Here is a 230,686-nt window from a genome sequence, read left to right on the forward strand (position 1 = left end):
TTGCCGAAAATCTTGCCCTTGGCATTGGCTGCCGCTTCTTTATGTTTGACTTTCCACTGTGCGCCCATGACTCACTCTCTACTTTCCATGGCGCCGAAACGTCTACTGGCCGGCGCTTTGGGGGCAGAGTTTATAGCGCAAGAACACGCTAATCCACCAAAAAACCGGCCAGGTGCCTCAGGTGCGCAGGGGTTTGATGGTGGCACTGCGATCCGGTATGAAGTCCCCCACCTGCGCCAGAACAGCCGGCCTGGCGTTCCAGTAGGGCATCAATACCAGTGAAGAAAACAGCGCCGCGCCGGCAAACACGATAAACACCGTGACGGTATCGAAGTAGCCCGGCAGCAAGCCGCCGAGGATCGCGCCCACCGAACCGCAACCATTCACAAACCCTGCCGCCGTGGCGCCGGCTTTGGCAGTGCCGAAGTCAATGGCAGCGGTGCTGCTGATCATCGAGTCCGGACCGTACAGAGTCAGGCCCATGACAAACAGCAAGGCCATCACCAGCACCACACTGCCGGTGTGCAGCGCGCCCATGAACAACGCCAGGGCCACGGTCAACGCCAGCAGGCTCAGCACACAGGCCGGCATACGCCGGGCGCCGAACAGTTTGTCGGAAGCCAGGCCGATCAGTACCGGCCCGAGCAAACCGGCCAGCTCAAACGCGGTGGGCACGATGGCCGCGCCGACCTTGCCCACCGACGGCATCTGTTCGTAGACGATTACCGGGCCCCACAGCAAAATCGCGTAGCGCGCCGGCTTGAGCAGGAAATACGCCAGCCCCAGCGTCAACACCGTGCGGTTGCGCAAGATAGCGCGCAACGGTTCAAGCACACTGATGCGCTGTTCGGCGGCTCTGTTCTCGGCACTCATGACCGGCTCGGGCTCCACCGCTGGCAAACCCACATCCTGGGGGGTATTGCGCTGGAACATAAAGAACAGCACGGCCACCACCGCCACCACCGCAGCACTGGAGATAAACGCCGCGTGCCAACTACCGATCAGGGTGTAGGCCCACCAGCCGGCGAACGGTGAAGCCACCAAGCCGCCGAAGGCATAGCACGAACTCCACAGCCCCAACACCCGCCCACGCTGCTGGGCCGGGAAGAAACTACCGAGGTTCTTGCACAACCCCGACCAGCCGGTGGACTGCGCCAACCCCTGGATCAACATGCAGGTGACAAAGATCGGCAAGGTCGCAAACGTGCCCATCACCAGTGCGGCGGCGGCGGAAACCAGCAAGCCGCCAAGCACCACCACCCGTGGCCCGAAGCGGTCGGCGAGCATGCCCCAGGTGAACTGGCCCACGGCGTACGCGGCGAGATACAAGCCATCGAGGTTGGCCATCATCATTTTATCGAGGGGGAAGCTTGGGTCGTCGCCGATCCCCAGTTTTGCCACCGAGAAGGCTTTGCGGGTGAAATAGAACGCGGCGTACGCCAGCCAGGTGATGGCGAAAATCTGCACGCGCCAACGCTTGATGCTACCCATAGGGATATTCATGGTGGTTCTGACCTCAGGTGTGAGTGTGCCGGCAGAATCGAAAGAAAACGCCTGTTTTTTTTATGGTTGAGCACTGCAATGCCGGGCCTTGGAGGGCGCGGTATTGGTCAGATGAACGCGGTGTGCCTGCGCCCATGGCCGTCGAGGTTGTAGGACTCAACCTACGGCGGCTGAGGTGCATCAAAGCAATGGCTGACTAATAGGTAAAATCGATTTATCGTATTTCAAATATAAGCTCAGCTTGTAAGAGGACGTGCCATGTCGGTTTCCCATGCCCAACTCAAAGCCTTCCATGCGGTGGCCGTGCACGGCAGTTTTACCGGCGCCGCCGAGCGCCTGTTCCTGACCCAGCCCGCGATTTCCGACCAGGTGCGCAAACTCGAAGAGCGCTTCGGCGTGTTGCTGTTTCACCGCAACAAACGTTCGGTACGCCTGACCGACCTGGGCGAACGCCTGCTGGGCATTACTCAGCGCCTGTTTGTGATCGAGGCGCAAGCCGAAGAATTGCTGCAAGACTCCCGCGCCCTGCTCACTGGCACCCTCACCCTGGCGGTGGATGCGCCCGTACATGTACTGCCACAGATTGCCCGCTTCTGCCGGCTGTACCCGGGAATCAGCGTGAAGATCGAAACCGGCAACACCGATGAGTCGTTGTTGCGCCTGTACAACTACCAGGCCGACCTGGCGCTGTTGGGTCGCGATGTCGACGATGCGCGCCTGCTGTCGCTGCCATTGCCCGACGATCAACTGCTGGCGTTTGTCGCCCGCAACCATCCCTGGGCCGGGCGCGAATCCATCTGCCTGGCCGACCTGGATGACACGCCCTTGGTGCTGCGGGAAATCGGCTCAGTGACCCGTCAGACCCTGGAGCAGGAAATGCGCCAGGCCGGCCTGCGCATTCGCCCGGCGATTCAAGTTGAAGGCCGCGAAGCCGCGCGTGAAGCAGTGGTGGTGGGCATTGGCGTGGGCGTGGTATCGGCGGCAGAGTTCGGCGCCGACGCTCGGGTGTACGCCATGCCGATCCGCGACTGCACTCAGCGCATGAAGGAAACCCTCGTCTGCCTGAAAGAACAGAGCTCACGTCGCGTGGTGGCGAGCTTTTTGGAGATCGTGCGTGACAGCCTTCACGCCAACTCGAAAAAAGCCTGAATCAAGCGCAGCGAACGGCGCCGCTCCATGCAGCCGAGCGTATGCCGGTTCAGCAGGCCATCGCCCAGGATCGGCACAGCGTGTACCCGCGGGTCCGGGCTGACCTCCATCGACGACACCACCCCTACCCCCAGTTCGGCCGCGACGGCTTCGGTCACGGCTTCACGGCTGTCCAGTTCCAGCAGCACCTTGGGCTGCACATTCGCCGCCATGCACGCGTCGTCGAACGTGCGCCGGGTAATGGAACTGGGTTCACGCAGCACCATGATCACCTCATGCAGCTGCGCCAGTTCAATCCCGTCGGGCTGCTTTGCCCACGGATGCGCTTTCGGCACCAGCGCGCAAATCCGTGACTCGTCCAGAGGTTGCAGGTGCAAGCCATTGCGCGGCTCCACCTCGGTGAGCACTGCCACATCGGCATGTTCGGACAGCAGCGCCGCCAGGGTTTCCTGGGCATTGCCCAGGCGCAGGTTCACGGTAATGCCCGGGTAGCGCGAGCGCAGGCTGGCGATCATCGGCATCACCAGGTGCGGACCATCCGCCGCCACCTCCAGACGCCCAGTGAGCAACTGACGGTTGGCCTCCAGCATGGTCTGCGCCTCATCCACCAAACCGAAGATCGCCCGGGTGATGGCCGCCAGGCGTGCGCCCTCTTCGGTCAACTCCACCCGGCGGGCGGTACGGCGCAACAGCGCAATCTGGTAATGCTCTTCAAGCGCCTTGATATGCCCGGTTACCGCCGGCTGGCTGATGAACAGCCGCGCCGCAGCACGGGTAAAACTGCCCTCGCGGGCCACGGCATCGAATGCACGCAGTTGAAACAGGTTCATAGCTATCGGCCTCACTGATAGCTCGCATAACAACAAACAATTTGATTGATAACAAGCCAAACTGCAATTTAGGCGCCGTAGCTTCAACCCCGACCCTTGCGAGGATTTGAGATGACCACTGCCGCGCCGATCCTGTTGACCCCTGGCCCCCTGACCACTTCGACCCGCACCCGTCAGGCGATGATGGTGGATTGGGGGTCATGGGATGATCGCTTCAACCAGCTCACCGCCAGCGTCTGCACGCAGCTGCTGGCGATCCTCAATGCTGCCGACAGCCACCATTGCGTGCCGTTGCAGGGCAGCGGCACCTTCGCCGTCGAAGCCGCCATCGGCACGCTGGTCCCGCGCAATGGCAAGGTGTTGGTGCTGATCAACGGCGCCTACGGCAAGCGCCTGGCGAAGATTTGCGAAGTGCTCGGTCGCTCGTTCAGCACCTTTGAAACCGCTGAGGACGAGCCCACCACCGCTGCCGATGTAGATCGCCTACTGCAGGCTGACGCGGCCATCACCCACGTCGCGTTGATCCATTGCGAAACCAGTACCGGCATTCTCAACCCGCTGGCGGAGATCGCCCAGGTCGTCAAACGCCACGACAAGCGCCTGATCATCGATGCCATGAGTTCTTTCGGCGCGCTGCCGATCGATGCTCGCGAAGTGCCGTTCGAGGCGCTGATCGCCGCCTCGGGCAAATGCCTGGAAGGCGTACCGGGCATGGGCTTTGTCTTTGCCGAAAAAGCTGCGCTGGCCGCCTCCCAGGGCAACTGCCATTCCCTGGCAATGGACCTGTTCGACCAGCACACCTATATGGCCAAGACCGGACAATGGCGTTTCACCCCACCGACCCACGTCGTCGCGGCCCTGCATGAAGCGTTGCTGCAATACGCCGAAGAAGGCGGCCTGCCCGCCCGTCATCAACGCTACGCCGACAACTGTCAGGCACTGCTGGACGGCATGGCTGCGCTGGGCCTGCGCAGTTTCCTGCCGGCGGCGATCCAGGCGCCGATCATCGTCACCTTCCACGCACCAAAAGACCCGCGCTACCAGTTCAAGGACTTCTACGAACGGGTCAAGGCCAAGGGTTTCATCCTTTACCCCGGCAAGCTGACCCAGGTGGAAACCTTTCGCGTGGGCTGCATCGGCCATGTCGATGCGGCCGGTATGCAGGCGGCGGTCAAGGCTATCGCCGACGTGCTGCAAGAAATGGAAGTGCTGGACATTTGACTGCCCCCATTACCCACAGGACCTGAACCATGAACTATCAAAACCCCAACACCCTCCAGGCCGTTATCCTCGACTGGGCCGGCACCGTGGTCGACTTCGGCTCCTTTGCCCCCACGCAGATCTTTGTCGAGGCGTTTGCCGAGTTCGACGTGCAAGTCTCTATCGAAGAAGCCCGTGGCCCGATGGGCATGGGCAAGTGGGACCATATCCGCACTCTCTGCGACCAGCCGCAAGTTGCCGAGCGCTACCGCAAGGCCTTCGGCCGCACACCGACCGATGATGACGTGACCGCCATCTACCAGCGTTTCATGCCGCTGCAAATCGAGAAGATCGCCGAACACTCAGCCCTGATCCCCGGCGCCCTCAACACCCTGGCCGGCGTGCGCGCCCAAGGTATCAAGATCGGCTCCTGCTCCGGCTATCCCAAGCAGGTGATGGACAAAGTCGTGGCCCTGGCCGCCACCAACGGCTATGTCGCCGACCACGTGGTCGCGACCGATGAAGTCCCCAACGGCCGCCCTTGGCCGGCCCAGGCCCTGGCCAACGTGATCGCCCTGGGCATTGATGATGTGGCCGCGTGCGTGAAGGTCGACGACACCGTGCCGGGTATTCTCGAAGGCCGTCGTGCCGGGATGTGGACCGTAGCGCTGACCTGTTCGGGCAATGCCCTGGGCCTGACCTACGAGCAATTTCGCGCCCTGGACAGCGCCACACTGGCCAGCGAGCGTCAGCGTATCGAAGCGATGTTCCAAGCCTCGCGCCCGCACTACCTGATCGACACTATCACCGACTTGCCGAATGTCATCGCCGACATCAACGCACGCCTGGCACGCGGGGAAATGCCGCAAAGTTACTGACCAGGATCAAGGCAACGGCATTGGCAACGAGCGAAGCGCTCAAAACGGGCATACAGTTAACGTACTCCGTCGCTAAAGAACGGAGGTATGCCCTGATGAGTGAGGAAAAAAGCAATGCCGTGGAAAAACTCCGATACGCGCTACAGCACCATGTCGATTGCGTTGCACTGGTTGATGGTGGTGCTGCTGGCGGTGGTCTACGCCTGCATTGAGTTACGCGGCCAGTTCCCCAAAGGCAGCGGTGCGCGCACGCTGATTGTGGAAATGCACTTTATGTTCGGACTTACCGTGTTTGTGCTGGTGTGGCTGCGCCTGTTCGCACGCAGCCTGGGGGTGGCGCCGAAGATCGTGCCGGCACCGCCGCCATGGCAGAGCCTGCTGGCGAAGCTGATGCATGGGGCGCTGTATGCGTTGATGATCGGGTTGCCGATTGCCGGTTGGTTGATCGTCAGTGCCAAGGGGCATTCGGTGATGTTCTATGGGATGGAGTTACCGCCGCTGATTGCAGAAAACAAGGCGTTGGCCGAGGAGATTGAAGGCTGGCACGTGCTGTTCGCCCAGATCGGTTACTGGATGATCGGGCTGCATGCGCTGGCGGGGATCTTTCACCATTATGTGATGCGCGATAACACTGCCTTGCGAATGATGCCGGGCGGGCACAATCCCACCCGTTGACACCTACAGGAAACCTCGGCGGCCTTGCAGGCCGCCAGTGTGGATGAAGATCAGCCGCGCGCCGGGGGCAAAGCGTCCGGCCTCGATCTGTTGCTTCAATGCCAGCAGCGCCTTGCCGGTGTAGAGCGGCTCCAGTGGCACACCGCAGGCCCGTTCGGTGCGCTCGATAAAGTCGAGCAGCAGCGGATCGACCTTGGCAAAGCCGCCACGGCAGGCGTCCAGCAACTCATAACCGGTCTGCACAATCGCACTCACATTCTGCGCCACGCCATGATCATCCGGCACCGCCATGGCGCCGTACACCGGATGCGCGCCGACCTCCGCCAACACCAGCCCGGCCAGGGTAGTGCCGGTGCCCGCCGCCAGCCACCATGCGTCGTAATCCGTCCAACCGAGGTGGCTCAACTGCACCCGCGCCTGCTCCACCAACACCCCACAGCCCAGCGCGCCGTCCAGACCACCACCGCCTTCGGGTATCGGATAAAGGTCGGGATACTGCTCGCGCCAGGGCAGCCAGAAACCCGGCTCATGCCGCGCCCGATAACCGCCGTAGCCCAGCCAATGCAGTTGCATGCCGAAGGTCTTGAGGTCGAGCACCGTGGGAGTGTCTTGGGGATGGCCGCGCAACAGGCCGACCGTGGGAAAATCAAAGCGCTTGCCCGCCGCTGCCAGTGCGTGCAGATGGTTGGAGTGAGCCCCGCCAAGGCTGATAACCCCTTTGGCGCCGGTAGCGCGGGCCTGAGCCAAGTGTTCGGTAAGTTTGAACCACTTGTTGCCGCTGATCAGCGGGTCGATGCGGTCCAGGCGCAGCACGGCCAACTCGATGCCGTTCAGCCAATCAAGCTGCACAGGTTCAAGGGGCGCATAAGGCAGCCAATCGAAAGGGCCCATCGGCAGGTATCTGAATGAGAAAGGGGCGGCAAGTCTAACACCGCCCCTATTGTCGCCTTACAACTCGGCCGCCAGGCGCGAGCCCTGATTGATGGCGCGCTTGGCGTCCAGCTCGGCGGCCACATCGGCACCGCCGATCAGGTGCACGTTCTGGCCGGCAGCGACCAGGCCGTCATGCAGTTCGCGCAGCGGGTCCTGGCCGGCGCAGATGACAATGTTGTCCACCGCCAGCACCTGCGGTTCACCCTCGGCGCCGATGCGGATATGTAAGCCTGCGTCATCGATCTTCAAGTACTCGACACTGTTGAGCATCTGCACCTGTTTGTTCTTCAAACCGGTACGGTGAATCCAGCCGGTGGTCTTGCCCAGGCCGTCGCCAACCTTGGAAGCCTTGCGTTGCAGCAGGAACACCTCGCGGGCCGGCGCATGGCGCTCGGGCTTGATCCCGGCCACCCCGCCACGTGCTTCCAGTTGGGTATCGATGCCCCACTCTTTCCAGAACGCCTCGCGATCCAGGCTGGTAGACACGCCTTGGTGTACGAGGAATTCCGATACATCGAAACCGATGCCGCCGGCACCGATAACCGCCACACGCTTGCCCACCGGCTTGCGCTCCAGGATCACATCCAGGTAACTCAACACCTTGGCGTTCTCGACGCCCGGGATCGCCGGGGTGCGCGGCGCGATACCGGTGGCCAGGATCACCTCGTCATAACCACCTGCCACCAGCTGCTCGACGCCCACACGAGTGTTGAGGCACAGCTCTACGTGAGTGGTCTGCAATTTGCGTTTGAAGTAACGCAGGGTTTCGAAAAACTCTTCCTTACCCGGCACACGCTTGGCGATATTGAACTGGCCGCCAATCTCGCTGGCGGAATCGAACAAGGTCACCTGATGCCCACGCTCAGCGGCAACAGTGGCAGCGGCCAGACCGGCAGGGCCGGCGCCGACCACCGCGATTTTCTTGATCTGCTTGACGGGCAGGTAATTGAGTTCGGTTTCATAGCAGGCGCGCGGGTTGACCAAACAGGTGGTCAGCTTGCCGCCGAAGGTGTGGTCCAGGCACGCCTGGTTGCAGCCGATGCAGGTGTTGATTTCATCGGCGCGCCCAGCGGCGGCCTTGTTGACGAACTCCGGGTCGGCCAGAAACGGGCGCGCCATCGAGACCATGTCGGCATCGCCCTCGGCCAGGATCTGCTCGGCGATTTCCGGGGTGTTGATGCGGTTGGTGGTGATCAGCGGAATCTGCACCGCACCGCGCAATTTGGCGGTGACTTTGCTGAAGGCGCCACGCGGGACCTTGGTGGCAATGGTAGGGATACGCGCTTCGTGCCAGCCGATACCGGTGTTGATGATCGTCGCGCCAGCCTGCTCGATAGCCTTGGCCAACTGCACGATTTCCTTCCAGACGCTGCCGCCTTCCACCAGATCAAGCATCGACAGGCGGAAGATAATGATGAAGTTCGGGCCGACGGCCTCGCGCACGCGACGCACGATCTCCACCGCCAGGCGCATACGGTTTTCAAAGCTGCCGCCCCAACGGTCGGTGCGATGGTTGGTCTGGGCGGCGAGGAACTGGTTAATGAAGTAGCCCTCCGAACCCATGATTTCCACACCGTCGTATTCGGCGGCCTGGGCCAGCAAAGAGCAGGTGACGAAATCCTGAATCTGCTTCTCGATGCCCTCCTCATCCAATTCCTTGGGCTTGAACGGGTTGATCGGCGCCTGGATCGCACTCGGCGCCACCTGCTTGGGGCTGTAGGCATAACGCCCGGCGTGAAGGATCTGCATGCAGATCTTGCCGCCCGCCTCGTGCACCGCCTGGGTGACGATCTTGTGCTTGCGCGCCTCTTCTTCAGTGGTCAGCTTGGCTGCCCCGGCGTATACCCCGCCTTCATCATTCGGACCAATGCCGCCGGTGACCATCAGGCCCACGCCACCACGGGCGCGCTCGGCAAAGTAGGCTGCCATGCGCTCGAAACCGCCGGGCTTTTCTTCCAGGCCGGTGTGCATCGAGCCCATCAGGGTACGGTTGCGCAAGGTGGTAAAACCCAGGTCCAACGGGGCCAGCAGGTGCGGGTAGGCAGCAGCGGTCATGGTACAGCTCCACAACGGATCATCACGGGACGTGGCGCACTCGAACGGTGTGCCATCGGTTTATGTCCCACAGACTAAGAGGCGGTGGACCACGGCTCAATGACTGAAACTGACAAGTTATTGATCCAAATGCACAGCGCCCCTTGGCAAGCCGCGCCATGGGCCCTACCCTAGTCGCGAACCCTGCACCTGGTCTGTTGTCTGTTGCCCCATGCGTAAACTTCTAGCGTTCACCGTCACCATGGCCCTGGTTGCCGCCCTTGCCGCGTATCTGGTCTGGACCCAGGAGCGCCCCGTGGCGCATTACCTGTCGGACCTGCGTATCACCCTCGCCGTCAATGAGGGCGAACCAGCCGACCGTGGCAACCTGCTCGGCATTCAGCCAGAGCTGTTCCCTGCCGACTATCAAAGCCTGGAACGCCTGCATCTGAAGCTGTCGAGCTACCTGCAAAAAGCGCGCGACCAAGGCCTGATCAACGCCAAGACCATCGTGGTGCTGCCCGAACATATCGGCACCTGGCTGATGCTCAAGGGCGAAAAAAACGAGCTGTACCAGGCCACGCATTTGAAGGATGCGATGAACTGGCTGTCGATCAGCAACCCACTGCAGTTTGCGAAAGCCTGGATCAGCGCCACCGGCGACAACCGCATGGATGACGCCTACCTGCGCATGAAGGCCCCTGCCATGGCGCGCGACTATCAAGTGGTGTTCGGCGGCCTGGCAAAAGAATTTGGCGTAACCCTGGTGGCAGGCTCCATCGCCCTGCCCAACCCGAGCGTGATCCAGGGGCAGTTGGAAGTCGGCCATGGCGCGCTGTACAACGCCAGCGTGGTGTTTGCCGCCGACGGTTTGCCACTGGGCCAACCGCAGCGTCAGCTCTACCCGATCTACGATGAGCGTGGCTTTATCGAGCCAGGCGATGAGAATGTCGTCAGCGTGGTGGATACGCCTGCCGGGCGCCTGGGCATCCTGGTCGGCAGCGACAGCTGGTACCCGGACAACTATCGCAAGCTTAACGAGCAAGGTGCGCAACTGATCGCAGTACCGGCCTTCGTCACTGGCCGCGACACCTGGGACCGTCCATGGCGCGGCTTCAAGAGCGTGTCGACGCCTTCCGAGGTCAGCCTCAAACCCGAAGAAACCAGCGAAGGCGCCGCCTGGCGCCGCCTCACGCTGATCAGCCAGCAGCCTGTCAGCCAGGCCATGGCGGGCATGAGCGTGTTTTTACGTGGGCAGTTCTGGGACCTGGGCAGCGCCGGCCAGAGTTTTCTGAGCAGCAACGGGCAAGTGTTCGCCGACGGCGATGCCCGTGGCGCGCGCCTGCTGAATATCTGGCTGTAGCCCTTGAAGCCGGTGCGCCTGGGGGATCTGTCGGTGGGCTTCGTGCACACCCTGGCCGATGCCATCCAGAGCCACGGCCTGGACCCGCAACCGCTGTTGCTGCAATACGGCCTGGACCCTGCACGCCTGGCTGAAGCCGGCGCACGCCTGTCGATCCCGCGCTATATGCGCCTGGGCCACGCGGCCATCCAACTGACCGGCGATCCGGGCCTGGGCCTGCGCATGGGCCAACTCAGCCGCTTGAGCCAGGCTGGCCTTGCCGGTGTCACCGCCGCCCAGGCCCCCAATGTGCGCGAAGCGGCGCGCACGCTCACACGCTTTGAAGCGCTGTACGGCTCCAACTATCGTGGGCAATCGAGCTTTCATGAAGATGCCGAAGGCGCCTGGCTGCGGTTCTACTCCATCAGCCCCTACAACGCCTATAACCGCTTTGTGGTGGACTCGATCATCGCCGGTTGGCTGCAACAATTATCCAGCCTGGCGCAACAGCCGGTGCAGGCACAACGGATAGAAATCGAATTCGACGCGCCGGACTATCACGAACACTACAACAGGCTGGGAAGCGGCGTGATGCATTTCGGCGCCGATGCCAATCAACTGCGTCTGAGCCAACCCACCTTGGCGCTGCGCAACCCACAGCACTGCCCAAGCACCTGGCACCTGCTGCTGCAGCTGTGTGAAAGGGAGTTGGAGCAGCTGACTCGCACCCGCAGCCTGCGCGAGCGCATCACGCGGTTGCTCGGGCCGATGCTCAATGGCGGCCGGGAACCCGACCTGGAAGAGGTGGCGGCACGCTTGAAACTGCCGACCTGGACTTTACGGCGCAAACTGGCCGAGGAAGGCACACAGTTTCGCGCAATTCTCAACGACACCCGCCGCGACCTGGCCATGACCTATATTCGCGATACCGAGCTGGCATTTGGCGAGATCGCCTACTTGCTTGGCTTTGCTTCAGCCCAAGCCTTCCAGCGGGCCTTCAGGCGCTGGAATAACCAGACCCCAGGGGAATTTCGCCGCAGTCAGCGGCATTCCGCCTGAAGTCAGCGTTACAGCTCGGTGGCATCGTCGACCGGATCCAGCGGGTCCAACTCGAATGCCTGATACTCCAGCAGTTCTTCCTGGTAATCATCCATGGTGGACTCCTTCTTCAAATGAAAGCGGTGGCAGGTAAATGACCTGCGAACCCAGCCTAAAGTGCCGTCATGACGAAAAAATGTCGACGTTGTGACATTCCTGCGCTTGAAAAGTTAAACGCGACAGGCGCCGGATAATTTAATCCCATGACTTGAAGTGCGATTGCAATCATTGCAAATGCAATCACATTTCCAGTAGGGTACAAATATCCGTTGGAAGGAGCTTGGACCCATGCCTGCCTCTATCGCGCATTCTGCGCAGGGCTGCATCGACGCACTCAGCACCGCCGTTTGCCCGGCCAACTCGCCGCTGTATACGGTGATGAGCATGGCCAATACCCTGGAATCCAGCCGGCACGCCTGGGTGATCCGTGGCCAGTCATGCAGCCGCCGCGTGGGCAACTGGCCTATCTGGTTTGCGCGCAATCGCGGCGAAAAACCCCTGCTCTATCTGCACAGCGCAGTATCGTCTGCACAGTTGTGCGCACTGTCGGAGCAGACCGCCCAACGTGGCATCTTTTGCAATGACATCGAGAACCAGCCTTCCCCGTGGCCCAAGGGCACGCACCCGTCATTGCCAGTATGGCTGGCGGCTCATCCACGCTGCACACCCTACGATCCCGCCTCGGGAGACGAAGCTCGAGCGATTGTGCTGGCAGGACTACGCACGCTGTACATCGACGGCCAGCCAGGTTTTTATTATTTGACGCTGCATGACCAGGATGCCCACACGACACTGACTGCCCAGGACCGAGAGGATGCCCACAAAGGCATGTATCCGATCCGGCGTGGCCAAGCAGCAGATGTGCGCCTGCTCGGGGCTGGCCGGGCGCTGGAAGAGGTGATGTACGCCGCAGAGTTGCTGGAACAGGACTGGAATATTACGGCGCAGGTGTGGAGCAGCCCCAGCTACACACGATTGGCCCGTGAGGCGGCGACCGCGGAGCGCTGGAACCGCTTGCACCCCTTGGCCCCCAGGCGCAGCTGCCATTTACGTGATTGCCTGGCAGGCAGTAGCGCACCCGTCATTGCCGTCACCGGTTATCCGCAGGTGATTGTCGATCAATTAGCCGCGCATGTAGATGCACGATTTATCGCCTTGGGCGCAGGCTCGATGCAGGCCTCTGCGCCGAGCCGCTATTGGATTGTGGCGTCAGCGTTAAGAGCGCTGGCCGATGAAGGGCGTACCGAGGTGCAGCAGGTGGAAAACGCACTGCAGCGCTATCACCTGAAGTGAGGGGGAATGCAATTGCGCAAGCAAGGTCCCCCGCACTGAGTCTGTTTTCGAACCTACGATTTACGTCGGCTGCGCACTTGCACACCCGCATCCATCGCCAAGCCCGCCGTGCGCTCCAGGGCATCGGCAAATGCCTGGCGCTGCTCGGGTTCGATTTGTGAAATGAACAGCTCGTCCACGGTGCTTTCGTAGATTTTCCACATGCTCTTGCGCAGCGCTCGACCCGTGTCCGTGATCGAGGCAAACGCCGCACGACCGTCGCCATCGGAGCGGGAACGCACTACCAGGCCGTCCTTTTCCAGGCGGTCCACCAGGCGCGTGAGGTTATAGCGCTCAATGGCCAGCACATCGGCCAGTTCGTGCATACGCCGGGTGCCGCCGGGCCCGCTTTCCAGGCCCCACAACGCATCGTACCAGGCGTACGGCGGCAGGCCCGCCGCAGCCAGGCGCCGCTCGATTTCACGGATGACCGTCCTGTGAGCCCTGACAAAACGGAACCATACATCCGGCTCTTTCGACGACATGCAACACCATCCGGGGAATTTCAAGAAGGTTGCAATAGTAGCTCATCCCGCGCTAGATTCCGGCATGTCGTTGCAATTGCAACTACATTTTGCATCACTCCCGCGAGGAGCTCGCTGCTTGAATCCGCCTACCCTGGAGCCTCACATGACCCCGAATGACCCAGTAAGACTCGACGATGATCCGCAGGAAACCCGCGAATGGCTGGACTCCATCGAATCGGTGCTGTCCACCGAGGGCCGTCCCCGCGCTCATTACCTGATCGATCAGTTGCTGGATTTCGACGTTGCACGGCATGGCGACTTCTACGGGCGGGTGACCACCCCCTACGTCAATACCATCCCGGTTGAGCGCCAGTTGCCCTACCCCGGTAACCAGGCCATCGAGCGGCGCACCAATGCGTTCATCCGCTGGAATGCCATGGCGATGGTATTGCGCGCAGGCAAACACTCAGGCGTGGGTGGGCATATCGCCACCTATGCGTCAGCCGCCGTGCTGTATGACGTAGGCTTCGATCATTTTTTCCGTGGCCGAACCGACACATTCGACGGCGACCTGGTGTACATCCAGGGCCATTCCTCACCAGGCATTTATGGCCGTGCCTACCTGGAGGGCCGTATCAGCGAAGCGCAGCTGGATAACTTTCGGCGCGAGGCCGGTGGCGAGGGTTTGTCTTCCTACCCTCACCCACGGTTGATGCCGGACTTCTGGCAATTCCCTACGGTCTCCATGGGCCTGGGGCCGATCACCGCCGCGTACCAGGCGCGTTTTATGCGGTACCTGGAGTTTCGAGACCTCAAGCAGCATCAGGGCCGCAAGGTTTGGGCATTCCTCGGCGATGGCGAAATGGACCAGCCCGAATCCCTGGCGGCCATCTCCCTGGCGGGCCGCGAAAAACTCGACAACCTGATCTTCGTGGTCAACTGCAACCTGCAACGCCTGGATGGTCCGGTGCGCGGCAATGCCAAGGTGATCCAGGAGTTCGAGAGCCTGTACCGTGCCGCCGGCTGGAATGTGATCAAGGTGATCTGGGGCGGCGGCTGGGACGCGCTGCTGGAAAAGGACCAGAGCGGCCTGCTGCGCCAACGCATGATGGAATGCGTGGACGGCAACTACCAGAATTACAAATCCCAGGATGGCGCTTATGTGCGTGAACACTTCTTTGGCAAATACCCGCAGTTGCTGGCGCTGGTTGCGGACATGTCCGACGACGACATCTGGAAACTCTCACGGGGCGGGCATGACCCGGACAAGGTCTACAACGCCTACGCCGCCGCCGTGCGCCACAAGGGCCAGCCCACGGTGATACTGGCCAAGACGGTCAAGGGCTTCGGCATGGGTGAAGCTGGCGAAGGCCAAAACATCAACCATCAGCTGAAGAAGATGGGGGCCGAAGCGGTAAAAGCTTTCCGCGACCGCTTCGGCCTGGAGGTCGACGATGACCGGCTCGAAGAAATCCCCTACCTCAAACCCGCCGTCGACAGCGAAGAGGCCCACTACTTTGCCGCACGACGGCAGGCGCTGGGAGGCTATGTGCCAGCGCGCCACACGAGCGTTGCGCCGCTGCAAATCCCCGAGCTGAGCGCCTTCGCCACCCAACTCAAAGACACCGGTGAGCGCGCCATCTCCACCACCATGGCCTTTGTGCGCATCCTCGGCACGCTGCTCAAGGACCCGCATTTGGGCAAGCTGATCGTGCCTATTGTGCCGGATGAGTCGCGCACCTTTGGCATGGAAAGCCTGTTCCGCCAGATCGGTATCCACTCAGCCGTCGGCCAGCTCTATACCCCACAGGACGCCGGGCAATTGAGCTACTACAAAGAAAGCAAAGACGGACAGATCATGCAGGAAGGGCTGAATGAATCCGGCGCCATTTCTTCCTGGATTGCGGCAAGCACGTCCTATAGCAACCATGGCCTGATGACCGTGCCGTTCTATATTTTCTACTCGATGTTCGGCTTCCAGCGCGTCGGCGACCTGGCCTGGGCGGCGGGCGATGCGCGAGCGCGGGGCTTCCTGCTGGGCGCCACGGCCGGACGCACCACGCTGATGGGGGAAGGCTTGCAGCACGACGACGGACACAGCCATATCCTGGCGTCGGTGATTCCCTGCTGCGTGGCCTATGACCCGACTTTTGCCTACGAACTGGCGGTGATTATTCGCGAGGGTATGCGGCGCATGTATGTCGAACAGGAGGACATCTATTACTACATCACCCTGCTCAACGAAAACTATCCGCACCCGGCGATGCCGGAAGGCGTTGAAGAAGGCATTCTCAAGGGCATGTATCCGCTGAGCAGCCACCCGCAGGCAAAGGTGCAGCTCATGGGCAGCGGTTCAATCTTGCGCGAAGTGATCGCCGCAGCCGAGTTGCTCGCCAAGGATTTCGCCGTGCATAGCGATGTCTGGAGCGTCACCAGCCTGACCGAATTGCGCCGTGATGGGCACGCCGCCGAACGCTGGAACCTCCTGCACCCGCAAAGCGAGCCGCGCCAAAGCTACGTCGAAACCTGCCTTGCCGGGAGAACCGGCGCTGTGGTGGTGGCCACGGACTACATGAAGTTGTTCGCCGACCAGATTCGCCCCTTCGTGCATAACCGCCGTTTTGTCGCACTGGGTACCGACGGTTTCGGGCAATCGGACACCCGCGAGACATTGCGCGAGTTCTTCGAGGTAGACCGGCACTTTATCGCTTTAGCAGCCTTGAAGGCGTTGGCTGATGACGGTGTGATTGGTCGTGACAACGTCGCCCTGGCCATCAGCCGCTACGGCATCAACGTCGACAAGGCCGATCCCGTAGCCATCTGAGTTACTGCGCAGGCGCTGGCAAGGGCGGTATTGCCTCTGTCGGCGCAGGCAGGCTGGGATTGGTCGGCGCCGGCGCGGGCTCGGTTGCTGGCGCCGAGGCAGGCGCAGGTTCCGGGGTCGGTGCGATCGGCGCGGCCTCAGGTGGCGGTGCCAGGGGTTGCGAAGCGGCAGGCGCTACAGGGGCATCCTTCGGCGCCTCGACCTTCTCGGCTACTGGAGCGGCTACCGGAGCGGCCTTGGGTTCAGGCACACCCAGGTCAGCCTTGGGCTGCTCGGGTATATGCTCGGCCTGCTTGACCTCCTGCGGCAGGAACACATCCACCAGCGCAAAGTAACGCTCGTAGAACTTCGGCGCCGAGACGGTCTCGCTCGCGACTTTCACCATCGAGTCGTCAGTGGAGCCGATCGGCATCGACACCGAACCCAGCACACCCACGCCGAGGCTGGCGGAGTTGTTGACCTTCTTCAGCGCATAGCGATCCTGCAAGGCGTTGGCAAACATCGTCGAGTGATTGCTGCCTTTGCCATCAGCAGCGCACACCACGTTGAAACTGATCTGCAGATGGGTCTCGCCGGTCTGCTGAAAACTCTTGTTGCCCGCCACCAGCTTTGGATCGCTGCTGGTAATGATGTAACCCTGGCTCAGCAGGGCACGACGCGCCGCTTCACACGCCGCTACATCGCTGACCGGGTAATCGCGGGAAAACGTACCGGAATCGTCGAAATTCTCATGTTCATAGATAGCGGTCTTGGGTGAGGAGCAGCCCGCGGCGCCCGCCAGCACCAGCGCCAACCCGAGGCTACGCAAGTGAAATGATGTCGACATTGAAAATCCTGTGGAAAACGGTCCGGACGGTATTGTGCAACAGAACGCGGCCTTGAAGCGCGCATTCCTGTCGGTTAAACATCTCAGCCTTGTGAAGCCGCGTCAGTAGGAAAAAGCCCGGCACACATATGGTCGATAAACACGCGCAATTTGGCCGAGGCATGGCGACTGGCCGGCCACAGCAACCAGAAACTGCCACGGTGTTCGAGGTGTTCATCCAGCACGCGCTGCAAAGCCCCTTGCGCAACCGCCTCGTTGACCATGTAGTCCGGCAGACACGCAATACCGAGACCTTCCTGAGCCACATGCTTGAGAGACTCAATGGTGCTGCTGACCAGCGGCGCACGCAAGCTCGGCTCCGCCGCGCCCGGCACCAGTCGCAGCGGCCAGGGCTCGAGTTTGCCGGAGGCGCAGAATTTATGCCGAAGGCAGGCGTGATGACTCAAGTCCAGGGGCAGGAGTGGCGTGCCGTATTGGTCGAAATAGCCGGGCGTACCGACAAGTACCAATTGGTAATGCCCCAGATGGCGCGCCATCAAGCGCGAGTCTTCCGGCTTGCCGGTGCGGATCACCGCGTCGAAGCCTTCATCGATGACATCCACCATACGGTCGGAAAAATCCACGTCCAACTCGATATCCGGATAGGCACGCATAAAGCCACTGATCACCGGCATCAACAACCCGCGCACTTGGGGCACACTGATACGCAGTTTGCCCCGCGGGGTGGCACTGGCCTCGCTCAACTCCAGCTCAGCCGCTTCCACTTCCGCCAGGATACGCCGCGAGCGTTCCAGCAACAGCGCGCCCTCACTGGTCAGGGTGATACTGCGGGTACTTCGATGAAACAGCCTGACACCCAGGCGCTCCTCCATGCGTGCGATGCTTTTGCCTACCGCTGAGGATGACACGCCCAATACCCGCCCGGCGGTGGTGAAGCTACGCGTTTGCGCGACCTGTACGAATACCGAGAGCCCGCTCAGACTGTCCATGCTGATGCCTTGGTCGATTGCGGACAAAAATGTCCGATAAGTTCGGCACCTTAGCCTGTTTTTCCGCGCATCGCAGCCCCCTACCCTGCCTCCTTGCCCCTTCAAGGAGACTCCCATGAACAACACTTCAGTGACCGCTACGGCGCCCGTGCATGAACCCTTGCCATTGGCAGGGTTGCTGGCCCTGGCCTCGGCCGGCTTTATCACCATCCTCACCGAGGCCATGCCTGCCGGGCTGCTGCCGCAAATGAGCGCCGGGCTGGAAGTGTCACAGGCGCTGGTGGGGCAGTTGGTGACGCTCTACGCCCTGGGCTCATTGCTCGCGGCCATCCCGCTGACCTTGCTGACCCGTGGCTGGCGTCGCAGGCCTCTGCTGTTGATCGCCATAGGCGGCTTTGCCTTGGTCAACAGTGTCACCGCGTTTTCCAACCACTACGGCGTGACCTTGATCGCTCGCTTCTTTGCGGGTGTATTCGCCGGGCTGCTGTGGGCGCTGTTGGCAGGCTACGCCAGCCGCATGGTTGCCCCTCATCTGCAGGGCCGGGCGATCGCCGTGGCCATGCTCGGTGCGCCGCTGGCCTTGTCCCTCGGCGTACCTGCTGGCACCCTGCTTGGCACGCTGGTCGGTTGGCGCAGCAGCTTTGCCATCATGACCGGCCTGACCCTGTTACTGCTGGTGTGGGCGCGCTGGCAATTGCCGGATTTTGCCGGCGAAGCAGCCAGCAAACGTCTGGGCCTGAATCGCGTGCTGGCCCTGCCGGGAATCCGCCCAGTGCTGTGGGTGACCTTCACCTATGTGTTGGCTCATAACATCCTCTACACCTACATCGCTCCCTTGCTGGTGCCCGCCGGCATCGGCAGCGAGATCGACCAGGTATTACTGGTGTTCGGCTTGATGGCGTTGGTAAGCATCTGGTTGGTGGGCATATGGATTGATCAACACCTGCGGTTGCTGACGCTCATCAGTTGCGCGACGTTCGCCGCAGCTGCCCTGCTCCTGGGTTTCTGGATCAGCTCTGCGATCTGCATCTACATCAGCGTGGCGGCCTGGGGCCTGGCTTTCGGAGGCCTGCCGGCCCTGCTGCAAACCGCACTCGCGAAGTCGGCCGGCAACTCGGCTGATGCCGCGCAATCCATGCTGGTCACCGCATGGAACCTTGGCATTGCCGGGGGTGGGCTGGCTGGCGGCTTGATGCTCCAACACTGGGGCGTCATCGCATTTCCATGGGCAGTGCTGGGGTTGATAGCGCTGGCGCTGGGTGCAATGACGGGCAAGGCCTGGCACGGCCGATGACAAGTTTGTTTACAACTTATTCCTCAACTTCCTATCATCGCCTCTGGGTGCGTTGCTGCATAAGGCACGGCGCAGGTTAAAAGCCAAGCATTGGTCGGGCCGCCAATGGAGATTTGTCGTGCCTGATAAACACCCTGCCATCCCCCGCCCTCAGCGCCTGACTGAGGGCGCGCTGTCTGCCCTTGAGCGTTTTTCCCATATCGAAGCCGTGAGCGGTATCGTCCTGCTGTTGGCAGCGATCGTTGCGCTGATCTGGGCCAACAGCCCCGCCGCAGCGACCTACGAGCACTTCTGGAATACGCCTGTTACCCTGGGACTTGGCGATTACAGCGTGTCGCGCTCCCTGCACTTTCTGGTCAATGACGGGCTGATGACCATCTTCTTTCTGGTAGTCGGCGCCGAGATCCGTCAGGAAATCAAAGATGGCGCCCTGGCCAACCTGAAACTGGCCACGCTGCCCTTGGGCGCTGCGCTGGGCGGTGTGCTGATGCCTGCACTCATCTACACCCTGCTCAACCACGGCACCGTCGCCGCCAGTGGCTGGGCGGTACCCACCGCGACCGACATCGCCTTTGCTGTGGGCGTGCTGGCGCTGCTGGGCAAGTCGATTCCCAGTGGCGTGCGTATTCTGTTGCTGGCCCTGGCGATCATCGATGACATCGTGGCGATCCTGATCATCGCGATCTTCTTCACTGCCAGTCTCGATTACATGGGCTTGGTGATTGCCGCAGGCGGGCTGGCGCTGGTGCTGGTGTTCCAACGCATGGGCATCGGCAAGGCCGCGATCTATCTGTTACCTGGCGCGATTGTATGGTTCGGGCTGCTCAAGACCGGCGTGCACCCGACCCTCGCCGGGGTGATCCTGGGCTTGATGACGCCGGTCAACTCCAAGCCCACCACGGAGCGCCCGCTGGAGACCATTGAACGCACGTTCAACGAGCTGATGGAGCGCTTCTCGCAATCGAATGAAGGGGCGCAGCAAGTCGCCAAACCTCTCAAACAACTGCGCGAAGCCCAACGGGAGATGTTGCCGCCAGTGCAACGCGTGCAATCGGCACTGCATCCGTGGGTGGCATTCGGCGTGATGCCGCTTTTCGCCCTGGCCAATGCTGGCGTGAGCCTGCACGGCTTCAACCTGGATGATCCGATGGCTCACGGGGTGTTCATGGGGGTCATCTTTGCGCTGGTACTCGGCAAACCCCTGGGCGTGATGCTGGCGAGCCTGATGCTGGTCAAGCTCAATATCTGCAAGCTGCCGGACGGTGTGACCTGGACAGGCGTCGGCCTGGTTGGCCTGCTGGCCGGGATCGGGTTCACCATGTCGATCTTTATCTCCTCCCTGGCCTTCTCGGACCCTGCCTTGCTGTCGGCCGCCAAGCTCAGTGTATTGGCCGCTTCGACCCTGGCAGCGGTGATCGGCCTGACCTGGGGCAAGCTCAAATTTTCAGGCAAGCACCCATAAGGCGAGTTAAGCACCCACTTTATCAAGGGCAAAAAAAGACCCCGGCCTTTTCAGGACGGGGTCTTTTTTATTCAAGCCGGCATCAGTACTTCTTGATGTCTGCCTGGGTTTCCAGCTGCTTGCGGAACGCCGCGAAGTCCTGCTGACCGATACGGGAAGCGAGGAAGCGGCGGTATTGCGCCTTTTCTTCGTCCGTAGGGGCTGCCGCTTCGTTGACGCCGTTCAAGCGCACAATCACCAGGCTGCCATCACGCAGCGTCACCGTGGTGAAAGTAGGCTTGTCCTTGGCCGCAGGCTTGGGCATGCGGAACAGGGCTTGCAGCACGGCTGGGTCGATGGATTCCTGACCGCGGGTCGCCGCTTCAGTCACCTTCCAGGCCTGACCGTCAATCGGCTGGTCCAGCGCGGTTTTGCCGTCACGCAGGCTGGCGATCAACTCGTCTGCATGGGCTTTGGCGGCAGCGCTCGCACGCTCCTTGGTCATCTGGGTGCGAATCGCCGCAGCAACGCTCTCAAGCGGCAGTTGAGCCGGCTTGAGATGCTCTTTGGCACGCAACACGATGATGGTTTCCGGGTCCAGCTCGATGGCGCTGCTGTTGGCACCTTCATCCAGCACTTCCGGGCTGAATGCCGCAGTCACCACGGCACGGTTGGCTGCAACGCCTTCGCCACCTTCACGGCCAAACGGCGCCGAGGTGTGGACGGTCAGTTTCAGGTCAGATGCCGGCTGAGCCAGGTCGGACGCTTCGAATGCCGCATCTTCCAATTGCTTGGTCGCTTCGACAAATCGCTGTTCAACCTGTTGGGTCTTGAGCTCGCGGGTCAGCTTGTCTTTCAGGCTGGCAAACGATGGCACCTCAGGTGCTTCAACGCCCAGCAACTTGATCAAGTGCCAACCGAAGGCACTGCGCACCGGCGCCGATACCTGGTCTTGCTTCAAGCCGTACAGGGCCGTTTCGAAGTCCGGATCGTAGACGCCAGGGCCGGCAAAGCCCAGGTCACCGCCATTGTTGGCCGAACCTGGATCCTGGGAAAACTCCTTGGCCAGGGCTTCGAACTTCTCGCCTTTGGCCAGGCGTGCCTGGACTTCTTCGATCTTGGCCTTGGCTTGCGCCTCGGTGACCTTATCGTTGACTTCGATCAGGATGTGCGCGGCACGACGCTGTTCAGCGAGGTTGGCGGTTTCCTTCTCGTAGGCAGCCTGCAGTTCATCGTCCTTGACGGTGACCTGGTCGAAGAAGGAGGACTTCTTCAATTCCAGATAGTCGATGACCACCTGGTCCGGGGTCATGAACTCTTTGGCGTGCTGATCGTAGTAAGCCTTGACCTCATCATCGGTGAGCTTCACCGCTGCCGGGTCTGCCTTGATGTTGACGGTGGCGAAATCGCGGGTCTGTTTTTCCAGTCGGGCGAACGCCAGCACCTCGGCATCGGTGACGAAACCGCTGCCGGCGATACCTGCGCGAACCTGGCCGATCAGCATTTCCTGGGTCAGCATCTGACGGAATTGCATACGGCTATAGCCCAGTTGACGGATCACCTGGTCAAAACGTTCGGCATTGAACTTGCCATCCACTTGGAATTCCGGCGTCTGCAGGATCACCTGGTCCAAAGCGGCTTCCGAAAAGCCGAACTTGGCATCAGCAGCGCCTTGCAGCAGCAGCTTGCGGTCGATCAGGCCCTTGAGGGCCGCGTCGCGCAGCAGTTTTTCGTCCAGCAGCGAAGCATCGAAATCCTTGCCCAGCTGTTGCATCAGCTGGCGACGTTGCATGTCGACAGCCTGGCTCAGTTCGGTCTGGGTGATCTGTTCACCGTTGACCTTGGCCACGTCCTGCGCGTTATTACCCGAAGCCTGGAAAATGGCTTCGATACCGGTGAACGCCATCAATGCGACGATGATCCCGATAATGGTCTTGGCAATCCAGCCTTGTGAATTGTCCCTGATATTTTGCAGCATGCGTCCCCCAGAAACGGTTGAACTTCAAAAATAGGCAACCGTGGAGCGTGGGTAGAGTCCGGATAGAAGAAAGGCGCATCCGAGGATGCGCCTTCTCGTAACTGGCGGAGCGGACGGGGGTTTGAACTCTCACCCCCGGCGTGGCGACCCGATGGATACGTGGGTCGCTACCGCTCCGCTGCCAGGTCGGACGTGCGTCCGACCCGGGTAAGCAAAGGCTTGATCGAAGCTTAGTTAACGGCTTCTTTCAGGGCTTTACCGGCTTTGAAACCTGGTTTCTTGGCAGCAGCGATTTGCAGTGCTTTGCCAGTCTGTGGGTTACGGCCAGTGCGAGCTGGGCGGTCAGTCACAGAGAAAGTACCGAAGCCTACCAGTACCACGGAGTCGCCGGCCTTCAGAGCGCCAGTGACGGATTCGATTACTGCGTCCAGCGCACGGCCAGCAGCAGCTTTCGGGATATCAGCGGATGCGGCGATAGCATCAATCAGTTCCGACTTGTTCACTCTAAGTCCCCTTATATATCTATTGAGTATGATTCTAAGTTTTTTGGTAAAAGCAAAAACCAGTGCTGGGTGGCCTACAGACACTTAAGAGCCGCTTTATAACAAGGGCTCTAAAAAGCTGTCAAGGAAGCCCCCAGGCTTTAACACATTAATGCGTGCTAATTCTTTCCTTGGAATCTGACTCGCGTTTTTCGTCCTTCGCGACTATCTCCGGAGCTACATCCGGCAAGGGTTCCGGCGCGTATTGCAGCGCAATTTGCAGGACCTCGTCAATCCATTTAACCGGTTTAATCTGAAGATCCTGCTTGATGTTGTCAGGAATTTCCTTCAAGTCGCGAACATTCTCTTCCGGAATGATCACCGTCTTGATTCCGCCCCGGTGAGCCGCCAGCAATTTCTCTTTCAGACCACCGATGGCCAATACCTGACCACGCAGGGTAATTTCCCCGGTCATTGCGACGTCAGCTCGCACAGGGATGCCAGTCAATGCCGACACCAGGGCCGTGCACATGCCTACGCCCGCGCTAGGGCCGTCTTTCGGGGTCGCCCCTTCCGGCATATGGATATGGGTGTCGTGCTTCTCATGGAAGTCCAGCGGGATGCCCAGGCTGCGGGCGCGACTGCGCACCACGGTCTGCGCGGCCGTGATGGATTCGACCATCACGTCACCCAGGGAGCCGGTCTTGATCAACTGGCCTTTGCCGGGAATCACCGCAGCTTCAATGGTGAGTAATTCGCCACCCACCTGAGTCCACGCCAGGCCAGTCACCTGCCCGACCTGGTCCTGCTGCTCGGCCAGGCCGTAGCGGAATTTCTTCACGCCCAGGAAGTGTTCCAGGGAGTCGGCAACTACCTTCACAGAGAAACGTTTTTCCAGTGCGTGTTCTTTCACCGCCTTGCGGCAGATCTTCGCGATCTGGCGCTCAAGGCCCCGTACACCGGCCTCGCGGGTGTAGTAACGCACGATGTCGCGGATCGCCTCGACCTCAAACTCGATCTCGCCCTTCTTCAGGCCGTTGGCCGAAATCTGCTTGGGTGCGAGGTATTTGACGGCGATATTGATCTTCTCGTCTTCGGTGTAACCCGGCAGACGAATCACCTCCATCCGGTCCAGCAAGGCTGGCGGAATGTTCATGGAGTTGGAGGTGCACAGGAACATTACGTCAGACAAGTCGTAGTCGACTTCCAGGTAATGGTCGTTGAAGTTGTGATTCTGCTCCGGATCGAGCACCTCAAGCAGCGCGGAGGCAGGATCGCCACGCATATCGCTGCCCATTTTGTCGATTTCATCGAGCAGGAACAGCGGGTTGCGCACGCCCACTTTTGTCATCTTTTGAATCAATCTTCCTGGCATCGAACCGATGTAGGTACGGCGATGACCACGGATTTCCGCCTCGTCACGCACACCGCCCAGGGCCATGCGCACAAACTTGCGGTTGGTGGCACTGGCAATCGACTCGGCCAGGGAGGTTTTACCCACACCCGGAGGGCCGACCAGGCACAACACCGGACCACGAATCTTTTTCACGCGCTTTTGCACGGCAAGGTATTCGAGGATGCGCTCTTTGACTTCCTCAAGACCATAGTGGTCGGCATCGAGGATTTCTTCAGCGCGAGCCAGATCCAGGCGTACCTTGGTCTGGGCCTTCCACGGCACCTGCACCAGCCAATCGATGTAGGAACGCACCACGGTGGCTTCGGCCGACATTGGCGACATCTGCTTGAGCTTGTTCAGCTCTGCGGTAGCCTTGGTCAAGGCATCTTTGGGCAGGCCAGCGGCATCAATGCGCTTTTTCAGCTCTTCGATTTCGTTGTGGCCTTCCTCGCCGTCGCCGAGTTCCTTCTGAATGGCCTTCATCTGCTCATTCAGGTAGTACTCGCGCTGGCTGCGCTCCATTTGCTTCTTCACCCGACCGCGGATGCGTTTTTCTACCTGCAACAGGTCGATTTCGCCGTCCAGCAGCGCCAACACGTGCTCGACACGGGCCGACAGGTCGATGATTTCGAGGATGTCCTGCTTCTGCTCGATTTTCAGCGCCATGTGCGCGGCCATGGTATCAACCAGGCGGCTTGGTTCATCAATGCTGCTGAGGGAAGACAGCACTTCAGCGGGGACTTTCTTGCCCAACTGCACATACTGCTCGAACTGCGAGAGCAGGCTGCGCACAAACACTTCGGATTCGCGCTCTGCAGCTTCGACTTCTTCGATCAGTGCCACTTCGGCGCGCAGGTGCCCGTCCACTTCCATGAAACGCTCTACGGCACCGCGCTGCTCGCCTTCCACCAGCACCTTGACGGTGCCATCAGGCAGCTTGAGCAATTGCAGCACAGTGGCAATGGTGCCGACGCGATACAGGGCATCTTCACCCGGATCATCATCAGCAGGATTCTTCTGGGCCAACAGCAGGATCTGCTTGTCGCCCGTCATCGCAGCCTCGAGGGCTTCGATAGACTTCTCGCGCCCCACGAACAGCGGGATAACCATGTGCGGATAGACGACGACATCACGCAACGGCAGGAGAGGCAATTCGATGGTTGTCTTCATGATTTCGCCTCTATGACAGTTGATAAGTAAGCATGAAACCAAGATGGGGGTTACATGCAAAAAAAACAAGCTCAATGCCAGTAGTTAAACGCATGAATACACGCGAATTTAACCACCGCACCAAGAAAACGCCCCAAAAAACAAGGGGCCCCTAGAGGCCCCTTGCTTGTACCGCAACTGCTGAACGCTTACGCGTCTGGCGCAGCCTTGGCCGTCGGCTCACTGTTTTCGTAGATATACAGTGGCTTGGACTTGCCTTCGATAACGCTTTCGTCGATCACCACTTTGCTCACCTCAGACTGCGAGGGGATTTCGTACATGGTGTCGAGCAACACGCCTTCGAGGATCGAACGCAGGCCACGTGCACCGGTCTTGCGCTCCAGTGCCCGCTTGGCCACCGATTTGAGCGCGTCGGTACGGAACTCGAGGTCCACGCCTTCCATCTCGAACAACTTGGCGTATTGCTTGGTCAGGGCGTTCTTAGGCTCGGTGAGGATCTGAATCAAAGCCGCCTCATCCAATTCGTCCAATGTCGCCAGGACCGGCAAGCGACCAACGAATTCCGGGATCAGACCAAACTTGACCAGATCGTCAGGCTCGACTTCACGCAGGGACTCGCCCACCTTCTTGCCTTCTTCCTTGCTGCGCACTTCCGCACTGAAACCAATGCCGCCACGGGTGGAGCGCTGCTGGATAACCTTCTCCAGGCCGGAGAATGCGCCACCACAAATGAACAGGATGTTGCGCGTATCAACCTGAAGGAATTCCTGCTGCGGGTGCTTGCGGCCGCCTTGTGGCGGTACGGAAGCAACCGTGCCTTCGATCAGTTTCAACAGTGCCTGCTGCACGCCTTCACCGGAAACGTCCCGAGTGATCGACGGGTTGTCGGACTTGCGCGAAATCTTGTCGATTTCATCGATGTAGACAATACCCATCTGGGCCTTCTCTACGTCGTAGTCGCACTTCTGCAGCAGTTTCTGAATGATGTTCTCGACATCTTCGCCCACATAGCCAGCCTCGGTGAGGGTGGTGGCGTCGGCAATGGTGAACGGAACGTTCAGCAGGCGAGCGAGGGTTTCCGCAAGCAAGGTTTTACCCGAGCCTGTAGGACCGATCAGCAGGATGTTGCTCTTGCCGAGTTCGACCTCGTCGCCTTTCTTGTCACGCTGGTTCAGGCGCTTGTAGTGGTTGTACACCGCTACGGCCAGAACCTTCTTTGCACGCTCCTGGCCAATAACGTATTGGTCCAGGATGCCGCTGATTTCTTTAGGCGATGGGAGTTTGTGCGCACTGCTCTCGGCCTGGGCTTCCTGCACCTCCTCGCGGATGATGTCATTGCACAGGTCGACGCATTCGTCGCAGATAAACACCGAGGGGCCGGCAATCAATTTGCGTACTTCATGCTGGCTTTTGCCACAGAAGGAGCAATAGAGCAGCTTGCCGTTGTCCTCGCCGTTGCGGGTGTCAGTCATTCGTTCGATCCAAATCCGATAGGCTTGCAACACAAGATGAAGGCTTATGCGGGCTTTTTCAAGCCCGCCAGTGGTCGGACATGCCGACCAGCCCTATTTTGAGCGGCTTATATTAAGCGGGGCGCTTTTCGATCACTGCGTCGATCAACCCGTATTCACGGGCGGCTTCTGCGCTCATGAAATTGTCACGGTTGGTATCGCGCTCGATTTCTTCCAGTGTGTGCCCGCTGTGCTTGGCCATCAGCGTGTTCAGACGCTCACGAATGAAAAGGATTTCCTTGGCATGGATTTCAATGTCCGATGCCTGGCCCTGGAAACCGCCCAGTGGCTGGTGAATCATCACACGTGAGTTCGGCAGGCAGAAACGCTTGCCTTCGGCACCCGCCGTCAGCAGGAACGCGCCCATGCTGCAAGCCTGGCCGATGCAGGTAGTCGACACGTTTGGCTTGATGAATTGCATGGTGTCGTAGATCGACATCCCTGCGGTCACCGAACCACCTGGCGAGTTGATGTAGAGATGGATGTCCTTGTCCGGGTTTTCCGCTTCAAGGAACAGCAATTGCGCACAGATCAGGTTAGCCATGTAGTCCTCTACCGGGCCAACCAGAAAGATCACTCGCTCCTTGAGCAGGCGCGAGTAGATGTCGTAGGCGCGTTCGCCACGAGCGGACTGCTCGACAACCATCGGGACCAGGCCGCCGGCGGCCTGGATATCAGAGTTCTGCTGAATATAGGAATTACGGAACATGCTCTGCAGTTACTCCCAAATAGTCATGTCTTGAAAACGCATAAGCCAGCGCGAGGCTGGCTTATGGTTGAATTTCCAACGAGTTGGACAATCAGTCGGCTTGTGCTGCTTCCGCCGGTTTGACTGCTTCTTCGTAAGAGACCGCTTTATCGGTCACCTTAGCCTTCTGCAGAACAGTATCCACAACTTGTTCTTCAAGCACAACCGAACGTACTTCGTTCAGCTGCTGGTCATTCTTGTAGTACCAAGCCACGACCTGCTCAGGTTCCTGGTAGGCCGAAGCCATTTCCTGGATCATTTCGCGAACGCGGTCTTCGTCAGGCTTGAGGTCGAACTGCTTGACCACTTCAGCCACGATCAGGCCCAGCACAACGCGGCGCTTGGCTTGCTCTTCGAACAGCTCGGCTGGCAGTTGGTCAGGCTTGATGTTGCCACCAAACTGCTGAACAGCTTGTACGCGCAGGCGATCCACTTCGTTGGACAGCAGGGCCTTTGGCACTTCGATCGGGTTGGCGGCCAGCAGACCGTCCATGACCTGGTTCTTGACCTTGGACTTGATGGCCTGGCGCAGTTCACGCTCCATGTTCTTGCGAACTTCGGTGCGGAAACCTTCGATGCCGGTTTCCTTGATACCGAATTGAGCGAAGAACTCTTCGTTCAGCTCTGGCAGCTTAGGCTCGGAAACGCTGTTGACGGTAACGGTGAACTCGGCAGCTTTGCCGGCCAGGTCCAGGTTCTGGTAGTCCGCTGGAAATTCCAGGTTCAGAACGCGCTCTTCGCCGGCTTTGGCGCCAACCAGACCGTCTTCGAAGCCAGGGATCATGCGGTTGGAACCCAGCACCAGCTGAGTGCCCTTGGCGGAGCCGCCAGCGAACACTTCGCCGTCAACCTTGCCAACGAAATCGATGTTCAACTGGTCTTCGTTCTGGGCAGCACGCTCGGCCACTTCAAAACGGGTGTTCTGCTTGCGCAGGATTTCCAGCATGTTGTCCAGGTCCGAATCAGCCACTTCGGCGCTCAGACGCTCGATTTCGATACCTTCGAAACCAGCCACTTCGAATTCCGGGAACACTTCGAATACGGCAACGTATTCCAGGTCCTTGCCAGCTTCCAGGGACTTGGGTTCGATCGAAGGCGAGCCAGCCGGGTTCAGCTTTTGCTCGACAACGGCTTCGTAGAAGGAAGCCTGGATCACGTCACCTACAGCTTCCTGGCGCGCATCGGCACCAAAACGACGCTTGATTTCGCTCATCGGCACTTTGCCTGGACGGAAACCAGCGATCTTGGCCTTCTGGGCAGTCTGCTGCAGACGCTTGTTGACCGCAGTCTCGATACGCTCTGCCGGCACGGTGATGCTCAGGCGGCGCTCGAGAGCAGTAGTATTTTCAACAGAAACTTGCATGGATATTCCTCGTTGCACAGACGTTAGCCGGCCATTTCCGACCCCAATCAAGGGCATGCATTCTAGTGGGTCAAACTCAAGAAGTCACCCTACTGAAAATACAGCGGAAAACAGCCGGCAATTTATCGGTACGAAGGCACGGATGCACCTCGCCCCGGTGACAAATACAGCCAACTGCGCCAGGGCTCTGCGCCGCCTCTTCTATATAGAAGAAACCAGTCATTTCCCTGACGCCCGACCCCGCGCACAGGGCCTGCGGGCAGCGCGGCATCATCGAGACACACAAATACGATGAAACACCCCACCCTTTCGACCTTGCACCTGCAGCTGCCGGATATACGAACCGCTAAAACCAAAAAAGGCGCCAGACTGTTAAATCTGGCGCCTTTCGAATATGGGGTGGACGAAGGGGATCGAACCCTCGACAACGGGAGTCACAATCCCGTGCTCTACCAACTGAGCTACGCCCACCATATTGCGTTAACAAAGAAACCAAACTACTTCTTTGTTGAGCCCTGCCCCGCCTGACGGCACAGCAAAGCTTTAATTGGTGCGGATGAAGAGACTCGAACTCTTACGCCTCGCGGCGCTGGAACCTAAATCCAGTGTGTCTACCAATTCCACCACATCCGCGCTTGAAGCTCTTAAAGCAAAGGCGCCAGACGATTAATCTGGCGCCTTTCAAAATATGGGGTGGACGAAGGGGATCGAACCCTCGACAACGGGAGTCACAATCCCGTGCTCTACCAACTGAGCTACGCCCACCATATTGCGCTACTTGTGCCAAAGCTGCCTAATGGCGCACCCGGCAGGACTCGAACCTGCGACCATCCGCTTAGAAGGCGGATGCTCTATCCAGCTGAGCTACGGGCGCCTGATTAATCTGTACTCTTGGAGGATTACAAACTAAGTGTTTCCAGCCTTGCAGGACAACAATTCTGCTCGACCTTCTAACCAGTGCTAGGCTGTGCCCGACAAGTGCGACGAATAGTATAGAGCGTCCTGATACCCGTCAAATCTTTTTTGAAAAAAACTGATTTTATTTAAGGGCTTAGGGCAATTTGCAGACCAAGCGCCTTTGCCCTCGCGCCCTGGCGTGCGAGAATGCGCGCACTTTTCTTCCCCCTCTCGATGGTTAATCACGCGTAATGACTGCACAACTTATCGACGGCAAATCAATCGCCGCCAGCCTGCGCCAGCAGATCGCCAAACGCGTCACCGAGCGTCGCCAGCAAGGCCTGCGCACGCCTGGCCTCGCGGTGATCCTGGTCGGCAGCGATCCTGCCTCTCAGGTTTATGTCTCGCACAAGCGTAAAGACTGTGAAGAGGTCGGCTTTATTTCCAAAGCCTACGACTTGCCTTCTGACACCACTCAACAGGCCCTGACCGACCTGATTGACCGCCTCAACGATGATCCGGAAATGGACGGCATCCTGCTGCAGCTGCCGCTGCCCGAGCACCTGGACGCCTCCAAGTTGCTGGAACGCATCCGCCCGGACAAAGACGTCGACGGTTTCCACCCTTATAACGTCGGCCGCCTGGCCCAACGTATCCCGCTGCTGCGCCCATGCACACCCAAAGGCATCATGACCTTGCTGGAAAGCACCGGGGTCGATCTCTATGGTCTGGACGCAGTCGTGGTAGGCGCATCCAATATCGTCGGTCGCCCGATGGCCATGGAGCTGCTGCTGGCCGGCTGCACCGTGACCGTCACCCACCGCTTCACCAAGGACCTGGCTGGCCACGTTGGCCGCGCCGACCTGGTGGTGGTCGCTGCTGGCAAGCCGGGGTTGGTCAAAGGTGAATGGATCAAGGAAGGCGCCATCGTCATCGACGTGGGCATCAACCGCCAGGATGACGGCAAGCTGGTCGGCGACGTCGTCTACGACACTGCCCTGCCCCGCGCCGGCTGGATCACGCCAGTGCCAGGTGGTGTCGGACCGATGACCCGCGCCTGCCTGTTGGAAAATACCTTGTACGCAGCAGAAACCCTGCACGGTTAATAACCAGGCGTAATGAAAAAGCCCTGCCTTAGCGCGGGGCTTTTTATTGCCTGAGAAAAAACTGTTTTTTCTTAGTTTTTAAGCACTTTCATCCGGTTCTGGAAGAACATTCGACAGTTTCTGATCCATACTCCTAGAATGTAACGTCATTTTTCATAAAGCCCGTTCCCGAACGGTATTTCCTTACTTTTTAGCGAGTTCATCCGCGTGAAAATTCGTCTCTCTATTGTCGGCCTGTTTTTCGCTTTGACAGGCACCTTCGCCCACGCCGCCGAATCCACCCTGGCCCCGCGTGACGCCTCCAAACTGCAAATCGCCTCCGGCAGCGCCATGCTGGTGGACTTGCAAACCAACAAAGTCATTTATTCCAGCAATCCCGACGTGGTGGTCCCCATCGCTTCAGTGAGCAAACTGATGACCGGCCTGATCGTGCTGGAAGCCAAGCAGAACATGGATGAGTACATCGACATCAACATCACCGACACGCCAGAGATGAAAGGCGTGTTCTCCCGGGTAAAAATCGGCAGCCAGATGCCGCGCAAGGAAATGCTGCTGATTGCGCTGATGTCCTCGGAAAACCGCGCCGCGGCGAGCCTGGCCCACCACTATCCGGGTGGCTATGCGGCATTCATTGCGGCGATGAACGCCAAGGCCAAGTCCCTGGGGATGACCAGCACCCACTATGTGGAGCCTACCGGCCTGTCGATCCATAACGTCTCGACCGCTCGCGACCTGAGCAAGCTGCTGGCGTACGCGCGTAAATTCCCGATGCTGAGCCAGTTGAGCACCACCAAGGAAAAGACCGTGGCGTTCCGCAAGCCCAACTACACCTTGGGTTTCTCCAACACCGACCACCTGATCAACCGCGCCAACTGGGACATTAAGCTGACCAAGACCGGCTTTACCAACCAGGCCGGCCATTGCCTGGTATTGGTGACCAGCATGGGCAACCGCCCGGTGTCGCTGGTGATCCTGGATGCCTTTGGCAAATTCACCCATTTTGCCGACGCCAGCCGGATTCGCAGCTGGGTTGAGACCGGCAAAGGCGGCGCGGTGCCGGACGTTGCGTTGCGCTACAAGGCTGACAAGAATCTGAAGAACCGGGGGAATGCGGTAGAAGTTCGCCGCTAACTAACCACCATCTTATTGAAATAAGCAGGCCCAATGTGGGAGGGGGCTTGCTCCCGATGGCGGTGTGCCAGGCTATAAAACTTATCCTGATCAACCGCTATCGGGAGCAAGCCCCCTCCCACATTTTTATTTGCGTTCTGCCAACACTTTGAGCGCTTGGGCCGCTGCCCCTTCCTGCCCCGCCTGGCCTGTTGCATTCGCCGCATCACGCCAGCGCTGCGCATCCACATTGGCCGGTAATTGGCTCGGCCGCTGGGTGAGGATAGCCCAGTGCCCCGCGCTCTTCCACGCCGACTCGAAGTCGCTGAATTCCATAATCAATCGGCGCTCGTTTCCAGAGCGCAACAACACCGTGCTCTTCTGCTGGTTGAACCCCACCACCACGACATAACGCGCTCCGGACCAGAAGCTGGAATTGATTCGCGCCATCACCGGGTAACCCGCCGCCACCTGCGCCAGCACCGCGGTCAGCTTGGCGTCCAGTGGGTACACCATCAGCCCGTATTCGCGCGCCAGCACCTGCATGTTGCGTTCGAGGTTCGCCTCAGCACCCGGCAGGCGCAGCGGCTTGTCCAGCAACCCCGGTGTCATGACAATGCCTTGTTGCGACAGCATACTGGCAAGTGCCGTAGGACCGCTCTGATAAGCCTCGCTGCGAAAGGTCGGCACGCCGTTGAGTTCAACGCGCTCCGGCAGGCCGGACAGCTTCGACGGTTGGCTGGAACAAGCCGTTAACCCCAGGGCACAAGCCAGCAAGATGGATGTTTTAAGGTTCGAGCGTAAGCGCAATGTTTTACTCTCTTGATCAACGGGCAGTGAGGGCCCTGATCATAGGATGCTCTTGAGCGCGGGTATAGCCTGGCACATCAGTAAAGCACCCGCGATAGAGCAAACAAGTTGGACAGACACGACCATTGGTCAATAGCAGGCAACCGCCAGGTAGCTAGACTGTCCATTGAGAAGACTGTGTGTGCCCCAAGTGGGCGAAAGGAGGCCCGAATGAGCCTTGCGACGACAATTTTTCTGTTGATCTGTGGTTGGTTGGCAGTGGCCGCGGCCATGTTGTGGGGGGTCATGCGCGTGACTCGCCGGCATCATCACCCCCACGTCAAACCTGCCGCGCCCGCCAAGCCTCCCAAGGCGACGGCCCATCACGCCTAGCCAGGCATGCAATTGAAGTCTTGGGTGGCGGCGATTTCCTTGCCGTGCCCGTCCTTGAGGGATGCACGCACGGTGGTGCCCAGGCTCGACTCTTCCAGTGTGTAATGCTCACCCGCCTTGAAGTGTTTGTATTCCACCCGGCCCTGGCAGTCTTGCTGGTTGTCGTCGCCGGGTTCGTCTTCAAACAAGGTCACGTCCAGCCGATGGTCACCGGGGCTGACTTCAAAGTAGCGCCCGTCATCGACGCGTTTACCGTCCACCCGCTCGGCCATCAGGTCATTTGGCGCTTCCTCTTTCAGGCCGATCCAGGCTTGGCTCGGGTCGGCCTTGGGCAGCGGGCCGGCGCAGGCCAAGAGCAACACAACTACGCTCAGCATAGGTATCAACAACAGGGTTTTCAGTGACATGGCAGGGCTCCAAAGAACATCAAAAAAGACGTATCCGATGGCTGGCAAGCTTGAAGAGCCGGCGTTTGCAGAACAAATGAATACCAATGAAACGATCTTCAGCCATTACCTAAATCTTCCTTCACCTGGCTGAAAGGTGCGTGTTAGGTGGGTCGGGCAAGACTGCCGGGGTTTGCAATCCTGCTCTTCTCGGAGACTCACGCATGCTCGGGCTGGTAAAGACCGCACTGCAAAAGCCGTACACGTTTATCGTGTTGGCCATATTCATCTGCATCATCGGGCCCATGGCGGCCCTGCGTACGCCCACTGATGTGTTTCCCGATATCGGCATACCCGTGGTCGCGGTGGTCTGGCAGTACAACGGCCTGTCCCCGGACGCCATGGCCGGGCGGGTGATCTACACCTATGAACGCTCCTTGAGCACCACCGTCAACGACATCGAACATATCGAATCGCAATCACTGCCCGGCATGGGTATCGTCAAGATCTTCTTCCAGCCCGGCGTCGATATCCGCACCGCCAACGCCCAGGTCACAGCGGTGTCGCAAACCGTGCTCAAGCAGATGCCACCGGGCATCACGCCGCCGCTGATCCTCAACTACAGCGCCTCCACGGTGCCGATCCTGCAAATGGCGTTCTCCAGCCCGAGCCTTTCGGAAGCCAGGATCCGCGACCTGGTGCAGAACAACATCCGCCTGCCCCTGAGCGCGCTGCCCGGCCTGGCCATGCCCACGCCGATGGGCGGCAAGCAGCGTCAGATCACCCTCGACCTCGACCCCCAGGCCCTGGCTGCCAAGGGCTTGTCGGCCCAGGACGTCGGCAATGCCCTGGCTTTGCAGAACCAGATCATCCCGGTGGGCACCGCCAAGCTGGGTTCCAACGAATACACGATCCTGCTCAACAACAGCCCCAAGGCCATTGATGAACTCAATGACCTGCCGATCAAAACAGTCGACGGCGCAATCATCACCATCGGCCAGGTCGCCCATGTGCGCGACGGTTCGCCGCCACAAACCAACATCGTGCGCGTCGACGGCCATCGCGCGGTGCTGATGCCGGCGTTGAAGAACGGCAGCATCTCTACCCTGTCGATCATCGACGGCATCCGCCAGATGCTGCCACGCATCAACGAAACCCTGCCGCCTTCACTGAAAACCTCACTGCTGGGTGATGCCTCGGTGTTCGTCAAGCAATCGGTGGGCAGCGTAGCCCAGGAAGGCATCATTGCCGCGCTGCTCACCAGTGCAATGATCCTGTTGTTTCTCGGCAGTTGGCGCTCGACCTTGATCATCGCCGCGTCGATTCCGCTGGCGGTGCTCTCGGCCATCGCGCTGCTGGCGGTCAGCGGGCAAACCCTCAACGTGATGACTCTCGGCGGGCTGGCGTTGGCGGTGGGGATTCTGGTGGACGACGCCACAGTGACCATCGAAAACATCAACTGGCACCTGGAACAAGGCAAGGCGGTGAACACTGCGATCCTCGACGGTGCCGCGCAAATCGTCGGCCCGGCGTTTGTCTCGCTGCTGTGCATCTGCATCGTGTTTGTGCCGATGTTTTTGCTGCAAGGCATCGCCGGTTATCTGTTCCGGCCAATGGCGCTGGCGGTGATCTTTGCCATGGCCAGTTCGTTCATCCTCTCGCGCACCCTGGTGCCGACGCTGGCGATGTTCCTGCTCAAGCCGCATACGCCGGAGCAAGGCGTGGGGCATCATCCCGAAGATCAATTCATCAACCATCATGAGGGTGAGCAACACGCGAAACCGCGCAATGCGTTGCTGCAATCGGTGCTGAATTTCCAACAGGGCTTTGAGCGTCACTTCTCCAATATCCGTGACACTTACCATGGCTTGCTGACGTTGGCGCTGGGGGCGCGAAAGCGCTTCATTGTCGGCTTCCTGGCCTGCGTAATCGCCTCATTCGCGTTGCTGCCGAGCCTGGGCCAGGACTTTTTCCCGGCCACCGATGCCGGTGCCCTCGCGCTGCATGTGCGCTTGCCGCTGGGCACGCGAATCGAGGAAAGCGCCGCTGCGTTCGATCGCATCGAAGCACGCATTCGCGAGGTCATCCCCGCCGACGAACTCGACACCATCGTCGACAATATCGGCATCCCGCTCAGCGGTATCGACATGGCCTACAGCAGCAGCGGCACCATCGGCCCTCAGGATGGCGATATCCAGGTCACCCTGAATAAGCACCACGCCCCCACCGCCGACTACGTGAAAAAACTGCGTGAAGCCCTGCCGCAAAGTTTCCCCGGCAGCCACTTTGCGTTCCTGCCGGCAGACATCAGCAGCCAGATTCTCAACTTCGGCGCGCCGGCCCCGCTGGATGTGAAAATCTCCGGGCGCAGCGATGCAGAAAACCGCGCTTACGCCGTAGAACTCGAACGACGCTTGCAACACGTACCAGGCATTGTAGACCTGCATATCCAGCAGTCCACCGGTTACCCCTCCTTGCAGGTCAATGTCGACCGCCTGCGCGCCAACGGCTTGGGCATTACCGAAAAAGACGTCACCAACAGCATGGTCGCCTCCCTGGCCGGCAGCTCCCAGGTGGCACCGACCTTCTGGCTCAACCCGGCCAATGGCGTGTCCTATTCCATCGTCGCCGCCACCCCGCAGTACCGTCTCGACAGCCTGCCATCACTGGAGGCCCTACCGGTGACCGGTGCCAATGGCCAATCGCAAATCCTCGGGGGCGTGGCGACCATCTCCCGCGTACAAAGCCCGGCGGTGGTCACCCACTACAACATCGAACCGACCCTGGACCTGTATGCCAACGTACAAGGTCGCGACCTGGGCGGCGTGGCCCGTGATGTGCAAAAAGTGCTGGACGACACTGCATCCATGCGTCCCAAAGGCGCGACCATCAGCCTGCACGGGCAAATCGATGCGCTGCATGAGGCGTTCAGTGGTTTGAGCTTGGGGCTGCTCGGCGCCGTGGTGCTGATCTACTTGCTGATCGTGGTCAACTTCCAGTCCTGGGCCGACCCCTTTGTGATCATCACGGCGTTACCGGCCGCACTGGCGGGGATCGTGTGGATGCTGTTCCTCAGCGGCACCTCGTTATCGGTCCCGGCGCTCACCGGCGCCATCCTGTGCATGGGCGTGGCCACCGCCAACTCGATCCTGGTGGTGAGCTTCTGCCGTGAACGCCTGGCCGAACATGGCGACGCGTTGAAAGCCGCCATGGAAGCCGGTTACACGCGCTTTCGCCCAGTGTGCATGACCGCCCTGGCAATGATCATCGGCATGTTGCCCCTGGCGCTGTCCGAGGAGCAAAACGCGCCGCTGGGCCGCGCCGTTATCGGCGGTTTGATCTTCGCCACCATCGCCACTCTGTTGTTTGTACCCGTGGTCTTCAGCCTGGTCCACGGCCGTCACCCTACTCGCGCAATTGCTGGAGAAACGCCCCATGTCGTCTGATCACAAACCCTCGCGCAAGCGTCTGATGCTGATGGGTGTCGGCGGCCTGACCCTCGCTGCCCTGCTGGTCGCCAGCGGCTTGCACGCCCGCACGCTGCACGAGCGATCTGTCGCTGCCTGGACCGAAACTGCGGCCATTCCCCAAGTGATGGTGTTCCAACCCCAACAGAACACTGCCGGCGATACGCTGCGCTTGCCGGCGCACCTGGAAGCCTGGAGCACAGCGCCGATCCATGCGCGGGTCAGCGGCTATCTGAAAGACTGGAAAGTGGATATGGGCACGCAGGTCAAGGCCGGGCAAATCCTCGCCGAAATCGACAGCCCTGACCTCGACCAGCAGCTGGCGCAGACTCACGCACGGCTGATTCAGGAACAGGCCAATGCACGTCTGGCAGCCACCACTGCCACGCGCTGGCAACACCTGTTGGCGAGCCATTCAGTGTCGCGTCAGGAAGCCGATGAAAAAACCTCGAACGCCGCCGCGACCACAGCCAATGCCGAGGCTGGCGCAGCGGACTACGCTCGCTTGTCAGCATTGGAGGGCTACAAAACCCTGCGTGCGCCATTCGCTGGCACCATCACTGCGCGGCATACCGATATCGGTCAGTTGATCAAAGCCGATACCGACAGCGATCTGGCGCTGTTCACCCTGGCCGACACCCACCAACTGCGCCTGTATGTACCGGTGCCGCAGAACTACGCGGCAGTGATCCATCCGGGCCTGGAAGCCGAGTTGACGGTGCCTGAGCACCCAGGCGAACACTTCAAGGCGCGCCTGATCGGTGACTCCACCGCCATCGACCGCCGCTCCGGCACCCTGCTCGCCCAGTTCGTCGTCGACAACCCCAGCGGTGAATTGCTACCGGGCGACTACGCCGAAGCCAGCCTGCCGATTCCGGCCGATACTCACGGCGTGAGCATACCGGCCAGCGCCTTGATCTTCCGCGCCCAGGGTACGCAAGTGGCGGTGTTGGATGGGCAGAATCATGTGCACCTGCAAGACATCCACATCGGTCTGGACCTGGGCGAGCGCCTGGTGATCGACCAGGGTTTGAAAGCCACCGACCACATCATCGACAACCCGCCCGATGCCCTGCGCGAAGGCGACCCGGTGCAACTGGCCGACGCCGCCGGAGGTGCCCATGCGCCCAAGGCTTAAACCGCTCGCGGCGTTGATGCTGCTGGCGTTGCAGGGTTGCTCAATGGCACCGACCTATACCGCGCCATCGATTGACCTGCCCGCCCACTACCGCGAACAGACCAGCGACGGCCCATGGCACAGCGCGCAACCGTCCGATCAGTTGGCGACCCAGTGGTGGCAACTCTATAACGATCCAACGTTGAACAAGCTGCAGCAGCAATTGCTCAACAGCAACCCGGACCTGGCCGCGGCACTGGCGCACTTCGATGCCTCCCAGGCGTATGCCAGCCAGTTGCACGCCGGGCTGTTCCCGCAAATCAGCGCCAGCGCACAGCCGCAGCGCCAACGGCAATCGGACGCGAGACCGTTGCGCGGCACAACGCAGCCGTCGGTGTACAACAGCAACATTGCCGGGTTTTCGTTGAGCTACGACCTGGACCTGTGGGGCAAGATCCGCAATCAGGTCGCGGCCGGCGACGCTCAGGCGCAAGCGTCAGGCGATGACTTGGCGGTGGCTCGCCTGAGCCTGCAACGGCAGTTGACGACGTTATATGTGCAACTCAATGGCCTGGATGCACAGAGCCGAATACTCGACAGCTCGCTGGAGGATTTCAGCCAGGCGCTGCAACTGACGCGCAGTCGCTACGAAGGCCAGATTGCCTCGGAACTGGACCTGACCCGCGCACAAAATCAACTGGCCGAGGCCAAGGCGCAACTGGATGAAGTGCGTGGGCAACGCAACCTGACCGAGCATGCAATCGGCGAGTTGGTGGGCGTGGCGGCCAGTGATTTTTCATTGCCGCCCAGCCCGCAGTTGATGGCCTTGCCAAGGATTCCATCGCAGTTGCCAAGCCACTTGCTGCAACGTCGCCCGGACATTGCCGCGGCTGAACGCCGGGTGTTTGCGGCCAACGCAAATATCGGCGTAGCCAAGGCAGCGTGGTATCCGGATTTCAGCCTGACCGGGTTGATAGGCGGGCAGACGCAAGGCGTCGGGAATCTGCTGTCAGCTGGCAATCGATATTGGGCGTTGGGGCCGTTGGTGAGCCTGCCGATCTTTGATGGCGGGCGGTTGAGTGCCAATGAGCGCCAGGCCAAGGCCGAGTTTGAAGAGGCGTCGGCGCAATACCGTAGCCATGTGTTGCAAGCCGTACGAGAGGTAGAGGACAACCTGGGGCAACTGAGGGACTTGCAGCAGCAAGCCCAGGATGAACAGGCGGCGGCGCGGGCGGCGCAACATACCCAGGCGTTGGCGATGAACAGCTATCAGGCGGGGGCGGTGAGTTATCTGGATGTGGTCACCGCACAAACTGCGGCGCTACAGGCGCAGCGCACATTACAGGCCGTACAGACGCGGCAGCTGGTGGCAAGTGTGGGGCTTTTGACCGCACTCGGCGGTGGCTGGCAACCTGGCGCCTGACGTCAATACCGCAATCGGGAGCAAGCCCCCTCCCACACTGGTCCTGCGCCAGACACAACCTGTATGAACATGCCCCCTCTGTGGGAGGAGCTGCCCACCTTCCCACACTGGTTCCGCGCCAGACACACTATGTATGAACACCGTGGCCCCCTGTGGGAGGGGGCTTGCTCCCGATTGCGCCCGCCCGGACACATCCTGCCATAAGCCTGCCCGTCAGTTATTGGCACTGCAATCTAGCCTCTCCAAGCACAACATGAGAGGGCCATGGAATGGCAGATCTACCCGCGTCACACCGCCTGCGCATCGGGCGCTTCAGTGAACCGAACCGCGTCTACCTGATCACCACTAATACGCATGAACGCATTCGCCTATTCAGCGACTTTCATCTCGGGCGCCTGGTGGTCTGGCAGTTTCGGCTCGCTCAGTACCAAGGGCTGGTGAATTCTCTGGCATGGGTGATCATGCCCGACCACTTTCACTGGATTTTCGAACTGAAAAAAGGCTCGCTGGCGGACTTGATGTGCCAGGTAAAATCCAAAAGCACACGCACCGTGAACGGTGCTAGCGGACGCAACGGGCGGCTGTGGCAGGAAAGCTTCCATGATCGGGCGCTGCGCAAGGAAGATGACCTGATCAAAATGGCCAGGTATGTGGTAGCTAACCCATTGCGAGCGGGCTTGGTCGAGCGAATTGGCGACTACCCCCTGTGGGATGCCATCTGGGTGTAACTTCAAAAAAAGTCCAAATGTGGGAGGGGGCTTGCTCCCGATAGCGGCGGGTCAGCGACGGACAAATTGACTGACACACCGTCATCGGGAGCAAGCCCCCTCCCACATTTTCAACCGCTGGCGATAGCTGCTGAAGCTGCCACCATGGCGCGCAACAACACCGCACACCCCGCCGCCAGATCATCCGGCGCGGCATTTTCGATTTCGTTATGGCTGATGCCACCTTCACACGGCACGAAGATCATCCCCGCCGGACCAAGCTCGGCGACGAAGATTGCGTCGTGCCCTGCCCCGCTGACAATGTCCATATTCGACAGGCCCAACCCATTGGCCGCATCGCGCACGGCGTCGACGCAGCCTTTGTCGAAGTACAGCGGCGGGAAGTCGGCGGTGGGTTCCATCTCGTAACTCAGCCCATGTTTGGCACAAGTGTCCTCAATCACCTGGCGCACCTGGGCAATCATCGAGTCCAGCCGTGCTGGCTCTAAATGACGGAAATCCAGGGTCATGCGTACCTCCCCCGGAATCACGTTGCGCGACCCTGGATACGCTTGCAGGCAACCCACCGTGCCACAGGCGTGCGGCTGATACCCCAGCGCCGCCGCATTCACCGCCGCCACCACCACCGCTGCGCCCACCAGGGCATCCTTGCGCAGGTGCATCGGCGTCGGGCCGGCGTGCGCCTCGACACCGCGCAGTTTGAGGTCGAACCACTTTTGTCCGAGGGCGCCGAGTACCACGCCGATGGTTTTCTTTTCATCCTCAAGAATCGGCCCTTGCTCGATGTGCGCCTCGAAATAGGCGCCAACCTTATGCCCACTCTCGGGGCGGGTCCCGGCATAGCCGATGGCATTCAACGCAGCGCCGACGCTGACGCCGTCCGCATCGACCTTGGCCAGGGTATCGGCCAGGCTGAATTTTTCGGCGAACACGCCGGAGCCCATCATGCACGGTGGAAACCGCGAACCTTCCTCGTTGGTCCACACCACCACTTCCAACGGCGCCTCGGTTTCAATCTTGAGATCGTTAAGGGTGCGCAACACTTCCACCCCCGCCAGTACACCGAAGCAACCGTCGAACTTGCCGCCGGTTGGCTGGGTATCGATATGGCTGCCGGTCATCACCGGCGGCAGGTCCGCGTTGCGCCCTGGACGGCGGGCGAAGATATTGCCGATACCGTCGATGCTCACGGTACAGCCGGCCTCTTCGCACCACTGCACGAAGAGATCGCGGGCCTTGCGGTCAAGGTCGGTAAGGGCCAGGCGACACACCCCGCCCTTGGGGGTGGCGCCGAGCCTGGCCAGGTCCATCAGCGACTGCCACAGGCGGTCGCGGTTGATGTGCTGATGGGTCGATTGCAGAACGTCGAGGGCAGCGTTCATGGGGATCTCCTCAGGCTGTATTTCTTATGATTGGAACAGGTGGCACGCGGTCCAATGTGGGAGGGGGCTTGCTCCCGATAGCAGTGGCCGACTCGATATATGCGTGACTGATACATCGCCATCGGGGGCAAGCCCCCCCACATTGACCGCGTTCACAAGGATGATTTGGCTACGGCCGGGTTAATACCGCGCTTGGCATTGAGCCCGTAATACAACACCCCGCCCAACGCCGAACCGGTAAACCAGCCATAGCTGTAAAACCAACTGAACGCATCGCTGCCCAGCGACAACAGGGTCAGCACCACCGGCACGCCAAAGGCGATGAAACCACTCCAGTTCCACGCCGGGTACACGTCATCACGGTAAAGTCCTGCCAGGTCCAGTTGCTGTTTGCGGGTGATGAAGTAGTCCACCACCATGATCCCGGCAATCGGGCCCAGCAGGCTCGAATAGCCGAGCAACCAATTGGAGTAAACGGTCTCCAGGCTGACATCGGAAACGATCAACCCAAGCTTTTTCAGCAGCTCATGGGCCATCAGCGCCAGCCCTACCAGCCCGGTCAGGATCACCGCGGTGGTGCGGTTGATCAGCTTGGGCGCGATGTTCTGGAAGTCGTTGGTGGGCGAAACGATGTTCGCCGCCGTGTTGGTGGACAAGGTGGCGACGATGATCAGCGCCATCGCCACTGCCACCCACACCGGGCTCTGGATATGGCCGATCAGGGTCACCGGGTCGGAGACGCTGACGCCCACCAGTTTCACCGAGGCGGCGGTCATGATCACGCCGAGGGCGGCGAACAGGAACATGGTCAGCGGCAGGCCGAAGATCTGCCCGAGGATCTGGTCTTTCTGGCTCTTTGCGTAGCGGCTGAAGTCGGGAATGTTCAGCGACAAGGTGGCCCAGAAGCCTACCATCGCGGTCAGACCCGCCATGAAATAGCCGGTGAGGCTTGCGCCTTCAGGGCGCTTGGGTGGGATCGCCATCAGCTCGCTGAGGGACACATTCGGCATCGCCCACACCAGCAGGCCGATACCTACCGCCACCAGCAACGGCGCCGACAGGGTTTCCAGGCGCTTGATCGACTCGGCACCGCGCAACACCACCCACAGGTTCAGGCACCAGAAAATCATGAAGCCAATCACTTCACCGGTGCCACCCAGCGACTTCCAACCCTCGAAAATCGAACCGAGAAACAGGTGAATCGCCAACCCGCCAAACATCGTCTGGATCCCGAACCAGCCGCAGGCCACCAACGCGCGAATCAGGCACGGCACGTTGGAACCGAGAATGCCGAATGACGAGCGCAACAACACCGGAAACGGGATGCCGTACTTGGTGCCGGGAAATGCGTTGAGCGTCAGCGGGATCAACACCACGATATTGGCCAGCAGGATCGCTATCAGCGCCTCGCCCACCGACAAGCCGAAATACGCGGTGAGTACCCCGCCCAGGGTGTAGGTCGGCACGCAAATCGACATACCGACCCACAATGCGGTGATGTGCCATTTGTTCCAGGTGCGCTCATGCACCTTGGTGGGTGCCATGTCATGGTTGTAGCGAGGGCTGTCGAGGACGTCGGGGCCGGCGTCGAGTTCGTACAGGCCGTTGCGCTCGATGACTTGCGATCTGTTCTGTTGCATGGCCGCTCCACGGTTTTTTTTAAAGTTATTTTTGCTCACCTGCACGCTGTGTACAGGAGGCCGGAGTACCGCATAAACAACATGACATCTCGGGCCCCGACCAATTGCCTTTGCACTCAATTACCGTGCCGACAACGGCTGCTGAACCCGCACCGCTTATATAACGTGCTGATGTTTATCAGCTTTCCGAGTGAGCCTGGGTTACTTGTCGCGCTATTGGGGCCAGCCATTGCGCAAGTTGTTCGAACCGCCAGGTCTCAATCTGGTGCAACACAATTATTTTTATTTTTCAGTGCCGTCAAGAGGCATATCTCAAGCGTCTGATTTGCAATAAGAAATGTTGCTCAAAAACAGAAGCTGTCAAGTGCGTCAAAATGGTGAGCGCTCGCTACATTTTGGTGATTTTGTTATTTTTCTCTTTTAATTCAGCCACTTAATTTAATTATAAGCTTAAGAAAAATCTTCTTGCCCAATCGAAAAACTCGGGCTAGTTTCTATTCCTGTCACCGATGACAGGAATTAATCCTCCATCGACCGGCAGTATTACAACACTTAGAACTGGCATAAGCCGGTCAAGCCTGTGAGGAACTCGACATGTCGCTGTTGATCCGTGGCGCAACCGTTATTACCCATGATGAAAGTTACCGCGCCGATGTGTTATGCGCAGGCGGTCTAATTCGGGCCATTGGCACCGATCTGGATATTCCCGCCGGCACTGAAATACTCGATGGCAGCGGCCAATACTTGATGCCGGGCGGCATCGATCCCCACACCCATATGCAACTGCCCTTCATGGGCACCGTGGCCAGCGAAGACTTTTTCAGTGGTACGGCCGCAGGCTTGGCCGGTGGTACCACGTCGATCATCGACTTTGTGATTCCCAACCCGCAGCAATCGTTGATGGAAGCCTTCCACCAGTGGCGCGGCTGGGCAGAAAAGTCCGCATCCGACTATGGCTTCCATGTAGCGATCACCTGGTGGAGCGAGCAGGTACGCGAGGAAATGGCCGAACTGGTCAGCCATCACGGCATCAACAGCTTCAAGCATTTCATGGCTTACAAGAACGCAATCATGGCCGCCGACGATACCTTGGTAGCCAGCTTCGAACGCTGCCTGGAGCTGGGCGCGGTGCCTACCGTTCATGCGGAAAACGGCGAGCTGGTGTATCACCTGCAACGCAAGCTGATGGCCCAGGGCATCACCGGACCGGAAGCCCATCCGCTGTCGCGCCCATCCCAGGTGGAAGGCGAAGCGGCCAGCCGCGCAATACGAATTGCCGAGACCATCGGCACGCCGCTGTACCTGGTACATGTGTCGACCAAAGAGGCGCTGGATGAAATCACCTACGCTCGGGGCAAGGGCCAGGCGGTGTACGGTGAAGTACTCGCCGGCCACTTGCTGCTGGACGACAGCGTCTACCAGCACCCGGATTGGCAGACCGCCGCCGGCTATGTCATGAGCCCGCCGTTCCGTCCGCGCGGGCATCAGGAGGCCCTGTGGCACGGCCTGCAATCGGGCAACCTGCACACCACCGCGACTGACCACTGCTGCTTCTGCGCCGAGCAAAAAGCCGCCGGGCGTGACGACTTCAGCAAGATCCCCAACGGCACCGCCGGTATCGAAGACCGCATGGCGCTGCTGTGGCACGAAGGCGTCAACACGGGGCGCCTGTCGATGCAGGCGTTCGTTGCGCTGACCTCCACCAACACGGCGAAAATCTTCAACCTCTACCCCCGTAAAGGCGCGATTCGCGTCGGGGCGGATGCCGACCTGGTGCTCTGGGACCCTGAAGGCACGCGAACCATTTCGGCCAAGACCCACCACCAGCAGGTCGACTTCAACATCTTCGAAGGCAAGACCGTGCGCGGCGTGCCGAGCCACACCATCAGCCAGGGCAAGCTGGTCTGGGCCGATGGCGACCTGCGAGCAGAACGGGGTGCCGGGCGCTATGTGGAGCGGCCGGCGTATCCCTCAGTGTTCGAGCAGTTGAGCAAGCGGGCAGCGCTTTCCAAACCAGTGGCTGTGAACCGCTGAACCCGCTATCGGGAGCAAGCCCCCTCCCACAGTGGAACGCATTCCAATGTGGGAGGGGCGGTGCGACGATTCGACTTGCTCCCGATGAGGCCCGAACAATCAACACAAAAACCAATGCCCATCAGAGGCAGCACCTCAATAACCGTGAGGCCAATACCGTGATCCAGACCCTGACCCACCTTCCCCACCCCCGTGATGACGCGGCCACCCTCGCCAGCCAGTTCAGCGACCTGGCACCGCCGCTCAACGCCCGGCAAGCGCATCTGGAAGCCTCGCGCTGCCTGTACTGTTACGACGCGCCGTGCGTGAACGCATGCCCCAGCGAGATCGACATCCCGTCGTTCATCCGCAATATCCACACCGAGAACGTGCAAGGCGCTGCGCAGAAAATCCTCTCGGCCAACATCCTCGGCGGCAGTTGCGCTCGGGTTTGCCCCACGGAGATCCTGTGCCAGCAAGCCTGCGTGCGTAACAACGCCGAAGAATGCGCGCCGGTGCTGATCGGTTTGTTGCAACGCTACGCCATCGACAACGCGCACTTCAGCGAACACCCGTTCCAGCGCGCCGCGCCCACCGGTAAGCGCATCGCCGTGGTCGGCGCCGGGCCGGCGGGGTTGGCCTGCGCCCACCGCGCCGCGTTGCACGGCCATGACGTGGTGGTTTTCGAAGCGCAGGAGAAAGCCGGCGGCCTGAATGAATACGGGATCGCCAAGTACAAGCTGGTGGATGATTTTGCTCAGAAAGAACTGGATTTCCTTCTGCAAGTAGGCGGCATCGAAATCCGCCATGGCCAGCGCCTGGGCGACAATCTGACCTTGAGCGAACTGCATCAGCAATTCGATTCGGTGTTCCTCGGCCTCGGCCTGGCGGCCAGCAAACAGCTCGGCTTGGCCCACGAAGACGCCCCCGGCCTGCTCGCCGCCACCGACTACATCCGCGAGCTGCGCCAGGCCGATGACCTCACCCAACTGCCCCTGGCCGACCGCTGCATCGTGCTCGGCGCGGGCAATACCGCCATCGACATGGCCGTGCAAATGGCCCGCCTCGGTGCCCGCGAGGTAAACCTTGTGTACCGCCGTGGCCTGGCGGACATGGGCGCGACCCAACACGAACAAGACATTGCCAAGGCCAATCAAGTGCGGCTGCTGACCTGGGCCCAACCCGACGAGGTGTTGCTCGACGACCAGGGCCGCGTACGCGGTATGCGCCTGGCCCGCACCCACCTGGAAAATGGTCGCTTGCTACCGACGGGGGAAACCTTCGAACTGGCCGCCGATGCGATCTTCAAGGCCATCGGCCAAGGCTTTGACAACGACGCACTGCACGACCTGCTGGCCCAGCAACTGCACCGCGTGGGCGAGCGCATCTTTGTCGATGAACAGCTGCGTACCAGTATCCCCGGCGTGTATGCCGGCGGCGATTGCGTCAGCCTTGGCCAGGACCTCACCGTGCAGGCCGTGCAACACGGCAAGCTGGCCGCCGAGGCCATGCACGCCCAACTCATGCTGAATGTGGAGGCTGCGTAATGGCCGATCTCTCGATTGTATTCGCCGGTATCAAAGCCCCCAATCCGTTCTGGCTGGCCTCCGCACCGCCCACCGACAAAGCCTACAACGTGGTCCGTGCGTTCGAAGCCGGCTGGGGTGGCGTGGTGTGGAAAACCCTGGGCGAAGACCCGGCGGCGGTGAACGTGTCGTCACGCTACTCGGCGCATTTCGGGGCGAATCGTGAAGTGCTGGGCATCAACAATATCGAACTGATCACCGACCGCTCCCTGGAGATCAACCTGCGGGAAATCACCCAGGTGAAAAAGGACTGGCCTGACCGTGCACTGATCGTATCGCTGATGGTGCCATGTGTTGAGGAGTCCTGGAAAAACATCCTGCCCCTGGTGGAGGCGACCGGCTGCGACGGCATCGAGTTGAATTTCGGCTGCCCCCACGGGATGCCCGAACGTGGCATGGGCGCAGCGGTCGGCCAGGTGCCGGAGTATGTGGAACAAGTGACGCGCTGGTGCAAGACATATTGCTCGCTGCCGGTGATCGTCAAGCTCACGCCCAACATCACCGACATCCGCGTGGCGGCGCGGGCAGCGTATCGCGGCGGCGCGGACGCGGTGTCGTTGATCAACACCATCAATTCCATCACCAGCGTGGATTTGGAGCGCATGGTCGCCCTGCCGGTGGTCGGCACCCAGAGTACCCACGGCGGTTACTGCGGTTCGGCGGTCAAGCCGATCGCCCTGAACATGGTCGCCGAAATCGCTCGTGACCCGCAGACCCAGGGCTTGCCGATCTGCGGCATCGGCGGTATCGGCAACTGGCGCGATGCAGCGGAATTCGTCGCCCTGGGCTGTGGCGCAGTGCAGGTGTGCACGGCGGCGATGCTGCATGGCTTCAGGATTGTGGACGAGATGAAGGACGGCCTGTCGCGGTGGATGGACAGCCAGGGTTACACCAGCCTGCAGGACTTTTCCGGGCGGGCCGTGGGTAACACCACGGATTGGAAGTACCTGGATATCAACTACCAGGTGATCGCCAGGATCGATCAGGCGGCGTGTATCGGTTGTGGGCGTTGTCACATTGCCTGTGAGGACACTTCACACCAGGCGATCGCCAGTTTGAAACAGGCGGACGGCACGCATAAGTATGAAGTGATTGATGATGAGTGCGTGGGCTGCAACTTGTGCCAGATCACCTGCCCGGTGGCGGACTGCATCGAGATGGTGCCGATGGACACTGGCAAGCCATTTTTGAATTGGACGCAAGATCCGCGTAATCCGTATCGGGAAGCTGTGTAGCCTTTAGACCGTTATCGCAGGCAAGCCAGCTCCCACAGTTGACCGCATTTTGTCTGAAGGAATGCAGTCGAATGTGGGAGCTGGCTTGCCTGCGATGGGCATGGGTATCTACACAACTTCTGGTATGGCGCTGTCCCTGTGGGAGGGGCGGTGCGACGATTCGACTTGCTCCCGATGGCGGCCTTAGGGCCGACCAGGATGCCGGATCAAACCGAGTACATATCCGTTATTTAGGTAACGGCCACTATTGGTTCCGCTCTTACAGCGGGTCACTTTTGAAAAAAGCGCAAAAGTAACCAAAACGCTCTTGCCCCACCACTCGGCACCTCGCCCAGGCTCGGTGTGCCCGTAATCCGCCATGGATTTGGGGGGCCGCCGCCACGCGCCATCCATGGCGCGGGGCAGCTAAACCGGCATCCCTGCCGGTTTACCCCCCAAATCCCTGTCGAATTCCGGCCAGCGTGGTTTAACGGGGCGCCTAAGATCAAAAGCAGATCAAGAGCAGATCAAGAGCGCCTCGCTTCGCATCGTGGTTACTGGTGACTGCTACGAAGTTGTGTAGATACCCATGCTGCGATGGGCCCCTCAGCCTCACCACAGGGCTCAAGGCTCCAACCCGATCCCCCGCAAGATCACACTGGTCACCGTCTGAATCGCCTTTTCGAACTGCATATCCGACAACGGCTGGTGATCATTCAAAATCTTCACCTGGTGATCAAAGTCGGCATAGTGCTGGGTCGAGGCCCAGATCATGTAGAGCAGGCTCGACGGTTCCACCGGCAGGATGCGTTTGTCTTGCACCCACTGGCGAATCTTCGCTTCCTTCATCTTGGCCCAGTCGTACAGGCTTTCATCCAGGGCCTCACCGAGCGTGGGCGCGCCGTGGATGATTTCATTGGCCCAGACCTTGGAGCCATACGGCCGCGTACGCGAGCGCTGCATCTTGGCGCGGATGTAGCTGCTGAGCACCACCCGCGGATCATCGAAGGTTTCGAAGCTCAGGGCATCCTGCTTCCACAGCTCCAGCAGGTCGAACAGCACCGCGCTGTACAGCTCGCTCTTGGTGGTGAAGTAATAATGCAGGTTGGAACGCGGCAGTTGCACCTCTTCGGCGATGTCGGCCATGGCGGTGCTGCCGTAGCCTTTTTCAGCGAAGACTTTTTCCGCCGCCAGCAGGATTTTCTCGACGTTGACCCGACGGATTCCGATCTTGTGATTGCCCATAAGGGCTCCCTGACAACAACACGGGTTAAAGACTACCACCAGCTCTAGATCGGGGCGACAGGCCAAGCCGAAACTTCGTACACTGCCCGCTCTTACCCATTGATTGGTATTGAACAATGTTGATCAAGAAAGCCCTGACCACCCTCGCCATGCTCACCTCCCTGCTGGGCGCCTCGGCGGCATTTGCCCATGCCCACCTCAAGAGCGCAGAACCTGCGGCCAACAGCAGCGTCGCCGCGCCGAAAGACCTGCGCCTGACCTTCACCGAAGGCGTCGAAGCCACCTTCACCAAGGTGTCCCTGAGCAAGGACGGCACTGAAATCGCCATCAAGGGCCTGGAAACCCCGGACGCGGACAAGAAAGTCCTGGTCGTGACCCCTGCCGCCCCGCTCGCGAGCGGCAATTACAAAGTGGTGTGGAATGCAGTGTCGGTCGACACCCACAAGAGCAGCGGTAAATACAGCTTCAAGGTCGGCCAGTAACCCATGGCAACCCTGCTGGTGCTGTGCCGTTTCCTGCATTTTATCGTCGTGCTGCTGATGTTCGGGGCTTGCGTACTCCGGCCCTGGCTGCTCGGCGCCCAGGTACAGCCGACTCTGGACCGGCAACTGCTATGCATCACCCGTGGCCTGGCCTGGCTGGGGCTTGGCTCCGGCGTGGCGTGGCTACTGCTGATCACCGCCAGCATGGCCGGCAGTTGGGACGCGGCGCTGCAACCGGCCACCGTGCAATTGGTGCTGGGCAAGACCTTTTTCGGCCAGGTATGGTCCTGGCATCTGCTGCTGAATGTTCTGCTGGTGATCGTGCTGATCAAAGCCTGGCCAGCCTTGCGTTTGCCATTGATCACCCTGCTGCTGGCGACCCTCGCGCCGGTGGGCCATGGCGCCATGCTCGACGGGCTGAGTGGGCAATTGCTAATCCTCAACCAAGTGGTGCATCTGCTCTGCGTGGGGGCCTGGCTGGGTGGGTTGCTGGTGCTGGTGCTGATCCTCAGGCACGCGCAAGAGCACCGGCTGGAGCCGATCTTGCGGCGCTTCAGCGGCGTGGGTTACGGCCTCGTCGCCGGCTTGCTGGTAACCGGTTTGATCAATGTGCGCGTGCTCACCGGGCAACTGTGGCCCACGCCACTGTTCAATGGGTTTGCCTTGATCCTGCTGATCAAGGTGGGGTTGGTGGCGGGGATGTTGGGGTTGGCGCTGCTGAACCGGTTGCGTATCGAACGCTGCGAACAGCGCTTGGGCAGTTTGAAAGCCAGCGTGATGATGGAATGGCTGCTGGGGGTCTGCGCAGTAGCCGCCGTTTCACTCCTTGGCACCCTGCCTCCGATGGTTTTAGCGGTATAAAAAACCAGGTTTAACTCAATCAAATGTGGGAGGGGGCTTGCTCCCGATAGCGGTGTATCAGTCAGATCATCTGTGACTGACACACTGCTATCGGGAGCAAGCCCCCTCCCACATTGACCCTGCCCGCTTTAGATCAGGTCATACACAGTCATCGTATAACTTCCGCTTGACACACCCCGAAAACCCCGCAAATATCCCGCTCAATGTTGTACGACGACGTATAACAAATAATAAAAACAACAAAAGAAAGGGAGCCTCACTGTGAGTCAATTCGCCCGCAATTGCTCTGCACGCCTGGGCCTTATCAGCCTCGCTAGCCTGGCCGTCACCCTGCCCCTGTGCGTTCAAGCCGAAGGTTTTATCGACGACGCCAAGGCCACGCTCAACCTGCGCAACGCCTACTTCAACCGCAACTTCACCAACCCCGGCAACCCTCAGGGCAAGGCCGAAGAGTGGACGCAAAACTTCATTCTCGACGCCAAATCCGGCTTTACCCAAGGCACTGTCGGGTTCGGGATTGATGTATTGGGCCTGTATTCGCAAAAGCTCGATGGCGGCAAAGGCACTGCCGGTACTCAACTGCTGCCGGTGCATGACGATGGCCGCCCTGCCGACAATTTCGGACGCCTTGGGGTCGCGCTGAAAACCAGGCTGTCCAAGACCGAGCTCAAACTTGGCGAGTGGATGCCAGTGCTGCCGATCCTGCGTTCCGATGATGGCCGCTCTCTGCCCCAGACCTTTCGCGGCGGCCAGGTCACGTCCAATGAGATCGCCGGTCTGACCCTCTACGGCGGCCAGTTTCGCGGCAACAGCCCACGCAACGACGCGAGCATGGAAGACATGTTCATGAACGGCAAAGCTGCGTTCACCTCGGACCGCTTCAACTTCGGCGGGGGCGAATATACCTTCAACGACAAGCGCACCCAGGTCGGCCTGTGGTACGCCGAACTCACTGATATCTACCAGCAACAGTATCTGAACCTCACCCACAGCCAGCCGGTGGGCGACTGGACCCTGGGCGCCAACCTTGGCTTCTTCAACGGCAAGGAAGACGGCAGCGCCTTGGCCGGCGACCTCGACAACAAGACCGTGTTCGCCCTGCTCTCGGCCAAATACAACGGCCACACCTTCTACGTCGGCCTGCAAAAACTCACCGGCGACAGTGTATGGATGCGTATCAACGGCACCAGCGGCGGCACGCTGGCCAACGACAGCTACAACTCCAGCTATGACAATGCCAGGGAAAAATCCTGGCAGGTGCGCCATGACTTCAACTTTGTCGTACTCGGCGTGCCAGGGCTGACCCTGATGAACCGCTATATCAGCGGCAGTAACGTGCACACCGCAGCGATCACCGATGGCAAGGAATGGGGACGTGAGTCGGAACTGGCGTATACGGTGCAAAGTGGTGCACTGAAAAACCTCAATGTGAAGTGGCGCAATTCGACAATGCGGCGCGACTTCAGCAATAACGAGTTTGATGAGAACCGGATTTTCATCAGCTATCCGATTTCGTTGTTGTAAGTTCCAGGGTCGAACTCGATCTCAAAGGTGCCACACATCCATGTGGAAGCTGGCTTGCCAGCTCCCACCTTTGATCTCATGCGCCTGGAAGGACGTTGACAACACCAAGAATCCCTAACACTATTTCCATATAGTCATACGACAACCTACAACAAAAATCTGGAACGCCCATGACCACCACAACCCCTGCTCCGTTTAACCGCCTGCTGCTCACCGGCGCCGCCGGTGGCCTCGGTAAAGTTTTGCGCGAACGTATGCGCCCTTACGCCAAGGTCCTGCGCCTGTCGGATATCGCCGACATGGCTCCCGCCATCGATGCCCGCGAAGAAGTGCAAACCTGCGACCTGTCCGACAAGCAAGCCGTGCACCAATTGGTAGAAGGCGTCGACGCCATCCTGCATTTTGGTGGCGTATCGGTAGAGCGCTCGTTCGAAGAAGTGCTCGGCGCCAATATCAGCGGCATCTTCCATATCTACGAGGCCGCACGTCGCCATGGCGTAAAGCGTGTGATCTTCGCCAGCTCCAACCATGTGATCGGTTTCTATAAACAGGGTGAACAACTCGACGCCCACTCCCCACGCCGCCCGGACAGCTACTACGGCCTGTCCAAGTCCTACGGCGAAGACATGGCCAGTTTCTACTTTGACCGTTATGGCATCCAGACGGTGAGCATCCGCATCGGCTCCTCGTTCCCGCAGCCGCAGAACCGCCGGATGATGCACACGTGGTTGAGCTTCGACGACCTGACCCAACTACTCGAACGCGCGCTGTACACGCCCGATGTCGGCCATACCGTGGTCTACGGCATGTCGGCCAACCTCGACACCTGGTGGGACAACCGCTACGCCGCACACCTGGGCTTTGCGCCCAAGGACAGCTCCGAAGTGTTCCACGCCCAGGTCGAGGCCCAGCCGCCGGTCGCAGATGATGACCCGGCAAGGATTTATCAGGGCGGCGCGTTCTGCGCGGCAGGCCCGTTCGGTGACTGAGTGCACAGCAACCCAAAGGAATGAGTGGCCATGACTGCAGAATTGATTGTCGATGCCCGCAACGCCGTGGGGGAATGCCCGATATGGGTGCCTGAAGAAAACGCCCTCTATTGGGTGGACATCCCCAACGGTGGCTTGCACCGTTGGGACGCCTCTGCCGGGCACCTGCGTGCCTGGAAGGCCCCGCAGATGCTAGCCTGCATCGCCCGTACCCAAGCGGGCAACTGGGTGGCAGGCATGGAAACCGGCTTCTTTGAACTGACCCCGCACAACGACGGCAGCCTCGACACTACGCTCTTGGCTGGTGTCGAACATCCGCGCCCGGACATGCGCTTGAACGACGGCCGCTGTGATCGCCAAGGCCGCTTCTGGGCCGGCAGCATGGTGCTGAACATGGGGTTGAACGCCGCTGAGGGCACCCTTTATCGCTATGCGTCTGGCACGGCGCCCCATGCGCAGCTCGATGGTTTCATCACCCTCAACGGTCTGGCCTTCAGCCCCGATGGCCGCACAATGTATGCCTCTGATTCACACCCGCTAGTGCAGCAGATCTGGGCATTCGACTACGACATCGACACCGGTGCGCCGTCCAACCGCCGGGTGTTTGTGGACATGCATGACTTTCTCGGCAGGCCCGACGGTGCAGCTGTCGACGCGGATGGCTGCTACTGGATCTGCGCCAACGATGCCGGCCTGGTCCACCGTTTCACCCCCGACGGTCGCCTCGACCAGTCCCTCACCGTACCGGTAAAAAAACCCACCATGTGCGCCTTCGGCGGCAGTCGCCTGGACACCCTGTACGTCACCTCCATTCGTGACGATCAGCGTGACAGTTCGCTGTCCGGCGGCGTGTTTGCCCTCAACCCCGGCGTCAAGGGATTGCCCGAACCCCAGTTCATCCTCTAGCTGCATCGCTGTGCCTTGAATACAACAATAACAAGACAGGAATCACCGCCCATGGACTTCAAACGCACCTTGCTCGCTGCCACACTCGTGGCCCTCAGCAGCGCCGCCCACGCGCTGGAAATCAAGTTTGCCGATATCCACCCCGCTGGCTACCCCACCGTGGTCGCCGAAGAAAACATGGGCAAGGCCCTGACCCAGCAAAGCAAGGGCGAATTGACCTTCAAGTACTTCCCGGGCGGTGTGCTCGGCTCCGAGAAGGAAGTCGTCGAACAGGCCCAGGTCGGCGCCGTGCAAATGACCCGCGTCAGCCTTGGCATCGTCGGCCCGGTGGTGCCGGACGTGAATGTGTTCAACCTGCCGTTCGTGTTCCGCGACCAGGCGCATATGCGCAAAGTGATTGACGGCGAAATCGGCGATGAGATCCTCGCCAAGATCACCGATTCCGAGTTCGGCCTGGTCGCCCTCGCCTGGATGGACGGCGGCACGCGCAACCTCTACACCAAGAAACCAGTGCGCAAGATCGAAGACCTCAAGGGCATGAAGATTCGCGTGCAAGGCAACCCGATTTTCATCGAAGCCTTCAATGCAATGGGCGCCAACGGTATCGCCATGGACACCGGCGAGATCTTCAGCGCCTTGCAGACCGGGGTGATCGACGGCGCAGAAAACAACCCGCCGACGCTTCTGGAACACAACCACTTCCAGAACGCCAAGTACTACACCCTCACCGAACACCTGATCCTGCCCGAGCCCATCGTGATGTCGAAAATCACCTGGAACAAGCTCACCGCCGCACAGCAGGACATGGTCAAGGAAGCCGCCAAGGCCGCCCAGGCTGACGAGCGTGTGTTGTGGGATGCCAAGTCGGCCAGCAGTGAAGATAAACTCAAAAAGGCCGGGGTCGAGTTCATCACCGTCGACAAAAAGCCCTTCTATGACGCCACCGCGCAGGTTCGCGCGAAGTACGGTGCGCCTTACGCCGACATCATCAAGCGTATCGACGCCGTTCAGTAACGCCCTCCTCCCTGACAAGGCCCGGCGCGGTCGGTATCGACGCGCCCGGTCACGGTGAACGCCATGAAGAATCTACTGCTGCGCATCAACGACCGTATCTACATGACCTGCATCTGGGTCGCCGGCCTCTCGGTCCTGGGGGTCGCGCTGATCATTCCCTGGGGCATCTTCGCCCGCTATATTCTCGGCACCGGCTCCAGTTGGCCGGAACCCTCTGCGATCCTGCTGATGCTGGTGTTCACCTTTATCGGCGCGGCTGCCAGCTACCGCGCCGGGGCGCATATGTCGGTGGCGATGATCACTGATCGCCTGCCTGATGCTCAGCGCCGCGTTGTCGGCATCGTCTCGCAACTGTTGATGGCGACCATCTGCCTGTTCATGACCATTTGGGGCGCCAAGCTGTGCCTGTCCACCTGGAACCAGTTCATGAGCGCCATCCCTACCCTGCGTGTGGGTATCACCTATATGCCGATCCCGATTGGCGGCTTGCTGACCCTGATATTCGTGCTGGAAAAACTTCTACTGGGCGACCAGAGCCACCGGCGCGTAGTGCGTTTCGACCTGGTTGAAGAAAGCGAAGGGGCTGCCTGATATGGACGCATTGATTCTGCTGGGCAGCTTTATCGCCTTGATCCTGATCGGTATGCCGGTGGCCTACGCCCTGGGCTTGTCGGCGCTGATCGGCGCGTGGTGGATCGACATTCCGTTCCAGGCCCTGATGATCCAGGTGGCGGGCGGGGTGAACAAGTTTTCACTGATGGCGATTCCATTCTTCGTATTGGCCGGAGCGATCATGGCCGAGGGCGGCATGTCGCGGCGGCTGGTGGCGTTTGCCGGGGTGCTGGTGGGCTTTGTGCGCGGCGGGCTGTCGCTGGTCAACATCATGGCGTCGACGTTTTTCGGTGCGATCTCAGGCTCGTCGGTGGCCGATACCGCGTCGGTCGGTTCGGTGCTGATCCCGGAGATGGAACGCCGTGGCTACCCACGGGAGTTCGCCACGGCGGTGACCGTGAGTGGCTCGGTACAAGCGCTGCTGACCCCGCCCAGCCACAACTCGGTGCTCTACTCCCTGGCCGCCGGCGGCACGGTATCAATCGCCTCGCTGTTCATGGCCGGCGTGGTGCCGGGCCTTTTAATGAGCGCGTGCCTGATGGTGCTGTGCCTGATCTTCGCGAAAAAGCGCAACTACCCCAAGGGCGAAGTCATCCCCTTGAAGCAGGCCTTGAAGATCGCCGCTGATGCGCTCTGGGGCCTGATGGCCATGGTGATCATCCTCGGCGGCATCTTGTCGGGCATCTTCACCGCCACCGAGTCGGCGGCCATCGCGGTGCTGTGGGCGTTTTTCGTGACCATGTTCATCTACCGCGACTACAAATGGCGCGAGCTGCCCAAGCTGATGCATCGCACGGTACGCACCATTTCCATCGTGATGATCCTCATCGCCTTCGCCGCCAGCTTCGGCTACATCATGACCCTGATGCAGATCCCGGCGAAGATCACTACGCTGTTCCTGACCCTGTCGGACAACCGCTACGTGATCCTGATGTGCATCAACGTCATGCTGCTGTTGCTCGGCACGGTGATGGACATGGCACCGCTGATCCTGATCCTTACGCCGATCCTGTTGCCGGTGATCCTCGGTATCGGCGTCGACCCGGTGCACTTTGGCATGATCATGCTGGTCAACCTCGGCATCGGCTTGATCACGCCTCCGGTGGGCGCGGTGTTGTTCGTCGGCGCGGCGGTGGGCAAGGTAAGCATCGAGAAAACCGTGAAGGCGCTGCTGCCGTTTTATGCGGTGCTGTTTCTGGTGCTGATGGCCGTGACCTACATTCCGGCACTGTCGTTGTGGTTGCCGAGCGTGGTGCTGTAAACCCAATCGTCAGAACACAGGTGAGCAAATGTGAGAGGGGGGTTGCTCACCTGACGGCCTCACAATCGACAGGCGCCTACGTGACACACCTTGGTCAAATGTGGGAGGGGGCTTGCTCCCGATGGCGGCCTCCGGGCCGACCAGGGTGGTGGGTCAGACCGAGTACATATCCGGTGTTTGGGTAACGGCCGCTATTGGTTCCGCTTTTACAGCGGGTCACTTTTGGAAAAGAGCCCCAAAAGTAACCAAAAGGGCTCTTGCCCCACCACTCGGCACCTCGCCTAGGCTCGGTGTGCCCGTAATCCGCCATGGATTTGGGGGGCCGCCGCCACGCGCCATCCATGGCGCGGGGCGGCTAAACCGGCATCCCTGCCGGTTTACCCCCCAAATCCCTGTCGAATTCCGGCCAGCGTGGTTTAACGGGGCGCCTGAGATCAAAAGCAGATCAAGATCAAGATCAAGAGCGGCTCGCTTCGCATCGTGGTTACTGTTGGCGAATGCAAAGTTGTGTAGATACCTGTGCTAATCGGGAGCAAGCCCCCTCCCACATTTTGCTCTGCACTGTGTCAGGGTCAGGGTGGGCTGTTTTTCAGGCGCCCTGCCGTATCGATACTCACCACCACCGACAACCCAGGTCGCAACCGCTCGCTCTCGGCCTGGTCCGGGTCCACGGTAATCCTCACTGGCACGCGCTGGGCAATCTTGACGAAGTTGCCGGTGGCGTTATCCGCCTGCAACAGGCTGAACTCCGAGCCGGTTGCCGGCGAGATATGCTGCACCGTGCCATGGAATTTGCGATGGTTCAGCGCGTCAACGGTGAAGGTTACCGGCTGGCCGACCTGCACATTGTCCATCTGGGTTTCCTTCATGTTGGCGATCACCCACAGCTGCTTGGGCACCAGGGCCATCAATTGCGCGCCGGAGTTAACGTAGGCACCCAGGCGCACGCCGATCTGCCCCAACTGACCATCGCGTGGCGCGGTGATGCGGGTGTTGGACAAATCGATCCGCGCCAGCTCCACCGCCGCCTCGGCACTGGCGACTGCCGCTTCCAGGGAGCCGCGATTGACGATCACTGTTTGCAGGTCTTGCCGGGCAATTTCCAGGCTGGCCTGGGCCTGGGCTACGGCGGCAATGGTCTGGGCATTGGCGGCGCGGGTCACGTCCAGCTCGCGCTTGGACACCGAGCCATCGCTGATCAATTCTTCGTTGCGACGCAAGTCAGCGGTACTCTTGCGCGCCTGGGCCTGGCTGTCGACCAGCGCGGCCTGACGCAGCTTGATGGTCGCTTCGGCGCTGTTGCGTTGCTGCACCACATTGGCCAGGGACGCTTTCTGCACGGCCAGCTGCGCCAGGGCCTGGTCCAGGCGCTGTTTGTAGATGCGGTCATCCAGGCGTACCAGCAGGTCCCCCGCTTTTACGTACTGGAAATCCTGCACCGGTACTTCGAACACATAGCCGCCAAGTTGCGGGCCGATAATCGTCACCTGCCCGCGCACCAGAGCGTTTTCGGTGGTTTCCACCGCACTGCTGAACGGCGGCAATTGCCAGGCGTACAGCACGATCAGCACACCGATGATGGCGATGGCGGCAAAACCCAGGGACGAGATGATGCGCACGCGCAAAGGCCGCAATTGGGTGGGCACGGCGCCCGGTGGCGTGCTGCCTTCCGGTGTGGCAGCGATGGCGGTTGTGGTGGTGGTTGAAGGTTCGGTCATGAAGTCGCGCCGCTGGGTTGAACAGGAGGGATTGCCTTGGTGGTGCTCATCAACCATAGGCTGCGGGTGAAGATCCACAGCATGGTCAGGATCGCAATAATCGCGATCAGCATGAACACATCGTTGTAAGCCATTACATTCGCTTCACGGGTGGCCGCCGTGGCCAGGCTGCGGATGCCCATCAGGTTGCGCAGTTCCGGGTCGGCGACGATGCCACCGTAGGCCGACCCGCCGCTCTGCACTCGCGCCGCCACACGGGGGTCGATCAAGGTCAGGTGCTCGACGATCATGCTTGAGTGATACTTCTCGCGCACGGTCTGGAAGGTGCCCAGCAACGCCGCGCCGATCAGGCCGCCGAGGTTCTGGCAAATCCCGAACATCACCGAGAAGCTCACCAGGTTGCGCGGGTTGGTCAGCACGTTTTTCGTGCCCAGCACCATGGTCGGCCCGAGGAAGAACGTGCCGCCAAAGCCTAGCAGGAACTGGCTGATGTAGAGGTTTTGCGGGCGCGTCAGGTTGCTGGAAAAACTATCCATCACCGAACCTGTCGCCATCAGTGCCAGGGAAATCACCAATGGCATCAACAGGTGCGCCGGGTTGATCGTCAACGCGCTGACCACCAGCCCGGCAATCGCCCCGGCCAGCATCACCACATATAAGGTATGCATTTGCTGGTAGCTCATGTTCAGCATTTGCATGAACCCCACCGCACCGGTGGATTGCTCGGACAGCACCATGCGAATCAGCACTACCGCCAAGGCCAGGCGAATCATCACGCCGCTGCCCAGCCAGCGCGTCATCAGCATCGGGTTGCTGCGGTTATGCTCGATGGCCAGCCCCGCCATGATCAGTACCAGCGAGCAGGCCGAGGCCACACCGATCCACGGCGCTTCCAGCCACCAGTCGATACGCCCCAGGGACAGCACCGCACACAGTAAAGCAACGCCAGTGGCAAGGATGGCGAAGGTGAGGAAGTCGAGTTTTTCAAAGGTCTTGAAGCGGTCACCGGGCGGCAGCTTGAGCAGGAACACGCAGCCAAGGCAGATCAGCGCCAGGCCCAGTTCAAACAGGTACAACCCGCGCCATTCGGCGATCTGCAGCAAGTCTTCGGAAAACAGCCGCGCCAGGGGCAGCGCCAATTGCGCGGTGCCCAGCCCCAGCACCAGGGCTTTCAAGCGCCACTTGGCCGGGAACGCCTGGATCATGTAGTACAAACCCAACGAACTCAGCGCCGCGCCGACCATGCCGTGAGCCGCCCTCACCGCAATGGCCGAGTTGAGGTCGTTGACAAACAAGTGGCCGAAAGTCACCAGCGCATACAACACCAGGAACACTTCGGTAAACGCACGCAGGCCGAACTGCTGACGAAACTTCACCAGCAGCAGGTTCATGCACACGTTGGTCATGACATACGCGGCGGGCAGCCAGGCCATTTCCGCGGTGGTCGCGCCCAGTGCGCCTTGCAGGTATTGCAGGTTGGCGATAACCAGGGCATTGCCCAGGCCACCGGTGATTGCTACCAGCACGCCCACCAGCGCAAACAGCCAGCGCCTGTGGGTGGGGTGCAGCGGCGTCGACGGCGAGCCGGGCAGGCTCGGCCGCTCGTGGGGCTGCCAGGTGTGGGGGGTGTATTTATCCATTCGGTGACCTTGGTGAGCCGACGTGCAAGGTCGGTGAAGCGCTTACTCAGGTAGTAGTAAACCTGAGCAGCGCTCATCTTTCCATGGCGAACGCACAATTGATCTTCAAACGGCCGAAAGGCGGCATCGGTTGGCCCACTGCCTGCGCCGAGCGGCTCACCTCAACGATCGGGGTCCGGCTTGATCGCTATCTCAGGCACAGGGTTATAGAACGGCCCATAGTCGAGCAGCAATTCATCACCTTTCTTGATGTCTTTGAGCGCCACATAGAACGTCAGGTTTTTCCCGACCGCCACGGAAACGACATTGTTCGACTTCCACGCTGGCCCATTGCGCAGTTGCGAGGTATTGATCAGGCTCAGAGTGTTACCCGTGTGCAACCCACTCACCGTACGCACACCCGAACGTGTACCGAACAGGTAAGTCAGTACAGCCCGGGAGCCTTGCTTACGTTGCTCCTTGAACAACGACGCCTCGTCTGCATGGTACTTGCCGGCATACGGGCCAAGCACTTCAAATTGGGGGATATCGCGCCGCGCCCACACCGATGCGCCGCGCGCCGGCCCACCATCATCCAGCGGCGTGACCACTTCCAGGATTTCATCAAACCGGGACTGGTGCTGGCATTCGGTCCGCAGCCAGTCTTTGATCGACGCCTTGATCCGGGCTGAAACGCGTGCCTTGGTTGCGCTATCCAGACCGTCAAGCACACCATTCCAGTGGGCGATACGGATGTCCTCGATAGGGCCTTCAAGTGATTGGGTCAAGCTGAGCCTGGGGTTCGTCGGGTCCTGCAGAATCGGCAGAGTATTGTCGATCTGATGACGAGGTAGTACAGGGGAAACGTCGGGTTCAACCTTGATAACGAAGATGTCCGAAGACGAACCTGGGATCTGTTCGCTGTGTGGCGTGTCGGTGTAAGTGTTCAGATCCGAAGATTTCGACGGCGGCGGATCCAGAGGGTCTTGCGCGGGCCGTTTTCGTGTTGCACTCGCAGCCGGTTGCTCGGGCACGGGGAGCTGCGGGATATCTTGCTCTGCCCGATTGAGGCGTTGCACGGTCACCGTTTTTAAAGAGCCATCGGCGTTAACGTACTGATGCCAAGTGTTTGGGTTGAGCCCATGTTGGCTCAAAAACTGCGACGGCGTGACTGACCTGTTCGATTGAGCGAAGAGCGCCCGCCACTGGCGTAGATGGTCATCAGTAAGCGCGGTATAGGTGAGACCGGCCGCCCTGTTCAACAACGCTTCACCGGCCGGCCCAAGGCCACCATCTTGCCGCACACCATTTTTGAACGTACTCGGATTAAGGTGATGATGGCCGGCAAATCCGTTCATGGTCATTGCGTCACGCGCCTGCTGCGTCTTGCTTTGCCAATCACGTATATGCGTTTCGGTCAGTGTATTGAAGGGTGTATTGGCCGCGCGGTCGCGCACAATCTTGCCGGTATCACTCAACTGGCCGTCAGGCTGCACATAGTAGGCAAAGGTTTTCGGCGAGAGGTTCCTCTGTTGGGCAAAGTCTTCACGGGTAATGCTTCGCGGTTGCGCGGACGACAACGCCTCCCACTCCTGTAGATGTTCACCCGTAATGATCTGTTTGCGTGCCGAAGTCTGGAAGGTGGGGGCGAGCGCGGTGTTTTGCTCGGCCTGATTGAGACGTCGCACGGCCGCCTCTTTCAAGGAACCATCCTTTTTAACGAAGCGACTCCAACTGCCTGGGCTGAGCCTGTGTTGGCTCATGAACTGCGCTGACGTCACTACGTTGTTCGGTTGTGCCAAGAGCGTGCGCCACTGGTGTAGATGCTCATCGGTAATTACCTCATAGGCAGTACCGGCAGCTCTTCACCCTCTGGCCCCAGGCTGCCATCGACCCGTACATAATTTTTGAGCGTATGCGAATTCAGGTGATGATGAACGGCAAACCCGTCTAAGGTCATGGCGCCACGCTCATGCCGAGTCAAGCTTCGCCAACTCTGGATATGCGCTTCGGTCACCTTGTTGAACGGCGTGTTGGCGGGGCGGTTGCGCACGATCAAGCCAGTCTCGCTCAGTCGACCGTCAGCTTTCACACAGTACTCAAACGTTTTCCAGGGCAGTTGGTGCTGGCGGGCAAAACCCTTGGGGGTAAGCCTTATTTGCTCCTGGCGCGGCAATGCTTCCCACGCCTGCAAATGTTCAGCGGTGATTTGCTTTGCACCACCGGTTGCCCCCAGGCGGTGCCATTGGTCACCCTGTATATGCTGGACCAACAACTCGGTCTGCCGGTTGTTGTGATAAACCCGGGCCTGCACAACGCCGTCCTCCGTGCGCGACACCTGGCGGACTTCGTACACCGCCGCCTTACCGTGGCTGTCGATATGACGTATATGAGACAGGTGCCCATCGGCGGCCACATACACGCCCTGGCCATTACGTGAAAGGCCAGCAATACGCGACTCAGGCACGTTGAACTGACCAAACCATTCATGGCTCAGTTCGCTCACTTCTTCGAGGTGCGGAGCGCCCACCTTACCGGCGACAGCCTGGGTTGCGACCACGAACTCTTCGAGCGGGCTGCCATAGGGTCGCATCGCGTCGGCATCAAAAGCATACCAATGGCCGTTCTTGAGTACGGCGGCTCCCTCCACCGTCTGTTCGGCCACCTTCACCACGCCTGTCGCCGCTGCGTCATACTGCTTGCTGATCGCCTTCAATACGTCGTAACTGCCGGTGGCACCTCTGAGTTTATTGACGGTTTTGGACAGTACATACAAGCCGCCGCTGCCCACTAGCCTTGCCAAATCCCCCAAACCACCCACCGGATTGAGCAAGTCAATCGTGGCGACGCCAATGACTTTGGCAGCCTTTAGCACCTTTGCACCGCTGGAGAGAACAGCGCTGCCGATCTTGAGCAGTTTTCCAGCCGTGGCGGCCCCCGCAGTAACAAAGCCGAAGATGTCCAGCATGAGATCAAATGCTGCCTCACCATATTTACCATTCTGAATATTGACGATGGCCGATCTGAAGGGGATCAGGTTCAACAAAAAATCGTTCAACGGCTTGGGGCTGTAATACTCGTCGAGGGGTGTCTGCCCGCGCGCCTGTTCTTTTATAGCGGGATCATCGAGATCAAGGTGTTGGACAAAGGCGTCGGCAATCGAACGGGATCGAGCGCTGGTGAAACTATTCACAAGTGCGTCACTCAACGGGCGTTCACGACCCAGATCATCTGCGTTATGACGGGGCGTGAACGCTTTGGTCGTAGAAACATTTTTGCCTGCCCTGGACTCCTGAACCTGCGCTGCGTACACGCTCGCCCTTTCAATCGAGCCTTTATTGAAGTCGATGACGTAGGCTTTTGTTGTGCCATGCCATTCAGTTTTGACCAACAGTCCAGGTTTATTTTGAGCCTGCGTATTATTGAAATGACCATCCATGACGTATGAGCCTTCTTGGAAAAAGCTGATTTTTCCAAACTCCAAGTTCCTCCTATCCGCAGATGGTAGCTGCGAGATCAGGTGCCTGACGGTTGTATTGATCGCAGCCTTTTTTGCTTGGATGGCGCTGGTGAACTGCTGTTCGAAAGCCTCCCGAACGCCGAACGTAGGATTATTGTTCAGCGCCTCTACGGGGATGCGGGAGTCGCTCGACTTCAGCGGCCTCGGATTCGGCAAGTCCATCTTGGCGTAGTCCAAGAGTGAGTGAGTGCCGCTTATCCCGTTTTGCCCGTGCTCCACGCGAGACGCATCTGTGCTGAGTGCTTTGACTTCAAACAGCGCGCCCAAGTCTCCAAACCGCTCCTGCAACTTGATCTGTGCGATTTCTGTTCGCGTCGGTATTGCCTTGTCCAGTATTTTTGAAGCAGACATCCGCTCATCAAGCTGTTGGTTGAACTCGGTTCTGACGGTTTCAAGTTGTGCAGCGGTGTAGGTGTCAGCGTTTCTTTTGGGGATGATTTCATTCGCAACGCCCCAATCGAGTAACGCGGCAGCCTGGGCATGCTGAGTGGCCACAGGGTCAACCCGTCGGGCGTTTTCAGCCTCGCTCATGACCTGCGCAAACGTCATGCCGGGAACTTTGCCCGGTGCCTGCGCTTCGCTCGTCATGGCGGCAATGGTCAGGTTGGCCCAGGCCTGGCTGCCGACTTTCACCGTCGGGGCAATGTCTTTGATCAGAAACTGCGGAGCCGACTTGGCCAGCAACAGGTACGCACCGACTTTTGCCAGCGCAACGCTGGTTTTGCCGGTGCGACTTAAGTGTTCGGCCAAGCCTTCCACGACTGCCGATGGGGGGTGGCCCCAATAATGGTCACTGGCCAGGTCGAACCCAGCTATTTTGTTGCGCGCCGGGGCGCTGATCGACTCATGATCCATCTGCAACGCGATGCCTGCCAGCAGGTAATCCGTCACGCTGCTCGCGCTGTCAATGCCCTGCATTCTTTGTTGCAGCGCTTTGCCCATCCGTTGTCCCTGGGGGGAACGGATCAGTGCTTCGAGCATCTTGGCAGGGTCGTCCTGCACAGACGCCGGGAGAGGCTGGCGATACCGCAAGAACTCCAGCACGCCGCCTTTGGTTTGCATCACCAGCGGCTGATCGCCCAGATGATGTGCGTGATTCATCGTGATAAGACGCAAGCGTCGTTGTTCGTCTGCGCTCAAGGGAACCGGCCAGGACAATGCCCCGCCCAGATGCCCCAGCGAGGGGGCGGGGTTGCCGGGCAACGGCACATCCTGGTTGGGAGGCTGGGGAGTCAACGAGGTGTCGGTCACGGGCGCCGACTGATTTTCAGCAGCAGGCGGTGAAAGCGAAAAATGCGTGTGTGCAGCGCTAATGCTTGTCATAAAAAACGACCTGTCCATTGTCGAGGAAGCGTCCTGACGAAAGTGCCTGCTGGCGCTTTCGCTCATTCATGGGGTGCTAGGGGGCGGAGGCTGACGCGCCGAGCACTGAACTCAGCGATCAGGATCCGGTTTGATCGCAATATCAGGTACCGGTTTATAGAACGGTCCATAGTCCAGCAATAACTCTTCCCCTTTCTTGATGTCCTTCAGCGCCACGTAGAACGTCAGGTTTTTCCCGACCGAGATGGACACGACATTGTTGGACCTCCACGCTGGCCCATCGCCCAGTTGCGAGGTGTTGATCAGGCTCAGGGTGTTGCCCGTGTGCAGCCCACTCACCGTCCGCGTACCCGAACGGGTACCAAACAGGTAGGTCATTACAGCCCGCGAGCCTTGCTTGCGTTGCTCCTCGAACAACGACGCCTCGTCTGGGTGATATTTGCCTGCATACGGACCAAGCACTTCATATTGAGGAATATCGCGCCGCGCCCACACCGAAGCGCCGCGAGCCGGCCCACCATCGTCCAGCGGCGTGACCACTTCCATAGCCTCCTCAAACCGAGACTGGTGTTGACCTTCGGTTCGCAGCCAGTCTTTGATCGATTCCTTGATTTGGGCTGAAACGCGCGCCTTTGTTGCGCTATCCAGCCCGTCAAGCACACCATTCCAGTAGGCGATACGGATGTCATCGATAGGACCTTCAAGTGCTTGAGTCAAGCTGAGCCTGGGGTTCGCCGGGTCCTGCAGGATCGGCAGTGTGTTGTCGATCTGATGGCGGGGCAGTGTCTGGAAATCACTGGGCTCAACCTTGATAACGACAGGCGGGACTGCCAACGCTGGCCCCGGGGCCTCTACGCCCTGAGGCGTATCGGCGTGCAAGGTCAGATCCGCAACCTTCGCTTGCGGCGGGTCCAGAGGGTCTGATGCCGGTCGTTTTCGTGCCGTATCCACAGCAGGTTGCTGGGGCGTGAGACGCGGTCCAGTGTTTTGCTGTAACCGTTCGAGACGTTGGACAGCAATCGCTGTAAAGGAGCCGTCACTTTTAACGTACTTCGTCCAGACGCTTGGATTAAGCCTGTGCTGGTGCAAGAACTGCGCTTGCGTCATTGAGTTGTCCGCATTGGTGGCAAGCACTTGCCACTGGCGCAAAAGGTCACTGGTGATCCGCCTATAGGTGCCATCGGTTGCGCTGCTCACCAGTGCTTCGCCGGTGGCCGACAGGCTGCCGTCTGCCCGTACATGTGATCTGAATGAGTGCGCACTGAGGTTATGGTGACCGGCAAAACCTTCCCTGGTCATGGCGTCCCGCGCCTGCTGTGTCATGTTTTGCCACGCCTGGATGTGCGTTTCGGTCACCTTGTCAACCGGTGTGTTGGCCGCACGGTCGCGCACAAGCTCGCCGGCAGGGCTCAGTTTGCCGTCAGGCTGCACGTAGTGATCAAAGGTTCTATGGGAGATGTGTCTATGTCGGACAAAGTTCTTACGGGCAGAGCCTTGCTGTTGCGCAAGCGGCAGCGCCTCCCAGTCGCGCAAATGCTCGGCGGTGATCAATAGCATCGGCGCCCTCGGGGCATGGGCCGCGGGCCCCAGTGCAGCGCGCTCAAGACGTTCCCTGGCGGTCTTTTTCAAGGAGCCGTCAGGGTTGACCCAGTCCCTCCACGTAGCAGGATGGAGCCCGTTCTCGCGGGTGAACTGCGCTTGCGTGACCGCGTTATCCGGGCTCTCGAAGTGCGCTTTCCATTGGCGAAGATGGTCATCGGTAATTCTGTTAGGGACGACCCCGGCGACCCTGTCCATCAGCTCCCTGCCGACTGGCCCCAAGGTCCCATCTCGCCGCACATGCGTTTTGAACGAGCCCGGATTGACGTGATAAAGCTCGGCAAACCCTTCGAGGGTCATTACGTCACGCTGCGCCTGTGTCATGTCTTGCCAGTCACGGATATGGGTTTCAGTCACCGTATAGAAGGGCGTGCCGGGCAGGCGGTCGCGCACTGCCACACCGGTAGCGGTCAGTTGACCATTGGGTTGCACGTAGCGCTCAAAAACTCTCGGGTGGAGGTGTTTTTGCCGGGCGAACCCCTCACGGGTAAGGCTTTGTTGTTGCTCCAAAGACAGCGCCTGCCAAGCGCGCAAATGATCAGCCATGGAGGGCGGGGCCTGGCCTGCGGACGCCAGTGCGGCATTTTGCCGTGCCTGTTCCAGGCGCTGCGCGCCCATTTCCTTTAAAGAACCATCCGCCTTGACGTACATCTCCCAGCTACGTTGGCTGAGCCCGTGTTGGCTAACAAACTGCGCAGACGTCAATGTGTTGTCCGGGCTCCTGAAAAGCTCATCCCACTGGCGTAAATGATCATCGGTAATTTGGTTGCTTCTGGGGGCGACGGACGACTTGAGCAACGCTTCGCCCCTGATCATCGGGGTGCCATCCCGGCGCACATAACTTTTGAATGTTCCTGGTCGAAGGTTATGAAGGCCGATAAATCCGTCCAAGGTCATTTCGTCACGCGCCGCTTGTGTCATGTTTTGCCAATCACGCACATGCGTTTCGGTCACCTTATCGGTGAATGCGTTGGCGGGGCGGTCACGCACGATCACACCGGTATCGCTCAACTGGCCGTCAGGTTTCACGTAGTACTCAAAGGTTTTCTGGGGGAGGTGATTCTTTTTGGCAAAGCCCTTTCGGGTAAGACTGGCCTGTTCATCCGGCGACAACGCCTCCCAGGCCCGCAAATGTTCAGCGGTGATCTGCCCGCCACCGGGCGCCCCCAGGCGCTGCCATTCGTCCCCTTGTACATGCTGGACCAGCAACTCGGTTTGCCGGTTGTTGTGATAAACCCGCGCCTGCACAACACCGTCGTCCGTGCGCGAAACCTGGCGCACCTCATATACCGCTGTATCACCGTTGCTGTCGGTATGGCGTATATGCGACATGTGCCCATCGGCCGCCACATACACCCCCTGACGGTTGCGTGACAGCCCCACGATTTTGCGGTCTGGCACTTTGAAGTGCCCGAACAGCTCATGGCTCAACTCACTCAGCCCATCAATGTGCGCCGTGTCCACCTCACCGTCGACAGCCTGGGTCGATACTTTGAACTGCTCAAGCGGGCTGCCATAAGGTCGCATAGTGTCAGCGTCAAATGAATACCACTTGCCGCCTTTGAGCACAGCAGCCCCTTCCACTGTCTGGCCTCCCACCTTCAAGGTGCCTGTTGCTGCGACGTCGTACTGTTTGCTGATAGTTTTCAACACGTCGTAGCTGCCAGTGGCGCCTCTGAGTTTGTTGACGGCCTTGATGCCTTTGGACAGTACATAGAGGCCAGCAGTACCCACCAACCTGGGCAGATCGCCCACCCCTCCCACAGGGTTGAGCACGTCAATGGCCGCCACACCGATGACCTTGGCCGCCCGCAATGCCTTGGCGCCGGTGGAAAGCGCCGAGCGGCCGACCTTGAGCAATTTTCCGGCGGTGGCGGTGCCGGCGGTAAGAAAGCCGAAAACATCCAGCAAGAGATCGAAAGCCCCGTCCCCGTACTTGCCGTTTTGAAAATTGACAATGGCGGACCTGAAGGGGATCAAGTTCAACAAAAACTCGCTCAACTGCGCGTTCGCCGTGTCCAAGGCCGTCTGCCCACGGGCTTGCAACTTGATAGCCGGATCGTCGAGATCCAAGTGCTCGACAAAGGCCGTGGCAATCCCATGGGATCGAGCACTGGTAAAGCTCTCCCATGGCCCGTTATCCAACGGGCGCTCACGCCCAAGATCATCTGCTTTGTGGCTGGGCGTGAACGTTTTGGTCGTCGTTACCTTGTTGCCAACCCTGTCCGCCCTGATCTTCGTATCGTAAAGGCTCGCTGTTTCAATCGTGCCTTTATTGAAGTCGATGACGTAGGCGTGCGACACGCCCTGCAGTTCAGTTTTAACCAGCAGCCCCGGTTTATTTTGACCATACGTATTATTGAAATGACCATCCATGACGTATGAGCCTTCCTGGAAAAAGCTGATTTTCCCAAACTCCAGGCGCTGGCGATCTTCCAACGGCAGTTGCGAAATCATGTGCCTGACCACTGTATTGACGGCGGCTTTTTTTTCCTCGATCGCACGGCTGAACTGCCGTTCGAATTCAGCCGGCACGCCAAACTGCCGGTTGGCGTTCAAACGCGTCAGCACCCTTCGCAGGTCATTGCCCTTGAGTGAACTGCTCGGTTCATACGCCCTGAAGAGCCGGGGTTCCAGCCAGTCGATCATGGCGATATCCAATAGCGAAATCCCTCCCCCTTCAATCGCCACATAGTGCTGATCAATCGCGAATGCTTTCTCTTCGAAAAATGCGCCAAGGTCGCCGAAACGCTCCTTGAGCTTGGCCAGTGCGACCTCTTTTCGAGTGGGCAGTGCTGTGTCCAGTGCCTGGGAAGCAACGAGCCGGGCGTCCTGTTGCGCGTTGAATGCGACCCTTGCCGATTCAAGTTGCGCGGGGAGATAGTCGCCATCCTGTCTTTTTGTGAGCACGCCGCTCGCCACGGCCCAGTCCAGCAATGCCAGGGTTTGTGCCGCTTGGGTAACTGCAGGGTCGACCCGCTGCGCTTCTTGCGCCTCACTCATGACTTGGGCAAACGTCATACCAGGGACTTTGCCGGGTGTGTGCGCCTCAATCGTCATCGCAGCCATCGTCAGGCTGGCCCACGCCTGACTGCCAACCTTTACGGTCGGGAGAATGTCTTTGATCAGAAACTGCGGTGCCGCCTTGGCCAGCAACAGGTACGCACCGACACTCGCCAGTGCAGCGCTGGTTTTGCCAGTACTGCTCAAATGTTCGGCCAAGCCGGCCACAACCTTGGAGGCGTGGTGCCCCCCACGTGTGTCACTGCCCAGGTCGAAACCGGCAACGCTGTTGCGACCGGGCGCAGTGATCGACTCAGGGTCCATCTGCAGGGCGATAGCGGCCAGCAGGTAATCGCTTGCGCTGCTTTCGCTGTCAACGCCTTGCATGGTTTGCTGTAGCGCTTTGCCCATCCGCTGCCCTTGCGGGGAGTTGACCAGTGCCTGGAGTATTTTAGCCGGGTCGTCGCCCGCCTCTGCCGGCAGCGGCTGCCGATACCGCAGAAACTCCAGCACCCCGCCCTGGGTTTGCATCACCAGCGGCTGATCGCCAAGGGCGTGTTGGTGATTCATCGTGACAAGACGCAAGCGCCGCTGTTCGTCTGCGCTCAAGGGAACCGACCAGGATAATGCGCCTCCCAGATTACCCAGCGAGGGCGCCGGGCTGCTGGGTATCGGTCTATCCTGGCTGAGACGAGGGGACGTCATTGAGGTGTCGACGCCATCGGTCACAGGTGATGACGGATGTTCATCTGTCGGCAGGGGAAGCGAAAAATGCGTACTTGCAGCGGTAATGCTTGTCATAAAACGCCTATGCGTAGTCGAGGAGTCCGGCGCTTGCGGCCGTTCACTGAGTGTCAGCACCCAATGAGGAGGTTCCCGACCAACTGCAAGACTTCGTGACCGTGCACCGGTACCGCGTCAGAGCAACGCGCTGACAAACATGCCAATCGCCACCACCCCACACAGGCTGGCGAACCCCACTTGCAACACCCGCGCGGGGATGACCGAACACAACCGCCTTCCCGCCAACATGCCGACGACACTCGCGCCGATAAACACCCAGCCCACCGGCTCGATGCTCACGCCCGCATGAAACGCACCGGCCACGCCGATCAGCGATAGCAGGCTGACCACCATCAACGACGTGGCGACGATCCCACGCATCTGCACGTCGGTCAGTTGTTTGAACGCCGGCACGATCAGGAAGCCGCCGCCCACGCCCAGCAAGCCCGATACAGCACCCGTCACAGCTCCCAGCGCAGCCAGGGTGGCGCTGCACTTGGCGGTCCAGGAGAAGCGCCCGGTTTGTTGATCCAGCATGCAATTCTTCTGGCCCCATGAAGCGGCGCCATGGTCACTCGGCCCCGCCTCGCGCTTTTCCCGTTGCAGCATGCGCCAGGCCACCAGCACCATCAGCGCGCTGAACAACCCCATCAGCACCGGCTCCGACAGTTGGTGGGCGACGAACACGCCCAACGGCGAAAACAGCGCGCCGAGCAAGGCGATCAACAACGCCGCACGGTAACGCACCAGGCCATGGCGCAAGCCATCGATGGCCCCCACCGCCGCTGCCGCACCCACTGCGAGCAACGACACCGGCGCGGCCTGGGTCATCGTCAACCCCAGCCCCAGCACCAACGCCGGCACCCCAAGGATGCCGCCGCCCGCGCCGGTCAGGCCCATGACCAGGCCCATCAATACACCCAACAGACTGGCCAGCAGCATTCAGTCCACCTTACTCAGACGGGTCAGCCACTCGCGGCCCTTGAGCATGCCGTTCCAGTAGAACCACGGCAGCAGCGTGGCCTTGAGGAACCACATCGAACGGCGCGCCCGAGTCGGGTCCAGGGGAAAGGTCGGCAGCAGCTTGCCGCCGTAGCCGAACTCGGCCAGTACCACCTTGCCCTTCTCCACCGTCAGCGGGCAGGAGCCGTAGCCGTCGTATTTGAGCGGCAATGGCGCCTGTTTGCGCAGGGCCAGCAGGTTCTCGGCCACCACCACGATTTGCTTGCGCACCGCGGCCGCCGTCTTGGCGTTGGTGGTACCGCACACATCGCCAAGGCCGAAGATATGCGGGTAGCGCATGTGTTGCAGGCTGTGGGGGTTTACTTCGCACCAGCCGGCGGCGTCGGCAAGCTCGCTTTCGCGGATAAAGTCCGGGGCCAGCTGCGGCGGCACGACGTGCAACATATCGAAGGTTTTCTCTTCGACGCTCACGTTGCCTTCGGCGTCCTTGACTTCGAACCAGGCTTTGCGCGCCGGGCCGTCGACTTTTACCAGGTTGGAATTGAACGCCAGGCGCGCCTTGTATTTTTCGACGTATTTCATCAACGGCGGCACAAAGGTCGCCACGCCGAACAACGCAGCGCCGGCCAGGTTGAACTCCACCTCGATGTTTTTCAGTGCGCCCTGCTTGAGCCAGTGATCACAGGACAGGTACATGGCTTTTTGCGGCGCTCCGGCGCATTTGATCGGCATGGCAGGCTGGGTGAACAGCGCCTTGCCGCCCTTGAGTTGCTGCACCAGTTGCCAGGTGTAGGCGGCGTGCTCATAGCTGTAGTTGGAGGTGACGCCGTGCTGGCCGAGGGTGTCTGGCAAGCCCTCGATTTTCTCCCAGGCCAGACGCAGACCGGGGCAGACGATGAGGTTTTGCCAGGTGACGCGCTGACCGCTGTCGAGCACCAGGGTTTGCTCGTCGGGCAGCACTTCGCTCACGGCGGCCTGTACCCAACTGACGCCATTGGGCAGCACATCGGCCAGGGGGCGGCGGGTCTTTTGCAGGTCGTAGGCGCCGCCGCCGACCAGGGTCCAGGCCGGTTGGTAGCAGTGGTAATCGTTGGGCTCGATCAGGATGATGTTCAACTGCGGATCGCGCTTGAGCAGGCTGGCCAGCAGGCCGATGCCTGCCGAGCCGCCGCCGATGACTACGATATCGCCACTGATGGTGGGTCCCCAGTGTTGTTCGGTCATTGTCTACTGCCTTTTTGAGTCAATGCACACAAGGGTCGCTGCCGGATGGCGTCACGCCCAGCTTTTTATGACCGCGCCGCAATACAGCCCGGACAGGGTCTTCATCACTTGAATCACTTCATGGCTGGCCAGCCCGTAGAAAATGTATTTGCCTTCTCGGCGGGTGGCGACCAGCCCTTCATCGCGCAGGATGCCCAACTGTTGTGACAGCGTGGGCTGGCGCACGCCAGTCAGGGCTTCCAGCTCGCCGACGTTGCGCTCGCCCTGGGTCAACTGGCACAGGATCAACAGTCGGTCTTCATTGGCCAGGGCCTTGAGCAAGGAACAAGCCTTGGACGCCGACGCACGCAACTGGGCGACTTCGCCCTCACTCAAGGTAGATTCCATTTGCTTCGGGTCCTTTATGTCACTTAAGCTCAAAACATTATGTGTAAACGTAAACTGATTGTAACCACTTTTTTCTTCATTGGGGACAGCCGCCATGCCAGCGTTGATTCAAGCCTTTCTGGATGACGCATCGTCGACCTATACCTACATCGTCTATGAAGCGGATGGCGGCCCCTGTGCCATTGTCGACTCGGTACTCAACTACGACCCGGCGTCGGGGCGTACCGATACCGCCCAGGCTGACAAGGTGATCGCGTTCGTGCGCGAGCATGGCTTGCAGGTGCAGTGGTTGCTGGAAACCCACGCTCATGCCGATCATCTGTCTGCCGCGCCCTACCTGCGTCGCACCTTGGGCGGCAAGATCGCGATAGGCGAATCGATCAGCAAGGTGCAGGGTGTGTTCAAAAACCTGTTCAACCTGGAGCCGGAATTTCGCGTCGACGGTTCGCAGTTCGATCACCTGTTTGCGCCGGATGAGGTCTTTCATATCGGCGGTTTGAAAGCCCAAGCCCTGCATGTGCCGGGACACACCCCTGCCGACATGGCCTACTTGATCGACGGCCGCTTGATCCTGGTGGGCGACACGCTGTTCATGCCAGACGTCGGCACCGCCCGCTGCGATTTCCCCGGCGGCGATGCGCGGCAGTTGTACGCATCGATGCGCAAGCTGTTGGCGTTCCCCTCGGATACCAAGCTGTATGTGTGCCATGACTATCCGCCAGAGGGGCGTGAGGCCAAGTGCCAGACCACTGTGGCGGAACAAAGGGCGGGGAATATTCATGTGCACGATGGGGTGGATGAAGCGGCGTTTGTAGAGATGCGCACCCAGCGTGATGCCGGGCTGGGAATGCCGACCTTGTTGCTGCCGGCGATCCAGGTGAATGTGCGGGCGGGGCATATGCCGCCGGCGGAAGAAAACGGCGTGACCTACCTGAAGATCCCCCTCAACCAACTTTGAAATACAGTAAAAAATGTGGGAGGGGGCTTGCTCCCGATAGCAGTGGATCAGCTACACATAAGTTGACTGTCACACCGCCATCGGGGCAAGCCCCCTCCCACATTTTTACCGCGTTGAGTCAGTTGCCCAGGCTGATGCCGTTGGCTGGCAGCGGCAGCGCCGTCTTGTAGCGCACCTGCTTCAAGGCAAAGCTGGAGCGAATGTTTGCCACCCCCGGCACCTTGGTCAAAAAGTCCATCATGAAACGCTCCAGCGACTGGATCGTCGGCACCAGCACGCGGATCAAATAATCCGGATCACCCGCCATCAGGTAGCACTCCATCACCTCGGGACGGTCCGAGATCGCCCCTTCGAACTGCTGCAACGCCAACTCATTCTGCTTTTCCAGGCTTACATGGATGAACACATTGACGTGCAGCCCCAGCAGGTCAGCATCCAGCAACGTGACCTGCTCACGAATCAGGCCCAGTTCTTCCATCGCCTTGACCCGGTTGAAACACGGCGTGGGCGACAGGTTGACCGAGCGGGCCAGGTCGGCGTTGGTGATGCGGGCATTCTCCTGCAGGGCGTTGAGAATGCCGATATCGGTACGGTCCAGTTTGCGCATGAGACAAAATCACCTGTTTATTATGTTTATGCAGTTTTTTTATCCGCAAATGACGGTGAGCGCAATGAAACACAGATAAATATTCTTCTACGCCACGCCTATGATTGTTGTAGGACAAGATTTCTTCTACCCGAAGACTGACTGTCAGCTAGCGCGCCCACTACAAGAAATTCACAAGATAGAGCGTAGAAAGCCATGACCCAGCCGTATGCACCGCTGCGCCTGCACGTTCCCGAACCTTCGGGCCGTCCAGGCTGCAAGACCGATTTCACCTACCTGCGTCTGACCGACGCCGGCCTGGTACGCAAACCCGCCATCGACGTAGAACCCGCCGACACCGCCGACCTGGCCAAGGGCCTGATCCGCGTGCTCGACGACCAGGGCCAGGCGCTCGGGCCGTGGGCCGAGGGTGTTTCGACCGAGATCATGCGCAAAGGCATGCGCGCCATGCTCAAGACGCGCATCTTCGACAACCGCATGGTGGTCGCCCAGCGCCAGAAAAAAATGTCGTTCTACATGCAAAGCCTTGGCGAAGAAGCCATCGGCAGCGCCCAGGCCCTGGCCTTGAACATCGACGACATGTGCTTCCCCACCTATCGCCAGCAAAGCATTCTGATGGCCCGCGACGTGCCGCTGGTAGACCTGATCTGCCAACTGCTGTCCAACGAGCGCGACCCGCTCAAGGGTCGCCAGTTGCCGATCATGTACTCGGTCAAAGAGGCGGGCTTCTTCACCATTTCCGGCAACCTCGCCACCCAATTCGTGCAGGGCGTGGGTTGGGGCATGGCTTCGGCGATCAAGGGCGATACCAAGATCGCCTCGGCCTGGATCGGCGACGGCGCCACCGCTGAATCGGACTTCCACACCGCCCTCACCTTCGCCCACGTCTACCGCGCGCCGGTGATACTCAACGTGGTCAATAATCAATGGGCCATCTCCACCTTCCAGGCCATCGCCGGCGGTGAAGCCACCACTTTCGCCGGACGCGGCGTGGGCTGCGGCATCGCCTCCCTGCGGGTAGACGGCAATGACTTTATCGCGGTGTATGCCGCCTCGGCCTGGGCTGCCGAACGCGCACGGCGCAACCTTGGGCCAACGTTGATCGAGTGGGTCACCTATCGCGCCGGCCCGCACTCCACCTCCGATGATCCGTCCAAATACCGTCCAGCCGACGACTGGAGCCACTTCCCCCTGGGCGACCCGATTGCCCGTCTCAAGCAGCACCTGATCAAGATTGGCCAGTGGTCCGAAGAGGAACATGCAGCGGTCAGTGCCGAACTTGAAGCCGAAGTGGTCAAGGCGCAGAAGGAAGCCGAACAGTACGGCACCCTCGCCGGTGGCCAGATTCCAAGCGCCGCGACCATGTTCGAGGACGTCTATAAAGAGATGCCGGAGCACTTGAAGCGCCAGCGTCAAGAGTTGGGGGTGTGACATGAACGACCACAACAACAGCATCGAACTGGAAACCGCCATGACCACCACCACCATGACCATGATCCAGGCCCTGCGCTCGGCCATGGATGTGATGCTCGAACGTGACGACAACGTGGTGGTGTTCGGCCAGGACGTCGGCTACTTCGGCGGCGTATTCCGTTGCACCGAAGGTTTGCAGACCAAATACGGCAGCTCACGGGTGTTTGACGCACCGATCTCGGAAAGCGGCATCGTCGGCGTAGCCGTGGGCATGGGCGCGTATGGCCTGCGCCCGGTGGCGGAAATCCAGTTCGCCGACTACGTCTACCCCGCCACCGACCAGATCATTTCCGAAGCGGCGCGCCTGCGTTATCGCTCGGCCGGCCAGTTCACCGCGCCCTTGACCATGCGTATGCCCTGCGGCGGCGGCATCTACGGCGGCCAGACCCACAGCCAGAGTATCGAAGCGGTGTTCACCCAGGTCTGCGGCCTGCGCACGGTGATGCCATCCAACCCCTACGACGCCAAGGGCCTGCTGATTGCCTCCATCGAGAACGATGACCCGGTGATCTTCCTGGAACCCAAGCGCCTGTATAACGGCCCGTTCGACGGCCACCACGATCGCCCGGTAACGCCGTGGTCAAAACACCCGCAAGCGCAGGTTCCGGACGGTTACTACACCGTGCCCCTGGACGTGGCCGCCATCGTGCGCCCAGGTTCGGCTGTGACGGTGCTGACCTATGGCACCACCGTGTATGTGTCGCAAGTTGCCGCCGAAGAAACCGGCATCGACGCCGAAGTCATCGATCTGCGCAGCCTGTGGCCGCTGGATTTGGAAACCATCGTCAAGTCGGTGAAAAAGACCGGACGTTGCGTGGTGGTGCATGAAGCCACGCGCACCTGCGGCTTTGGCGCCGAACTGGTATCGCTGGTGCAAGAGCACTGCTTCCACCACCTGGAAGCGCCGATCGAGCGCGTCACCGGTTGGGACACGCCCTACCCGCACGCGCAGGAGTGGGCGTATTTCCCAGGGCCGTCCCGAGTGGGCGCGGCGTTGAAACGGGTCATGGAGGTCTGAATGGGCACGCACGTTATCAAGATGCCGGACATTGGCGAAGGCATCGCGGAAGTTGAATTGTCGGTGTGGCATGTGAAGGTCGGCGACCTGGTGGTTGAAGACCAGGTGCTGGCGGATGTGATGACCGACAAGGCGATGGTGGATATTCCCTCGCCCGTCCACGGCAAGGTGATTTCCCTGGGCGGCGAGCCCGGTGAAGTCATGGCGGTGGGCAGTATTTTGATCAGCATTGAAGTGGAAGGCGCAGGCAACACCAAGGATGTGCCGGTGGCTGCCGAACCGATGAAGACCGCGCCTGTCGTTGAAGCCAAACCGGTCACGGCACCCGTTCAAAGCAAACCGGCTCCAGCCGTGAACGCGCCACCAGCGCCCGTGGCCCGCGAAGCCAGCGAGCGCCCTTTGGCCTCCCCTGCCGTGCGCAAGCACGCGCTGGATGCCGGAATTCAACTGCGCCTGGTCCATGGCACAGGGCCTGCGGGCCGGATTCTGCACGAAGACCTGGAGGCGTACCTGCACCAGGGGCCGGCCACCAGCGCCAGCGCCGCCAACCCTTACGCCGAGCGCAATGATGAACACCAGATCCCGGTGATCGGTATGCGCCGCAAGATCGCCCAGCGTATGCAGGACGCCACCCGGCGCGCCGCGCATTTCAGCTACGTGGAAGAAATCGACGTCACCGCCCTCGACGAGTTGCGCGTGCACCTCAACGAAAAGCACGGTGCGACACGCGGCAAGCTGACCCTGCTGCCGTTTATCGTACGGGCCATGGTGGTGGCGCTGCGCGACTTCCCGCAGATCAACGCTCGCTACGACGACGAGGCCCAGGTCATTACCCGCCTCGGCGCGGTACATGTGGGCGTCGCCACGCAAAGCGACGTGGGCCTGATGGTACCGGTGGTGCGTCACGCCGAGGCCCGCAGCCTGTGGGGCACTGCCGAAGAAATCGTGCGCCTGGCCAACGCCGCACGCACAGGCAAGGCCAGCCGTGAAGAGCTGTCCGGCTCGACCATCACCCTGACCAGCCTGGGCGCCCTGGGCGGCATCGTCAGCACGCCGGTGCTGAACCTGCCGGAAGTGGCCATCGTTGGCGTCAACCGCATCGTCGAACGGCCCATGGTGATCAAGGGCCAGATCGTGGTGCGCAAGATGATGAACCTCTCCAGCTCCTTCGATCACCGCGTGGTCGACGGCATGGACGCGGCGCAATTCATCCAGGCCATTCGCGGCCTGCTCGAACAACCCGCCAGCCTGTTCCTGGAGTAAGGGCATGACTCAGACATTGCACACCACGCTGCTGATTATCGGCGGCGGCCCCGGCGGCTATGTGGCGGCGATTCGCGCCGGCCAGCTGGGCATCCCCACCATACTGGTGGAAGGCCAGGCACTGGGCGGCACCTGCCTGAACATCGGCTGCATTCCGTCCAAGGCGCTGATCCATGTAGCCGAGCAGTTCCAGCAGACCGTGCATCACAGCCAGGGCTCACAACTGGGCATTGAAGTGGATGTGCCGACCCTGGACATCCGCAAAAGCGTGGAATGGAAAGACGGCATCGTCGATCGCCTGACCACGGGTGTCGCCGCGCTGCTGAAAAAACACAAGGTGCAGGTCGTTCACGGTTGGGCCAAGGTTATCGACGGCAAGACTGTCGAGGTGGGCGACCAGCGCATCCAGTGCGAACACCTGCTGCTGGCCACCGGTTCGAAAAGTGTCAACCTGCCGATGCTGCCGATTGGCGGGCCGATCATCTCGTCCACCGAAGCCTTGGCACCGACCCGCGTGCCCAAGCGCCTGATTGTGGTGGGCGGCGGTTATATCGGCCTGGAACTGGGTATCGCCTATCGCAAGCTCGGTGCCGAGGTCAGTGTGGTCGAGGCCCAGGAACATATCCTGCCCGCCTACGATGCCGAGCTGACCTTACCGGTGGCCGAGTCCCTGAAGAAACTCGGGGTGAAGCTGTACCTTGGGCACAGTGTCACCGGCTTTGCCGACAACAAGCTGCAAGTGCGTGCGCCCAATGGCGACACCTTGGCGCTGGACACCGACCAGGTGCTGGTAGCCGTTGGGCGCAAACCCAACACCCAAGGCTGGAACCTCGAAGCGCTGAACCTGGACATGAACGGCGCGGCGATCAAGATCGACAGCCGCTGCCAGACGAGCATGCGCAATGTGTACGCCATCGGCGACCTCAGCGGCGAGCCGATGCTGGCGCACCGGGCCATGGCCCAGGGCGAGATGGTGGCCGAACTGATCAGCGGCAAGACCCGAGAATTCAACCCGGCCGCGATTCCAGCGGTGTGCTTTACCGACCCGGAACTGGTGGTGGTCGGCAAGACCCCGGACGAGGCCAAGGCTGCCGGGCTGGACTGCATCGTGTCGAGCTTCCCGTTCGCCGCCAATGGTCGGGCCATGACGCTTGAGTCCAAAGCCGGTTTCGTGCGGGTGGTGGCGCGGCGTGACAATCATCTGATTGTCGGTTGGCAAGCCGTGGGGGCCGGGGTGTCCGAGCTGTCTACCGCGTTCGGGCTGAGCCTGGAAATGGGCTCGCGCCTTGAGGATGTGGCCGGCACCATTCACGCCCATCCGACCCTTGGCGAGGCGGTGCAGGAAGCGGCATTGCGGGCACTGGGGCACGCCTTGCATCTGTGAAACTGCGGTGACGCTATCGCAGGTAAGCCAGCTCCCACATTTGGAATGCAGTCAAATGTGGGAGCCGGGCTTGCCCGCGATGACGGTGGACCAGCCAGTACAAAGGCTCAATGGTCCACCCACCCGCTCCCACATAAGCCAAGAATGCAGTATTGTTGCTCCCATCCAGAAAAAAATCCGACTTGACCAGAGATAGAGGGTGTCATGGGTAACGAAAGCATCAATTGGGACAAGCTGGGTTTTGACTACATCAAGACCGACAAGCGGTTTCTCCAGGTCTGGAAAAACGGCGAATGGCAGGAAGGCACCCTGACCGACGACAACGTGCTGCACATCAGCGAGGGCTCCACCGCCCTGCACTATGGCCAGCAATGCTTCGAGGGCCTGAAGGCCTATCGCTGCAAGGACGGTTCGATCAACCTGTTCCGCCCGGACCAGAACGCTGCACGTATGCAACGCAGCTGTGCCCGCCTGTTGATGCCGCATGTGTCGACCGAAGACTTCATCGACGCCTGCAAACAAGTGGTCAAGGCCAACGAGCGCTTCATCCCGCCGTATGGCAGTGGCGGCGCGCTGTACCTGCGCCCGTTCGTGATCGGCACCGGTGACAATATCGGCGTACGCTCTGCGCCGGAGTTCATCTTCTCGGTGTTCGCTATCCCGGTCGGGGCCTACTTCAAAGGCGGCCTGGTGCCACATAACTTCCAGATCTCCACCTTCGACCGCGCTGCGCCGCAAGGCACCGGTGCCGCCAAGGTCGGTGGCAACTACGCCGCCAGCCTGATGCCGGGCTCTGAAGCGAAGAAATCCGGCTTCGCCGACGCGATCTACCTGGACCCGATGACTCACTCGAAAATCGAAGAAGTCGGCTCGGCCAACTTCTTCGGGATCACCCACGACAACCAGTTCATCACGCCGAAGTCGCCTTCGGTGCTGCCAGGCATCACCCGCCTGTCGCTGATGGAACTGGCCCAGACCCGCCTGGGCCTGGACGTGGTCGAAGGCGAAGTGTTCATCGACAAACTGGACCAGTTCAAGGAAGCCGGCGCCTGCGGTACTGCTGCGGTGATTTCACCGATCGGCGGCATCCAGCACAACGGTAAGATGCACGTGTTCCACAGCGAAACCGAAGTCGGCCCGGTTACCCAGAAGCTCTACAAAGAACTGACCGGTGTGCAGACCGGTGACGTTGAAGCGCCCGCGGGTTGGATCGTCAAGGTTTGAAAATGATCTGAACCTGCCACTTCAGAAAAAGGCCCATTCACCGCTGTCGGTGAATGGGCCTTTTTTATGCGGTGGGTTACTGGATGTGCAATCACCTGTGAAGATTGACAGTAGACAGTAAAAATCGGCACACCTAAGTTAACTCTCCTTCTAAACCCAGCAGGAGCCCATCATGGCGATCTATGAATTACGTGTGTCCGCAGAAGATTTCGAGAATGACGGTAGTAAAGAAATCGTGATGGAAACTTACATTAACAACGACCTTGATTGGGCCGTTTACGCGTCATCCAGCAAGCACGACGGGATTTACGATACCGCCTCGGCACCCGATGACGTCGACGGCGATGGAGACTACGATAACGATGACAAGGCGCTTTACCTGAACGTAGCCAACGCTTTCGCCAAAATGACAGCCTATGCCATAAAAAAACGAAAAAAAGCGAAGAAATAAAGCTCACCAGCCATGACCAGGTTGCCGTCGGTCATGCGCGTCAACCGTTGATATTTTCTGCAATCCTCTTACCCATACTGATCCTCGGCTCCACCCCATACCCCAACGCCTCATAAAACCCCACCACGACGTCATTGCCGCCGGTGATCTGCAGGTTGATCTTCATGCAGCCCAAGGCCGTCAACGCCTGCTCGGCATGGCGCACCAGCGACGATCCCAAACCATGGCGACGATAGTCGGCATGCACCGCCACCGAGTACAACCAGCCACGATGGCCGTCATAGCCCGCGAGAATCGTACCAATCACGGTTTTCTTGTCGGTGGCCACGAAGAACAGCCCATCGTTGACCGCCAGCTTCTTGTCAATCGCCAGGCTCGGCAGGTTGTGCGCGGTGTCATAGCCAAACGCCTGCTGCCATAACTCAATCACTTGGGCGCGATGCTGCCGGTCGCGGTAGGGGCCGATGGGATGCCGTGACAGCAAGGTCTTTTCCATGACCAGCGTGCGCTCGTTGCCATGATAGACATCGCGCACGGTGTGAAAACCCAGCTTGCTGTAGAACGGCTCGGCGGTCAGTGATGACGGCACACTCAACACCGTCACCCCGGCTTCGCGGGCACGCAGTTCGATCTCGATCATCAACAAACGGCCGATACCCTGCCCTTGCAGCTCGGGATTGACGAAGACCGAACGCACCACGTTGGCATCAAGGGCAGCGGTGGCGACGATTGAATGGTCCTGGGTAGCCACCAGCACAATACGGCGGTTGAGCAGTTCCAGAACCGCATCGGGCGTGAAGTGAGTGGCGACGCGAGCAATCACATCTGCTGGATAATCCCGTGCATTGCTGCTGTGCAAGGCCGCCAGAATGACCTGGCTGATGCCCTGGGCATCGGCTGCTTGGGCGAGACGAACAACGGTCGACATGACTCCTCCTGGCTGGCGCGACTGTAATGAACACCCCACTGTGCATGTGGAAGGGAGCTTGATCCCGATAGCGGTGGGTCAGCTAAAGATAAGCTATACGCCTCGTTGATGCCCTGCATATCGATCATTTCCACATCCCGGACAATCCTCTGTTCGGCGCAGAACCCAGCATCTCCCGGGCTTTCTGGATACGGCCGATCAGCGAACCGCAACAGGTGCGGGCAATGCCATTGACGCTGAACCGTTCAACCAAGCACGCCCATACAATCGGCGTCACCGCCCGCCCCCTAAGCTTTTGACTTTCTTAAAAGCGCTGGAGAGTAGGCATGTACAGAAAAGTGAGGGCGGTAACCCTGGCCGTGACATTGCTGGCCGGGGCCATGGCGGGCAGCGCATGGGCGGCCACGCCGGCAGTGGCTGTGGCGCCGCAATACGACACCAGCCATGTGTATGTAGCACCCGCTGATGTAGAGGGTTTTGCCCAGAGTTTCCTGGCCACGTTCGGGGGCAAGAGCACGCCCCAGGTGGTGGTCAATGTGCTGCCGGTGCCGAGCAGCACCACTTCGCAACTGTTGCAGACCCCTGCCGGCACGGTGTCACTGTTCGGCTTCACCACGCCCATCCCCCATCCTTTCGGCCAGGAGCGCAATGGTTATCTGGTCAAGGACATGGACGTGGCCCTGAAGGCAGCTCGGGACAACGGCGCTGCGGTCATCGTCAGCGATTTTCCCGATCCCATCGGCCGCGATGCGGTGGTGCAGTGGCCGGGCGGCGTGAACATGCAGCTGTATTGGCACACCAAGGCTCCCGACTACGCCGCCTTCCAGACGGTGCCGGAAAACCGCGTGTACCTCAGCGCCGATCGCGCCGACCGCTTTATCAAGGCGTTCCTTGGCTTCTCCCACGGCAAAGTGGTAGCCGATGACAAGCACGCACCTGCTGTGGAGGTGGGCCAGGCTGGCGGCACTTACCGACGCGTCGAAATCACGTCGCCCTTTGGGCGTATGGCGGTACTGGTGACCAACGGCCAACTGCCCTACCCCTTTGGCCATGAAACCACCGGCTATGAGGTAGCCGACCTGACGGCCACCCTGGCCAAAGCCACGGGCTCGGGCGCTACCGTACTGGTGCCGAGCTTCGCCAGCAAAGGCCGTCGCAGCGCATTGGTGCAATTCCCGGGCGGTTACGTCGCGGAAATTCACCAACTCATCGCGGCGAAATGATCCGTCGTACAGGCTGGGGCCTGGCCGTGCTGTGGCCGCTGGTGGTGGGCAGCGTACATGCCGACAATCAACCGACCCGCCCGGCCATCAAGGCCAATCGCTGGCAGGAAGACTGGTCTGTGCTCAAGGATCCGGCATTGCGCACGCAACCGTTGGACAACCTCAAGTACATCCCGCTGTCCGCCGCCAACCCGTTCACCTACCTGTCCATGGGTGCGACGTTGCGCGAACGCTTCGAGATGAACGACGCCAGCGGCTTCGGCGTGCGCGATGTAGCGCGTGATCGCTACCTGATCCAGCGTTTTCAGGTGCACGCCGACTTGCACCTCAACGAACACTGGCGGCTGTTCACCCAGTTGGAAGATGTACGGGCCTATGACAAAACCACCATCGGCGGCGCCGACCAGAACCGCGTAGACCTGCGCCTGGCCTTTGCCGAATACGTGAAGACCTTCAGCGCCGGCACCTTTAAGGCTCGGGCGGGTCGCCAGGACTTTGCCTTCGATTTGCAGCGCTTTATTTCGTCGCGCGATGGCCCGAATGTGCGCCAGTCCTTCGACGCGCTGTGGGCCGATTGGGAAACGCCCCAGTGGCGTTTTATCGGGATCGCCAGCCAACCGGTGCAATACCAGGATGGCCGGCACTTTGACGACAAATCCAATCGTGACGCGCGCTTCCACATGCTGCGGGTCGAGCGGCTGGTGGGCGGCAGCAATGAGTTGTCGGCCTATTACGGCGTCTACGAGCGCCGTGCCGCCCATTACCTGGATGCCGACGGCAACGAGACCCGCCAGTTGCTCGACGTACGCCTGGGCGGCGCGGCCCGGGGCTTCGACTGGGATATCGAAGCCATGCTGCAAAAGGGGTCGGTGGGCAGCCAGGCGATCCGCGCCTGGGCCGGCGGCAGCCGTACCGGCTACACCTTCGACACGCTGGCCTGGACACCGCGCCTCGGCCTGCAAGTGGATGTCGCCTCCGGTGACCGCAAGCGCGGTGATGGCCGCGTCGGCACCTTCAACCCGCTGTTCCCCAACGGCTACTACTTTTCCCTGGCCGGTTATACGGGCTACAGCAACCTGATCCACGTCAAACCATCAATCACCGTCAAACCCATCGCCAAGCTGAGCGTGCAAACCGCTGTCGGCCTGTTGTGGCGGCAGACCACCGCGGACGCGGTTTATACCCAACCCAACCTCGCCGTCGCCGGAACGGCTGGCCAGGGTCAACGCTGGACCGGCGCCTATGGCCAAGTGCGCACCGACTACGCGTTTACCTCCAACCTCAGCGGTGCAATCGAGGCCGTGCACTACGCGGCTGGCCAGACCCTGCGTGATGCCGGTGGGCACGACAGCAACTACCTGGGCATGGAACTCAAGTTCAGTTGGTAACCTCAGGCGAGCACACCCATACAAGCCTGGGCTCAGGTTAACGGCAATAGTGATACGGTTTTTTCAGCGCTTTTTTAACTCAAGCAAGGAGATTCAGATGAGCACCTTCGTTGCCAAAGACGGTACCCAGATCTACTTCAAGGACTGGGGCAGCGGCAAGCCCGTGCTGTTCAGCCACGGCTGGCCGCTGGATGCCGACATGTGGGAATACCAGATGGAGTACCTGAGCAGCCGCGGCTTTCGCACTATCGCGTTCGACCGCCGTGGCTTTGGCCGCTCGGACCAACCCTGGACCGGTAACGACTACGACACCTTCGCTGACGATATCGCGCAGTTGATCGAACACCTGGACCTGAAGGACGTGACCCTGGTGGGCTTTTCCATGGGTGGCGGTGATGTGGCGCGCTACATCGCCCGCCATGGCAGCGCTCGTGTCGCCGGCCTGGTGTTGCTGGGTGCCGTGACGCCGATCTTCGGCCAGCAACCCGACTATCCCCAAGGCGTCCCCACCGAGGTGTTCGATGGCATCAAGGCCGGCCTGTTGAAGGATCGCGCCCAATTCATCAGCGATTTCAATACGCCGTTCTTCGGTATCAACAAGGGCCAGCAAGTCTCGGAGGGTGTGCTCAGCCAGACCCTGCAGATCGCGATGCTTGCCTCGCTCAAGTCGACCGTGGACTGCGTCAGCGCCTTCTCCGAAACCGACTTCCGCCCGGACATGGCCAAAATCGACGTGCCGACCCTGGTGATCCATGGCGACGGCGACCAGATCGTGCCGTTCGAAACCACCGGCAAGGTGGCTGCCGAAATGATCAACGGCGCGCAACTGAAGGTCTACAAGGATGCACCCCACGGGTTTGCCGCGACCCACACCCAGCAGCTCAATGAAGACCTGTTGGCGTTCCTCAGCCGCTGAACCGCTTGCAACCTCCTCTCCTTGTTTGGCCGGGTTCGCCCGGCCTTTTTTTGCTCAGGCAAAGCGCTGAACCACTACCAGCCGCCCCGGCCCGGCAATGAGGATGCTGGTAAAGATGATCAACAGCAGCCAGCCGAACTGCCCCTCCCACAGCGTCCACTCTGGATGCACCACCAGCAAAGCGATGACCAGCACCGCCAGGATCGGCACGCACGCCAGGCGCACCAGCACGCCCGCAATGATCAGCAATGGGCACAGCACCTCGGCAAAGATCGCCAGCAGCAAGGTGACCTGGCCCCCCAGGTGAAACGGGTCTTCGATCAGCTTCAACTGTTCGCCGTAGTTGAGCAGCTTGGGCAACCCATGCACACACAACAGGAACACCGCCCCGCTGACCCGCAGGAACAACAGTCCGGTATCCTGATTTCTCGCTTCGTTCATACGCCACCTATGTCCGTCAATAATGATCGACGGCCAGTGTGTCCAAAGCCGCGCCGACGCACTTGCAGGCTTGTGCTGAAATCCTGCGGTTGCCCCAGGCCGTTGCATTGCCGAAAGAACCCGGCATGATCTTGCTGAACTGCCGACCCCGCGCTACGGTCCCAACCCATACGCTCATCGCTACAGGAACTTTTCCATGACGCTCCCCCAAGAAATGACCCTGATCGAAATCACCACGCCTGGCGGCCCCGACGTCTTGCAGCCACGGCGCGCGGACGTGCCAGTGGCCGGGCCAGGCGAGATTCTGATTCGCGTGCACGCCGCCGGGGTCAACCGCCCAGACGCGCTGCAACGCGCCGGCAAATACCCGATGAAACCCGGCATGAGCCCGATTCCCGGGCTGGAAGTGGCCGGTGAAGTGGTGGCGCTGGGCACTGGCGTGACTGAATACAGCCTGGGCGACAAGGTGTGTGCCCTGACCAATGGCGGTGGCTATGCGCAGTTTTGTGCGGTGCCGGCCAGCCAGGCGCTGCCGGTCCCGGCGGGCATGGACTGGATTCAGGCCGCCGCCGTGCCGGAAACCTTCTTCACGGTCTGGGCCAACCTGTTCGGCCTCGGCGGTGCCCATAAAGGCCAGCGCGCCTTGATCCACGGCGGCACCAGCGGCATCGGCACCACCGCATTGATGCTCTGCCAGGAGTTCGGTATCCAGGCATTCGCCACCGCCGGCAGCGCAGACAAATGTGCCGCGATTGCCAAGCTGGGCGCCGAACCGATCAACTACCGCGAACAGGAGTTTGCCGAGGTCATTGCCCAACAGACCGATGGCAAAGGCGTCGATGTGATTCTCGACATCATGGGTGCCTCGTACCTGAACAACAACCTCAAGGCCCTTGGCATGGACGGTCACCTGGTGATGCTCGGCTTCCTCGGTGGCGGCAAGGCTCATGACGTCGACCTGCTGACCATCCTCGCCAAACGCGCGGTGATCACCGGCTCCCTGCTGCGCGCCCGCACCCGCGAAGAAAAGGCCGCGATTGCCGAACAGCTACGCGACTACGTGTGGCCGGTGCTCAGCGCCGGGCGCTGCCTGCCGATCATCGACAAGGTCTACGCATACACCGACGCCGCCCAGGCCCATGCGCGCATGGAAGGTGGGGATCACATTGGCAAGATTGTGTTGCGGGTGGAGTGAGGCGCTTTCCTCAATCCTTGGCGACCGGCCAAGTTTGACGGTACTCGGCACAAATGTGGGAGGGGCGTGTGTCACTCCGGTTCGGCATACACCGGATAATCCACATACCCCGCCTGAGTCCCCCCATACAAGCCCTCTGCCTTCAACGCATTCAATGGCCAGCCATTGAAAATCCGCTGGGGCAGGTCCGGGTTGGCAATGAACGGCCGCCCGAAGGCGATCAGGTCCGCCAGCCCAGCCTCGACCAATCGAGCACCGCGCTCGGCGGTGTAGCGCCCGGCGTAGATGATCCTGCCGCTGAAGGTACTGCGCACCGCCTGGCGAAAGGTCTCGGGCAGGTCCGGCGCGTTATCCCAGTCGGCTTCGGCGATGGAAACATAGGCGATGCCCGACGCTTCCAGCACTTTGATCGCTTCGATATAGGTACGGTGCGGGTCCTCTTCCACCAGGCCAATGTAGACCCGATCCTGATCGGTACCGCTGAAAAGCGGCGAAAAGCGCACGCCCAGGCGCTGCGGCCCCACCACCTTGCACACCGCCTCGACAATCTCGCGCAGCAAGCGCAGGCGATTGTCCAGCGAACCGCCGTACTCATCCTCACGGATGTTGGAGTGGGCCGAGATGAACTGGTTGACCAAATAGCCGTTGGCCGCATGGATTTCCACACCATCGAACCCGGCGTCCAGGGCATTGCGAGCAGCCTGGGCGTAGTGCCCGACCAACTCGTCGATTTCCAGCGTGCTCAACGCACGAGGCACAGGTGGCTGCACCAGCTCACCCACACCCGGACCGGTTTCAATAAAGGCTTTGGCTTGCAGCGCCGGCAGTGCAGACGGCCCCACCGGTGCAGCACCGCCAGGTTGCAAGGCGTTATGGGACACCCGCCCCACGTGCCATAGCTGGGCAAAGATCACCCCACCCTCGGCATGTACCGCTGCGGTGACCTTGCGCCAACCCTCGATCTGCGCCGGTGTATGGATGCCCGGCGTCCATGCGTAGCCCTGGCCGCGCGGCTCGATCTGCGTACCCTCGCTGACCATGAAGCCGGCACTGGCACGCTGGCGGTAATATTCGGCCATCAGGTCGGTGGCGATATTGCCCGGCTGGGCGCTGCGCTGGCGTGTCAGCGGCGGCAGCACAACGCGATTGTTCAAGCGATGATGCCCCAGCTTTATCGGGGTGTTCAAAATGCAGTCAGGCATGGGGATATTCCAAATTCAGAACGAACGAAAACCCTGGCGACTCCTGGGAGTCGCCAGCGCGTACCTCGGTTTATTAACTTAAGCGCTGAGTGTCAGCAGGGCCTTGGCCACTTCGCTGGAGCTGCCCGGGTTCTGCCCAGTGACCAGCAAGCCATCGACAATCACAAAGGATTGCCAGTCGGCGCCCTTCTCATACTTGCCGCCCAGTTTTTTGAATTCATCTTCAATCAGGAACGGCACAACATCGGTCAATTGCACCGCGGCTTCCTCAGAGTTGGAGAACCCGGTCACACGGCGGCCCTTGATCAACGGCTCACCGTTGACTGCCTTGACGTGGCGCAAGGCACCCGGTGCATGGCAGACAAATCCGATGGGTTTGCCGGCCCGTTCGAACGCCTCGATCAACGCGATGGACACCGGTGACTCCGCCAGGTCCCACAGCGGGCCGTGGCCGCCAGGGTAGAACACGGTGTCGAAGTCGGCGGTGTTGACCGTTTCCAGCTTCACCGTGGTAGCCAGGGCCTGCTGCGCAGCCGGGTCTGCGGCGAAGCGCGCTGTCTGCTCGGTTTGCGCATCCGGTTCATCGCTCTTCGGGTCCAACGGCGGCTGGCCGCCGGCCGGGGAAGCCAGCACCACATCGGCGCCAGCATCCTTGAACGCGTAATAAGGGGCGGCAAACTCTTCGAGCCAGAAGCCGGTCTTGCGCCCGGTATCGCCAAGCTGGTCGTGAGAGGTCAGTACCATTAATACTTTCATTTTCCAGTGCCTCGATCGATGTGAGTAGCAGGGTTTTCAGGGCCGCCCAACAACTGTTGGGTCAGCAGCAGCGCCTCGCAGAACGGCGCAGTGGTACGGGTGATCTTGCCCATGACGCTGGTGCCCAACCATAGCGCATACAAGCGCTTGGCAAGGCTGTGCGGAGCGTGCTCGAACCTGAGCGAGCCGTCTTCGACCCCGCGCTCCAGGGCCAGCGCGAGTAACTCGATGGTGCGCGAAGTACCGCGCTGCAACGCCAATCGCATCGGCTCTGACAGGTCAGAGACTTCAGCCCCCAACTTGACGGCCAGGCACTTGCCGGTATCGGTGCAGCCAGTGTGGTTGTCGATCCAGCCTTGCCAATAGCGCATCAACTTGGCGTGATGGGTTAAACCCGGCTGATCCAACAGCTGCTGCATACCTTCGACGTACTGATCGAAATAGGTATCGAGCAACACCACGCCAAACGCATCCTTGGAGTTGAAGTAGTGATAGAACGAGCCCTTGGGTACTTGTGCGGCGTGCAGGATTTCGTTCAAGCCCACCGCGGAAAATCCCTTGGCACCGACGATGGATTGCGCACGTTCAAGAATCGCTTGCCGTGCACTGCTGCTTGCGTTGCTCATGCTTGCCTCCGTGCGATTAGACCAGTCGTCTAGTTCGTTGGGGCCATGTTAGGCAGCGAGGCAACCACTCACAATGTCATATCCGCAAGGATTCCGGACATGCGCCAAAGTCGGTTGCCGTTTGCCCGGTACACGCCGACAATCCCCTCTCCCTGCCCCTTGGAGAGATGCAATGCACAGCGTTGCGCTGATGGTTTACCCGAACTTCCAGTCGTTGAGCCTTAGCCTGGGCTCGGTGTTCGAGTGCGCCAACCTGCTGCGCGGCGAGCCGGCCTATGAATTTCACCTGGTATCGGAAAGCGGCGGCGCGGTGATGACCTCCCAGGGCTTTTCAGTCAATACCAACGCCATCCGCCCAGAGGGTTATGACACTCTGATCGTCAGCGGCTATCTGGAGTTTCGCCTACCGGAGGCCAACCTGCTGGAACTGGTCAAGGCAGCATCAGCACAGTCGCGTCGGGTGGCCTCGTTATGCATGGGCATCTTTGTGCTGGCGGAAGCGGGCCTGCTTGCCGGCAAACGCACCACCACCCACTGGATCCACGCGCCGGCGTTTCGCAAGCGCTACCCGGATATTCGCCTGGAAGAAGACAAGTTGTTCGTGGTGGACGGCCAGGTGTGGACCGGTGCCGGCATGAGCGCCGGGGTCGACCTGGCACTGGCGATGGTGGAGAACGACCTGGGCAGCGACCTTGCGCGCCGCATCGCACGCAAGCTGGTGATAGCCCAGCGCCGCGGCAGCGAGCAATCGCAACTCTCAACCTTGCTGGAACTGGACCCCAAATCCGACCGCGTGCAACTGGCCCTGGCCTATGCGCGTGAAAACCTAACCCATGATTTATCGGTAGAAGCCTTGGCCGAAGTCGCCCGGCTCAGCCCGCGCCAGTTCAGCCGAGTGTTTCGCGAAGAAACCGGGCAAACCCCGGCCAAGGCCATCGAAGCCCTGCGGGTGGAAGCGGCGCGGGCGATGATGGAAACCAGCCGTCACCCGGTGGAAGTAGTGGCCCGCGAAACCGGGTTTGGTGATCGCGAACGCATGCGCCAGGCGTTCCTCCGTGCATTCGGGCAGCCGCCCCAGGCGATGCAGCAGGTGTTGTTCAATCCAGGCTAGGGGCCTAGCCGAGTTGTTGGCGTTCGATCTGTGGGAGGGGGCTTGATCCCGATGGCGGTGGGTCAGCCGCAATATCAGGTGACTGGCCCACCGCTATCGGGAGCAAGCCCCCTCCCACATTTTGATCTCGGGGCATCAGTTACGGTGTGCAAGCCTTTAACCTCAGCACAACCCGCCCGTCAGTGCAGCGAAACCCGCGTAATCAGGTAGCTCACCAGCTGCGGATCATCCTCCAGTTCAATCGTCTGCACCGGGCGCGGCAGGGTATCCAGCACGGTACGCCAGAACGCCTGGGACACTTCGTCCTGATCATAGAAACGCACCAGCCAATTGGCCTCGCCGCTGCACAGTACCTGGCTGGCAATGGCGCGGCCGATACCTTTGCGCCGATAACGCTTGAGGATGAACAGGTCGGCCAGTTCCAGGGCCTCGATACCGGGCAATTCGCTGCCCTCGATCAACAGGAAACCGGCGATATAACCATCGACCAGCAACAGGTTGGCGCTCCACTGCGGGTCGTGCCAGTAGCGGGCCAGATGCTCGTCGTGGATGTAGAAACGGCCATCGGCCTCAACATCTTCCTGTTCCCAGTCCGAGGACTCGTAGGCGTAGTACTGGTATAGATTGCGAATCAGCTCGGCGTCTTCAGGGCCGGTCTGGATCAATTCAACGGTGGTTTCAGGCATGGGGCTCTCGGTGGAAAAACGCAGGGCGCCATTGTTCACAAAAGTGCCTGCCACGCCAATGGCTTGTCGAATCCTTTCTATTGGCTGAACCGAATGCAAATAGCGGTTGCCCTGGCCAAATTCCTGAAACATTTAGAATAAACTTCGCCGGTTTCCACCTTTCGCTCAAGGACACGTATTGTGACCAACGTCTGTACCGCCGGCCTGGATGTGGGCTTTGCCTCCCTGGATTACCTGCAAATTTTCATCCTGGGGGTAATCCAGGGCATCACCGAATTGCTGCCGGTGTCGTCCACCGCCCATATGCGCGTGGTGCCCGCCCTGCTCGGCTGGCAAGACCCGGGCTCGGCGTTTTCGGCGGCCATGCAATTGGCCGCGCTGGCGGCAGTGGTCAGTTACTTCTGGCGGGATGTGCGCCAGGTCACCACCGGCAGTATCAGTGCGGTGCGCCGGGGCGACTATAACGATCGGTGGTTCAAACTGGCGGTGGCGATCGTGCTGGCGACTATCCCGATTGGCATTGCCGGGTTGGCGCTGTCTTCGACCCTGAATGCATGCAACTCGCCATTGCGCGGGCTGATGGTGATCGGCATTTCCTGCGTGGTGATGGCGGTGTTGCTGGCACTGGCCGAAGTGCGCGCCCGCCATACCCGCGACGTAAGCCAAATGCGCTTGCGCGATGCGCTGATCGTGGGGGTGGCGCAGATCGGCGCGTTGATTCCTGGGGTGTCGCGTTCGGGCTCCACGCTGACCGCAGCGCTGTTCCTGAATTTCAAACGTGAGGAAGCGGCGCGCTTTTCTTTCCTGCTGGGCCTGCCGGCCATTGCCCTGGCCGGTTTGAAAGAACTGTGGGTGCTGCTGCGCGCCGACCTCCCTGCCCACGCCTGGCCGCACTTGATCTTCGGCCTGGTGGTGGCGAGCATCTCGGCGTTCTTTGCGATCTGGGGCCTGATGAAGTTCCTGGAGCGCTTCTCCACCTGGCCGTTCGTGATCTACCGTGCGCTGCTGGGGATCTTCCTGATTGTGGCGGTCAGCAGCGGGTTGTTGAGTTAAGCCGCCGGTTCGCGGTCGGCCAGCGCTTCAAGCAGATCGGCCGAGGGCACGAAAAACAGGCCGCCAGTCACGGCGGTACTGAAGTCGAGCAAGCGGTCATAGTTGCCGACCGGGCGGCCAACGAACATGTTTTCCAGCATCTGCTCCAGAGGCTGCGGCGAGCGTGCGTAGCCGATGAAATAGGTGCCGAACTCGCCGGCACCGGGGCGGCCGAAGGGCATGTTGTCGCGCAGGATCTTCACTTCCTCACCGTTCTCGTCAGTGATGACGGTCAAGGCGCTGTGGGAGTTGCTCGGCTTGGTTTCTTCGTCCAGTTCGATATCTGCCAGTTTGGTGCGCCCGATTACCTTCTCCTGGGCTTCTACCGTCAAGCCGTTCCAGGCGCTCATGTTGTGCAGGTATTTCTGCACCACTACGTAGCTGCCGCCCTCGAACTGAGGGTCTTCGTCACCGACCAGGGTGAATCTTTCGGCCTTGCGCCCTACCGGGTTTTCGGTGCCGTCGACAAAACCGATGATGCTGCGCATATCGAAATAGCGGAAACCCTGGACCTCATCCACCACCTTGACGCTATCGCCCAAGGCAGCCATCAATTGGGTCGCCAGCTCGAAACACAGGTCCATCTGCTCGGCGCGGATATGCAGGAGGATATCGCCCGGGGTCGACACCGCCTTGCGCCCTTCTACACCGAATTCGCGGAACGGATGCAGCGACGCCGGGCGAGGCGCGCCGAACAGCCGGTCCCACGCATCCGAGCCAAAGCCGCAGACGCAGGTCAGGTTGCCCGACGGCACGCGCTTGCCCACCGAACGCACAAGGCCTGCGATGTCGGCGCACCAGCCACGCACGTTTTCAACTGCATCGGGGGCCAGGGTGGCGACCATGAAAATCGCGCTGCTGGTGATCGGGTGGCACACGGACTGCGGTTCGAGAGGTGGCTGGACAGGGCAGGTTTTCATCAGGCAGATCCATAGACTAAGGTCGGTTTGAACCGACGCAGGTTAGCAGATCAGCCGTGACAACTGGCCCACACCTGGCGAATCAGCGCTTTCATCTTGAGCGCCTCGGCCCAGCGATCAGTGAGTTCTCGCCCCATTGCATCGGTGATCGCATAGGGTGGCGGGCCCAGTTCGCAGGTGAAGGGCAGGCTCTGGGGCGCGTCGGCACGGGTCAGCCAGTCGTCGATCCCATAGCGCCACCAGCCGGTAAAGCGCTCGACCCAAGGCTGGTGCTGAGGAAAATCCAGGCCAACCTGCACCTGCTCACTGCTGGCGATGCGGCCATGAAAGCCCCAGCTATGACGCAGGATCGTGCGTATCTGTTCGTCGTCTTCCACACTGCCGGGCTCGGGCAACTCGCGGCCAACCGCGTAGTGGGACAGGTCCGCGAGCAGTTTCAGGTCGGGCATTTGCGCCAGCAGGTCGAGGGTGAACAACAGGTCGTTGGTCAGTCGATAACGGTGGGTTTCCAGCAGGATCGGGAAGTCCACCTGTTCGGCCAGGCGCTGCCAGCCTTCGATCAGCCTGACCGCCTCGGCCTGGGTACGCGGGCGCACATCGGCTTGCAGGGTCAGGTGGTGACAACCGTAGCGGCCGATCACTTCCAATGCCCTGGCCAGATCATCCACCGATTGCGGGAACAGTTGACCTTCGATCTGCAAACCTCTGGCCGTGGCGGCAGCGTACAAGCGCGAGACTGCGGCCGGCGTCCAGTAATGGTCGGTGATGCCGTCAAAACCGGCGGCGACGATGCGGTCCAGTTGCGCTTCTTGGCTGCCGGGCTCGGTTTGCATGGCCCACAGTGATTGGAATACCAGGAGTTGGTGCATCTCAACCTCGCAGCAGGTGTTTGAGGGACGTATCGGCATCTGCCAGGCTCGCCACGTCAAGCGCAATGCGTGCAGTGATCAAGCGCTCGCACAGCTTGATGTCCCTGGCGGCGCGGTTGCCCGGAGCCCAGCCGAAAGCGCCTTGCAATCGGGCGTTGGTGTCTAGGCAAAACAGCAGCAGGCCACCGTCGGGCAACGCACGGCTGACCGACCGCGCAGTCATCGCCCCGACGGAATGCAAACCCCAGTCGAATTGGTCGGACCAGAAACCCGGGACCCTCTCGAACGGCAGTTCTTTGCCCAACAGATTCAACGCAGCGTGACGCCCCTGGGCCTCGGCGTTGCGCCAGGTTTCCTGACGCTGATAGACGCCGCCGAGACGAAACTCACAGACATCCCCCGCCGCGTAAATATCCGGTGCGCTGGTGCGCAGGCACGCGTCGACCCGAATGCCCTGCCCTACTTCCAACCCTCCCGCCGCTGCCAGCTCAATGTTGGGTTGCATACCAATACCGACCGCCACCAGGTCACAGGGCACCCGTTGCCCATCGACCAGTTGCACGGCGTCGGCGTGGACGCACTCCAGGGCAACGTTCAAGTGCACGTCCACACCCTGCTGACGATGCAGCGCCAACAGCGCTTCACTGATCATTGGCGGCAGCGCCCGGGCGGCCAGCCGCGGCCCCGCTTCCAGCACCGTGACCTCGCAGCCCAGGCCCCGCGCCGTAGCGGCCACCTCCAGGCCGATGAAGCCCCCGCCGACCACCACCAACCTGGCGCCTGGCTTTAATTCATTGCGCAAGGCCAACGCTTCATCATGGGTGCGCAGGTAGAACACGTTGGCCTGCTCCTGGGGCAAGCGTCGCGCCCGGCCTCCGGTGGCCAGCAGCAGGCCGGCATAGGTCAACCATTGGCCGTCAGCCAGTTGCAGCCGATGATGCTGCGGCTCCAAACGGCTGGCGGGGTTGCCGGCGATATGCTCAATGCCAAGCGCAGCCAACCGTGCACTGTCGCACAGGCTGCATTCCGCCAGGTCCGTCGAGCCTTGCAGCACGCCTTTGGACAACGGTGGGCGTTCGTAGGGCAAGTGCGCTTCATCGCCGATCAGGATCAGGCGCCCGCTGTAACCTTCTTCACGCAAGGTCAGTGCCGCACGTCCACCGGCATGACCAGCGCCGACGATGATCAGGGTCTGGTTCATCATCCGGCCGTGACAGCGAGCAGTACCCGCCCCGCTTCGACCCGCACCGGATAGGTCTTGAGGTTGACGCACACCGGCGCGCCCAGGGCTTGGCCGGAACGGTAATCGAAGCGCCCGTTGTGCTTGGGGCACTCGATCACATGGTCCATCACCAGGCCGTCCGCCAGGTGGATTTTCTCGTGGGTGCACAGGCCGGCGGTGGCGAAAAATTCATCCTCGGCCGAGCGGTACACCGCGTAGGTGTGAATACCGTGGTCGAAGCGCAGCACGTCTTCTGCTTCTATTTCGCCCACGGCGCAGACGTCGATCCATTGATCGTTCATGCATTTATCTCCAATGACTGGCTTTTACTGTGTGGCGAGCAAGCTCCCTCGCCACGGGTCGGGCGTTGGACGAAATAGCTGGGGTCGCTGCGCTGGCGCCAAATAGTCGGAATGATTTCCTGGTAGGCCTCCCACAGGTTGGCATACGGCGGTGGGCAGTCGCTGCGGATCTCTTCGTGCAGTTGACTGAGCGCGTGGTAAGGCACCATCGGGTACATGTGGTGTTCGAGGTGGTAGTTCATGTTCATGTAGATAAAGCGCAGCACCCGGTTCATGTAGATGGTGCGGCAGTTACTGCGATGGTCGAGCACATCTTCGGCCAGGCCCACATGCTGGCTGAGGCCGAACAGGTAGCCGAGCCAGGCACCATAGAGACTGGGCAAGCCCACCAGCATCAGCGGTAGCCAGCTGTGCAGGTACAACGCGGCGCCGATGATCAGCGCATAAATCCCAATCCATATACGTGCGGCACGGAATACCTTGGGCCATTCGGATTCAGGGATGAAGTCTTGCTCCTGGGCACTCATGCGCCCGAGCGCATGGCGGGCTACGCCGCTGAAGGTCTTCCAGGCCAGGGGCAGGTTGAACAGGCTGAGGGCCATCATCCACAGGCTCGGCGGGCGCGGCTCGACGATCTCCGGGTCGCGGCCGACGACGATGGTGTCGGTGTGATGACGGGCATGGCTCCAGCGCCACACGTGAGGTTCGAACAGGCACATGAAGCTCGCCACCTGGTACAACGCATCGTTCATCCAGCGGGTCTTGAACGCAGTGCCGTGGCCGGTTTCGTGCCAGCGCGGGTTGGACGCCGTTCCGTAGAGCACACCATAGGCGAGAAAAAACGGTACGCAGGCCCAGGAGCCCCAGAACCAATAGCCGCCAAAGCCTGTGGCCAACAGCGTCGCAGCCCAGATGGCCGTGTCGAGCAAGGCCGGGCCATCGCGGCGTTGCATCAGTTCTTTCATGCGTTTGCGCGAGATGGGTGACTGGTACCAGTTGGCCGAGACCAGACCCTTTTCGGCGGCACGGGCCGCTTCGGGCCCGGTGAGGCTGTAGTCGCGTCGGGCGCGGTGAGCGGTGGGTTCAGGCATTGTTATTGTTCTCCGCAAGCGTGGGTTTCAGGTGCTTTTCGAAACCAACGATAGAGCGCAGCCAAATCACCCTCAAGGCCTTGAATCCATTCCCTATCAAGCTATCATCCAGGCCCAGCGGGGCTTGATAGTTTTCTATCAAGACGCTCAAGGGGCCTGCCATGCACAACAATAAACGCCCAACCATCGCCACCGTTGCCGCCCATGCGGGGCTCAGCGTAGCCACCGTCGACCGCGTGTTGAACGCCCGCGCTCCGGTCAACCCCGGCACGGCCGAACAGGTGTTCCAGGCTGCCGAAGCGGTGGGCTATTTTGCTGCGCGCCTGATCGGCCAGCGCATCCGCGAACGGCGGCCCACCTACCGTTTCGGCGTGCTGTTGCTGGGCACCGCCCAGGCCTTCTATGCCAACCTCGCCCAGTCAATAAGCGATGCAGCGCAGCATCACGCCACCGCCAACCTGAGCTGCCAGTTCGACTACATCAACGACCGTTCACCGAATGCCATCGTCGCGCAGATCGAGCAACTGGCGGTACAGTGCGACGCCCTGGCGGTGGTCAGCTTCGCCCATCCGCTGATCAACGCCTGCCTGGCGCAGATTCGTGAAGCCGGCGTACCAGTGGTTGCGCTGCTGTCGAATATCCATGAGCAGGCCCTCGAACCCTATGTGGGCCAGGACAACCACGTGGTCGGGCGCACCATGGGCTGGCTGCTGGCACACACCTGCGGCGCACGCAAAGGCAGCGTGGGCATCCTGTTGGGCGGCCATCGTTTTCTCGGGCATCAAGCACGGGTCGAAGGCTTGCACAGCTACCTGGCCGAACACGCGCCGGGCCTCAAGCCGTTGGAGCCGCTGATCAACCTGGATAACTGCGACATCACCGAGGAAGCCACCCTCGACCTTCTTGCCCGCCACACCGACCTGCGCGGCCTGTGCGTGGTGGGCGGCGGCGGTGACGGCGTGATCAACGCCCTGGCGCAACTGCCCAAGCGTCCGGCGCTGTGTTGCATTCTGCAGGAGTCGACCGAACTGTCACGCCAGGCGTTGAGCCGCGGCTTGATCGATGTGGTAATGGACTCGCAGCCGCGGCAGACGGCGGCGGCGCTGGTGCAACTGCTGGTGCAGTTGCTGAATGACGAAGGCTTCGATCCGGTGCGGCATCGGGTGCATATACCACCGCAGATAGTGACCCCGGAAAACATGGGCACCTGAGACATGGAGAGGACAATGCGGGGCGGTGCGACGATTCAACTTGCGCCCCGTCAAAAACTCAGAGGCTGACCCAGCGCTATCGGGGCATGGGTATCTACACAACGCTCTAGCAATCAGCGGTAACCACGATGCGCAGCGAGCCGCTCTTGATCTTGATCTGCTTTTGATCTCAGGCGCCCCGTTAAACCACGCTGGCCGGAATTCGACAGGGATTTGAGGGGTAAACCGGCAGGGATGCCGAGTGGTGGGGCGAGGACCTTTTGCTTACTTTTGGCTGGGCCGGCATTCCGGTCCTTCCAAAAGTGAGCCGCTGTAAGAGCGGAACCCTAAGTAGCCGTTACCGCAGGAATGGATATGTACTCGGTCTGATCCAACATCCTGATCGGCTGTCAGGTCGCCATCGGGAGCAAGCCCCCTCCCACATTTAATCTGCACACGGGCAATCATTCACCGCCCGCGAAAATCCCCTGCACTCAAACCAAACCGCCCCATCTTGTTGTACAGCCCACCCCGCGACACGTTGAGTTGCCGGGCCGCCAGGCGAATGTTGCCACCCGTGTTTTTCAGCGCAGCGACGATGGCGTGCAGTTCATGGCTGCTCAGATCCTGCGCGGGCTGGGGCTGGTAAAGGCGCAGTGTCGCCCGTTGCTGGGTTTCCAGCGGCAAGTCAGCCGGTTGGATCAACTCCCCCATCGCCAGGTTGGTCGCCCGCTCGATGGCGTTTTCCAATTCACGCACATTGCCCGGCCAGCCATGGGCTGACAGCAGCGCCAGCGCCTCCGGCGAGAAACCCTGCACTGGCTTACGCAACGAACGCGCACAGCGCTGCAGGAAATGCCGTGCCAACAGCGGGATATCCTCGCGGCGCATACGCAACGGCGGCACGGTGAGGTTCAACACATTGAGGCGGTAGTAAAGATCCTCACGAAACGCACCTTCGGCCACTGCCTGGCTCAAGTTGCGATGGGTGGCGGCGATGATGCGCACGTTCACTGGCCGCGAATTTTTCGCACCCACGCGGGTCACTTCCCCCTCCTGCAACACCCGCAACAGGCTGACCTGGGCATCGAAGGACATGTCGCCAATTTCATCCAGGAAGATGGTGCCGCCATCGGCTAATTCAAACTTGCCCGCCGACCCACCTCGCGCCGAGCCGGTGAACGCGCCTTCGACATGCCCAAACAGTTCGCTCTGCACCAAGTCCCGGGGGATGGCGCCGCAGTTGACCGCCACGAACGGGCCGTTGCAACGCTCGCTGGCGTTATGAATGGCCTGGGCAAACAGCTCCTTGCCGGTGCCGCTTTCGCCGAGGATCAAAGTGGTGGCGTCGCCGCGACTGGCAATGCGCCCCAGGTGCAGCGCGTCCTGGATCGCCCGTGAGGTACCCTGGATGGTGTCGAAGGTATAGCGTGCCTGGGTGCCGATAAGGCGCCGGGTGATTTCGCGGATGCGGCGGTTTTCGCGCACCGACACGATCACCCCGCCCTGCTCCAGCGGGCATACCGAGACCAGGCAGGCGAGCTGGCTGCGGTCGTGCAGCTCAAAGGTGCAATCGAGGTCACGCACCGGCTCACCCAGCGCGTCGCTCAACTCACTGCGCCCCAGGCGCTGGAACGAACTGCCGATCAGCTCCAGCCCCACCCCGAACAACTGCCGCGCATAACGGTTGAGTGCCTTGATGCAGCCGCGCTCATCCAGTACCACCAAGCCTTCGTTCAGCACTTCGAGCACCGCTTGTTGTTCTTCCAGCAACACCTGCAGCGCCATCTGCCGCGACACCGCTTCGGCTGCCGCCTGGACGGTGCCCAGGGTATGGAAATGAAACCAGCCGGGCTCGGCGGTCAGCGTGAGCATGGCCAATGTCAGGCCCTGGGCATCCTTGATCGGCGCAGCGGCGCAGTGCATGCGGCGCTGGCGCAGGGCGCCGGCGAAGTTCTCCTCGGCCAACACGTACATCAGGCGATCTTCGGCCAGCGCCAGCCCGGTGCAGTTGGTGCCCTGTACCGATTCCAACAGGCGACTGCCCACCGGGGTGATATCCAGCCCACAGAAATACAGGGTGGTGCCCTCGTCATCGGTAAGGTTGATATGGCCGCGAGGGTTATAGGCCAGCAAGCCGTGCATGACTTGCGCGGCGGCGGCGATCAGTACGCGGTGATTGGCCAGGGTTGCCGCCAGCGTTTGGGCGGCAACGAAACGGTAGTGGCTGTGACCGGGATCGATCCTTGCCTCGAGACTGCGCCGCCACGAATCCCAGATGACCTGGCGCACCTCGGCCGGGCGTTCGACCTGGCCGGACAGACACGCTCGCCAGCCCTGCTCCAACGCAGCGACGGGTCCGTCATTCAGCGCATCAGGTCCAAGGGCCGTGAGGTATTCGAGGTCTTGCACGCTGAATGTGAGGCTCATCAAGGCATCCATGTTCATATTTTTGACATGCCAGTATAGACATGTCATCTGAATGAACACATTTTGTTTACTGATTTTAATAACCTATTAAAAATCAGTTAGTTATGAGTTGGCACACCCCTTGCTCTTACCTCTATGCCAGCCAGGACTGTCCTGCGGGCCAACAATAAAAAGGGGTCACTTCATGAGTACACAGAATATCCGCCTGGGCTTGATCGGTGCCGGTCGCATGGGCAGCTTCCACGGCCTTACGGCGGCGCGCCACATCCCCGGTGCCTGCCTCGCCGCCATCGCCGATCCTACCCCAGGCCAGGCCGCACGCCTGGCAGCAGAGCTGGGGGTGGACAAGGTCTACACCGACCCGCAACAGCTGTTGGACGACCCGGAGATCGACGGCGTACTCATTGCCGCCCCCGCCCGCAGCCACGCCGAACTGGTGATCGGCGCGGCCCGCGCCGGCAAAGGTATCTTCTGCGAAAAACCCATGGCCATCACCCTGGACGAAGCCGATCGCGCCATCGCCGCTGCCGCCGACGCCCGCGTGCCGTTGCAGGTCGGTTTCAATCGGCGTTTCGCCAAGAGCTTCCGTACCGCGCACCTCGATGTCGCCGCCGGCCGCATCGGTACGCCGCAGTTGCTGCGCTCGCTGACCCGCGACCCGGCACTGAACAACCCTGCCAACTCGCCGCAATGGGTGATCTTCCTGGAAACCCTGATCCACGACTTCGACACCCTGCGCTACCTCAACCCCGGCGCCGAAGCGGTGCAGGTGCATGTGATGGCCGACGCGCTGATCGCACCGGCGTACAAAAGCCAGGGTTTACTGGACACCGCCGTGGTCACGATCCGCTTCGACAACGGCGCCATCGCCACCGCCGAGGCCAACTTCCAGGCGGTGTATGGCTACGATGTGCGCGGTGAAGTGTTCGGCAGCCAAGGCATGCTGAGCATGGGCAGCCTCAATGACTGCGACCTGGTGCGCTACCTGGCCGAGGGCATCCAGGCCGACACCCAACGAATGGACACTGACCTGCTGCGCGACGCCTACATTGCCGAACTCAACCACTTCGTCGACTGCCTGCGCAGCGGCGCCAAGCCCTTGGCCAGCGGTGAGGATGCGCGAGCAGCCCTGGCAATTGCCCGCGCCTGCATTGAGTCGTACGAGACCGGCAAGGCCGTGGCCGTGCAAGGGGCGCGCCCATGATGCCGTTCAAATTAGCCGTCAGCGCCGAGATGGTGTTCCTCGACCTGCCCTTCATCGAACGGGTCAAACGTATCCACGCCCTGGGGTTCAGCGCCGAAATCTGGAGCTGGACCGACAAGGACATCGACGCCCTGGCCGCGACCGGCGCGGACTTCACCTCGATGACCGGCTACATCAGCGGCACCCTCACCGACCCCGAAGGCAGTCGCCAACTGCTCGACAGCGCCCGCGAATCCCTGGGCATCGCAGAGCGCCTCAATTGTCCCAGCCTCAACCTGCACGGCACCGGCCTGGGCGCCGGCGGCCTGCCGGTGCAGCCGGTCAACCAGGCCACCGGCCGCATGTGGCTGAGCGCCTGCAAGACCCTGGAAAAAATCGCGCGCCTGGGGGAAGACGCCAGCCGTGTGTTCCTGCTGGAAAACCTCAACACCGCCGTCGATCACCCCGGTACGCCGTTCGCCCGCGCCGACGACACCCTGGCCCTGATCGAAGCCGTGGGCAGCCCGCATCTGAAGATGAACCTGGACCTGTACCACGCGCAGATCGGCGAAGGAAACCTGATCGAATTGATCCAGCGCGCCGGCAGCGCCATTGGTGAAATCCAGGTGGCCGACGTGCCCGGGCGCAAGGAACCCGGCACCGGCGAAATCCACTACCCGGCCATTGCCCGTGCGCTGCACGCCATGGGCTACACCGGCGTAATCGGCCTGGAGGGCTGGGCCAGCGGCACCAGCGAAGTGGCCCTGGAGCGCTTCCGCCAGGCATTCACCCTATAACAATAAAAGGAACACACTTATGCATCGTTATTCATTGCTAGTGGCCGCGCTGCTGTTGCTGTTCAGCCAATGGACCTTCGCCGCCTATCGCATCGGCGTGAGCATTGCCCGGGTTGACGATAACTTCATGACCTATGTGCGTAGCGGCCTGGAGACTGCGGCGAAACAGCAGGACGTGCAGATCCAGTTCGAAGACGCCCAGGGCGATGTGGTGCGCCAGCTCAATCAAGTCGAGGGGTTTCTCAACCAGAAAGTTGACGCGGTGATCGTGCTGCCGGTCGACACCGCCGCCACTGCCAATATCACCCGAGCCGCCGTGGCGGCCAAGACGCCACTGGTGTACGTCAACCGTCATCCGGATGAACGCACACTGCCCAAGGGCGTAGTCACGGTGGCCTCCAACGACATCGAGGCCGGACAACTGCAGATGCGCTACCTTGCACAAAAACTCGGCGGCCAGGGCAACGTGGCGATCATCATGGGCGACCTTGCGCAGAACGCCACCCACGACCGCACCGAGGGCGCCAGGCAGGTGCTCAAGGACTTTCCCGGTATCAAGATCGTCGAGCAGCAAAGCGCCGAGTGGCAACGCAACAAAGGCATGGACCTGACCAGCAACTGGCTGCTGGCAGGCACGCAGTTTGATGCGATCGTGGCCAACAACGATGAAATGGCAATCGGTGCGGCCATGGCATTGCAGCAAGCGGGCAAGGCCAAGGGCCAGATTGCGATCGTCGGCATCGACGGTTTGCCCGATGGTTTGGCGGCCATCAAGCGTGGGCTGCTTGCTGCGTCAGTGTTCCAGGACCCCAAGGCCCAGGCGACCCAGGCGGTTCGAGCGGCGATCAAGATGATCAAGGGCGAACCGATTGAAGCCGAAGTGTGGGTGCCGTTTGAACTGATCAAACCTGAGCAGGTGGCGGTATTCGAACAGCGCTACAAGTAAACCGAAGCTAAGGAGATCCAAATGTGGGAGGGCAAGCCCCCTCCCACACTGGATCTGAATCAGTCCAGGTCACTCGCGTCATGCCGTTCGGGCAACTGCTCCTCACCCGACACCCTGTTCACCCGTCGCCCGCGCTGCACCGCCGGCCGGGCGTCAATTGCGTCGGCCCAGCGCAGCACGTGTTTGTATTCATGCACCGAGAGAAACTCCGCCGAGTCGCCGTACAAGCGGCCTTTGACCAGCCCGCCGTACCAGGGCCAGATGGCGATATCGGCAATGGTGTACTCATCGCCGGCGATGTACTCGCTCACCGCCAGGCGCTTGTCCAGCACATCCAGTTGGCGCTTGGCTTCCATGGCAAAACGGTTGATCGGGTACTCCATCTTGCTCGGCGCATAGGCATAGAAATGCCCGAAGCCACCCCCCAAGTAGGGCGCGCTGCCCATCTGCCAGAACAACCATGACAGGCATTCAGCCCGGGCCGCAGGCTCGCTGGGCAAGAACGCGCCGAATTTCTCGGCCAGGTACTGCAGGATCGCGCCGGACTCGAACACCCGAATCGGCGTGGCGCCACTGTGGTCCATCAGCGCCGGAATCTTCGAGTTCGGGTTTACCCCCACAAAGCCACTGCCGAACTGGTCGCCGTCACCGATCTTGATCAGCCAGGCGTCGTACTCGGCGCCGGTGTGCCCGAGGGCCAGCAACTCTTCAAGCAGGATCGTGACCTTCTGCCCGTTGGGCGTGGCCAGGGAATACAGCTGCAGCGGATGCTTGCCGATCGGCAGCTCTTTATCGTGGGTAGCACCCGCGATGGGCCGGTTGATACTGGCGAAGGTGCCGCCGCTCTCGGTGTCCCAGGTCCAGACCTTTGGGGGTACATAATCAGCCATGCCACTGCTCCTCAGGGATTGTGATCAACGAAGCGTTCCAGACTAAACCAAAGACGGGTGATGCGTCACACCGGCATCCCGATCTTGTCGAGGCACCTGTACGCGCAGGGCGATAAGCAAGGCCGCGAGCAACATCAATACACCCGCACCCACAAATACCCCACCAATGCCGCTGACGCTGAACATCAACCCGCCACCGGCAGCCCCTGCGGCAATCGCCGACTGCACCGAAGCGACCACCATGCCGCCGGCACTTTCGGCCTGGTCCGGCACGGCACGGGCGACCCAATTGGACCATGCCACCGGTACACCGCCGAACGCCATGCCCCACAGCGCCAGGAGCAACGCCTGGCCCGGCAATGACACCGGCAGCCAGACCAGGGCCAGCGCCGCAATGCCTACCAGCACCGGCATCAACACCAACGTCCCACGCGGGTGGCGCACCAGCAGCCAACCGGCGAGCAAGGTGCCGACGAAATTCGCCACGCCAAAACCCAGCAGCATCAGGGCCAGCCCTTGGGTATCGACGCCGGTGGTGCTTTCCAGGAACGGGCGAATATAGGTGAACAATGCGAAATGCGCGGTATGTACCAGCACGCAACCGAACATGCCCATGGCGATACCCGGGCGCAGCAGCACTTCCAGCACGGTACGCAGGCGCGCGGTACCATTGGGCACCAGGCGCGGCAGGGTGAACGCCTGGAACGCCAGGGTCACCGCACCCACGGCAGCCGCCGCGATAAACGCACTGCGCCAGCCGTACAGGCCACCCAAGTAGCTGCCCAGCGGCACGGCGACCACCGTGCCCGCCGCAATCCCGCTGAAGATGATCGACAGCGCCCGTGGCAGGGAAGCCGCCGGCACCAGACGCATGGCCACCGCCGCCGCCATGCTCCAGAAACCGCCCAGGGCGATGCCCAGCAGGATGCGCATCAACAGCAGTACGGTCAGGCTGGAAGACAACGCCACCAGCAGGTTGGAGGCGATCATCAGCGTGGAGAACCCCAGCAGCACCACGCGCCGGTCGATGCTTCGGGTCAGGCCGGGCACCAGCAAACCGGCAAACAACGCCACCACTGCCGTCACCGTCACGGCCTGGCCGGCGAGCGCCTCCGAGACACCCAGGTCCAAGGCCATGGGGGTCAACAAACTGGCCGGCAGGTACTCCGCCGTCAGCAAGCCGAACACCCCCATCGCCAAAGAAAACACCGCCAGCCAGGCCGGCTCCGTCACAATCCCGGCAGGGGCTTGGGCTGCATTGTCATTCATCACAGGTCATCCTCGGATCATTGGCAAGGCAGCCAGTCTAGGTTTGCCCGCCAGGATGATCTATGATGCAAACCCTTGAGTTTTTGACCGAAACCCCGAACATGACTGCCGCGCATGCTTTTACCCTGTCTTCCGACCTGATCAATGAGCTGCTGCGCGGCATGCGCCTGCGGGGCGTGCAGTACCGCCGCATCCAGGCCGGGCCGAGCTTCGGCATGGGCTTTGACGCCAAGCCCGGCCACGCCTATTTCCACTTTCTCGCGGCCGGCCATGCGACCTTGCGCGGCGAGGACGGCAACCTTTTCGAGCTGTCGGCGGGCAATGCGGTATTCATTGCCCATGGTGGCGCGCATGCACTGTTATCCGATGCGAGCGCCGGTGTGCACGATATCGGCGATTTCGACAGTGCCCCGTTGGGGGATGCGGTCTGCGCCGTGGATGCCTCCCCTAATGCGACGCCCAGCACCTTGCTGTTCAGTGCCTGCATGGAGTTTGAACTTGGCAGTATCCAGGGGCTCGGCAACCTGATGCCGGCGCTGATGCTGATCGATGCCGCAGGCCAGCGTTATCCCGGGCTGGTGCCGATTCTGGCGGTGATGGAACGGGAAGTCTCCACGGCCCGGATCGGGTTTGCCGGCATCCTCGCGCGCCTGGCCGATGTGGTGGCGGCGATGATCGTACGCGGCTGGGTCGAATGCGCCTGTGGCAACGCCTCGGGCCTGGTGGCGGCGCTACGCGACCCACGCCTGGCCCGCGCCCTCCTCGCCCTACACCAGCAACCGGGCCGCGACTGGAGCGTGGCGGAACTGGCCGCGCAGTGCCATACCTCGCGCTCGGTATTTGCCGATCGCTTCCAGGCCATCCTCGGCATACCGCCGTTGCGCTACGCTACGGAACTGCGCATGCGCCTGGCCACGCAGTGGCTGAGCCTGGAGCGCATGCCCATCGAAACCGTCGCGCAACGCCTCGGCTACACCTCCCAGGCGGCGTTCAGCCGTGCGTTCAAGCGCATCACCGGGCAACCGCCCGGGGCGGCCCGCAGTTCAATGTAGCGACCGCCCCTTCAAGCATTGCGCACCCTGATCATGAAGCCTTAATCTCGTCAGCCAATCACACCGCGAAAGCAATGGAGGCTGCATGAAACTGGTCGGAATGCTGGACTCGCCTTACGTACGCCGCGTGGCGATTTCCCTGGACTTGTATGGGGTGGAGTTTGTGCATGAACCGCTGTCGGTGTTCAGCACCTACGCGCAATTTGCCCAGATCAACCCCGTGGTCAAAGCCCCCTCCCTGGTGTTGGACGACGGGACGGTGCTGATGGATTCGAGCCTGATCCTCGATTACCTGGAAGCACTGGCGCCGGCTGACAAGAAGCTGCTGCCCCAACAACCGGCAGCACGCGCCCACGACCTGCAACTGCTCGGACTGGCCCTTGCCGCCTGTGAAAAGAGTGTGCAGATCGTCTATGAACACAACCTGCGCCCAGCCGAAAAGTTACATGCACCATGGATCGAACGCGTCAGTGGGCAATTGCTGGCGGCCTATGCCCTGCTGGACAAGCAACTGGCAGACAGTGAAGCGCTGACCCAGGCATCCATTACAGCAGCGGTCGCCTGGTCGTTCAGCCAGTTCACCGTGGCGTCGGTGGTGAAGGCGGATGCGTTCCCCAACCTGAAGCGCCATGCTGAACGCCTGGAACAGCATCCGGCGTTCAAACGCTACCCAATCGCCTAAGCATCGCAGTTCATATGTGGGAGGGGGCTTGCCCCCTTGACGGCCTGACAGCCGGCGCATCTCTACCTGACACCCCAGGATCTAAATGTGGGAGCTGGTTTGCCTGCGATGACGTCGGCCCAGCGAACATTGATGTGGGTTGACCCACCGCTATCGGGGGCAAGCCCCCTCCCACTCGCGATCTTCACAATTTTTTGGAACCGTGTTTCTACACCCAGCCGCCGTCAACGATAAAGTTTTGCGCCGAACACATCGCCGAGGCATCCGAGGCCAGAAACAGGGCCATATTGGCGATGTGTTCCGGCATCACACTGCCAGGCAGGCACTGGCTACGGGCGATCAACTCCCGAGCCGCATCATCCACCCACATGGCCAATTGTTTTTCCGTCATCACCCAGCCCGGCACCAGTGTGTTGACGCGGATATGGCTCGGCCCCAGCTCCCGCGCCAGGCCTCGAGTCATGCCGTGGGCGGCAGCCTTGCTGGCGGCGTACACCGGGTAGCCGGCAGAAGCCATCATCCAGCCGACCGAACCCAGGTTGATGATCGAGCCGCCACCCGCCTCTTTCATCATTGGCACCACCGCCTTTGCGGCAAAGAAGGCGTGCTTGAGGTTGACAGCGATCAACCGGTCAAACATTTGCGAGTCGATTTCTTCCAGGCTGTGGCGCACATCATTTGCCGCATTGTTGACCAGCACCGTGATCGGCCCGAGGGAATGCTCGAAGCGCCGGATTGCCGCACCGTAGCCAATCTCATCGGTGATATCGCAGCACTCGAACTCGACGGTGTGGCCCTTAGAGTTCAGCAGTGCCGCCAAGCGTTCACCCTGGCTTTGCGCGCGATCCACAAACGCCACTTTGGCACCCTGGGCGGCAAAGGCCCGCACCATGAATTCGCCAATCCCTGACGCCCCGCCGGAGATCAATACGCTCTTGCCCTTGAGGTCGGGATAAATGGCGTGTTCAGTACTCATAACGTAGTGCCTCGATCAATTAGTCTTATTTTATTTTACGAAATCGGCGTTAAAGGCTATAAATCTGCTGGATAACCGGTGAAATATCTCACATTAGTAGAACTATTCAACCCAAAAACAACAAAAGGAAGTTCGACATGAAGCACCCTCGATACCTGTTGTCCGGTCTGGCGCTGTCCATGCTGATCGCCAGCGGCGGCGCTCACGCCGCCGGCCTTACCAGCGAGCACAAGCCTTTCGGTAAAACCAATGACGGCACCGCCGTCGAACAGTACGTGTTGCGCAACAGCCATGGCATGCAAGCCACGGTAATTACCTACGGCGGTGTATTGCAGTCGCTGAAGGTGCCTGACAAAAACGGCAAGCTCGACGACGTAGTGCTGGGTTTCGATGACGTGCAAGGCTATCAAGGCGGTACTGCATTTTTCGGCGCAACCATTGGCCGCTTCGGCAACCGCCTGGCCGGCGGTGCCTTTGAACTCGACGGCAAACGCTACCAGGTGCCGCTCAACGACGGCCCCAACTCGCTGCATGGCGGCGCCCAGGGCTTCGACAAACAGGTGTGGCACGCCGAGCCCGTCAAGGACAAGGATTCGGTGGGCGTCACCCTCACCTACCTGTCCAAGGACGGTGAAATGGGTTTCCCCGGCAACCTGAAGACCGAAGTCACTTACCGCCTCAACGACAAGAACGAACTGCACATCGACTACAAGGCCACCACCGACAAACCGACGGTACTCAACCTCACCAATCACAGCTACTTCAACCTCGCCGGCGCGGGTAACGGCGACATTCTCAAGCAGGTCGCCACCTTGCACGCCAGCCACTACACGCCGGTGAATGCCACCTTGATCCCCACCGGTGAGCTGGCTCCGGTCAAGGGCACACCGATGGACTTCCTCAAGCCCACGCCTATTGGCCAGCACATCAAGGCGGACCATCCGCAGCTCAAATTTGCCGAGCCGAAACAAGGCGGGTTCGACTTTAACTGGGCCTTGGATACCAAAGGTGATGTGAAGCAGCTTGCTGCCCAGGTGCATGACCCTGAGTCGGGGCGGCGCTTGCAGCTTTACACCAGTGAGCCTGGGGTGCAGTTCTACACCAGCAACTTCCTGGATGGTTCGGTGAAGGGCAAAGGTGGCAAGACGTACCAGCACTGGAGCGGGTTCACCCTGGAGACCCAGCATTTTCCGGATGCGCCTAACCAACCCGGCTTTGCCTCAACTCGCTTGAATCCAGGGCAAACCTATATCCAGAACACCATTTTCAAGTTCACCGCCGATTAAAACTGTGGGAGGGCTACACCCCGATGAGCATAGGTATCTGCACAACTTGATAGCAACCGACGGTAACCACGATGCGAAGCGAGCCGCTCTTGATCTTGATCTGCTTTTGATCTCAGGCGCCCCGTTAAACCACGCTGGCCGGAATTCGACAGGGATTTGGGGGGTAAACCGGCAGGGATGCCGGTTTAGCCGCCCCGCGCCATGGATGGCGCGTGGCGGCGGCCCCCCAAATCCATGGCGGATTACGGGCACACCGAGCCTGGGCGAGGTGCCGAGTGGTGGGGCAAGAGCCCTTTGGTTACTTTGGGGCTCTTTTTTCCAAAGTGACCCGCTGTAAAAGCGGAACCAATATCAGCCGTTACCCAAATAACGGATATGTACTCGGTCTGATCCAGCATCCTGGTCGGCCCCGAGGCCGCCATCGGGAGCAAGCCCCCTCCCACAGGTCCGGCGTAACGCCAAAGTTGTGTAAATACCCATGCCCCCAGTAAAAGCTCGCACATTCCTCCCCACCCACTAAGCTCAATCTCGAACAAAAACAGCGAGCAGCCCGCCATGCCCCATCTCACCGAAACGTTCCGCAGCCGCTACCGCGCCAACGTGAGTCGCCATTACAACCCCTGGCTACACGCCGCGTTCGTCCTCGGCTACGGCATCACCTGTATCACCCTGGCCTGGTCCTCCACCGCACAGATCACCGCCCTGCAGTGGCTGACGGTGCCCTTGACGCTGGTGTTCTTCAACCTGTGCATCTACCTCGTGCACCGTCATCTCGGCCATCACAAACACTCATTCGCCCGGCTGTTCTACGCGCGCCACACCGGCGATCACCACAGTTTCTTCACGCCCGGCCACATGACCTACGACAGCCCGCGTGACTGGCGCGTCATCCTGTTCCCCGCCTGGCTGATCGTACTGCACAGCCTGGCCATCACCCTTCCCGGCTGGTGGCTGCTCAAGCAACTGAACCCCAACGTGGCGGGGTTGTTTGCCGGGTGCATGATCCTCGGCTACCTGCTCTACGAGGTGTTCCACGCCTGCGAACACTTGCCCGCTGAACACCCGGTGGCGCGCCTGCCGTGGATTCGCCAAATGCATCGCCTGCACGCCCTGCATCACCGTCGCGAGCTGATGCAGGGGCGCAATTTCAATATCGTGCTGCCGTTGATGGATTACCTGTTTGGCACGCTGCATTGGGAGCCGGCCACAAAAAAAGGGAGCAGCCCAGATGGACTGCCCCCTGCTTCACATTCCTAGATCAATCAGCGCACGATGGTCTGGCTGCAAATGTGGCCCAGGCTGACGTATTGGGTGATATTGCCGCCTACGCCCACACCCGGAAACTCCTTGAGCTCGATGCGCCAGCCACCTTCGTTGAACCAGGTTTCCCAGTTGTAGGTCTGGCCCGACGCGCTGTCCGGGTACCGCACTTTATAGTCGCCGGAGCAAGTGCCCAAGGCGACATTGCCCGAAGCTGCACCCGTGATGCCGGTCTTGGCCTCATAGTTCACCCAGTTGTAAGTTGCACCAAAGTGCTTGTCGACCCGCAGCACTGGGGTGACCCCGCGCAATGGCTCACCGGTGCTGTCCGACCATTGGGTGCTCCAGCTCAGATTGCGGGCTGCCTGGGTGGCCAGCTGGAAGATCGAGCTGGGAATGCGCACTACGTTATCGCCGTTCACGTTGTGCTGGTTCAAGCGAGGCGCCGAACCCAGGGTCAACTTGTACTGCGCCTGAGGGTTCAACGCCACCGCCGGGTTCGCCCGCACACGTACCTTGACCGTGTAGCCCGGCGTCAGGTTCGGATAGGTGGAGGTGGAATCCGGCTGAATCACTACCCAGTTATTACCGTCGAAACGCTCGAAGATCCACTGGTTGCGCGTACCCGCACCATCATCACCCAGGAACATGCCGACACCCTGGCCACGCAGCGACGTGAAGGAGAAGTAATCCACATCATTGACGCTGTCGAGGTTACCGGTCACCTGATTCAGCGCATCCGGCAGGGCAAATGCGGTTTGCTCGGTATCGTTGGGCTCGTAGGCATCAATGTTACTGTCTACCGCCACGCCGAAGCTGAACTGCGAGTTGCTTGCGGCATTGGCCACCATGAACCAGTAGTAGTCACCGGCCGGCAATACACCGTTGAGGTACTCATCGGCATTGCCGGCGTTATCAGACGTGCCCAACGGGGTCAGATTACCCTGCCCGTCATCGTGGAACAGGGTCAGCGACATGTCGGTGCCGACACTCTGGTTCAACAACTGCACCTGAATTCGCGCATTCTTCGGCAGGTTGAAGTGGTAGGCGATCTGCGCGCCGGTCTCCACCCCGGTCAGCGTGTAAAGGGTGTTGATATCCAGAGTTGGAAACAGCGGAGTGAAGGCAGCAACCGCCGCTTCCTTGAGTTTCGCCTGATCGGGCTTTACCAACTCGCCTACCTTGGCATCAACCACCGCATTACTGGCAATTGCCTTGCCGGCTGACACCTTGGGCTTGCCGGCCTTGGCTGCATCGAGCTTTTGCTTGAGTGCGTCCGAGACAATGGCCTTCTCTACTGTGCCACCTTGTTTCAACGCTTTGTCCACGGCCTGCTTGACCGTCTGCGCACTGAGCTTGGGAGGGGTTTGCTCGGCCAGGGCAAAGGCCGAAACAAAGCAGGAGGCCATCATGGCCGCGCCTAGCATAAGGGCTTTTTTCGATTTCATTTTTTATCCATCCATAGTTAAAAAATTGAAGCTCAGGTGACCGGTGACATCCGGTCACCTGGGATGGACTGTAGGACAATACTGTATTTATGTACAGTATTTTAACAAAATATGTGCTCCTGGCTTGTTACGCGAGTGAGCCCTCCTTCTATGGAATTGGGATATCGCACCACCTGCGCCAAACCTCCCATACAACCATTTGGATGATACAAATACTCGCGAGGCGATACGGCCACAAAGCCCAGCGCCTCAGCGTCAAGGGAACAGATGCCAGCTCAGCTTCGGTCACAAGGCTAGCTTTGAGATAAGCCTTAGGCCCTGACAGGATATCGACCATCAGGCTCATGCGATGATACCTGTCGATCATCCGATTTCTTTTCCAGAAACGCTTATGTAGACGAACCTTCTCGTTCTCACTGAAGTAACTTTCCAGCTCATCCAGCTTTGCGTATTCAGCAAACACTATCAGTCCCAAGACGACACCCGACCCAGCGAGCCACACAATGGTATATACAAGAAAAGGGGACATCGTTATGTCCCCTCGGGTTGGAATATCAGATCGCCGTCGATTTCCATGACTCTTCCGCCTACAAACGCACCACCCTCACCAAAAAAAGAGCCTCCCGCAGACCCGCCAACAGCCCCTCCGATAATTCCACACGCCAGTTCACCGTTGCCTTTCAGTGAAATACCTAATGCAATCCGGCATGCACTGCGAGCAATATTTGCAGCAGGCTTGCCCACAAGAGCAGCGCCTAATACTCCAGCCATCAACCTCCCCGTCTCCACATATTTCGCTCTTTTGCACTGCACCTCCCTTCCCACCACACACGCCTCCCTGATTTCCAAACCCGCCACGCCTACATCCATCGCCAGCCCCACATAAGTCCCATTCCCCAGCCATTTCGAAGCCTGCGCAACTGCCCCGATCCGCTGTGCATACCCTGCTATTTCGCCTTTATGCAGGTAGCTCTTGGTTGAAACGCCAAGCACCTTTTTCAATGACTGATTCCCCCTCAGCCCTGTCCCAAACCGCGCTGCACCTTGCAGTTGCCTATCCAGGTTCCCGAACAGCATCTGCCGTTGTCGAACAAACTCAACCCGGTCCAAGCCACCCCCTTTCAACCGCTGATGTAACTGTTCAATCGACTCGAGCGTAAGCACCACCTCATCCAGATGTCGCCCCCACGCAGATGTCGCACCCCCCACGCCTATCGAGCCATACCCCAACAGGCTCTGCAGCAGGTCATAGTCATTGATCACTGCTGGCCCAGCCGACGCATCCAGTGCCAGTCCTCGGTGAATTTCCTCGGCATAGCGCATCAACCAGGCTTCTTCGGCACTGCAAGTTACGCTGTAATTATCAGGAATAATCACCAACTGTCCTGGCGTCACCAGCTTATGGCGCAGGTGCCGATTCAACACATCGAAATGATCAGAGCGCTGCCGATTCAACGCCCCACCCATTAGCCTGGACTTCAAACTGAGGTAGTCCGTGGTGCGGTCGTTGAGGTATGCCTGCGCCATGCCTTACATCTCGAATGCCATGAAGATGGCATCGAAATATAAGCAAGCGCCTACAGCCCGGACACAAGCAGGCGGGGGTCAAACAATACGTTTGGGAAGTTGCCTACACAGCAAAAGATAAGCGCCTACGGAAGACGCCCTAATACCCCGTCATCTCCAAATACCCCACCCCACCCTCGAACTTCACCGGCCCTTCCCAGTAGGGAATCCCCAGGTTCATCCACGCTTTCGGATTGACCGCCTCGGTGGTGATGTCCAGGTGTTTGCCGGGGATCTTCAGCGACCAGCGCGTGGGAATGCTGCGCCCGTCAATCTCGGTTCTGGTCAGCGGCGCCAGTTGAATATCTGCGTTGTGCAGGGTCTCGGTGCGGCCCTGGGCGTCGATCCAGGTTCCGGTGAGGTACCCGCCGCCGTCTTTGTCTCGCACGCGAAAGAGCATCAGTTGCGCGCCCCGGTCCAGGTGCAGGGAGAACCAGTCCCAGCCGGTCTGGCTGGCGGCCAGGGGTTGGCTGCTCCATTCGCGGTCGAGCCAGGCCGAGCCGCTGACTTCGTACGTCTGGCCGTCGATACTGATGCTGCCGGTGGCGGCGAAAAACGGCTGGCTGTAGTAGTACGACGCCTGGCCCTGGTCGGATTTGCGGCTGTAGCCGTTGTCGCCTTGCAGCACCAACGGGCGGCTGGAGGTCAGTTGCAGGTCGTAGGCGAATTGCCCGCCACTGGCCTTGAGTTGCATATCGGCCAGAGCGCTAGTGGCGCCTGGGCGGGTGGCGAAGTTCCAGTCGTCGATCCAGGCGTTGAACGGCAACGCTTGCGCTCCGGCCTGGCCGACACCACCACGGGCGAAGCGTTCGGCGGCGTAGTGGTGGGTGGCGCTGGTGACGGCGGCGTGGCCGAGCCAGATGGTGGAGTCGCGCCAGCCTTGCTGCATCGGCCCGGCATTCACGGCGTTGCGAAACAAGGTCCATTGCACGCCGAACACATTGCCCTGGGCATCCTTGAGGTTGGCGGTGACGTACCACCATTCGATGCGAAAGCCTGGGTGCGGGCCGTGATCTTCGGGGAAGCTGAAGACTTTACCAGGGGCCACTTGGGCAAACTCCGCCGCATCGCTGCCCAGCCCGGCGAAGCTTTCCTCGGGTGCAGGCGGCTTGTCACAGGCACTCAACAGCAGCAGCAACACCCCCCACCCCAACGCTTTAATCTTCATTTGCAAAGGTCCTCAACAAATCCGCCGGGCGGCTGCGGTAGAGCTGCCATAGCGGCCAGGCCGAGGCTAGCAATGTCGCAAGCAACGCCAGCCCCATCAACTGTGCAAGCTGCCCGGGGAATACCTGCAACGGCAGGCGCCAGCCGAACGCCTGGACGTTGATCACCGCATCCAGGCACCACGCCAGCAACAGCCCCAACGGCAACGCAAGGACCAGCGTCAGTACCGCCAGCAGCCAGGTCTGGCCAAGGTTGAGCAGCATCAGTTGGCGGCGTGTCACCCCCAGCGCCCACAACGGCGCAAGTTGCCCGAGGCGACTCTGGCTCTGGGTCAGCAGGCTGATGAACAATGCCACGCCCGCCACACCCAGGGTCAGACTGTTCAACGCAGCAGTGGCGGCGAAGGTGCGTTCGAAAACCTGGCTGGACCACCCCTTGAGTTGTTGTTGATCGACGATACGGCTGTCTTCCAGGGCAAACTCGCGCTGCACTTCACCCACCAGCGGCTGCACATCCTGGGGCGCCACGCGCAGGTTGAATCGCACCGGTGACAGCGTCGGCCAATGAGCCAACAGGTGCTTGGCGTTGACCAGCAGATGGCCCTTGGGATTGCCATAGTCGGCGTAGATTCCGACGATTTCCGGTGCCCATGTGCCCTGCGGGGTGGGGACTTGAACCCTGTCGCCCAGGCGCACGTTCAAGCGCCGCGCCAACTGCTCGCTGAGCATCACGCTATCGTCTTGCAGCAAGCGGTCCCAGGGTGTGCTCGTCGCCTCCAGCAACGGCCAGTGCTGACGATAGGTGGGGTTGTCGACCACACCAAACAGCTCCGCCGGCCAGCCTTGCAACTGCACCGCGACCTGCCAGCTGGGCAGCACCGCCTGCACCAACGGCTGCTGTGCCAACCATGTGTGCAGTTGCTGCGCCTGAGCCGGATTTTGCGGGTTGAGGTAAAGCTCGGCGGTCAGGCGTTGTTCCAGCCAGTGGTTGAAGGTCTGGCGAAAACCCGAGGTCATGGAGCCTGCGCCAATATTGGCCGCCAGGGCCAGCAACAGCGCCATGAGTGCCAGGCTCAAGGCTGGCAGTTGCTGGCGACAGTCGGCGAGGAACCACTGGCCCAGTACCGAACGACTGCGCCCCAGCACGCCGTTCAACAGCGCATTGAGCAACACCGGCAAACCCAGTGCAGCGCCCAGCAGCAAGGCCGCCATCAGCACGAATCCGGCGGCCAGGCTGTTGCCCAACTCCAGGGCCAGCAGTGCAATGAGCAGCGCCGCAACCGCCACCCAACCCTGGCGCCGCAACCAGCGCCCGTGGGCCTCATGCCAGGCTTGTGCATTGGCCAGCGCCAGCAACGGCAAACGCGCCGCACGCCACAGGCTGCTGGCCCCTGCGAGCAAGGCGCCGAGCAGGCTCAAGCCCAGCCCTGCAAGCCACCACCCCGGGCTCATGCTCAGTTGACCTGCCACTTCGGCCCCGTACAGGCCGCGCAAGCTGGCGGCGACGTCCGGCAGCAACAGGCTGGCCAGCAGGTAACCGCTGGCGACCCCGAGTACACCGCCCAGCAATGCCAGAACGCCCAGTTCGACCCCCAGGCTCAGGATCAGCATTCGCGCACTGACCCCGCAGGCACGCAAAGTGCGCAACAGACCCCGCCGTTGTTCCAGGGCCAGGCCGATGGCTGCGTGCACGATAAACAACCCGACCACGAAGGACAAAAAGCCCAAGGCGTCGAGGTTCAGATGAAAGCTTTCGGTGAGACGTGAGAGGTTGTTGTCCTCGCCCTGCTTGAGTTGCAACCCGACGGGCGCTTGGGGATGGCGGGCGGCGAAGGCGTTGTCCAGCAGCAAGCGCGACAGCCGCCCCTGCATGTTTAGCACGGGTTGGGCAAAACCGATATCGGTAAGCAGCATACCGGGGGCCATGTCCGGCTGAACCTGCAACGGCGGCAAGCGCTGCCCGCTGGCCGTCAGCGGTTGTTCGCCCGCGTGCAAACCGAGCGCCTCCAAGGTTTGCGCGGCAACCCAGGTACGCCCCGGCGCCTGGAAAAACGCCAGCATCTGTGCCTGGCTCAAGCGCTGCCCGGCCACGCTGCCGCTGCCAGGTAACGATACCGGCTCAATCCCCATCAATTGCAGCCGCTGCTCCTCATGCCCCTTGAGTACCACCCGCCCCTGCACCACCGGTGACACCGGCCACCCGGCGCGGCGCAATTGCGCAAACAACGCTTGGGGGAAGGCGGCGCCGTCCGGTGCGCTCAAGCTGGCCTGCGGTTCGCCGCCGATCAATTGGCTGGCGCGCGCATAGCCGTCCCGTGCCTGGCTGTTGAGCGCCTGCACGCCCGTCAATAATGCGGTAGCCAGCCACAGGCCGGTCAGCACGCTGAAAAATTGCACCGGGTGACGGCGCCAGTGGCTCAACAACGCACGCAACGCCCAGCAGAACACCGCCATCTCAGCGCGCGTCCATCGGTACGACACGGCCATGGTGCAGCAGCACCTGCTGGTCCAGGCGTGCGGCCAGGCGTGGGCTGTGGGTAACCATCAACAGGCTGGTAGGGCTGTCCTGCAGCAGATCCAACAGCAACTGCAGCACCTCATCGCTGGTGGTTTCGTCGAGGTTGCCGGTGGGCTCATCGGCCAACAGCAAACCCGGACGCGAGGCCAGCGCCCTCCCTACCGCCACCCGCTGCTGCTGACCGCCGGACAGTTGCTCTGGATAACGCTTGAGCAAATCGCCCAGCCCCAGACGTTCCACCAACTGCGCCTGCCAATGCGGATCGAAGCGCCCCGCCAGGCGCGCCTGGAATGCCAGGTTGTCCTCCACACGCAAGCTGCCGATCAGGTTGAACTGCTGGAACACCAGGCCGATTTCGGTACGGCGCCAATGGGCCAGTTGCCCTTCGTTGAGCTGGTCCAAGCGCTGCTCGCCAATGCGGATGCTGCCGCCGTCGACCCGATCCAGGCCGGCCACTAGGTGCAGCAAGGTGCTTTTGCCACTGCCCGACTCGCCCATCAGCGCCAGACTGCTGCGCGCCCCCAGGTACAGGTCGACACCGTCCAGCACGGCCAGCGGACCTTGGGGAGTGGCGTAGTGTTTGATAACCCCTTGTACCTGCAACATAGGAACGCTCATTTGAAGGACTGCCAACGAGAATAACGGCTGAGGGACATGCCCACGCAAATTTTTCACATGGATTTCACCGCCTGCCCATCCTCGACACTTTAAAGTGCGCTCCCAGCGGTGATAACTCGCAACTTGTTAGTTACTAATATTCACACTTTTTACGACGCGGATGTTCAGCAAAAAGACAGCAGCACTGTGACAGGCTGCTGCTCCACAACGGGCGATCGCCCATTAACTTCACTGGTTATAAGCACAACTAAAGGGCCGAGGGTGAATAGCGTGGCAGACATGATCCTGGCCAATCCAAAACCCAAATGGGCAAGGTTGAAGCGCCTGAAAAAATACCGTCTGCCTGTGCTGGGCATCAGCGTCATCGGCCTGCTGCTCACAGGTTTTCTATTGTGGCCCTCTTCCCCGCTTGACCTGGGTGTCGGCAATCGCCTGGTCACCTCCGGGGTGCTCGCCAGTTGGCGCCAGGGCGACCTGGTGGTTCTGGTGCGTCATGAAGAACGCTGCGACCGCTCGAAAAATCCTTGTTTCGGCCCTGCCAGCGGCCTCACGATCCAGGGCACGCAACGCGCGACCGAACTGGGCAAAGCCTTTGATTCATTGGGCATGGAGGCCACCGACGTGCTGAGCAGCCCGACCACGCGCACTGCCCAAACCTCGCTGTTCATGTTCGGCAAGACCGAGCTGTCCCCGGGCCCGCTCGCCATTTGCGGGGATGCCATGGCGGAGGAAATCCTCAGCCATAAACAGCCGAGTCGCAACCTGATGTTGATCACCCACAGCGCCTGCATGAGCGACTTCCAGACGAGCCTGGGCTTTCCCCATGCCGCAGCGGCCGAATATGGCAGTGCACTGTTCGTCAAGGTATTGCCCAACGGCAAACTTGAGGCAATGGGCACTCTGAGAATCCAGCAATGGGCCGCAGTACTTAAACAACTTTAATTACACTTATTTACATATCCAGCAGCTATTACGTTCAGCAAAACGACAGCCCTGTTCTGGCATGTTCAGTTGCGCCTCTTAGTTAGGTTCCCCCCCTCATTGATTCAGTGAACATCACGATGCTCGGCCCGATTAATTCAATACTCTTCTTGCACCTGTTTGAACGTCATGGAGCGACGTGCTCATGACCCGCCTGAACCCTCTGCTCTGGTTAATCCTGGGCTTTGCCGTTTTTTTCTTGCTGCCCCTGGGCTTTCACGGCCTGTGGATTCCGGATGAAACCCGTTATGCCCAGGTCAGCCAGGAAATGCTGATGAGCGGCAACTGGGTAGCGCCGCACTTTATGGGCGTGCGTTATTTCGAAAAGCCCGCCGCGGGCTATTGGCTGATTGCCCTGGGCCAGGCGGTGTTTGGCGAAAACCTGTTCGGCGTGCGTATTGCCTCGGTCCTGGCCACGGCGTTGAGTGTGCTGCTGGCCTACCTGATCGCGCGGCGCCTGTGGAACGACCCACGTAAAAGCTTCGCCTGCGCCCTGCTCTACATGAGCTTTGGCTTGGTGGCCGGGCAAGCCGGGTATTCCAACCTTGATCCGCAATTTACCTTGTGGGTCAACCTGAGCCTGGTCGCCCTGTGGTTTGCTCTCGACAGCCCCACCTTAGGTGGGCGTCTGGGTTGCTGGGCCTTGTTGGGGCTGGCGTGCGGCATGGGGTTCATGACCAAGGGGTTTCTGGCATGGCTGCTGCCGGTATTGGTCGCGGTGCCTTACCTGATCTGGCAGCGCCGCGTCGGTGAGTTGCTGCGCTACGGGCCGGTGGCGATTATGGTCGCGGTACTGGTTTGCCTGCCGTGGGCATTGGCGATCCATGTGCGGGAACCGGATTACTGGCGCTTTTTCTTCTGGCACGAACACATTCGCCGCTTCGCCTCCGACAATGCGCAACATGCGCGGCCGTTCTGGTTCTTCCTGCCGATCATGGTCGTGGCGTGTCTGCCGTGGGCCGCATTGCTGCCGACAACACTGTGCAAGGCCTGGAACGAAAAACGCCAGCCGGCGATTGCCTTTCTCGCCCTGTGGTGGCTGCTGCCCCTGGGCTTTTTCAGCCTGAGCAAAGGCAAGTTGCCGACCTACATCATGCCCTGCCTGCTGCCCCTGGCGCTGCTGATGGGCCACGGCTTGATCGACCTGATCAAGCAAGGCAAGGCACGTACGATTGTGATCAACGGCGCGGTCAATTTCGTTCTCGGCATGGCGGCCATGGTCGGGCTGATTTACCTGCAAATCACCGACCCGCTGTACGGCAACAGCCACGCCGAGATGTTCAGCCTGTCCCTGGCTTTTATCGTGCTGCTGGGCTGGATCCTCGCCAACCTGTTGCAAGCGGTGCGCCCGCTGACGTTGTGGGCGATGCCGGCGCTGGGCATTGGCTTGCTGGTAGCCCTGCTGCCGGCGGGAATGCCGCAGTTGATAGCGGATAACGAAATGCCCGACCAGTTCGTGCTTGAGCACCTGGACGAACTGCAACAAACCCGTGCTTTGCTGAGCAACGAACTGGGCCTGGCATCGGCATTGTCATGGCGCCTGCGTGAGCCAGAGGTAGCGTTTTACGGCACCGAGGGCGAGCTGCGCTACGGCTTGCATTACGAAGAAGCGGCGCACCGCAAGGTCACACTCGACAACGTGCAAGCCTGGTTGGCCGAAGCCCGCGAGCGAGGTTCGGTGGGCGTGCTGATGCGGGTCCGCAGCACCAGCGAGCACCGCGAAGAAGGGCAATTGCCGCCCGGCGGCAAGCGCTATCGCAAGGGCAACCTGGTACTGACGATTTACCCCCAACAACCTTGATCGCCTTTGCAGGAACAGCCCATGAGCCTATGGAAAACCGAACGCGGCGCCCTGGTTTTACTGCTGGGCGTCTCGGCCTTGCTTTTGCTGCTGGGCCTGGGCAGCCGCGACCTATGGGGGCCGGAGACGCGCTGGGCCAACATCGCCTTGCAGATGCTGCAAAGCGGTGATTACTTCGACCCGTATCTCAAAGGCACGCCGTATTACGACAAACCCCTGCCCTCCTACTGGCTGATCACCGGCTTCGCCAGCTTGATGGGCGGCCTTGGCCCGTGGTCGTTGCGTCTGTCATCGGTGATTGCAGCGTGGCTGAGTATCTGGCTGGTGTACCTGATCGGCGAACGGCTGTTTCGCAAAGGCACAGGCTTGATCGCCGGCTGGATGCTCGCCACCACCTTCTACTTCCTGTTCTGGGCCAGGGTCGCCACGGCCGACGTGCTGACCGTGTGCGGCGTGCTGGCAGCCGTGTGGTGGTATTGGCGTGGGCCGGAAGACACCAGGCTTGGGCGCTACACGGTGTTTTTCCTGTTGCTGGCAGCGACGTCTCTGTTCAAGGGCTTGATCGGTTTTGTGCTGCCTGGGCTGGTGCTGCTGCCGCACCTGCTCAGCCAGCAGCGCTACAAACGCCACCTCAATCTGCGCCTGCTGTTGGCCATGCTGATCGCCGCGGCGTTTTACGCGATTCCTTTCGTACTGTCCCACCGCTACGGCGCGCCTTCTTATGGCGAGAGCGGTCTGGCATTGGTATTCAGGGAAAACGTGGTGCGTTTCTTCGATCCCTTCGATCACATGGGCCCGATCTACACCTACCTGATCTACCTGCCGGTCTACACCCTGCCCTGGGCCCCCTGCTGGCTACTGGGCCTGTGGCTGGCGGTGCGGCACTGGCGCCACACCCCACCCAACGTGCGCTGGCTGGTGTGGGGCCTGGGCCTGTTGTTTGCGTTCTTCACCGCCAGCGGCAGCCGCCGCAGCTACTACGTACTGCCGCTGGTGCCCTTTGCTCAACTGCTCGCCGCCTGGTGGCTGAGCGAACGCCTAAAGAAAAAACCGGCGAGCTGGCCGCGCTGGCAAAAAGGCTTCGGCATCAGCGCAGGCCTGCTCTTGCTGGTGCTGGGTGTGATCTACCCCTGGACTACCGGCAACGGCGGCGTGACCCGCTTCGCCGAGGATGTGCAAGCCCAAGCCGTGAAAAGCGCACCGTGGGACCAATGGCAAATGGTGCTGGTGGAGGTCGACAACAAGCTGCCCATGTACCTGCAAAACCACGGCAGGCCCTTCTACTACGTCAGCGAAACCCAGGACTACCCCCGCCAGGGCAACAGCGCCGCGTTCATGGCCTGGCTGGAAAAGACCAGCGGCCAAAGGTTCGATCCGCAACACACGATTATCATCGCGCAGTATTCCAGGGAAGACCCGATGCCGCTGGCGTTTCTGGGCGTGGATCATCGAGTGGTCACTACGCAATCGGATAATGGCGAGCGCTTGTTTCAGAAGCGTGAGGGAGGGAGCGTGGCGTTTGTTCCGATGCCACGCTGAGAATCGAAGAGGTGCTGTTTGCAAAGGCTTGGCGTGAGCCCCCTACGGGGTGCATTTAAACTTCGCACACAAACTCGTCAGCCTGCGCCTTGAGCCAATCAAACAACCGAGCGATATCCGGCTCCGACTGACGACCCTCTCGGCAAATGATGTAATAGGCAGCCGGCGACATCATCACAGGAGCTTCCAGCGCAACCAAGGCTCCCTCCTTCAACGCGTCATGTACCAGTGCAGTTCTGCCCAACGCAATTCCCCCGCCTTTTACCGCCAGGCTGATAGCCAAACTGGAATCAGGAAAGCGTGGGCCATGGTGATAGGGCGGTGCTTGCAGCCCCTGGAAGGCAAACCAGCTCTCCCACCCTGGACACACTTGATCATCCACCCGATGAATCAATGGGTACTGGGCGATATCCGCCAGGGCAATATCGCCGTGTATACGCGCAAACGCTGGCGAACATACAGGAAATACCGCATCGCGCATCAAAAGCTCGACATGGTGGTCCGGATAGTCGCCGTACCCCATCACCACGGCGACGTCATACTGATGCGCACTCAAGCTGCTGCTGCTCATGTCCGCGCTGGTCAACACCAAATCCAGATTGAACGACGCGTGAGCATGAGAACCATGCATCCTGGGAATCAGCCAGGTTGAGCACAGAGAGGACGTACAGGCGAGGTAAAGCGGTTGAGGTTTACCGGGACTGAGCGAATGCAGCACAGCATGCAGGTCTTTGAAAAAACCTTCGGCCACCGGCAACAGTGCCTGCGCCGCCGGCGTGAGTTTGACGCCCCGTGAGTGGCGCTCGAACAACTGCACCCCCCACCACTCTTCCAGACCTGCGATTTGATGACTGATAGCGCTGGCGGTGAGGTTCAACTCGGATGCGGCACGCGCAAAACTGCCGGTCTGCGCGGCACTCACGAAGGCTTGAAGCATAGGGGTCGGGGGCGGACGTTGGGCCATCAGTTGCTCACTTTGATCAGGATGATCCCGCCAACAATGACGAATGCCGACAGCATTCGCCGCCAGCCAAACCGTTCATGAAAAAACAGTGCGGCAATAATGGTGCCGATAATAACACTGGTTTCCCGCAACGCGGACACCTTGGCTACCGCATCCAGGGACAACGCAAACAACACCAGGCCGTAGGACGCCAGGTAAAACACCCCTCCCAACATTCCTACCCGCCAGTGGCAGCGGATGGCCTGGGTGAATGCCGGACGCGCCTTGATCAACGCCAATAACGGGATCGGGATGCTCTGGAATACCGTCAGATAAATGATGTATTGCAGCACCGTCTCACTGGCTCGCACGCCTTTGGCGTCCACCACCGTATAGGACGCAATGAACGCTCCAGCGCACACCGCCATCAGGATCGGCTTGAGCATGTGCGCCGTCATCCTGCGCACAAATGTCAGGCTGATGATCCCCACGCAAATCATCAGCACACCTGCCATCGCCTGAAACGACAGCTGCTCATGCAGTAAGAAGTAGGAAAAAAGCGCAACCAGTACCGGCGGCACACCACGCATGACCGGGTAAACCTGACCGAAATCGCCGGTCTCGTAAGCCTTGATCAGAAACAATCGATAGATCGTATTGAGCACTACGGAAACCAGCACATAGCCCCACACCTCAAGGCTTGGCACATGAACCAACGGCAGCGCTGCCAGACAGATCAGCAATGCGGTGCCATCGACCATTGCCAAAGTCATAAAGCGACTGCTTCCGGCGCGTACTACGGCATTCCAAGTGGCGTGCATAAAGGCGGAGATCAAGACCAGGGTGATCGCGATATCGGAGTTGTCCATGGGGCTCGGCTTTTGCTGAAAACAGGGAGGAATCAGTTATGCAGGGCAAGCCAGGCATCATGGCTTGCGTAACCACATCCGTAGCATGTAGCGATTGAGATCGCTCAGCCGCTCATCATCATTGATCTGCGCACAGGGAACATTCCTGTCTATGAAATGCGTGCGGGTATGCAGGAACTTGTTGTCGGCAGAAATCAATACCTGCCCTGGTTCAAGCAGTATGCGATGCTGGACTGAAGACTGGTCGAGCACAGCATCCAGTATATTCAGCGCCTGAGTTTGTGCGAGGGTCAACGGGACACCAGCCTTCAGATGAGCCGACTCAATGTAGACACGAAAATACCTGATCAAAGGAATGCCTGCGTCTGAAAAACTCAAGATGGGCGCTTTAAACAGCGTCTCATCCTCGGCCATGCCTCGATTCTCAAAAAAGAAATCGCATTTCAGCTGTGTCAGTACATCTGGAAACGTCATCAGCTCTGCGTAGACCGCGCTCGCATTAATCAGAATGCTTTCACCACCCAGCAGTGCTTTCTGACCACACGCCAAGATCAAATAGTCGATAGGTAGCGGGTCACCCACACCATCGTTGTGTACGTAAGCACCCTGCCGGGTTTGGTGGTATCTGGCACCCTCTTCAATACTCTTACCGCCCCGATCGTATACTTCAATAACCTTATGACCGAGATGATTCTGCACCATTGGCTTTCCCAGCAAAGAGCCAAATGTCCAAATGAGTGATTTGAAGACTGCGAGGCTATCGACTTTAAAGCCATCCAAGATCAACACATGAGTTTCATGGTCAATCATGTTTCGAATATTGTTTAATTCCGCATGCAGGATGGGTGAGCTAAGCGGATTGATGCAGGCAGGTGTTGTATCGAAGCGATGATTTTGGCCACTGGACTCGACTATATTCTTTGCGCACAACAACTCATCAAATGCGGCTTTTGAAAGTCTGACTTTGGCTGCCTCTTGACGAAAATGACTGACATCCATGTTCATCGCAATCCTTTACGTTGGTGGGTAGGAGCCTCCATTTAACTAAGCTCAACCTTGTCTGAAAAAGCGAAACCTCATCAGGGTAGCCATCAACGCTCGTCATGACAGATTTTTCCTACGCCAAAATATGAGCTGTCACTGCTGGCGTTTTGTCATGGTTTGTAAAGGGCCAGCAAGCCATCTCTCTTTAAATTGCAGGAAGATGATTCTGGCCGTGTAGCATTTGCTGGAGATAGCCAGAACCACAGTGCATCGCTCCATTGAGGGCATGAAGGCCTTGAAGGCAAAACCTCAAAATGTGGGAGGGGGTTTGCTCCCGATGGGGCCGAGTCAGTGGAGATATTTGCTGCTGACACTCCGCTATCGGGGGGCCCCTCCCACATTGAATACCTTCCACATCAGAATTCGACAGCGATAGTGGAGTCGAGCACATTGTCAGCTCTCAGATTCTGGGCAGGCTCGCTGCGTGAATAAATGCCTCATCCAAGGTACTCCCACCGTAACTGCTCATGAAACCCTCGGCATCGGTGAAACGATTGAAACGCTGTTGGCTCAGCATGTAGAAATCATCGCAGTGAGTGACGATCTCATCGACGTTATGTGATGAAACAAGTACCGCGACTCCCTCTGCGGCCGCTCCCTCCAGACACCTCCAGATGTGATAACGAAATTCGGGGTCAACACCCGCGGTCGGCTCATCCAGAATCACCAGATCTGCGTTGACGGACAGCAAGGACAGCGTAAAAAACCAGCGCTTTTCACCATAGCTGCAAAGGGATGATTTTTTCGCCCAGATTTCGCGGTAACGCTCAGCAATGCCGGGGCTCCACTTTTCAATTTTGTCCAAGGCGTGCCGTTGCGTAATCGGCGTGTCGGAACAAAAAAGCATCATCATCTTGAAAACATCAAACATGCGAAAGACAGGCGGCGTTGCGATGATTTGCGATAGGTAAAGCAGCTTGGAAAATGAATGATGCACTTTCCCGCCATTCATTTTTTTCAGACCACAGACCACGTCAAAAAAGCTGGTTTTTCCGGATCCATTAGGCCCCAACAAACCTGTGATCGCCCCCGCCTCGACCGCCAATGAAGCGCTATTGAATAAAACATGCTGGGCATATCTTAAATTCAGTTCATCCACGAGCAGCCTTTTCATTAGTACCGACTCCAAACAGGATTGATGAGTAAAAATCGGAACACCAACCACCCTGTGACGCTGATCAACCCTACAACCCCCGCCACCACAGGTGCGGATTCAGATACTCCCATCGTCATGATGCGATTGGCCCATTCCATCGGATTAAAGATGCCGATCACGTTAAGCACTGGATGTGAAGTGTTCAGGCTACCGATACCTAATGCCAACATCCCGACTGAAATCATGGAGAAAAGAGTGTTGGTATTTTGAAAGCCGATAGGCAGTAGCGTCAGCAAAAGCGAGGGCGTGGAAAACAACAAGAAGCACATATAAAAACGCCCAACTATGACAATCCATTCTTCCATCGCCATCGAACCAAAATAACCTCGCGTCAGTACATAAAAAACGGAGCAATAGATAACAGACATGAAGGAGTACGCCAAAAACTGCCCAACGAGAAAAATTAGCTTGGTACGTCTTGTATAAACAAAGGAACGTAAAAAACCACTTTCCCTGCGCCCCACTATATAAAAAGCCAATCCAAACAACGCGACGCTTGAAGAAATGAAAGCGTAGAACCATGAAGTGGCAGACGCGTAGTCACGGGTTGCTTCCTCACCAGAGATTCTGGCGTAAGTTATCAAGTAGAAGGTGACTGCGGGGGATATCACTATCCAGAGCACTGCAACGGGTTCCTTTAACTGCTCCTTAACAAAAAGCATCGATAGTAAAATCGGTTTAGATAAGGGATAGATATACATGGCTCACCTCATGGAAATGGCACCATCCTCCTCTGACTCTTTCACTTTCAAACCCCTCAGAATTAATGGTACTCCACTTAATTTAAGCAACTCCCACAATTTAGTAGAAGTAGAAAATCACGCAAGAAAAGTAAACTCTACCATTAGGAAAAGCATTACTTCCAACTAGGAAATTTCACTCATTAAAATCGGACCACCAATAGTTCCTCAAAGAAGAAAAGAATGATTCAAACTTTCACACCGTGATAATCCCTAGCGAAATTAACGCCTTATAAATCATCATTTTTCTGATATGAAAATTAACTGCGAACGGACTCTGCGTAGGAAACAACGTGAAACCCAAGAAAGTAGGTAACTAATCCGACAAACGGTCCGGCCAGCTCTTATTCTCGAAACAATTTTAAAAGGCCAGCAAGCCATCTCTCTTTAAATTGCAGGACATTTCCGAGACAATCCCCGCCGCCTTGTGCCGGTTGGAATCGGTGGCTAGTCTGCGATCCGTCACTGCTCATCAGTGATCGGGTTTAGTCGCCCGGATTCCAGTTGTGCGCAAGCTGTCACCCTGTTCATGGTGGCTGTGCGCAGGGCACCTTAGGGTGCGCCGGATCCAACTGGCCGGTCGACTAACCTGCGTACAGCCGCCACCCTCCGTTTAGTCGCGAAGGGGTCGGCTCCTTATCTACCAGTTGGAGCTACACCATGAATAAAGTCTTACCCGACCCACCCTTCGACCCCGCAAAAACCCGTGCCGCGTTCAACCGCGCCATTGACCATTACCTGCCCAGGCAGGGTTTTCACAGCGTCAACGACGATCTGAGTTTTGAAGATGCGTTGCTGTACACCGCCAGCCTGCTCGACAGTGCCTCAGCGACAGCGCTCGATTGTAGCGAGCTGCTGGACAGCCCCGTGCGGGCGAAGATTCTGGCGGTGTGGCATTTGCTGGAGATCGCCAGAACCACAGTGGATCGCTCTATCGAGTGCATGAAGCCCTTGAAGGCAGCACCGTAAAATGTGGGAGGGGGCAAGCCCCCTCCCAGATTGAATGCATTCCAATCCTCAGATCCTGCGGCGGCGGTTGAGGGCGGGGATGGCGGTTTGTGGCACTTCAACGCGCTGGACCTTCGCCACGGTCCTGGCGGCGAGTTGCGCCAGGGTTGGCTGGCTAAACAAGGTGCGTGCGTCCACTTCCAGCCCGGCCTTGCGCAGGCGGGCCACCAGGTTGACTGCCAGCAGCGAGTGCCCGCCCAGTTCGAAGAAATGGTCGTGGCGCCCTACCCGCTCCAGTTTCAGTACGTCGGCCCAGATGCCGGACATCAAGGTTTCCACTTCGCCCTGGGGCGCTTCGTAGGCACGGCTGAGCACCGCGTCCAGGCCCGGCTCCGGCAGGGCCTTGCGGTCGAGTTTGCCGGCGGGGTTCAGGGGCAGTGCGTCGAGTTGTACAAAGGCGGCCGGCACCATGACTTCCGGCAGTTGCTCCAGCACATGGGCGCGCAAGTCTTCCAGGCTCGGCGCCTGGCCGCGCAGGGTGAAGTAGGCGACCAGGCGCTCATCGCGAATCAGTACCGCCACTTCACGCAACGCCGGGTGTGCACTCAGGCGTGCTTCGATTTCGCCCAACTCCAGGCGCACGCCGCGCAGTTTGACCTGGAAGTCATTACGCCCAAGGAACTCCAGATTGCCGTCCGGCAGGTAGCGCACCAGGTCGCCCGTGCGATACAGGCGGTCACCGACAACGAAGGGGTTGTCGATAAACCGCTCGGCAGTCATCTGCTCCAACCCCAGGTAGCCACGGGCTACTCCCACACCACCGATATGCAGTTGACCGCTGATGCCGATGGGTACCGGTGCGTCATGGGCATCCAACACGTACAAGCGGGTATTGTTGATCGGCCGGCCAATCGGCAGTTGCACCGCGGGTACTGGCGCGCCGGGTTCGAGGGTCCAGGCGCTGCTGTCGACCGTGGCTTCGGTAGGGCCGTAGACGTTGTGCAAGCGCACCTTGGGCAAGCGCGCCTGCACACCACGGGCCAGGGCTTCGGTCAGTTCGCCGCCGCCGCACAACACATCGGTGAGGCTGGTGCACAGGGCCGACTCGTCCAGCTCAAGAAACTGCTGCAACATCGCCGGCACAAACTTGATCACGCTGATCTGCTGCTCGCGAATCAACTGGGCCAGATACGCAGGTTCACGATGACCATCGGGCCGCGCCAGCACCAGGCGCATACCGTTGCTCAATGGCCAGAACAGTTCCCACACCGAACCGTCAAAACTGAATGGCGCGCGCTGCAACAAGGCGCCGCCTGCGGCGTCGGGGCACAATTGCGAGCCCCAGTGCAGCAGGTTACCCAGGCCGCGATGTTCGATCATCACGCCCTTGGGGATGCCGGTGGAGCCCGAGGTGTACATCACGTAGGCCAGGTTGGCGACGCTCAAACCCGGTACCGACGGATTGTCGGTCGGCGCCTGGCTCCAGGTGCAGTGGTCGAAGTCGATCACGGGGATTGCAACCTCGCCCGGCACTTCGCGGGTAGCGCCGTGTACCAGCAGCGCCACCGGCTGGCTGTCGGCGAGCATGTAGGCCAGGCGTTCGCGTGGGTAGCCCGGGTCGAGGGGCACATAGGCACCGCCCGCCTTGAGAATGGCCAATAACCCCACCACCAGCTCCAACCCACGCTCCACACACAGTGCCACCCGCGAGTCGGGCTCTACCCCGTGCTCACGCAAGTGAAAGGCCAACTGGTTGGCGCGTTCGTTGAGTTCGCGATAGGTCAGTTGCTGTTCGCCGGCCTGCACCGCGATGGCATCGGGAATGTCCCGCGCATGGGCTTCGAACAGCGCCTGGACGGTGAGGGTTTGCGGGTAGTCCGTGGCGGTGGCGTTGAAGCCTGACAACTGGGTGTGCAACTCGCTGGCGGGCAACACCTGTATGTCGCCAAGCGGCATTTTCGGCGCCTGCTCAAGCGCATCCACCAGGCCGTTGAGCACCGTGTCAAAGTAGCTCAGGACCCGCTCGGCACCGACTGTGCACGGCGCCTTGGCTTTGAGCCGGAAACCGCTGGCCACGTCATCCACCGTCAACATCAGCGGGTAACTGAGGATATCTTCACTGTTGAGCAAGGCCATGCCCGGTACCAGTTTCAGTTCGGGATCGGCCGAGGTGTGGCGGTAATTGAGCAGACTGTTGAACAACGGTGACACGCCGCTGCAACGCTGGGCCAACGCCAGGGAGGCTTGTTCATGAGCGAGCAAGGCGCTCAGTTGTGTGTGGGTGTCGTGCAGTGCATCCACCACGTTTTGCCCGACCAGGCGCAGGCGCAGCGGCAAGGTGTTGATGAACATGCCCAACGCCCGCTCGGCACCCTCGCCGGCTTGCAAGCGGCCAAGCAGTACGGTGCCGAACACCACATCGTCGCGGCTCGCCACCCGGCTGAGTACCTGGGCCCAGGCCAGGTGGAACAGGCTCGCGGCGCTCACGCCAAGAGCGCGGGCCTGGCTGCGCAGGCGCAGGTTGAGCGCGTCGCTGAGCAGGCGTTCGGCTTCTTCGGTCTCGGCACGCTTGGCCTGGCGCTCCTGCACGCCAAACGCCAGGGTCGGCTCATCCACCTCTGCCAACTGCTGGCGAAAGAACGCCTCGTGCGCAGCCTGGCGCACGGCTGATCGGGCTTGCGCCACCACATTGCGGTACGGCACCGGCACGGGCAGTTGCGCCTGTTGGCCGAGCAGATGGGCGCGGATCTCGTCCACCAACAGGGTGGTCGAAGTGGCATCGTTGACCAGGTGATGAAAGCGCAGCCTGGCGATCCAGCGCTGATGGTGAGGTTCTTCGGCGTAGTCCAGGGCCATCAGCGGCGCCTGGCGCAAGTCCAGCGGTTGAGCCGGCTCGCGCAGCGGTTCGACCCGCAACCGCGCTTTTCGCCACACCACCTGCATCGGTTGTTCAAGGGCATCCCACACCAGGCTGGTGCGCAGGATGTCATGGCGGTCGATCACTTGTTGCAGGGCGTGGGCGAAGGCATCCAGTTGCTCGCGGCGCGCAAAGCTGAACAGAGCCTGTTGCTGATACGGGTCGTGTGCATCGGTGATGTGGTGATAAAGCAAGCCTTCCTGCAACGGCGCCAGCGGGTAGATTTCCTGCACATTCGCTGCGCCACCAGGGATGCTTGCGACGATGCGGTCGAGGCTGGCTTGATCCAGCTCGGCCAAGGCGAGCAGATCGGTAGTGATATGCGTACAGCCTGGCGGGATTCGATTGTCTGGCACCGCCATTTCATTACCGCCACACGCTGCCGCCAGCGCCGCCAACGTTGGCTGGCCGAACAGCACCTGCACATCGGCACGCAGCCCGGCCTGGCGCATGCGCTGCACCAGTTGCACCGCCAACAGCGAATGCCCGCCCAACTCGAAGAAATGGTCGTGGCGCCCTACTTGCTGCACGTGCAGCAACTCGGCCCAGATCTGCGCAAGGGTAGCTTCCACACCGGCCTGCGCAGCTTCGAAGCGGCGAGTGACAAAAGCTTCCTGGCTGGGTGCGGGCAAGGCTTTGCGGTCGAGCTTGCCATTGGCGGTCAGGGGCAACGCCTCAAGGCGGACATAGGCCGCCGGCACCATGTAGTCAGGTAACGAGGCCTGCAGATGGGCGCGCAGGGTTTGGATATCGACTGGCTCGCGCGGGATAAACCAGGCCAGCAATTGCCCTTGGCGAAACTGCACTACCGCGTCCTTGATCGCCGGGTGGGCGGCCAGGGCCGATTCGATTTCCCCCAGTTCGATGCGTACACCGCGGATTTTTACCTGGTCGTCGTTGCGTCCCAGGTACTCAAGATTGCCGTCCGGCAGCCAGCGCGCCAGATCGCCGGTGCGGTACATACGCGCGCCGTTGAAAGGATCGTCCAGGAAGCGTTCGGCATTCAGTTCAGGACGGTTCAGATACCCCCGCGCCACGCCCTTGCCGCCCACATACAACTCCCCCACTGCGCCAATCGGCACCGGGCGTTGTTGCGCATCCAGCAGATAAACCTGGGCGTTGGCGACCGGCGCGCCGATGTGCAGCGGCTGGCCCACCTCAACGGCTCCAGAGGTGGCAACCACGGTGGCTTCGGTAGGGCCGTAGTTGTTGATCAGTTCAAATGTCTGCGCCTGGGTGAACGTGCGCAGGCGATCGCCGCCAATCAGCAAGGTGCGCAAGGTGGGATGCCCAAGCTGCTGGCTGAAGGCGTATTCGGCCACAGGCGTGGGCAGGAAACACACGTCCAATGGCTGCGCGCGCCACCAGTCGAGCAGCGCATCGATATCTTCCGCACCGTCGTGGGCCGGTGGCAGGTGCAGCGTTGCACCCACGCATAACGCCGGCCAGACTTCCCAGGCCATGGCATCAAAACCAAAGCCGGCGACGCTGGCGGTATGGCTGCCCGCGTGCAGGTCGAACGCCCGGCAGTGCCAGTCCACCAGGTTCGATACGCTGTGGTGCTCCACCATCACGCCCTTGGGCAAGCCGGTGGAGCCGGAGGTGTAAATCACATAGGCCAGGTTCGACGGCGAGACCGCAACCTCGGGGTTACTGTCGATGTGCGAGGTGACCTGCTCCAGCGCGATCACTGGCACCGTGGAGACAGGCAGGCGCTGGCGCAAATCCTGCTGGGTCAGGATTGCCACAGGCGCACTGTCTTGCAGCAGGTAGTCCAGGCGTTCAGCCGGATGGGCCGGATCCAGCGGCACGTAGCAGGCGCCGGATTTGAGCACTGCCAACAACCCCGCCAACGTGTCCAGCCCGCGTCGGGCCAGCACGGCCACGCGATCATCCGGCTGTACGCCGTGTGCCAATAGTTGATGCGCCAGGGCATTGGCCTGACGGTTGAGGTGGGCGTAGGTCAGCTGATGGCCCTGATACACCGCGGCAATGGCGTCGGGCGTGTGTGCGGCTTGCGCTTCAATCCGCCGGTGCAAGGTTTGCGGCAATGCGTTGGGCTGCGCGGTGGCGTTCCAGTGCAGCAGCCGAGCCTGAGCTTCAGGCGCCAGCATGGAAAACTCACCGACTGGCAGCGAGGGGTCTTCCAGCCCTTGCTCCAACAGCCAGGTGAAGCCGCGCGCCATCGCCTGGACTTCGTCGTGCTGGAAGTACGCCTCGTTGTAGACGCAATGCAGCCACGCGCTGTCCTGGTAGCGGTTGCTGCGCAGGTGAATGGCAATCGGCAATGCCTCATGGTGGTTGGACACCTTGATGGCACGCGCCTGCACCTGACCAAAACGCAGGTCATGGTCGTCCTGCTCGAACGACACCGACAGGTCGAACAACTGCCCGCGATCGGTTCGTCGCAGGCCCAGCTCACGGTTCATCTCGCTTAACGGGAAGCGCTGATGGCGGAAATCCTGCTTGAGCTGATCGCGTATGCCGCGCACCAGCTCACCAAAAGGCAACCCTTCGCTGAACTGAAAACGCACCGCACTGACCTGGGCAAACATGCCGACGGTAGCGCGAAAACGCGCGTTGGAGCGGTTGAGAATCGGCAGCCCCACTACCCATTCCTGGCGTTGACTGGTGCGGCTGAAATACACATACATCGCCGCCAGCAGCACATGAAAAGCCGACGCCTGGCAGCGGTTGGCGACCTGCTCCATACGGTTGAGCAGCGCCACCGCAAAGCCTTCCAGGAAGGTGTTGCTCGACGCCTTGGTGGTTTGCTTCGGCGTCAGCAGTGGCTCGGGCAGTACCTGGAACTTGTCCAGCCAATAGTCACGGTCACGGGCGTAACGGGCCGAGTGCAGGTAGTGCTGGTCGGTGTCGATAAAGTCGATATAGGACGGTGCGAACGGCTCCACGTGCCGGCCTTGCTCTAGGGCGGTATACAACTGCGCGAGGGACTGCACCAACTGGCCGAAGCCCCAGCCGTCGAGAATCAGGTGGTGAGCCTGGATACCGAGGTGGTAGTGGTCGTCGTCGAGTTTGACCAGCAGGACGCGCACCAGCGGCGCGCCGCTCATCATGAACGGTCGGGCCATTTGCGCCTGCATCAGGGCCCGGCTCGCGGCGCACGGGTCGGGTAACGCCGCGAAGTCATGCAAGGCCACGTCCACCGGCAGTGCCGAAGCGAAGGTTTGCCGCGCCAGCCCTTCGGCGTCGGTATGCAATTGAATGCGCAACGCATCGTGTCTGGACACCAGCTGCGCTACGGCCTGCTGGATGCGCTCGGGCATCACTGGGCCGGCAACATCCAGATAGCCGCCAATGTTATACAGCGGCGAATCGCCCACGCGCATCTGATCAAGCCAAATGTCCTGTTGGGCGGCAGTAAGGGGGAAGCTGGCCGGCTGGCGGGAGGAATACTGCATAAGATCCTTCTCATGGAGGTCAGGCACTGGCCGCGCAGGGTGGCCCATTACGCCGAATTTGCCGGATTTGAGCATGGGGGGGCCGCAGGCGTCTGTCACCCGAAACCCGGACATTCAAATGGATGGAACGGGCTTGGTGGGTCGTTCACTGCTGAAACGATTAAAGCGCTGTAGGAAATTGGCTATACATGGCCGATGCTGGCACTTTGAACCTCTGCAAGAATTTAGACTTTTACTTTAAATATCATCCAGTTACTTAAACCTAAAAATACCTTGCGAGCGTTCGTTGCCGGTTTTATTGACCAGAAACGTCGGAATAATGACGCAGATTTTATGGCAGCTTGTGTCCCTCGTTTCCGCTACATACGTAGGACAAATCCATATGGCTAAATAAAATCTCGAACGCCGAGTTACGTTCAAGCAGTACGGATCGCCCCGCCGCAGCCCGGAGCCTCCGCAGACGGTTTTCGACATCAAGGATGAAATGGCTATGAGTCTGACCCGCAGTATTGGCGACACACAGGGCCCGCATTTTTATGCCGAAATGGGCGAGTTGATTTCAAACAGCGGCCATGAACGCTTCGCCGCAGACATGTTGCACCTGGTAGACAAATGGGTGCCGATTCACCTGGTGGACCTCAGCGAATGGACGCTCGATGAGCTGCGCGACCGCGTGCTCGACATCAAGCTGCTGGGCAGCGCCGGGCTGAAAAAGGAGTTGTCTGTACCCCAGACACTGCACCCGTTGAACGACCACCCGCTGATGCGCGAAATGCTGCGCATGCAAGACCCGTTGTTGATCCAGATGAAAGCCAAGGCCAACAGCGCGCACCCGTTGGGCAGTTCGCACCAGTGCAACCTGGTATCGCGCCAAGGGAATCGACGCTGTGTGATTTCGTTCTACCGGCCGCCAACCCAGCGTGGGTTTTCCCTGGCTGAGTTGTCGTTTCTCAAGTGCTTGTCGGACACCCTGTTGCCGTTGATGGAGCGGCACGCGCAACTGCTGCGCCAGGTGCCGCACGCCGAGATTGAGCCGGCCCACACCCTGCTGGAACAATCGCAATTGCAGCGCGAGTTCTACAAGCGCCTGGCTCTGAGCGATATCACCCTTTCGGCGCGTGAGCAGGAAGTGTGCCTCGGCCTGCTGACCGGCGGCACCGTGCCGCAGATCGCGGAAAAACTCAGTGTGAAAAACAGCTCGATCGAAACCTACCTCAAGCGCGCCGCCGCCAAGCTGGGCGTGAGCGGCCGGCATGGCCTGGCCAAATGGATGGTGGGTGCCTGATGAACAAACGGATGCTTTGCTGCGTCGGGGTGGCGTGGACGCTCAGTGGCTGTTCGCTGATCCCCGAGTATCAGCGGCCAACAGCGCCGACGCCTGCGCAGTTTCCTCAAGGCGGCGTGTACAGCCTGGCGCAGGCCGGCGACCTGACGCAGAATCCGGATTGGCAGCAGCTGTTCCACGACCCGGCGCTGCAACGGTTGATTGCCGATGCCCTGGTCAACAACCGCGACCTGCGGGTAGCCGCCCTGAATGTAGAGGCGTTCCAGGCGCAGTATCGTATACAGCGCGCCGACCTGTTCCCGGCGATCTCCGCCAGCGGTGCCGGCAAGCGTCAGAAATTGCCGGGTAACGTGACAGGCACCGGCAAATCGGCGATCACCTCCAACTATTCCGCCACCTTGGGCCTGAGCGCTTATGAGCTGGACCTGTTCGGCCGCGTGCGCAGCCTCAGCGAACAGGCGTTGCTGACTTACCTGGGCACCGAAGAAGCCCGGCGCAGTGCGCAATTGAGCCTGGTGGCGAACGTGGCCAACGCCTACCTGACCTGGCGCGCCGATCAGGAACTACTGGCCCTGGCCGAGCAAACCCTGGTGGCCAACGACCACAGCTGGCAACTGACCAGCCGCAGCAAAAACGCAGGCAAAGCTTCGGCGCTGGAGGTGGTGCAAGCCCGTACCGCAGTGGAAAGCACCCGCGCCAGCGTCGCACGCTATGAACGCCAGGTCGCCCAGGACCTTAACAACCTCGTGCTGCTGGTGGGCGGCCCGGTGGATGAGCATCTGCCCGCTCGCCCGCTGGCCGATGATCTGGTCGCCCGCGTCCCCGCCGGGTTGCCCTCCGACCTGCTGCAACGCCGCCCGGATATCCTCCAGGCCGAATACCAGTTGCAGGCGGCCAACGCCAATATCGGCGCCGCCCGTGCTGCGTTCTTTCCGTCCGTGACCCTCACGGCCAATGCCGGCAGCACCAGCAAGGAGCTGTCGGGGCTGTTCAAGGGCGGCTCGGGCACCTGGACCTTCCAGCCGCAAATCAACCTGCCGATCTTCAACGCCGGCAGCCTGCGTGCCAGCCTCGATTATGCCAAGTTGCAGAGGGACATCACGGTGGCCCAGTACGAAAAGTCCATCCAGAGCGCCTTCCAGGAAGTGGCCGACGGCCTTGCCGCTCGCCAGACCTTCAACGACCAACTGGATGCGCAACGGGATTTCGTCGCCGCCAACCAGAACTATTACGACCTGGCCCAGCACCGCTACCGCAGCGGCGTGGACAGCAACCTGACGTTCCTCGATGCGCAGCGTGCGTTGTTCAGCTCGCAACAGGCGTTGATCGTGGACAGGCTGGCGCAGCTGGTGGCGGAGGTGAACTTGTATACGGCGTTGGGTGGAGCGTGGCGCGTCAACGCAACGCCGACTGCCGCAACCGATACTCCCCCGGCGTCATCTGCGCATACCGCAGGAAAAACCGGCTGAAATACGCCGGGTCCTTGAACCCCAGCTGGTAGCAGATTTCATTTGCGGAGCTGCCGGTAAACAACAGCAGGCGTTTGGCCTCTTGCATCAGGCGCTCAAGGATCAGGCGCTTGGAGGGCAGGTCGGCGATGCGTCGGCACACCTCATTGAGGCGTGCCTGGGTCACGCCGATGGCCTGGGCATAACGCGCCAGCGGCCAATGCTCCAGGTAATGGGCTTCGATCAGTTCGTTGAAGCGGTGAAAAATCCGCAGGTCTTCATGGGCCGTCGGCCGTGCCGGCAGGGCGTGGGCGCACAGGCGCAGCAGGCGGATCATGATCAGGCGCGTCAGGCTGTCGAGGGCGGCCGCGCGCCCTGCCCGTTCGGCGTTGATCTCGCCGCACAGTTCTTCGAAAAGCTGGTCCAGCCCTTCGGCGTTGGCGCCCAGCGCGACACACGCAGCCCCGGAGGCGAGGCTGGGGTCGGCGTCGATCAAGCCCCACACCAGCTGCTGGCGCACCGTCAGCACATGCCCGTCGGCATCGGCTTCGGTGACGAAGGCGTGGGCCACCGTGGGCGGCGTGAGAAAAAACATCGGCCCTGCTTCGACGTACTGGCGGTCGTCCAGATACACCCGCACCGCGCCACTCTTGACGTAATGCACCTGGAAAAATCGGTCATGGCGATGCACGGCCATATTGCGCCCGAAAAAACCTGCCAGGTTGCCCAGCTTGTCGTAATGCACCTCGGCGTCGCTGTAACGCTGGTCGTAGACCTGCCCGAGGTTGATGTTGGGAATCGGCTGCACTTCGCCCTCCTCTTGTTGTTGTGATGCCATCGGAGTGTGCCACGCTTGACGGTAGTTAACATATTAATTATAACGTTAACAACTTAACGAACTGCCTATGCAGCCGTCGTCACCGCCAGGAGAAACGCATGAGCCGTACCCTGCATGATGTTGCCAGCGGCACCCTGTTCGGCGTTGCGCTGAACTACCAGGGCCTGCTGGACCAACATCTCGCCGCCTTCGAGCAGGCGCCCTACCAGAAGCCGCCAACCAAGCCAGTGTTGTTCATCAAGACGCCCAACACCCGTAATGCCCATGGCGGCGTGGTGTTGCAGCCTGCAGGCGAGCGCCTGCAACCGGGCCCGGCGCTGGGCGTGGTGATCGGCCAGCGCGCCAGCCGCGTCAGCCTGGACAATGCCATGGCCCATGTGGCCGGGTATGTGGTGGTCAACGAATTCAGCCTGCCGGAAGACAGCTATTACCGCCCTGCCGTCAAAGCCAAATGCCGCGATGGGTTTTGCGCCTTGGGCCCGCAAGTGATTGAGCGGGATCAAGTGGCCAACCCCAACGAGCTGGCCCTCAAGCTCTTCGTCAATGGCGAGCTGCGCCAGCAAAACTCCACCGCCCATTGGGTGCGCGACATCCCACAATTGATCGCCGAGATCAGCGAGTTCATGACCCTGCATCCCGGTGACGTGCTGATCACCGGTACACCGGAGGGCCGCGTGGATGTGCAGCCGGGTGATCGTGTTGAAGTTGAAATCACTGGCGTCGGCCGCCTGCTCAATATCGTTCAGGCGGAGGCACTGGCATGAAGCGCGCACGTATCCGTTTTGAAGGTCAGATCCATGCCGTGCAGGTAGACAACGATTACAGCGTGCGCCTCAGCGATGGCCGGCGGCTTGCCGAAGATCAGGTGCAATGGCTGCCGCCCGCCACCGGCAACATGTTCGCCCTGGGCTTGAACTACGCCGATCACGCCGCCGAACTGGCCTTCACACCGCCGACCGAACCGCTGGCCTTTATCAAGTCGGTCGGCACCTACACCGGTCACCGCCAAGTCACCTGGCGCCCGGACAACGTCGCCTACATGCACTACGAGTGCGAACTGGTGGCGGTGATCGGCAAGACCGCGCGCAACGTCAAGCGCGCCGACGCCCTGGACTACCTGGCCGGTTACACGGTGTGCAACGACTACGCGATCCGCGACTACCTGGAAAACTACTACCGCCCCAACCTGCGGGTTAAAAACCGCGACGCCACCACCCCGGTGGGCCCGTGGATCGTCGACGTGGCCGATGTGCCCGACCCAGGCAACCTGAAATTGCGCACCTGGATCAACGGCGAGCTGCGCCAGGAAGGCAGCACTAAAGACATGATTTTCGATATCCCCTACCTCATCGAATACCTGTCCAGCTTCATGACCCTGCAACCCGGCGACATGATCGCCACCGGCACGCCCGAGGGCCTGGCCGATGTGGTGCCGGGCGATGAGGTGGTGGTGGAAGTCGAAGGCGTGGGCCGCCTGGTCAACCGTATTGTCAGTGAGACGGAGTTTTTCTCCGTGCGCAAAGAGGCTTGAGCACCATGATCAAACACTGGATCAACGGCCGTGAGGTCGAGAGCAAAGACGTATTCATCAACTACAACCCGGCCACCGGCGAGGCCATCGGCGAAGTCGCCAGCGGTGGTGCCGATGAAGTCGCACAAGCCGTGGCGGCAGCCAAGGAGGCGTTTCCCAAGTGGGCCAACACCCCGGCCAAGGAGCGCGCACGCTTGATGCGCAAGCTCGGCGAATTGATTGAACAGAACGTGCCGCGCCTGGCCGAGCTTGAAACCCTCGACACCGGCTTGCCGATCCACCAGACCAAAAACGTGCTGATCCCACGGGCCTCGCACAACTTCGACTTTTTCGCCGAAGTCTGCACCCGCATGGACGGCCACAGTTATCCGGTGGACGACCAGATGCTCAACTACACCCTGTACCAGCCGGTAGGCGTGTGCGGGTTGGTGTCGCCATGGAACGTGCCGTTCATGACCGCCACCTGGAAGACCGCGCCGTGCCTGGCGCTGGGCAATACCGCCGTATTGAAAATGTCGGAGCTGTCGCCACTGACCGCCAATGAACTGGGACGCCTGGCGGTGGAAGCCGGGATCCCCAACGGCGTGCTCAATGTGATCCAGGGCTACGGCGCCACCGCTGGTGATGCACTGGTACGCCACCCGGATGTGCGGGCGATTTCCTTTACCGGCGGCACCGCCACCGGCAAGAAAATCATGCAGACCGCCGGCCTTAAAAAGTACTCCATGGAGCTGGGCGGCAAGTCGCCGGTGCTGATTTTTGAAGACGCCGACCTGGAGCGCGCCCTCGACGCCGCACTGTTCACGATCTTCTCCCTGAACGGCGAGCGGTGCACCGCCGGTAGCCGGATCTTTATTCAGGAAAGCGTCTACCCGCAATTTGTCGCCGAGTTCGCGGCGCGGGCCAAGCGCCTGATCGTAGGCGACCCGCAGGACCCCAAGACCCAGGTCGGTTCGATGATCACCCAGGCCCATTACGACAAGGTCACCGGCTACATCAAGATCGGTCTGGAGGAAGGCGCCACACTGCTGGCCGGCGGCCTGGAGCGCCCGGCCAACTTGCCGGCGCACCTGAGCCGCGGCCAGTTTATCCAGCCAACGGTGTTTGCCGATGTGAACAACCGGATGCGCATCGCCCAGGAAGAAATCTTTGGTCCGGTGGTGTGCCTGATCCCGTTCAAGGACGAAGCCGAAGCGCTGCAACTGGCCAACGACACCGAATACGGGCTGGCGTCCTATATCTGGACCCAGGACATCGGTAAGGCTCATCGGCTGGCGCGCGGTATTGAGGCGGGCATGGTATTTATCAATAGCCAGAACGTGCGCGATTTGCGTCAGCCCTTTGGCGGGGTGAAAGGCTCGGGCACCGGGCGCGAGGGTGGCCAGTACAGCTTTGAAGTGTTTGCCGAGATCAAGAACGTGTGTATTTCCATGGGCAGTCATCACATTCCGCGCTGGGGTGTGTAGCCCAGGATCAAACAAGCCTCCTGTGGGAGCCGGGCTTGCCCGCGATGCAGACACCGCGGTCCTTCAGCCGTACCGAGTCGATGCAATCGCAGGCAAGCCAGCTCCCACAGGGACCTCACAAGCCTTACAAGAATAATTATTCAGGAGAATCATCATGGGCGAAGTGGTTCTGGCAGCGAAGATCTGCCACGTACCGTCGATGTACCTGTCGGAACTGCCCGGCAAGCATCACGGCTGTCGCGAAGCGGCGATTGCCGGGCACAAGGAAATCGGCCGGCGCGCCCGCGAACTGGGGGCCGACACCGCCGTGGTGTTCGACGTGCACTGGCTGGTCAACAGCGGTTATCACGTCAACTGTGGCGAGCAGTTCCAGGGCACCTACACCAGCAACGAGCTGCCGCACTTCATCAAGAACATGGATTACGCCTACCCCGGCTGCCCCGAGTTGGGCGAACTGATCGCCGCCGAAGCCAACCTGGCCGGCGTGCGCAGCATGGCCCATAACATCCCGAGCCTGGAGCTGGAATACGGCACGCTGGTGCCCATGCGCTACATGCACATGGGCGTGCCCGAGGATGAAAAATTCAAGGTGATTTCCATTGCCGCCTGGTGTGCCTGGCATCGTCTGGAAGACAGCTTCGCCTTTGGCGCCGCCGTGCGCCGAGCCATCGAAAAGAGTGACCGCAAAGTGCTGGTGCTGGCGTCCGGCTCGTTGTCCCACCGTTTTTCCGACGACCGCCAGGCCGAAGCGAATATCCACAACTGGACCCGTGAGTTTGACAAGCAGGTAGACCTGCACGTGGTCGAGATGTGGCAGCAAGGCCGTTTCAAAGAGTTCTGCGCCATGCTGCCGGACTACGCCGAACACTGCTTTGGCGAAGGCAAGATGCACGACACCGCCATGCTCCTGGGCCTGCTGGGTGGGCCGGACTATGCCCAGCCGGCCGAGATCATCACGCCGCCGTTCGGCAGTTCGGGCACTGGCCAGATCAACGCGATTTTCCCGCTGTAGCTTTGGGAGAAACCTATGCCGCACTTTATCGCTGAGTACACCGACAACCTTGAACCTCAGGCCGATTTGCCTGGCCTGTTTGAAAAAATCCACCGCGTGCTGGGCGACAGTGGCGTGTTTCCGTTGGGCGGCATCCGTAGCCGTGGTGTGCGCCTGGACACCTGGCGCATGGCCGACGGCAAGCATGACTACGCCTTCGTGCACATGACCCTCAAGGTCGGCCACGGCCGCGACCTGGCCACGCGCCAGGCGGTGGCCGAAGCCGTGTTCGCGGTGATCACCGCGCACTTCGCCCAATTGCAGGCGCAGCGGTTGTTGGCGCTGTCGTTTGAGATGGTCGAGTTGCACCCACAGCTCAACTTCAAGCAGAACAATGTGCATGCGTTTCTGAATAACGCGGCGGGATAAAAACCTGCCCTCCCCTCACGGCCACTCAGACAAAAAGTACAACACCATGAGCACAGCCCACTCCACTGCAAGCCTGCGGCTTGCCGAGCACGACCGCACCCATCGTTTGGTGACCTGGCGCCTGATGCCCTTGTTGCTGGTGTGTTACCTGTTCGCCCACCTGGACCGTATCAACATCGGCTTCGCCAAGATGCAGATGAGCCACGACCTGCAGTTCAGCGACACGGTGTACGGCTTCGGCGCCGGGCTGTTCTTCATTGCCTATGCGCTGTTCGGCGTGCCCAGCAACATGGCCCTGGACCGGGTCGGACCACGGCGCTGGATCGCCTGCCTGATGGTGGTGTGGGGCCTGCTCTCCACCGGCATGTTGTGGGTGGAAAGTGCTAGGGGCTTCTACGTGCTGCGCTTTTTGCTGGGGGTGGCCGAAGCCGGATTTTTCCCGGGGATTCTGGTGTTTCTCAACCGCTGGTACCCGGCGCGGCGACGTGCCCAGGTCACCGCCTTGTTTGCCATTGCCGTGCCCATGGCCGGGGTGTTGGGCGGGCCGATTTCCGGGGCGATCCTGGAGAATTTCCACGCCGTCGGCAGCCTGCGCGGCTGGCAATGGATGTTCCTGATCGAAGGTGCGCCCGTGGTACTGCTGGGGCTGGTGGTGCTCAAGTGCTTGCCGGACAGTTTCGAAGTGGTGCACTGGTTGAGCAGCGAACAAAAACAGCAACTGCGCACCCAGTTGAGCAACGAAGAACAGCGCAAGACCATCACCTCGTTCAGCGGCATCCTGCGGGACCCGCAAGTGTGGCTGCTGGTGGCCGTGTACTTTGCGGTTATGCTGGCGGTCAACACCCTGGCGTTCTGGATGCCGACCCTGATCCACGGCGCCGGCATCGGCCGCGACAGTCAGGTCGGCTTGCTCAGCGCCGTGCCCTACCTGGCCGGCTGCTTCTTCATGCTCGGCTGCGGGCGCTCGTCCGATCGCCAGCGCGAGCGTCGCTGGCATTTATGCGTGCCCCTGCTGATGGCCGCTGTCGGCATTGCCGTCGCGGGCCTGGCGCCCGGCAATGCGCTGCTGGTGATGAGCGGGTTGGTGGTCGCCGGCATGGGCGCCAGCGCGGCGCTGCCGATGTTCTGGCAACTGCCGCCGGCGTTTCTTTCCAACACCACCCAGGCGGCGGGCATCGCCATGATCAGCTCGTTCGGCAGCATCGCCGCGTTCCTCGCGCCCTACCTGATCGGCTGGATGCGCGACGCCACCCAGAGCGCCAGCCTGGCCCTGTACGTACTCGCCCTGTTTATCGCCCTCGGTGGCCTGCTGGTGCTGCGCACTCAGGCCGCCATCGTCAACCCACACTAGAGACCGTTGCCATGCTCGACTCCCAGCAAATCCTCGCGGCTGCCGCCCACCTGGACCGCGCCGAACGCAGCCGCGAACAGGTGCGTCAGTTTTCCCTCGACTACCCCGGCATCACCCTCGAGGATGCGTACGCCATCCAGCGCGAATGGGTTGCGCAAAAGATCAAGAACGGGCGCACGCTCAAGGGCCACAAGATAGGCCTCACTTCACGGGCCATGCAGGTTTCTTCGAACATCACCGAGCCCGACTACGGCGCCCTGCTCGATGACATGTTTTTCGACGAAGGCAGTGATATTCCCTTCGAACGCTTCATCGTGCCGCGTGTGGAAGTGGAACTGGCGTTCATCCTTGGCAAGCCGCTCAAGGGCCCCAACTGCACGGTGTTCGATGTGCTCGACGCGACCGAATGGGTGATCCCGGCGCTGGAAATCATCGACGCACGCATCCAACAGGTCGACCCACAGACCAACGCCACCCGCAAGGTGTTCGACACCATCTCCGACAACGCCGCCAATGCCGGCGTGGTACTCGGTGGCCGGGCTGTGCGCCCCACCGAGATCGACCTGCGCAAAGTGCCGGCGGTGCTGTATCGCAATGGCGTGATCGAAGAGTCCGGCGTCTCGGCGGCAGTGCTCAACCACCCAGCCAAGGGCGTGGCGTGGCTGGCCAACAAGCTGGCGGCGCATGACGTCACCTTACTGCCGGGCCAGGTGATTCTCGGCGGCTCGTTTACCCGCCCGGTGGCCGCCCGCCCCGGGGATACCTTCCACGTCGACTACGACCTGCTCGGTTCGATCGCCTGTCGCTTCGTCTGAACACTGGAGGATTGTCATGGACATGCCTGTCAACCGCTTCAAACAACGCCTTCACAACGGCGAGGTGCAGATCGGCCTGTGGCTTGGCCTCGCCAATGCCTATAGCGCCGAGTTGGCCGCCAATGCCGGTTTCGACTGGCTGTTGATCGACGGCGAACATGCGCCCAACCACCTGCCGGGGATGCTTGCGCAATTGCAGGCCATCGCGCCCTACCCCAGCCAGGCGCTGATTCGCCCGGTGGTCGGCGACACGGCATTGATCAAGCAACTGCTCGATATCGGCGCGCAGACGCTGCTGGTGCCCATGGTCGAAAGCGCTGCCCAGGCCCAAGAACTGGTGCGCGCCCTGCACTACCCGCCCCAGGGTATTCGCGGCGTCGGCAGTGCCCTGGCCCGTGCTTCGCGCTGGAACAGCATCACCGACTACCTCGACCAGGCCGACGCGCAGATGTGCCTGCTGGTGCAGATTGAAAACCGCGAGGGCCTGGCCAATCTGGACGCTATCACCGCCGTCGAAGGCGTGGACGGTGTGTTCATCGGCCCGGCGGACTTGAGTGCGGCCATGGGGCATCGCGGTAACCCCGGGCATCCTGAAGTGCAGGCGGCGATAGAGGACGCCATCGTGCGCATTGTTCGAGCGGGCAAGGCGGCAGGGATTCTCAGTGCGGATGAACGCCTGGCGCGGCGCTATATCGAGCTGGGGGCGACGTTCGTGGCGGTAGGAGTGGATACCACCGTGTTGATGCGCGGGTTGCAAAGCCTGGCCGGGAAGTTCAAAGACGTACCGGTGGCTGCCAATACCGGTGGTGTCTACTGAGATCCAATGTGGGAGCTGGCTTGCCTGCGATAGCGGTGTATCAGCGACAAATAAGCCAGCTGACCCGACGCTATCGCAGGCAAGCCAGCTCCCACAGTTGACCGGCGGTGGTTCAGTCATTAGTTCAGCGCTTGATGTTCTTCAAGTCATCCAGCAACCCCAGCAAGGTCTGGAATTTCTCTTCGCCAAGCTGATCCTGCAAACGCTGGTAGTTGGCCTCCATGCACTGGCTCATGGACTCGAAACTCGCCTTGCCCTTGTCTGCCAGGGTGATAAGCACCCGGCGCTGGTCCTGTTCGGCCTTGCGTCGGTGCACCATGCCGGCGGCTTCCATGCGCACCAGCACGCCGGTCATGCTCGGCTTTAGGATGCACGCCAGTTCCGCCAGTTGGTAAATCTCCAGCTCACCGTGCTGTTCGAGGATGCGGATGATGCGCCATTGCTGTTCGGTCAGGCCGTGTTCATTCAGGGACGGGCGGAAAAAACTCATCGCGGCCTCACGCGCTTGCAGCAAGGCCAGGGTCAGGGATTGTCGAGGTTTGGACATAGGATCAGGGTCACGAAGTATTTAGTTAATAATTTAACGAAACTCTAACATTCCCCGCCAGCGAGCGCGCTATAACTTGTGTGTGCCCTCGCCCGTGGCGCGCTGAATCAAAAACCCGGGCACGCAGGATCAAGACTTCCAGCCCGTCAGGGGCCCTAATGGAGGCATCCGCTTTAGCGCCTTCCTTCACTTTTTCAGGCTGCGCCATGATCAACATCGAAACCCCTACGTATTACACCGCCACCAAGAAATACAACCTCAGCTTCCCCACCCTGGAGCAAGACATCGACGCGGACGTCGTGGTGATCGGTGGCGGCTTTTCCGGGATCAACACCGCGCTGGAGCTGGCGGAAAAAGGCATCACCAATATCGTGGTGCTTGAAGCGCGCTACCTGGGCTTTGGCGGCACCGGCCGCAACGGCGGGCAGATCATGGCGGGCATCGGCCATGACCTGGAGAAGATCAAGAAGGACGTGGGCGAAGACGGCCTGCGCCAAGTGTTCGAGATCAGCGACCTGGGCGCAGATATCATCAAGAACCGCATCGCCAAGTACAACATCGATGCCGATTTCTGCCACGGCTACGGCTATATGGGCTTCAACGCCCGCCAGGAAAAAACTCTGCGCGCCTGGGAGAAGGACTTCAAGTCGGTCAACAGCCAGCATGAAATCCGCTTTCTCGGCGGCTCGGATGTGCAGCAGATCATCGGTTCCAACGCCTACACGAGTGCGCTGCTGCACATGGGCGGCGGGCATGTGCATTCGCTGAACCTGCTGCTGGGCGAGGCCACCGCGCTGGCCGGCCATGGGGTAAAGATCTTTGAGAACAGCCCGGCCCTGGAGGTCAGCTACGGCGAACGCATCACCGTGCGCACCGGGCGCGGTTCGGTACGCGCCGGCAAGTTGCTGTGGGCCTGTGACAGCTTTCTCAACAAGCTCGAACCAGAACTGCACCGCTCGACCATTAACACCTACGCGTTCCAGATGATGACCGAGCCGTTGTCCGAAGAATTGATCCAGCGCATCAGCCCGATCCGTGGCGCCTACAGCGACATCCGCCCAGTGATCGACTACTACCGCGTCACCAATGAAAACCGCCTGCTGTTCGGCGCCGCGACGCCTTTGGTCGAGCATATTCCCGGCGACCTGAAAGCCTGGAACCGCCACCTGATGCTGAAGATTTTCCCCTACCTCAGGGACGTGAAAATCGACCTGGCCTGGGGCGGCCCGATGGCGTGCAGCCCGAATCTGTTCCCGCAGATCGGCACCTTGCCGGGGCGCAGCAATGCGTTTTTCGTGCAGGGCTATTCAGGCTTTGGCGTCACGCCCAGCCACATCATCTGCAAGGTCCTGGCCGAAGGTATGAGCGAAGGCTCGGCGCGCTATGACCTGGTCAGCTCGATCCGCCGCCCGACCATCATCGGCAAGGACGCAATTCGCCCTCTGCTGCTGACGGCGGGCAAATCCTGGCACCAATTGTCCGGCTACTGGAACGGACGTCGTTGATTCGCTTTTTTTCACTCATCAGGAACCACTGCCATGACCCTCACCACCGTCAAACATAACGTCCAGCTGTCGGAACTCGATGCCTGGGGCACCGTGGCCGACCTCGGTTCACAGATCCTTGAAGGCGAGGTGCGCGCCTTCGGCAAGATGACATTCGGCGCACCTACCGATGCGGTCAGCAGCGCTTACTTCGGCACCACCCAGGGCAAATTCCGCATGGTCTACCCGTTCGCCGAACAAGCCACGGTGGTCACCGGCGAGGTCATACTCACCGATGAGTCCACCGGCCAGTCCACCCGCTACAAGGCCGGTGACAGCTGGTTTGTGACCAAGGGCACGCCGGTGCTGTGGGAAGTGGTCAGCGAGAGTTTCGTCAAACACTACTTCGCCGTTGTTTAAGGAGCCTTGCCATGAGCACTTCTTCTGACTGGATCACCGTGGGCGCCCTGGCCGACGGTTTTGCACCCGAAGCGTTCATCCTGCCGAACCTCGCCGACCTGGCGGGCCAGACCTTCACTCTGCACTTTGCCAATGGCTGGCAGATCGAGCACCGCTTCGAACAGGAGCGCCTGGCCTGGCACGCCGCCGACGGTCACTCCAGCGGTAGTGCTGCCTACCGCGCCAGCTCGATTCGCCCGGGCCTGTACCTGGTGGACTTCATCAAGCACGAGGCCGGGCAAAGCTGGTCGATCAGCCTGGTGCTGGACACGCCAACTGCCTCCTTTACCGCGGTGATTGGCCGTATGCCGGAGCCGGCAGAGACCCACGAAGGTCTTTACCACCGCGCCCTGGCCGGCAAACCGCTGACCTCGGTGCACGCCGAGTTCCTCCACGGCAGCCTCGACCGGCCGTGGCAGGAGGGCCATTGCCTGCACGCCCCCACCGAGGAACTGGTGGGCCTGCGCAACCACTACCGCTACAGCCCCAGCGAGGTCTACGAGCACATCTACCTCAACCCGCGGTTCTATGCCTGGCAATGCCTTGAGGGTGTGGAGAAAGGCTTGTGCGACACCGACCGCTGCCATTACTACAAGATCGCCGAGCAGCTGTACCTGTTCGTCTGGCAGGAGAAGATCGTGCCCACCCTCGGCCTGGTGCTGATCGACCTGCAACAACACCGCAGCGACGGCAAGATCTTCGGCTATGCGGGGGCATCCTTCGACGCGCTGTCGAACTTCCCGATCAGTTCCTATTGCCAGGTGCTCAACCGCACGGAGTACCCCCGTGACTGAGGCGCGCACGGTGGTGATCACCGGGGCCGGCACCGGCATCAGCGCCGCCTGTGCCCGGCTGTACGCGCAGGAAGGCGCACGGCTGGTACTGATCGGCCGGCGCCGCGAGCCACTGGAACAGGCGGCGCAGGCCAGCGGCGGCCTGATCCTGGTGGGCGATGCCGCCTGCCCCGACACCTGGGAGGGCTTTATCCGCGAGATTCACGCCCACTACGGGCGTATCGATGTACTGCTGGCGTGTGCCGGCGGTCATGGCCTGGGCAGCGCGACCCAGACCAGCCCGTCTACGTGGGAAGCGGCGCTGCGCAGTAACCTGGACAGCGCGTTCTACAGTGCCCGCGCCTGCCTGCCGATGTTGCAGGAAAGCGCCGGCAGTGTCGTGCTGATCGGCTCCATCGCCTCGCTCGCGGCGGGGCCCGAGGTGTGCGGCTACACCACGGCCAAACATGCGTTACTCGGGCTCAATCGCTCGCTGGCACGGGACTACGGCCCCCACGGCGTGCGCGTGAACGCGGTGTGCCCGGGCTGGGTGCACACGCCGATGGCCGATGCCGAGATGAAGCCGTTGATGGAGGCGTACGGCGACACCTTGCAGCAAGCGTACGAGCGCGTGTGCGCCGATGTGCCGCTGCGCCGCGCCGCCCGGGCCGAAGAGATCGCCAAGGTATGCCGCTTCCTGGCCAGCGACGACGCATCGATCATTACCGGGGCGACCTTGGTGGCGGACGGTGGGTCCAGCATCGTCGACGTGCCGACGCTGGCGTTTACGCGCCTGGAGCCTGCTCATGCCCAATGACCTGGATTTCAGCGACCAAGTCGTGCTGGTCACCGGCGGCGCCCAAGGGATTGGCCTGGGTATCGTCCAGGCCTTTGCCGAACGCGGTGCGCGGGTGGTGATTGCTGATCGCCTGCTGGAACAAGCTGAAAGGGTGGCCGCTGGGTTGTGCGCGCAGGGCTATCAAGTCGAGGCCGTGGGCGTTGACCTGGCGCAAGCCGAGGCGGTATTCGCCTGCGTTCAAGGGTTGGCGCAACTGGATATTGTGGTGCACAACGCCGGGTATTTCCCGCTGACAGCCTTTGCCGACATCACCCCGGCGATCTTGCAACGCACCTTGGCGGTAAACCTTTCGGCGCTGTTCTGGCTGACCCAGGCGGCGTTACCGATGTTTCGCGCGCAAGGCCGGGGTTGCGTGCTGGTGACGTCTTCGGTCACCGGCAACCGGGTGGGTTATCCGGGGCTGAGCCACTATGCGGCGTCAAAGGCTGGGGTGAATGGGTTTATCCGCAACGCGGCGTTGGAACTGGCGCCGTTGAATGTGCGGGTCAATGGCGTGGAACCGGGCATGATCGCCACGCCGGCGATGAGCAACCTGGGCGATGCCGCGCTGAATGAGAGCATCGCCAGCCGTGTGCCACTGGGGCGTTTGGGCGCGGCTGCGGATATTGCCGGCGCGATGCTGTTTCTGGCTTCTGACCTGGCTGGCTATATCACCGGGCAGACCTTGGTGGTCGATGGTGGCTCCACCCTGCCCGAATAACGGGGACCCATGTGGGAGGGGGCTTGCTCCCGATAGCGATGGTTCAGTCAAATATCCAATGGCTGACACACTGCTATCGGGAGCAAGTCGAATCGTCGCACCGCCCCTCCCACATTGGATCTCCTGCAGCCTGAAGGACCTGTTTATGCCCCCACCGCCTGCAACCGGCTGGAACGAAAATCCTTGGGCGACACCTCGAACTGCTTCTTGAACGAACGGCTGAAGTGCGCCGAGTCGGTAAAGCCCCACTTGTAGGCAATCGAGGTGATCGACTCGCTACGCAGGAACGGGTTGGTCAAGTCGTCCGCACTGCGTTTGAGCCGCGCCCGCTGAATGTAGCGGCAGACGCTGTCGTCCTGTTCCTCGAACAAACGGTACAGGTGCCGCACCGAGATATTCAGGCGGTTGGCCAGGCCAATCGGGCTCAGGCCAGGCTGGCCCAATGACTCATCAATGACCTTTTGCACATAGCTGCGCAGATTATTGCCCTGCAACGCAGCAACGCCCTCGCGGCACTCATCGCCCTGCTCCAGCGCCGAGCCCAGCAGCGACACAAAGGCCGCCTGCAGCGCGTCCACTTGCGTGGCGTCGTCATCAGTGTCGTCCTTGCACAGCTGATCCATCAACACATGCAACATACGCCCACAGGCTTTGGTCGAGGAGATCTTGCCGAACGCCAGCGCCTGGCCGCCCAGGTGCTTGCACACCTCGGTGCGCGGCAACGACAGCGAGGCATGTTCGATCAAACCAAAGGGGGTGATTTCGATGGAGCCCACCGAGTCCATCAACAGCATCTCGCCGGGGGCCAGCTGCACGGTCTGCTCGTTTTGGGTGATCTGCGAATAGCCGCTGCGCTGGCTGACCAGGAAGCACTCCTGGTCATTGTCGTGATCGGCGTGGTGCGTCGGGCGTTTGATCAGCCCGGCATTGGTGCGCAGGATGGCCAAGCCACGAGGCAAGTTGTGGATCTCGCCAATAAACAGCGAACGGTTGAAGGCCAGTTCGGTATCGAAGTGGCCGCACGCGGCGCGCAGTTCGCGGTTCCAGCTGTCGAGCCCGTCGGGTGCATGCTGTGGGATGCTCATGGGGGTGTCTCCGCAGTGGCGTTCTTTTTGTTGTTCTGATGCAATAGTTAACATGTTATCTATATGCACGCAACAACAACCTGTTTGCCCTTTGCAGAAGCACTAATGATGCCAAACGGTATGTGGGAGCAAGCCCCCTCCCACAGAGGTGCGTCATTGGTTTCACAGGCCAGACATCACCCGCTGCAACCCACCTATGGCTGCCAATAGATACCTGCGTTGCTCGGTGCTCAACGCAATGTAACGCCGAAACGCAGGCATCCGATTGACCACCTCACTGCCGCCCATATGCTCCAGGCGCACACACCATTGCCGGTCCTTGAGATCAATGCGCAGGCGCTTGAAATCCAGCGGCATCAGCGCCTGGAACAACCCGCTGTCGGCCAGCAAACGTGCCTGTAGCTCACACGCCAGAGCCTGGCTGCCGGAGCGCCGGCGCACGCGGATGCCGTTGCGCCGAATAGCGCCGCCATGGTGCACCTCGAAGCTGCCAGCGCCACTCGCTGAAGCAGGTACGCGCAGGACGCACTCGGTCAGCACCAGGTGCATCAACAACTGCGACTCGGTGCGCTCGACAATCTCGAAGTTCACACCGTCCACTTCAAGCGTCGCCAGGCCCAGATCACGCCGCAAGCGCGCCAGGGTCACCCCAGGTCGATAACCGCTCGGTGCACGGTCTGCGCTGAACAGCTCATACAGTTTTTGCCGCAAAGTCGTTATAACCGTCATGGGCAGGCCCCGGTTCGTGGCTGAATTCCTTGGCCAACACCTCCTCAACGCAGGCGGGCTTGAAGGGGTTGACCTTCTGCACCACCAGGGTCCAGAACAACGCATAGGTGGCGGTCACGCCGAGCATCACCCCAAACGGCACATAAATGTCGGCCGGGTTCATACCTGGCGGGGTGATAAACCACATGCCCAGCAGGATGCCGATGCTGGAGACGATCTGCGGCAGCGGGAACCACGGCGAACGGTACGCCCGGGGCAAATCCGGACGGCGAATGCGCAGGATCACCACCGACAACGTCACCAGCAGGTAGGCAAAACTCCACGCGCACACCGCCGCCAGCACCAGGTGCATGATGTTGTCGGTGTTGCCGCCCAGGTACAGCGCATGCAGGCACGGGATCAGCATGGCCACCAGGATGCACAGCAGCGGTGTCTTGAAGCGCGGGTGCAGGTAGGTGAACACCTTCGGTAACGCGCCATCCACCGCCATGCCATAGAGGATGCGCGGTACGCCAGCCATCAGGGTATTGATGGTTGCAGCGCCGGCAAACAGGAAGCCAATGCCCAGCCACAACGGGCCGACCTGCCCCATCACCTGTTCAGCGAACCGTGGGATGGCCATGGGTGTATCCAACAGGTGCACGCCGGAGGCGGCGTCGAGCACCACGTTTTCCACCTGGCGTTTCATCGCGGCGCCATAGATGAACATGCATGTCGCCACGCCCATCAGCCCGAGCATCATCGCCCGTGGCATCACCTTGGCCGATTGGCGCAGGTCCGGCGCCAGCGGGGTGACGAACTCGCAGCCGACGAACATGAACATCGCCATGCCCACCAGCGACAGCACGGTGACCAGGTCAGTGCCCACCAGTGATTCCCCGAACCAGCCATCCAACTGCACCGCCGGCGCGGCGATCAGGCCCAGCACGCCGAACACCATCAGGGTGGTCCACATGCCGAACGTAAGGATGATCTCTGCGCGGCCAAAGGCGCTGACCCCGAAAGCATTCAGCACCCCGAACACCAGCACGAACCCCACGCCCAGCAACCACGAGCCGCCGGCCGATTCTGCCAGGGTATTGAGGTGTTCGAAGTTCACCAGCGCCATCACCCCGGCGAGGATGGTTTCGGCAGTGCCGGCGAACACATGCACGATCAGATACGCCGACAGGGTGCCGGTGATCGCGAAGAACCGGCCCATGCCGCAATTGATGTAGTCGTACACCGAACCGGTGGTGGGCAGCATCGACGCGGCCTCGGCGAAGGTGGTCGCCTGGGCCAGCATCATCACCACGGCGATCAGCATTGCCAGGGCAAACGCACTTCCGCCGATGCCGAAGCCCATGGTGGCGGTAAGAATCACCGGGCTAGCCATGATCAGGCCAATGGTGCTGGCCAACGCGGTGGGGAAACCTACCGTGCCTCGGTTGAGGTGCGCGGTGAGTCGGTCGTTGATCGACATGGTGGGGTCCTCGAAAGCGGTTTTTTTAGTGTGTCGGCACTCTGCGCCCCACCCGCGTTGATCGTCTTGCCCCTGTCTGCCGCTGGTTTTGTAGCTGCCTGCCACGGCGTAGCACCTGGCGGCCAGGGTCAATTCCCTGGCACGCATGGCAAAGACTTGGCTTGACGCCCCTCGCCCTAATGCGCCCTCACTCTTAACCAAGATGGGGACAATAACAATGGAGCACACACTGAAAAACCGCCGTCTACGCCAAGCGGTCGTCATAGGCGTCGCGCTGTTGGCCGGGCAAGCTCATGCCGTCGAGTTGTACGCCGATGCCGACACCCAGGTCACGGGAAACTTCCTCGCTGTGTATGGGATGTTCAACAGTCCGAAAAATTACGACGGCCGCCGCGGCGGCTCCACCTGGCGCGAGGCGTTTATCAAGTACGGCCTGAGCGTCGAGCAAAACCTGGGTAGCCTGGGCGGCGTCTATGGCACGGCCAACCTGGTGAGTTCCGGCACCTGGGGCGATGGCGATGCATCCGGGGTCACCAACGGCACCGAGCGCACCACCAAGTTTGACGAAGCCTTCGCCGGCTGGCGCTCCGGCGAGCTGTTCCCGGCGCTGGGCAAGGATGGGGTAGACCTGTCGTTTGGTCGCCAGATCATCATGTTGGGCGACGGCTTCATCATCAACGACGACGGCCCCAACCTCGGCAATGGCGTAGGCGACGGCGAGTTCAATCGCGGCGGTGCCTACTACATTGCCGCGCGCCATGCCTTCGACAAGACCGCGGTCATTCGCCTGGGCGGCAAGGATGGCGTGCATGGCAGCCTGATGTGGATCAAGTCCGACAACCGCGCCCAAGCCAGAACCGAAATGGCTGCGGGCACCCTGGAATACAGCGCCGCCCCGGGCACCCTGGGGCTCACCTATATACACGGGATCGACGTGGATGAGCGTTTCGCTACCGACCTGCAACGCCAGCGCAAAGGCATGAACCTCTACAGCCTGCGCGGTGCCGGCAGTGCCGGCATCGACAACGCCCATTTCGCCTTCGAACTGGCCCGCCAGGACCGCCGCAACAGCCAGCAGAACGCTGGGTACGCCGAAGCCGGCTACACCTTCGCCGACCTGCCCTGGTCGCCGGACCTGACCTACCGCTACGCCCGTTATTCAAAAAACTGGGACGGCATGTTCGCAGGCTTCAACCGCGGCTATGGCACCTGGGTACAGGGCGAAGTGGCGGGCAACTATTCCGGCCCCTACAACAGCAACACGGCGGTGCAGCACGTAGCGCTCAAGGTCAAGCCGCTGGACAACATCACCCTCGGCGCACTGTTCTTTGACTACAACACCGTCAGCACCCGCGGCCAGTTGAACCTGGATGGCCGCGAACTGGACCTGTACGCCGAATGGGCCGTGAACGAGCACCTGATCATCACGCCGCTGCTGGGCCTGTACAAACCCGATAAAGCGGCCGACACCGGCGGTAACCAGGTCGGCGGCAACGGCACCAATGTCTACAGTCAGCTGGTGGTGGCCGTGCCGTTCTGAACCACCTCGGGCGCGCAGGGAGGCAGCGCCCGGACCTCGGCGTAGGCGCCCTGGTGGTAGAGCAACGGCGCACGGCCGAAGTCATCGAACGCCACCACCTTGCCGATCATGATCCAGTGATCGCCGCCATCGATCTGCTGGTACTTCTCACAGTGAAAGCGCGCCGAGCAATCGGCGAACACCGGCGAGCCGCCCTCACCCGGCTCGTACTCGATCAGGGCGAAGCGATCTTCACGGGGGCGCGCAAAGTTGTTGGACAGGTGCACCTGGTCCGCCGCCAGCACATTCACCGCAAAATGACTGGCCTCCTCGAACACTGCATGGCTGTTGGAGCGCTTGTCGATGCTCCACAGCACCAGCGGTGGGTCTAGGGACACCGAGTTGAAACTGTTGGCAGTCACGCCGACCTTGTGCCCGGAAGCGGTGGCGGCAGTGACCACCGTCACACCGGTGGCGAAGTTGCCGAGGGCGCGGCGAAAGGCCCGTGGGTCGAAAACGTCAGACATGCAAGACTCCCGGGTGGCCGCTCGTGGCCGCCCTTATTGTTATGGGTGATAGGCGCGGCTACACCATGCTCGGGTCGGGTTCCAGGCCCATCAGCTCACGGCCGAGGATCTGCGCGCACACGTCGTAGTCGGTATAGGCATGGGCGCCTGTCATATGGGAATCGCGGAACAGGCGCTGCATCTCGTTGTGCTCGAACCAGGCATTCCCGCCCGCAGCGGCGAACAGGCGGTCTACCGCTTCGATGCACATCTTGGTGGCGTAACCCTGATTGGTGCGCCAGAACGCCAGGGTTTCCCGCGTGGGGTAACGGTGGGCGGCGCTGTGTTCGGCGTGTTCCTGCCAGGTTTTTTCCAGGAACGCTCGGGCGGCGGCGACCTGGTGGGTGGACTCGGCCAGGCGCATCAACGCCGGGGTGGCTGCGCCGACGGCGGCACCGGTGTAGGCGCGCACCCGCGTCCTGGTTTTTTCGCGAAACACCTCAAGCATACGCTCGGCCACACCGAGGCTGACGGTGGAGAAGCCACTGGCGAAATATGGCCGATACGGCGCGTAGAAAATCTGGCTGTCGGGATAGAGGCCAAAGCCTGCGGACTTGCCTTCCATCATATCCTTGGCCTTCTGGATACGGTGCTCGGGCACCCAGGCGTTGTCGATGATCAGGGTCTTGGTGCCGCTGCCTTTCATGCCAGCGGCGAACCAGTCGTCACGAATCTGATAGTCACTGCGCGGCAACACGGCAAAGCAGTAATCCTGGGTGCCTTCGGCGTTCTGGCGACGGCAGCCGACAATCGCCCACTCGCCATGGTCACAGCCGCTGCTCCAGCCCATCTCACCGCTGAAGTACACCCCGCCCTCGCCCTCGGTCACCCGACCGAACGGCGCAATACTGCTGCTGGCCGTGGCATCCGGGTTGGCACCCCAGATTTCCTGCTGCAACTGGGCCGAGAACAGCGCCAGTTGGTGGCTGTGAGTACACAACAAGCTCATGGCCCAGGCGGTACTGGCGCAACTGCCGGCGAGCAAGGCGATGCAGTCGGCGAACTCGGGCAGCGTCAGTTCCAGGCCGCCGAAGGCCTTGGGCTGAAAGGCACGGTGCAGGCCGATGCTTTTGAGCAGGGCGATATTTTCATCCGGTACCTGGCGCAGTTGCTCGGCACGGCTGGCATTCGCGGCAATGGCCGGCAAAAGGGGTTTGAGGTCTTCAAGGAGCGGGTTTGGCTTTTTCATGGAAGGCCCTGCTTATTATTGGAAGTCCGACAGGCGCTCCGGATTGCGGAACGGCGCTGGATGCAGGGCCAGTATCGAACGGGCCGTGCTGGCGGGAAATGCACGTTCGGCAGGCAAGCTTGTACTTTTCACAGGCGCGGCAGGCACAGGCATAAAACCTGGCAGGCACAGTCAAGCCGCTTATTGGTGCGTTGGTTACCCTCGGGTTTTCTTTTGTGAATTGCCAGGAACCTGCCATGAGCGATATCCCGTTGCTGCCTCAAGTCGAAGCCTTTTTGCGTCGCCGCCATGGGCTGTTTATCGACGGTGTCAGCGTGCGCAGCCACGCCGATCAAACCCTGAACGTCATCAACCCTGCCACCGGCCAGGTGATCGCCGAAGTGGCCGACGCAGACCTGGCGGATATCGACGCCGCGGTCGCTTGCGCCAACCGTGGTTTCCAGCGATGGTCCCAGGCCGCGCCCGCGATCCGCGGCAACGTGCTACTCAAATTGGCCGATCTGCTGGAACAGCACCGTGAAGAACTGGCACAGATCGAAACGTGCCAGTCGGGCAAGATCATCCAGATTTCCCGCGCCTTCGAGGTCAATCAGGCCGCGCATTTCCTGCGTTATTACGCCGGCTGGGCCACCAAGCTCAGCGGCCAGACCCTGACCCCATCCCTGCCTTCATTCAATGGCGAGCGCTACACCGCCTTTACCCTGCGCGAGCCGGTGGGCGTGGTGGTTGGGATCGTGCCGTGGAATTTCTCGACCATGATCGCCATTTGGAAACTCGCCTCGGCGCTGGTGACCGGCTGCAGCATCATCATCAAGCCCAGCGAATTCACGCCGCTGACCCTGCTGCGCATCGCTGAACTGGCCATCGACGCCGGGCTGCCGGCGGGTGTGCTGAATGTGCTCACCGGCGGCGGCCATGTCGGCAAGGGGCTGGTGGAACACCCCGGCACGCACAAGGTTTCATTCACCGGCTCAGTGCCCACCGGCATCGCCGTCGGCCGCAGCGCCATGGGCTCCGGCCTCACCCGTGCGACCCTGGAACTGGGCGGCAAGAATGCCGCCGGCTTCCTACCCGATATGGACGTGGACAAGGCAGTGGACGGCATCATCGAAGCGGGCTTTTTGCACTCGGGGCAAATCTGCGCGGCGGCCGAACGCTTTTTCGTGCATCGCTCGCAGATCGACGCCGTGCTGGAAAAGCTCAAAGCGCGCCTGAGCCGCCTGAACATCGGTTCGCCCCTGGACGAACACACCGAATTCGGCCCGGTCACACACCAGCAGCACCAGCACAAACTGCTCGGCTACTTCAACCAGGCCCGCGCCGAAAACAACACGATCATCCACGGCGGCCACCTTATCGACCGGCCTGGTTGCTACGTCGAACCCACGGTGATCCTCGCCAACCACCTGCACGACACCCTGCTCAATGAGGAAACCTTCGGCCCCATCGCCACCTTCCTGCCCTACGATGACGAAGACGAGCTGCTGGCGCTGATGAACCACGGGCCCTACGGGTTGAGCGCCAGCCTGTGGACCAACGATTTGGGCAAGGCCCTGCGCATGATCCCGGCGATCAAGGCAGGCACCTTGTGGGTGAACATGCACACCTTGCTCGACCCGGCGGTGCCGTTTGGTGGGTGCCGGTCTTCGGGGGTCGGGCGGGAGTTTGGCAGTGCATTTATTGAGGATTACACCGAACTTAAGTCGGTGATGATTCGGTATTGATTGGGGGGGGGGGCAGTGCACATCTGGTTTGGTGTACACCGCCCCCTCCCACATTTGGATCGCATTGCATCAGTGAGATAGCTGTCTTTGTCAGCCACTACTTGCTGCTTTCAAAAAAGCGCTCGCCTAACTGAACGGAACCACCGCCTCCGCCTCCACCTCGATCAACCATTCCGGCAACGACAACCCACTGACCATAATCCACGAAGACGGCGGCGGGTTATGCGCGAAGCGCTGGCGCAGAGCTTCAGCAATCGGTTCCTGCTGATCCCGGGCAGACTCGACGATATACAACCGCAGCATGATCACATGGGACAGATCGCCCCCTACCTCAGCCAGCACCTTCTCGACATTGTCCAACGCCATGGCCGTCTGCTCGGCAATGCCTGGGCCCACAGTGCACTCTTGAGCATCTACGCCCACCTGCCCGGAAAGCATGATCCGCCGCCCCTGCGGCACTTCCATGGCCTGGCTGAAACCGTATTGCAGCGAATTGAATACCGTCGTGGGATTAATGACCTTTCGTTGCATGACGAGTCCTTGTTGGCAGTAGGAAAACAAGGCTAACCCAAAGGAACTGCTCAGTCAGACGGTTCAACATCCAGCAACATGTTCATGGATAAAGCGCTGAACCGGGCACGTCCGGTGGCCTGATGAATAAACGCAAATTCAACAAGCAATGACGTCCCACTGTGGGAGGGGCGGTGCGACGATTCGACTTGCTCCCGATGAGGTAGTGTCAATCAATACATCTGTGACTGACCCACCGCCATCGGGGGCAAGCCCCCTCCCACATTTGGGTCGCATTGCGTCAGTGAGATAGCTGTCGTTTTCAGCGCCCAGCGCCTGCGCCTCCATCTCGATCAACCTTGCGGCAACGACCACCCGCTGGCGTTGATCCAAAGAGTGAGTTCATCAGACCGCTCTTACACAAACTTCGGGTTGCGTCCGATGAGCCTCGCCGCTAACCTTCGCGGGTCGCTGCAAAATCAGCGAATGGGTGTGGTAGCCCAGTTCTTTCATAGACCCCAAAACGCTCAAGGGCGTTTTTTTGTGCGGGCTGCTTTGTGGCGGCTGTGCATGGGAGGCTTCGGCCTGCCGGGTTTCTATGACCGGTCTACCACCCCGTGTACAGTCGCCTCCTTACTTCGTGTGGTAGCGAAATGGAGGTGCTCATTCATAGGAGCTTCGCCATGAAAAAAGTCACACCCAATCCCCCGCCATCCCCCTCGGATGACAACCCACAACTACCTCCCGATGTCATTTTCACCGTCCGCCCCGGACTCAGCACTGAAGCCGCCCTGAGCAATGCCAGCGAAATGCTGGAGTCAGCGACTGTCTGTGCCTATGACTGTGCCGAACAGCTCGAGGGTCACGGTCGCAAACAAGTGCTGGCAGTGGTGCAGATGATTGAGATTGCGCAGTTGCTGGTCGATGAAGCGCTGAACCGGGAATGCCCGGTGGCCTGATTAACAAGCGCAAACTCAACAGGCAATGACGTTCCTATGTGGGAGGGGGCTTGCTCCCGATGGCGGTGGGTCAGTCACAAATCTGTCTACTGACACTACCTCATCGGGAGCAAGTCGAATCGTCGCACCGCCCCTCCCACATTTGATCTCACTGCATCAGTGAGGTAGTTGTGCCAGGGAGAGCGTGCCAGGCTACCAGGTGCCCATCGCCAGGCTGTGCGGTGAAAACCCTGCGAACTGCCACCGCAGTGCCAATGCTGCCGGACGGCGGACCACGTTCTCCACCGTCACCGTCCACAAGCGCTGCGCGCCCTCGAACTCGGCCACTGGCGACCCGCTGAGAATCAACGTTGTACGTCCCGCCACTTGCAGCACGTCGCCCGTCTCAAAATCAATAAACAGCAACCCCGCCACCGGGTTGGCTTGCAGGTTACCGAGGGTGTTGAAGAACAGGTTGCCGGCAAAATCAGGGATGGTCAGCACGTTGCCTTCCACCCGCACAAACCCCGTGTTGCCGCCGCGATGGGAAACGTCCACCGAGCGTTCGCCATGCTGGTCCACGTAGCTGGCGACGAAGAAGGTGTCGGCGTTGCGGATCAGCGTTTGGGCGGCGGCGTCCAGGCTGATGCTGCGCTCGGCTGTATCGCCAGGTTGGCGCGCAACCCCAGCGACTGGCCGCAGTTGGATGTACTTGGGGCAGTTGCCGAAAGTGTGCACCACATCAACCGCAAAGCCGTCATGATCCAGCGCTCCGATCCGACCGTTCATGCGGTTGCGACGCCGGGTGCCGAGGTCGATGCCCAGCAGGCCAACGGACGCGCCACGAGTGATGCCAGCCCAGGCCGGGTCGCTTCTGGCGGGCAGGCTGTCGATTTGCAGCGCCTGTGGATCCGGTGAATGGGCAAACCCTGGCGCGCCCTCCAGCATGGTAGCCCAGGGGATACCCTGTTCGTCCACCACACCCAGAATGAGGTAAGGCAACAACGGATAAAAATCACGATGCTGCTCGGGCAAATAATCACGAATGACCTTCGGCCCGATCATGGCCATGCGTTCGGCGACGCCTGCACTTTCCTGCAATTGCCGTTCGCCGACATGCCAAGGGGATTGTTCGATCGAGTTCATGGCGATCACCTCTGGTTGGGTAACCGAATGCTGCGCCTACCCAACCCTGCAGAGAATGCCCATCCCAGGCAATCCACTATTACGCCAGCTGAAATGCCGGATGTTCGCGCAACGCGGTGACGCAGTAGTCGACAAAACTGCGCACGCGCATCGGCGCATGGCGGCCTTCGCGGTAGATCACATGCACCGGCAGAGGCGGCAGTTCAAAGGCCGGCAAGACACGACGCAGTTGGCCATTTATGAGGTGATCATGAACCGGATAACTGAGGCAACGAATCACCCCCGCGCCCTGTACCGCCGCATTGATCGCGCCTTGCACCGTGGCGCAACTGAGGCGTGCGCGGGCCTTGAGGGTGTAGTAGGGGAATCCCCAGTGCACCGCTTCAGCGCTGGCAATCAGATGATGTTGCTTGAGGTCGGCCGGATGCCGGGGCTCGCCTTTGGCCGCCAAATACGTGGGGCTGGCGCACAGCAGGGTGCGCACCTGGCCGACCTGCCGTGCAATCAGCGACGAGCTGGGCAATTGGCCCACCCACACCGCCACGTCAAACCCCTCTTCGTGCAGGTTGGGATAATAGTCGTGGTAATGGGCGATGACACGCACCGCCGGGTAGTGATCCATATAGCCAGCCAGCAGTGGCGCCATCACATAGCGGCTGAACAGCAACGGCAGGCATATCCGCAGGTTGCCCTGGGCGTGCACATGGGCGCCGTTGGCCGAGGCTTCGGCCGCGTCCACCGCTGCCAGCAAGCGCACGCAGTCGGTAAGGTAAGCCTGGCCTGCATCGGTGAGGTTGACCCCACGTGTGCTGCGTTGCAGCAACACCACCCGCAAGCGTGCCTCCAGGCGCGCAACCGCTCGTACCAGGGTCGGGCCGGAAACCTCTGCATGGCGTGCCGCCGACGCCAGGCTGGGTTGCCCGGCCAGCGCGGCAAACAGCTCCATATCGCGAAAGCGCTCCATCAGGTGCGCCGCTTCGTCGCCGGGTTCAGGGCCGGGTCCAGTCCGAGGCGCTGGCTTAAGAAATCCACAAAGGTGTTGACCTTGGCCGGTATGCGGCCGTTTTGCTGGAACACCACGTGGATCGGCAGCGGCGCCGGTTCGAAAGCCTCCAGCACCAGCTCCAGCTCACCCGCCGCCACCGCTGCCGCGACTTGATACGACAGCACCCGGGTCATGCCCCAGCCCAGGCGCGCCAGGTTGATTGCGGCATTGTTCGCCGTAACGCTCAGACGCGGCTCAATGGCTATCTTCAGCGGCTGGCCGGCGTCGACGAACGTCCATTCACTGACTAGTTGGCTGGACGATGAGGAGACGATCCTGGCTTCCCGCAATTGCTCAGGTCGCTGCGGGCGCCCATGTTGGTCCAGATAAGCCGGCGATGCGCACACCACCCGGCGCACTTCGCCGACCTTGATCGCCTGCTGCCCGGGTTCGTGCAGATGGCCGATACGCACCGCTACATCGACGCCTTCATCGGCCATATTGACCACACGGTCGACCAGCAAGGCACTGATGTTCACCAGGGGGAACTGGTCCAGGTACTCCCCCAGCACAGGCGCCACATACAACTCGCCAAACAGCACCGGTGCGGTCACCGTCAACTGGCCGCCAGGGATGGAGTAACTGCCTGCGGCCGCTTCCTCAGCCTCCTCCAGCTCGGCAAGGATGCGCCGGCAATCTTCCAGGTAACGCTGGCCGGCTTCGGTCAGGTGCAGGCTGCGGGTGGTACGCGCCAGCAGTTGCGTACCGATGCGCTGTTCCATAGCGGCAATGGCGCGGGTGACGCTGGGTGGCGAGGTCTTCAGGCGGCGTGCAGCAGCCGCAAAACCCTCCTCCTCGGCCACCGCCAGGAATACCTGCATCTCATGAAATCGGTCCATCGGCATCCCTTGATCGTTACTGTGATTGCAGCCCCACCGCCGTGCGCGGCATAGCGACAAACCCTGGCAAGGCTTCGATGCTGGCAAGCCAGGCACGCACCTCAGGGTAGTCGGCCAGCGACACGTTGCCTTCCGGCGCATGGGCCACGTAGGTATAGAACGCAATATCGGCAATGCTTGGCTGATCGCTGGCCAAAAAACGGCTCTCGCCCAGCTGCTGCTCCATCACGTTCAGCAGGGCATAGGCTCGGTTGATTGCGCTGACAGTGTCCACCTCGGCGCCAAACACTGTGGCCAAGCGCGCCGTGGCGGGCCCAGCATGGAGTTGACCAGCGGCGGCCGAGAGCCAGCGTTGGACCCGCGCTTGCCCGATGGGGTCGCTTGGCAACCACTGCCCTTTGTCATAGGTACTGGCAAGGTAGACCAGAATCGCATTGGAGTCGGCCAGCACAGTGCCGGCGTCGTCGATCACCGGCACCTGTCCGAAGCTGTTGAAGTTGGCGATGAACGCAGGTGCTTTGTGGGCGCCTTGTTTGAGGTCCACGAGGATGAATTCAGTCGGCAGATCCAACAGGGACAACATCAGCTCGACTCTGTGGGAGTGGCCAGACAAGGGAAAACCATACAGTTTGATAGCAGGCATGAAAGACTCCAGATCGTTGTCGACCGAGTATTCGCGTCGAGGGAAGCGATCTTCTTATGGGCAACCCTGCGATGGAATCACCAGATTGTGCAATCCAGCATTTCACAGAATGAAACAATGAGGTGATCCATGGCGAACGGCTACCTCTCCGCCAGATAAGCCCCCCGCCATTCAAGTATGCGAATCTGGTGGTAATCTGCCTCGAGCACGGCGGGGTCTTCATGTACCAGATACACCGTGCCCGGCTGACTGAAAACATCCTGCGTCACGCCGATCTGCTGGCCGTCCTCAACGTAAAACACTGCTTCGAAAAACGACTCAAGCTTGAGTAACTCCCTCAAGAACCCATCTTTTTCAAAACGCCCCTCTGAGCGGTTTATCAAGCAAACATTGTAGGTATGTTGCAGACGCTGATAATTGATCTTCCTCGCCAGTTGTTGTTCAAATAACTCAGGCTGCATGAGGGATAAAACCACAGCATCGATCTGACCAAGGCCAGTAGTTACCTTTGAAACCCCAGGCCGAAGAATGCCGTCAGTGCGGGCAGCAATTTCCACCAGTTTCGGACCGTCTTCAGTAAACATAATCTCCGCATGGCTAGGCCCATTTCGGATCCCCAGGCACTGCACCACTGCTCGTGTGTATTGGACCAGAATCGGATAAACCATCGAATCGGGCCCAATCAGTTCGTCAATGTCATAGAGTACGCCGCCCGTCGGCGTTCGCTGCTTTCGATAACGGACGACTTCAGTGACGAGTTGTTGCCCGTCGAGCGATACCATGTTCACCACATACTCCAGTCCCGCCAGGTATTCCTGAATCAGGACCCGCGTGTTAGGTATATTCAGCTTGTTGGTCGTTCCTAACAGGCGCTCCATAGCAGCTTTGCACGCGCACATATCCTCGCAAATAGACACCCCATCGGCGCCTGCGCTCTCGAGGGGTTTGATGACCACAGGAAAACGTCCGTGTTCATCGATCCACTCTTGTGCAGGACGCCAACTATCAGTAATGAACTGCCTTGCGGCCGGCAACTGCGCCTGGGTAATGCAATGGATCATTTCGTACTTGTTTCGACGTGCGTTAGTTTTGTCGAAATCATTGCGATAAGGCAGCTGCAGTTGCTCATTCAGCTCGTCAGCCAGAAGCACACCTGTTTCTGCACCCGCGAGGATGAACTGTGGCATGAAGCGTTGGACTTCAGCCAGGGTCATTCCAAAATCGCTATTGACGATCATCTGCTCATAAAGCGTGCAATCAAAACCTTGATAATAATAGCCGTCCAGTGTTGCTGATGAAGCCACATGCACCAGCACGCAGCCATCGTCGTTCAATTGCTTCGCTAAAAATTTACCCGATGAGAACCCATCGACTATCACAATTTTCATACGATCTCCCGTTTCAGCGCATGCAACGACCTGAACGACAGCAAAAAGATGATGACTGTTACGGCTGAGAGGCTGGCTACAGAAAACTCAACTCTCGAATCCAGGTACTGGAACAAAAAAACGAACACAGGAAGCGTCAGCAATACCAGGGAAACGTGAATAGGCGTGAGGTAATAGATGGTTTTCTGAATCAGGTAAATCGGCAGCAAATGTCCGGCTATCACCAAGATAGCCATAGGCAGAACCCATCCACTATCGAGTAAAAAGCTGCCTCCTGTAGCAGGAATCGCAACGGCACAGACACCCACCATCGCGATGTTTCTGACACCCAAAATCTCGTAGACCGACCATTGACGAGCGAACATTTCTTTAGAAAAAACCGTGTACATGACCGTGCCCAACGCGCACGTCAATACGCTAACGATACCGAGCACCCGCTGCACAGCGGTGGTGGTGACTACACCGCTGTCCCCCGCAAGGGAATTGAACAACATGATCGCTACCGAGATGAGCACCAGCCATGAAACCACCGCATCGACTACGGCCACCTTCACGCTACGATTGGTCAGCAGGGAGACAATCAACGTGAGTGCAGGGCCGCAGGCTACGGAGGCGACTCCCACTACTGCTGGCTCCAGATACCGGAGTGCGTAAAACAACCCGCCCCAATTGCACAGAACCGCAAGATTGATGATAACGATCAATCGCCATTGGGTTCTGAGCTTTGACCACAATGAATTGGGACTTCGATAAACCGCCCAAACACCAAAGACACAGGCTGACGTTGTAAAACAATAAAAAATAACGTTCAACGTGCTGATCGACTGCGTGACCAACGCAACATAAACATCGAATGCCGCACTGATCAAGCAAAACACCAAGCCGATAATTAACCCGGTTCGTTGCATCAACATTTAGCCACCCGCGCGCGCATTTTCATTCAACCGTTACTCGATCTTCGCTCACCAACACTTTCAAAATAGTTTTAACGGTAATCCCAGTCGCACCTACTACATTCTCAACCCCAAAATTCCCAACCTTCTCTACAGCGCAGACAACATCTGCCACTTCACCACCCGCCCCTTTCACAGCGTCTACCAGCGCAATTACCGCACCGCCGGAACTTAGCGTATCGTCAATGATGATGACTCGATCGCCAACTTCGACGCCGTTGAGATACAACTGTCCCTTGTAGTATTCGGAGTCAATATCGACCACTTGCTCATTGAAACCACCAAGACTGTAGGAATACCACCTGGCCATGGCTAAAGGTATACCCGTCAACAATGAGACCGTGGTTGCCAACGCGGCCCCCTTATCTTCCTCGGTGACAATTTTCGAAACGTCACGCTCCATGACTTTGATGATTTTATGCGCGACCTCAATTAAAACTTCCGGCCGCAAAGCAGGTATCTGATCCGTAAACTCATTGACCGTAGTCAGAGATTTTCCAGATCTCACAACTTTAGCTTTTTTATAAATTTCTTCCAGCAACATGGCGCACCTCACTGTACTCAGGATAAAACCCATCCCAGCGACTCGCATACTTCCAAGAGCTATCAAAAAATAACGTGACTATGTTCTTGCGTTTATGCGCTTGAACGATCTCGTCACACATCAGTAGATTGGCTCCGCAGGTTGGTCCAATGGGTATTTTTTCTGACGCGATGAAGTGCTTCATCCGAGCCCAAGCGTCGACATCATCAATCACTCGTATTTCATCAACTAGACCGGAGTCTGTATTCGCTGATAAAACTCCTGCGCCCAAACCCATCAAATTGTGCGAGCGATGATTGAACGCCAAATTATTTCTTTGCGCAAACAGAGGCGCAGAGTTGCTAACCTCCAGCGCTATTGTTTTAATCCCGCTGTACGTTTGCTTCAATACCTCAGCGATTCCAGAAAAAGTGCCGCCCGTACCGATTGAGCACACGAAGAAATCCGGCACGATATTTTGTGCACTCAACTGTTTCACGATTTCTTTCCCACAGCACCGCCAACTGTCTTTATTCAACAGGCTATTAGACTGATCCAGATAATAAAACTCTTCCGATGAGTTCTCGGATAGATACGCTTTTGCTTGGAGAACTGCTCCCGTCAAAAAAGATTCTTTTGGAGTCTCTACTATATCCGCCCCATAGGTACGTATTTGTGTTTTCCGCTCCTCGGTCATACCTTCAGGCATGAATATCTTTACGCCGTATCCCTTCAACCTGCCGATCCAAGCGAGTGCAGCCCCTCCGTTCCCAGTAGAACAGTCAATTAGCGTCATACCAGGTTTAAGGACGCCTGCCTTCTCCAATTTATTGATAATATTTAAATAGGTGCGATCCTTATGACTTCCCGATGGATTCAAGTACTCACACTTAGAGAAAACCCTATTTCCATTCACAGAAAGTGTTGCCAATTCGAGTAGCGGCGTATTACCAATATCTTCCAACTCCATTTCCATGCCTCAGCGACTCGTCAATGAATTCAAACGCTAGCAAATCATTTCGACAAATAATAGCTAGCCGAACGGATAGGTAATAGAAAACATTTGGCCACCTATCCATTAAGGGAAATGTATGTAGGAACGCCCCGACAACAGCAGATAAACCACGTAATAACTAGCAATTTATTACGTACAAAAAAGACTTTTCGTACGGGACTCGCCATCTTCAATAGCAGTGCGCCCTGCCAAATCCCGTGGCCGCAATGGTGCGGCGCCCCCCTCAGACGAGTTTTCATTAAAAAATTCAAACTATCGCCCTTCCCATCGTTCACACCTTCACGTGCAACGTTAAGTAGGAGGCGACATGCAATACCGACAACTGGGTCATTCCGGCCTGCTGGTATCGGAAATCATCCTGGGCACCGTGCCCTTTGGCGGTCGTGCGGAGTTCGAAAAATGCGGCGCAGTGGACGTGCCCTTGGCCAAGCGTATGTTCGATATCGCGTTCGATGCCGGGGTGAATATGGTCGACACCGCCGATCTTTACTCCCACGGCTTGGCCGAAGAGGTCGTCGGCAAAGCCTTGGGCGACAAGCGCAACGATATTCTGCTGGCGACCAAGGGCCGCAGCCCGGTGGACCAGAACCCGAACAATTCCGGCTCATCGCGCTATCACTTGATTCGCGCCTGTGAAGCCAGTTTGAAGCGTTTGGGCACCGACCATATCGACCTGTACCAACTGCATAACTGGGACGGCATGACGCCCATCGAAGAGACCCTCGAAGCCCTGCGTCTGTTAGTCGGCTCGGGAAAGATCCGTTACTTCGGCACCAGCAACTTCACCGCCTGGCAGATGATGAAAACCCTGGGCAAGGCTGAGCTGCACGGCATGCTCAAGCCCATCACCCAGCAGATCTACTACACCCCGGAATCCCGTGAAGCCGAGTACGAATTGCTGCCGTTGGCCTTGGACCAGCACGTCGGTACTTTGGTATGGGGCCCGATGGGCGAAGGCTTGCTGACCGGCACGACCCGACGCGGGCACAAGCCGCCGGCCAATACCCGCCAGGGCAGCGGCTGGCCGGAACCCTATGTGCATGACCAGGAGCGTGCCCTGGACATTATCGAAACCCTTGCCGCCGTCGGTGATGAGCATGGCGTATCGGTCGCCCGTACCTGCCTGGCCTGGCTCAAGGATCGTCCAGGGATCACCTCGCTGATCGTCGGAGCGCGTACCGAAGAGCACCTGCGCGATAACCTTGCCGCGACTGAACTGAAGCTGACCGAGGAACAATCGTCACGCATCGAGGCGGTCACCCGGCGTCAGCCGTTGTATCCCTATTGGCATCGCTTTACGGCCGGGATTGATCGTTTTGATCCTGCGGAACAGCCGTTCCTGGCCGAGCACCAAAAGACCATGGATGCGCGCAAGGACAAGTAAACACAACCCTTAATGTGGGAGCGAGCTTGCTCGCGAAAGACGTCATCGATAACGCGTGGTTCCTGATTAAACGTGGCGCCTGTGCGTTTTTCGCAAGCAAGCTCGCGCCTACAAAGAACCTTAAGCCCGCGCCCACATTTTCGGGTTGCGCCGAATAGCAATGCTGCCTATATTTGCCGCCTGGCGCTCTCTACGCCACCTTCCGCGGAAAGGGCTGCGCCCAGGACATCACAGCTCTACCTCATTTCTACGACTCCCAACCTTAAAGCGGAAAAGGTTCGTGCAAGGAGCTCGTATGTCGCAACGCCCTTTCGCCTCAAACACCGACGGCCGCCTCAACCTTGAGCAGCAGCGCAAGCGCGCCAAGGAACTGTTGTCGCGTCTGAAAAGCCAAGACCCCAGCGCAACCTTGTCCCAGGCTCAATGGCAGGTCGCCAAACAGCTGGGCTTCGCCAGTTGGCCCAAGCTCAAGGCCCACGTCGACGCCCTCGACTTTGCCGCCCGCCACCCTGGTTTCGAGGCCAGCGATGAATCCCGCACCACCCACTGGCGCTGTGGCAACGATATTGCCCACAGCCTGCAACTGGCCGGGTTCAAGGGCCAGTTCCGGATGCTCACGGACCCGTTGTGCATAGGGCCAGTGCGTGAACTGCCCAGCCAAGCGTTCCGCGCGATGCGCAGTACCTTTATCAGTCAGGCCTTTGCCCTTGACTCCACTGAAGTCGCGCATCGCGTCAACGATGAATACGACCAACTACAAACCTTGGCCAATGCCGATCACAGTGTGCTGTGGTGCGAGGCGGACGCCTACGATCAATTGTTCCTGGTCCGCGCCCTGGCCGGCCTTGAACAGGCGCCGCGCAAGCTGGAGCTGATTGAGGCCGACCGCATTCCCGGGGTCGAGCGATTTATCGGCATAGGCCAATTGGCCCCCGATGTGCTGGCCTGGCTCTGGCCGCAGCGGCGCTTGATCGACGACAACGCAGTGCAATTGGCCAAACGGGCCTGGTCGGCTTATTGCGACAGCTCACCGCTCAAGCTTGCGGAACTGGCCCATGGCAATCACCCTGCCCTGCCTTTTCTGGCACCGGCGTTACGGCGCCAGCTACAGGAGTTGCCGGGTATCGAGGACGGTTTGTCGCTGACTGAACGTTTGTCCCTGAGGTATATCGCCGAGGCCGGGCCTGTGCCTTTCGGCCGGGTGTTTGCCGAGTTGATGGCCAAGCGCGAGCCACTGCCTTTCCTGGGCGACATGATGTTCCATGCGCTGCTGCGCCCATTGATTGATGGGGCGGCGCCGCTGCTGATCGAGTCCGAAACGGGCGTGGAGTGGCCGCGCCGCGTATTGGCGTTGACGCCACTGGCACAGCAGGTGCTGGACGGCGACGCCTGCTGGCTGGACCACGCCAGCCATGAGCGTTGGGTCGGCGGTGTGTGTCTGCGGCCACGGCAACCTCATTGGGCACTGGGCCTTGATGATCTGCCCGTCTGGCGTGACTGATGCTGCGCGATACGATCAGCGCTTGGGAAACAACCCCACGGCACATGCCACCACAGTCGGGTCGCCCTGGTAGACCGCCCGCGGGCTCATCGAAGGCTGGGGCGCTCGGCCGTCCACGGCGCGCAGCATGGGCCAGTCAGTGGTCGGGGAACTGTGCGCCGGATCAACAATTTCCATGCAGCGACGCAGGGAGGTGAAGTCTGGCGACTGTGACAACGACAGGTGCAGGGTCTGGCTAACCGAAACCGACACTACCGAGCGCTGCGCACATTGCCCGTCATAGATCAGCGTGTGGCGGATCAACGGGTTGTCATGGCAGTACTTGAGCAGGTTGACCTGCCGCGAGTGCACTAGCGCAGTGTTGATGATCAGCAGGTCAAACGCCACAACGCCCGAGCGTGTCAGTGCCTGCAACTCGTCGAACGAACTCAACGGCGCGATGCGGTGATAGCCCAGCTGGTTGAGCATTTTCTCGATCTTGATCCGTTGCAAAAGCTCCGCATCGGCAATCAGAAGGCGTAACGCTTTATTGGACATAGGGTAAACCTGACAGTTGGGCATCAGCGTCGATCATTCAACGCTGAACAACTTAACCGTCAGGGGTGAACCCTGACTTTAAGGCGATTCTGAAACGGCAATCCGGGGCACACCGTACTTTTAAGAATCGCCTCAAAGCCTTCGCGCCACTCGCCACCTACCATGAGCTGCGTTCCCTTACCCGACCATGGAATTGCCGTGTTCATGTTTCTACTCAGAATGGTGCTGCTCGCCTGCGGCCTGCTGGTGCTTGCGCCCCCGCCTGCCGATGCGGCGCTGAAGATTGAAGGCACCCGCCTGATCTATTTCGGCCAGGACAAGGCCGCCGGTATCAGCGTGGTCAACCAGGCCTCGCGGGAAGTGGTGGTGCAAACCTGGATCACCGGCGAGGACGAATCAGCCGACCGCACCGTGCCCTTTGCCGCCACCGAGCCATTGGTACAACTGGGCGCCGGGGAGCATCACAAGCTGCGCATCCTGTATGCCGGTGAGGGCTTGCCCAGCGATCGCGAATCGCTGTTCTGGCTCAATATCATGGAAATCCCGCTCAAGCCCGAAGACCCCAACAGCGTGCAGTTCGCGATCCGCCAGCGGCTCAAGCTGTTCTACCGGCCCCCCGCACTCCAGGGCGGCTCGGCCGAGGCGGTGCAGCAATTGGTATGGAGCAGCGACGGGCGCACGGTAACCGTCAACAACCCCAGTGCCTTCCACGTGTCGCTGGTCAACCTGCGAACCGACAGCCAGACGCTCAGCGATTACCTGCTGCTCAAGCCCCATGAACGCAAAACCCTGACCGCGCTCGACGCTGTGCCCAAGGGCGTCACCCTCCACTTCACCGAAATCACCGATATCGGTTTGCAAGCCCGTCATAGCACGGCGCTCAACTGATAAAACACGGGGTATTTGAACCGATGTCACTGACCAAACGCTGTTTACCGCTTCTGGTGTTGACCTGCGCGGTCTTGCCCGCCACCAGCTACGCACTGGCCTGCCGCGAGGACGGCACCAACTCGATCATCACCCAGGAAGCGCTGGGCACGGCGCTGGCCGTCGCCGCCGATGCACCCAACGGCACCATCATTTGGGAATCCGGCCCGCGCTCGACCAATGTCATCTGCAAGGACGACTACCTCCACGGCCGTGAGGAAGTGTATTTCTACGTCAACCCGGCCAGCGTGAGTATCGGCACCGGGATTCGCGTGGGCATTCGCTATAACAACCAACCGATTACCCAAAGCACCGGTAAGGTCGGTACCGGTTTCTTCTCCGACCGAGGCTGCAATTTGTCCAACTGCGTGGGCTGGGACAAGGCGCGCTTCACCCTCAATTTCAGCGTGTTCATCGAGAAGTACGACCCCACGCCACCGAGCGGCCAGGCCAGCACGCTGACCTCTTACCGCGTGTTCCAACTGGACGGCGTGCGCGGGCTCAACTCACGACCCAACAGCAACTTCAATTATGTGGTCACCGGCATGAACGATATCCGCTTCGTGCCTTGCACTCCCGAACTGACCATCAGCCCCAGCGTGGTCAACTTCCCCACACCCTCGCGCAAGGCCTCGATCGGTGAAGTCGCCAGCAGCGCGAACTTCAGCCTGAACCTGCGCAAGGGCTGCGACACGCCCTATACCGTCAGCGCACGCTTCGCCACCACGCCGGGCGGCGGCAGTGTGAACAATGGCCTGCTGGTGCCGGACAACAACAGCTCAGTCGGCATCTCGCTGTCTCGCGCCGAGAGCCAGCAGCAACTGCCCTTCAACAACTGGTTCACGCTGCAGGAGCTGATGGGCCTGGGCCAGAGCCACGATGAATTCCGCGCCGACCTCAAGTGGCGCACCCTACCGATTCCCGGAGCGTTCGACGCTGCCGTGGTGGTGGATATGTACTACAAGTAGGTGATTTTTAAGGATCGTCTTATGCCACCGGCAAAGGCCGAGACGTAAAGTCTGCCGATGCGATTGAAAAGTTATCTGCTCCAGATCAACCCCGTCCTCTCCCGACCCGAAGCAGCCAGAAGGCTGCTTCGTATTTTTGCGACTGTGCTGCTGGTAGGCATCCTCAGCGGGGTCTATACCTTTTTGCTGTCGACCTTCAACAACGACATCTCCCAGCGCCGCGGCTACATGAGCAGCGCCATTGCCGAAGCCCATACCTTTTTCACCAACCGCCAAGCCCTGCTCGAAAGCCTGAGCCTGTCGGCAGTGCGCAGGCAGTCCAGGGTCTATCCGTCCTCGGCCGAAGAACAACACCTGGAATTAGGCGACACATCAGGCAACCAGTGGAGCATCTGGCTGACCGCACGCATGCGCGACTACCTCAAGGCCAAACAGCTTAACCTGCTCTATGTCAACGCCGGCCCCACCCCGCAAGTGATGCGCCTTTACGACGCCACCCCGCAGGTATTGCCGATTTCCAAATGCATGCTCAACCGCCTCAAGGCCCTGCAGCACACCGACCCGGCCACGCTTAACGAACTTTGGCTGAGCGATAGGACTGAACAGCACTCGCACCTGTATATCTTCATCCGCCTGGACGAGCGTGATCGCGACTCCGGCTGGCTCGGCCTGGAGATGGATAGCCGTGAAGTCTCCTCGACACTCAGCGACCAGAGCGCCGGTGAGTTCATGATGCTCAATTCCCAGGGCATGCTGGTGTTCACCAACAGCACCGATACACAGTTGAGCCAGCAACACCTGAGGCCCGGCGAAGACAGTTTTTTCGGTTTTGTCGGCAACGGCTGGCTACCCGACCACCTGGTGATTCGCAAACACCTGAAGTCCTCCGAGTGGCAGTTGATGTACTCCATCGACCTGCGTGCGGTGGTCACCGGCTTGTGGAAACAGCTGCTCGGTTCGCTGCTATTCTGCCTGTTCAGCCTGACACTGATCTGGCTGGTGATGCGCCGCGTCGACCAGCGTTTCATCATTCCGTCGATCCATCGCATCCAGGCGTTGATTGAAAGCGAAGCCTTCGGCCGCGATGTGATCCAGACCGCCCCCGTGGCCCTCTGCGTGCTGCGCCGCACCGACGGCCAGGTGGTACTGGAAAACACCCTGGCCCAGCAATGGCTGGGTAACGGGCCGGAGCGCGAGGCGCTGCGCGCCGGCTGGATCGAGCAAGCCTTTGCAAACGGCCCTTCCGAGCGCAGTGACTACTTTGAAACCATCGACGGCCGTCACTTATACCTGAGCAGTGCACCGACCCGCTACAAAGGCGAAGACGTCCTGTTTTGCGCATTCAGTGATATCAGTGCGCGCAAGCAGGTCGAGGCGGCGCTGGAAGAGGCGCGGCAATCGGCGGACGCAGCTAATGCCGCGAAAACCCTGTTTCTGGCGACCATGAGCCATGAAATCCGTACACCGCTGTATGGCGTGCTAGGCACCCTGGAACTGTTGGCGCGCACGCAACTGGATGCGCAACAAAAGGACTACCTGCAGGCGATCGAAGGCTCATCGTCGACCTTGCTGCAACTGATCTGCGATGTGCTGGACGTATCAAAGATCGAAGCCGGGCAGCTGGCACTGGAGATGAGCGAGTTCTCGCCGCTGGACCTTGTGCATGAAATCATCCAGGGCTACGCCGCAGCGGCCCACGCCAAGGGCCTGCAGCTGTATGCCTGCTTCGATCCCAAGCTGCCGGAACGCCTGATCGGCGACGTAACGCGCATCCGCCAGATTCTCAATAACCTGCTCAACAACGCGGTGAAATTTACCGACTATGGGCGCGTGGTGCTGCGGGTCAAAGTGCTGGGCCGCGACGGCGAACGCTCCAGCCTGTTGTGGCAAGTCTCAGACACCGGCAAAGGTATCGCCCAGGAAGACCAGGCGATGATCTTCGAGCCGTTTTACCAGAGTGAAGGCAATACCAATGTGGTTGCCGGCACCGGCCTGGGCCTGCCGATTTGCCAGCGTCTGACGGAGTTGATGAACGGCAATATCCGCATGGTCAGCGAACTCGGCCTGGGTAGCAGTTTCAGCCTGATCCTGCCGTTGGAGGAAGCATCTGTTGCACCGATGACACCGTTGCTGGCCGAGACCATTTACGTGGCCTCGCCGATCCCGGAACTGGCAAACGCGATCGCCGGCTGGTTGCGCCGTTGGGGCGCAAGGGCCCAGGCCGGCTTGCCGACGCTGGCGGACACGCATCTGCTGTTGCAAGTGCACCCCGGCAGCGTCGACCCGTTGCTGGTGCCCGAGTGGCCCGGGCCGGTGATTCACGTAAGCAGCAACGCCTGCCCCGGCGTAGAAGCCGACGCCGGCGCCTGGCACGTCAACCTCAACCACCTGGGGGCTATTCATCAGGCCGTGAGCCAGGCGCAAGGGCTATGGGTGGCCCGCGCCGATGAGCAAACGCACCGGCGGGACCTGAACAAACTCAACCTGCACCTGCTGGTGGCCGAGGACAACATCATCAACCAGCTGATTTTGCGTGATCAACTCGAAGAACTCGGCTGCACCGTGGAGCTGGCGGCCGACGGTCAGCAAGCGTTACAGCTCTACACCGCCGGCAATTTCGACGTGGTGTTGACGGATGTGAACATGCCCCATATCAACGGCTATGAACTGGCGCGTGAACTGCGTCGACAGGGCTGCACGTTGCCGATTATCGGGGCCACCGCCAACGCCATGCGCGGCGAGGCCGACCTGTGCCTGGCCGCCGGCATGAACCATTGCCTGGTCAAACCCTTTGCGTTGCGGGCTCTATTCAACTCCCTGGCGCCTTATGCACGGATCCCCCATGAAGCCCCTTAGTATTCTGATTGTCGAGGACCATCCCCTGCAGCATATCTACCTGCAGAACCTGCTCAGCGAGTTGGGAGATTTCCTGCTCGAAACCGCCGAGGATGGCAAAGAAGCGCTGGAGCGCCTGCGCCAGCGGGACTTCGACCTGGTACTGACCGACCTGCTGATGCCCGGCATGGACGGCGTGCAGTTTATCCAGTGCCTGGCCAGCCTGCGCTGCAAACCGGCGTTGGCGATCATGAGTGCGGCGTCACGGCGCATGTTGATGGGAGCCAGCCTGGTGGCGAAAAACCTCGATGTGGAAGTGATCGGGTTGATCTCCAAACCCGTGAACGCCGAGGCCTTGCGCACTCTGATCGACCAGCTCAGAAACAAGGTGCGCAAGCCCGCCCCCGAACTACCCGAGCACATGGACATCGACCGTCACACGCTGGTGCAGGCCATGAGCAGCGGCCAGTTCCAGGCCTGGTTCCAGCCGAAAAAATCCCTGGCCAACGGCCGTATCGTCGCCGCCGAAGCCCTGGTGCGCTGGATGCACCCCGAGCAAGGCGTGATGCTGCCTGCCGCGTTCCTGCCGGCGATCAAGGCGTTCGAACTGGAGGAGCGGCTGTTGTGGCTGGTGCTCAAGCAAGCGATCCACGCCCAGGAACACTGGCGCCAGCGCGGCTATGAAATTCCAGTGTCGATCAACCTGCCGACCCACTTGCTCAACAGCCATGACCTGGCAGACCGTTTGCTGGAGTTCGTGCTGCACCACAATGGTATCCCGGGCATGATCTGCTTTGAGTTGATGGAGTGTTCGGTGCCGCAGGACATCAGCAACTTCTACGCCGGCGCCTGCCGATTGCGGATCAAGGGGTTCGGTTTGTCCCAGGATGATTTCGGCAAGGGCTACAGCTCCTACCTCAATCTGGTGTCCACGCCCTTTACCGAACTGAAGATCGACCAGGCACTGGTGCAGGGCAGTCACGACAACGAAGGCATCGCCCAGGCATTGGCGAGCATTATCGCGCTGGGCCGCAAGTTGGGTCTGACGGTGGTCGCCGAGGGCGTGGAAACCCCGCAGCAATTGGCGCTGCTGCGCAAAATCGACTGCAATCAGGTGCAGGGTTTCCTGATCTCTCACGCCGTGTCTTCGGACCAATTTCAGCAACTACTGAACAATGATGGCCCCGCGACATCTCACTAGCTGGCGGCCCCGGATTACTTGCCCTTTAAAGGAGTAAGCAGCATCCAGTGCCGATTTTTCCTGCGCCTGCGGACCCCCTGATGAAGCACAACAACGCGATCCTCGAAGCCTTTACCCGCAGCTCATTGCGCCTGAACAAGGGCTTGATGGTCCTGATGGGAATTGCTTTGCTACTGGTACTGACCAATTACTGGTCTCTGCAAAGGGGCGTCGAAATCCGGTACGGCGCCATGCGCTTTCACTTTGCGCGACTGATGGAAAATCTCTCAGATCAGCAAACCTACCTCAAGAGCCTGACGCATCCCGGCATCCAGGCCGAACTGCTGCACGCCACCCACGTGCAGATCAGCCTCAAGAGCCGCATGGTCGACAACCGCCGCACGTTGTACGAAGGCCAGAAGTATTCGTTTTCGGTACCGTTCAGCATCAAGTTCGATGAACAGCAGATCGGCGCCGCCGCCAGACCGCCGATTTTTGCCCTGGGCGCGCACCTGACCAGTTACTACAGCGCCTTCTGGTCCTCGTCGCCGTACGAGGCGCCGCAAACCTTTCTGCTCAATCGTCAGGCGAACTACACCATCACTGTTCCGTCCGTGGGCTATCAGCACCGGGAAAGCCCCGAGGATACCGACAACCCCGTGGCGCGAGTCAACGCTGTGCAGCAAATCCTCGCACAGACACCGCAGCCGCTTGAGCAGAATCGGGTGTATTGGCAGGCCGGACCCGAACCCGAATATTTGCTGGCCTACATCGGCCTGCCACTCGACGCACAGGGCCAGGCAGTGATCGGCACCCTGCTCGACGTGTCGCAGGTCGACGATGTACAGCGCGCATTGAATCACTCGGCGTTTGATCGCTTCACCCTGATTGGCCCTGACGGCAGCCGGTTGATCGGGCCTACCATCCAGGCGCAGCTCAGCGACGGTGTGCATTTCACGGCCAACGGCATTGAATTCAAGATAACCCAGGCCGGCGACCAGCCCTGGAGCGCGGTCTATGGCCTGAACTACTCGCACTTCTTTCACTCCGCATTGTGGCCGTTGAGCACCTTGGCTTTGCTGCTGTTCAGCCTGATCACCCTGGGTTGGGCCGGCAGTCGCTGGTATCGGCGCCAGGTGATTACGCCGGCGCAACTGGCTCACGAACGCATTGCCGAAAGCGTGGCATTCAGCCGCGTGATCATCGACACCGCCCCCACCGGGTTATGCGTGGTGCGACGCAGCGATGGCAAGGTGTTGATCGAAAACCAGCGGGCCCAGCAATGGCCGGGTACCGCACGTTTGGTGGCGGCCATGGCCGGTAAGCACGACATGGCTGAGAGCGGAGAAACGCATCTGGAGATCGAGGGCCGGCACCTGCAGATCGGCTTTGTGTCGACCCGCTATCAGGCTGAAAACGTGCGCCTGTACGCTTTCAACGATATTACCCGGCATATCGAAGATGCCCAGTCCCTGGAGGAAGCGCGTCACGCCGCCGATGCGGCCAGCGAGGCCAAGACGTTGTTCCTGGCAACGATGAGCCATGAAATCCGCACGCCGCTGTATGGCGTGCTCGGCACCCTCGAATTACTCGGTCTGACGAACCTTGACCCACACCAGAAGGCCTACCTTCACACCATCCAGCGCTCGTCCGCCACGCTGTTCCAACTGATCAGCGATGTGCTGGATGTCTCGAAGATCGAGTCCGGGCAAATGGCGATAGAAGCTGTGGAGTTCTGCCCGCTGGACATGCTCGAAGACACCCTGCACACCTACGCCGCTTTCGCCCAGCGCAAGGGGCTGCAGCTCTATAGCTGCATTGACCCGCAGTTGCCGGACTGCGTGATGGGCGACCCGATGCGCATCCGCCAGATTCTCAATAACCTGGTCAGCAACGCGATCAAATTCACCGATTTCGGGCGCGTGGTGATTCGTGCCAGGGTGACGGGGCGCGACGCCAATCATGTCGACCTGCAATGGCAAGTCACCGACTCGGGCGTAGGCATCCCCGAGGCGCAGCAGGCCAAGCTCTTCGATGTGTTCTACCAGGCGCCGGACACCGCCAGCGAAGGTGGCGCCGGGCTTGGCCTACCGATCTGCCGGTGGCTGGCGCAGATGATGGACGGCGAGATCCGTGTGGTCAGCGAGCCTGGGCTGGGCAGCAGCTTTACGTTGAAAATGCGCCTGCCGCTGTGTGGCGGCACACTCACCAACCTGCCGCTGATCGAACCCAGCCCGACGCCGGTATACGTACAGGCACCGGTACGCGAACTGGCGCAGGCGATGAGTGACTGGCTCAACCGCCTAGGCATTACCGCCGCCCTGGCGGCGACCACCCAAGACAAAGACAACCACCATGCAGTGCTGGTGGACCTGTTGCCCAGGGAGCCCGCCAGGCCATGGGTCGGCCAGCGCGTGCTGTGCCTGCCGGGTGCGCACAGCCCGCCGCTGCACACGGCGCAAGGCTGGGTGGTGGATCTGCACGACGTACGCGCCCTCGCCGCCACCGTGTCACTGGCGCAGCATGGCAAGCATGAGCAGCCGACGCCGACCCGACCACAAAGCGCGGGGCGGTTGGGGCTGCGCATCCTGGTGGCCGAGGACAACCCGGTCAACCAGGCGATCATCAAGGAGCAGTTGGAGGCACTCGGTTGCTCAGTGAGCCTGGCCGCCAACGGCGAGCAGGCGTTGCAATTGTGGCAACCCCAGGCTTTCGACCTGGTACTGACCGACGTGAATATGCCGTTGATGAATGGGTACGAGCTGGCCAGAATCCTGCGCGAACATGACCCTCAGTTGCCGATTATCGGCGTGACCGCCAATGCGATGCGTGAGGAAGGCGTGCGTTGCCTGGCGGTGGGCATGAACGCCTGGATCGTCAAGCCCTTGAGCCTGCAAACCCTGCGTGGCCAGTTGATCAAGCTGTGCAAGGTCCAGCCCCCGGTTGAGCCTGCCGCGTCGGTATTCGACGACAGTGTGCAACTGTCGGACAAGATGCGCCCGCTGTTCATCAGCAGCGTGCAGCAGGACATACAGCGCATCGGTGTGGCTCTGGCACAGCGTGATACCCGCAACCTCGGCCAATTGCTGCATTCGATCGCCGGCGCCCTGGGTGCTGTTCAGGCCCTCAGCCTGGCCCAGGCGTGCATCGAACTGGAAAGCGCCCTTGACCGCGGCAGCCTCGACACAACGCTTGAGCTCAAGGTGAAGACTGTGATGCGGCGTCTGTCGGCCGTTCTGGAGACTCTCCAGCCCGGGCATTCTTCACTCACTTGAACTGGCACTACGGACGGCCCTTTATGAAAAAATTCAACGTGGTAATCGCCGACGATCACCCGATCGTGTTGCTGGGCGTTCGCGAACTGGTAGAGCGTGACATGCGCTTTCAAGTCGTCGGCGAGGCCGTGTGTTCGGCCGGCCTGATCGAGCTGTTGCAGCATCAAGGCGCTGACATCGTGATTACCGACTACAACATGCCGGGCGACTCGCCTTATGGCGATGGCCTGAAGCTGGTGGAGTACCTGAAACGACACTTCCCGCAGGTACAGATCCTGATCCTGACCATGATCTCCAACCACCTGATCCTCACCCGCCTGCAAGAGCTGGGCGTGGTCGGCATCATCCAGAAAAGCCAGTTGCATACCGAGATTCAACTGGCACTCAAGGCGATCGCCCAGGACAGCGACTATCGCAGCCTGGAGCCGCCAAAGACCTCGGTGATAGAGACCCTCACGGCAATTGACGAGCGCTTTACCAGTTTGTCGCCCAAAGAGTTCGAGATCCTGCGCCTGTTTATTTCCGGCATGAGCGTGAGTGACATTGCGCGCCGCCAGAACCGAAGTTCAAAGACCATCAGCGCACAAAAGATATCGGCCATGCGCAAACTTGAAGTCAGCAGCGACCAGGATCTACTTGCTTATTGCCTGGAACGTAACATCTTCAACTAACGCATAACTTGCAAGCCATTCCTGGACAATGGCTTTGCCCTTTATTCTCAAGCCTTTCACCGCTGCAACAGCACAAATAACCTGCCCACGCCAGCGCTTATAAGAATCGTCTTATTCGCTCCCGCCGCCTCGTCGCCTACTCTTTGCTCGCAGTTCAACAACAGCAAACTTTTCAACTAACACTTACGGACATCATCATGAAGAAGTTTTCCCTGGCTGTGATCGCCTCGGCCATTATCGCCGCTTCCGGCAGTGCATTTGCCGTGGATCCTGCTCCGACGCCAACCCTGGGCGGCAGCGGTAAAATCACCTTCACCGGCGTCATTAATAATGATGCCTGCTCGGTGGACGGCGCCAACTCCGACCGCACCATTTCGGTGGACATGGGCAACGTATCGATCAAGGACATGGGCACCGCGGAAAACCCGACCGCAGGTCGCGTGACCGCCAAAGACTTCAACCTGAACGTCAACTGCAACCAGGGCACCAAGGTCGCCATGATCTTTGACGCCAACAACGGCGGTTCGGGCCTGGTCACCGGCAAAAAGGTACTGGCCCTGAACCCGGGTTCGGCCACTGCACAAAACGTCGGTATTGCCCTGCTCGACAGCAAGGGCGGTCTGATCGACCTCAGCTCGCCAAGCACCGCACGCATTGAAAGCACCATGCACGGTGCCGGTACTGAAGGCGGCGACGCCACCCTGAGCTTCGCGGCCGCCTACGTCACCACCGCAGCGGCGGGCTCGTCGACCGCCGGTCGCGGTGACGCCACCCTGCCGTTCATCCTGCAATACGAATAATTCGGCGCCCCGGGCACCGAACGCGCGAGGCCTTGCGGCCTCGCCATTGTCTTCTGATTACACCGGATAACCCTCATGCCGCCTCGTTCTATCGCCGCATGTCTGGGGCTGCTGGGCTTGCTCATGGCTACCCAGGCCGCCGCCAGCATTTCATTGAATGCCACCCGTATCGTGTTTGACGGTGACCACAAGGAAGCCAACATTACCGTGCGTAACGGTAACCAGGATGTATTGATTCAATCCTGGGTCGACATGAACGATGCCCGCGCCAGCCGCGCGCCGTTTGCCGTCACCCCGCCCCTGGCGCGGGTATTTGCCAAGGAACAACAACTGCTGCGAATCCTGTACGAAGGCACCGGCATGCCCACGGACCGCGAGTCGGTGGTGTGGCTCAACGTGCAGGAAATCCCCAAGGCCAGCGAAGCCGAGAACACTTTGCAGTTGGCTATACGCCAACGGATCAAGATTTTTTACCGCCCTGCAGGCCTCACCGGCAGTGCGCTGCAAGCCCCTGCGCAGCTTGAATGGACGCTGGTCAAACACGGCAGCCAAACCCTGTTGCAGGTGAAAAACCCGACGCTGTACCACGTGTCCATGGCCGACATCAAAGTGCAGGCGGTATTGGCCAGCGACTCCACCATGATTGCGCCAGGCGAACAAAAACAGTTTGCGCTCAGTGCTCCAGTTGCCAGCGGGCCGGTGCAGTTGTCGTTTTCCAGCATCAATGACTACGGCGCGCAGAATCACTACAGCGCGCCGCTGTCCAGCGGCACTGCGCTACCGGCGCATGCGACTGAATCGCGCCTCAACCCCTAAGCACTTTCGCTAACCCACAGGCTCACTTCGCGTGCGTGTTTGCGTGCCCGGCTGTCCGTCAATCAGGGATGTCATAGGTCTTCGCATGTCCTTTCTTTCCAGCAACAGGCCCGCACGTGGCGTACTGAAGTTGAAGACGCTGTCGCTGGCGATTGCCGCCAGTCTGCCCGGCCTGGTCATGGCCGATGACGCTACGGAAACCTTCAATACCACCTTCCTGCAAGGCTCGCAGTCACCGGTGGACTTGCAGCAATTGCTCTCGGCCAACAGCGTGCTGCCGGGCAATTACCGCGTCGATTTGTACAGCAACGAAGTGCTGGTGGGCCGACGCGATATCGACTTCAAGCGCAACCCGAAAAACGGCCGCGTCGAAGCCTGCCTGACCCTCGACCTTCTCAAGCAACTGGGTATCGACCTGCACCGTTTGCAGGCCGAGGGCAAACTTGACCCGCAGCAGCCGCAGGACTGCTACGCCCTTGCCGACATGATCGAAGACGCCAGCGTGCGCTACGACAGCAGCCGTCTGCGCCTGCTCGCAAGTATCCCGCAGGTGGCAATGCAGCGTGGCTTGCGCGGGTATGTCGACCCACAGTTGTGGGACGACGGTGTGCCCGCCGCCTTCATCAACTACCAACTCAACAGCAGTCGTACCGCCGGCGACTACAAGACCCGCATCGCCAATAACCTGGGCCTGCGCAACGGCATCAACCTGGGGGCCTGGCGCCTGCGCAACGAGTCGAACCTGAGCGGCGGCACCGATCGCTCGAACACCTTCACCAGCAACCGTACTTACTTGCAGCATGACGTCACCGCGATCAAGGGCCAATTCAGCGCCGGTGAAATTTTTTCCGACACCGATTTGTTCGACAGCGTGCGCTATCGCGGGGTAAAGCTGGCTTCCGACGACGGCATGCGCGCCGACAGCGAGCGCGGCTACGCGCCGGTGATCCGCGGCGTGGCGCAGACCAACGCGACGGTTGAGATCCGCCAGAACGACTACATCCTCTACACCGCCAACGTCGCGCCAGGCCCGTTCGAGATCAACGATATCTACCCCAGCGGCTCCAACGGTGACCTGCAAATCACCGTGATCGAAGCCGACGGTACGCGGCGGGTGACGATGCAGGCGTTCTCCAGCCTGCCGATCATGGTGCGCGAAGGCCAGGTGAAATACAGCGTCTCGGCGGGCACGTTCAAAAGCAATGCCGATGGCCTGGCAACCCCGCGTTTTTTTAGCGGTACGCTGGCTTACGGCTTGACCAGCAACCTCAGCGGGATTGTCGGTGTGCAAGCCAGTGAGGACTACAGCGCGCTGTCGATCGGCGCCGGCCGGAACACCTCGTTCGGTGCGTTCTCCCTGGATACCACCCATTCGTCCAGCAAGGCCCAGGGGCGAACCTCCCAGGGCAGCAGCGTACGCGCCTTGTACGCCAAGACCTTTGCCGGCACCGATACCAACTTCACCCTGGCCGCCTATCGCTACTCCACCGAGGGCTATCGCACCCTCACCGACCATGTGGAAGACAGCAGCGAAGACCTGCGCGTACGCACCGGCCACTCGAAAACCCGCACCGACCTGACCATCAACCAGAGCATCGGACGCAACAGCGAATTCGGCAGCCTGTATGTGAACGCCAGCGACCAACGCTACTGGAATCGCGGCGGCTCCCAGAGCTTTTCCGCGGGCTACACCGGCAACTGGGGCGACCTGAGCTACAACCTTGGCGTGACGCGCACCAAGCAGATCGTCACCTGGGGCGAGCCGAGCAGCGACACGCAGGTGAACCTGTCGGTGTCTTTCCCGCTGGGCAGCCAGGCCCGCGCGCCACGAGCGTTTGTCACCACCAGCCACCAACGTGGCGACACCACCACCCAAGCGGGCATCAACGGCTACGTGGCCGACACCAGCGACACCTTCTATTCGGTGCAGGCGGGCCACAGTGACACCAGCGGCGACTCAGGCTCGGTGAACATCAACAGTCGTACCGCCGTGGCAGACGTCAGCCTCGGTTACAGCCAGGGCCAGGGCTACAACTCACAGAACTTCAACCTCGCAGGCTCCGTGGTGGCTCACGCGGGCGGCGTCAACCTGGGGCAGACGGTAAGCGAGACCTTTGCCCTGGCCGAAGTACCAGGCGTCTCTGGGGCCAAGATCAGCAGCTACAGCGGGGTGGAAACCGGCTACAACGGCTATGCGGTGGTGCCCACTGCGCAACCCTACCGGGTCAACTGGATCAGCCTGGACACTCGCGATCTGGGTGGCGACGTGGAAATCACCAACGCCACCCAGCAGCTGGTGCCGCGCCGTGGCGCCATCGTGGTGGCGCATTACAGCGGCACCACCGGGCGGCGGGTGTTGTTTGAGTTGTTTGATGCACAGCATCAACCGCTGTCGTTTGGTGCCTCACTGGAAGACGCCAATGGCAAGCAGTTGGCGATTGCCGACCCCAATGGTAATGCCCTGGCGCTGGTGGAAGAGGATCAGGGCACACTGATCATCAAGTGGGGTGAACAGCGTTGTAGCGCGAGCTATGCGCTGGCACCACAGAACAAGGCGTTGAACTACGAGCGCCAGGCACTGGTGTGTACGCCTTGATTGTGCGGGGGAATGCGCTACTGTGCCGACCACGCACCCATCCTCCGCGAGATTTGCCCATGCGTAACCTGTTCCTTGCCAGTGCCTGCCTGCTGACCACCGCCCTGGCAGGCTGCCAGCAAACACCCCCGGCCAACGACCAACTCGATGCAGTGCTCTGGACCCAGACGTCCATCGAGCACGAGATGATCTACCGCCAGCTCTTCGCCAACGCCACCCGCCAACTCGATGTAGCGCTGGCCGACCCCAGCTGGGACGCACTGCCTTTGCCTGAGCGCAAGCTGGCCGGCCTGCCGCCGGCGGTGATCGTGGATATCGACGAGACCTTGCTGGACAACGTGCCGCTCAACGCTCGCGACATCGTCAACAATCAGATCTATTCCTACGATCGTTGGAATACCTGGGTCGCGCAGGCCAAGGCTCAGGCACTGCCGGGTTCCGTGGCGTTCCTGCAAGCGGCCAGGCAAAAAGGGATCAAGGTGTATTACCTCACCAACCGCGAGCACAGCCAGGTCGCGGCCACCGCTGAAAACCTGCGTTTGCGCGGCTTTCCGATAGAGAGCAACGCACAGATCCTGGCGGCCAGCACGCCTACCGGCCACTGCGAAAGCGCCGGCTACGGCAAGAACTGCCGTCGCCAGTGGGTCGCCAGCCAAGCCCGCGTGTTGTTGATGGCCGGTGACTCGCTGGGAGATTTCGTGCAGGCCGAACACAACACCCTGGCTGCGCAGCGCAAGGCCGTCGAACCCTATGTGAACTGGCTGGGGCAGCGCTGGTTCCTGCTGCCCAACCCGAGCTACGGCAATTGGTACAGCGCGCCGTATGGGGATGATGAAACCTTACCGTTTGTCCAGAAGCGCAAGCTCAAGCAGCAGGCTTTGTTGTTGCAGCAATAAAGAGTAGCCATGTGGAAGGGGGCTTGCTCCCGATAGCAGTGGTTCAGTCAACACATGCAGTGACTGACAATCCGCTATCGGGAGCAAGCCCCCTCCCACATTGGATCTGCGTATCAGGAGCGATCAACACTTCAGCCCTGAGGCTTGGTGTGCCAACCCGAGGGCCGTTCATCCCACTCATTTGCACCGCTGCCCTCTTGTCATCACACTCGTCATCCACCCGTCGACTCAGGAATCGCAGATGCCTCACTCCTTGCTCAAGCCTGCCTTGCCCGGCGTTGCGCTGCGGCGATGGCGTTTGCTGCACCGCATCAAGCAAAGTCATGCAGCGCAGTTGTTCAACGTCACGCAATCGACTATTTCGCGCTGGGAAAGTGGCGTACAAGCGATGGATCCGGCTGCGCACCAACAGCTTGAGCAGTTGTTGGCAGCCCGACTTGATGCAGCCGCCGATCAGGCATTGGCCCGGCTGGTCAGCGAGAGTTCGCAAGCGATGCACTTGGTGTGCGACCTGACGCACCGCCTGCTCGCGTGCTCGCCCTCCCGCGCACGCCAGTTCAGCAGCCCGCTCGCCGAGCTTATGGGCCAGTCGTTGTGGCGCTTCGCAACGCCGCAAATCCAGCTGATCGAAGCCAGCCTGGAGCATACCGGCTAGCGTGAAACCCAGGCACCACCGGCCCTTGAATTCACCACTGGAAGCAACGACTCCAATCTCGTGCCCATACGCCCAAGCCTGTGTCGCTGGACACGCATGACCCTGAGCGATGGCAGCGCAGCACGCCTGGTCGAGACACTCTGAAAGCCCACCGCGCATATTTTATGCGTGGACGATCTGCGCTCGCGCACCTAGGCTTACCTGCACAACCGACCTTGCGGGGCAGCATCATGGACATGGAAAAAATCAAAGGCCGTCTCGATTTTCTGCGCGAAGCGGAAAAACTCAAGGATGTGCTCAGAAGCGCCCACACGGCTTCGGGCCGCACTGAAAGCACGGCCGAACACAGTTGGCGCCTGTGTCTGATGGCGATGGTGTTCGCCGATCAACTGCCCGGCCTGGACCTGCTGAAAATCCTCAAGATGTGCGTTATCCATGATTTGGGCGAAGCCATCCACGGCGATATCCCGGCGGTCAGCCAGGCGGCGTTTCCCAACAAGGGCGAACAGGAGCGGCTCGACCTGCTGCTGTTGGCGCAGTCCCTGGACAGCCCCCTGAAAGCCGAGATCCTGACGTTATGGGATGACTACGAGAACGCGCGCTCGCCGGAAGCAAAAGCCGTCAAGGCCATGGACAAACTGGAGACCCTGCTGCAGCACACCCAAGGGCTGAACCCGCCCGATTTCGATTACGCCTTCAACCTGGCCTACGGCAAAAAACACACAGATGCAGCCCCTTTGTTCGAAGCGCTGCGGGCGTTGATCGATCGGGCGACAGAGCAAAGGCTCCACGCCGCAGAGTGACGGGCGTCATCACACCGCCCGAGCAGCAGTCGCCTCCACTTCCACCAACGCCCCCGGCAACGGCAGCGCCACCACTTGCAACGCTGTCCGCGCCGGTTTGTTCGGCTGCTCGGGCGTACTGAAGAACTGCGTATACCCCCGCTGCAACCCGGCAAAATCCAGCTTGCCGTCGGTTTCTTCCGCGCCGACCAGAAATACCCGCAACTGCACGATATCGCCCAGGTCCAGATCCTGCTGCTGGAGGATTTTGCGCAGCTTGTTAAACACTGAAACAGTCTGCACTTCGGTGTCGCCATAAGCCCCAGGCACATTTGGGTCGGCGAGGTCGGGCAGCGTGCCGCTGACGAATATCAGACTGGCCGAGGCCGGCACGGTGACGGTTTGCGAGATGGGAAAATCGCCCACGCTGGTGCGTTGAATGCTGTCGCTCATGGTATTGCTCCTCAAGAGGCGGCCACAGCCGCGATCTGTCGTTGTTGGGTGATGTGCTCGGCCAGTTGCGCCACCACATGGCGCGCGGAGTTGGCCGCCGACTCCTGCCAGATGCCCACGCCACTTTGCACCAGGCCGTCGCCGGCGAAGTACACCCGGCCATGGGGCCGTTCCAGCAAGGCGTGGGCCTGGGCGGGGAAGTGTTCGCGTTGCAGCCACGGGCCTTCGCTGTAGGGGATCTGTTCCCAGGACACCGCCAGTGGATGACGCAAATGTTTGGAATAACCTGGATGCAACAGCTCTACGGCTTGTCGGGAGGCGGCGTGCTGCTGTTCGAGTGGCTGTGCGCCGAACACGTCGGCGCCCTCCCCGGTCACGTAACCGGCCACCAGCACGCCCTCGCGGGTGTTGAGGTCGTTGCTGGGGTACCACAGCAAGCGCGCCGGGTGCTCGACCCATGACAGGCCGCCATAGGTGCGGTAATCGGTTTCCCAGAAACGTGGGGATTGCCACGCCACCTTGGTCGCCTGGTCGCTGCGCGTGCTGAGCAAGGCGGCCTTGACCGGGTCGCTGAAGTCGCTGTCGAGCCTGGCCAGCAGGGGCAGCGGCAAGGTCGAGACCAGGTAATCGGCACGCACCACCTGTTCGCGGCCGCTGTGCTGGTCGTGATAGGTCACCGCCACGCCGTCCTCCAACTGACGGATCTGTCGCACCTGGGCGCCCAGTTGCACCTGCTCATGCACGCGTCGGTAGAGGGCGTCGGTGATGCGGTCCATGCCGCCCACCGGCTGGAACATGGTGGCTGAAAATTCCGGGAATTCGGTGTGCAACAAAGCGCCCCAGAGTTCCGGGTGCAGCAAGCGCTCCAACCCCAGCGGCTTGTGGCGGGCGGGCAAGGCGCCAGGGTGGGCGGCGGATTCAAGGTGCCCGGAACGCAGGGTGCCCTCGAAGGCCAGCTCCTGGGACAGGTCGCCGTACACCTGCAAAAAACCCAGCAGGCGCGTGCGCTCTTCACCACTCAACACATCGTCAAGGGCGTCACGTTGCACCGCCCTGGCCAGCAACCCGGACAGGTGCCCACGGGTATCGTTGAGCGCCTGGCCGACGCTGAACGCCGGCTGGCTCAGGTCCGGCCGCACCTGAGCGCCATGGCTGCTGTTGACCAGCACTTCCAACGGCACGCCCAGCTCACTGCAATAGTCGAGGATGGTGCGGTGCTGGCTGGGAATGCGCGCCGGGCCGGCGTTGAAATACTGGCCCGGATCAAACCCCACGGTTTGCGAGCGACCATCCTTGTAGGCCACGCGATCGCCGTTGCGCAGGGTCCAGGTGCGACCACCTACGCGCTCACGGGCTTCCAGCACCTGCACGCTGAAGCCGGCGCGACTCAGTTCCAGGGCCGTGACCAATCCTGCAATCCCGGCGCCCAGCACCAGCACGCGGGTGCCCTGCCCCAGGCCATCCTTGAGTTTCAGCGGTTGCGGTCGGCGGTGTGACGATGGGCCCAGCCCCAACACCGCCAGTGCATCCTTGACCGCCTTCTCACCGCCCACTGCGGCAATGCTCGACAGCGCTTCACGTCGTGTCAGTCCCATGTCGATGCTCCTAGTCCGGCAGGCCCGGTGGATTGATCAGCGACTTGTCGACGCGTTCGACATCCAGGCCCCAACGTTGCAGCACCTGCTCGTATTGGCCCCCGGCAATCGCGCCCTCCAGGGCGGTGTGGATCGGCTGGACCAGGCCGTTGTCCTTGCGCGTGGTCACGGCGATATCGGCCTGCAACGGCCACCCACCGTTGACAGTGCCGACGCGCTTGATGCCGCCGGTGATCGCCGCCGAATAGGCGTACACCGAGTTCGGCCCGAACAGCGCATCGCTGCGCCCTGACTGCACCGCCAGTTGCGCGGCGGCCTGGTCGTCGAAGTATTGCAACAGCGCAGGCTTGAGGCCGGCTTTTTCATTGGCCTCGTTCCAGGCCAGCAGGACCTTTTCCTGGTTGGTGCCGGAGCCGACGATGATCTTCAGCCCGGCAATGTCCGCCGCCTGCTGAATCGCGTTGATCTTGCTGGTGCTCTTGACGTAAAAGCCGAGCACATCCTGGCGGTAGGTGGCGAAGTCAAAACGCTTCTTGCGCGCCTCGGTGACGGTGACGTTGCTGATCACCGCATCGTATTTGCCCGAACTGACACCCAGGGGCCAGTCTTCCCAGCTGGTCTGCACCACGTTGAGTTGCAGGCCGAGGCTGTCGGCGACCAATTGCGCGGTGTCGGCTTCGCTGCCGATGGTGGTCTTGTCGTCACTGGCGAGCAGTGCCAGGGGCGGCCCGGCCACGCCGGACACGGCCACGGTGAACTTGCCCGGCTGGGCGAACTTGAAGCCCGGCGGGATCTGCGCGATGGCCGCTTCATTGCGCGGCACATGGATGCGCGGGCGGTCGGGGCTGAGATCAACCTGTTGCACAGCGAAGGCATATTGCGCGGTGCTGACGGCAAGCGCCAGCAAGGTCACGCGGGTGGTGTTGATGAACATGGGCACTCACTCCTTGAACTAAAGCACCTTGCCGAGAAAGGCCTGGGTGCGGGGATGGCGGGGTTGGCGGAAGATCTGTTCGGGCGGGCCCTCTTCGATCAGTTGACCGTCGCAAAGAAACACCACGTGGTCTGCCACTTCACGGGCAAAGCCGATCTCGTGGGTGACGATTACGAGGGTCACGCCCAGCCGGGTCAGGCCCTTGATCACGTCCAGCACCTCGCCTACCAGCTCAGGGTCGAGGGCCGAGGTGGGCTCGTCGAACAGCAGAACCTTCGGGTCCAGCGCCAGAGCCCGGGCGATGGCGACGCGTTGTTGCTGACCACCGGAGAGCTGGCGCGGATAGGCGTCGGCCTTGTCCGCCAGGCCGACCTTGGCCAGCAACTCGGCGGCCTTGAAGTGCGCTTGGGCCTTGCTCCAGCGCTTGTGGGCCAACGGCGCTTCGGCGATGTTTTCCCACGCGGTGAGGTGCGGGAACAGGTTGAAGTTCTGGAATACAAAACCCACGTCGATGCGACGCTTGAGGATCTCGCGCTCCTTGAGTTCGAACAGCAGGTCGCCCTTGCGTCGGTAGCCGACATATTCACCGTCGATGGTGATATGCCCGCTGTCGATTTTCTCCAGGTGGTTGATGGTGCGCAGCAAGGTGGACTTGCCCGAGCCGGACGGGCCGAGGATCACCGTGACCTTGCCGGGGTCGATGGTCAGGTCGATATTATCGAGCACCTGCTGGTTGCCAAAGCGCTTGCCCACGCCCTGGATCTGGATGCGCCCGGCGCGTGCTTCAGCCATGGGACTTCTCCTTGAGCCACAGGCGCAGGCGCTGCAACGGCGTCGGCGGCAGCACCCGGGCGGTGCCGCGGGCGAAATGACGTTCGACGTAGTACTGGGCGCTGGTGAGCACGGTGGTGATGATCAGGTACCACACCGTGGCCACGATCAGCAGCGGGATCACCGCCTGGGTACGGTTGTAGATGACCTGCACGGTGTAGAACAGCTCGGGCAGGGCCAGCACATAGACAATGGAAGTGCCCTTGACCAGGCCGATGATTTCGTTGAACCCCGACGGTAAAATCGAACGCAGCGCTTGGGGCAGGATGATGCGGAAGATGCGCCGCGAGGCCGGCAACCCCAGGGCCGCGGCTGCTTCATGCTGGCCGGCCTCCACACCGATCAGGCCACCGCGAATGATCTCTGCCGCGTAGGCGGCCTGCATCAGGCTCAAGCCAAGCACCGCCACGGTGAATTGACTGAGCACATCCACCGTCGACCACTCGGCGAACACCAGATCGGTGAACGGCACACCGAGCACGATGTGGTCGTACAGGTAGGCAAAATTGTAGAGAATGATCAGCACCAGCAGCGCCGGCATCGAGCGGAAAAACCAGATATAGCCCCAGGCCAATGCGGCCAGCAACGGTGAGCCCGACAGCCGCGCCAACGCCAGCGCCGTGCCAAGGATGACGCTGAACACCGTGCTCAGCAGCGTCAGCAACAGCGTCTGCCCCAAGCCGCGCAGCACTGACGGCGAGAAGAACCACTGGCCGAACACCCCCCACTCCCACCGCGGGTTGGTGGCCAGGGAATGCACGATGGCCAGCAGCACCAGCGCGGCGAAGATCGACCCGGCCCAGCGCCAGGGATGCCGGGCGGGCACCACTTGCAGCGCCTTGATCGGCGTGGAGACGCGGTGCTGACGCAGCGGTTGTACGCTGACCTCATCAAGCAGGTCGTAGGGTTTGGCGACAATGGGCATGTGCTATTCCTCGCAGGCCTTAGAAGGCGTAAGTCAGCCGGGTGTAGTAGTACCCACCGGTAAAACCGTAGGGCGAATAAGTGCCGTAGCTGGCAACCATGGTGCTGCTCGGCACCCCTTGTTTCTTGGGGTATTGGTCGAACAGGTTCTTGGCGCCGATGGCGATGTTCAGGTCTTTGGTGAGGTTGTAGCCAAGGTCGAGGTCGGTGATCCATTTGGCGCTGTAGACCCGGTCCAGGTCGCGGTTGGCCGATGAATTGACCTCCTTGTAGGAACCGTAGCGAGTCAGGGCCAGGCTGAGATTGAAGCGTTCGATGCTCCAGTCGCCACCAAGGATCAGCTTGGTATTGGGCTGCACGCCGGTGATCAGGTTGCGGGCCTCGCGGTCCATCAGGTCATAAGGTCGGCCAAGGATGCTGGTGGACGCCTTGTAGTTCTGGATTCTGGTCTGGTTCCAGTTGAACGCAGCGGTCCACTTCAGCGCGCCGAACGCGCCCAGGTCCTGGTTGTAGCTGCTGACCAGGTCCAGGCCCTTGGTGCGGGTGTCGGCGCCATTGATAAAGTACTGGCCGCCGGAGGTGGAGTTGATGCCGTTGTTCTGCAGTACCTGGGTGACTTCAGGACCCAGCAAGGTGCCGGTCAGGGTGATGCGGTCACGTAGATTGATCACGTAGGCATCGGCGGTGAAGCTCAGGCGGTCGGTGGGTGTAAGGGTGAAACCGAGGCTGAAATTGGTGGAGCGTTCGGGCTTCAACTCTTCGGCGCCCAGCGCCTTGGCCGCCGCCGACCCCACCGGCAGCACGCCGTAATTGATCGACTGGTACACGCCGTCCACCACGCCATAGGTGGTGGAGCGCGCACTGAACAAACTGTTGGCCAGGGACGGCGCCCGAAAGCCATTGCTCACCGTGGCACGCACCGCGAACTGCGGCGTGAAGTCGTAGCGGGTGGTCAGCTTGCCGCTGCGGGTGGCACCCACGCCTTCGTTGTAATGCTCATAGCGCAAAGCGGTGCCGACGTACCAATCCGGCAAGGGGTTGAAGCCCACGTCCACATAACTGGCCAGGCTGTTGCGAGAAGCGCTGCTTTCTTCCTGCGGGGAAATACCGTTGGTGACCTGAGCCCCTGACGACGCGCAGTTACCCGGCGCCACGCAGTAGCCGCCGTTGGCATAAGACCCGTAGTCACCGGCCTGTACCTCGTAGGTATCGCGCCGATGCTCGAAGCCATAGGACAGGTCCAAGGGTTTTTGCAGGCCGATATCAAAGCCGCGCTTGAAATCCAGGTTGGTGGTCAACTCGGTAGAAATCCACGTGCCGGAGGTAAAGCTGTTCGGCGTGGCTTCGCCCAGGGACGGGTTCTGGTTGTGGGTGGTGCCCTGCTCCGCTTCATTGCGCCCGTAAGTGGTGGACAGGTCCCAGTCCCACTCACCCAGGGTGCCCTTGCCACCGAAGGCCGCCTGGAAATCATCCTCGTCGATGTACCAGGTCGGGGTGTACCCGGCCGGGTAGCCGTTGGGCCCGGTAGTGATGGTGTTGGTGATGGTCGGCAAGCGGAAGTTCTGGCCCTGCTCTGCTTTGCGTCGCGAGTAGGTGGTGAAGGAGTACAGGCTGAGGCTGTCATCGATCGGCAGCTCGGCGTTGTAGCCCAGGGTCAGCAGGTTGGTCTTGGGCGTGCCGTAGCCGCCATAGGTGGACTTGCCTGCCAGGCCATACGCCTGCTCGTAGGTGTAGCCATTGGCGCTGGCCTTGTTGTCATCGTTCTGGCTACGCGCATCCAGAGCCAACTGCACGATGCCGCCGTTACCGATTTCGAAGCCCTTGTTGAGGCTTTGCTGCACCGTCTGTTTCTTCCCGTCGTAGCCAAGGCCGGTGTTGGTCACCGAAGTGCCGCTGGTGTCGGCCTTGAGGATCACGTTGATCACCCCGGCGATGGCATCGGAACCGTATTGGGCTGCGGCGCCATCGCGCAGGACTTCCACATGGTCGATGGCACTGATGGGGATCAGGTCCAGATCCGCCGGCGCCGCGCCAGTGTTGATGCCGTTGATATTCAAGGTGGCGCTGGTGTGGCGGCGCTTGCCGTTGACCAGCACCAGTACTTCGGCGGCGCTCAAACCCCGCAGGTTCGGCGCCCGGGCAATGCCGCTGGCGTCCCAGCCGGTTTTTTCCGGCAAGGTCAGCGACGGGATCACTGCGCTCAACGCCTCCATCAACCCGGGCTTGCCGGTGCTTTGCAGTTGCTTGGCGCTGACCACATCAATCGGCACCGGGCTGCTGGTGACCGTGCGCTGCTCGGCGCCACGGTTGCCGGTGACCACGACGGTAGACAAGGTGCTGTCGTCCTGGGCTTGCGTCGCTGCAGCCAGCAAGGACAACGTCAGGGCGGCGGTGGGTTGTAGAACGTGCTTCATATCCATTCCCGGCTTTTTCCAAATCGCGAAATCGAGCAGGCACGCGCCTGGCGCGGCGTGACCGGTGTTCAAAAGGCGTTTCGGCTTGGGCTAGGTGTGGGGCAAGCGAGGGGTTTGAAGTGGCAACATACGTTGAGCTCCCGTCCAACGACTCTGCTGCGGGGGATAGTCACCCGGTCAGGCGCGCAGAATCTGAATCACGCTGGGTACCATCCGAGGTCAGGGGTAGGCTGTTGAGCTCAAACATAACGGAATGAATTTCAAAAATATAATGCTGTTTTGGCATAAGCTAATATTCTCTACTTTCATTATTATTTAATATTTTTATTCATAACGGTAATGTTTAACCCATCAGCAGCAGAGAGATTCTGGGCTAGGGAGGTTGCCCTCGATAGCATAGGTATCTACACAACTTTGCAGCCGCCAACCGTAACCACGATGCGAAGCGAGCCGCTCGTGATCTTGATCTGCTTTTGATCCTAGGCGCCCCGTTAAACCACGCTGGCCAGAATTCGACAGGGATTTGGGGGGTAAACCGGCAGGGATGCCGGTTTAGCCGCCCCGCGCCATGGATGGCGCGTGGCGGCGGCCCCCCAAATCACTGTCGGATTACGGGCACACCGAGCCTAAGCGAGGTGCCGAGTGGTGGGGCAAGAGCCCTTTTGGTTACTTTTGGGGCTCTTTTCCAAAAGTGACCCGCTGTAAAAGCGGAACCAATATCAGCCGTTACCACAGGAATGGATATGTACTCGGTATAGCTGTGTCGGCTGTCAGGCCGTCATCGCAGGCAAGCCAGCTCCCACATTTGGATCGCGTCGTATCATTTAGGTAGTCGCTGGCAGTCAAGCCGCCATCAGGAGCAAGCCCCTCCCACATTGGTACTCCGAGCAGCCAGGATTATTGAGCCGGCCGCAACAGTTGCATCTGCTGGCGATAATCATCAGTCACCTGCCGTGCCTGGCTGCTGCTGGTAATGACTCTTGGCGTAATGAGCACTATCAACTCTGTACGGTCCTTGGACTTGCCAGTATTGCCAAACAACCACCGCAACCCCGGTATCTTCCCCAGATAAGGCACGGCACTGACACTCTCGGCGTTGTCCTGTTTGATCAACCCACCAAGCAATACCGTCTGCCCACTCTGCACCGCCACCTGAGTCGACACCGAGCGTGTGGAAATGCGCGGGTTCACCGGCGTCTCACTGCTGCCCGCCGGGTTCTGGGCATCACTGACCTGCTGCTGGATATCCATGTACACCAGCCCGCCCGGATTGATGCGCGGCACCACATCCAGGATCACCCCGGTCTGCACGTATTCGACACTGCTCAAGGTGGTGTCGGCGTCACCGGTGTTGACGGTGGTCTGGCTGATGGGAATGTTATCGCCCACCTGGATCTGTGCCGGCTGATTGTTCATCACCACCAGCGACGGCGCCGACAGCACTTGGGTGCGGCCGTTGGTTTCCAGGGCGTGCAAGGCCACTTGCAGGTTGGAGCTGACAAAGGAGTAGAACAACGAATCCGCCGCCTCCAGCCCCGCCCCGCCACCGCCCAGGGCGCCTTGGCTGCCGGAGGCGTTGGCCACCGTGGTGCTGGTGGAATTGCCCGCCAGGCGGCCGAGGTACCACTGCACACCCAGGTCCAATTCACCGGTGAGTTTGACCTCCAGGATGCGGGTCTCGATCTGCACTTGCAGCGGTGGGTTGTCCAGGCGCTTGATCGCCGCTTCGATCTCTTTCCATTGCGCCGGACGGGTGCGCACCAGCAGCTGGTTGCTGCTCTTTTGCGCGGTGATGCGGGTGCCGGCTTCGAGGTCGCTGGTGGGGGGCGCCTGGGTATTTTCGGCAGGTTCGGATTCGGGTTCGTCGGGTGCAGGCGCTGGGACATTGGCCTGCAGCCCAGCGCTGGTGGACGAGGACAAGGTGGTGGTACGCAACCCCGGCGCGACCTTGGCCGGTGCGTCGTCCTTGATCGCGCCATTGCCGTAGATCTGCCGCAGGTATTTGGCCAGGTCGGCGGCCTTCATATTGCGTACGTCGTACACATACATCTGCGGCTCATTGCCGCCGCCCTCATCAATGGTGCGAATCCAGTCACCCACCTCGCTGAGGTACTCGGGCTGAGACGAAATCGCCACCACCGAGTTGGTGCGCTCGACCGGCAAAAATCGCAACATACCCGCCAGGGGCGTGCCGCTGTCGGCGCCGAACATGGCTTGCAGCTCGGGCATCAGTTCGGCCACCGAGGCGCGTTGCAGGCCGAAGACCGCCACGGACATGCCCTTGAGCCAGTCCACATCGAAAGTGTCGATGGTGTCCTGGTAGTTGGCCAGCTCTTCCGGGGTGCCGGCCAGGCTCAGTACATTGCGCGCCGGGTCGACCAGCAGAAACGCATTCTCTCGGGCGAACGGCTTGAGCAGTTTCTGCATCTCGGTGGCCGAGATATAGCGCAGCGGGAAGAGTCGCGCCGAGAGCCCGCTGGAGGGCTGCGTCACGCGCATCTGCGGCACCAGCTTGCCCGCCACCGCCTGGCTGGCCGGCAGGATCACGTAGCGGCTGCCCTGCTTGATCATGGCGTTGTCGGTCCAGGACAGCAGGGTTTCGAGGATCGACAGAGCCTGCTGCTTGTCCACCGGTTTTGACGTGGAGAAGCTGACATTGCCCTTCACGCCCTCGGCGATGCTGTAGTTCTCGTGCAGCAAGTCGCCCATTACGCTGTTGATCACCGCTTCGATGGGCTGGCCCTGAAAGTTGAAGACGATGTCGCCGCCCTCCTCCTGGGCTTTTACCGGCGCAGTGGGTTTACGCACGAACGTCTGATTGCCACGAATCAGCTGGCGCTGCGGCGGCGACTTCGCCTCGGGCAGAGCGCTTTGCATCGCAGGCGCCGCATTCGGCGGGCGTTGCGAACCGGTGCCTTGCAGCGCCTCGTTCAGCAGCTGTTCGTCCGGATCAAGGCGGTCGGGTAAGGATCCACAACCGCCCAGGGAGACGGCAGTGGCCAGGCAAAACAGCGAAGTGCGCATATCGATCAAGGGAGGGGCTCGCGGGGATGGGAAATCAGGGGTAACCGCTTGCCGTACAGGCTCAGGGTCTGGGTACGCCCGTTGAGGGCGAATCGGGCGTATTGCGGGGTCAGGTGTTCCAGGCGCCAGCCGTTGGGCAGCGTCTGGCCCAGGCGCACCGTCAGGGGTGGGCCGCCGGCTTGCTTGAGCATGGCCATTTGCAGGTTGCCGGTGATCATGATGCCGCTGAGGGTCAGGTTGGCCAGGCTCGCCACCTGGGTCTTGCCGACCACGCTGTCCGGGCGGCGATCGGGGCTGAACAGCGGCGTCTGCCAGGTGCTCGCGAGCTCTTGCAACGCCGGCGCCGGTGCGGCCTGCACAGTGACGGAGGGCTGCGCAGGTGCAGGCGCCTGCGGCAACCATCGCGGTTGATCACCGATGCTGCTGAGGATCACCGCCATCAGTACGCCCAATAGCCCGGCCAAGCCGAGCAAGCCCCACTCCAGGGGGCGCAGTGCACCGATCATGGCGCCACCTGCGCCGGTTGCAGGTAGCCACGCACCAGCAGTTGCACCGCCAGCTTGCCCGCCCCGCCAGTGGCCGGTGCCTGTTTGCTGCGGCGAATGCGCAACTCATCGACAAACAGAAACGGCGGCTGGTATTCCAGCGCGTGCAGGATCGCGGTCAGCGGTTCGATGGCGCAGTTCAGCGTAAGGCTGACCTTGACCTGCCGATAGGGCTCGCTGCTGTCCTGTTCAGTGGTGATGGGTTTGCGCTGGGTGAGGTTGCAGCCGCCGCCCAGGTTGGCGTGGCTGTTGATCAGGTCGGCCAGACGCTGCATCAGATCGGCGGCGACCACATCGGGGTCATCGCCTGGCAACAGGCTGGCGCTGCTGGCCGGGTCTTGCCGCGCCAGCTCAAGCTGCTCGCGCAATGCCTCGCCCTGGTGCAACACGGCGGCGTAGCGTTGCTGCTGCTCACGCAACTGCTGGGCTTGCTCGCCCATGGTGCGCAACGGGCCGGCGAACCAGCTGTCGATCAGTAACCAATAGGCCGCACCGAGTACCACGGCCAGGAGCAACAAGGCCCCGCCACGACGTTCACGGGGTGTGAGGGGTCGGCGCATCGGCGGCCTCCGGGCGTAAGTGGGCGCGCAAGGCAAACTGGTCCTTACCGGTGCGCGCATCGGGTTGAATCACCCCTTCGAACTGGGCGTTGTCCAACCGCCGGCAGCCTTTGATGCGGGTGATCAGGCCACTGGCCTTGGCACTTTGCCCGGAGAAGGTCACCTCAGCGTCCTTGACGTCCAATTGGTCGAGCCAAGTGTCGGCGGGCAGGCAAGTGGTCAAGTCATTGAGCAGCGCAGCCAGCGGCGGTTGCGCCAGTTTGCGCTGGGTGAGGTACTGCGCTGCGCCGCGGGTATTGAGCAGTTGCTGGCGCAGGGCGTGCACCTGGGCGACTTGGGCTTTTTGCTGCTGCACGGTGGCGTGCATGGCGTCGAGTACACGCTGGCGGTCGTTGAGCCACAGCAACATGGCGGCGATCAGCAAGGCACCACACAGCCATGGCAGGCTGCGCTGCAAATCCTTGCCCGTTCGGCGTTGGCGCGAGCGTAACGGTGCCGGCAGCAGGTCGATGCCCAGGCCCGCCACATCGACGCGATGGGGATGCAGACCAAGGGCAGCGCAGTCACTCAGAATCCGATCCAGACGCTCGCGCAGGATCGCCACCAGCGTGACCTCAAGGTGGGTGGGTGTGCGCTGCTCCTGACGCGCCACGAAGTACAACTGCTCGGCGTCGAACGGGGTGTAGCGGTCCAGTTCATAGCCGACCACCGCCGTGAGATTGCGCGCGGCCGCCAGGGGCAATTGCAGGCGTTGCTGCAGCACCACGTCAGGGTCGAGCATCAGCACCTGGCAGGCGCTGCCGGGGATAACCGGCGCCGTCAGCGGCCAGTAATGGACCTGTTCAGGCGGCTCTTGCGGGGCCAGCCAGCTCGGCACACAGCCGCGCAGCTCGGTGAGCCACAGGTGCCAGCCTTGTTGCAGCAGGCTGCCGCGCCACTGGCGGGCGATAGGTTCAAGTCGATTCATTCTTGCCACCGCACCACCCGATAGGGTTGTGCACGGTCCTCCGCGGGGCTCAATAAGACGGTGAGTTGCAGGCGTGCCTGATAGCCGCCGGGGCGCTCGGCACGGCTGTCGATTTCCAGCACCTGGCCGGGGTCGGCGCCCTCGGCGTTTTGGCGTGGCAGGTTCAATGCCTTGCGCATCAAGGGGCTGGCAAATGCCGGATCGGGTCGATCCAGGTCGCTCCACAAAGTAATTTCCGGCACTAATTGGCTGTACAGCTCCTGGGTCATACCGGGCAGTTGCCGCACTTCTTCCAGCACCCGAAACGGCGCCAGGCCCTGATGGCGCCGAGCCTCAAGCGCCTGGACCAGCTGATGGGCCTGGGCCGGGGTAGCGCCGCAAGCCAGGGCCAGGTGCAGCAAGTCATCGGGGTCGGCGTTGACCAGGTACAGCTTGCCGCGCTCACTGCGCAGGCGGACCTGTAGGCGGGCGTCGTCGAAGGTCAGCGCGATGGCACGCCCGTCCGCCACCCAGTGCCGATCAGCCATGACCTGGGCAATACCGGCTTCGGCGGCCAACAGCGTCTGGGTGTGCTGGCGGTACCACAGCGCCTGGCGACTTTGCAGTTGCACCCAGGCAGCCAAACCGCCGAGCAATAGGCTGAGTAAAGCCAGCACCCACAGCACCAGCAGCAACGCCGCTCCGCGTTGGCGCTTCATTGTTCACTGCTCGCGCTGCCGAGGTTCAGGCGCAGGGCAATCACTTGCGTCAGCCACGGCACCGGCCCGTTGACGCTGGCGTCGATGCGTACTGCGACGGGCAAGCGCCGGGGCCAGGGCCACGCGCTCAACCAGCCGGTGGGCTGGCCCAAGGGCGATACGCCGCGATAACTCAATTGCAGCGCCTCGACGTTATGCAGCAGCACTTGCGGTTCAGCGCGCTGGGCGTTGGCAGCGGATTGCAACTGCGAAAACGCCACCTGAAAATCCTGCTCTACCCGTTGCAGGGTAAAGCGCTGGATGCCCCCGCCGAGCACGCCTGGCAAGGTCGCCACAAACTGCAAGCGCTCTGCCGTGCCGATAAAAAAACCATCGGCCTGGCTGTCGTCTTCAATGATATTCAAGGGCAACGCCTCGCTGATCGCGGTGCGTAGAAACTGTTGGGCGGTGCGCATTTCATCCAGGCTCACGGTGTAACTTTGGGCCTTGGCCACCGCCCGATTGGCGCCCAGCAACGCAGCGCCCACCAGCAATAACAATATCGAAAGCAGGCTGAGCACCACCAGGATCTCCAGCAAGGTGAAGCCCTGCTCGCGGCGCTTCACAGGCTGGCCTTCAAGGTGCTGAAGCGGGCCTGATGCGCGCCTTCACGCAGGTTCAGGTCGAGACGAAACAGATGGGGCTGTTGCCGGGTACTGGTCAAGTGCCAATGGATGCCATCAAGTTCGCCTTGCAAGGTGCCCTCGCTCAGCGGGCCGGCCGCTTCCTGGTCCAGCAGCGTGAGCGCGGCCTGGGTTAGCCGGTCGCTGTGGGCAACCTGGGCCAACGAGCGCGCACTCTGGCCGAAGGCAACCAGCAACACACTGCTGCACACCGCCATCAACGTCAGGGCCGCGAGCATTTCCAGCAGGGTAAAACCGGCCTGATGCTTCATGGCAGCGCCCTGGACTGCACGCTGCCGGTGAGCCAGCCAATGTCGATACGCCAACGCCGGGCGCCGCTGGCCAGCAGCAGGTTGCCGCCGGTGGAACTGCCATCGGGGTAGAACACCACGGCGGCGCCCGCCTGCTCGGCACTGTGCAGCGTCACCTGCAACGGTGCCTGCCACTGTTGCGGGGCACGCCCTGGAGCCCGGAACGTCAGACGTTGCAGGTCGAATTCGGTGCGCGCCGCCCGGCCGCTGACGATCGCCCCCGCCCGCGTGGCGCGCAGTGCCTCGACCATCTGCCCCACCACCCGCCGCTCCTGAGCCACTTGCAGCCCCTGGCGCACACCCAGCCCCAACAACCCGGCGGCGATGCCGATCAATACAATGACCACCAGCATCTCCAGCAAGGTAAAGCCGCGCTGGGCCATGGGCGGGTTACTCCCAGTTACCCAAATCGGCACTGTAGCCCTCGCCGCCCGGTTGACCGTCCTGGCCGTAGAAGATCAGGTCGAAGGCGCCATGCTGCCCGGGGAAGCGATAACCGAACCCGTGGCCGAACGGGTCCTTCAACTCCGAAGGCTTGGCATAGGGGCCCGCCCAGCTGGAGGCATTGGCGGGCTTGTCGAGCAGCTGTTGCAGGGTGTTGGGCGGCGCCCCCACATCCAGGGCGTAGCTGTCGATCTTCATGCTCAAGCTCGCCAACTGCGCCTTGCCTGCGCCGTATTTGCCCTTGTCCACATTGCCGCCGACCTGGCGCACGACAATGGTTGCGACGATGCCCAGCAGCACGATCACCGCGAGCATTTCCAGCAGGGTGAAGCCGTTTTGGCGGTGCCGGGTTCTCATTGATTCCACTCCATGAAGGTTCATATATGGCTGGTGAGGCTCATCAGCGGCAGCATGATCGCGAGCATGATTACCGCCACCAGCACCGCCATGATCACGGTCAGCGAGGGCACCAGCGCAGCGAGCAGGCGGTCGATCGCACGCTTGGCCTCGACGTCGAAGATGTCGGCGACCTTGAGCAACATGCCGGGCAGTTCACCGGCGTGTTCGCCGACCTCGATCATTTGCAGGGCCAACTGCGGCAACAGCGGTTGACTGCCAAACGCCTCGGCCAGGGTGCCGCCGCCTTTGACCTGTTGCGCCGCCCGAGCCACTTGCGCCTGCAATGCATGGTTGCTGCAGACCTGCCGGGCGATCACCAGCGCGGGCAGCAATGCCACGCCATTGCAGAGCAAGGTGCCGAGGGTGCGAGTCAGGCGTGCGGCTTGCACCCGTTGCAGCAGCGGGCCGACCACACGGATGCCCAGCAGGTGACGGTCGTAGCGTTCGCGGCGGCTGGGGTCGCGCAGGCGCGTCGCCAGGAGCCCGACACTGATCGCCAACCCGGCCAACAGCACCAGGCCATAGGCCGACAAAAACTCGCCAAGCCCCAGGATCACTTGGGTGATCAACGGAATCGGCACGCCCAGATCCTGAAAAATCGGCACGAATTGCGGCACCACATAGGCCAGCAACAGCGCCAGGGAACCCAGTACGCCCACCACCAGGAACGCCGGGTAGATCAGCGCGTTGATCACCTCGCCACGCAGTCGCTGGCTGCGCTCCAGGTAGTCGCTGAGCTGGCGCAGGGTGTCTTCCAGCGCACCACCGGCTTCGCCCGCGCGCACCATGCTCAGGTACAGCGCAGAAAACGTATCGCCCTCTTCCTCAAGCGCAGCCGACAGCGGCTTGCCGGCCTTGACCTGGTCACGGATGCGCTCGATCAAGGCCCGCACCTGGGGTTGGCCGGGTTGCTTGAGCAGCAAGTTCAACGAGCGTTCAAGGGGCTGACCGGCGCCGAGCAGCGTCGCCAGTTGCTGGGTGAAACTCACCAGCGCTGCACCCTTCAACGGCCCGCGTACACGACGTAACGAGGCACTGCCTGTCGTTTCGATATGCAGCAGCAACCAGCCACGCTTGTGCAAGATGGCGACGGCGGCGGCCTGGTCGGCAGCTTGCAGCGTGCCGCTCTGGGCGGCGCCCTGGCTGTCCAGGGCACGGAACTTGAACAGGCTCACGCATCCTCTCCACGGGTGACGCGCAACACTTCTTCCAGGGACGTGACGCCCGCCAGCGCCTGACGCAGGCCGTCTTCATACAAGGTGCGCAAACCGCCGCGACGGGCGGCTTGCTCAAGGGTGGCGGCGTCGGCGTGGGCCATCAGCAGGCCACGCAACTCATCGTTCATCACCAGCAATTCGGTGAGGGCGCTGCGGCCGTGGTAGTCGCCGTGATACAGCAGAATCGGGCGCTGCTCGGTGAGGCGATCCAGGCCGTGTTCCTTGATCAACGCCGGGGGCGCCTGGAACGCGACCCGTGTGGCCGGGTCCAGGCGCCGCACCAGGCGTTGGGCGAGAATGCCGCTGACGGTGGAGGCGATCAGGTAGCTTTCCACGCCCATGTCCAGCAAGCGTGTGATGCTGGCGGCGGCGCTGTTGGTGTGCAGGGTTGAGAGCACCAGATGGCCGGTGAGTGAAGATTGGACGGCGATGCGGCACGTTTCCAGGTCGCGGATTTCACCGATCATGATCACGTCCGGGTCCTGGCGCACGATGGCGCGCAACGCTCCGGCAAAGTCCAGGCCGATGGCGGGCTTGACCTGGATCTGGTTGATGCCTTCAAGCTGGTACTCCACCGGGTCTTCCACGGTGATGATCTTGCGTTCGGCGGTGTTGAGCCGCGCCAAGGCGGTGTACAGCGTGGTGGTTTTACCCGAGCCTGTGGGCCCGGTGACCAGCAGGATGCCGTGGGGCCGCTCAAGCAAATCAAGGAAGGCTGCCAGGCGCTGGCCATCAAAACCCAGGCTTGGAAAGTCGAACTGCACGGTTTGCCGGTCCAACAGGCGCATCACCACCGACTCGCCGAAGCTGGTGGGCACCGTGGACACGCGCAAATCCAACGCCTTGCCCTGGATGCGCAGCATGATGCGCCCATCCTGGGGCAGGCGCCGCTCGGCGATGTCCAGGCGCGCCATGATCTTCACTCGCGAGATCACCGCCGCCGACGAACTGGCGGGCGGTGCTTCGGCGTCGTGCAGCACGCCATCGATGCGGTAGCGCACCTTGAGCTGGTTTTCGAAGGGTTCGATATGGATATCCGACGCCCGTTGTTCCACGGCGCGTTGCAGGATCAGGTTGACCAGGCGAATCACCGGCGCTTCGGAAGCCATGTCCTTGAGATGCTCGATATCTTCGAGGGCACCACCCTGCTCATCGAGGTTTTCGATCAGCGTGCCCATGGCCGAACGGCCCTGGCCGTAGTACCGCTCGATCAGGCCCTCTACGTCGGTATGTGCACCGATGGCCAGCCAGACAGGAACTTGGCAGGCATACGCCAGGGCTTGGAACGGGTACAGCTGCGTCGGGTTGGCGGCCAGCACGCGCAGGCCGCCCTCGTCCCAGCCCATGGGCACCAGGTGGTAGTGACGCAGGAAACGCTCGGTCACGGCAGGTAATGGGTCGAGCAACGGCGGCGCAGCGTCGGCCGCCAGCAATGGTGCAACCAGCAGATCGGCCCAGGCGCGGGCCAGTTCGATTTCGGACACCAGGCCCAGGCGCGTGAGTAAACCCAGCAGGTCGCGAGGGTCATCGGATAAGCGCCGGGCGCGTTCCAGATCCAGCGTTTTAAGCCCGGCGTGCTGCATCAGCCACGCACACACCTGGTCGGTGTGCGGGATGTGCATCTTGCAAGCATCGATGGGGGCTGAAGACATCATTGAGGAATATCTAACGTTGCGAAAAGTATGGCTATTTGGAACTACCGAACAATGCCATTAGTTCGCCACAGCCGATGCAGGAGTTAGCCGGGGGTATCGACTGGAAGTTATAGCTCTAGTTCCGGCTGGCGGAAAATTAAATACAAAACATTGCCAAATGCACTGATTTAGAGCGTTAGCAGCCAATAGCCACTAGTTGCACTTAGCCATACCCCGCAATGACTAGGTACTTTCCCTTTCAATTAACTGACAGTGCAAAAGATTCAAGCGTGCAACTTCACCCTCGATCGGTAATACACCCAGACTTTGCAGAACGCGGGTGGCGGCTAATATACCAATCTGCAGGGCCGGTGGCTGGATCGTGCTGAGGCTGGGCAGCAACATCTGTGCGAAGGGGTAATCACCAAAGCCCAAGACGGCACAGTCCTGCGGGATGTTCAGCCCCGCTCGTTGACCGGCGAGCAAACCACCGGCAGCCAGGTTGTCGTTGGCAAAGAAAATCGCGTCGGGCCTGGTCACCGCCCCCATCAGCGCCTCCATGGCCTGCTTGCCCGCCTCGAAAGGCGCACGGTCGGCGTCGGGGACGAAGACCCACGGCTGCACACCTAGCTCGCTGAGGGTCGCAGTAAAACCATCACGGCGCTCCGGCACGTAGTCCCAGGTTTCCACCACCGGGATGTCCACCTCGGCGATCATCTTTTCGATGCCTGGGCTATGGAAGCGACTGGTCAGCACCAGCGCGGCCGCCAGCAACTGCGGAGCGAACTGGCCCAGCGCGAACAGCTGACACTGGCGCAACTGGGCCGACGCATTGCCGGCGGACGCGGTCATTACAGCTTGATCGGCACGCCTGTGCAGATCGCCGATGAGCTGCAGCGCTGGTTCGAAGAAGGCGCGGCGGATGGCTTCAATATTCTGGTGCCACACCTGCCGGGCGGGCTGGAGGATTTCGCCCGCCTGGTCGTTCCCGAGTTACAGCGGCGTGGCTTGTTTCGGCGCGAATACACCGGCACCACACTGCGAGAAAACCTCGGCCTGGCGCGCCCGGCCAACCATTTCAAGGAGACCCGAGCATGAAAATCCCCACCCTGCTGCTGGCCCTGCTGCTGACCCAGACAGCCTGGGCGGCCGATCTATTAACCTTGCGCATCGACTACCAGAAAGGCTCCATCGCCCAATCGCCCTGCAACAACGCCACACCAGTACTGCGCGCCGGGTTAACCGATGTATTGCTCACGGGAATACTGATCAGGTGTGGGAAATTTCCTTGGCGCGTAACTAATGAGCAGGTGTGATTCGCGATGAAGATGGTTCACGCGGGAAGGCATTTATTCCCGGCATGAAAAAGCCCAACCTATTCAGGTTGGGCTTGATCAGAAATAGAGTGGGACGCAGGGATTCGAACACTCGACGCCTGGCCCCCATACAGGCGGACGTTGTGAAAGCCATAATCAGCAACAACAGTGGCGCATCAAGACAAAGCCGGCCTCTTGCTGCTCAGCGTGGCGCCCCTCTGGATACTCTCACCGTAGCGCGCCCGCCTTGGCGATCAACTCACGCAATCGGGAATCCTTAGGCTCAAACACGTCGAGGAGCCCGATCGCCTTAAGAGCGGGCAGAGATTGAATAATTTCTCGCTCAGCCAGCAGTTGATCATCCATGCTCGCGCCTGGATTACTCCAAACTCGTACGTTTGCCAAAAAGGCACCCACCGTCCCTTTACGTACGGTCACTCCCTCAAATGTTGCTTCGTTTGTGTCGTCGGCAAGAACGTCTTCGGCACGCATATCCGTCTCCGCAGTTGGGTTGCTTTAACTTCTCGGCCTTTCGGAAAAGGGCATCACGCCGACAATAACGTAATTATCTTGCGCTGACATTTAAATGAAAACCCGGCGCTTGGCCGGGTCCGTTGATGCTCAGTTGTCAGGATGCTCACTGGCTACTGAATCGGCAGCGTCCACGTCCGACATATCTTCCTCGAGGGGTGCCTCGTCGTCCGGTGGCAGCGGGATATGATCCTCATCGCGCTTTGGATCATGACCGGCCTCATTGTCCGTTCCACGCGTTACTGCCTGCTGTGAAATATTGCCTGGGGCGTTCTCGTTGATTTCCATGCTGTCTCTCCGCTCTAAAGCGCGACAAATACGCACTTAACCATTGGAGCAGGCGTGTAACAGGGAGTGCCGAACTTTGGACGAACGGAAGATCCCGAGACAGTGTTGGGCGTAAGGACGCCAGCACCAGCAGCCATAACGGCGACTGAGGATCCCGCCAAGGGCTCACGCAGTAGCCCTGTATGTCATCCGCCTTGGCCTGATTGAGTAGTTTCAGCCAATCAATGACTTCCTTGTCGAGGCCCCTTATGGCACTTCCTCACACCGCCTGCATCTTCCTGTATTTCCTGTTGCTCAGCACTGTCTGGCCGAGCCATGCCAGAGATCTGGCCGAGGGCCTTACCGAGCAGTCACCGTCTGTGGCCCTTGAAAATAAAAACCACCGTTATCCGCAATGGACCGGCATCGGTTCACTGGAAAACGCCTTAGGCCAGACCTGCAATGCCGTTCTGCTCGACACGCGCAATCGCCAAGGTAAGGCCATCGGGCCGGCTTATGTGCTGACCGCCGGGCATTGTGTGTTCTACAGCTACGGTACAGCGCGCGTCCACCAGGCGCTCACCGCCGACGTGACCTTCAACTACTTTCATGACACACCCGAACGGCGTATCACCTACGCCGTCAAGACGGCGCATTGGAGCAGCATGGCGGGCACTGACCTGGCCGTGCTCGAACTGGATACGTCACTGGCGGTGCTGGTGGCCAAGGCGATCATGCCACTCAAGCTGGCCTCCCAGCGTCAGACATCGGATCGAGAGGTGATCAACGTGGGAGCGCCGACTGGCTTTCTGAAAAAGGGCCTACGCATGAGCGCCTGCGTGGAATCGACCCTCAACAGTTTTGCCGAACATCCCGGCGTGTTCCCCAGCGCCTTGCGCAACCGCTGCAACGGTCTGCGCCCAGGCAGCTCCGGCAGTCCGATGCTGGACCGGAACACCAATGAAATCACCAGCATCATCAGCAAGGTCGCGTCTGCCATTCAGAAAGACATTCTCAATAGCTGCCAGAACAACTCGGCGTGCGAAGCCGCCAAATTCAACTACAGCTACCCCGTCAACGACTTGTACTACTGCTTTGTAGACGGTGTTTTCCGTAACGACACCCCAACCTGTCAGCTCAAGGCGGTTGAAATCACGCTGGATGAGCCGTGGAACCTGAAGCCCTATGTGCATTTAAAACGTGACGCCACCGACCAAATTACCCGTCCGACTTGGAACCTGAGGTTCTCGATCCAGGAACCGTTCTACCGATTCAAAGCCGTGAATCACATCAGCGATTGCGCACGCACACACGGCTACCAAGTCGCTGCCGCTTCTGACGAGGCCTACATCAACCAGCCCATCGGTCCAGTGCTGGGGCCGCATGTGTTATGCATACTCGGGGTGCAAACGGCCGAACAGCCGCTGACCGAAGCGCTGCTGCGCAATGCGTTCACCCATTCGGTATTCCTGACCAACCCGGCACCGGCACCGCAGCTCAAGCACCGCTATCACATCGCCTGGGAAAACCAGCAGGACGGTTTTAGCCAGCATTATTACTACAGCGTGAACTCGGCGATCAGCACCATCTGTGGCGATATTGACGACGATCGCTACACCTTGGCCATGGACGGCATATTCCTTGATATAGCAGAGCTGCCGGTCACGTTATGCAGTTATGCACGCAACAACGCCGGGCAACCGTCGGCCATTCGCACAGACATGATCACAGGCGCAACGGTTCGCTCGCAGCGTCAGGCCAGGTGAGGCAGCGAGCTGTTTTAAGCAAATGTTGATGAGTCAAGTCAGCGCAATCGAGGGCAATGCCCGAAAGGCACGACTTGAGCGGGATCACTGGGGCTCTCCCCCGCCGAACCGCAGCGGGGGCGACCCGATTACCATTGACCAGAGAGCAAACAGGTTGCTGCCTCAATCATGCTGAAGTGGTACCACGGCTGAGAATCCTGGCAACTGGTGGCGAAAGACGCATGCGCACTTGAGGTCGCTAACAGGCAGGCTGCAGCCGTCATATAGACGTATTTTTTTATAGTCATCTTCACTCCCCTTCCCATCGTTAATACATTGGCTTGCGCTTCAAACTCTACTGCCGGGTTCGTGCAAGGATCAATTAGGGCAGGTGTGCTAGTGGCTTATCGACATGCACGCGACAACGCCTATCGACGTCACGCCAGTCATTTCAGGGGAGTGTCGTAGCGATTGCATGTTCGCTGTACCCCACCGGCAGATCACAAAGGTGAAACAGGCTCTCGGGCCCATAACGGCCCACGGCGCGGTAGGGGGTATTTTTCAGACATGAAAAAGCCCAATCTTTTCAGATTGGGCTAAGTCATTGAATAATATGGTCGGGACGGAGTGATTCGAACACTCGACCCCTAGCACCCCATGCTGGGGACTGTAGAAAAATAACCTATTGTTTTAAAAGGAATATCTACCTTATGCCTAGTGGCAAATAATCCTTCTTTTTGTGCTTATGCAAACGATAAACCGTGACCTGTAGCGTAGGTTTTGCGCAGACTTAGCCAGCACTCTACCTCCCCTCCCCGGCGTCCTGCCGAAAAAACACAACTACCCAAAAAATACACGCACTACTACGCTGTTCACTCTCCGGAGGAACACCAATGCCGAATTCAGATCTACTCCCTTCCCTGCTTTCTAAGCTCTACGAAAACCAACTCGCCCTCGAAGCGTCCATCCTGGAATTGTCCAACTGGGTGGAGCAGCGTGGCTCCGCCGAGGTAGCAGAAAATGTTCGCGGCGCTCTTCAAGCCATCGACGATAACGAGGAGTTCATCAAACTGACTCTGGCGGTACTGATGAGTCCTGAATAACAGCTACTTGCAGGCTACAGCCCAAAGCTGGTCCAGCTTGGTGGTGTAACTCTGGCTCATCATCTCCCGACGCATACCCCAGTCGGGATTGGTGGGCACGCTAGCAGAACGAAGCGCTCCCCTTCCCCACCTCTCGTTAATCTGATCAAGGACCGTCATAACCTGGGTTGCTTCGGTCGGCTGCGATATTGCAAAAAGATCATCGGTGTATTCGCCTGGCTGACACAGGTTGAGCAGCATTACCTCGGCCTTGCTGTATTTGAAACCCGGCCGGAAAATCCTGTCGAGCGCATCGACGGCGACTTTCGTGAGCAGGCGCACGTCATCGGTGGGGTACGGCATATCCACCACCACGCCGTTGGCATACTTCGCCTCCTCGGGGTTGAACATGCCTGTGCGGATGCAGACGCGGACCTTTTTACAAAGTGAGTTTTGGGCTCGAAGCTTTTCTGAGGCGCGCATCATGTAGGTGGCCACCGCCTCCTTGATCGGCGGCAGATCGGTCAGCCGTTTGCCGAACATCCGGCTGCAGCATATTTCTTGCTTGGGCGGGTCGGGCTCGTCAAGTTCCAGACACGATGTGCCGGCCAGCTCCCGCGCCGTCTTTTCGATCACTACGCTGAATTTCTTACGGAGCGTCCAAGGATCTGCCTTGGCCAGGTCCATCGCTGACTTTATGCCCATGGCGTCGAGGTGGAGCTTCATTTTGCGGCCTACGCCCCACACTTCGCAGACGTCAGTATTACGCAGCACCCAATCGCGCTTGACCGGATCGGTGATGTTCACCACGCCACCGGTCTGAGCTTGCAGTCGCTTTGCCGTGTGGTTGGCCAGCTTGGCCAAAGTCTTTGTATGAGCAATACCTACACCAACCGGAATGCCGGTACATCGGAGCACCTGGGCACGGATCTGTCGGCCCAGAGCGTCCAAACCGGCGATACCGGTCAGGTCTGCAAATGCTTCATCAATCGAATACACCTCTACGGCCGGCACCAGCGATTCAATCACGCTCATTACGCGCTGGCTCATATCCCCGTACAGCGCGTAATTCGACGAGAAGGCCACAATCCCGTGCTGTCTGAGCTTGTGCTTAATCTGAAAATACGGTTCGCCCATTTTGACGAATGGAGAGGCTTCATAGCTACGCGCAATGACACAGCCATCGTTGTTACTCAAGACAACGATTGGTACGCGCGCCAGATCCGGGCGAAACACGCGCTCACAGCTAGCGTAGAAACGGTTGCAATCGACAAGTGCGAATACAGGCGATTTAGACATGACTACGCACTGTGCTGGTGATCACGCCCCAGATCGATAGCTCATCACCCTCTAGGACATACCGCGCTGGGTATTTCGGGTTTTCAGATAAAAGAATCACCTCTTTCCCACGTTTGCAAAGTCGCTTGCATACAGGATCATTATTCAAGAGAGCGACAACGATGTGCCCGTGGACCGGCTCAATTGACCGGTCCACAACTGCCAAGTCTCCCTCAAAAATTCCCGCCCCTTGCATACTTTCGCCAGTAATCGCGATGAGATAGACGTGCGGCGCCCTGATATTTAGGACCTCATCCAATGAGATGTGCTGCTCGATGTGATCGGCCGCCGGCGATGGAAAGCCGGCGGGCACCCGAAAAGAGCAAAAGGGCAGCTTCGTGCCACCCTCGGCGATAGGACCTAAAATTGAGAAACTCATGACGCAGCCTTTTACAGACACTGTACGAATGTACAGTTAATAGCGCAGATGGCTTGCGGTCAATTTGGTGTAAGAGATATCTGACAAGCGGGCGCGTCAGACCAATTCATCTGCGTATGCGGCGACCGCCTCTTCCGTCAGCTCCCGCCACTCACCCTCATCTATCAGGCCCTGCTGCTTCAAGTCGTCCGCCAGGGCCAGCCGCGATTCGTAGCGCTCCTCAGGTGTGGCCGATATGAAGGCGGGATCATTGCGGAGTGCAAACCACGCCTCCATTGCGTTCACCTGTTCAATGTTGGTCGCCATGACGAATACCTTGGGCCAGTGTCTACAGTGTAGAGATTGGCCGGGGACCGGCTGTTCATCGGCGCCGACGAGCGGAGATGCTTATGTGCGGGAGACTTTCACAGTACCGAGGAATCCACGAATTCGTTGCAGCACTGAGTATGCCCAATGCACTGGCGAACTCCGTGGGCGATCAACCAATTGAACGGTACAACGTGGCACCGACAACCGCGGTGGCACTGCTGCATCTGCAGGGAGAGTTGCTCCAAGCTGATCCGGTACGCTGGGGATGGCGGCCGCACTGGGCGAAAGACCGGGCAGCACCTATCAACGCACGCGTGGAAAAAGTGGCGCATGGTCCGTTCTTCAGGGCGATCTGGCCGCACCGGGCGATCACTCCAATCGACAACTGGTTTGAGTGGGTGGATGAAGGCGGCCCTAAGAAGCAGCCCTACCTCATCCGCCGGCGTGATGGCGCACCGATATTCTGTGCCGCCATCGGCCAGCTACCAGATGCTGATGAAGGCCCAGGCGAGCACGACGGCTTTGTGATCATTACCGCCGATAGTGCCGGGGGCATGGTGGACATTCATGACCGGAGGCCCGTGGTGCTGACGCCGGACCTGGCCCGGGAATGGTTGGATCCAGCCACGCCCAAGGAGCGAGCCGAGCAGATGGTACTGCACCAGGGTGAACCTTCTGAGGTGTTCGAGTGGTTCAAGGTCGATACTGCTGTGGGCAACGTGCGCAACAAGGGCCCTGAGCTGATTCAACCGATCAGCGCACAATAGCCCTGACGTACGCCTGGCACGCACGCAGCGCGATCAGTCCGTTCTCCCCATCGTCGGTGATGGCGACAATTCGTTGAGCATGCACGGCGTTGAAATCAGTGGTCGCGCCGTGTAGCGTCACCGTATGGTATGAGTCGCCCGTAAACAAAGGGAGCGCGATTGATGTTAATTGGAGCAGTGATTGTCATAGGTTTTTTCTGTCTGATAGTGCTGGGTACTTCTCAAAAGTTTGGGCATTCGGGAACCATTGGCGTTTTTTTCGGGGTGATTGCTGTACCTGCCTTCGCGTCGCTGATATGGCGATCTGCATACGTCTTTGGCTGGTGGACCATTGCGATTTTTATTGGCCTGTCTTTCGTTGCCGGGATGATGGCGAACAGCGCTCGCAGGTCTGAAGACGCATTAAATACTCTTGTTTTCACACAGCCGTTGACCGGCTTTATCGGTACAGCATGTGCAATCGGTTGTTGGTTTATCAAGTGACGAGGCTTGCATGAAGAAAAGGTCTACGTGCTCCACTGCCTTGTGGAGCGAGCTGGGGGAACGACCGGACACTTTCACGTACTCTTCACATTCAAGCGTTTATGGTTATTTCAGCTCCTTGTGAAACCCTTTAAGCCCGCTATCCCCCATCGCGGGCTTTTCTTTGCCTTCAATTTCGTGGTCTACGCTCTCTAGACCCTCAATTGGAGACGAAACTATGCCCTCCCCCTACTCCCTCCCCGATATGCTCGAACGAATATACGAGAACCAGCTCGCACTAGAGGCTGCCCTGATGGAGCTGACCTTGTTCGTCGAAGGACAAGGCAATGCTGAGGCAGGGAATAACGTACGTGGCGCCCTGGAAACGATCGGCGAGAACGCCGGGCACATCCAACAGGGCCTAGCACGGCTGAAGCTGCAACGCTGATACGTAGGCTAAACACCTGGAGGACGGAATGAGCGAGTATTCAAAAGTGATCTACGTTGCAGATCTGGCGCGAATATTGGGTCGAACTGAGGCGTCGGTCAGAGAAGGAATTCGCCGTGGCGTAGCGTGGTTACCGAAAGGTTTCAAGATGGGTATCCGACATTGCTGGTTGAGAGCAGACGTAATGCAGTTTTTGACCAACTGCAGAGATGGCAAGGTAGAGAACAAACCTACCAGGGTGGGAAGAAAGAGACAGCCGCCACCTACGCTGCAGAGCGTCAGATGAAGCAAGAGCGGGGAAACGGGGCATAGCACGACTACAGCGAAACGCTTATAAATAGAAAAGGTAGGGCCGCATGATCGATCAATGCGAAATAATCTACATACCAGATATGGCGAAAATGCTTGGCCGAAGTGAGTCCTCAATCCGATCAGGCCTTCAGGGAGGGGCTGCCTGGATTCCTAAAAGCTTCAAAATGGGAAATAGAATTTGCTGGCTTAAGTCGGATGTCATGCAGTTTCTAGTCGATTGTAGGGATGGCAATATCCAGACCAAGCCTAAAAGGCCTGGAAGGAAGCGTCGGGTGCCGCCTACCCTGAAAAGCGTCGGCTATTGATCAGGAGTACTTATATGGTCAATTACAAAACGGTGAGGCAATTTTCGGCCGAGAGCGGATACACAGAAGCTGCAATTCGAGCCAAGATATCTGACAGGACTTGGACTAAGGACCTAGTCTGGCGACATGCTCCGGATGGTAGGGTGTTGATCGACGTGCGCGGGTATGAGGCATGGGTAGAAAGCACGACAGCTCCGAACCACGCAGCCCTCAGAATTCTGGAAGTGGCAATCCGTCAGAAAGGGCGAGACTTTCTAAGCCCCCCACCTCTGACATGAGCATCACTACGAACCCGCATAGTGGTATGCCTTCAGCAACGACCCTACACCCCAATAGCTGGCCTCAGAACTTTCACCCTCCCAATCAATAAAATAGCTAGGTATGACGCGATAAAGACTATTACTGATAACGACGGGATATAAACAGCCGATGCATTAGCAATTGATGGCAGCCATGCTTTTGAAGCGTCGCCGCATAAATCTATAAAAATCACATGAATCAAATATATGCCGAAGCTGCACGAACTGACAGAAACCACCAGACCGTCCAAACGTTTCAACGCATAGAAAACAGACAATCCAGACGTAAACTTAATCAAAACGAACCAAGACGCTGACGCAATAACGACCAACGGGGACAGGTAGCCATAAAAATCACCAACAAAAATATTGTTATTGGCAACCGTCAATACACAAGTCATATATGCGATTACCGCAGAACAAACAAATATCGACAATAGTGCAGCTATAGCATGCAAAGCCTTGTACTCTCTCTTACCAAGTAAGTACCCGAGAACAAAATACCCAATGTAACCAGAAGCATAAGAAAAATCGAACTGCCATTTAACTCCAAAATACCGCTCAACCAATGGCGACATTGTCATAACAAAAAACCAAAGAACGCAATAATACATCAGAAGCGAATCATTTCTCTCAGCTGCCACACTTCTAAGTAATGGCAAAAATAAATAACAGCCAATGATTGCATAGAGATACCACAAGTGGTAACTGACCGGAGAAAAAATAAACTTACCGAAGTTCCCAAAGTCACTATACCGCGATCCTTGATAATAAACTTTCCAGAGAACATAGACCACAGACCAAAAAACTAGCGGCCACACAACCCTACTTATACGCTTAGCAAAAAACTCAGCGATTGGTTCGCTTTTCCTTAAAAGCAAAAATCCAGAAGCCATAAAAAACAACGGCACACACGGGCGCACGAATGAGTCATAAATATTTGCTGCATTCCAGTCGCTGCGCGATATTTCGCCAAGCTGGTAAAGATATGGCGCAGCGGCATGTAATATTACAACCATAGAAATGGCTATAGCCTTTACATAGTGCACCCATAGATACTGGTCGTTTTTCAATTTCACCTGCACCATGAACAGCGAAAAAAATTGTTTTGAGGCCCGTCTACCGCAGGCGAGCTTGCCTCAAAAACTTACCAACTCCAAGCTATCAGTGCTATTTCAGAGCAATTGCCTTCAAAGACCATTAAACGCCTGCTCGCATGTCACTCCATGGCTCCGGCTTTGATCAGCATCTGCCGCCAGATATCCCGCTCGGCTGTCAGCGCGCTTGAACACGTCGGCAAGCACCATGACTGCGTGGGAAGCTGCCTGGCTTGCGAAGGCAATGCAGGAATGGCTGCGAGGCGACGGGCAAGGTCGTCGACGGTGAGCTGCAAACCGCTACGAGAGGCGCGCTCGGCAGCAGCAGTGACCTTATCGATAATTTGTTGGCCATCTTTAATCACCTCGTTGATTGCTTGTTGACGGGCTTGTTCTTTCTCGCGTTTGGCAGTCTCGTTGGCCACGGGCTAATTGTGGAAAAAAATCTGGCTTGCAAACGACGCCTAACGATTTTGAACGGAGATTCACGAGTCCCCGCAAATCTTAGCTACAGGCTCACCGTACGACCCCCCTGACGCGCGGCGTACGCCCATGTTGCCCTATCCGCATCTTTAGAATGTGTGCTCATCTGTTACGCTGTGAAATGCGGGTTATCTGAACATGCGACCGGATAACCCCCTCAAAGAGCAGAGCCAACAATTAGGTCAATCCGGTATAATAGCAAGCCTCATTCCCCGTCAAAAATTAATTCTATCTATACCAAGGATCTAGCGACGGCCAGTGCTGCTTTTGCGCAACCCAATGATAAGAGGCAACCACCCTGTCTATAATGTACAAAGTGAATTCTAAAGTTCCCAAAGAAATATTTACGCCATCATTACCTCCTTTTCTACCTGTTGCAAAAAAGGTGTCACCTGCAAAAGATGAAAAATATCTTGATGAAACTTCATCGTGCTTTGCCTTTGGTGAAAAAATACCAACAGCTCTATCTTCAACATGTTGTATAGAATTTCTCAACGCTACCAACCCAGGGATTCCCGCGTAAAACTCATCTACTATTGCTATAAGGCTCTGCGGAGCGCCATCTTCTTTCGACAGCGCGCGAATTAGCTTTCCGATCGAGTCTAATGCAGAAACAAAAGCCTTGGAGTATATCGCTGTTTTTGCCGTCTTAAACTCTAGGGGAACGCGTCCAGCTCCCCACTGCTCAATCTTATAAAGGCGTTCAACCTCAAAATCTCGATCATGACGCGCTTCTAATCCGTTGGAGCCTAGGTCTTTATATTGTGCATCTATCCTTTCACGACCTTCTCGATCTTGCTCCTTTAACGAGCTATCTTTCCCGTTTCGCCTCCAGTCGTTGCTCTCAGAATAAAGCTCAACTGCCAAGTTGGCCTCATGAAAAGCAAGTCTCAACAAATGAAAAATTGTTGCACTATCTTTTGAATACCCTTGGCTATCATCAAGAAAACTTCCTGGAATCAAAACTTCAAAAATCTTCATTTTATAAAACTCCGCATGTTCAGTCGCTCCTCAGCATAGCCGTAAAGCTACCATCCCGTGTCCCATGCTTAGAAGTCCGAAATCTCTGGATCCTCAAACGGTGGTTTGTGGAGGGTATCCAGGGCAGAAAACGAGCCACACATGGCGGGAAAATATCGCTGCGCGGGCTGGCTTACTCCAACAGTTGGCTATCAGAGCGCCAGCCACTGTTTTTACTAAGATCGAGGAACCGAGAAGAACAGCTGGTGATCCGCCGTCGCATTTTGCGCGTTCGTGATTACTGAAACTCCTGCAGCGTTGAAAATGCAGACACCTTGGCTTACTCCAGCATTTGTGGGCGACAGTTGAGTCGTGGAAGGTATATCGAATTGGACTCCCGCCCTGGATGGGTAACCAAGCGCAACGCCCTTCGTTACCGCCCCAACCAACCCGGTAAGATTTAGTCTTACCAAAATCTGTCCACCCTGATTCTTGATGGCAGAGGTAAACGACGCGCCCGTCGATTTATTGGTTACACCCGACGCAGGGTTCAGTGCCAGGGGAAACCACCAGTCGTGATAGTCCAAAACCTGCTTTTTGGAGGACACAGACAGCCCTATCTTCTTGGCGATCGTTTCAGCGATGAGCTTATGCCCGGCGACGTTCGGGTGCAGGTCGTTGGTGAATAAGTTAAGGGTTTCAATCAAATACGCCGAATTCGGCGCAATACTGGTTTTCATGAAGAAATCAGGAAAAGGGATGTACACCCCCTTGGTCTGGGTAGCCAGACGTCGAAGTTGCGCCCGCGTTCTATTCTCAGGACCTACGTACCAGACGAAATCGGGGACAACCACGGGGACTTCGTACTGGTTGGCATACTGAATCAACCAGTCAATGACCTGAGTGAACGCGGCGAACTTCACATCATCATTCTGATGATCGTAGAAGTCATTCACCCCCAGAGCCATCACGAAAAGTGCCGATTCGCCCATTAACTTTTGCACACACGCTTGACTGGTGTTGATTAGTTTTCTACCGCTTTGCGACATGTTCTGCAGTACCGCTTGACTAGCAGTTTTGTAGTATCCGATACCGGTTATTTCCACCTCCGCCGTGGAAGTCGTCCGAATGGTAATCTTGCAAGAACCTAAGCCGTTATCCGTGAGAACAAATCCATAGCCTACAAATGGATTGCGAGTCGCAGCATCGGTATTAATGGTGGTCAACGGCGTACCGTTGATCAAGATTTCGAAGCTGCCACCAGACGGATTTTGCGCGTAATAGATCACCGCTACATCCTGAAAGGTTGGGACAGTGATATCGATCTGTGCGCTCGCTGTTGCAGTGACCCACGACGCCCCGGTAGGCACGTCGGGTATTGTGTCGTACAGCAACCAATGCGCCCCAATCAGCACATCATGGATGTCCGCATTTGATGCACCTGTCACCGGGTTAGTGAAAGGCAATAGCGGCGTCACACCGTAACTGTAGGTTCCCAGCTCAACGTTGAGCATACGCTTGAATAGATTTACCCAGCCGTTGCGATACCAGTCGTCAGCGAACGCACCGTGCGATATCGAGTCGCCCAGGACATGCATGAACGGAGCACCGGCAAAAATGCGTGCCCTGACCTTGGAGAACATAACGTTCTTACCGAAATTACCGGTATCTGCAGCCAGGCTTACAGCATCAATATTCTCCTGTAGAGCCACATCCTCGGCCGCGAGACTGTTCAATGTGTCCTTGACCGTCCCGGCCCCATCACCAATCAAATTTGCACCTTCAGACCCGGAAAGATCCTGTACAACATGCGCCGTCAGATCCGGCGCTCGATAGAAGATATTGAGAGCATTATTGATTGGGCCCTGGATGGCAGATACTAGGTCGCCGAGGAACACCAAGGACCATTTTCTGGTCACCGCATCCTGTGGCTCAACCGGATCTTTTACGTCCGTGATCCGCCTGTTCTCCGCGTAGAAATAGTCACGCCCAAAAGGACGTGTAAGAGCGCGCTTGAAGATGCTGAAACCCTGCTGTATCAGCATGGTCAGCTTGTCGAATACATCCTCATGCGTTTCCGCCAGGAACTTCCCCTGATTGCGCAGGCTGGTCTGTTGGAAGGCATCCATTTCCCTGGAGACAATCAACTGCCCAGGGCTGGCGAGCGCCGACGTAGTGACGATGCTCCCGCCCTGCTCATTGCCTGCGCCGTTGACGGTGTAGTTCGTGCCGAGCGTGAGAACGGAACTGACACCGGCCGGATTCACATAGGTGACAACCAGATCCTCATTGGCCAGGAACTTGAAATAAAACGGGTAGTTGGTGGTTACCCCGTTGGTATCGAACTCTGCAACGCTGCCTATTGTGCTGACGGTCACGGGTGTGACTCCTTTCCTGGGGGCAAAAAAAATCCCGCTCAATGGCGGGATTCGGTGGGGTGCTTCGCTGTTATTTTTTCGGGGCGCCGTGTAACAGGGCCTTGATGAACTCGGCCGCGTCTTCGGGGGTTTCCTCGCCCACTGCGACGTTGTAGAGGTATGAGCCCTGGCGGGTTAATGGTTTGGTAGGCACGCCAAGCAGGTAGCCGCCGGCGGTGACGACAGACTTGGCCGCTGCTCCAGCTTCCTTTTCACCAGTAGCCAGCCCAGCAACTGCCGCACCTGCTTGCCGGCCGGCATTGATCGCTTGCCAGGCTGGAGACAGTGAGCCCGCGTGACCACTGAGGGCGGCCCCGAGGGTGTCGCGGATAACGGGGAATCCGGACACGCCAAACCCGAGCGTACTTTTTGCCATCCAGGCGGCAGTGTTCTCATCTTCGTCGGGCCCCTTGCCGGTGAGCAGATCGCCCACCACACCCTGGAAGAACGCCACAGCCAGTATGGCGGCGGCGGCGCTGGCCACCGTGCGCGAACCCTGCTTGGCCTCAAAGGCAAGGTCTCGGTTCTGGTTGTAGTAGGCGCTGAACGGCGTGTAGAACATCGTCAGCAGGCGCATGGCGGCGCCCTGGTCCTTGCGCTGGATGGCTGCAATATCCATTGCCCCGGTGCCGCCCTGCGAAAGGCGTACAGCCTTGTCGCCATCGAGCGCCGCCGCCGCCGAGTCCTTACCGGCCGCCAGCCCTTCGCGATAGCTGGCCATCCAGATCGCGCCGGAAATCCCACGGTCCAGGTAACCCAGCAGGTTGAACGAGAACCGGACCAGGTCGTCACGCTTGCGGAAAAATGCGTTCTTGCCGATGAGGTCGGCCATGCTGGAAGCAAGGCGGCCATCCTCGGTATCCCAGCGCAGGCGCATTGCCGGGGAAGCGTCGGTGATCATCCGGTACGTTTCGACAGGTGACCGGATGCCATCGAGCAGGCTTTTTGCAAGAAGCTGGGGTTTCACATACAGCAGCCCAGGAATCAAGCCGCCTACCTGGGCCAGCAGCGTGGTACTGGAAAGGCCCAGGCCGACGATGGACGTATTCGTCCTGGCCGCGTCGAGGAACCGGTTGAAGTTGCCTGTTTCTGGCGGGTTGCGGTCATTGGCTATCGCCTTCAACCACGGCAAGAACGAATCAGCGCCACGCGGCCCCAGCTTGTCGATCAGCACCGCCCTTATCTGCGGGTCTTTGGTCAGGCGGTGAGCGTCCTGCAATGCCTCGCGGTGCGTCAGGTCGTGGACGTGCTGAGCCAGACGCTGCGGAATAGCGCTCAGGTCCAACAACAGCGGGCCGCTGGCGTTGTCGTTACGCTGGTTGGTGAACCCGTTGGACGGTAGCGCCCCCTCGAAACCCTCATTGAACAGCTCGCCACCCACAGCCGCCGGCGGGGCCCCTGCCCGCTTGCGGTCGTACATGATCGGGAAGTAGCCGCCACGGTATTCACCGAACGCCGTGCTGACCGGCTTTGGCTCAATGCGCGGCGGCGCCACGCCTGACAGACGTTTGTACATCGCGGCGATGTCAGGCCAGAGATTGTCAAAGGAATCCCACACCGACTGCACCAGGTCCCAATCCTGCTTGTCCAGGCGCCCCAGCATGTCGGCCAGTGCCGCGTCATTCAGCTTGTTGCCCTTGAGCAGCTTGGTACGGTTCGACTCGTTACCGGTGTTGAGTGCGTGCATCAGGATTTCACGGCGATTGAACGACTTCCCAGCGCTGGCTATATAGAAGCGGTCGGCCAGACGCTTGGAATCCATACCGGCAAAGCGCTCAACAATGGAGCGAATGCCATTTTTGAATAGCGTGCGCTCGTTGGCCTGGGCTTCGGCCAGTGGGTTCCACACCAGTTCATGCCAGGGGCCGCTGGTGTTCTTGCCGTCCAGGCGGTTGATCACGTTTTCCATACGGGTAAGCGAGGCATCGAGCCCGGCCAGTGCACCAAAAGCCTTATCGGCGGTGGTTTCGCTGCTTTCGGAGGTGGCGACCTTTCGCGCATCAACAGGCACGTTTTCATTGAGGGAGCGGATAAGGTCACTACGGGCCTGCTCATAATCTCGTTTGTACTTGCTGTTCAGCAGTTTGTTTTTCAACTTGGCCAGGTGTTCGATGTTCACCACCGCGTCACGCACGCCATTCAGTTCTTCAAAGGTCAGGTCTCGGTAGTTAACCCGGGCGCTCTGTTCAATCAGGTGCTGCGGGACGGTCACGACATTGCCGGCGGCTTCCTGCTCGCTGACGAACTGGGCCAGGCTACGACGGCGTTCTACCTGCGGGCCGCTGACCTTGCGGAATTCATACTGATCAAGCAGGCCCTCGATCTGCTCCAGGTAGCTGGCGCCAGCCTTGCCGATGCGTTCACGCGTCGAAGGCTTTTCGAAGCGGCGCATGACGGTGTAAATCTTTTCCTCTTCCTTGCGGGCGGCAGTCGCCTCCCGGTACAGGTAGTGGTTCAACAACTCTCGCTGCTTGGCCGCGGCGGCTTCCTGCCAGCGGTTTTTGGTGGCGAAGTTGAAGGCGTCACGGTTCGCCTTGCGTTCGGCGTTCAAGTACAGGTGTGGCTGGATATCGCGCACTACCTTGTCAGCGATCACCTGCTTGGAAATAGCGCGGATATCTTTCAGGGATGGGATGGCGCTGTAGGCGTCTTCGCGCAAGGCGCGGGAATTGCCATCCTGTGCCCGCTGGACTTTCTCCACCTGGCGGCGCAGGCGGTCAATGGCGCGCAGCTCTTCCCGCACGACCTGGGCCCGGTCATCGTTGTGCACCGCATCAATGGCGCGGTCAGCCAGTGAGCCGTCGTTGAGCATGTCGGCATACTCGGCGCGCATCCTGGCGTCGGTTTCAGCCTGGATCAGTTCTTTGCGGCCACGGGCCCCCACCAGGGCCTGAACCATTTCATCGCCCGAGGTGTAACCGAACTGCTCGGCGACGATATCGGGGTGAATCCCATCTTCACTGGTCATGCCGCGCAGGCGGGACACTACTGGCTTGCCATAACGTTCAACCAGCGGACCACGGGACAGCTTGACCGGCGCCCCCACGGTGCCATCGGTTTGCAGCCCTTTGCGCAACAGATCCTGTACGCGGTAAACGGGTTGGGCATCGACTTCCTTGGTCACCGCTTCCTGCATAACGCCGCGGGCTTCCTTCCACCACTTCTGCTGCTCGCGGGTCAGCTCATGCAGTGCTTCGGCGGTAAGACGTTCTTCGGCGGCCTGGCCTGCTTTGTCGGCAGTTGCGCGGTAGGCGTCGAACTCGGCGGGCGACATGCCGGCCGTTTGCGCGTCGGTGAACAGGCTGCGGTACGGGGCCTGGGCTACGGCGATTTCGTCATCGGTGGCCAGCAGTCGGTCGAACACCCGGCGCACGTCGTCATTGAGCTGAACGTTAAGGCGGCTGGCATCCCGGTAGATTTGGGTCAACCAAGCCTTGAATCGGGAAAAAGCCGACTGCAATGCAGCGCTGGGCGCCTTGCCTTCGCGCAGATATGCCTCAAAGCCACGGGCAAACTGTTCGTGCTGATCAACCTTAACGCCGGATCGATCTTTTACGCCGAACCAATCAAGGACCGTCTGGTAATCCTGCTTTACCTGGTCCGGCACATCGGCGCGTGCTGCCAGATCGCCCATCACTTCCAGGTAAAAATGCCCGGTTTCATGCAGGAACGTGGACAGGTTGGCCTTGTCGGTCAGCTTGATATTGAACTTGCGGTCAGCGCCGAACTGGATAAACCCACGGGCACCGTCTTCTGTCTGATCAAACCGAACGGCGTCATCGCCCAGCAACGCCTTGCGCACGGCCGCGTTATCCAGTGCATTCAGGTCGAGGCCTGATTGATCAATAGCGCGCTGCAGGTCGTCCAGAGTCGCCCGGGCGTTGAACTGTTCCTGATTAAGGTTTCCGGGCGCTGACTGGCGATGGCCGCGCAACTCCTTGTCGAGTGAGGCCAACAGCATATCGGGCGTTGCGGTTGCGGCATTGCCGAAATAACCCGCTTCGGCGGCCTGGGTCGCCATATCGTCGAGGCTGCGCCCCCCCTTCCTGGCGATACGATTGGCACCACGACGCCCCACGTCGGCATCACGGGCAGCCAGCTCGCCGCCCTCGTCGTTGATCCCGCCGCGCTCACGGATGAAGTCGATCAGCGACGGCCCGTTGACTGTGGCGTCGTCCGGAATATCACCGGTTCGCAGCCGGTCCAGCATCAAATCCAGCTGATCAGCGCTTGCCGGACTGCGCAGCACTTCAGGAATGTCCCGACCAACACGCAACTGGTACTGATTGAACAGGTCGTAGGGATCAATGCCGGAACGCTCGCCCAGGGACCGGAACGCCGATTGATACAACGATGCCTCACGGTCGGCAGTCTGTGCTTCTCGTCCAATGCCCAGCAACTGCCCGCGCACGTCCTCAAATACACGGCGGTCCGAAGCTGCAACAGTGTCCTGTTCAACGCGGTCGCGCAGGCGGTCCAGTTCTTCCGGAACACGCTGCTGAAATTCGGCCAACTCGCGCAGGGTCATTGCATCAGGAGTGGCGCGCATGTCCTGCTCCAACCCCCGATGGTGACCATCCTTTGCGATAACGGACGCCCACTTTTCCAGCGGGATAGAGATGTCGCCGCCCAGGGTCAGGGCCTCGCCCAGGGCCCCAGCGTTGCCGGTGGCCGCCGTGGCGAACTGTTCAGGGTCAAGGTTGTTTTCTTGAAAATAACGCTGGAACTGTTCAGCCGGGACCAGGATGTTTTCGACGTTCCCGCCGGCCTGCTCCTTCAAGCGCGCAATCAAAGCCTCGGCGCGCTGTGGCGAGCGCTGGAACATCTTGGAGCTTTTCGCCATATCGCCCAGGCGCTGGACTGCGGCCAGGTCTTGCTCGATCTGCCAGTACCGCCGGCCAGAGCTGGCGCCGGCAATCGCCACGTCAACCGGTGCGGTGGCCAGGCCCAGGGCGGCGTTCAGAAACATCTCTCCCCCGCTCGCCTCTTCGCCCACGGCGGCGGCGCCTGCTGCTGCACCACCAGCACCACCCGCCGCCTGTGCCGCACCTTCGGCGGCGACGTTGCCAAGCTTCCCGCCAATGCCGCGCCCAGCAAATGGAATGGGTAACATCCCACCCAGGGCGTTTACAGAGGCTTCGGCCAACGTGCGCTTAAGGCTGTAGGCGTAGGACTGGTCGATATCGCCGGTTTTCTTGAAACCCTCGGCCAGGTTTTCACCGGCACCACCAGCAACGCCGGCGCCGAAGTTCACGCCACCCACAACAATGGCCTTCTCTGCGGCGCGCTGGGCGAAGGTGCTGGCCAGTCGGCTGACAGCAAAGTTCTTCGCTGGTTGCGCTGCAAGCCCGCCCAGCCCGCCACCGGCGACTAGACTTGGCAACGCCTCGGTCAGTGCGCTACCGATGAGCCCGGGGTTGCGCAATGCGTACATGCCGGTATCTGCTGCCGCACTACCAAAGCCAGCACCGCCAGCGCGGGCCTGATCAAACACCTGGCCAGCGAAGGCAATGCGCTGATCCCGAGGCATGGCCATGTATCCCTCAACAGCGCTGACGACGTTGTTGTCAGTCTGTCCGGTGTAGTTGGGCTCATCGGTACCGTTGCGATCGAGGGCGCTTTGAGGGGCCAGCATGTTGACGAAGAACCCGCCAACCGAGGAAAGAGAACGGTCCAGCAGGTTCGCGCCGGCCTCACCGATCAATCCGAGCTGCCCAACGCCACGGGAAAGCGCATCCAAGGTGCCGGTGGAGTGCTGCTGACCCGACTCTTTGACGAAGCTGTCGAAAGCCCCCTCTACGTTCGACAGGCCGTCGATATCGTCGTGGGCCACGCCGGCGTTATTCGGATCGGTCAAAAACTGGTTGGTAACCGGCGCACGGCTTAGCAGCGCGTCATAGTCCACGGCGTCAAGCTTCGCTTTGCGCTCAATCTCCGGGCGGTTGCGCGAGACCATTTCCGGCGCCAGCCCGGTCAGTTCGGCCAGGCGCTGGATGTTCGCCTGCTCATCGGGGTTTGTGTCAGCGACATAGCTCAAGGTGTTGCGCGGGTTCGGCAGGTCGCGCTGGCGCTGAATCACTGCGTCGTATTTGTTTGGCTCGGCCGCGGCCTGCTCACCGGTGCTGGTGAGAATTTCGTCGTAGCAATTCATTGATTGGCCTCATTGAACAGTTTCAGAATGTCGGCGTCATTGGGCACGCGGCCATGGCGCTTGAGCGCTTCGACGATCTGCTGGTGTTCATCTGCTGGAATTTGCTTGATGTCCCGGACAATCACCTGATCGCCGGGCTCACGTTCGAAGGCTCGCTTCTTGGACGAGAACATCCCCATGAAGCCGGAGCCAGGCACATCACCCTGGATGAATGCCCGGTCTACGACCTTCTGCACCTGGTCGGGGGTGGCCTTCTTGCCTTGGTCCTGTTCCAGGGCGCGGATCTGCGTGTCGACGTATCGGCGTGCAGCAGCCACAGACTTGGCGTCGGACTTCCCGGCCTTTGCATTGGGGTCAATGCCGGCATTGCGCAGGGCTTCCTTGAAAATATCGTCATTGCTGCCAATTGACGATGTGGCCTCGGCGCCCTTCTCGCGCCGATCCTGCTGAAGCTTCGTCAACTCCTGGAAGTCGGTGTCGGAAAGCTTGGCGCGCATCCCCAATAGATTCAGCTCGTTGCCGCTGACAATCTCGTCGCGAGCCCGGTAATAGGCCTCCTGGTCTGTTGGGCGGCCTGGCTTGTAATCCATGATCTGCTTGCGGCCTTCGGCGGGCAGCGCGGCCCAGGTGGCGGCCGGGATCGTGTCCCAGCTATTGCCCTGCAACACCACATCCCATGCGGATTCCAGGTTCTGCGCATCCTGTTGCTTACGCTGTTCGGCTTGCCAGTCAATGCGCTGCTTGGCGGCTTTCAACGCAATAGACTTCTGGTCGGCGGTCAGATCGTCACGCGCATCAATGGCCTGTGCTACCTGGCCAAAGCTGGGTTCCTGGGTATGCAATGCCTTGCCCAGCACCTTTTCGGTGTATTCGCGGGTTTCTTTGAATGGGATCTTGTCCAGGAACTCGGCCTGGCTGATTTCACCGGTGCGCGGGTCACCCAGCTTGAGCTTGCTTGCGTTCTTTCCGGTGGTGTTGGTGCCGTTGATCCAGTCGTTAACCATGCCTGGGCCAGCGTTGTAGGCGGCCACGGCCAGCGCTGGCGACTTGAAATCGTTGGTCAGCTTCTGGAAATAGGCTTGGCCGAGCTGACGGTTGTAGTCCGGATCATTGCGAAAGCGGTTCTCGTCCCATTCAACACCGGCAAGCTTTGCCGCTTCTGGCCCGGTGCTGGGCATGATCTGAGCGGTACCAATGGCGCCGCGGCTGGACGTCATCGGCTGGCCGTTGCGGTCAAACTGCTTGCCTCCGCTTTCCGCCTGCAGGATTGAAGCAAATACCCGGTTATCCTGGCTGCTGACATCCTGCACGGCCTGGCTGCCCACACTGACACCAACCTGGCGATCAATAAGCGGCTTGAGCATTGAGGCCGCCCGGAGCTGCGCGTCGGCGGTCATGCTGACAGCGTTGTCCATGAAGTATTGCTTTGCCTTCATCGGGTCACGCGCAGCCAGTTGTTCAATCACTGCCGCATTAAGTCTGGTGTTCGCCTCCAGGCGTTTCTGTTCAGCAAGTTCAGGCGGAAGGCCCTTGCGCTGAGCCTCAGCTCCTTCCACCACATTCATCTTGGCTTGGTAGTAGGCGAGCTGTTGCGGGTCGTTGGCGTACAGGGCGGCGCCCTGGATGGCACTCCGGCGCTGCCCTTCGGCCGTGTCGTCGTAATGCTGTTCCCGTTGGGCGAACTCGTATTTGTTCAGTTCGTTGGATAGTGAGTTACGGCGGCTGGTGACAATCTGTGCATACCGCGCTTTCTGCTGCTCACTGGTCAGCGTCTCGGCAATCTTGGCCTGGGCCTCTTCGAACTGGCCCAGCGTCTGGTTGGTGATATCGAGCGCAGCCCCGCCCTTACGCGTGTACACGCCGCCTTCCGGGTTGAACATGGTGTTCTGCTGCCACTCGGTCAGCTTGCGATCAGCATCCATGATCGAGGCGGTATCAGCCTGTTCCCTGGACTTGTTGGCCAGGATTTCCGCGCCACGCTGAAAGCTCTGCAAGCCCTGGGCAATCGAGGTGGTATCAGGCGCAACGCCCTGCAACTGGACGGGCCGGGTTGGCTGCTGCTGGACCTGCGCCGTGTCGTATGTCGGTACTCGTGGCATTAGCGAGCCCCCGCGAACGAACCGAATGCACCGCCAATGCCGCCCAGGATGGAGCCCATAGCGGCGGTCTTGCCGTTCTGAACGGTCTGGTTGGCGTTGAGCAGGTCTTGCTTGGCATGCACGCGGTAACCGTAAGCCTCGCGGGCGGCGTTGTTCTGGATAGTCAGGGCGTCCAGTTCGCCGAGCATGGCGGTGTCGTCTTGCAACTGGGCAGAACTGCCGCTGTTCACGTCGATCCCGTTGGCGGCCTGCACACTGCGCTGGGTACCGACGGCCTGGCCGGTGCGCACGCGCTGCCAATCCGCCGAGGTGTTGCCGGCGTTGATCGTTTCGTTAGCGGTCTGGTTTTTGAACGCGGCGTTCTGTTCCATCATCCCAGACTGGAACTGGGCGTTTTGCTTCTGGCCCTGGGCCTGCATCATGCTGCCGGCCAATCCAATGGCGGCGGGTATCAATGCGATCCAGCACATGGTTATTCCTCTCGGTTCAGGGTGAAGGGGTAGAACGGCAGGCGCTTGGGCCCATACGGGAGGGCCTCGCCGAAGTCGAAGCCCAGCCATTTCAGCCAGCGAATGGCCGAGGTGTTGCGGGCGTCGACGTAGTTGATGAGGTGGCGGTGCCGGGTGAGCATCCCTTGCACCTCGGGCTTGCAGACCTTGAGGAATGCGCGGGCGTGGCGCTCTACGTGGGTTGTGCTGATCAGCCAGGGGACGCCGACCGATCCAAGAAGGCTGTGCACCGCATCCCCAAAAACGGCAACGATATAGCCGTTAACCACGATCTTGCGGGCGTTGAGGCTATCGTTGATGCCGGACAGCAACTCACGCTCAAGGGATACGCCGAGCCCTTCGACAATCTCGTCGATATCGGCCTGGCGCACGTCACGCAGGATCGCCGGGATATCCTCGGGCTCAATGGGCAAAACGTCAGCGACCGCCAATGGTCACCTCCGGGATCACCGCCAGCACGGTCAGCGGCAGCGGATCGGACTGTCGAATAAATACGCGCCCTTTGCCCTGCCAGTTGTTTGATATCGGGATGTCCGCCTGTCCTGTCAGCAACTCGATAGGCGACTCATAGTCATCTCGGTCGGTCTTGTGTTCGTACAGGTTCTTTTTGTCCTTGCCCGCAAAAATGCCCCGCGATTCCTCGACACGGACGGTCAGGCCAGTGACAGAGATTTTCTTATCGAGCACCGTCTCATTGGCGTTTTTTAGCTCCAGGTCGAGGGTTTCCATGTCGGATATGTATTGCAGCCCTACGTGGGCGATGCCTGCGGCTTCCTGCAATGCAACGGAGCCGCCTGTAACAACGCGCTGGGGGTGCACGCTGCCGTCTGCCAAGATTGAAACGGTCTTGCCTTCAAGGTGGCCCAGGCCGGACAGCGTTTTAACCTGGCGCGCCCATTTAGAAACTGGAACGCCGCGCAACGATTCGGGGCAGATGATCAGCAACTTGACCGTGACCACGCTGGGGCTGGTGTAGCCGACCACCTCAACCCTGACAATTTCTGTAGCTGGGTCGCCGTTCTCGTCGATCACCTGACGCTTCAACGAGTAATCGATGCCCACACTCCCCGCCGCGAATGGGGTGTGGCCGACCGCCGTCATGGTGACCACCTCGGGAAACTTCCAGGTTGTGCCGCCGGATAAGGTGAAGGTCTTGGCCGCGTCGGTGTTGCGCCCGT

General features: G+C 60.2%; 192 protein-coding genes, 4 tRNA genes and 6 pseudogenes (2 of these 202 running past the window's edge). 92 read left to right on the forward strand and 110 right to left on the reverse strand.

What is annotated here, in order from left to right; translation table 11 throughout:
* Together LJX92_RS16075 and LJX92_RS16080 are read right to left on the reverse strand one after the other, a co-directional pair.
* Window positions 1-68 carry the 5' end (the start) of a YebC/PmpR family DNA-binding transcriptional regulator gene (locus LJX92_RS16075; RefSeq protein WP_005789254.1) on the reverse strand. It extends 640 nt beyond the left edge of the window, so 68 of the gene's 708 nt are visible here — the first part of the coding sequence; the start codon lies at window positions 66-68; its stop codon lies beyond the left edge, outside the window.
* 109 nt (window positions 69-177) lie between these two features.
* On the reverse strand, window positions 178-1,503 hold the full coding sequence (locus LJX92_RS16080) for an MFS transporter (RefSeq protein ID WP_078821707.1): 1,326 nt from the start codon (window positions 1,501-1,503) through the stop codon (window positions 178-180).
* A gap of 258 nt (window positions 1,504-1,761) precedes the next feature.
* On the opposite strand from LJX92_RS16080, the gene LJX92_RS16085 reads away from it, so the two are divergent.
* Window positions 1,762-2,652 (forward strand): LysR substrate-binding domain-containing protein, encoded by an 891-nt coding sequence (locus tag LJX92_RS16085; RefSeq protein ID WP_122733418.1) that lies wholly within the window; start codon window positions 1,762-1,764, stop codon window positions 2,650-2,652.
* On the opposite strand, the gene LJX92_RS16090 is transcribed toward LJX92_RS16085, so the two are convergent.
* Window positions 2,628-3,482, reverse strand: a complete 855-nt coding sequence (locus LJX92_RS16090) for a LysR substrate-binding domain-containing protein (RefSeq protein WP_078821709.1) — start codon at window positions 3,480-3,482, stop codon at window positions 2,628-2,630. The genes LJX92_RS16085 and LJX92_RS16090 overlap by 25 nt on opposite strands.
* A gap of 111 nt (window positions 3,483-3,593) precedes the next feature.
* Here LJX92_RS16090 and LJX92_RS16095 point away from each other — a divergent pair, with 111 nt between their 5' ends.
* The 3 genes from LJX92_RS16095 to LJX92_RS16105 all read left to right on the forward strand — a co-directional run bounded on the left by LJX92_RS16095 (window position 3,594) and on the right by LJX92_RS16105 (window position 6,235).
* Window positions 3,594-4,703 carry a 2-aminoethylphosphonate--pyruvate transaminase gene (locus LJX92_RS16095; protein ID WP_078821710.1) on the forward strand — a complete coding sequence of 370 codons (1,110 nt, stop codon included), beginning with the start codon at window positions 3,594-3,596 and terminating at the stop codon, window positions 4,701-4,703.
* Window positions 4,704-4,732: 29 nt separating this feature from the next.
* Window positions 4,733-5,560: a phosphonoacetaldehyde hydrolase gene (gene phnX / locus LJX92_RS16100; RefSeq protein ID WP_032880542.1), complete on the forward strand. Its 828-nt coding sequence runs from the start codon at window positions 4,733-4,735 to the stop codon at window positions 5,558-5,560.
* Between the two features lie 114 nt (window positions 5,561-5,674).
* Window positions 5,675-6,235 carry a cytochrome b gene (locus tag LJX92_RS16105; RefSeq protein ID WP_228308602.1) on the forward strand — a complete coding sequence of 187 codons (561 nt, stop codon included), beginning with the start codon at window positions 5,675-5,677 and terminating at the stop codon, window positions 6,233-6,235.
* Window positions 6,236-6,238: 3 nt separating this feature from the next.
* Here LJX92_RS16105 and LJX92_RS16110 read toward each other — a convergent pair whose 3' ends face one another.
* Together LJX92_RS16110 and LJX92_RS16115 are read right to left on the reverse strand one after the other, a co-directional pair.
* Entirely contained in the window at window positions 6,239-7,126 is an 888-nt protein-coding gene (locus tag LJX92_RS16110) for a 1-aminocyclopropane-1-carboxylate deaminase/D-cysteine desulfhydrase (protein WP_032880540.1), read from the reverse strand.
* 57 nt (window positions 7,127-7,183) lie between these two features.
* Window positions 7,184-9,223 (reverse strand): NADPH-dependent 2,4-dienoyl-CoA reductase, encoded by a 2,040-nt coding sequence (locus tag LJX92_RS16115; RefSeq protein ID WP_032880539.1) that lies wholly within the window; start codon window positions 9,221-9,223, stop codon window positions 7,184-7,186.
* A gap of 211 nt (window positions 9,224-9,434) precedes the next feature.
* Here LJX92_RS16115 and LJX92_RS16120 point away from each other — a divergent pair, with 211 nt between their 5' ends.
* From LJX92_RS16120 to LJX92_RS16130, 3 genes are all read left to right on the forward strand, one after another.
* Window positions 9,435-10,565, forward strand: coding sequence for a carbon-nitrogen hydrolase family protein (locus LJX92_RS16120; protein WP_078821715.1), 1,131 nt, complete (start codon window positions 9,435-9,437; stop codon window positions 10,563-10,565).
* Between the two features lie 3 nt (window positions 10,566-10,568).
* Complete coding sequence (locus LJX92_RS16125; RefSeq protein ID WP_148853542.1) at window positions 10,569-11,603, forward strand: AraC family transcriptional regulator; 1,035 nt, start codon at window positions 10,569-10,571, stop codon at window positions 11,601-11,603.
* A gap of 327 nt (window positions 11,604-11,930) precedes the next feature.
* A complete protein-coding gene (locus LJX92_RS16130) occupies window positions 11,931-12,935 on the forward strand; it encodes a transketolase-like TK C-terminal-containing protein (RefSeq protein WP_228308603.1) in 1,005 nt (334 codons plus the stop codon).
* Window positions 12,936-12,988: 53 nt separating this feature from the next.
* Here LJX92_RS16130 and LJX92_RS16135 read toward each other — a convergent pair whose 3' ends face one another.
* Window positions 12,989-13,459 carry a MarR family winged helix-turn-helix transcriptional regulator gene (locus LJX92_RS16135; protein WP_032880533.1) on the reverse strand — a complete coding sequence of 157 codons (471 nt, stop codon included), beginning with the start codon at window positions 13,457-13,459 and terminating at the stop codon, window positions 12,989-12,991.
* Between the two features lie 145 nt (window positions 13,460-13,604).
* Here LJX92_RS16135 and aceE point away from each other — a divergent pair, with 145 nt between their 5' ends.
* On the forward strand, window positions 13,605-16,265 hold the full coding sequence (aceE, locus tag LJX92_RS16140; protein WP_228308604.1) for a pyruvate dehydrogenase (acetyl-transferring), homodimeric type: 2,661 nt from the start codon (window positions 13,605-13,607) through the stop codon (window positions 16,263-16,265).
* Window position 16,266: 1 nt separating this feature from the next.
* Here aceE and LJX92_RS16145 read toward each other — a convergent pair whose 3' ends face one another.
* Together LJX92_RS16145 and LJX92_RS16150 are read right to left on the reverse strand one after the other, a co-directional pair.
* The gene (locus LJX92_RS16145) at window positions 16,267-17,091 is read right to left on the reverse strand and encodes a DUF2242 domain-containing protein (protein ID WP_148853545.1); all 825 of its coding nucleotides are present in this window, start codon (window positions 17,089-17,091) and stop codon (window positions 16,267-16,269) included.
* 83 nt (window positions 17,092-17,174) lie between these two features.
* Window positions 17,175-18,080 carry a LysR family transcriptional regulator gene (locus LJX92_RS16150; RefSeq protein ID WP_032880528.1) on the reverse strand — a complete coding sequence of 302 codons (906 nt, stop codon included), beginning with the start codon at window positions 18,078-18,080 and terminating at the stop codon, window positions 17,175-17,177.
* A 115-nt stretch (window positions 18,081-18,195) separates the two neighbouring features.
* Here LJX92_RS16150 and LJX92_RS16155 point away from each other — a divergent pair, with 115 nt between their 5' ends.
* Window positions 18,196-19,374, forward strand: coding sequence for an MFS transporter (locus LJX92_RS16155; protein ID WP_228308605.1), 1,179 nt, complete (start codon window positions 18,196-18,198; stop codon window positions 19,372-19,374).
* A gap of 118 nt (window positions 19,375-19,492) precedes the next feature.
* Window positions 19,493-20,836: a Na+/H+ antiporter NhaA gene (nhaA, locus tag LJX92_RS16160; protein WP_103734446.1), complete on the forward strand. Its 1,344-nt coding sequence runs from the start codon at window positions 19,493-19,495 to the stop codon at window positions 20,834-20,836.
* 82 nt (window positions 20,837-20,918) lie between these two features.
* Here nhaA and LJX92_RS16165 read toward each other — a convergent pair whose 3' ends face one another.
* From LJX92_RS16165 to LJX92_RS16210, 10 genes are all read right to left on the reverse strand, one after another.
* Window positions 20,919-22,793 (reverse strand): SurA N-terminal domain-containing protein, encoded by a 1,875-nt coding sequence (locus LJX92_RS16165; RefSeq protein ID WP_032880522.1) that lies wholly within the window; start codon window positions 22,791-22,793, stop codon window positions 20,919-20,921.
* 230 nt (window positions 22,794-23,023) lie between these two features.
* Window positions 23,024-23,296, reverse strand: coding sequence for an HU family DNA-binding protein (locus LJX92_RS16170; RefSeq protein WP_003174819.1), 273 nt, complete (start codon window positions 23,294-23,296; stop codon window positions 23,024-23,026).
* 148 nt (window positions 23,297-23,444) lie between these two features.
* Window positions 23,445-25,841 carry an endopeptidase La gene (lon, locus tag LJX92_RS16175; protein ID WP_032880520.1) on the reverse strand — a complete coding sequence of 799 codons (2,397 nt, stop codon included), beginning with the start codon at window positions 25,839-25,841 and terminating at the stop codon, window positions 23,445-23,447.
* 188 nt (window positions 25,842-26,029) lie between these two features.
* Complete coding sequence (gene clpX, locus LJX92_RS16180; RefSeq protein WP_003238279.1) at window positions 26,030-27,313, reverse strand: ATP-dependent Clp protease ATP-binding subunit ClpX; 1,284 nt, start codon at window positions 27,311-27,313, stop codon at window positions 26,030-26,032.
* A 112-nt stretch (window positions 27,314-27,425) separates the two neighbouring features.
* Window positions 27,426-28,061 (reverse strand): ATP-dependent Clp endopeptidase proteolytic subunit ClpP, encoded by a 636-nt coding sequence (gene clpP / locus LJX92_RS16185; protein WP_005789297.1) that lies wholly within the window; start codon window positions 28,059-28,061, stop codon window positions 27,426-27,428.
* A 91-nt stretch (window positions 28,062-28,152) separates the two neighbouring features.
* Window positions 28,153-29,463, reverse strand: a complete 1,311-nt coding sequence (gene tig / locus LJX92_RS16190; protein WP_032880518.1) for a trigger factor — start codon at window positions 29,461-29,463, stop codon at window positions 28,153-28,155.
* 395 nt (window positions 29,464-29,858) lie between these two features.
* Window positions 29,859-29,934: transfer RNA gene (locus LJX92_RS16195), tRNA-His, on the reverse strand.
* 77 nt (window positions 29,935-30,011) lie between these two features.
* Window positions 30,012-30,096 (reverse strand) — tRNA-Leu (locus LJX92_RS16200).
* Window positions 30,097-30,152: 56 nt separating this feature from the next.
* Window positions 30,153-30,228: transfer RNA gene (locus LJX92_RS16205), tRNA-His, on the reverse strand.
* 32 nt (window positions 30,229-30,260) lie between these two features.
* Window positions 30,261-30,337 (reverse strand) — tRNA-Arg (locus LJX92_RS16210).
* A gap of 274 nt (window positions 30,338-30,611) precedes the next feature.
* Between LJX92_RS16210 and folD the strand changes: the two genes are divergently transcribed.
* Both folD and pbpG read left to right on the forward strand, forming a co-directional pair.
* Entirely contained in the window at window positions 30,612-31,466 is an 855-nt protein-coding gene (gene folD / locus LJX92_RS16215; protein WP_005789300.1) for a bifunctional methylenetetrahydrofolate dehydrogenase/methenyltetrahydrofolate cyclohydrolase FolD, read from the forward strand.
* Window positions 31,467-31,673: 207 nt separating this feature from the next.
* On the forward strand, window positions 31,674-32,597 hold the full coding sequence (pbpG, locus tag LJX92_RS16220; protein ID WP_078821725.1) for a D-alanyl-D-alanine endopeptidase: 924 nt from the start codon (window positions 31,674-31,676) through the stop codon (window positions 32,595-32,597).
* Window positions 32,598-32,723: 126 nt separating this feature from the next.
* Here the strand turns inward: pbpG and LJX92_RS16225 are convergent, their stop codons facing one another.
* A complete protein-coding gene (locus LJX92_RS16225) occupies window positions 32,724-33,386 on the reverse strand; it encodes a peptidase C39 family protein (protein WP_032880515.1) in 663 nt (220 codons plus the stop codon).
* A gap of 210 nt (window positions 33,387-33,596) precedes the next feature.
* On the opposite strand from LJX92_RS16225, the gene LJX92_RS16230 reads away from it, so the two are divergent.
* Window positions 33,597-33,758, forward strand: coding sequence for a hypothetical protein (locus tag LJX92_RS16230; protein WP_005789305.1), 162 nt, complete (start codon window positions 33,597-33,599; stop codon window positions 33,756-33,758).
* On the opposite strand, the gene LJX92_RS16235 is transcribed toward LJX92_RS16230, so the two are convergent.
* On the reverse strand, window positions 33,755-34,165 hold the full coding sequence (locus LJX92_RS16235) for a hypothetical protein (protein WP_228308606.1): 411 nt from the start codon (window positions 34,163-34,165) through the stop codon (window positions 33,755-33,757). The two genes, LJX92_RS16230 and LJX92_RS16235, sit on opposite strands and share 4 nt — an antisense overlap.
* A 203-nt stretch (window positions 34,166-34,368) precedes the next feature.
* On the opposite strand from LJX92_RS16235, the gene LJX92_RS16240 reads away from it, so the two are divergent.
* The 4 genes from LJX92_RS16240 to LJX92_RS16255 all read left to right on the forward strand — a co-directional run bounded on the left by LJX92_RS16240 (window position 34,369) and on the right by LJX92_RS16255 (window position 40,879).
* Window positions 34,369-37,590, forward strand: coding sequence for an efflux RND transporter permease subunit (locus tag LJX92_RS16240; RefSeq protein ID WP_228308607.1), 3,222 nt, complete (start codon window positions 34,369-34,371; stop codon window positions 37,588-37,590).
* Window positions 37,580-38,749, forward strand: coding sequence for an efflux RND transporter periplasmic adaptor subunit (locus LJX92_RS16245; protein WP_032880511.1), 1,170 nt, complete (start codon window positions 37,580-37,582; stop codon window positions 38,747-38,749). The genes LJX92_RS16240 and LJX92_RS16245 overlap by 11 nt, the downstream gene beginning before the upstream one ends.
* Entirely contained in the window at window positions 38,733-40,151 is a 1,419-nt protein-coding gene (locus tag LJX92_RS16250) for an efflux transporter outer membrane subunit (RefSeq protein ID WP_228308608.1), read from the forward strand. The genes LJX92_RS16245 and LJX92_RS16250 overlap by 17 nt, the downstream gene beginning before the upstream one ends.
* A gap of 269 nt (window positions 40,152-40,420) precedes the next feature.
* A complete protein-coding gene (locus LJX92_RS16255; RefSeq protein ID WP_228308609.1) occupies window positions 40,421-40,879 on the forward strand; it encodes an REP-associated tyrosine transposase in 459 nt (152 codons plus the stop codon).
* Between the two features lie 110 nt (window positions 40,880-40,989).
* Here LJX92_RS16255 and LJX92_RS16260 read toward each other — a convergent pair whose 3' ends face one another.
* Together LJX92_RS16260 and LJX92_RS16265 are read right to left on the reverse strand one after the other, a co-directional pair.
* Window positions 40,990-42,261, reverse strand: a complete 1,272-nt coding sequence (locus LJX92_RS16260) for a Zn-dependent hydrolase (RefSeq protein WP_228308610.1) — start codon at window positions 42,259-42,261, stop codon at window positions 40,990-40,992.
* A gap of 152 nt (window positions 42,262-42,413) precedes the next feature.
* The gene (locus LJX92_RS16265) at window positions 42,414-43,901 is read right to left on the reverse strand and encodes an NCS1 family nucleobase:cation symporter-1 (RefSeq protein WP_005789314.1); all 1,488 of its coding nucleotides are present in this window, start codon (window positions 43,899-43,901) and stop codon (window positions 42,414-42,416) included.
* A 594-nt stretch (window positions 43,902-44,495) separates the two neighbouring features.
* Here LJX92_RS16265 and hydA point away from each other — a divergent pair.
* The 3 genes from hydA to preA all read left to right on the forward strand — a co-directional run bounded on the left by hydA (window position 44,496) and on the right by preA (window position 48,735).
* Window positions 44,496-45,935, forward strand: coding sequence for a dihydropyrimidinase (gene hydA, locus LJX92_RS16270; RefSeq protein ID WP_005789316.1), 1,440 nt, complete (start codon window positions 44,496-44,498; stop codon window positions 45,933-45,935).
* 158 nt (window positions 45,936-46,093) lie between these two features.
* Entirely contained in the window at window positions 46,094-47,461 is a 1,368-nt protein-coding gene (locus LJX92_RS16275; RefSeq protein ID WP_032880506.1) for an NAD(P)-dependent oxidoreductase, read from the forward strand.
* Window positions 47,461-48,735 (forward strand): NAD-dependent dihydropyrimidine dehydrogenase subunit PreA, encoded by a 1,275-nt coding sequence (gene preA, locus LJX92_RS16280; RefSeq protein ID WP_032880504.1) that lies wholly within the window; start codon window positions 47,461-47,463, stop codon window positions 48,733-48,735. The genes LJX92_RS16275 and preA overlap by 1 nt, the downstream gene beginning before the upstream one ends.
* Before the next feature lie 603 nt (window positions 48,736-49,338).
* On the opposite strand, the gene LJX92_RS16285 is transcribed toward preA, so the two are convergent.
* A complete protein-coding gene (locus tag LJX92_RS16285; protein ID WP_005789320.1) occupies window positions 49,339-49,959 on the reverse strand; it encodes a TetR/AcrR family transcriptional regulator in 621 nt (206 codons plus the stop codon).
* Between the two features lie 116 nt (window positions 49,960-50,075).
* Between LJX92_RS16285 and copC the strand changes: the two genes are divergently transcribed.
* From copC to LJX92_RS16325, 8 genes are all read left to right on the forward strand, one after another.
* Window positions 50,076-50,441: a copper homeostasis periplasmic binding protein CopC gene (copC, locus tag LJX92_RS16290; RefSeq protein ID WP_228308611.1), complete on the forward strand. Its 366-nt coding sequence runs from the start codon at window positions 50,076-50,078 to the stop codon at window positions 50,439-50,441.
* 3 nt (window positions 50,442-50,444) lie between these two features.
* Window positions 50,445-51,302: a copper homeostasis membrane protein CopD gene (gene copD, locus LJX92_RS16295; RefSeq protein WP_228308612.1), complete on the forward strand. Its 858-nt coding sequence runs from the start codon at window positions 50,445-50,447 to the stop codon at window positions 51,300-51,302.
* A gap of 261 nt (window positions 51,303-51,563) precedes the next feature.
* Window positions 51,564-52,826 carry an OprD family porin gene (locus tag LJX92_RS16300; RefSeq protein WP_032880499.1) on the forward strand — a complete coding sequence of 421 codons (1,263 nt, stop codon included), beginning with the start codon at window positions 51,564-51,566 and terminating at the stop codon, window positions 52,824-52,826.
* A gap of 170 nt (window positions 52,827-52,996) precedes the next feature.
* Window positions 52,997-53,815, forward strand: coding sequence for an NAD-dependent epimerase/dehydratase family protein (locus LJX92_RS16305; RefSeq protein ID WP_228308613.1), 819 nt, complete (start codon window positions 52,997-52,999; stop codon window positions 53,813-53,815).
* A 30-nt stretch (window positions 53,816-53,845) separates the two neighbouring features.
* Window positions 53,846-54,721, forward strand: a complete 876-nt coding sequence (locus tag LJX92_RS16310) for an SMP-30/gluconolactonase/LRE family protein (RefSeq protein WP_032880494.1) — start codon at window positions 53,846-53,848, stop codon at window positions 54,719-54,721.
* 51 nt (window positions 54,722-54,772) lie between these two features.
* On the forward strand, window positions 54,773-55,735 hold the full coding sequence (locus tag LJX92_RS16315) for a TRAP transporter substrate-binding protein (protein WP_223018461.1): 963 nt from the start codon (window positions 54,773-54,775) through the stop codon (window positions 55,733-55,735).
* A 63-nt stretch (window positions 55,736-55,798) separates the two neighbouring features.
* The gene (locus LJX92_RS16320) at window positions 55,799-56,326 is read left to right on the forward strand and encodes a TRAP transporter small permease (RefSeq protein WP_005789330.1); all 528 of its coding nucleotides are present in this window, start codon (window positions 55,799-55,801) and stop codon (window positions 56,324-56,326) included.
* Between the two features lies 1 nt (window position 56,327).
* Complete coding sequence (locus tag LJX92_RS16325) at window positions 56,328-57,608, forward strand: TRAP transporter large permease (protein WP_078821744.1); 1,281 nt, start codon at window positions 56,328-56,330, stop codon at window positions 57,606-57,608.
* Window positions 57,609-58,180: 572 nt separating this feature from the next.
* Here the strand turns inward: LJX92_RS16325 and LJX92_RS16330 are convergent.
* The 8 genes from LJX92_RS16330 to LJX92_RS16365 form a co-directional block, all read right to left on the reverse strand.
* Entirely contained in the window at window positions 58,181-59,326 is a 1,146-nt protein-coding gene (locus LJX92_RS16330; RefSeq protein ID WP_005789334.1) for an HlyD family secretion protein, read from the reverse strand.
* Window positions 59,323-60,966 carry an MFS transporter gene (locus LJX92_RS16335; protein ID WP_032880488.1) on the reverse strand — a complete coding sequence of 548 codons (1,644 nt, stop codon included), beginning with the start codon at window positions 60,964-60,966 and terminating at the stop codon, window positions 59,323-59,325. Before LJX92_RS16335 ends, LJX92_RS16330 begins: the two co-directional genes overlap by 4 nt.
* Window positions 60,967-61,127: 161 nt before the next feature.
* Window positions 61,128-62,648, reverse strand: coding sequence for an SET domain-containing protein-lysine N-methyltransferase (locus tag LJX92_RS16340; protein ID WP_228308614.1), 1,521 nt, complete (start codon window positions 62,646-62,648; stop codon window positions 61,128-61,130).
* A gap of 134 nt (window positions 62,649-62,782) precedes the next feature.
* Window positions 62,783-65,788, reverse strand: a complete 3,006-nt coding sequence (locus tag LJX92_RS16345) for a hypothetical protein (protein WP_228308615.1) — start codon at window positions 65,786-65,788, stop codon at window positions 62,783-62,785.
* Window positions 65,789-65,899: 111 nt separating this feature from the next.
* Complete coding sequence (locus LJX92_RS16350) at window positions 65,900-70,999, reverse strand: SET domain-containing protein-lysine N-methyltransferase (RefSeq protein WP_228308616.1); 5,100 nt, start codon at window positions 70,997-70,999, stop codon at window positions 65,900-65,902.
* Window positions 71,000-71,308: 309 nt separating this feature from the next.
* The gene (locus LJX92_RS16355; protein WP_005789338.1) at window positions 71,309-72,115 is read right to left on the reverse strand and encodes a sulfite exporter TauE/SafE family protein; all 807 of its coding nucleotides are present in this window, start codon (window positions 72,113-72,115) and stop codon (window positions 71,309-71,311) included.
* Window positions 72,116-73,360 carry an NAD(P)/FAD-dependent oxidoreductase gene (locus tag LJX92_RS16360; RefSeq protein WP_228308617.1) on the reverse strand — a complete coding sequence of 415 codons (1,245 nt, stop codon included), beginning with the start codon at window positions 73,358-73,360 and terminating at the stop codon, window positions 72,116-72,118. It lies immediately after the preceding gene.
* A 51-nt stretch (window positions 73,361-73,411) separates the two neighbouring features.
* Entirely contained in the window at window positions 73,412-73,747 is a 336-nt protein-coding gene (locus LJX92_RS16365; protein ID WP_005789341.1) for an ArsR/SmtB family transcription factor, read from the reverse strand.
* Between the two features lie 94 nt (window positions 73,748-73,841).
* On the opposite strand from LJX92_RS16365, the gene LJX92_RS16370 reads away from it, so the two are divergent.
* The gene (locus LJX92_RS16370; RefSeq protein ID WP_032880479.1) at window positions 73,842-74,705 is read left to right on the forward strand and encodes an MBL fold metallo-hydrolase; all 864 of its coding nucleotides are present in this window, start codon (window positions 73,842-73,844) and stop codon (window positions 74,703-74,705) included.
* A 118-nt stretch (window positions 74,706-74,823) separates the two neighbouring features.
* On the opposite strand, the gene bkdR is transcribed toward LJX92_RS16370, so the two are convergent.
* Window positions 74,824-75,312 (reverse strand): Bkd operon transcriptional regulator BkdR, encoded by a 489-nt coding sequence (gene bkdR, locus LJX92_RS16375; RefSeq protein ID WP_005789440.1) that lies wholly within the window; start codon window positions 75,310-75,312, stop codon window positions 74,824-74,826.
* 195 nt (window positions 75,313-75,507) lie between these two features.
* On the opposite strand from bkdR, the gene LJX92_RS16380 reads away from it, so the two are divergent.
* The 6 genes from LJX92_RS16380 (at window position 75,508) to LJX92_RS16405 (ending at window position 82,125) form a co-directional block, all read left to right on the forward strand.
* Window positions 75,508-76,743 carry a 3-methyl-2-oxobutanoate dehydrogenase (2-methylpropanoyl-transferring) subunit alpha gene (locus LJX92_RS16380; RefSeq protein ID WP_005789442.1) on the forward strand — a complete coding sequence of 412 codons (1,236 nt, stop codon included), beginning with the start codon at window positions 75,508-75,510 and terminating at the stop codon, window positions 76,741-76,743.
* 1 nt (window position 76,744) lies between these two features.
* Complete coding sequence (locus LJX92_RS16385) at window positions 76,745-77,803, forward strand: alpha-ketoacid dehydrogenase subunit beta (RefSeq protein WP_005789444.1); 1,059 nt, start codon at window positions 76,745-76,747, stop codon at window positions 77,801-77,803.
* The gene (locus LJX92_RS16390; protein ID WP_057700569.1) at window positions 77,804-79,066 is read left to right on the forward strand and encodes a dihydrolipoamide acetyltransferase family protein; all 1,263 of its coding nucleotides are present in this window, start codon (window positions 77,804-77,806) and stop codon (window positions 79,064-79,066) included.
* 4 nt (window positions 79,067-79,070) lie between these two features.
* A complete protein-coding gene (gene lpdA, locus LJX92_RS16395; RefSeq protein ID WP_103735478.1) occupies window positions 79,071-80,450 on the forward strand; it encodes a dihydrolipoyl dehydrogenase in 1,380 nt (459 codons plus the stop codon).
* Window positions 80,451-80,654: 204 nt separating this feature from the next.
* A complete protein-coding gene (locus tag LJX92_RS16400; RefSeq protein ID WP_005789450.1) occupies window positions 80,655-81,674 on the forward strand; it encodes a branched-chain amino acid aminotransferase in 1,020 nt (339 codons plus the stop codon).
* Window positions 81,675-81,846: 172 nt separating this feature from the next.
* On the forward strand, window positions 81,847-82,125 hold the full coding sequence (locus tag LJX92_RS16405; RefSeq protein ID WP_050549410.1) for a hypothetical protein: 279 nt from the start codon (window positions 81,847-81,849) through the stop codon (window positions 82,123-82,125).
* 40 nt (window positions 82,126-82,165) lie between these two features.
* Here the strand turns inward: LJX92_RS16405 and LJX92_RS16410 are convergent, their stop codons facing one another.
* Window positions 82,166-83,053 carry a GNAT family acetyltransferase gene (locus LJX92_RS16410; protein ID WP_228308618.1) on the reverse strand — a complete coding sequence of 296 codons (888 nt, stop codon included), beginning with the start codon at window positions 83,051-83,053 and terminating at the stop codon, window positions 82,166-82,168.
* A gap of 326 nt (window positions 83,054-83,379) precedes the next feature.
* Between LJX92_RS16410 and LJX92_RS16415 the strand changes: the two genes are divergently transcribed.
* The 3 genes from LJX92_RS16415 to LJX92_RS16425 all read left to right on the forward strand — a co-directional run bounded on the left by LJX92_RS16415 (window position 83,380) and on the right by LJX92_RS16425 (window position 86,580).
* Complete coding sequence (locus LJX92_RS16415) at window positions 83,380-84,276, forward strand: VOC family protein (protein WP_228308619.1); 897 nt, start codon at window positions 83,380-83,382, stop codon at window positions 84,274-84,276.
* On the forward strand, window positions 84,273-85,664 hold the full coding sequence (locus LJX92_RS16420) for an alginate export family protein (protein WP_148853563.1): 1,392 nt from the start codon (window positions 84,273-84,275) through the stop codon (window positions 85,662-85,664). Before LJX92_RS16415 ends, LJX92_RS16420 begins: the two co-directional genes overlap by 4 nt.
* Window positions 85,665-85,761: 97 nt before the next feature.
* Entirely contained in the window at window positions 85,762-86,580 is an 819-nt protein-coding gene (locus LJX92_RS16425) for an alpha/beta fold hydrolase (RefSeq protein ID WP_005789458.1), read from the forward strand.
* A gap of 54 nt (window positions 86,581-86,634) precedes the next feature.
* Here LJX92_RS16425 and LJX92_RS16430 read toward each other — a convergent pair whose 3' ends face one another.
* Complete coding sequence (locus LJX92_RS16430) at window positions 86,635-87,021, reverse strand: DoxX family protein (protein WP_032880465.1); 387 nt, start codon at window positions 87,019-87,021, stop codon at window positions 86,635-86,637.
* Between the two features lie 196 nt (window positions 87,022-87,217).
* Here LJX92_RS16430 and LJX92_RS16435 point away from each other — a divergent pair, with 196 nt between their 5' ends.
* Complete coding sequence (locus tag LJX92_RS16435) at window positions 87,218-88,216, forward strand: NAD(P)H-quinone oxidoreductase (protein WP_032880463.1); 999 nt, start codon at window positions 87,218-87,220, stop codon at window positions 88,214-88,216.
* Between the two features lie 71 nt (window positions 88,217-88,287).
* Here LJX92_RS16435 and LJX92_RS16440 read toward each other — a convergent pair whose 3' ends face one another.
* The 3 genes from LJX92_RS16440 to LJX92_RS16450 all read right to left on the reverse strand — a co-directional run bounded on the left by LJX92_RS16440 (window position 88,288) and on the right by LJX92_RS16450 (window position 90,800).
* Complete coding sequence (locus LJX92_RS16440) at window positions 88,288-89,418, reverse strand: alkene reductase (protein WP_228308620.1); 1,131 nt, start codon at window positions 89,416-89,418, stop codon at window positions 88,288-88,290.
* Window positions 89,419-89,496: 78 nt separating this feature from the next.
* The gene (locus LJX92_RS16445) at window positions 89,497-90,174 is read right to left on the reverse strand and encodes a type 1 glutamine amidotransferase domain-containing protein (RefSeq protein ID WP_032880459.1); all 678 of its coding nucleotides are present in this window, start codon (window positions 90,172-90,174) and stop codon (window positions 89,497-89,499) included.
* Window positions 90,171-90,800, reverse strand: a complete 630-nt coding sequence (locus LJX92_RS16450) for a TetR/AcrR family transcriptional regulator (protein WP_032880456.1) — start codon at window positions 90,798-90,800, stop codon at window positions 90,171-90,173. Before LJX92_RS16450 ends, LJX92_RS16445 begins: the two co-directional genes overlap by 4 nt.
* Window positions 90,801-90,972: 172 nt before the next feature.
* Here LJX92_RS16450 and LJX92_RS16455 point away from each other — a divergent pair, with 172 nt between their 5' ends.
* The gene (locus LJX92_RS16455; RefSeq protein WP_032880454.1) at window positions 90,973-91,911 is read left to right on the forward strand and encodes a GlxA family transcriptional regulator; all 939 of its coding nucleotides are present in this window, start codon (window positions 90,973-90,975) and stop codon (window positions 91,909-91,911) included.
* Window positions 91,912-92,090: 179 nt separating this feature from the next.
* On the opposite strand, the gene LJX92_RS16460 is transcribed toward LJX92_RS16455, so the two are convergent.
* Complete coding sequence (locus LJX92_RS16460; protein ID WP_032880453.1) at window positions 92,091-92,729, reverse strand: GNAT family N-acetyltransferase; 639 nt, start codon at window positions 92,727-92,729, stop codon at window positions 92,091-92,093.
* A 48-nt stretch (window positions 92,730-92,777) separates the two neighbouring features.
* Between LJX92_RS16460 and LJX92_RS16465 the strand changes: the two genes are divergently transcribed.
* On the forward strand, window positions 92,778-93,650 hold the full coding sequence (locus LJX92_RS16465; protein WP_078821756.1) for an undecaprenyl-diphosphate phosphatase: 873 nt from the start codon (window positions 92,778-92,780) through the stop codon (window positions 93,648-93,650).
* On the opposite strand, the gene LJX92_RS16470 is transcribed toward LJX92_RS16465, so the two are convergent.
* Genes LJX92_RS16470 through LJX92_RS16490 form a run of 5 tightly spaced genes read right to left on the reverse strand, consistent with a single transcriptional unit; the run spans window position 93,647 to window position 98,093 of the window.
* Window positions 93,647-94,609 carry a Dyp-type peroxidase gene (locus LJX92_RS16470; RefSeq protein ID WP_228308621.1) on the reverse strand — a complete coding sequence of 321 codons (963 nt, stop codon included), beginning with the start codon at window positions 94,607-94,609 and terminating at the stop codon, window positions 93,647-93,649. The genes LJX92_RS16465 and LJX92_RS16470 overlap by 4 nt on opposite strands.
* A 50-nt stretch (window positions 94,610-94,659) precedes the next feature.
* Window positions 94,660-95,478, reverse strand: a complete 819-nt coding sequence (locus tag LJX92_RS16475) for a sugar phosphate isomerase/epimerase family protein (RefSeq protein ID WP_223018456.1) — start codon at window positions 95,476-95,478, stop codon at window positions 94,660-94,662.
* A 1-nt stretch (window position 95,479) separates the two neighbouring features.
* The gene (locus LJX92_RS16480) at window positions 95,480-96,679 is read right to left on the reverse strand and encodes an NAD(P)/FAD-dependent oxidoreductase (RefSeq protein WP_228308622.1); all 1,200 of its coding nucleotides are present in this window, start codon (window positions 96,677-96,679) and stop codon (window positions 95,480-95,482) included.
* Window positions 96,679-97,002, reverse strand: a complete 324-nt coding sequence (locus tag LJX92_RS16485; RefSeq protein WP_032880442.1) for a MocE family 2Fe-2S type ferredoxin — start codon at window positions 97,000-97,002, stop codon at window positions 96,679-96,681. Before LJX92_RS16485 ends, LJX92_RS16480 begins: the two co-directional genes overlap by 1 nt.
* A complete protein-coding gene (locus LJX92_RS16490; protein WP_148853567.1) occupies window positions 96,999-98,093 on the reverse strand; it encodes a fatty acid desaturase family protein in 1,095 nt (364 codons plus the stop codon). Before LJX92_RS16490 ends, LJX92_RS16485 begins: the two co-directional genes overlap by 4 nt.
* Window positions 98,094-98,254: 161 nt before the next feature.
* Between LJX92_RS16490 and LJX92_RS16495 the strand changes: the two genes are divergently transcribed.
* The gene (locus LJX92_RS16495) at window positions 98,255-99,304 is read left to right on the forward strand and encodes a LacI family DNA-binding transcriptional regulator (RefSeq protein WP_228308623.1); all 1,050 of its coding nucleotides are present in this window, start codon (window positions 98,255-98,257) and stop codon (window positions 99,302-99,304) included.
* 447 nt (window positions 99,305-99,751) lie between these two features.
* Here LJX92_RS16495 and LJX92_RS16500 read toward each other — a convergent pair whose 3' ends face one another.
* Window positions 99,752-101,713, reverse strand: coding sequence for a sigma-54 interaction domain-containing protein (locus tag LJX92_RS16500; RefSeq protein ID WP_228308624.1), 1,962 nt, complete (start codon window positions 101,711-101,713; stop codon window positions 99,752-99,754).
* Between the two features lie 184 nt (window positions 101,714-101,897).
* Here LJX92_RS16500 and LJX92_RS16505 point away from each other — a divergent pair, with 184 nt between their 5' ends.
* From LJX92_RS16505 to LJX92_RS16515, 3 genes are read left to right on the forward strand one after another with little or no spacing between them, the layout of a single operon-like run.
* Entirely contained in the window at window positions 101,898-102,917 is a 1,020-nt protein-coding gene (locus LJX92_RS16505) for a Gfo/Idh/MocA family oxidoreductase (protein WP_228308625.1), read from the forward strand.
* The gene (locus LJX92_RS16510; protein WP_228308626.1) at window positions 102,914-103,693 is read left to right on the forward strand and encodes a TIM barrel protein; all 780 of its coding nucleotides are present in this window, start codon (window positions 102,914-102,916) and stop codon (window positions 103,691-103,693) included. The genes LJX92_RS16505 and LJX92_RS16510 overlap by 4 nt, the downstream gene beginning before the upstream one ends.
* A gap of 19 nt (window positions 103,694-103,712) precedes the next feature.
* Window positions 103,713-104,639 carry a sugar ABC transporter substrate-binding protein gene (locus LJX92_RS16515; protein WP_223018450.1) on the forward strand — a complete coding sequence of 309 codons (927 nt, stop codon included), beginning with the start codon at window positions 103,713-103,715 and terminating at the stop codon, window positions 104,637-104,639.
* 59 nt (window positions 104,640-104,698) lie between these two features.
* On the opposite strand, the gene yghU is transcribed toward LJX92_RS16515, so the two are convergent.
* Window positions 104,699-105,529 (reverse strand): glutathione-dependent disulfide-bond oxidoreductase, encoded by an 831-nt coding sequence (gene yghU / locus LJX92_RS16520; RefSeq protein ID WP_228308627.1) that lies wholly within the window; start codon window positions 105,527-105,529, stop codon window positions 104,699-104,701.
* Between the two features lie 42 nt (window positions 105,530-105,571).
* Window positions 105,572-106,798 (reverse strand): MFS transporter, encoded by a 1,227-nt coding sequence (locus LJX92_RS16525; RefSeq protein WP_032880424.1) that lies wholly within the window; start codon window positions 106,796-106,798, stop codon window positions 105,572-105,574.
* Between the two features lie 65 nt (window positions 106,799-106,863).
* Between LJX92_RS16525 and LJX92_RS16530 the strand changes: the two genes are divergently transcribed.
* Together LJX92_RS16530 and LJX92_RS16535 are read left to right on the forward strand one after the other, a co-directional pair.
* Window positions 106,864-107,850 carry an AraC family transcriptional regulator gene (locus tag LJX92_RS16530; RefSeq protein ID WP_148853655.1) on the forward strand — a complete coding sequence of 329 codons (987 nt, stop codon included), beginning with the start codon at window positions 106,864-106,866 and terminating at the stop codon, window positions 107,848-107,850.
* An 85-nt stretch (window positions 107,851-107,935) separates the two neighbouring features.
* A complete protein-coding gene (locus tag LJX92_RS16535; RefSeq protein WP_032880423.1) occupies window positions 107,936-108,532 on the forward strand; it encodes a glutathione S-transferase family protein in 597 nt (198 codons plus the stop codon).
* A 208-nt stretch (window positions 108,533-108,740) separates the two neighbouring features.
* Here the strand turns inward: LJX92_RS16535 and LJX92_RS16540 are convergent, their stop codons facing one another.
* A complete protein-coding gene (locus tag LJX92_RS16540) occupies window positions 108,741-109,508 on the reverse strand; it encodes an SDR family NAD(P)-dependent oxidoreductase (protein WP_032880421.1) in 768 nt (255 codons plus the stop codon).
* Between the two features lie 137 nt (window positions 109,509-109,645).
* Here LJX92_RS16540 and LJX92_RS16545 point away from each other — a divergent pair, with 137 nt between their 5' ends.
* Together LJX92_RS16545 and LJX92_RS16550 are read left to right on the forward strand one after the other, a co-directional pair.
* Window positions 109,646-110,794: an aldose epimerase family protein gene (locus LJX92_RS16545; protein ID WP_032880420.1), complete on the forward strand. Its 1,149-nt coding sequence runs from the start codon at window positions 109,646-109,648 to the stop codon at window positions 110,792-110,794.
* Window positions 110,795-111,349: 555 nt separating this feature from the next.
* The gene (locus LJX92_RS16550) at window positions 111,350-112,051 is read left to right on the forward strand and encodes a sterol desaturase family protein (protein WP_223018448.1); all 702 of its coding nucleotides are present in this window, start codon (window positions 111,350-111,352) and stop codon (window positions 112,049-112,051) included.
* A 5-nt stretch (window positions 112,052-112,056) separates the two neighbouring features.
* On the opposite strand, the gene LJX92_RS16555 is transcribed toward LJX92_RS16550, so the two are convergent.
* The 6 genes from LJX92_RS16555 to LJX92_RS16580 all read right to left on the reverse strand — a co-directional run bounded on the left by LJX92_RS16555 (window position 112,057) and on the right by LJX92_RS16580 (window position 119,358).
* Window positions 112,057-113,502 carry a hypothetical protein gene (locus LJX92_RS16555; protein ID WP_032880416.1) on the reverse strand — a complete coding sequence of 482 codons (1,446 nt, stop codon included), beginning with the start codon at window positions 113,500-113,502 and terminating at the stop codon, window positions 112,057-112,059.
* Window positions 113,503-113,650: 148 nt separating this feature from the next.
* Window positions 113,651-114,031: a hypothetical protein gene (locus tag LJX92_RS16560; protein WP_228308628.1), complete on the reverse strand. Its 381-nt coding sequence runs from the start codon at window positions 114,029-114,031 to the stop codon at window positions 113,651-113,653.
* 2 nt (window positions 114,032-114,033) lie between these two features.
* Window positions 114,034-115,029, reverse strand: coding sequence for a hypothetical protein (locus tag LJX92_RS16565; protein ID WP_032880414.1), 996 nt, complete (start codon window positions 115,027-115,029; stop codon window positions 114,034-114,036).
* 139 nt (window positions 115,030-115,168) lie between these two features.
* Window positions 115,169-116,236: a lipocalin-like domain-containing protein gene (locus LJX92_RS16570; RefSeq protein ID WP_228308629.1), complete on the reverse strand. Its 1,068-nt coding sequence runs from the start codon at window positions 116,234-116,236 to the stop codon at window positions 115,169-115,171.
* Complete coding sequence (locus LJX92_RS16575; protein WP_228309916.1) at window positions 116,226-118,688, reverse strand: ABC transporter permease; 2,463 nt, start codon at window positions 118,686-118,688, stop codon at window positions 116,226-116,228. Before LJX92_RS16575 ends, LJX92_RS16570 begins: the two co-directional genes overlap by 11 nt.
* 1 nt (window position 118,689) lies before the next feature.
* Window positions 118,690-119,358, reverse strand: a complete 669-nt coding sequence (locus tag LJX92_RS16580; protein WP_103733845.1) for an ABC transporter ATP-binding protein — start codon at window positions 119,356-119,358, stop codon at window positions 118,690-118,692.
* A 273-nt stretch (window positions 119,359-119,631) separates the two neighbouring features.
* On the opposite strand from LJX92_RS16580, the gene LJX92_RS16585 reads away from it, so the two are divergent.
* The 3 genes from LJX92_RS16585 (at window position 119,632) to LJX92_RS16595 (ending at window position 123,691) form a co-directional block, all read left to right on the forward strand.
* The gene (locus LJX92_RS16585; protein ID WP_032880405.1) at window positions 119,632-120,312 is read left to right on the forward strand and encodes a histidine phosphatase family protein; all 681 of its coding nucleotides are present in this window, start codon (window positions 119,632-119,634) and stop codon (window positions 120,310-120,312) included.
* Between the two features lie 184 nt (window positions 120,313-120,496).
* Window positions 120,497-122,152: a lipid IV(A) 4-amino-4-deoxy-L-arabinosyltransferase gene (arnT, locus tag LJX92_RS16590; RefSeq protein ID WP_228308630.1), complete on the forward strand. Its 1,656-nt coding sequence runs from the start codon at window positions 120,497-120,499 to the stop codon at window positions 122,150-122,152.
* A 21-nt stretch (window positions 122,153-122,173) separates the two neighbouring features.
* The gene (locus LJX92_RS16595; RefSeq protein ID WP_078821780.1) at window positions 122,174-123,691 is read left to right on the forward strand and encodes an ArnT family glycosyltransferase; all 1,518 of its coding nucleotides are present in this window, start codon (window positions 122,174-122,176) and stop codon (window positions 123,689-123,691) included.
* Window positions 123,692-123,746: 55 nt separating this feature from the next.
* Here the strand turns inward: LJX92_RS16595 and LJX92_RS16600 are convergent, their stop codons facing one another.
* The 5 genes from LJX92_RS16600 to LJX92_RS16620 all read right to left on the reverse strand — a co-directional run bounded on the left by LJX92_RS16600 (window position 123,747) and on the right by LJX92_RS16620 (window position 128,404).
* Window positions 123,747-124,655 carry a LysR substrate-binding domain-containing protein gene (locus LJX92_RS16600; protein ID WP_228308631.1) on the reverse strand — a complete coding sequence of 303 codons (909 nt, stop codon included), beginning with the start codon at window positions 124,653-124,655 and terminating at the stop codon, window positions 123,747-123,749.
* Window positions 124,655-125,503 (reverse strand): EamA family transporter, encoded by an 849-nt coding sequence (locus tag LJX92_RS16605; protein WP_148853579.1) that lies wholly within the window; start codon window positions 125,501-125,503, stop codon window positions 124,655-124,657. Before LJX92_RS16605 ends, LJX92_RS16600 begins: the two co-directional genes overlap by 1 nt.
* Window positions 125,504-125,560: 57 nt before the next feature.
* Entirely contained in the window at window positions 125,561-126,502 is a 942-nt protein-coding gene (locus tag LJX92_RS16610) for a TauD/TfdA family dioxygenase (RefSeq protein ID WP_228308632.1), read from the reverse strand.
* A gap of 445 nt (window positions 126,503-126,947) precedes the next feature.
* Window positions 126,948-127,661 carry an AAA family ATPase gene (locus tag LJX92_RS16615; RefSeq protein WP_032880395.1) on the reverse strand — a complete coding sequence of 238 codons (714 nt, stop codon included), beginning with the start codon at window positions 127,659-127,661 and terminating at the stop codon, window positions 126,948-126,950.
* Window positions 127,661-128,404, reverse strand: a complete 744-nt coding sequence (locus tag LJX92_RS16620; RefSeq protein ID WP_005789527.1) for a hypothetical protein — start codon at window positions 128,402-128,404, stop codon at window positions 127,661-127,663. The genes LJX92_RS16615 and LJX92_RS16620 overlap by 1 nt, the downstream gene beginning before the upstream one ends.
* A 699-nt stretch (window positions 128,405-129,103) precedes the next feature.
* On the opposite strand from LJX92_RS16620, the gene LJX92_RS16625 reads away from it, so the two are divergent.
* Complete coding sequence (locus LJX92_RS16625) at window positions 129,104-129,412, forward strand: DUF6124 family protein (RefSeq protein WP_005789528.1); 309 nt, start codon at window positions 129,104-129,106, stop codon at window positions 129,410-129,412.
* A 48-nt stretch (window positions 129,413-129,460) separates the two neighbouring features.
* Here the strand turns inward: LJX92_RS16625 and LJX92_RS16630 are convergent, their stop codons facing one another.
* Entirely contained in the window at window positions 129,461-135,730 is a 6,270-nt protein-coding gene (locus LJX92_RS16630; protein WP_228308633.1) for a non-ribosomal peptide synthetase, read from the reverse strand.
* A gap of 490 nt (window positions 135,731-136,220) precedes the next feature.
* Between LJX92_RS16630 and LJX92_RS16635 the strand changes: the two genes are divergently transcribed.
* Window positions 136,221-137,015, forward strand: a complete 795-nt coding sequence (locus tag LJX92_RS16635) for a helix-turn-helix transcriptional regulator (protein WP_032880390.1) — start codon at window positions 136,221-136,223, stop codon at window positions 137,013-137,015.
* Window positions 137,015-138,484: an efflux transporter outer membrane subunit gene (locus LJX92_RS16640; protein WP_228308634.1), complete on the forward strand. Its 1,470-nt coding sequence runs from the start codon at window positions 137,015-137,017 to the stop codon at window positions 138,482-138,484. Before LJX92_RS16635 ends, LJX92_RS16640 begins: the two co-directional genes overlap by 1 nt.
* Here the strand turns inward: LJX92_RS16640 and hpaA are convergent.
* On the reverse strand, window positions 138,411-139,301 hold the full coding sequence (gene hpaA / locus LJX92_RS16645) for a 4-hydroxyphenylacetate catabolism regulatory protein HpaA (RefSeq protein ID WP_228308635.1): 891 nt from the start codon (window positions 139,299-139,301) through the stop codon (window positions 138,411-138,413). The genes LJX92_RS16640 and hpaA overlap by 74 nt on opposite strands.
* A gap of 98 nt (window positions 139,302-139,399) precedes the next feature.
* Here hpaA and LJX92_RS16650 point away from each other — a divergent pair, with 98 nt between their 5' ends.
* From LJX92_RS16650 to hpaI, 8 genes are all read left to right on the forward strand, one after another.
* On the forward strand, window positions 139,400-140,065 hold the full coding sequence (locus LJX92_RS16650) for a fumarylacetoacetate hydrolase family protein (RefSeq protein WP_032880387.1): 666 nt from the start codon (window positions 139,400-139,402) through the stop codon (window positions 140,063-140,065).
* On the forward strand, window positions 140,062-140,832 hold the full coding sequence (locus LJX92_RS16655) for a fumarylacetoacetate hydrolase family protein (protein ID WP_228308636.1): 771 nt from the start codon (window positions 140,062-140,064) through the stop codon (window positions 140,830-140,832). Before LJX92_RS16650 ends, LJX92_RS16655 begins: the two co-directional genes overlap by 4 nt.
* Window positions 140,833-140,837: 5 nt before the next feature.
* On the forward strand, window positions 140,838-142,298 hold the full coding sequence (hpaE, locus tag LJX92_RS16660) for a 5-carboxymethyl-2-hydroxymuconate semialdehyde dehydrogenase (protein ID WP_103733836.1): 1,461 nt from the start codon (window positions 140,838-140,840) through the stop codon (window positions 142,296-142,298).
* 154 nt (window positions 142,299-142,452) lie between these two features.
* Window positions 142,453-143,310, forward strand: coding sequence for a 3,4-dihydroxyphenylacetate 2,3-dioxygenase (gene hpaD, locus LJX92_RS16665; protein WP_078821787.1), 858 nt, complete (start codon window positions 142,453-142,455; stop codon window positions 143,308-143,310).
* 15 nt (window positions 143,311-143,325) lie between these two features.
* Window positions 143,326-143,718, forward strand: coding sequence for a 5-carboxymethyl-2-hydroxymuconate Delta-isomerase (locus tag LJX92_RS16670; RefSeq protein WP_005789539.1), 393 nt, complete (start codon window positions 143,326-143,328; stop codon window positions 143,716-143,718).
* Between the two features lie 46 nt (window positions 143,719-143,764).
* Complete coding sequence (locus tag LJX92_RS16675) at window positions 143,765-145,069, forward strand: MFS transporter (RefSeq protein ID WP_032880378.1); 1,305 nt, start codon at window positions 143,765-143,767, stop codon at window positions 145,067-145,069.
* An 11-nt stretch (window positions 145,070-145,080) separates the two neighbouring features.
* Window positions 145,081-145,884 (forward strand): 2-oxo-hept-4-ene-1,7-dioate hydratase, encoded by an 804-nt coding sequence (gene hpaH / locus LJX92_RS16680; protein ID WP_032880377.1) that lies wholly within the window; start codon window positions 145,081-145,083, stop codon window positions 145,882-145,884.
* A gap of 16 nt (window positions 145,885-145,900) precedes the next feature.
* Entirely contained in the window at window positions 145,901-146,701 is an 801-nt protein-coding gene (gene hpaI, locus LJX92_RS16685; protein ID WP_032880376.1) for a 4-hydroxy-2-oxoheptanedioate aldolase, read from the forward strand.
* A gap of 124 nt (window positions 146,702-146,825) precedes the next feature.
* Here the strand turns inward: hpaI and hpaR are convergent, their stop codons facing one another.
* Window positions 146,826-147,248 (reverse strand): homoprotocatechuate degradation operon regulator HpaR, encoded by a 423-nt coding sequence (gene hpaR, locus LJX92_RS16690; RefSeq protein ID WP_005789546.1) that lies wholly within the window; start codon window positions 147,246-147,248, stop codon window positions 146,826-146,828.
* A 206-nt stretch (window positions 147,249-147,454) separates the two neighbouring features.
* Between hpaR and LJX92_RS16695 the strand changes: the two genes are divergently transcribed.
* Genes LJX92_RS16695 through LJX92_RS16715 form a run of 5 tightly spaced genes read left to right on the forward strand, consistent with a single transcriptional unit; the run spans window position 147,455 to window position 151,523 of the window.
* Window positions 147,455-148,753, forward strand: coding sequence for an NAD(P)/FAD-dependent oxidoreductase (locus LJX92_RS16695; RefSeq protein ID WP_228308637.1), 1,299 nt, complete (start codon window positions 147,455-147,457; stop codon window positions 148,751-148,753).
* Window positions 148,754-148,786: 33 nt separating this feature from the next.
* Window positions 148,787-149,152 carry a cupin domain-containing protein gene (locus LJX92_RS16700; protein ID WP_078821793.1) on the forward strand — a complete coding sequence of 122 codons (366 nt, stop codon included), beginning with the start codon at window positions 148,787-148,789 and terminating at the stop codon, window positions 149,150-149,152.
* An 11-nt stretch (window positions 149,153-149,163) separates the two neighbouring features.
* Entirely contained in the window at window positions 149,164-149,985 is an 822-nt protein-coding gene (locus LJX92_RS16705) for a molybdenum cofactor biosynthesis F family protein (protein WP_078821794.1), read from the forward strand.
* The gene (locus tag LJX92_RS16710) at window positions 149,978-150,781 is read left to right on the forward strand and encodes an SDR family NAD(P)-dependent oxidoreductase (RefSeq protein ID WP_228308638.1); all 804 of its coding nucleotides are present in this window, start codon (window positions 149,978-149,980) and stop codon (window positions 150,779-150,781) included. The genes LJX92_RS16705 and LJX92_RS16710 overlap by 8 nt, the downstream gene beginning before the upstream one ends.
* On the forward strand, window positions 150,771-151,523 hold the full coding sequence (locus LJX92_RS16715) for an SDR family oxidoreductase (RefSeq protein ID WP_228308639.1): 753 nt from the start codon (window positions 150,771-150,773) through the stop codon (window positions 151,521-151,523). Before LJX92_RS16710 ends, LJX92_RS16715 begins: the two co-directional genes overlap by 11 nt.
* Window positions 151,524-151,666: 143 nt before the next feature.
* On the opposite strand, the gene feaR is transcribed toward LJX92_RS16715, so the two are convergent.
* The 3 genes from feaR to LJX92_RS16730 form a co-directional block, all read right to left on the reverse strand.
* Complete coding sequence (gene feaR, locus LJX92_RS16720) at window positions 151,667-152,608, reverse strand: transcriptional regulator FeaR (RefSeq protein ID WP_005789555.1); 942 nt, start codon at window positions 152,606-152,608, stop codon at window positions 151,667-151,669.
* Window positions 152,609-152,770: 162 nt separating this feature from the next.
* Window positions 152,771-153,337, reverse strand: a complete 567-nt coding sequence (locus LJX92_RS16725) for a DUF3156 family protein (protein WP_078821797.1) — start codon at window positions 153,335-153,337, stop codon at window positions 152,771-152,773.
* Window positions 153,300-154,799 (reverse strand): APC family permease, encoded by a 1,500-nt coding sequence (locus LJX92_RS16730; RefSeq protein WP_228308640.1) that lies wholly within the window; start codon window positions 154,797-154,799, stop codon window positions 153,300-153,302. Before LJX92_RS16730 ends, LJX92_RS16725 begins: the two co-directional genes overlap by 38 nt.
* A 217-nt stretch (window positions 154,800-155,016) precedes the next feature.
* Here LJX92_RS16730 and LJX92_RS16735 point away from each other — a divergent pair, with 217 nt between their 5' ends.
* The gene (locus LJX92_RS16735) at window positions 155,017-156,339 is read left to right on the forward strand and encodes an alginate export family protein (protein ID WP_228308641.1); all 1,323 of its coding nucleotides are present in this window, start codon (window positions 155,017-155,019) and stop codon (window positions 156,337-156,339) included.
* A gap of 32 nt (window positions 156,340-156,371) precedes the next feature.
* Here the strand turns inward: LJX92_RS16735 and LJX92_RS16740 are convergent.
* A pseudogene (locus tag LJX92_RS16740) lies at window positions 156,372-156,845 on the reverse strand (flavin reductase family protein); the annotation flags it as partial.
* Between the two features lie 58 nt (window positions 156,846-156,903).
* On the reverse strand, window positions 156,904-158,073 hold the full coding sequence (locus tag LJX92_RS16745) for a p-hydroxyphenylacetate 3-hydroxylase oxygenase component (protein WP_228308642.1): 1,170 nt from the start codon (window positions 158,071-158,073) through the stop codon (window positions 156,904-156,906).
* A gap of 236 nt (window positions 158,074-158,309) precedes the next feature.
* Here LJX92_RS16745 and LJX92_RS16750 point away from each other — a divergent pair, with 236 nt between their 5' ends.
* Window positions 158,310-159,797, forward strand: coding sequence for an aldehyde dehydrogenase family protein (locus tag LJX92_RS16750; RefSeq protein ID WP_228308643.1), 1,488 nt, complete (start codon window positions 158,310-158,312; stop codon window positions 159,795-159,797).
* A gap of 126 nt (window positions 159,798-159,923) precedes the next feature.
* On the opposite strand, the gene LJX92_RS16755 is transcribed toward LJX92_RS16750, so the two are convergent.
* Entirely contained in the window at window positions 159,924-160,328 is a 405-nt protein-coding gene (locus tag LJX92_RS16755; protein ID WP_228308644.1) for a RidA family protein, read from the reverse strand.
* 662 nt (window positions 160,329-160,990) lie between these two features.
* Between LJX92_RS16755 and LJX92_RS16760 the strand changes: the two genes are divergently transcribed.
* Window positions 160,991-161,266: a DUF6124 family protein gene (locus tag LJX92_RS16760; protein WP_148853595.1), complete on the forward strand. Its 276-nt coding sequence runs from the start codon at window positions 160,991-160,993 to the stop codon at window positions 161,264-161,266.
* Window positions 161,267-161,458: 192 nt separating this feature from the next.
* On the opposite strand, the gene LJX92_RS16765 is transcribed toward LJX92_RS16760, so the two are convergent.
* The 8 genes from LJX92_RS16765 to LJX92_RS16800 form a co-directional block, all read right to left on the reverse strand.
* Entirely contained in the window at window positions 161,459-162,391 is a 933-nt protein-coding gene (locus tag LJX92_RS16765; protein WP_228308645.1) for a pyridoxamine 5'-phosphate oxidase family protein, read from the reverse strand.
* A gap of 79 nt (window positions 162,392-162,470) precedes the next feature.
* Window positions 162,471-163,355 (reverse strand): LysR family transcriptional regulator, encoded by an 885-nt coding sequence (locus LJX92_RS16770; RefSeq protein ID WP_228308646.1) that lies wholly within the window; start codon window positions 163,353-163,355, stop codon window positions 162,471-162,473.
* Entirely contained in the window at window positions 163,355-164,275 is a 921-nt protein-coding gene (locus LJX92_RS16775) for a LysR family transcriptional regulator (RefSeq protein ID WP_032881288.1), read from the reverse strand. Before LJX92_RS16775 ends, LJX92_RS16770 begins: the two co-directional genes overlap by 1 nt.
* A 16-nt stretch (window positions 164,276-164,291) precedes the next feature.
* Window positions 164,292-164,918 carry a glutathione S-transferase family protein gene (locus LJX92_RS16780; protein WP_228308647.1) on the reverse strand — a complete coding sequence of 209 codons (627 nt, stop codon included), beginning with the start codon at window positions 164,916-164,918 and terminating at the stop codon, window positions 164,292-164,294.
* Window positions 164,919-165,058: 140 nt separating this feature from the next.
* Window positions 165,059-166,306: an ATP-grasp domain-containing protein gene (locus LJX92_RS16785; RefSeq protein WP_032880344.1), complete on the reverse strand. Its 1,248-nt coding sequence runs from the start codon at window positions 166,304-166,306 to the stop codon at window positions 165,059-165,061.
* The gene (locus tag LJX92_RS16790) at window positions 166,303-167,220 is read right to left on the reverse strand and encodes a DMT family transporter (protein WP_228308648.1); all 918 of its coding nucleotides are present in this window, start codon (window positions 167,218-167,220) and stop codon (window positions 166,303-166,305) included. Before LJX92_RS16790 ends, LJX92_RS16785 begins: the two co-directional genes overlap by 4 nt.
* 22 nt (window positions 167,221-167,242) lie before the next feature.
* On the reverse strand, window positions 167,243-167,803 hold the full coding sequence (locus tag LJX92_RS16795) for a phosphoribosyltransferase family protein (RefSeq protein ID WP_005789578.1): 561 nt from the start codon (window positions 167,801-167,803) through the stop codon (window positions 167,243-167,245).
* Window positions 167,781-168,758, reverse strand: a complete 978-nt coding sequence (locus tag LJX92_RS16800) for a cysteine synthase family protein (protein ID WP_228308649.1) — start codon at window positions 168,756-168,758, stop codon at window positions 167,781-167,783. Before LJX92_RS16800 ends, LJX92_RS16795 begins: the two co-directional genes overlap by 23 nt.
* A 346-nt stretch (window positions 168,759-169,104) precedes the next feature.
* Here LJX92_RS16800 and LJX92_RS16805 point away from each other — a divergent pair, with 346 nt between their 5' ends.
* Together LJX92_RS16805 and LJX92_RS16810 are read left to right on the forward strand one after the other, a co-directional pair.
* Window positions 169,105-170,181: an aldo/keto reductase gene (locus LJX92_RS16805; RefSeq protein ID WP_223019062.1), complete on the forward strand. Its 1,077-nt coding sequence runs from the start codon at window positions 169,105-169,107 to the stop codon at window positions 170,179-170,181.
* 295 nt (window positions 170,182-170,476) lie between these two features.
* Window positions 170,477-171,682, forward strand: a complete 1,206-nt coding sequence (locus LJX92_RS16810; RefSeq protein WP_228308650.1) for a DUF1835 domain-containing protein — start codon at window positions 170,477-170,479, stop codon at window positions 171,680-171,682.
* A gap of 15 nt (window positions 171,683-171,697) precedes the next feature.
* On the opposite strand, the gene LJX92_RS16815 is transcribed toward LJX92_RS16810, so the two are convergent.
* Window positions 171,698-172,219, reverse strand: coding sequence for a chemotaxis protein CheY (locus LJX92_RS16815; protein WP_228308651.1), 522 nt, complete (start codon window positions 172,217-172,219; stop codon window positions 171,698-171,700).
* Window positions 172,220-172,417: 198 nt separating this feature from the next.
* Here LJX92_RS16815 and LJX92_RS16820 point away from each other — a divergent pair, with 198 nt between their 5' ends.
* From LJX92_RS16820 to LJX92_RS16875, 12 genes and pseudogenes are all read left to right on the forward strand, one after another.
* A complete protein-coding gene (locus LJX92_RS16820) occupies window positions 172,418-173,107 on the forward strand; it encodes a molecular chaperone (protein ID WP_228308652.1) in 690 nt (229 codons plus the stop codon).
* A 23-nt stretch (window positions 173,108-173,130) separates the two neighbouring features.
* Window positions 173,131-174,114, forward strand: a complete 984-nt coding sequence (locus LJX92_RS16825; RefSeq protein WP_103733816.1) for a fimbrial protein — start codon at window positions 173,131-173,133, stop codon at window positions 174,112-174,114.
* A gap of 57 nt (window positions 174,115-174,171) precedes the next feature.
* Entirely contained in the window at window positions 174,172-176,970 is a 2,799-nt protein-coding gene (locus LJX92_RS16830) for an ATP-binding protein (RefSeq protein ID WP_148853605.1), read from the forward strand.
* On the forward strand, window positions 176,957-178,150 hold the full coding sequence (locus tag LJX92_RS16835) for an EAL domain-containing protein (protein ID WP_005789591.1): 1,194 nt from the start codon (window positions 176,957-176,959) through the stop codon (window positions 178,148-178,150). The genes LJX92_RS16830 and LJX92_RS16835 overlap by 14 nt, the downstream gene beginning before the upstream one ends.
* Before the next feature lie 80 nt (window positions 178,151-178,230).
* Window positions 178,231-181,404 (forward strand): hybrid sensor histidine kinase/response regulator, encoded by a 3,174-nt coding sequence (locus tag LJX92_RS16840; RefSeq protein WP_032881282.1) that lies wholly within the window; start codon window positions 178,231-178,233, stop codon window positions 181,402-181,404.
* 23 nt (window positions 181,405-181,427) lie between these two features.
* Window positions 181,428-182,075 carry a response regulator gene (locus LJX92_RS16845; protein WP_032880328.1) on the forward strand — a complete coding sequence of 216 codons (648 nt, stop codon included), beginning with the start codon at window positions 181,428-181,430 and terminating at the stop codon, window positions 182,073-182,075.
* Between the two features lie 197 nt (window positions 182,076-182,272).
* Window positions 182,273-182,875, forward strand: coding sequence for a fimbrial protein (locus tag LJX92_RS16850; RefSeq protein WP_003192447.1), 603 nt, complete (start codon window positions 182,273-182,275; stop codon window positions 182,873-182,875).
* 75 nt (window positions 182,876-182,950) lie between these two features.
* Complete coding sequence (locus tag LJX92_RS16855) at window positions 182,951-183,691, forward strand: molecular chaperone (RefSeq protein WP_032880326.1); 741 nt, start codon at window positions 182,951-182,953, stop codon at window positions 183,689-183,691.
* A gap of 85 nt (window positions 183,692-183,776) precedes the next feature.
* A complete protein-coding gene (locus LJX92_RS16860; RefSeq protein WP_148853606.1) occupies window positions 183,777-186,287 on the forward strand; it encodes a fimbria/pilus outer membrane usher protein in 2,511 nt (836 codons plus the stop codon).
* Between the two features lie 59 nt (window positions 186,288-186,346).
* Window positions 186,347-187,183: a 5'-nucleotidase, lipoprotein e(P4) family gene (locus tag LJX92_RS16865; protein WP_228308653.1), complete on the forward strand. Its 837-nt coding sequence runs from the start codon at window positions 186,347-186,349 to the stop codon at window positions 187,181-187,183.
* Window positions 187,184-187,424: 241 nt separating this feature from the next.
* A pseudogene (locus tag LJX92_RS16870) lies at window positions 187,425-187,982 on the forward strand (helix-turn-helix domain-containing protein).
* A gap of 86 nt (window positions 187,983-188,068) precedes the next feature.
* The gene (locus tag LJX92_RS16875; protein WP_032880322.1) at window positions 188,069-188,641 is read left to right on the forward strand and encodes an HD domain-containing protein; all 573 of its coding nucleotides are present in this window, start codon (window positions 188,069-188,071) and stop codon (window positions 188,639-188,641) included.
* Between the two features lie 9 nt (window positions 188,642-188,650).
* Here the strand turns inward: LJX92_RS16875 and LJX92_RS16880 are convergent, their stop codons facing one another.
* From LJX92_RS16880 to LJX92_RS16965, 18 genes and pseudogenes are all read right to left on the reverse strand, one after another.
* Complete coding sequence (locus tag LJX92_RS16880) at window positions 188,651-189,073, reverse strand: RidA family protein (protein ID WP_228308654.1); 423 nt, start codon at window positions 189,071-189,073, stop codon at window positions 188,651-188,653.
* Window positions 189,074-189,084: 11 nt separating this feature from the next.
* The gene (locus tag LJX92_RS16885; protein WP_228308655.1) at window positions 189,085-190,668 is read right to left on the reverse strand and encodes a flavin monoamine oxidase family protein; all 1,584 of its coding nucleotides are present in this window, start codon (window positions 190,666-190,668) and stop codon (window positions 189,085-189,087) included.
* Between the two features lie 10 nt (window positions 190,669-190,678).
* Window positions 190,679-191,602, reverse strand: coding sequence for an ABC transporter substrate-binding protein (locus LJX92_RS16890; RefSeq protein WP_223019073.1), 924 nt, complete (start codon window positions 191,600-191,602; stop codon window positions 190,679-190,681).
* 18 nt (window positions 191,603-191,620) lie between these two features.
* Window positions 191,621-192,394 carry an amino acid ABC transporter ATP-binding protein gene (locus LJX92_RS16895; RefSeq protein ID WP_032880317.1) on the reverse strand — a complete coding sequence of 258 codons (774 nt, stop codon included), beginning with the start codon at window positions 192,392-192,394 and terminating at the stop codon, window positions 191,621-191,623.
* Entirely contained in the window at window positions 192,387-193,358 is a 972-nt protein-coding gene (locus LJX92_RS16900) for an amino acid ABC transporter permease (protein ID WP_228308656.1), read from the reverse strand. The genes LJX92_RS16895 and LJX92_RS16900 overlap by 8 nt, the downstream gene beginning before the upstream one ends.
* A 19-nt stretch (window positions 193,359-193,377) precedes the next feature.
* Window positions 193,378-195,771 (reverse strand): TonB-dependent receptor plug domain-containing protein, encoded by a 2,394-nt coding sequence (locus LJX92_RS16905; protein ID WP_228308657.1) that lies wholly within the window; start codon window positions 195,769-195,771, stop codon window positions 193,378-193,380.
* An 897-nt stretch (window positions 195,772-196,668) separates the two neighbouring features.
* Window positions 196,669-198,795, reverse strand: coding sequence for a type II secretion system secretin GspD (gene gspD, locus LJX92_RS16910; protein ID WP_228308658.1), 2,127 nt, complete (start codon window positions 198,793-198,795; stop codon window positions 196,669-196,671).
* A gap of 5 nt (window positions 198,796-198,800) precedes the next feature.
* Window positions 198,801-199,301 (reverse strand): general secretion pathway protein GspN, encoded by a 501-nt coding sequence (locus tag LJX92_RS16915; RefSeq protein ID WP_032880312.1) that lies wholly within the window; start codon window positions 199,299-199,301, stop codon window positions 198,801-198,803.
* Window positions 199,298-199,900, reverse strand: a complete 603-nt coding sequence (gene gspM / locus LJX92_RS16920) for a type II secretion system protein GspM (RefSeq protein ID WP_032880310.1) — start codon at window positions 199,898-199,900, stop codon at window positions 199,298-199,300. The genes LJX92_RS16915 and gspM overlap by 4 nt, the downstream gene beginning before the upstream one ends.
* A complete protein-coding gene (locus LJX92_RS16925) occupies window positions 199,875-200,867 on the reverse strand; it encodes a PilN domain-containing protein (RefSeq protein WP_216091808.1) in 993 nt (330 codons plus the stop codon). The genes gspM and LJX92_RS16925 overlap by 26 nt, the downstream gene beginning before the upstream one ends.
* Entirely contained in the window at window positions 200,864-201,565 is a 702-nt protein-coding gene (locus LJX92_RS16930) for a general secretion pathway protein GspK (protein WP_078821831.1), read from the reverse strand. The genes LJX92_RS16925 and LJX92_RS16930 overlap by 4 nt, the downstream gene beginning before the upstream one ends.
* Complete coding sequence (locus LJX92_RS16935) at window positions 201,562-202,170, reverse strand: prepilin-type N-terminal cleavage/methylation domain-containing protein (RefSeq protein ID WP_078821832.1); 609 nt, start codon at window positions 202,168-202,170, stop codon at window positions 201,562-201,564. Before LJX92_RS16935 ends, LJX92_RS16930 begins: the two co-directional genes overlap by 4 nt.
* Window positions 202,167-202,499: a type II secretion system protein gene (locus tag LJX92_RS16940; RefSeq protein WP_228308659.1), complete on the reverse strand. Its 333-nt coding sequence runs from the start codon at window positions 202,497-202,499 to the stop codon at window positions 202,167-202,169. Before LJX92_RS16940 ends, LJX92_RS16935 begins: the two co-directional genes overlap by 4 nt.
* Window positions 202,496-202,921, reverse strand: a complete 426-nt coding sequence (locus LJX92_RS16945) for a type II secretion system protein (protein WP_103733805.1) — start codon at window positions 202,919-202,921, stop codon at window positions 202,496-202,498. The genes LJX92_RS16940 and LJX92_RS16945 overlap by 4 nt, the downstream gene beginning before the upstream one ends.
* Before the next feature lie 7 nt (window positions 202,922-202,928).
* Entirely contained in the window at window positions 202,929-203,339 is a 411-nt protein-coding gene (gene gspG, locus LJX92_RS16950) for a type II secretion system major pseudopilin GspG (protein ID WP_087945255.1), read from the reverse strand.
* 20 nt (window positions 203,340-203,359) lie between these two features.
* Window positions 203,360-204,556, reverse strand: a complete 1,197-nt coding sequence (gene gspF / locus LJX92_RS16955; RefSeq protein ID WP_228308660.1) for a type II secretion system inner membrane protein GspF — start codon at window positions 204,554-204,556, stop codon at window positions 203,360-203,362.
* Entirely contained in the window at window positions 204,553-206,220 is a 1,668-nt protein-coding gene (locus tag LJX92_RS16960; RefSeq protein WP_416309145.1) for a GspE/PulE family protein, read from the reverse strand. The genes gspF and LJX92_RS16960 overlap by 4 nt, the downstream gene beginning before the upstream one ends.
* A 255-nt stretch (window positions 206,221-206,475) precedes the next feature.
* Window positions 206,476-206,997 (reverse strand): annotated as a pseudogene (locus LJX92_RS16965) (substrate-binding domain-containing protein); the annotation flags it as partial.
* Here LJX92_RS16965 and LJX92_RS16970 point away from each other — a divergent pair.
* A pseudogene (locus tag LJX92_RS16970) lies at window positions 206,977-207,330 on the forward strand (nitrilotriacetate monooxygenase); the annotation flags it as partial. The pseudogenes LJX92_RS16965 and LJX92_RS16970 sit on opposite strands and share 21 nt — an antisense overlap.
* 79 nt (window positions 207,331-207,409) lie before the next feature.
* Here the strand turns inward: LJX92_RS16970 and LJX92_RS16975 are convergent.
* The 3 genes and pseudogenes from LJX92_RS16975 to LJX92_RS16985 all read right to left on the reverse strand — a co-directional run.
* Window positions 207,410-207,508 (reverse strand): annotated as a pseudogene (locus LJX92_RS16975) (aquaporin); the annotation flags it as partial.
* A 268-nt stretch (window positions 207,509-207,776) separates the two neighbouring features.
* Complete coding sequence (locus LJX92_RS16980) at window positions 207,777-208,040, reverse strand: hypothetical protein (RefSeq protein WP_078821836.1); 264 nt, start codon at window positions 208,038-208,040, stop codon at window positions 207,777-207,779.
* A 129-nt stretch (window positions 208,041-208,169) separates the two neighbouring features.
* Window positions 208,170-208,367 (reverse strand): hypothetical protein, encoded by a 198-nt coding sequence (locus LJX92_RS16985; protein ID WP_032880294.1) that lies wholly within the window; start codon window positions 208,365-208,367, stop codon window positions 208,170-208,172.
* Window positions 208,368-208,615: 248 nt separating this feature from the next.
* Between LJX92_RS16985 and LJX92_RS16990 the strand changes: the two genes are divergently transcribed.
* Window positions 208,616-210,112: a trypsin-like serine peptidase gene (locus LJX92_RS16990; protein WP_050549407.1), complete on the forward strand. Its 1,497-nt coding sequence runs from the start codon at window positions 208,616-208,618 to the stop codon at window positions 210,110-210,112.
* A gap of 872 nt (window positions 210,113-210,984) precedes the next feature.
* The gene (locus LJX92_RS16995) at window positions 210,985-211,194 is read left to right on the forward strand and encodes a hypothetical protein (protein WP_228308661.1); all 210 of its coding nucleotides are present in this window, start codon (window positions 210,985-210,987) and stop codon (window positions 211,192-211,194) included.
* A gap of 3 nt (window positions 211,195-211,197) precedes the next feature.
* Here the strand turns inward: LJX92_RS16995 and umuC are convergent, their stop codons facing one another.
* The 3 genes from umuC to LJX92_RS17010 all read right to left on the reverse strand — a co-directional run bounded on the left by umuC (window position 211,198) and on the right by LJX92_RS17010 (window position 213,196).
* Window positions 211,198-212,472, reverse strand: a complete 1,275-nt coding sequence (gene umuC / locus LJX92_RS17000; protein ID WP_228308662.1) for a translesion error-prone DNA polymerase V subunit UmuC — start codon at window positions 212,470-212,472, stop codon at window positions 211,198-211,200.
* The gene (locus LJX92_RS17005; protein WP_032880717.1) at window positions 212,465-212,890 is read right to left on the reverse strand and encodes a LexA family protein; all 426 of its coding nucleotides are present in this window, start codon (window positions 212,888-212,890) and stop codon (window positions 212,465-212,467) included. The genes umuC and LJX92_RS17005 overlap by 8 nt, the downstream gene beginning before the upstream one ends.
* A 96-nt stretch (window positions 212,891-212,986) precedes the next feature.
* Window positions 212,987-213,196, reverse strand: a complete 210-nt coding sequence (locus LJX92_RS17010; RefSeq protein ID WP_194438138.1) for a hypothetical protein — start codon at window positions 213,194-213,196, stop codon at window positions 212,987-212,989.
* A gap of 83 nt (window positions 213,197-213,279) precedes the next feature.
* Here LJX92_RS17010 and LJX92_RS17015 point away from each other — a divergent pair, with 83 nt between their 5' ends.
* Window positions 213,280-213,966 (forward strand): SOS response-associated peptidase family protein, encoded by a 687-nt coding sequence (locus LJX92_RS17015; protein ID WP_228308663.1) that lies wholly within the window; start codon window positions 213,280-213,282, stop codon window positions 213,964-213,966.
* On the opposite strand, the pseudogene LJX92_RS17020 reads toward LJX92_RS17015, so the two are convergent.
* Window positions 213,953-214,051 (reverse strand): annotated as a pseudogene (locus tag LJX92_RS17020) (lysis protein); the annotation flags it as partial. The gene LJX92_RS17015 and the pseudogene LJX92_RS17020 overlap by 14 nt on opposite strands.
* 77 nt (window positions 214,052-214,128) lie before the next feature.
* Between LJX92_RS17020 and LJX92_RS17025 the strand changes: the two are divergent.
* The 3 genes from LJX92_RS17025 to LJX92_RS17035 all read left to right on the forward strand — a co-directional run bounded on the left by LJX92_RS17025 (window position 214,129) and on the right by LJX92_RS17035 (window position 215,493).
* Window positions 214,129-214,449, forward strand: coding sequence for a hypothetical protein (locus tag LJX92_RS17025; RefSeq protein WP_228308664.1), 321 nt, complete (start codon window positions 214,129-214,131; stop codon window positions 214,447-214,449).
* Between the two features lie 217 nt (window positions 214,450-214,666).
* Window positions 214,667-214,876 (forward strand): hypothetical protein, encoded by a 210-nt coding sequence (locus LJX92_RS17030; RefSeq protein ID WP_228308665.1) that lies wholly within the window; start codon window positions 214,667-214,669, stop codon window positions 214,874-214,876.
* A 356-nt stretch (window positions 214,877-215,232) separates the two neighbouring features.
* On the forward strand, window positions 215,233-215,493 hold the full coding sequence (locus LJX92_RS17035; RefSeq protein ID WP_228308666.1) for a helix-turn-helix transcriptional regulator: 261 nt from the start codon (window positions 215,233-215,235) through the stop codon (window positions 215,491-215,493).
* Window positions 215,494-215,815: 322 nt separating this feature from the next.
* On the opposite strand, the gene LJX92_RS17040 is transcribed toward LJX92_RS17035, so the two are convergent.
* From LJX92_RS17040 to LJX92_RS17080, 9 genes are all read right to left on the reverse strand, one after another.
* Window positions 215,816-216,865, reverse strand: a complete 1,050-nt coding sequence (locus LJX92_RS17040; RefSeq protein ID WP_228308667.1) for an acyltransferase — start codon at window positions 216,863-216,865, stop codon at window positions 215,816-215,818.
* A 117-nt stretch (window positions 216,866-216,982) separates the two neighbouring features.
* Window positions 216,983-217,099: a DUF2514 family protein gene (locus tag LJX92_RS17045; protein WP_228308668.1), complete on the reverse strand. Its 117-nt coding sequence runs from the start codon at window positions 217,097-217,099 to the stop codon at window positions 216,983-216,985.
* 501 nt (window positions 217,100-217,600) lie between these two features.
* Window positions 217,601-218,353, reverse strand: coding sequence for a hypothetical protein (locus tag LJX92_RS17050; RefSeq protein WP_228308669.1), 753 nt, complete (start codon window positions 218,351-218,353; stop codon window positions 217,601-217,603).
* A gap of 215 nt (window positions 218,354-218,568) precedes the next feature.
* Window positions 218,569-220,710, reverse strand: a complete 2,142-nt coding sequence (locus tag LJX92_RS17055) for a hypothetical protein (RefSeq protein WP_228308670.1) — start codon at window positions 220,708-220,710, stop codon at window positions 218,569-218,571.
* Window positions 220,711-220,780: 70 nt separating this feature from the next.
* Complete coding sequence (locus LJX92_RS17060; RefSeq protein ID WP_228308671.1) at window positions 220,781-226,900, reverse strand: hypothetical protein; 6,120 nt, start codon at window positions 226,898-226,900, stop codon at window positions 220,781-220,783.
* On the reverse strand, window positions 226,897-228,999 hold the full coding sequence (locus LJX92_RS17065) for a transglycosylase SLT domain-containing protein (protein WP_228308673.1): 2,103 nt from the start codon (window positions 228,997-228,999) through the stop codon (window positions 226,897-226,899). Before LJX92_RS17065 ends, LJX92_RS17060 begins: the two co-directional genes overlap by 4 nt.
* Window positions 228,999-229,469 carry a hypothetical protein gene (locus tag LJX92_RS17070; protein ID WP_228308675.1) on the reverse strand — a complete coding sequence of 157 codons (471 nt, stop codon included), beginning with the start codon at window positions 229,467-229,469 and terminating at the stop codon, window positions 228,999-229,001. The genes LJX92_RS17065 and LJX92_RS17070 overlap by 1 nt, the downstream gene beginning before the upstream one ends.
* A 2-nt stretch (window positions 229,470-229,471) precedes the next feature.
* Entirely contained in the window at window positions 229,472-229,939 is a 468-nt protein-coding gene (locus LJX92_RS17075) for a phage protein Gp13 family protein (protein WP_228308680.1), read from the reverse strand.
* A protein-coding gene (locus tag LJX92_RS17080; protein WP_228308681.1) for a hypothetical protein crosses the window boundary here: on the reverse strand, window positions 229,926-230,686 show its end. The gene runs 1,582 nt beyond the window's last position; 761 of the gene's 2,343 nt are visible here — the last part of the coding sequence; its start codon lies beyond the right edge, outside the window; its stop codon occupies window positions 229,926-229,928. Before LJX92_RS17080 ends, LJX92_RS17075 begins: the two co-directional genes overlap by 14 nt.

The organism is Pseudomonas sp. HN8-3 (genome assembly GCF_020790195.1).
Taxonomy (GTDB): Bacteria; Pseudomonadota; Gammaproteobacteria; order Pseudomonadales; family Pseudomonadaceae; genus Aquipseudomonas; species Aquipseudomonas synxantha_A.

Coding starts and splice junctions, on each gene's coding strand:
- LJX92_RS16565 (WP_032880414.1), bottom strand. CDS start 115,029: ATGGCGCAGGCATACCTCAACGACCGCACCACGGACTACCTCAGTTTG.
- LJX92_RS16865 (WP_228308653.1), top strand. CDS start 186,347: ATGCGTAACCTGTTCCTTGCCAGTGCCTGCCTGCTGACCACCGCCCTG.
- phnX (WP_032880542.1), top strand. CDS start 4,733: ATGAACTATCAAAACCCCAACACCCTCCAGGCCGTTATCCTCGACTGG.
- LJX92_RS16620 (WP_005789527.1), bottom strand. CDS start 128,404: ATGTATATCTATCCCTTATCTAAACCGATTTTACTATCGATGCTTTTT.
- LJX92_RS16900 (WP_228308656.1), bottom strand. CDS start 193,358: ATGCCCATTGTCGCCAAACCCTACGACCTGCTTGATGAGGTCAGCGTA.
- LJX92_RS16325 (WP_078821744.1), top strand. CDS start 56,328: ATGGACGCATTGATTCTGCTGGGCAGCTTTATCGCCTTGATCCTGATC.
- LJX92_RS16695 (WP_228308637.1), top strand. CDS start 147,455: ATGATCAACATCGAAACCCCTACGTATTACACCGCCACCAAGAAATAC.
- LJX92_RS17060 (WP_228308671.1), bottom strand. CDS start 226,900: ATGAATTGCTACGACGAAATTCTCACCAGCACCGGTGAGCAGGCCGCG.
- LJX92_RS16165 (WP_032880522.1), bottom strand. CDS start 22,793: ATGCTGCAAAATATCAGGGACAATTCACAAGGCTGGATTGCCAAGACC.
- LJX92_RS16700 (WP_078821793.1), top strand. CDS start 148,787: ATGACCCTCACCACCGTCAAACATAACGTCCAGCTGTCGGAACTCGAT.
- LJX92_RS16240 (WP_228308607.1), top strand. CDS start 34,369: ATGCTCGGGCTGGTAAAGACCGCACTGCAAAAGCCGTACACGTTTATC.
- LJX92_RS16830 (WP_148853605.1), top strand. CDS start 174,172: ATGCGATTGAAAAGTTATCTGCTCCAGATCAACCCCGTCCTCTCCCGA.
- LJX92_RS16365 (WP_005789341.1), bottom strand. CDS start 73,747: ATGGAATCTACCTTGAGTGAGGGCGAAGTCGCCCAGTTGCGTGCGTCG.
- LJX92_RS16320 (WP_005789330.1), top strand. CDS start 55,799: ATGAAGAATCTACTGCTGCGCATCAACGACCGTATCTACATGACCTGC.
- LJX92_RS17025 (WP_228308664.1), top strand. CDS start 214,129: ATGTTAATTGGAGCAGTGATTGTCATAGGTTTTTTCTGTCTGATAGTG.
- LJX92_RS17015 (WP_228308663.1), top strand. CDS start 213,280: ATGTGCGGGAGACTTTCACAGTACCGAGGAATCCACGAATTCGTTGCA.
- hpaH (WP_032880377.1), top strand. CDS start 145,081: ATGCTCGACTCCCAGCAAATCCTCGCGGCTGCCGCCCACCTGGACCGC.
- LJX92_RS17005 (WP_032880717.1), bottom strand. CDS start 212,890: ATGAGTTTCTCAATTTTAGGTCCTATCGCCGAGGGTGGCACGAAGCTG.
- clpX (WP_003238279.1), bottom strand. CDS start 27,313: ATGACTGACACCCGCAACGGCGAGGACAACGGCAAGCTGCTCTATTGC.
- feaR (WP_005789555.1), bottom strand. CDS start 152,608: ATGAGCATCCCACAGCATGCACCCGACGGGCTCGACAGCTGGAACCGC.
- LJX92_RS16845 (WP_032880328.1), top strand. CDS start 181,428: ATGAAAAAATTCAACGTGGTAATCGCCGACGATCACCCGATCGTGTTG.
- LJX92_RS16795 (WP_005789578.1), bottom strand. CDS start 167,803: ATGTTGCTGGAAGAAATTTATAAAAAAGCTAAAGTTGTGAGATCTGGA.
- LJX92_RS16765 (WP_228308645.1), bottom strand. CDS start 162,391: ATGAACTCGATCGAACAATCCCCTTGGCATGTCGGCGAACGGCAATTG.
- yghU (WP_228308627.1), bottom strand. CDS start 105,529: ATGGCTGATTATGTACCCCCAAAGGTCTGGACCTGGGACACCGAGAGC.
- LJX92_RS16500 (WP_228308624.1), bottom strand. CDS start 101,713: ATGAGCCTCACATTCAGCGTGCAAGACCTCGAATACCTCACGGCCCTT.
- LJX92_RS16455 (WP_032880454.1), top strand. CDS start 90,973: ATGCACAGCGTTGCGCTGATGGTTTACCCGAACTTCCAGTCGTTGAGC.
- LJX92_RS16540 (WP_032880421.1), bottom strand. CDS start 109,508: ATGAGTACTGAACACGCCATTTATCCCGACCTCAAGGGCAAGAGCGTA.
- LJX92_RS16360 (WP_228308617.1), bottom strand. CDS start 73,360: ATGACCGAACAACACTGGGGACCCACCATCAGTGGCGATATCGTAGTC.
- LJX92_RS16305 (WP_228308613.1), top strand. CDS start 52,997: ATGACCACCACAACCCCTGCTCCGTTTAACCGCCTGCTGCTCACCGGC.
- LJX92_RS16775 (WP_032881288.1), bottom strand. CDS start 164,275: ATGGACCGATTTCATGAGATGCAGGTATTCCTGGCGGTGGCCGAGGAG.
- LJX92_RS16445 (WP_032880459.1), bottom strand. CDS start 90,174: ATGAAAGTATTAATGGTACTGACCTCTCACGACCAGCTTGGCGATACC.
- LJX92_RS16310 (WP_032880494.1), top strand. CDS start 53,846: ATGACTGCAGAATTGATTGTCGATGCCCGCAACGCCGTGGGGGAATGC.
- LJX92_RS16535 (WP_032880423.1), top strand. CDS start 107,936: ATGAAACTGGTCGGAATGCTGGACTCGCCTTACGTACGCCGCGTGGCG.
- LJX92_RS16345 (WP_228308615.1), bottom strand. CDS start 65,788: ATGACAAGCATTAGCGCTGCACACACGCATTTTTCGCTTTCACCGCCT.
- LJX92_RS16400 (WP_005789450.1), top strand. CDS start 80,655: ATGGGTAACGAAAGCATCAATTGGGACAAGCTGGGTTTTGACTACATC.
- LJX92_RS16805 (WP_223019062.1), top strand. CDS start 169,105: ATGCAATACCGACAACTGGGTCATTCCGGCCTGCTGGTATCGGAAATC.
- LJX92_RS16790 (WP_228308648.1), bottom strand. CDS start 167,220: ATGTTGATGCAACGAACCGGGTTAATTATCGGCTTGGTGTTTTGCTTG.
- LJX92_RS16750 (WP_228308643.1), top strand. CDS start 158,310: ATGAGCGATATCCCGTTGCTGCCTCAAGTCGAAGCCTTTTTGCGTCGC.
- LJX92_RS16825 (WP_103733816.1), top strand. CDS start 173,131: ATGTCACTGACCAAACGCTGTTTACCGCTTCTGGTGTTGACCTGCGCG.
- preA (WP_032880504.1), top strand. CDS start 47,461: ATGGCCGATCTCTCGATTGTATTCGCCGGTATCAAAGCCCCCAATCCG.
- LJX92_RS16475 (WP_223018456.1), bottom strand. CDS start 95,478: ATGCACCAACTCCTGGTATTCCAATCACTGTGGGCCATGCAAACCGAG.
- LJX92_RS16785 (WP_032880344.1), bottom strand. CDS start 166,306: ATGAAAATTGTGATAGTCGATGGGTTCTCATCGGGTAAATTTTTAGCG.
- LJX92_RS16355 (WP_005789338.1), bottom strand. CDS start 72,115: ATGCTGCTGGCCAGTCTGTTGGGTGTATTGATGGGCCTGGTCATGGGC.
- LJX92_RS16860 (WP_148853606.1), top strand. CDS start 183,777: ATGTCCTTTCTTTCCAGCAACAGGCCCGCACGTGGCGTACTGAAGTTG.
- LJX92_RS16705 (WP_078821794.1), top strand. CDS start 149,164: ATGAGCACTTCTTCTGACTGGATCACCGTGGGCGCCCTGGCCGACGGT.
- LJX92_RS16605 (WP_148853579.1), bottom strand. CDS start 125,503: ATGGACAACTCCGATATCGCGATCACCCTGGTCTTGATCTCCGCCTTT.
- lon (WP_032880520.1), bottom strand. CDS start 25,841: ATGAAGACAACCATCGAATTGCCTCTCCTGCCGTTGCGTGATGTCGTC.
- LJX92_RS16745 (WP_228308642.1), bottom strand. CDS start 158,073: ATGAAAAAGCCAAACCCGCTCCTTGAAGACCTCAAACCCCTTTTGCCG.
- LJX92_RS16770 (WP_228308646.1), bottom strand. CDS start 163,355: ATGGAGCGCTTTCGCGATATGGAGCTGTTTGCCGCGCTGGCCGGGCAA.
- LJX92_RS16115 (WP_032880539.1), bottom strand. CDS start 9,223: ATGACCGCTGCTGCCTACCCGCACCTGCTGGCCCCGTTGGACCTGGGT.
- tig (WP_032880518.1), bottom strand. CDS start 29,463: ATGCAAGTTTCTGTTGAAAATACTACTGCTCTCGAGCGCCGCCTGAGC.
- LJX92_RS16625 (WP_005789528.1), top strand. CDS start 129,104: ATGAATAAAGTCTTACCCGACCCACCCTTCGACCCCGCAAAAACCCGT.
- LJX92_RS16815 (WP_228308651.1), bottom strand. CDS start 172,219: ATGTCCAATAAAGCGTTACGCCTTCTGATTGCCGATGCGGAGCTTTTG.
- LJX92_RS17035 (WP_228308666.1), top strand. CDS start 215,233: ATGATCGATCAATGCGAAATAATCTACATACCAGATATGGCGAAAATG.
- LJX92_RS16655 (WP_228308636.1), top strand. CDS start 140,062: ATGAAGCGCGCACGTATCCGTTTTGAAGGTCAGATCCATGCCGTGCAG.
- LJX92_RS16715 (WP_228308639.1), top strand. CDS start 150,771: ATGCCCAATGACCTGGATTTCAGCGACCAAGTCGTGCTGGTCACCGGC.
- LJX92_RS16095 (WP_078821710.1), top strand. CDS start 3,594: ATGACCACTGCCGCGCCGATCCTGTTGACCCCTGGCCCCCTGACCACT.
- LJX92_RS16505 (WP_228308625.1), top strand. CDS start 101,898: ATGAGTACACAGAATATCCGCCTGGGCTTGATCGGTGCCGGTCGCATG.
- LJX92_RS16850 (WP_003192447.1), top strand. CDS start 182,273: ATGAAGAAGTTTTCCCTGGCTGTGATCGCCTCGGCCATTATCGCCGCT.
- LJX92_RS16430 (WP_032880465.1), bottom strand. CDS start 87,021: ATGAACGAAGCGAGAAATCAGGATACCGGACTGTTGTTCCTGCGGGTC.
- LJX92_RS16380 (WP_005789442.1), top strand. CDS start 75,508: ATGACCCAGCCGTATGCACCGCTGCGCCTGCACGTTCCCGAACCTTCG.
- LJX92_RS16995 (WP_228308661.1), top strand. CDS start 210,985: ATGCCGAATTCAGATCTACTCCCTTCCCTGCTTTCTAAGCTCTACGAA.
- LJX92_RS16440 (WP_228308620.1), bottom strand. CDS start 89,418: ATGCCTGACTGCATTTTGAACACCCCGATAAAGCTGGGGCATCATCGC.
- LJX92_RS16895 (WP_032880317.1), bottom strand. CDS start 192,394: ATGGCTGAAGCACGCGCCGGGCGCATCCAGATCCAGGGCGTGGGCAAG.
- LJX92_RS16575 (WP_228309916.1), bottom strand. CDS start 118,688: ATGGCGGTGTTCTGCTGGGCGTTGCGTGCGTTGTTGAGCCACTGGCGC.
- LJX92_RS16930 (WP_078821831.1), bottom strand. CDS start 201,565: ATGAAGCGCCAACGCGGAGCGGCGTTGCTGCTGGTGCTGTGGGTGCTG.
- LJX92_RS16760 (WP_148853595.1), top strand. CDS start 160,991: ATGAAAAAAGTCACACCCAATCCCCCGCCATCCCCCTCGGATGACAAC.
- LJX92_RS16080 (WP_078821707.1), bottom strand. CDS start 1,503: ATGAATATCCCTATGGGTAGCATCAAGCGTTGGCGCGTGCAGATTTTC.
- LJX92_RS16460 (WP_032880453.1), bottom strand. CDS start 92,729: ATGTTTCAGGAATTTGGCCAGGGCAACCGCTATTTGCATTCGGTTCAG.
- LJX92_RS16735 (WP_228308641.1), top strand. CDS start 155,017: ATGGAGCACACACTGAAAAACCGCCGTCTACGCCAAGCGGTCGTCATA.
- LJX92_RS16435 (WP_032880463.1), top strand. CDS start 87,218: ATGACGCTCCCCCAAGAAATGACCCTGATCGAAATCACCACGCCTGGC.
- LJX92_RS16415 (WP_228308619.1), top strand. CDS start 83,380: ATGTACAGAAAAGTGAGGGCGGTAACCCTGGCCGTGACATTGCTGGCC.
- LJX92_RS16725 (WP_078821797.1), bottom strand. CDS start 153,337: ATGACGGTTATAACGACTTTGCGGCAAAAACTGTATGAGCTGTTCAGC.
- LJX92_RS16260 (WP_228308610.1), bottom strand. CDS start 42,261: ATGAACGCTGCCCTCGACGTTCTGCAATCGACCCATCAGCACATCAAC.
- LJX92_RS16915 (WP_032880312.1), bottom strand. CDS start 199,301: ATGATCGGTGCACTGCGCCCCCTGGAGTGGGGCTTGCTCGGCTTGGCC.
- LJX92_RS16925 (WP_216091808.1), bottom strand. CDS start 200,867: ATGAATCGACTTGAACCTATCGCCCGCCAGTGGCGCGGCAGCCTGCTG.
- LJX92_RS16135 (WP_032880533.1), bottom strand. CDS start 13,459: ATGTCGTCGAAAGAGCCGGATGTATGGTTCCGTTTTGTCAGGGCTCAC.
- LJX92_RS16615 (WP_032880395.1), bottom strand. CDS start 127,661: ATGAAAAGGCTGCTCGTGGATGAACTGAATTTAAGATATGCCCAGCAT.
- gspM (WP_032880310.1), bottom strand. CDS start 199,900: ATGCGCCGACCCCTCACACCCCGTGAACGTCGTGGCGGGGCCTTGTTG.
- LJX92_RS16450 (WP_032880456.1), bottom strand. CDS start 90,800: ATGAGCAACGCAAGCAGCAGTGCACGGCAAGCGATTCTTGAACGTGCG.
- LJX92_RS17050 (WP_228308669.1), bottom strand. CDS start 218,353: ATGAAGATTTTTGAAGTTTTGATTCCAGGAAGTTTTCTTGATGATAGC.
- LJX92_RS16370 (WP_032880479.1), top strand. CDS start 73,842: ATGCCAGCGTTGATTCAAGCCTTTCTGGATGACGCATCGTCGACCTAT.
- LJX92_RS16315 (WP_223018461.1), top strand. CDS start 54,773: ATGGACTTCAAACGCACCTTGCTCGCTGCCACACTCGTGGCCCTCAGC.
- LJX92_RS16255 (WP_228308609.1), top strand. CDS start 40,421: ATGGCAGATCTACCCGCGTCACACCGCCTGCGCATCGGGCGCTTCAGT.
- LJX92_RS16385 (WP_005789444.1), top strand. CDS start 76,745: ATGAACGACCACAACAACAGCATCGAACTGGAAACCGCCATGACCACC.
- LJX92_RS16545 (WP_032880420.1), top strand. CDS start 109,646: ATGAAGCACCCTCGATACCTGTTGTCCGGTCTGGCGCTGTCCATGCTG.
- LJX92_RS16480 (WP_228308622.1), bottom strand. CDS start 96,679: ATGAACCAGACCCTGATCATCGTCGGCGCTGGTCATGCCGGTGGACGT.
- LJX92_RS16560 (WP_228308628.1), bottom strand. CDS start 114,031: ATGTCCCCTTTTCTTGTATATACCATTGTGTGGCTCGCTGGGTCGGGT.
- aceE (WP_228308604.1), top strand. CDS start 13,605: ATGACCCCGAATGACCCAGTAAGACTCGACGATGATCCGCAGGAAACC.
- LJX92_RS16630 (WP_228308633.1), bottom strand. CDS start 135,730: ATGCAGTATTCCTCCCGCCAGCCGGCCAGCTTCCCCCTTACTGCCGCC.
- gspG (WP_087945255.1), bottom strand. CDS start 203,339: ATGAGAACCCGGCACCGCCAAAACGGCTTCACCCTGCTGGAAATGCTC.
- LJX92_RS16980 (WP_078821836.1), bottom strand. CDS start 208,040: ATGCGTGCCGAAGACGTTCTTGCCGACGACACAAACGAAGCAACATTT.
- LJX92_RS16810 (WP_228308650.1), top strand. CDS start 170,477: ATGTCGCAACGCCCTTTCGCCTCAAACACCGACGGCCGCCTCAACCTT.
- LJX92_RS16985 (WP_032880294.1), bottom strand. CDS start 208,367: ATGGAAATCAACGAGAACGCCCCAGGCAATATTTCACAGCAGGCAGTA.
- LJX92_RS16265 (WP_005789314.1), bottom strand. CDS start 43,901: ATGCAACAGAACAGATCGCAAGTCATCGAGCGCAACGGCCTGTACGAA.
- LJX92_RS16410 (WP_228308618.1), bottom strand. CDS start 83,053: ATGTCGACCGTTGTTCGTCTCGCCCAAGCAGCCGATGCCCAGGGCATC.
- folD (WP_005789300.1), top strand. CDS start 30,612: ATGACTGCACAACTTATCGACGGCAAATCAATCGCCGCCAGCCTGCGC.
- LJX92_RS16780 (WP_228308647.1), bottom strand. CDS start 164,918: ATGCCTGCTATCAAACTGTATGGTTTTCCCTTGTCTGGCCACTCCCAC.
- LJX92_RS16120 (WP_078821715.1), top strand. CDS start 9,435: ATGCGTAAACTTCTAGCGTTCACCGTCACCATGGCCCTGGTTGCCGCC.
- LJX92_RS16755 (WP_228308644.1), bottom strand. CDS start 160,328: ATGCAACGAAAGGTCATTAATCCCACGACGGTATTCAATTCGCTGCAA.
- LJX92_RS16525 (WP_032880424.1), bottom strand. CDS start 106,798: ATGAATGACAATGCAGCCCAAGCCCCTGCCGGGATTGTGACGGAGCCG.
- LJX92_RS16990 (WP_050549407.1), top strand. CDS start 208,616: ATGGCACTTCCTCACACCGCCTGCATCTTCCTGTATTTCCTGTTGCTC.
- LJX92_RS16600 (WP_228308631.1), bottom strand. CDS start 124,655: ATGGCCCAACGTCCGCCCCCGACCCCTATGCTTCAAGCCTTCGTGAGT.
- LJX92_RS16635 (WP_032880390.1), top strand. CDS start 136,221: ATGAGTCTGACCCGCAGTATTGGCGACACACAGGGCCCGCATTTTTAT.
- LJX92_RS17070 (WP_228308675.1), bottom strand. CDS start 229,469: ATGTGCTGGATCGCATTGATACCCGCCGCCATTGGATTGGCCGGCAGC.
- LJX92_RS16490 (WP_148853567.1), bottom strand. CDS start 98,093: ATGCCTGAACCCACCGCTCACCGCGCCCGACGCGACTACAGCCTCACC.
- LJX92_RS16875 (WP_032880322.1), top strand. CDS start 188,069: ATGGACATGGAAAAAATCAAAGGCCGTCTCGATTTTCTGCGCGAAGCG.
- LJX92_RS16425 (WP_005789458.1), top strand. CDS start 85,762: ATGAGCACCTTCGTTGCCAAAGACGGTACCCAGATCTACTTCAAGGAC.
- LJX92_RS17045 (WP_228308668.1), bottom strand. CDS start 217,099: ATGGTGCTTGCCGACGTGTTCAAGCGCGCTGACAGCCGAGCGGGATAT.
- hpaE (WP_103733836.1), top strand. CDS start 140,838: ATGATCAAACACTGGATCAACGGCCGTGAGGTCGAGAGCAAAGACGTA.
- arnT (WP_228308630.1), top strand. CDS start 120,497: ATGACCCGCCTGAACCCTCTGCTCTGGTTAATCCTGGGCTTTGCCGTT.
- LJX92_RS16155 (WP_228308605.1), top strand. CDS start 18,196: ATGAACAACACTTCAGTGACCGCTACGGCGCCCGTGCATGAACCCTTG.
- LJX92_RS16885 (WP_228308655.1), bottom strand. CDS start 190,668: ATGGGACTGACACGACGTGAAGCGCTGTCGAGCATTGCCGCAGTGGGC.
- LJX92_RS16405 (WP_050549410.1), top strand. CDS start 81,847: ATGGCGATCTATGAATTACGTGTGTCCGCAGAAGATTTCGAGAATGAC.
- LJX92_RS16940 (WP_228308659.1), bottom strand. CDS start 202,499: ATGAAGCATCAGGCCGGTTTTACCCTGCTGGAAATGCTCGCGGCCCTG.
- lpdA (WP_103735478.1), top strand. CDS start 79,071: ATGACTCAGACATTGCACACCACGCTGCTGATTATCGGCGGCGGCCCC.
- LJX92_RS16835 (WP_005789591.1), top strand. CDS start 176,957: ATGAAGCCCCTTAGTATTCTGATTGTCGAGGACCATCCCCTGCAGCAT.
- LJX92_RS16110 (WP_032880540.1), bottom strand. CDS start 7,126: ATGGGCCCTTTCGATTGGCTGCCTTATGCGCCCCTTGAACCTGTGCAG.
- LJX92_RS16670 (WP_005789539.1), top strand. CDS start 143,326: ATGCCGCACTTTATCGCTGAGTACACCGACAACCTTGAACCTCAGGCC.
- LJX92_RS16945 (WP_103733805.1), bottom strand. CDS start 202,921: ATGGCCCAGCGCGGCTTTACCTTGCTGGAGATGCTGGTGGTCATTGTA.
- LJX92_RS16890 (WP_223019073.1), bottom strand. CDS start 191,602: ATGTTCATCAACACCACCCGCGTGACCTTGCTGGCGCTTGCCGTCAGC.
- LJX92_RS16555 (WP_032880416.1), bottom strand. CDS start 113,502: ATGAAATCGAAAAAAGCCCTTATGCTAGGCGCGGCCATGATGGCCTCC.
- LJX92_RS16090 (WP_078821709.1), bottom strand. CDS start 3,482: ATGAACCTGTTTCAACTGCGTGCATTCGATGCCGTGGCCCGCGAGGGC.
- hpaA (WP_228308635.1), bottom strand. CDS start 139,301: ATGGCATCACAACAACAAGAGGAGGGCGAAGTGCAGCCGATTCCCAAC.
- copC (WP_228308611.1), top strand. CDS start 50,076: ATGTTGATCAAGAAAGCCCTGACCACCCTCGCCATGCTCACCTCCCTG.
- LJX92_RS17030 (WP_228308665.1), top strand. CDS start 214,667: ATGCCCTCCCCCTACTCCCTCCCCGATATGCTCGAACGAATATACGAG.
- LJX92_RS16330 (WP_005789334.1), bottom strand. CDS start 59,326: ATGACCGAACCTTCAACCACCACCACAACCGCCATCGCTGCCACACCG.
- LJX92_RS16550 (WP_223018448.1), top strand. CDS start 111,350: ATGCCCCATCTCACCGAAACGTTCCGCAGCCGCTACCGCGCCAACGTG.
- LJX92_RS17065 (WP_228308673.1), bottom strand. CDS start 228,999: ATGCCACGAGTACCGACATACGACACGGCGCAGGTCCAGCAGCAGCCA.
- LJX92_RS16580 (WP_103733845.1), bottom strand. CDS start 119,358: ATGTTGCAGGTACAAGGGGTTATCAAACACTACGCCACTCCCCAAGGT.
- LJX92_RS16570 (WP_228308629.1), bottom strand. CDS start 116,236: ATGAAGATTAAAGCGTTGGGGTGGGGGGTGTTGCTGCTGCTGTTGAGT.
- LJX92_RS16335 (WP_032880488.1), bottom strand. CDS start 60,966: ATGGATAAATACACCCCCCACACCTGGCAGCCCCACGAGCGGCCGAGC.
- LJX92_RS16390 (WP_057700569.1), top strand. CDS start 77,804: ATGGGCACGCACGTTATCAAGATGCCGGACATTGGCGAAGGCATCGCG.
- LJX92_RS16230 (WP_005789305.1), top strand. CDS start 33,597: ATGAGCCTTGCGACGACAATTTTTCTGTTGATCTGTGGTTGGTTGGCA.
- LJX92_RS16675 (WP_032880378.1), top strand. CDS start 143,765: ATGAGCACAGCCCACTCCACTGCAAGCCTGCGGCTTGCCGAGCACGAC.
- LJX92_RS16420 (WP_148853563.1), top strand. CDS start 84,273: ATGATCCGTCGTACAGGCTGGGGCCTGGCCGTGCTGTGGCCGCTGGTG.
- LJX92_RS16515 (WP_223018450.1), top strand. CDS start 103,713: ATGCATCGTTATTCATTGCTAGTGGCCGCGCTGCTGTTGCTGTTCAGC.
- LJX92_RS16150 (WP_032880528.1), bottom strand. CDS start 18,080: ATGGACAGTCTGAGCGGGCTCTCGGTATTCGTACAGGTCGCGCAAACG.
- LJX92_RS16650 (WP_032880387.1), top strand. CDS start 139,400: ATGAGCCGTACCCTGCATGATGTTGCCAGCGGCACCCTGTTCGGCGTT.
- LJX92_RS16530 (WP_148853655.1), top strand. CDS start 106,864: ATGCAAACCCTTGAGTTTTTGACCGAAACCCCGAACATGACTGCCGCG.
- LJX92_RS16235 (WP_228308606.1), bottom strand. CDS start 34,165: ATGTCACTGAAAACCCTGTTGTTGATACCTATGCTGAGCGTAGTTGTG.
- LJX92_RS16905 (WP_228308657.1), bottom strand. CDS start 195,771: ATGAAGCACGTTCTACAACCCACCGCCGCCCTGACGTTGTCCTTGCTG.
- LJX92_RS16510 (WP_228308626.1), top strand. CDS start 102,914: ATGATGCCGTTCAAATTAGCCGTCAGCGCCGAGATGGTGTTCCTCGAC.
- LJX92_RS16640 (WP_228308634.1), top strand. CDS start 137,015: ATGAACAAACGGATGCTTTGCTGCGTCGGGGTGGCGTGGACGCTCAGT.
- LJX92_RS16960 (WP_416309145.1), bottom strand. CDS start 206,220: ATGCACATCCCGCACACCGACCAGGTGTGTGCGTGGCTGATGCAGCAC.
- LJX92_RS16880 (WP_228308654.1), bottom strand. CDS start 189,073: ATGAGCGACAGCATTCAACGCACCAGCGTGGGCGATTTTCCCATCTCG.
- LJX92_RS16245 (WP_032880511.1), top strand. CDS start 37,580: ATGTCGTCTGATCACAAACCCTCGCGCAAGCGTCTGATGCTGATGGGT.
- LJX92_RS16145 (WP_148853545.1), bottom strand. CDS start 17,091: ATGTCGACATCATTTCACTTGCGTAGCCTCGGGTTGGCGCTGGTGCTG.
- LJX92_RS16840 (WP_032881282.1), top strand. CDS start 178,231: ATGAAGCACAACAACGCGATCCTCGAAGCCTTTACCCGCAGCTCATTG.
- LJX92_RS16495 (WP_228308623.1), top strand. CDS start 98,255: ATGCACAACAATAAACGCCCAACCATCGCCACCGTTGCCGCCCATGCG.
- copD (WP_228308612.1), top strand. CDS start 50,445: ATGGCAACCCTGCTGGTGCTGTGCCGTTTCCTGCATTTTATCGTCGTG.
- hpaR (WP_005789546.1), bottom strand. CDS start 147,248: ATGTCCAAACCTCGACAATCCCTGACCCTGGCCTTGCTGCAAGCGCGT.
- LJX92_RS16610 (WP_228308632.1), bottom strand. CDS start 126,502: ATGGATGTCAGTCATTTTCGTCAAGAGGCAGCCAAAGTCAGACTTTCA.
- bkdR (WP_005789440.1), bottom strand. CDS start 75,312: ATGCGCAAACTGGACCGTACCGATATCGGCATTCTCAACGCCCTGCAG.
- hydA (WP_005789316.1), top strand. CDS start 44,496: ATGTCGCTGTTGATCCGTGGCGCAACCGTTATTACCCATGATGAAAGT.
- LJX92_RS16730 (WP_228308640.1), bottom strand. CDS start 154,799: ATGTCGATCAACGACCGACTCACCGCGCACCTCAACCGAGGCACGGTA.
- clpP (WP_005789297.1), bottom strand. CDS start 28,061: ATGTTCCGTAATTCCTATATTCAGCAGAACTCTGATATCCAGGCCGCC.
- hpaD (WP_078821787.1), top strand. CDS start 142,453: ATGGGCGAAGTGGTTCTGGCAGCGAAGATCTGCCACGTACCGTCGATG.
- LJX92_RS16855 (WP_032880326.1), top strand. CDS start 182,951: ATGCCGCCTCGTTCTATCGCCGCATGTCTGGGGCTGCTGGGCTTGCTC.
- LJX92_RS16285 (WP_005789320.1), bottom strand. CDS start 49,959: ATGGGCAATCACAAGATCGGAATCCGTCGGGTCAACGTCGAGAAAATC.
- umuC (WP_228308662.1), bottom strand. CDS start 212,472: ATGTCTAAATCGCCTGTATTCGCACTTGTCGATTGCAACCGTTTCTAC.
- LJX92_RS16250 (WP_228308608.1), top strand. CDS start 38,733: ATGCGCCCAAGGCTTAAACCGCTCGCGGCGTTGATGCTGCTGGCGTTG.
- gspD (WP_228308658.1), bottom strand. CDS start 198,795: ATGCGCACTTCGCTGTTTTGCCTGGCCACTGCCGTCTCCCTGGGCGGT.
- LJX92_RS16800 (WP_228308649.1), bottom strand. CDS start 168,758: ATGGAAATGGAGTTGGAAGATATTGGTAATACGCCGCTACTCGAATTG.
- LJX92_RS16105 (WP_228308602.1), top strand. CDS start 5,675: ATGCCGTGGAAAAACTCCGATACGCGCTACAGCACCATGTCGATTGCG.
- hpaI (WP_032880376.1), top strand. CDS start 145,901: ATGGACATGCCTGTCAACCGCTTCAAACAACGCCTTCACAACGGCGAG.
- LJX92_RS16130 (WP_228308603.1), top strand. CDS start 11,931: ATGCCTGCCTCTATCGCGCATTCTGCGCAGGGCTGCATCGACGCACTC.
- LJX92_RS16595 (WP_078821780.1), top strand. CDS start 122,174: ATGAGCCTATGGAAAACCGAACGCGGCGCCCTGGTTTTACTGCTGGGC.
- LJX92_RS16470 (WP_228308621.1), bottom strand. CDS start 94,609: ATGAAAACCTGCCCTGTCCAGCCACCTCTCGAACCGCAGTCCGTGTGC.
- LJX92_RS17010 (WP_194438138.1), bottom strand. CDS start 213,196: ATGGCGACCAACATTGAACAGGTGAACGCAATGGAGGCGTGGTTTGCA.
- LJX92_RS16485 (WP_032880442.1), bottom strand. CDS start 97,002: ATGAACGATCAATGGATCGACGTCTGCGCCGTGGGCGAAATAGAAGCA.
- LJX92_RS16085 (WP_122733418.1), top strand. CDS start 1,762: ATGTCGGTTTCCCATGCCCAACTCAAAGCCTTCCATGCGGTGGCCGTG.